At 38.1% G+C, this 230,686-nt stretch carries 219 protein-coding genes, 2 tRNA genes and 3 pseudogenes (2 of these 224 running past the window's edge); 105 read left to right on the top strand and 119 right to left on the bottom strand.

Features of this window, described 5'->3' with window-relative positions:
* The 4 genes from OVA16_RS19645 to OVA16_RS19630 all read left to right on the top strand — a co-directional run.
* Nucleotides 1-188, top strand: the final stretch of a protein-coding gene (locus OVA16_RS19645; RefSeq protein WP_267762718.1) for an OmpH family outer membrane protein. The gene continues 343 nt to the left of window position 1, outside the view; the window shows 188 of its 531 coding nt (coding positions 344-531); its start codon lies off the left edge, out of view; its stop codon occupies nucleotides 186-188.
* A 136-nt stretch (nucleotides 189-324) separates the two neighbouring features.
* A complete protein-coding gene (locus OVA16_RS19640) occupies nucleotides 325-909 on the top strand; it encodes an OmpH family outer membrane protein (RefSeq protein ID WP_138730058.1) in 585 nt (194 codons plus the stop codon).
* 122 nt (nucleotides 910-1,031) lie between these two features.
* Nucleotides 1,032-1,859, top strand: coding sequence for a glutamate racemase (murI, locus tag OVA16_RS19635; RefSeq protein ID WP_267762715.1), 828 nt, complete (start codon nucleotides 1,032-1,034; stop codon nucleotides 1,857-1,859).
* Between the two features lie 187 nt (nucleotides 1,860-2,046).
* Nucleotides 2,047-3,948, top strand: coding sequence for a class II glutamine amidotransferase (locus OVA16_RS19630; RefSeq protein ID WP_267762713.1), 1,902 nt, complete (start codon nucleotides 2,047-2,049; stop codon nucleotides 3,946-3,948).
* A gap of 448 nt (nucleotides 3,949-4,396) precedes the next feature.
* Here OVA16_RS19630 and pssA read toward each other — a convergent pair whose 3' ends face one another.
* Nucleotides 4,397-5,068, bottom strand: coding sequence for a CDP-diacylglycerol--serine O-phosphatidyltransferase (gene pssA, locus OVA16_RS19625; RefSeq protein ID WP_267762712.1), 672 nt, complete (start codon nucleotides 5,066-5,068; stop codon nucleotides 4,397-4,399).
* 86 nt (nucleotides 5,069-5,154) lie between these two features.
* On the bottom strand, nucleotides 5,155-6,879 hold the full coding sequence (gene rho / locus OVA16_RS19620) for a transcription termination factor Rho (RefSeq protein ID WP_267762711.1): 1,725 nt from the start codon (nucleotides 6,877-6,879) through the stop codon (nucleotides 5,155-5,157).
* Nucleotides 6,880-7,303: 424 nt separating this feature from the next.
* Between rho and pyrF the strand changes: the two genes are divergently transcribed.
* The 4 genes from pyrF to OVA16_RS19600 all read left to right on the top strand — a co-directional run bounded on the left by pyrF (nucleotide 7,304) and on the right by OVA16_RS19600 (nucleotide 10,787).
* On the top strand, nucleotides 7,304-8,134 hold the full coding sequence (gene pyrF / locus OVA16_RS19615; RefSeq protein ID WP_267762710.1) for an orotidine-5'-phosphate decarboxylase: 831 nt from the start codon (nucleotides 7,304-7,306) through the stop codon (nucleotides 8,132-8,134).
* Nucleotides 8,131-9,030, top strand: a complete 900-nt coding sequence (locus OVA16_RS19610) for a DMT family transporter (protein ID WP_267762709.1) — start codon at nucleotides 8,131-8,133, stop codon at nucleotides 9,028-9,030. The genes pyrF and OVA16_RS19610 overlap by 4 nt, the downstream gene beginning before the upstream one ends.
* A gap of 106 nt (nucleotides 9,031-9,136) precedes the next feature.
* Nucleotides 9,137-10,420, top strand: coding sequence for a DUF2851 family protein (locus OVA16_RS19605; RefSeq protein ID WP_267762707.1), 1,284 nt, complete (start codon nucleotides 9,137-9,139; stop codon nucleotides 10,418-10,420).
* Between the two features lie 148 nt (nucleotides 10,421-10,568).
* Entirely contained in the window at nucleotides 10,569-10,787 is a 219-nt protein-coding gene (locus tag OVA16_RS19600) for a PspC domain-containing protein (protein WP_267762705.1), read from the top strand.
* Nucleotides 10,788-10,887: 100 nt separating this feature from the next.
* On the opposite strand, the gene OVA16_RS19595 is transcribed toward OVA16_RS19600, so the two are convergent.
* Nucleotides 10,888-11,544, bottom strand: a complete 657-nt coding sequence (locus tag OVA16_RS19595; protein WP_267762703.1) for an ankyrin repeat domain-containing protein — start codon at nucleotides 11,542-11,544, stop codon at nucleotides 10,888-10,890.
* A 447-nt stretch (nucleotides 11,545-11,991) separates the two neighbouring features.
* On the opposite strand from OVA16_RS19595, the pseudogene OVA16_RS19590 reads away from it, so the two are divergent.
* The 4 genes and pseudogenes from OVA16_RS19590 to OVA16_RS19575 all read left to right on the top strand — a co-directional run bounded on the left by OVA16_RS19590 (nucleotide 11,992) and on the right by OVA16_RS19575 (nucleotide 16,285).
* Nucleotides 11,992-14,606 (top strand): annotated as a pseudogene (locus tag OVA16_RS19590) (DNA translocase FtsK 4TM domain-containing protein).
* 18 nt (nucleotides 14,607-14,624) lie between these two features.
* Nucleotides 14,625-15,275: a LolA family protein gene (locus OVA16_RS19585; protein WP_267762701.1), complete on the top strand. Its 651-nt coding sequence runs from the start codon at nucleotides 14,625-14,627 to the stop codon at nucleotides 15,273-15,275.
* 93 nt (nucleotides 15,276-15,368) lie between these two features.
* Nucleotides 15,369-16,130, top strand: a complete 762-nt coding sequence (locus tag OVA16_RS19580; RefSeq protein WP_267762699.1) for an MBL fold metallo-hydrolase — start codon at nucleotides 15,369-15,371, stop codon at nucleotides 16,128-16,130.
* Nucleotides 16,131-16,201: 71 nt separating this feature from the next.
* Nucleotides 16,202-16,285, top strand: a tRNA-Leu gene (locus OVA16_RS19575).
* Between the two features lie 331 nt (nucleotides 16,286-16,616).
* Here OVA16_RS19575 and OVA16_RS19570 read toward each other — a convergent pair.
* The 3 genes from OVA16_RS19570 to OVA16_RS19560 form a co-directional block, all read right to left on the bottom strand.
* Nucleotides 16,617-18,128, bottom strand: coding sequence for a serine hydrolase (locus tag OVA16_RS19570; RefSeq protein WP_267762697.1), 1,512 nt, complete (start codon nucleotides 18,126-18,128; stop codon nucleotides 16,617-16,619).
* Between the two features lie 68 nt (nucleotides 18,129-18,196).
* A complete protein-coding gene (locus tag OVA16_RS19565; protein ID WP_267762695.1) occupies nucleotides 18,197-19,687 on the bottom strand; it encodes a serine hydrolase in 1,491 nt (496 codons plus the stop codon).
* Nucleotides 19,688-19,785: 98 nt separating this feature from the next.
* Nucleotides 19,786-20,922: a helix-turn-helix domain-containing protein gene (locus tag OVA16_RS19560; RefSeq protein ID WP_267762694.1), complete on the bottom strand. Its 1,137-nt coding sequence runs from the start codon at nucleotides 20,920-20,922 to the stop codon at nucleotides 19,786-19,788.
* Nucleotides 20,923-21,808: 886 nt separating this feature from the next.
* On the opposite strand from OVA16_RS19560, the gene OVA16_RS19555 reads away from it, so the two are divergent.
* The 23 genes from OVA16_RS19555 (at nucleotide 21,809) to OVA16_RS19445 (ending at nucleotide 57,076) form a co-directional block, all read left to right on the top strand.
* Nucleotides 21,809-22,378 carry an RNA polymerase sigma-70 factor gene (locus OVA16_RS19555; protein ID WP_267762692.1) on the top strand — a complete coding sequence of 190 codons (570 nt, stop codon included), beginning with the start codon at nucleotides 21,809-21,811 and terminating at the stop codon, nucleotides 22,376-22,378.
* Nucleotides 22,379-22,451: 73 nt separating this feature from the next.
* Nucleotides 22,452-23,429, top strand: a complete 978-nt coding sequence (locus OVA16_RS19550; RefSeq protein WP_267762690.1) for a FecR family protein — start codon at nucleotides 22,452-22,454, stop codon at nucleotides 23,427-23,429.
* A 255-nt stretch (nucleotides 23,430-23,684) separates the two neighbouring features.
* Nucleotides 23,685-24,728 (top strand): SusC/RagA family TonB-linked outer membrane protein, encoded by a 1,044-nt coding sequence (locus OVA16_RS19545; RefSeq protein WP_267762689.1) that lies wholly within the window; start codon nucleotides 23,685-23,687, stop codon nucleotides 24,726-24,728.
* Nucleotides 24,676-25,890, top strand: a complete 1,215-nt coding sequence (locus tag OVA16_RS19540) for a hypothetical protein (RefSeq protein WP_267762688.1) — start codon at nucleotides 24,676-24,678, stop codon at nucleotides 25,888-25,890. Before OVA16_RS19545 ends, OVA16_RS19540 begins: the two co-directional genes overlap by 53 nt.
* Nucleotides 25,881-26,060, top strand: coding sequence for a TonB-dependent receptor (locus OVA16_RS19535; RefSeq protein ID WP_267762687.1), 180 nt, complete (start codon nucleotides 25,881-25,883; stop codon nucleotides 26,058-26,060). The genes OVA16_RS19540 and OVA16_RS19535 overlap by 10 nt, the downstream gene beginning before the upstream one ends.
* A complete protein-coding gene (locus tag OVA16_RS19530) occupies nucleotides 26,029-26,961 on the top strand; it encodes a hypothetical protein (RefSeq protein WP_267762686.1) in 933 nt (310 codons plus the stop codon). The genes OVA16_RS19535 and OVA16_RS19530 overlap by 32 nt, the downstream gene beginning before the upstream one ends.
* A gap of 17 nt (nucleotides 26,962-26,978) precedes the next feature.
* A complete protein-coding gene (locus OVA16_RS19525; protein ID WP_267762685.1) occupies nucleotides 26,979-28,616 on the top strand; it encodes a RagB/SusD family nutrient uptake outer membrane protein in 1,638 nt (545 codons plus the stop codon).
* 29 nt (nucleotides 28,617-28,645) lie between these two features.
* A complete protein-coding gene (locus OVA16_RS19520; protein WP_267765434.1) occupies nucleotides 28,646-29,605 on the top strand; it encodes a glycoside hydrolase family 18 in 960 nt (319 codons plus the stop codon).
* Nucleotides 29,606-29,654: 49 nt separating this feature from the next.
* The gene (locus tag OVA16_RS19515) at nucleotides 29,655-30,872 is read left to right on the top strand and encodes a BT_3987 domain-containing protein (protein WP_267762684.1); all 1,218 of its coding nucleotides are present in this window, start codon (nucleotides 29,655-29,657) and stop codon (nucleotides 30,870-30,872) included.
* A gap of 13 nt (nucleotides 30,873-30,885) precedes the next feature.
* On the top strand, nucleotides 30,886-31,920 hold the full coding sequence (locus tag OVA16_RS19510) for a BT_3987 domain-containing protein (RefSeq protein ID WP_267762682.1): 1,035 nt from the start codon (nucleotides 30,886-30,888) through the stop codon (nucleotides 31,918-31,920).
* Nucleotides 31,921-32,235: 315 nt separating this feature from the next.
* Nucleotides 32,236-34,056 (top strand): glycoside hydrolase family 35 protein, encoded by a 1,821-nt coding sequence (locus OVA16_RS19505; protein ID WP_267762681.1) that lies wholly within the window; start codon nucleotides 32,236-32,238, stop codon nucleotides 34,054-34,056.
* Nucleotides 34,057-34,150: 94 nt separating this feature from the next.
* Complete coding sequence (locus tag OVA16_RS19500) at nucleotides 34,151-36,043, top strand: alpha-L-fucosidase (RefSeq protein ID WP_267762680.1); 1,893 nt, start codon at nucleotides 34,151-34,153, stop codon at nucleotides 36,041-36,043.
* Nucleotides 36,044-36,088: 45 nt separating this feature from the next.
* Nucleotides 36,089-37,177 carry a sialidase family protein gene (locus OVA16_RS19495; RefSeq protein ID WP_267762679.1) on the top strand — a complete coding sequence of 363 codons (1,089 nt, stop codon included), beginning with the start codon at nucleotides 36,089-36,091 and terminating at the stop codon, nucleotides 37,175-37,177.
* Nucleotides 37,178-37,204: 27 nt separating this feature from the next.
* Complete coding sequence (locus tag OVA16_RS19490) at nucleotides 37,205-39,490, top strand: family 20 glycosylhydrolase (protein ID WP_267762678.1); 2,286 nt, start codon at nucleotides 37,205-37,207, stop codon at nucleotides 39,488-39,490.
* A 50-nt stretch (nucleotides 39,491-39,540) separates the two neighbouring features.
* Nucleotides 39,541-41,874, top strand: a complete 2,334-nt coding sequence (locus tag OVA16_RS19485; RefSeq protein WP_267762677.1) for a glycoside hydrolase family 3 N-terminal domain-containing protein — start codon at nucleotides 39,541-39,543, stop codon at nucleotides 41,872-41,874.
* A 3-nt stretch (nucleotides 41,875-41,877) separates the two neighbouring features.
* Entirely contained in the window at nucleotides 41,878-43,179 is a 1,302-nt protein-coding gene (locus OVA16_RS19480; RefSeq protein WP_267762676.1) for an MFS transporter, read from the top strand.
* An 18-nt stretch (nucleotides 43,180-43,197) separates the two neighbouring features.
* Nucleotides 43,198-44,169, top strand: coding sequence for a glycoside hydrolase family 130 protein (locus OVA16_RS19475; protein ID WP_267762675.1), 972 nt, complete (start codon nucleotides 43,198-43,200; stop codon nucleotides 44,167-44,169).
* Nucleotides 44,170-44,174: 5 nt separating this feature from the next.
* Nucleotides 44,175-46,454: a GH92 family glycosyl hydrolase gene (locus tag OVA16_RS19470; protein WP_267762674.1), complete on the top strand. Its 2,280-nt coding sequence runs from the start codon at nucleotides 44,175-44,177 to the stop codon at nucleotides 46,452-46,454.
* A 23-nt stretch (nucleotides 46,455-46,477) separates the two neighbouring features.
* Complete coding sequence (locus OVA16_RS19465; protein ID WP_267762673.1) at nucleotides 46,478-47,896, top strand: glycoside hydrolase family 125 protein; 1,419 nt, start codon at nucleotides 46,478-46,480, stop codon at nucleotides 47,894-47,896.
* Nucleotides 47,897-49,091: 1,195 nt separating this feature from the next.
* A complete protein-coding gene (locus OVA16_RS19460) occupies nucleotides 49,092-49,655 on the top strand; it encodes a ligand-binding sensor domain-containing protein (protein WP_267762671.1) in 564 nt (187 codons plus the stop codon).
* A 23-nt stretch (nucleotides 49,656-49,678) separates the two neighbouring features.
* Nucleotides 49,679-53,008, top strand: a complete 3,330-nt coding sequence (locus tag OVA16_RS19455; protein ID WP_267762670.1) for a hybrid sensor histidine kinase/response regulator transcription factor — start codon at nucleotides 49,679-49,681, stop codon at nucleotides 53,006-53,008.
* 170 nt (nucleotides 53,009-53,178) lie between these two features.
* Nucleotides 53,179-55,275, top strand: a complete 2,097-nt coding sequence (locus OVA16_RS19450) for a polysaccharide lyase 8 family protein (protein ID WP_267762668.1) — start codon at nucleotides 53,179-53,181, stop codon at nucleotides 55,273-55,275.
* A 352-nt stretch (nucleotides 55,276-55,627) separates the two neighbouring features.
* Nucleotides 55,628-57,076, top strand: coding sequence for a T9SS type A sorting domain-containing protein (locus OVA16_RS19445; RefSeq protein WP_267762667.1), 1,449 nt, complete (start codon nucleotides 55,628-55,630; stop codon nucleotides 57,074-57,076).
* Between the two features lie 58 nt (nucleotides 57,077-57,134).
* Here the strand turns inward: OVA16_RS19445 and OVA16_RS19440 are convergent, their stop codons facing one another.
* The gene (locus tag OVA16_RS19440; RefSeq protein ID WP_267762665.1) at nucleotides 57,135-57,941 is read right to left on the bottom strand and encodes a right-handed parallel beta-helix repeat-containing protein; all 807 of its coding nucleotides are present in this window, start codon (nucleotides 57,939-57,941) and stop codon (nucleotides 57,135-57,137) included.
* Nucleotides 57,889-58,341 (bottom strand): hypothetical protein, encoded by a 453-nt coding sequence (locus OVA16_RS19435; RefSeq protein WP_267762664.1) that lies wholly within the window; start codon nucleotides 58,339-58,341, stop codon nucleotides 57,889-57,891. Before OVA16_RS19435 ends, OVA16_RS19440 begins: the two co-directional genes overlap by 53 nt.
* 626 nt (nucleotides 58,342-58,967) lie before the next feature.
* On the opposite strand from OVA16_RS19435, the gene OVA16_RS19430 reads away from it, so the two are divergent.
* The 6 genes from OVA16_RS19430 (at nucleotide 58,968) to OVA16_RS19405 (ending at nucleotide 70,097) form a co-directional block, all read left to right on the top strand.
* Nucleotides 58,968-62,102 (top strand): SusC/RagA family TonB-linked outer membrane protein, encoded by a 3,135-nt coding sequence (locus OVA16_RS19430; RefSeq protein WP_267762662.1) that lies wholly within the window; start codon nucleotides 58,968-58,970, stop codon nucleotides 62,100-62,102.
* A 10-nt stretch (nucleotides 62,103-62,112) separates the two neighbouring features.
* Nucleotides 62,113-63,744, top strand: coding sequence for a RagB/SusD family nutrient uptake outer membrane protein (locus OVA16_RS19425; RefSeq protein WP_267762660.1), 1,632 nt, complete (start codon nucleotides 62,113-62,115; stop codon nucleotides 63,742-63,744).
* 12 nt (nucleotides 63,745-63,756) lie between these two features.
* The gene (locus OVA16_RS19420) at nucleotides 63,757-64,686 is read left to right on the top strand and encodes a DUF5017 domain-containing protein (protein WP_267762658.1); all 930 of its coding nucleotides are present in this window, start codon (nucleotides 63,757-63,759) and stop codon (nucleotides 64,684-64,686) included.
* A 101-nt stretch (nucleotides 64,687-64,787) separates the two neighbouring features.
* Entirely contained in the window at nucleotides 64,788-66,053 is a 1,266-nt protein-coding gene (locus OVA16_RS19415) for a glycoside hydrolase family 88 protein (protein ID WP_267762656.1), read from the top strand.
* A 15-nt stretch (nucleotides 66,054-66,068) separates the two neighbouring features.
* The gene (locus OVA16_RS19410) at nucleotides 66,069-68,444 is read left to right on the top strand and encodes a glycoside hydrolase family 3 N-terminal domain-containing protein (RefSeq protein ID WP_267762655.1); all 2,376 of its coding nucleotides are present in this window, start codon (nucleotides 66,069-66,071) and stop codon (nucleotides 68,442-68,444) included.
* Nucleotides 68,445-68,450: 6 nt separating this feature from the next.
* Complete coding sequence (locus OVA16_RS19405) at nucleotides 68,451-70,097, top strand: beta-N-acetylhexosaminidase (RefSeq protein WP_267762654.1); 1,647 nt, start codon at nucleotides 68,451-68,453, stop codon at nucleotides 70,095-70,097.
* 43 nt (nucleotides 70,098-70,140) lie between these two features.
* Here the strand turns inward: OVA16_RS19405 and OVA16_RS19400 are convergent, their stop codons facing one another.
* Both OVA16_RS19400 and OVA16_RS19395 read right to left on the bottom strand, forming a co-directional pair.
* The gene (locus tag OVA16_RS19400) at nucleotides 70,141-70,353 is read right to left on the bottom strand and encodes a Dabb family protein (protein WP_267762653.1); all 213 of its coding nucleotides are present in this window, start codon (nucleotides 70,351-70,353) and stop codon (nucleotides 70,141-70,143) included.
* A 702-nt stretch (nucleotides 70,354-71,055) separates the two neighbouring features.
* Nucleotides 71,056-71,472, bottom strand: a complete 417-nt coding sequence (locus tag OVA16_RS19395; RefSeq protein WP_267762651.1) for a winged helix-turn-helix transcriptional regulator — start codon at nucleotides 71,470-71,472, stop codon at nucleotides 71,056-71,058.
* Nucleotides 71,473-71,570: 98 nt separating this feature from the next.
* Between OVA16_RS19395 and OVA16_RS19390 the strand changes: the two genes are divergently transcribed.
* From OVA16_RS19390 to OVA16_RS19380, 3 genes are read left to right on the top strand one after another with little or no spacing between them, the layout of a single operon-like run.
* Nucleotides 71,571-72,305: an SDR family oxidoreductase gene (locus OVA16_RS19390; protein WP_267762650.1), complete on the top strand. Its 735-nt coding sequence runs from the start codon at nucleotides 71,571-71,573 to the stop codon at nucleotides 72,303-72,305.
* A gap of 57 nt (nucleotides 72,306-72,362) precedes the next feature.
* Entirely contained in the window at nucleotides 72,363-73,130 is a 768-nt protein-coding gene (locus tag OVA16_RS19385) for an SDR family oxidoreductase (RefSeq protein WP_267762648.1), read from the top strand.
* A gap of 11 nt (nucleotides 73,131-73,141) precedes the next feature.
* Complete coding sequence (locus OVA16_RS19380) at nucleotides 73,142-73,708, top strand: NADP-dependent oxidoreductase (RefSeq protein ID WP_267762646.1); 567 nt, start codon at nucleotides 73,142-73,144, stop codon at nucleotides 73,706-73,708.
* On the opposite strand, the gene OVA16_RS19375 is transcribed toward OVA16_RS19380, so the two are convergent.
* The 5 genes from OVA16_RS19375 to OVA16_RS19355 form a co-directional block, all read right to left on the bottom strand.
* Entirely contained in the window at nucleotides 73,674-73,997 is a 324-nt protein-coding gene (locus OVA16_RS19375; protein ID WP_267762644.1) for a DUF262 domain-containing protein, read from the bottom strand. The two genes, OVA16_RS19380 and OVA16_RS19375, sit on opposite strands and share 35 nt — an antisense overlap.
* A gap of 405 nt (nucleotides 73,998-74,402) precedes the next feature.
* Nucleotides 74,403-75,480 (bottom strand): IS3 family transposase gene (locus OVA16_RS19370; protein ID WP_267762642.1). Its coding sequence is split into 2 segments (ribosomal slippage): nucleotides 74,403-75,228 and nucleotides 75,227-75,480, totalling 1,080 coding nucleotides; the frame shifts between segments, so codons are not numbered across the junction.
* A 124-nt stretch (nucleotides 75,481-75,604) separates the two neighbouring features.
* Nucleotides 75,605-77,959: a UvrD-helicase domain-containing protein gene (locus OVA16_RS19365; protein ID WP_267762641.1), complete on the bottom strand. Its 2,355-nt coding sequence runs from the start codon at nucleotides 77,957-77,959 to the stop codon at nucleotides 75,605-75,607.
* A 186-nt stretch (nucleotides 77,960-78,145) separates the two neighbouring features.
* Nucleotides 78,146-79,084: a hypothetical protein gene (locus tag OVA16_RS19360; RefSeq protein ID WP_267762639.1), complete on the bottom strand. Its 939-nt coding sequence runs from the start codon at nucleotides 79,082-79,084 to the stop codon at nucleotides 78,146-78,148.
* A 151-nt stretch (nucleotides 79,085-79,235) separates the two neighbouring features.
* Nucleotides 79,236-80,288, bottom strand: coding sequence for a tyrosine-type recombinase/integrase (locus tag OVA16_RS19355; RefSeq protein ID WP_267762637.1), 1,053 nt, complete (start codon nucleotides 80,286-80,288; stop codon nucleotides 79,236-79,238).
* 430 nt (nucleotides 80,289-80,718) lie between these two features.
* On the opposite strand from OVA16_RS19355, the gene OVA16_RS19350 reads away from it, so the two are divergent.
* Nucleotides 80,719-81,747, top strand: a complete 1,029-nt coding sequence (locus tag OVA16_RS19350; protein ID WP_267762636.1) for a quinone-dependent dihydroorotate dehydrogenase — start codon at nucleotides 80,719-80,721, stop codon at nucleotides 81,745-81,747.
* Here OVA16_RS19350 and OVA16_RS19345 read toward each other — a convergent pair.
* Complete coding sequence (locus OVA16_RS19345) at nucleotides 81,744-82,181, bottom strand: SRPBCC family protein (RefSeq protein WP_267762634.1); 438 nt, start codon at nucleotides 82,179-82,181, stop codon at nucleotides 81,744-81,746. The genes OVA16_RS19350 and OVA16_RS19345 overlap by 4 nt on opposite strands.
* Before the next feature lie 171 nt (nucleotides 82,182-82,352).
* Here OVA16_RS19345 and OVA16_RS19340 point away from each other — a divergent pair, with 171 nt between their 5' ends.
* The gene (locus OVA16_RS19340) at nucleotides 82,353-82,673 is read left to right on the top strand and encodes a hypothetical protein (protein WP_267762632.1); all 321 of its coding nucleotides are present in this window, start codon (nucleotides 82,353-82,355) and stop codon (nucleotides 82,671-82,673) included.
* Nucleotides 82,674-82,749: 76 nt separating this feature from the next.
* Here OVA16_RS19340 and OVA16_RS19335 read toward each other — a convergent pair whose 3' ends face one another.
* From OVA16_RS19335 to OVA16_RS19325, 3 genes are all read right to left on the bottom strand, one after another.
* Nucleotides 82,750-82,920, bottom strand: a complete 171-nt coding sequence (locus OVA16_RS19335; protein WP_097130939.1) for a spore protein — start codon at nucleotides 82,918-82,920, stop codon at nucleotides 82,750-82,752.
* Between the two features lie 38 nt (nucleotides 82,921-82,958).
* A tRNA-Cys gene (locus tag OVA16_RS19330) sits at nucleotides 82,959-83,029 on the bottom strand.
* 250 nt (nucleotides 83,030-83,279) lie between these two features.
* Nucleotides 83,280-84,020: a TrmH family RNA methyltransferase gene (locus OVA16_RS19325; protein WP_267762630.1), complete on the bottom strand. Its 741-nt coding sequence runs from the start codon at nucleotides 84,018-84,020 to the stop codon at nucleotides 83,280-83,282.
* Here OVA16_RS19325 and OVA16_RS19320 point away from each other — a divergent pair.
* The gene (locus tag OVA16_RS19320; protein ID WP_267762629.1) at nucleotides 84,011-86,404 is read left to right on the top strand and encodes a BamA/TamA family outer membrane protein; all 2,394 of its coding nucleotides are present in this window, start codon (nucleotides 84,011-84,013) and stop codon (nucleotides 86,402-86,404) included. The genes OVA16_RS19325 and OVA16_RS19320 overlap by 10 nt on opposite strands.
* Nucleotides 86,405-86,520: 116 nt before the next feature.
* Here OVA16_RS19320 and OVA16_RS19315 read toward each other — a convergent pair whose 3' ends face one another.
* From OVA16_RS19315 to OVA16_RS19265, 11 genes are all read right to left on the bottom strand, one after another.
* Nucleotides 86,521-87,048, bottom strand: a complete 528-nt coding sequence (locus tag OVA16_RS19315; RefSeq protein ID WP_267762628.1) for a hypothetical protein — start codon at nucleotides 87,046-87,048, stop codon at nucleotides 86,521-86,523.
* Between the two features lie 3 nt (nucleotides 87,049-87,051).
* Nucleotides 87,052-89,367, bottom strand: coding sequence for a patatin-like phospholipase family protein (locus OVA16_RS19310; RefSeq protein WP_267762626.1), 2,316 nt, complete (start codon nucleotides 89,365-89,367; stop codon nucleotides 87,052-87,054).
* A 49-nt stretch (nucleotides 89,368-89,416) separates the two neighbouring features.
* Entirely contained in the window at nucleotides 89,417-89,905 is a 489-nt protein-coding gene (locus OVA16_RS19305) for a TspO/MBR family protein (protein ID WP_267762624.1), read from the bottom strand.
* A gap of 74 nt (nucleotides 89,906-89,979) precedes the next feature.
* Complete coding sequence (locus OVA16_RS19300) at nucleotides 89,980-90,135, bottom strand: DUF5522 domain-containing protein (RefSeq protein ID WP_267762623.1); 156 nt, start codon at nucleotides 90,133-90,135, stop codon at nucleotides 89,980-89,982.
* 32 nt (nucleotides 90,136-90,167) lie between these two features.
* Complete coding sequence (locus OVA16_RS19295; protein WP_267762621.1) at nucleotides 90,168-91,118, bottom strand: exonuclease; 951 nt, start codon at nucleotides 91,116-91,118, stop codon at nucleotides 90,168-90,170.
* A gap of 93 nt (nucleotides 91,119-91,211) precedes the next feature.
* A complete protein-coding gene (gene coaE / locus OVA16_RS19290; protein ID WP_267762620.1) occupies nucleotides 91,212-91,808 on the bottom strand; it encodes a dephospho-CoA kinase in 597 nt (198 codons plus the stop codon).
* Nucleotides 91,808-92,755: a YbbR-like domain-containing protein gene (locus tag OVA16_RS19285; protein WP_267762619.1), complete on the bottom strand. Its 948-nt coding sequence runs from the start codon at nucleotides 92,753-92,755 to the stop codon at nucleotides 91,808-91,810. The genes coaE and OVA16_RS19285 overlap by 1 nt, the downstream gene beginning before the upstream one ends.
* Nucleotides 92,756-92,903: 148 nt before the next feature.
* The gene (gene yajC / locus OVA16_RS19280) at nucleotides 92,904-93,212 is read right to left on the bottom strand and encodes a preprotein translocase subunit YajC (RefSeq protein WP_267762617.1); all 309 of its coding nucleotides are present in this window, start codon (nucleotides 93,210-93,212) and stop codon (nucleotides 92,904-92,906) included.
* A gap of 118 nt (nucleotides 93,213-93,330) precedes the next feature.
* Complete coding sequence (locus tag OVA16_RS19275) at nucleotides 93,331-93,774, bottom strand: DUF1573 domain-containing protein (protein WP_267762616.1); 444 nt, start codon at nucleotides 93,772-93,774, stop codon at nucleotides 93,331-93,333.
* 106 nt (nucleotides 93,775-93,880) lie between these two features.
* Nucleotides 93,881-94,801 carry a transcription antitermination factor NusB gene (nusB, locus tag OVA16_RS19270; RefSeq protein WP_267762615.1) on the bottom strand — a complete coding sequence of 307 codons (921 nt, stop codon included), beginning with the start codon at nucleotides 94,799-94,801 and terminating at the stop codon, nucleotides 93,881-93,883.
* An 85-nt stretch (nucleotides 94,802-94,886) separates the two neighbouring features.
* A complete protein-coding gene (locus OVA16_RS19265; RefSeq protein ID WP_267762614.1) occupies nucleotides 94,887-95,975 on the bottom strand; it encodes a Glu/Leu/Phe/Val family dehydrogenase in 1,089 nt (362 codons plus the stop codon).
* 311 nt (nucleotides 95,976-96,286) lie between these two features.
* Here OVA16_RS19265 and OVA16_RS19260 point away from each other — a divergent pair, with 311 nt between their 5' ends.
* The 3 genes from OVA16_RS19260 (at nucleotide 96,287) to OVA16_RS19250 (ending at nucleotide 99,547) form a co-directional block, all read left to right on the top strand.
* Complete coding sequence (locus OVA16_RS19260) at nucleotides 96,287-98,068, top strand: ABC transporter ATP-binding protein (protein ID WP_267762613.1); 1,782 nt, start codon at nucleotides 96,287-96,289, stop codon at nucleotides 98,066-98,068.
* Between the two features lie 101 nt (nucleotides 98,069-98,169).
* Entirely contained in the window at nucleotides 98,170-98,493 is a 324-nt protein-coding gene (locus OVA16_RS19255; protein ID WP_267762611.1) for a DUF3276 family protein, read from the top strand.
* Nucleotides 98,494-98,632: 139 nt separating this feature from the next.
* Entirely contained in the window at nucleotides 98,633-99,547 is a 915-nt protein-coding gene (locus OVA16_RS19250) for a serine hydrolase (protein ID WP_267762610.1), read from the top strand.
* Here OVA16_RS19250 and OVA16_RS19245 read toward each other — a convergent pair whose 3' ends face one another.
* The gene (locus OVA16_RS19245) at nucleotides 99,548-100,018 is read right to left on the bottom strand and encodes a DUF5362 family protein (RefSeq protein ID WP_267762609.1); all 471 of its coding nucleotides are present in this window, start codon (nucleotides 100,016-100,018) and stop codon (nucleotides 99,548-99,550) included.
* 386 nt (nucleotides 100,019-100,404) lie between these two features.
* On the opposite strand from OVA16_RS19245, the gene ychF reads away from it, so the two are divergent.
* A complete protein-coding gene (ychF, locus tag OVA16_RS19240) occupies nucleotides 100,405-101,499 on the top strand; it encodes a redox-regulated ATPase YchF (protein ID WP_267762608.1) in 1,095 nt (364 codons plus the stop codon).
* A gap of 297 nt (nucleotides 101,500-101,796) precedes the next feature.
* On the opposite strand, the gene murA is transcribed toward ychF, so the two are convergent.
* The 3 genes from murA to OVA16_RS19225 all read right to left on the bottom strand — a co-directional run bounded on the left by murA (nucleotide 101,797) and on the right by OVA16_RS19225 (nucleotide 106,731).
* Nucleotides 101,797-103,122: a UDP-N-acetylglucosamine 1-carboxyvinyltransferase gene (gene murA, locus OVA16_RS19235; RefSeq protein WP_267762607.1), complete on the bottom strand. Its 1,326-nt coding sequence runs from the start codon at nucleotides 103,120-103,122 to the stop codon at nucleotides 101,797-101,799.
* Between the two features lie 29 nt (nucleotides 103,123-103,151).
* Nucleotides 103,152-103,814 carry a DUF4290 domain-containing protein gene (locus tag OVA16_RS19230; protein ID WP_267762606.1) on the bottom strand — a complete coding sequence of 221 codons (663 nt, stop codon included), beginning with the start codon at nucleotides 103,812-103,814 and terminating at the stop codon, nucleotides 103,152-103,154.
* A gap of 622 nt (nucleotides 103,815-104,436) precedes the next feature.
* Nucleotides 104,437-106,731, bottom strand: a complete 2,295-nt coding sequence (locus tag OVA16_RS19225) for an ATP-dependent helicase (RefSeq protein WP_267762605.1) — start codon at nucleotides 106,729-106,731, stop codon at nucleotides 104,437-104,439.
* 215 nt (nucleotides 106,732-106,946) lie between these two features.
* Between OVA16_RS19225 and OVA16_RS19220 the strand changes: the two genes are divergently transcribed.
* Nucleotides 106,947-107,270, top strand: a complete 324-nt coding sequence (locus OVA16_RS19220; RefSeq protein ID WP_267762604.1) for a DUF493 domain-containing protein — start codon at nucleotides 106,947-106,949, stop codon at nucleotides 107,268-107,270.
* A gap of 216 nt (nucleotides 107,271-107,486) precedes the next feature.
* Here OVA16_RS19220 and OVA16_RS19215 read toward each other — a convergent pair whose 3' ends face one another.
* From OVA16_RS19215 to OVA16_RS19170, 10 genes are all read right to left on the bottom strand, one after another.
* Nucleotides 107,487-107,900 carry an SRPBCC family protein gene (locus OVA16_RS19215; protein ID WP_267762603.1) on the bottom strand — a complete coding sequence of 138 codons (414 nt, stop codon included), beginning with the start codon at nucleotides 107,898-107,900 and terminating at the stop codon, nucleotides 107,487-107,489.
* A 165-nt stretch (nucleotides 107,901-108,065) separates the two neighbouring features.
* Nucleotides 108,066-108,353, bottom strand: a complete 288-nt coding sequence (locus OVA16_RS19210) for a PH domain-containing protein (protein WP_267762602.1) — start codon at nucleotides 108,351-108,353, stop codon at nucleotides 108,066-108,068.
* Nucleotides 108,354-108,382: 29 nt separating this feature from the next.
* Entirely contained in the window at nucleotides 108,383-109,582 is a 1,200-nt protein-coding gene (locus OVA16_RS19205; protein ID WP_267762601.1) for a PH domain-containing protein, read from the bottom strand.
* A complete protein-coding gene (locus OVA16_RS19200) occupies nucleotides 109,582-110,112 on the bottom strand; it encodes a PH domain-containing protein (RefSeq protein ID WP_267762600.1) in 531 nt (176 codons plus the stop codon). The genes OVA16_RS19205 and OVA16_RS19200 overlap by 1 nt, the downstream gene beginning before the upstream one ends.
* Nucleotides 110,113-110,259: 147 nt before the next feature.
* Nucleotides 110,260-112,119, bottom strand: coding sequence for a Fe-S protein assembly chaperone HscA (hscA, locus tag OVA16_RS19195; protein WP_267762598.1), 1,860 nt, complete (start codon nucleotides 112,117-112,119; stop codon nucleotides 110,260-110,262).
* A 282-nt stretch (nucleotides 112,120-112,401) separates the two neighbouring features.
* Nucleotides 112,402-113,034, bottom strand: coding sequence for a hypothetical protein (locus OVA16_RS19190; RefSeq protein WP_267762597.1), 633 nt, complete (start codon nucleotides 113,032-113,034; stop codon nucleotides 112,402-112,404).
* A 10-nt stretch (nucleotides 113,035-113,044) separates the two neighbouring features.
* A complete protein-coding gene (locus OVA16_RS19185) occupies nucleotides 113,045-113,293 on the bottom strand; it encodes a hypothetical protein (protein WP_267762596.1) in 249 nt (82 codons plus the stop codon).
* 14 nt (nucleotides 113,294-113,307) lie between these two features.
* A complete protein-coding gene (locus tag OVA16_RS19180; protein ID WP_267762595.1) occupies nucleotides 113,308-113,655 on the bottom strand; it encodes a hypothetical protein in 348 nt (115 codons plus the stop codon).
* A 46-nt stretch (nucleotides 113,656-113,701) separates the two neighbouring features.
* Entirely contained in the window at nucleotides 113,702-114,496 is a 795-nt protein-coding gene (locus OVA16_RS19175; protein WP_267762591.1) for a Fic family protein, read from the bottom strand.
* A gap of 89 nt (nucleotides 114,497-114,585) precedes the next feature.
* The gene (locus OVA16_RS19170) at nucleotides 114,586-115,806 is read right to left on the bottom strand and encodes a glycosyltransferase (RefSeq protein ID WP_267762589.1); all 1,221 of its coding nucleotides are present in this window, start codon (nucleotides 115,804-115,806) and stop codon (nucleotides 114,586-114,588) included.
* 125 nt (nucleotides 115,807-115,931) lie between these two features.
* Here OVA16_RS19170 and OVA16_RS19165 point away from each other — a divergent pair, with 125 nt between their 5' ends.
* Nucleotides 115,932-116,513: a tRNA-(ms[2]io[6]A)-hydroxylase gene (locus tag OVA16_RS19165; RefSeq protein ID WP_267762587.1), complete on the top strand. Its 582-nt coding sequence runs from the start codon at nucleotides 115,932-115,934 to the stop codon at nucleotides 116,511-116,513.
* 69 nt (nucleotides 116,514-116,582) lie between these two features.
* Here the strand turns inward: OVA16_RS19165 and OVA16_RS19160 are convergent, their stop codons facing one another.
* From OVA16_RS19160 to OVA16_RS19145, 4 genes are read right to left on the bottom strand one after another with little or no spacing between them, the layout of a single operon-like run.
* Nucleotides 116,583-117,632 (bottom strand): DUF3810 domain-containing protein, encoded by a 1,050-nt coding sequence (locus OVA16_RS19160; protein WP_267762585.1) that lies wholly within the window; start codon nucleotides 117,630-117,632, stop codon nucleotides 116,583-116,585.
* A complete protein-coding gene (locus OVA16_RS19155) occupies nucleotides 117,633-117,905 on the bottom strand; it encodes a Txe/YoeB family addiction module toxin (RefSeq protein WP_267762584.1) in 273 nt (90 codons plus the stop codon).
* On the bottom strand, nucleotides 117,896-118,093 hold the full coding sequence (locus tag OVA16_RS19150) for a DUF2683 family protein (RefSeq protein WP_267762582.1): 198 nt from the start codon (nucleotides 118,091-118,093) through the stop codon (nucleotides 117,896-117,898). Before OVA16_RS19150 ends, OVA16_RS19155 begins: the two co-directional genes overlap by 10 nt.
* 35 nt (nucleotides 118,094-118,128) lie before the next feature.
* A complete protein-coding gene (locus OVA16_RS19145; RefSeq protein ID WP_267762580.1) occupies nucleotides 118,129-119,463 on the bottom strand; it encodes a dihydroorotase in 1,335 nt (444 codons plus the stop codon).
* Nucleotides 119,464-119,763: 300 nt separating this feature from the next.
* Between OVA16_RS19145 and OVA16_RS19140 the strand changes: the two genes are divergently transcribed.
* The 5 genes from OVA16_RS19140 to OVA16_RS19120 are packed head-to-tail and all read left to right on the top strand — an operon-like array spanning nucleotide 119,764 to nucleotide 124,018.
* The gene (locus OVA16_RS19140; RefSeq protein WP_267762578.1) at nucleotides 119,764-121,077 is read left to right on the top strand and encodes a DEAD/DEAH box helicase; all 1,314 of its coding nucleotides are present in this window, start codon (nucleotides 119,764-119,766) and stop codon (nucleotides 121,075-121,077) included.
* Nucleotide 121,078: 1 nt separating this feature from the next.
* On the top strand, nucleotides 121,079-121,360 hold the full coding sequence (locus OVA16_RS19135) for a hypothetical protein (protein ID WP_267762577.1): 282 nt from the start codon (nucleotides 121,079-121,081) through the stop codon (nucleotides 121,358-121,360).
* A gap of 30 nt (nucleotides 121,361-121,390) precedes the next feature.
* Nucleotides 121,391-121,726, top strand: a complete 336-nt coding sequence (gldC, locus tag OVA16_RS19130) for a gliding motility protein GldC (protein WP_138730936.1) — start codon at nucleotides 121,391-121,393, stop codon at nucleotides 121,724-121,726.
* A 17-nt stretch (nucleotides 121,727-121,743) separates the two neighbouring features.
* Nucleotides 121,744-123,585 (top strand): response regulator, encoded by a 1,842-nt coding sequence (locus tag OVA16_RS19125; RefSeq protein WP_267762575.1) that lies wholly within the window; start codon nucleotides 121,744-121,746, stop codon nucleotides 123,583-123,585.
* Nucleotides 123,586-123,613: 28 nt separating this feature from the next.
* Nucleotides 123,614-124,018, top strand: a complete 405-nt coding sequence (locus tag OVA16_RS19120) for a hypothetical protein (RefSeq protein WP_267762574.1) — start codon at nucleotides 123,614-123,616, stop codon at nucleotides 124,016-124,018.
* Here the strand turns inward: OVA16_RS19120 and OVA16_RS19115 are convergent.
* From OVA16_RS19115 to OVA16_RS19060, 12 genes are all read right to left on the bottom strand, one after another.
* On the bottom strand, nucleotides 124,015-124,581 hold the full coding sequence (locus OVA16_RS19115; protein ID WP_267762573.1) for a Maf family nucleotide pyrophosphatase: 567 nt from the start codon (nucleotides 124,579-124,581) through the stop codon (nucleotides 124,015-124,017). The genes OVA16_RS19120 and OVA16_RS19115 overlap by 4 nt on opposite strands.
* Nucleotides 124,582-124,932: 351 nt before the next feature.
* Nucleotides 124,933-125,340: a hypothetical protein gene (locus tag OVA16_RS19110; protein ID WP_267762571.1), complete on the bottom strand. Its 408-nt coding sequence runs from the start codon at nucleotides 125,338-125,340 to the stop codon at nucleotides 124,933-124,935.
* 201 nt (nucleotides 125,341-125,541) lie between these two features.
* Nucleotides 125,542-126,066 carry a KdsC family phosphatase gene (locus OVA16_RS19105; RefSeq protein ID WP_267762569.1) on the bottom strand — a complete coding sequence of 175 codons (525 nt, stop codon included), beginning with the start codon at nucleotides 126,064-126,066 and terminating at the stop codon, nucleotides 125,542-125,544.
* Nucleotides 126,067-126,153: 87 nt separating this feature from the next.
* Nucleotides 126,154-126,396, bottom strand: coding sequence for a Fe-S cluster assembly protein IscX (gene iscX / locus OVA16_RS19100; RefSeq protein ID WP_138731269.1), 243 nt, complete (start codon nucleotides 126,394-126,396; stop codon nucleotides 126,154-126,156).
* A 100-nt stretch (nucleotides 126,397-126,496) separates the two neighbouring features.
* Complete coding sequence (locus OVA16_RS19095; protein WP_267762568.1) at nucleotides 126,497-126,829, bottom strand: 2Fe-2S iron-sulfur cluster-binding protein; 333 nt, start codon at nucleotides 126,827-126,829, stop codon at nucleotides 126,497-126,499.
* A gap of 45 nt (nucleotides 126,830-126,874) precedes the next feature.
* Entirely contained in the window at nucleotides 126,875-127,633 is a 759-nt protein-coding gene (locus tag OVA16_RS19090) for a Rossmann-like and DUF2520 domain-containing protein (protein ID WP_267762566.1), read from the bottom strand.
* Nucleotides 127,633-130,101: a cytochrome c biogenesis protein CcsA gene (gene ccsA / locus OVA16_RS19085; protein ID WP_267762565.1), complete on the bottom strand. Its 2,469-nt coding sequence runs from the start codon at nucleotides 130,099-130,101 to the stop codon at nucleotides 127,633-127,635. Before ccsA (OVA16_RS19085) ends, OVA16_RS19090 begins: the two co-directional genes overlap by 1 nt.
* Nucleotides 130,101-130,547 (bottom strand): cytochrome c maturation protein CcmE, encoded by a 447-nt coding sequence (locus tag OVA16_RS19080; protein ID WP_267762564.1) that lies wholly within the window; start codon nucleotides 130,545-130,547, stop codon nucleotides 130,101-130,103. The genes ccsA (OVA16_RS19085) and OVA16_RS19080 overlap by 1 nt, the downstream gene beginning before the upstream one ends.
* A 251-nt stretch (nucleotides 130,548-130,798) precedes the next feature.
* A complete protein-coding gene (locus OVA16_RS19075) occupies nucleotides 130,799-132,220 on the bottom strand; it encodes a Glu/Leu/Phe/Val family dehydrogenase (protein ID WP_267762563.1) in 1,422 nt (473 codons plus the stop codon).
* 137 nt (nucleotides 132,221-132,357) lie between these two features.
* Nucleotides 132,358-132,576: a CcmD family protein gene (locus OVA16_RS19070; RefSeq protein ID WP_267762562.1), complete on the bottom strand. Its 219-nt coding sequence runs from the start codon at nucleotides 132,574-132,576 to the stop codon at nucleotides 132,358-132,360.
* An 84-nt stretch (nucleotides 132,577-132,660) separates the two neighbouring features.
* Nucleotides 132,661-133,317, bottom strand: coding sequence for a cytochrome c biogenesis protein CcsA (gene ccsA / locus OVA16_RS19065; RefSeq protein ID WP_324288455.1), 657 nt, complete (start codon nucleotides 133,315-133,317; stop codon nucleotides 132,661-132,663).
* 118 nt (nucleotides 133,318-133,435) lie between these two features.
* A complete protein-coding gene (locus OVA16_RS19060) occupies nucleotides 133,436-134,098 on the bottom strand; it encodes a heme exporter protein CcmB (protein ID WP_267762560.1) in 663 nt (220 codons plus the stop codon).
* Between the two features lie 207 nt (nucleotides 134,099-134,305).
* On the opposite strand from OVA16_RS19060, the gene OVA16_RS19055 reads away from it, so the two are divergent.
* Nucleotides 134,306-135,541 (top strand): LTA synthase family protein, encoded by a 1,236-nt coding sequence (locus tag OVA16_RS19055; protein WP_267762558.1) that lies wholly within the window; start codon nucleotides 134,306-134,308, stop codon nucleotides 135,539-135,541.
* Between the two features lie 11 nt (nucleotides 135,542-135,552).
* Nucleotides 135,553-136,263 carry an LTA synthase family protein gene (locus OVA16_RS19050; protein ID WP_267762557.1) on the top strand — a complete coding sequence of 237 codons (711 nt, stop codon included), beginning with the start codon at nucleotides 135,553-135,555 and terminating at the stop codon, nucleotides 136,261-136,263.
* Between the two features lie 41 nt (nucleotides 136,264-136,304).
* On the opposite strand, the gene OVA16_RS19045 is transcribed toward OVA16_RS19050, so the two are convergent.
* Genes OVA16_RS19045 through OVA16_RS19035 form a run of 3 tightly spaced genes read right to left on the bottom strand, consistent with a single transcriptional unit; the run spans nucleotide 136,305 to nucleotide 138,400 of the window.
* Nucleotides 136,305-137,033 (bottom strand): ZIP family metal transporter, encoded by a 729-nt coding sequence (locus OVA16_RS19045; protein WP_267762556.1) that lies wholly within the window; start codon nucleotides 137,031-137,033, stop codon nucleotides 136,305-136,307.
* Between the two features lie 48 nt (nucleotides 137,034-137,081).
* Complete coding sequence (locus OVA16_RS19040) at nucleotides 137,082-137,672, bottom strand: phosphatase PAP2 family protein (protein ID WP_267762554.1); 591 nt, start codon at nucleotides 137,670-137,672, stop codon at nucleotides 137,082-137,084.
* Complete coding sequence (locus tag OVA16_RS19035) at nucleotides 137,669-138,400, bottom strand: class I SAM-dependent methyltransferase (RefSeq protein ID WP_267762552.1); 732 nt, start codon at nucleotides 138,398-138,400, stop codon at nucleotides 137,669-137,671. Before OVA16_RS19035 ends, OVA16_RS19040 begins: the two co-directional genes overlap by 4 nt.
* A gap of 230 nt (nucleotides 138,401-138,630) precedes the next feature.
* Between OVA16_RS19035 and glmM the strand changes: the two genes are divergently transcribed.
* From glmM to OVA16_RS19015, 4 genes are all read left to right on the top strand, one after another.
* The gene (glmM, locus tag OVA16_RS19030) at nucleotides 138,631-140,019 is read left to right on the top strand and encodes a phosphoglucosamine mutase (protein ID WP_267762550.1); all 1,389 of its coding nucleotides are present in this window, start codon (nucleotides 138,631-138,633) and stop codon (nucleotides 140,017-140,019) included.
* Between the two features lie 100 nt (nucleotides 140,020-140,119).
* Nucleotides 140,120-141,268: a cysteine desulfurase family protein gene (locus OVA16_RS19025; protein ID WP_267762548.1), complete on the top strand. Its 1,149-nt coding sequence runs from the start codon at nucleotides 140,120-140,122 to the stop codon at nucleotides 141,266-141,268.
* Between the two features lie 551 nt (nucleotides 141,269-141,819).
* Entirely contained in the window at nucleotides 141,820-142,116 is a 297-nt protein-coding gene (locus OVA16_RS19020; RefSeq protein ID WP_267762547.1) for a DUF485 domain-containing protein, read from the top strand.
* The gene (locus OVA16_RS19015; RefSeq protein WP_267762545.1) at nucleotides 142,113-144,032 is read left to right on the top strand and encodes a cation acetate symporter; all 1,920 of its coding nucleotides are present in this window, start codon (nucleotides 142,113-142,115) and stop codon (nucleotides 144,030-144,032) included. The genes OVA16_RS19020 and OVA16_RS19015 overlap by 4 nt, the downstream gene beginning before the upstream one ends.
* A 128-nt stretch (nucleotides 144,033-144,160) precedes the next feature.
* On the opposite strand, the gene OVA16_RS19010 is transcribed toward OVA16_RS19015, so the two are convergent.
* Together OVA16_RS19010 and OVA16_RS19005 are read right to left on the bottom strand one after the other, a co-directional pair.
* The gene (locus OVA16_RS19010; RefSeq protein WP_267762543.1) at nucleotides 144,161-144,685 is read right to left on the bottom strand and encodes a DNA-3-methyladenine glycosylase I; all 525 of its coding nucleotides are present in this window, start codon (nucleotides 144,683-144,685) and stop codon (nucleotides 144,161-144,163) included.
* 96 nt (nucleotides 144,686-144,781) lie between these two features.
* On the bottom strand, nucleotides 144,782-145,435 hold the full coding sequence (locus tag OVA16_RS19005; protein WP_267762542.1) for an oxidoreductase: 654 nt from the start codon (nucleotides 145,433-145,435) through the stop codon (nucleotides 144,782-144,784).
* A 14-nt stretch (nucleotides 145,436-145,449) separates the two neighbouring features.
* On the opposite strand from OVA16_RS19005, the gene OVA16_RS19000 reads away from it, so the two are divergent.
* From OVA16_RS19000 to OVA16_RS18990, 3 genes and pseudogenes are all read left to right on the top strand, one after another.
* Nucleotides 145,450-145,722, top strand: coding sequence for a hypothetical protein (locus OVA16_RS19000; RefSeq protein ID WP_267762541.1), 273 nt, complete (start codon nucleotides 145,450-145,452; stop codon nucleotides 145,720-145,722).
* A gap of 193 nt (nucleotides 145,723-145,915) precedes the next feature.
* Nucleotides 145,916-147,239 (top strand): annotated as a pseudogene (locus OVA16_RS18995) (cytochrome ubiquinol oxidase subunit I).
* Nucleotides 147,239-148,243: a cytochrome d ubiquinol oxidase subunit II gene (locus OVA16_RS18990; protein WP_267762539.1), complete on the top strand. Its 1,005-nt coding sequence runs from the start codon at nucleotides 147,239-147,241 to the stop codon at nucleotides 148,241-148,243. The pseudogene OVA16_RS18995 and the gene OVA16_RS18990 overlap by 1 nt, the downstream one beginning before the upstream one ends.
* A 352-nt stretch (nucleotides 148,244-148,595) precedes the next feature.
* On the opposite strand, the gene OVA16_RS18985 is transcribed toward OVA16_RS18990, so the two are convergent.
* From OVA16_RS18985 to tgt, 5 genes are all read right to left on the bottom strand, one after another.
* Nucleotides 148,596-149,051, bottom strand: coding sequence for a YciI family protein (locus OVA16_RS18985; protein WP_267762538.1), 456 nt, complete (start codon nucleotides 149,049-149,051; stop codon nucleotides 148,596-148,598).
* Nucleotides 149,052-149,360: 309 nt separating this feature from the next.
* Nucleotides 149,361-149,645, bottom strand: a complete 285-nt coding sequence (locus OVA16_RS18980) for a LapA family protein (protein WP_267762536.1) — start codon at nucleotides 149,643-149,645, stop codon at nucleotides 149,361-149,363.
* A 27-nt stretch (nucleotides 149,646-149,672) separates the two neighbouring features.
* Entirely contained in the window at nucleotides 149,673-152,447 is a 2,775-nt protein-coding gene (locus OVA16_RS18975; RefSeq protein ID WP_267762535.1) for a hypothetical protein, read from the bottom strand.
* A 1,706-nt stretch (nucleotides 152,448-154,153) separates the two neighbouring features.
* The gene (locus OVA16_RS18970; RefSeq protein WP_267762533.1) at nucleotides 154,154-155,257 is read right to left on the bottom strand and encodes an LptF/LptG family permease; all 1,104 of its coding nucleotides are present in this window, start codon (nucleotides 155,255-155,257) and stop codon (nucleotides 154,154-154,156) included.
* Nucleotides 155,258-156,388 carry a tRNA guanosine(34) transglycosylase Tgt gene (gene tgt, locus OVA16_RS18965; protein ID WP_267762532.1) on the bottom strand — a complete coding sequence of 377 codons (1,131 nt, stop codon included), beginning with the start codon at nucleotides 156,386-156,388 and terminating at the stop codon, nucleotides 155,258-155,260.
* Nucleotides 156,389-157,053: 665 nt separating this feature from the next.
* Between tgt and OVA16_RS18960 the strand changes: the two genes are divergently transcribed.
* Together OVA16_RS18960 and rsmG are read left to right on the top strand one after the other, a co-directional pair.
* Nucleotides 157,054-158,175 carry a glycosyltransferase gene (locus tag OVA16_RS18960; RefSeq protein ID WP_267762531.1) on the top strand — a complete coding sequence of 374 codons (1,122 nt, stop codon included), beginning with the start codon at nucleotides 157,054-157,056 and terminating at the stop codon, nucleotides 158,173-158,175.
* 114 nt (nucleotides 158,176-158,289) lie between these two features.
* A complete protein-coding gene (rsmG, locus tag OVA16_RS18955) occupies nucleotides 158,290-158,919 on the top strand; it encodes a 16S rRNA (guanine(527)-N(7))-methyltransferase RsmG (RefSeq protein ID WP_267762529.1) in 630 nt (209 codons plus the stop codon).
* A gap of 6 nt (nucleotides 158,920-158,925) precedes the next feature.
* Here the strand turns inward: rsmG and OVA16_RS18950 are convergent, their stop codons facing one another.
* The 3 genes from OVA16_RS18950 to OVA16_RS18940 are packed head-to-tail and all read right to left on the bottom strand — an operon-like array spanning nucleotide 158,926 to nucleotide 161,109.
* Complete coding sequence (locus OVA16_RS18950; RefSeq protein ID WP_267762527.1) at nucleotides 158,926-159,693, bottom strand: gliding motility-associated C-terminal domain-containing protein; 768 nt, start codon at nucleotides 159,691-159,693, stop codon at nucleotides 158,926-158,928.
* Nucleotides 159,653-160,741, bottom strand: a complete 1,089-nt coding sequence (locus OVA16_RS18945; protein WP_267762525.1) for a M56 family metallopeptidase — start codon at nucleotides 160,739-160,741, stop codon at nucleotides 159,653-159,655. Before OVA16_RS18945 ends, OVA16_RS18950 begins: the two co-directional genes overlap by 41 nt.
* On the bottom strand, nucleotides 160,741-161,109 hold the full coding sequence (locus OVA16_RS18940; protein ID WP_267762524.1) for a BlaI/MecI/CopY family transcriptional regulator: 369 nt from the start codon (nucleotides 161,107-161,109) through the stop codon (nucleotides 160,741-160,743). The genes OVA16_RS18945 and OVA16_RS18940 overlap by 1 nt, the downstream gene beginning before the upstream one ends.
* A gap of 113 nt (nucleotides 161,110-161,222) precedes the next feature.
* Here OVA16_RS18940 and dprA point away from each other — a divergent pair, with 113 nt between their 5' ends.
* Together dprA and OVA16_RS18930 are read left to right on the top strand one after the other, a co-directional pair.
* On the top strand, nucleotides 161,223-162,311 hold the full coding sequence (dprA, locus tag OVA16_RS18935; protein ID WP_267762522.1) for a DNA-processing protein DprA: 1,089 nt from the start codon (nucleotides 161,223-161,225) through the stop codon (nucleotides 162,309-162,311).
* A 235-nt stretch (nucleotides 162,312-162,546) separates the two neighbouring features.
* Entirely contained in the window at nucleotides 162,547-163,908 is a 1,362-nt protein-coding gene (locus tag OVA16_RS18930) for a pyridoxal-phosphate dependent enzyme (RefSeq protein ID WP_267762520.1), read from the top strand.
* A gap of 297 nt (nucleotides 163,909-164,205) precedes the next feature.
* Here OVA16_RS18930 and OVA16_RS18925 read toward each other — a convergent pair whose 3' ends face one another.
* Nucleotides 164,206-164,913, bottom strand: a complete 708-nt coding sequence (locus OVA16_RS18925) for a hypothetical protein (protein WP_267762519.1) — start codon at nucleotides 164,911-164,913, stop codon at nucleotides 164,206-164,208.
* 154 nt (nucleotides 164,914-165,067) lie between these two features.
* On the opposite strand from OVA16_RS18925, the gene OVA16_RS18920 reads away from it, so the two are divergent.
* The 8 genes from OVA16_RS18920 to OVA16_RS18885 all read left to right on the top strand — a co-directional run bounded on the left by OVA16_RS18920 (nucleotide 165,068) and on the right by OVA16_RS18885 (nucleotide 173,103).
* A complete protein-coding gene (locus tag OVA16_RS18920; RefSeq protein ID WP_267762518.1) occupies nucleotides 165,068-166,696 on the top strand; it encodes an acyl-CoA carboxylase subunit beta in 1,629 nt (542 codons plus the stop codon).
* A gap of 1 nt (nucleotide 166,697) precedes the next feature.
* Nucleotides 166,698-167,312 carry a toxin-antitoxin system YwqK family antitoxin gene (locus tag OVA16_RS18915; protein ID WP_267762517.1) on the top strand — a complete coding sequence of 205 codons (615 nt, stop codon included), beginning with the start codon at nucleotides 166,698-166,700 and terminating at the stop codon, nucleotides 167,310-167,312.
* Between the two features lie 53 nt (nucleotides 167,313-167,365).
* Nucleotides 167,366-168,523, top strand: coding sequence for a dipeptidase (locus tag OVA16_RS18910; protein ID WP_267762515.1), 1,158 nt, complete (start codon nucleotides 167,366-167,368; stop codon nucleotides 168,521-168,523).
* A 154-nt stretch (nucleotides 168,524-168,677) separates the two neighbouring features.
* Nucleotides 168,678-169,082: a hypothetical protein gene (locus tag OVA16_RS18905; RefSeq protein WP_267762513.1), complete on the top strand. Its 405-nt coding sequence runs from the start codon at nucleotides 168,678-168,680 to the stop codon at nucleotides 169,080-169,082.
* Nucleotides 169,083-169,290: 208 nt separating this feature from the next.
* Nucleotides 169,291-170,247 carry a thioredoxin-disulfide reductase gene (gene trxB / locus OVA16_RS18900; protein WP_267762512.1) on the top strand — a complete coding sequence of 319 codons (957 nt, stop codon included), beginning with the start codon at nucleotides 169,291-169,293 and terminating at the stop codon, nucleotides 170,245-170,247.
* A gap of 171 nt (nucleotides 170,248-170,418) precedes the next feature.
* Nucleotides 170,419-171,570, top strand: a complete 1,152-nt coding sequence (locus OVA16_RS18895) for a beta-N-acetylhexosaminidase (protein WP_267762511.1) — start codon at nucleotides 170,419-170,421, stop codon at nucleotides 171,568-171,570.
* A gap of 2 nt (nucleotides 171,571-171,572) precedes the next feature.
* Complete coding sequence (locus OVA16_RS18890) at nucleotides 171,573-172,334, top strand: family 20 glycosylhydrolase (RefSeq protein ID WP_267762509.1); 762 nt, start codon at nucleotides 171,573-171,575, stop codon at nucleotides 172,332-172,334.
* A 160-nt stretch (nucleotides 172,335-172,494) separates the two neighbouring features.
* Nucleotides 172,495-173,103, top strand: coding sequence for a hypothetical protein (locus OVA16_RS18885; protein WP_267762508.1), 609 nt, complete (start codon nucleotides 172,495-172,497; stop codon nucleotides 173,101-173,103).
* 39 nt (nucleotides 173,104-173,142) lie between these two features.
* On the opposite strand, the gene OVA16_RS18880 is transcribed toward OVA16_RS18885, so the two are convergent.
* Genes OVA16_RS18880 through OVA16_RS18870 form a run of 3 tightly spaced genes read right to left on the bottom strand, consistent with a single transcriptional unit; the run spans nucleotide 173,143 to nucleotide 174,797 of the window.
* Nucleotides 173,143-173,682 (bottom strand): DUF922 domain-containing protein, encoded by a 540-nt coding sequence (locus OVA16_RS18880; RefSeq protein WP_267762507.1) that lies wholly within the window; start codon nucleotides 173,680-173,682, stop codon nucleotides 173,143-173,145.
* Nucleotides 173,683-173,713: 31 nt separating this feature from the next.
* Nucleotides 173,714-174,313 carry a hypothetical protein gene (locus OVA16_RS18875; RefSeq protein ID WP_267762505.1) on the bottom strand — a complete coding sequence of 200 codons (600 nt, stop codon included), beginning with the start codon at nucleotides 174,311-174,313 and terminating at the stop codon, nucleotides 173,714-173,716.
* The gene (locus OVA16_RS18870) at nucleotides 174,300-174,797 is read right to left on the bottom strand and encodes an RNA polymerase sigma factor (protein WP_138730135.1); all 498 of its coding nucleotides are present in this window, start codon (nucleotides 174,795-174,797) and stop codon (nucleotides 174,300-174,302) included. The genes OVA16_RS18875 and OVA16_RS18870 overlap by 14 nt, the downstream gene beginning before the upstream one ends.
* Before the next feature lie 302 nt (nucleotides 174,798-175,099).
* Here OVA16_RS18870 and OVA16_RS18865 point away from each other — a divergent pair, with 302 nt between their 5' ends.
* The 5 genes from OVA16_RS18865 (at nucleotide 175,100) to OVA16_RS18845 (ending at nucleotide 179,618) form a co-directional block, all read left to right on the top strand.
* Entirely contained in the window at nucleotides 175,100-176,521 is a 1,422-nt protein-coding gene (locus tag OVA16_RS18865; RefSeq protein ID WP_267762504.1) for a dicarboxylate/amino acid:cation symporter, read from the top strand.
* 7 nt (nucleotides 176,522-176,528) lie between these two features.
* Entirely contained in the window at nucleotides 176,529-177,035 is a 507-nt protein-coding gene (locus tag OVA16_RS18860; protein WP_267762502.1) for a hypothetical protein, read from the top strand.
* The gene (locus tag OVA16_RS18855) at nucleotides 177,036-177,539 is read left to right on the top strand and encodes a hypothetical protein (protein ID WP_267762500.1); all 504 of its coding nucleotides are present in this window, start codon (nucleotides 177,036-177,038) and stop codon (nucleotides 177,537-177,539) included.
* A gap of 363 nt (nucleotides 177,540-177,902) precedes the next feature.
* Entirely contained in the window at nucleotides 177,903-178,784 is an 882-nt protein-coding gene (locus tag OVA16_RS18850) for a heparin lyase I family protein (protein ID WP_267762499.1), read from the top strand.
* Between the two features lie 18 nt (nucleotides 178,785-178,802).
* The gene (locus OVA16_RS18845) at nucleotides 178,803-179,618 is read left to right on the top strand and encodes a hypothetical protein (RefSeq protein ID WP_267762497.1); all 816 of its coding nucleotides are present in this window, start codon (nucleotides 178,803-178,805) and stop codon (nucleotides 179,616-179,618) included.
* Between the two features lie 361 nt (nucleotides 179,619-179,979).
* Here OVA16_RS18845 and OVA16_RS18840 read toward each other — a convergent pair whose 3' ends face one another.
* The 24 genes from OVA16_RS18840 to OVA16_RS18725 form a co-directional block, all read right to left on the bottom strand.
* The gene (locus OVA16_RS18840) at nucleotides 179,980-180,735 is read right to left on the bottom strand and encodes a hypothetical protein (RefSeq protein WP_267762496.1); all 756 of its coding nucleotides are present in this window, start codon (nucleotides 180,733-180,735) and stop codon (nucleotides 179,980-179,982) included.
* Nucleotides 180,736-180,865: 130 nt separating this feature from the next.
* On the bottom strand, nucleotides 180,866-181,120 hold the full coding sequence (locus OVA16_RS18835) for a hypothetical protein (protein WP_267762494.1): 255 nt from the start codon (nucleotides 181,118-181,120) through the stop codon (nucleotides 180,866-180,868).
* A gap of 4 nt (nucleotides 181,121-181,124) precedes the next feature.
* A complete protein-coding gene (locus tag OVA16_RS18830; RefSeq protein WP_267762492.1) occupies nucleotides 181,125-182,885 on the bottom strand; it encodes a hypothetical protein in 1,761 nt (586 codons plus the stop codon).
* The gene (locus tag OVA16_RS18825; protein WP_267762490.1) at nucleotides 182,885-184,045 is read right to left on the bottom strand and encodes a hypothetical protein; all 1,161 of its coding nucleotides are present in this window, start codon (nucleotides 184,043-184,045) and stop codon (nucleotides 182,885-182,887) included. The genes OVA16_RS18830 and OVA16_RS18825 overlap by 1 nt, the downstream gene beginning before the upstream one ends.
* Nucleotide 184,046: 1 nt before the next feature.
* Complete coding sequence (locus tag OVA16_RS18820) at nucleotides 184,047-185,117, bottom strand: hypothetical protein (protein WP_267762488.1); 1,071 nt, start codon at nucleotides 185,115-185,117, stop codon at nucleotides 184,047-184,049.
* Nucleotides 185,118-185,120: 3 nt separating this feature from the next.
* Entirely contained in the window at nucleotides 185,121-185,909 is a 789-nt protein-coding gene (locus tag OVA16_RS18815) for a hypothetical protein (RefSeq protein ID WP_267762487.1), read from the bottom strand.
* Nucleotides 185,906-186,370, bottom strand: a complete 465-nt coding sequence (locus OVA16_RS18810) for a hypothetical protein (RefSeq protein ID WP_267762486.1) — start codon at nucleotides 186,368-186,370, stop codon at nucleotides 185,906-185,908. The genes OVA16_RS18815 and OVA16_RS18810 overlap by 4 nt, the downstream gene beginning before the upstream one ends.
* On the bottom strand, nucleotides 186,363-187,190 hold the full coding sequence (locus OVA16_RS18805; protein ID WP_267762485.1) for a hypothetical protein: 828 nt from the start codon (nucleotides 187,188-187,190) through the stop codon (nucleotides 186,363-186,365). Before OVA16_RS18805 ends, OVA16_RS18810 begins: the two co-directional genes overlap by 8 nt.
* A gap of 1 nt (nucleotide 187,191) precedes the next feature.
* A complete protein-coding gene (locus OVA16_RS18800; protein WP_267762483.1) occupies nucleotides 187,192-187,686 on the bottom strand; it encodes a hypothetical protein in 495 nt (164 codons plus the stop codon).
* A complete protein-coding gene (locus OVA16_RS18795; protein ID WP_267762481.1) occupies nucleotides 187,679-187,963 on the bottom strand; it encodes a hypothetical protein in 285 nt (94 codons plus the stop codon). The genes OVA16_RS18800 and OVA16_RS18795 overlap by 8 nt, the downstream gene beginning before the upstream one ends.
* Entirely contained in the window at nucleotides 187,963-188,184 is a 222-nt protein-coding gene (locus tag OVA16_RS18790; protein WP_267762480.1) for a hypothetical protein, read from the bottom strand. Before OVA16_RS18790 ends, OVA16_RS18795 begins: the two co-directional genes overlap by 1 nt.
* Nucleotides 188,185-188,196: 12 nt before the next feature.
* Complete coding sequence (locus OVA16_RS18785) at nucleotides 188,197-188,673, bottom strand: hypothetical protein (RefSeq protein WP_267762478.1); 477 nt, start codon at nucleotides 188,671-188,673, stop codon at nucleotides 188,197-188,199.
* Nucleotides 188,673-189,650, bottom strand: coding sequence for a hypothetical protein (locus OVA16_RS18780; protein ID WP_267762477.1), 978 nt, complete (start codon nucleotides 189,648-189,650; stop codon nucleotides 188,673-188,675). Before OVA16_RS18780 ends, OVA16_RS18785 begins: the two co-directional genes overlap by 1 nt.
* Nucleotides 189,650-190,309, bottom strand: a complete 660-nt coding sequence (locus tag OVA16_RS18775) for a DUF6046 domain-containing protein (protein ID WP_267762475.1) — start codon at nucleotides 190,307-190,309, stop codon at nucleotides 189,650-189,652. The genes OVA16_RS18780 and OVA16_RS18775 overlap by 1 nt, the downstream gene beginning before the upstream one ends.
* Nucleotides 190,306-192,111, bottom strand: coding sequence for a tape measure protein (locus OVA16_RS18770; RefSeq protein ID WP_267762474.1), 1,806 nt, complete (start codon nucleotides 192,109-192,111; stop codon nucleotides 190,306-190,308). The genes OVA16_RS18775 and OVA16_RS18770 overlap by 4 nt, the downstream gene beginning before the upstream one ends.
* Before the next feature lie 166 nt (nucleotides 192,112-192,277).
* Nucleotides 192,278-192,577: a hypothetical protein gene (locus OVA16_RS18765; RefSeq protein ID WP_267762473.1), complete on the bottom strand. Its 300-nt coding sequence runs from the start codon at nucleotides 192,575-192,577 to the stop codon at nucleotides 192,278-192,280.
* A gap of 1 nt (nucleotide 192,578) precedes the next feature.
* Nucleotides 192,579-193,007, bottom strand: a complete 429-nt coding sequence (locus OVA16_RS18760) for a hypothetical protein (protein WP_267762472.1) — start codon at nucleotides 193,005-193,007, stop codon at nucleotides 192,579-192,581.
* An 11-nt stretch (nucleotides 193,008-193,018) separates the two neighbouring features.
* Nucleotides 193,019-194,164 carry a DUF2586 family protein gene (locus OVA16_RS18755; protein ID WP_267762471.1) on the bottom strand — a complete coding sequence of 382 codons (1,146 nt, stop codon included), beginning with the start codon at nucleotides 194,162-194,164 and terminating at the stop codon, nucleotides 193,019-193,021.
* 67 nt (nucleotides 194,165-194,231) lie between these two features.
* Complete coding sequence (locus tag OVA16_RS18750) at nucleotides 194,232-194,537, bottom strand: hypothetical protein (RefSeq protein ID WP_267762470.1); 306 nt, start codon at nucleotides 194,535-194,537, stop codon at nucleotides 194,232-194,234.
* Nucleotides 194,512-195,015: a hypothetical protein gene (locus OVA16_RS18745; protein WP_267762469.1), complete on the bottom strand. Its 504-nt coding sequence runs from the start codon at nucleotides 195,013-195,015 to the stop codon at nucleotides 194,512-194,514. Before OVA16_RS18745 ends, OVA16_RS18750 begins: the two co-directional genes overlap by 26 nt.
* Nucleotides 195,012-195,458 (bottom strand): lysozyme, encoded by a 447-nt coding sequence (locus OVA16_RS18740; protein ID WP_267762468.1) that lies wholly within the window; start codon nucleotides 195,456-195,458, stop codon nucleotides 195,012-195,014. The genes OVA16_RS18745 and OVA16_RS18740 overlap by 4 nt, the downstream gene beginning before the upstream one ends.
* Nucleotides 195,448-195,729, bottom strand: coding sequence for a hypothetical protein (locus OVA16_RS18735; protein WP_267762467.1), 282 nt, complete (start codon nucleotides 195,727-195,729; stop codon nucleotides 195,448-195,450). The genes OVA16_RS18740 and OVA16_RS18735 overlap by 11 nt, the downstream gene beginning before the upstream one ends.
* A 59-nt stretch (nucleotides 195,730-195,788) precedes the next feature.
* Nucleotides 195,789-196,877, bottom strand: coding sequence for a phage capsid protein (locus tag OVA16_RS18730; protein ID WP_267762466.1), 1,089 nt, complete (start codon nucleotides 196,875-196,877; stop codon nucleotides 195,789-195,791).
* Between the two features lie 59 nt (nucleotides 196,878-196,936).
* A complete protein-coding gene (locus OVA16_RS18725) occupies nucleotides 196,937-198,040 on the bottom strand; it encodes a hypothetical protein (RefSeq protein ID WP_267762465.1) in 1,104 nt (367 codons plus the stop codon).
* 165 nt (nucleotides 198,041-198,205) lie between these two features.
* Between OVA16_RS18725 and OVA16_RS18720 the strand changes: the two genes are divergently transcribed.
* The 8 genes from OVA16_RS18720 (at nucleotide 198,206) to OVA16_RS18685 (ending at nucleotide 204,405) form a co-directional block, all read left to right on the top strand.
* A complete protein-coding gene (locus OVA16_RS18720; RefSeq protein ID WP_267762464.1) occupies nucleotides 198,206-198,679 on the top strand; it encodes a DDE transposase family protein in 474 nt (157 codons plus the stop codon).
* A gap of 1 nt (nucleotide 198,680) precedes the next feature.
* On the top strand, nucleotides 198,681-199,058 hold the full coding sequence (locus OVA16_RS18715; RefSeq protein ID WP_267762463.1) for a hypothetical protein: 378 nt from the start codon (nucleotides 198,681-198,683) through the stop codon (nucleotides 199,056-199,058).
* Between the two features lie 53 nt (nucleotides 199,059-199,111).
* The gene (locus OVA16_RS18710) at nucleotides 199,112-200,197 is read left to right on the top strand and encodes a hypothetical protein (protein ID WP_267762462.1); all 1,086 of its coding nucleotides are present in this window, start codon (nucleotides 199,112-199,114) and stop codon (nucleotides 200,195-200,197) included.
* Nucleotides 200,198-200,200: 3 nt separating this feature from the next.
* On the top strand, nucleotides 200,201-200,680 hold the full coding sequence (locus OVA16_RS18705) for a hypothetical protein (protein ID WP_267762461.1): 480 nt from the start codon (nucleotides 200,201-200,203) through the stop codon (nucleotides 200,678-200,680).
* Nucleotides 200,681-200,682: 2 nt separating this feature from the next.
* Nucleotides 200,683-202,014, top strand: a complete 1,332-nt coding sequence (locus OVA16_RS18700) for a phage portal protein family protein (RefSeq protein ID WP_267762460.1) — start codon at nucleotides 200,683-200,685, stop codon at nucleotides 202,012-202,014.
* A gap of 221 nt (nucleotides 202,015-202,235) precedes the next feature.
* Nucleotides 202,236-203,285 carry a PBECR2 nuclease fold domain-containing protein gene (locus OVA16_RS18695; protein WP_267762459.1) on the top strand — a complete coding sequence of 350 codons (1,050 nt, stop codon included), beginning with the start codon at nucleotides 202,236-202,238 and terminating at the stop codon, nucleotides 203,283-203,285.
* 74 nt (nucleotides 203,286-203,359) lie between these two features.
* Entirely contained in the window at nucleotides 203,360-203,905 is a 546-nt protein-coding gene (locus OVA16_RS18690; protein ID WP_267762458.1) for a hypothetical protein, read from the top strand.
* Nucleotides 203,902-204,405 (top strand): hypothetical protein, encoded by a 504-nt coding sequence (locus tag OVA16_RS18685; protein WP_267762457.1) that lies wholly within the window; start codon nucleotides 203,902-203,904, stop codon nucleotides 204,403-204,405. The genes OVA16_RS18690 and OVA16_RS18685 overlap by 4 nt, the downstream gene beginning before the upstream one ends.
* Nucleotides 204,406-204,442: 37 nt before the next feature.
* Here the strand turns inward: OVA16_RS18685 and OVA16_RS18680 are convergent, their stop codons facing one another.
* Genes OVA16_RS18680 through OVA16_RS18660 form a run of 5 tightly spaced genes read right to left on the bottom strand, consistent with a single transcriptional unit; the run spans nucleotide 204,443 to nucleotide 206,498 of the window.
* Nucleotides 204,443-204,781, bottom strand: a complete 339-nt coding sequence (locus tag OVA16_RS18680) for a hypothetical protein (RefSeq protein WP_267762456.1) — start codon at nucleotides 204,779-204,781, stop codon at nucleotides 204,443-204,445.
* Between the two features lie 57 nt (nucleotides 204,782-204,838).
* Nucleotides 204,839-205,180: a hypothetical protein gene (locus OVA16_RS18675; protein ID WP_267762455.1), complete on the bottom strand. Its 342-nt coding sequence runs from the start codon at nucleotides 205,178-205,180 to the stop codon at nucleotides 204,839-204,841.
* Nucleotides 205,177-205,707, bottom strand: a complete 531-nt coding sequence (locus OVA16_RS18670; protein ID WP_267762454.1) for a hypothetical protein — start codon at nucleotides 205,705-205,707, stop codon at nucleotides 205,177-205,179. The genes OVA16_RS18675 and OVA16_RS18670 overlap by 4 nt, the downstream gene beginning before the upstream one ends.
* A 9-nt stretch (nucleotides 205,708-205,716) precedes the next feature.
* Nucleotides 205,717-206,130 carry a hypothetical protein gene (locus tag OVA16_RS18665; RefSeq protein ID WP_267762453.1) on the bottom strand — a complete coding sequence of 138 codons (414 nt, stop codon included), beginning with the start codon at nucleotides 206,128-206,130 and terminating at the stop codon, nucleotides 205,717-205,719.
* Nucleotides 206,118-206,498: a hypothetical protein gene (locus OVA16_RS18660; RefSeq protein ID WP_267762452.1), complete on the bottom strand. Its 381-nt coding sequence runs from the start codon at nucleotides 206,496-206,498 to the stop codon at nucleotides 206,118-206,120. Before OVA16_RS18660 ends, OVA16_RS18665 begins: the two co-directional genes overlap by 13 nt.
* 31 nt (nucleotides 206,499-206,529) lie before the next feature.
* On the opposite strand from OVA16_RS18660, the gene OVA16_RS18655 reads away from it, so the two are divergent.
* Nucleotides 206,530-206,817 carry a hypothetical protein gene (locus tag OVA16_RS18655; protein WP_267762451.1) on the top strand — a complete coding sequence of 96 codons (288 nt, stop codon included), beginning with the start codon at nucleotides 206,530-206,532 and terminating at the stop codon, nucleotides 206,815-206,817.
* Here the strand turns inward: OVA16_RS18655 and OVA16_RS18650 are convergent.
* The 13 genes from OVA16_RS18650 to OVA16_RS18590 form a co-directional block, all read right to left on the bottom strand.
* Entirely contained in the window at nucleotides 206,806-207,420 is a 615-nt protein-coding gene (locus OVA16_RS18650) for a hypothetical protein (protein WP_267762450.1), read from the bottom strand. The two genes, OVA16_RS18655 and OVA16_RS18650, sit on opposite strands and share 12 nt — an antisense overlap.
* Nucleotides 207,421-207,466: 46 nt before the next feature.
* Nucleotides 207,467-207,652 (bottom strand): hypothetical protein, encoded by a 186-nt coding sequence (locus tag OVA16_RS18645; RefSeq protein WP_267762449.1) that lies wholly within the window; start codon nucleotides 207,650-207,652, stop codon nucleotides 207,467-207,469.
* A 115-nt stretch (nucleotides 207,653-207,767) separates the two neighbouring features.
* Nucleotides 207,768-208,196, bottom strand: coding sequence for a hypothetical protein (locus OVA16_RS18640; protein WP_267762447.1), 429 nt, complete (start codon nucleotides 208,194-208,196; stop codon nucleotides 207,768-207,770).
* 108 nt (nucleotides 208,197-208,304) lie between these two features.
* Nucleotides 208,305-209,054: a hypothetical protein gene (locus OVA16_RS18635; protein WP_267762446.1), complete on the bottom strand. Its 750-nt coding sequence runs from the start codon at nucleotides 209,052-209,054 to the stop codon at nucleotides 208,305-208,307.
* A 13-nt stretch (nucleotides 209,055-209,067) separates the two neighbouring features.
* On the bottom strand, nucleotides 209,068-209,646 hold the full coding sequence (locus OVA16_RS18630; RefSeq protein ID WP_267762444.1) for a 3'-5' exonuclease: 579 nt from the start codon (nucleotides 209,644-209,646) through the stop codon (nucleotides 209,068-209,070).
* Between the two features lie 17 nt (nucleotides 209,647-209,663).
* On the bottom strand, nucleotides 209,664-210,011 hold the full coding sequence (locus OVA16_RS18625) for a DUF4406 domain-containing protein (protein WP_267762443.1): 348 nt from the start codon (nucleotides 210,009-210,011) through the stop codon (nucleotides 209,664-209,666).
* Nucleotides 210,012-210,062: 51 nt separating this feature from the next.
* A complete protein-coding gene (locus OVA16_RS18620; protein ID WP_267762442.1) occupies nucleotides 210,063-210,704 on the bottom strand; it encodes a DUF3164 family protein in 642 nt (213 codons plus the stop codon).
* A 2-nt stretch (nucleotides 210,705-210,706) separates the two neighbouring features.
* Nucleotides 210,707-211,033: a hypothetical protein gene (locus OVA16_RS18615; RefSeq protein ID WP_267762440.1), complete on the bottom strand. Its 327-nt coding sequence runs from the start codon at nucleotides 211,031-211,033 to the stop codon at nucleotides 210,707-210,709.
* Nucleotides 210,984-211,304: a hypothetical protein gene (locus tag OVA16_RS18610; RefSeq protein ID WP_267762439.1), complete on the bottom strand. Its 321-nt coding sequence runs from the start codon at nucleotides 211,302-211,304 to the stop codon at nucleotides 210,984-210,986. The genes OVA16_RS18615 and OVA16_RS18610 overlap by 50 nt, the downstream gene beginning before the upstream one ends.
* Complete coding sequence (locus OVA16_RS18605) at nucleotides 211,282-211,668, bottom strand: hypothetical protein (protein WP_267762437.1); 387 nt, start codon at nucleotides 211,666-211,668, stop codon at nucleotides 211,282-211,284. The genes OVA16_RS18610 and OVA16_RS18605 overlap by 23 nt, the downstream gene beginning before the upstream one ends.
* Nucleotides 211,669-211,674: 6 nt before the next feature.
* Complete coding sequence (locus OVA16_RS18600) at nucleotides 211,675-212,517, bottom strand: AAA family ATPase (protein ID WP_267762435.1); 843 nt, start codon at nucleotides 212,515-212,517, stop codon at nucleotides 211,675-211,677.
* Between the two features lie 52 nt (nucleotides 212,518-212,569).
* Complete coding sequence (locus OVA16_RS18595) at nucleotides 212,570-214,588, bottom strand: hypothetical protein (RefSeq protein WP_267762434.1); 2,019 nt, start codon at nucleotides 214,586-214,588, stop codon at nucleotides 212,570-212,572.
* Nucleotides 214,585-214,818 carry a hypothetical protein gene (locus tag OVA16_RS18590; protein WP_157960880.1) on the bottom strand — a complete coding sequence of 78 codons (234 nt, stop codon included), beginning with the start codon at nucleotides 214,816-214,818 and terminating at the stop codon, nucleotides 214,585-214,587. The genes OVA16_RS18595 and OVA16_RS18590 overlap by 4 nt, the downstream gene beginning before the upstream one ends.
* A 97-nt stretch (nucleotides 214,819-214,915) precedes the next feature.
* Here OVA16_RS18590 and OVA16_RS18585 point away from each other — a divergent pair, with 97 nt between their 5' ends.
* From OVA16_RS18585 to OVA16_RS18525, 12 genes and pseudogenes are all read left to right on the top strand, one after another.
* Entirely contained in the window at nucleotides 214,916-215,809 is an 894-nt protein-coding gene (locus OVA16_RS18585; RefSeq protein ID WP_267762432.1) for a S24 family peptidase, read from the top strand.
* A 257-nt stretch (nucleotides 215,810-216,066) separates the two neighbouring features.
* The gene (locus tag OVA16_RS18580) at nucleotides 216,067-218,631 is read left to right on the top strand and encodes a beta strand repeat-containing protein (protein WP_267762430.1); all 2,565 of its coding nucleotides are present in this window, start codon (nucleotides 216,067-216,069) and stop codon (nucleotides 218,629-218,631) included.
* A gap of 78 nt (nucleotides 218,632-218,709) precedes the next feature.
* Entirely contained in the window at nucleotides 218,710-220,656 is a 1,947-nt protein-coding gene (locus OVA16_RS18575) for a sialate O-acetylesterase (protein WP_267762428.1), read from the top strand.
* A gap of 92 nt (nucleotides 220,657-220,748) precedes the next feature.
* Nucleotides 220,749-221,492, top strand: a complete 744-nt coding sequence (locus tag OVA16_RS18570; protein WP_267762426.1) for a FadR/GntR family transcriptional regulator — start codon at nucleotides 220,749-220,751, stop codon at nucleotides 221,490-221,492.
* A 54-nt stretch (nucleotides 221,493-221,546) separates the two neighbouring features.
* On the top strand, nucleotides 221,547-223,679 hold the full coding sequence (locus tag OVA16_RS18565) for a heparinase II/III domain-containing protein (protein WP_267762425.1): 2,133 nt from the start codon (nucleotides 221,547-221,549) through the stop codon (nucleotides 223,677-223,679).
* A 185-nt stretch (nucleotides 223,680-223,864) separates the two neighbouring features.
* A complete protein-coding gene (locus OVA16_RS18560) occupies nucleotides 223,865-224,200 on the top strand; it encodes a cupin domain-containing protein (protein ID WP_199131898.1) in 336 nt (111 codons plus the stop codon).
* A gap of 103 nt (nucleotides 224,201-224,303) precedes the next feature.
* Nucleotides 224,304-225,172, top strand: a pseudogene (locus OVA16_RS20195) (alpha/beta hydrolase fold domain-containing protein).
* A gap of 77 nt (nucleotides 225,173-225,249) precedes the next feature.
* Nucleotides 225,250-226,266 (top strand): chondroitinase-B domain-containing protein, encoded by a 1,017-nt coding sequence (locus OVA16_RS18545; RefSeq protein WP_267762423.1) that lies wholly within the window; start codon nucleotides 225,250-225,252, stop codon nucleotides 226,264-226,266.
* A gap of 212 nt (nucleotides 226,267-226,478) precedes the next feature.
* Complete coding sequence (locus OVA16_RS18540; protein WP_267762422.1) at nucleotides 226,479-227,279, top strand: MFS transporter; 801 nt, start codon at nucleotides 226,479-226,481, stop codon at nucleotides 227,277-227,279.
* Nucleotides 227,272-227,757, top strand: coding sequence for a hypothetical protein (locus tag OVA16_RS18535; protein ID WP_267762420.1), 486 nt, complete (start codon nucleotides 227,272-227,274; stop codon nucleotides 227,755-227,757). The genes OVA16_RS18540 and OVA16_RS18535 overlap by 8 nt, the downstream gene beginning before the upstream one ends.
* A 19-nt stretch (nucleotides 227,758-227,776) precedes the next feature.
* Entirely contained in the window at nucleotides 227,777-228,529 is a 753-nt protein-coding gene (locus OVA16_RS18530; protein WP_267762419.1) for an SDR family NAD(P)-dependent oxidoreductase, read from the top strand.
* A gap of 388 nt (nucleotides 228,530-228,917) precedes the next feature.
* Nucleotides 228,918-230,686, top strand: partial view of a SusC/RagA family TonB-linked outer membrane protein gene (locus OVA16_RS18525; protein ID WP_267762418.1) — the 5' portion only. The gene runs 1,438 nt beyond the window's last position; only the first 1,769 of its 3,207 coding nucleotides appear in the window; the start codon lies at nucleotides 228,918-228,920; its stop codon lies beyond the right edge, outside the window.

Raw genomic sequence — 230,686 nt, 5'->3', positions numbered from 1 at the left:
AATTATTGAAGCCTATTCAAGAAAAAGTTTCTTCTACCATTGCAGAAGTTGCAAAAAACAAATACATTGACTTCGTATTTGATAAAAGCAGCGAAAGCACCATGATGATTTATGCTAGCGCCAACTATGACATCAGTAACGATGTAATTATTAGATTAGGCTTTAAGCCAGGTACTTTGGTAAAATAACAAAACATTACACATTACAAAAAATGAAACTATCCAAGTTTAGCGGGGGTGGTTTTATTTACTTAAAACGAGCTTAAAAGCTTATTGAAGCCTTAAAAACAAAAACGATTATCAACAAAAACAAATTATATTATAAATGAAAAAGTTAATTAAAGGATTATTTGTAGCTGCAGGATTACTTTTAACTACGCAAGTTGTAAGTGCACAACAAAAATTTGGTCACTTAAATTCAGATGAGATTTTCTCTACTTGGTCGGAAGCTAAAACTGTTTCTAGTACGATAGAGAACTTGGCAAAAACAAAACAAGCAGAAATTGATAAAATGATCACTGAGTATCAAAACAAATTAAAAGCTGCTCAAGACAAAGAAAGAACATTAAGCGAAGCAAATAAAGATGTTGTTGTTAAAGAATTGCAAGTTGCTCAAACAGAGTTAACAGATTTACAAAAAAGAATTGAAGATGCTCGTAACAAAGCAAGAACAGATGTTGAAGCTAAGCAAGCTGAGGTTTTTCCTCCGTTGCAACAAAAAGTAGCTACAGCTATCAATGCAATTTCAAAAGAAAAAGGTTTGTCTTACGTTTTTGATATTTCTGCATCTCAAGGTTTTAACAATTTAGTTTATTTTGATGGTGGCGAAGATATTACTGCTGCTGTAAAAACTAAATTAGGTATTGCAGCAACTGCTAAACCAGCTACAACTCCGGCTAAAAAACCATAATCTTATTTAAAAATTAAAAAGCGGAATTAGGTAAGCTTAATTCCGCTTTTTTATGCTCAAGAATGTTTAAAATGGGCTAAATAATCTTTACATTAACATTCAAAACCTTTCAATAAAATGATATGCAAGGCAATAACGCTATAGGTATATTCGATTCTGGCTTTGGGGGCTTAACCGTTTTTAAAGCCATTGCCGAAAAATTGCCCAATTATAACTACATCTATTTAGGAGACAATGCTCGGTCGCCATACGGAGACCACTCTTTCGATACCGTTTATAGATACACCCTAGAGTGTGTAGAGTGGCTTTTTGAGCAGGGATGCCCATTGGTTATTTTAGCCTGTAATACGGCTTCTGCAAAGGCTTTGCGTAATATACAGCAATTAGATTTACCCAAAAAATATCCCAACCGTAGGGTTTTGGGCGTAATTAGACCCACCGCAGAGGTTGTTGGAGAAATGAGCAAAACCAAAGCTATTGGTGTGTTAGGCACAAGAGGAACAATACGCTCAGAATCTTATCTAATAGAAATCAATAAGTTTTTCCCCGATGTGGAAGTTTATCAACAAAGTTGCCCAATGTGGGTGCCTTTAGTAGAAAATAATGAACATGAGTATCCCGGAGCAGATTATTTTGTTAAAAAGTATATTGATGAACTTATGCAGCAATCGCCAAATATTGATACGATTTTACTAGCTTGTACCCATTATCCTTTAATTTTACCTAAAATTAAACAGTTTTTGCCTCAAGAAATTACTTTGGTTGCCCAAGGAGATATTGTAGCAAGTAGCTTAGCAGATTATCTGGATAGACATCAAGATATAGAAAAAGCGTTAGCAAAAGAGGCAAAGCAAACATTTTATACGTCTGGAGATACCGATATATTTAATGCTCAGGCATCTGTATTTCTTGGTAAAAAGTTAAATTCAAAGCCCATGGGCAGTAACTGATTGGCATGGTATGGTCTGTTTTTATAATTTAGGTTTGTCTTTAAAATGTTAAAATTACATTCCTATAATTGCTAAAAAGCTAATTAGCAGGGTATTCTTTAGGTTATAATAATTTTACGATAAAACTTACATTTTCTGTTAGGTTGTGGTTAATTAAAGCGGTAAATTTGCGGCTCAATCACAATCAATGAGCGAACAGATCAAACACGAATGCGGGATAGCCTTTATCCGATTGTTAAAACCTCTCTCATACTACCAAGAAAAATACGGTACTGCACTTTACGGCCTTAACAAATTGTATTTGTTAATGGAAAAGCAGCACAATCGCGGTCAGGATGGAGCTGGTATTGCCACCATTAAATTGGACATGAAACCTGGTAGCCGATACATTAGTCGCTACCGCTCAATGGCTCAAAATGCTGTTGCAGATATTTTCGGTTACGTGCAAAGCAAATTTGTTGGTATACAAGAAGAAACTCCAGAACTAATGAAAGACACGGAGTTCTTAAAACAAAATGTGAGTTTTATTGGAGAGGTGTTGTTAGGGCACCTTCGCTACGGTACACATGGTAAAAACAGTATCGAAAATTGCCACCCATTTTTACGCCAAAACAACTGGATGACCAGAAACTTGGTAATTGCCGGTAACTTTAACATGACTAACGTAGATGAGTTGTTAGAGCAATTATACGAGCTGGGGCAGCACCCTAAAGAAAAAGCGGATACCGTAACTGTACTGGAAAAAATTGGTCATTTTTTAGATGATGAAAATCAAACTTTGTTTGATGAATATAAAAAAGAGGGGTTAACTAACGTAGAAATTACCCACAAAATATCTGAAGGCTTAAACGTTGCAAATATCCTAAGAAGATCTGCAAAAAGCTGGGATGGTGGTTACACTATGTCTGGCATAGTTGGGAACGGCGATGCTTTTGTGATGAGAGACCCAGCAGGTATTCGTCCGGCATTTTACTATATGGATGATGAGGTGGTGGTTGCCGCTTCTGAGCGACCAGCAATTCAAACGGCCTTTAAAGTGCAAATCAAGAATGTAAAGGAAATTAAGCCAGGACATGCATTGATTATCAAAAAAGATGGTACAGTTACCGAAGAAATGTTTCGTGAGCCATTAGAGAAAAAAGCATGTTCGTTTGAGCGTATTTATTTCTCAAGAGGAAGTGATGCAGACATTTATAAAGAACGTAAAAAATTAGGCGAGCTACTGTGTCCGCAGGTGCTTAAAACGGTAAACTACGATCTTAAAAATACTGTTTTCTCGTTTATCCCGAACACGGCAGAGGTTTCTTTCTACGGAATGGTAGATGGCCTACATAAATACATTACCGATTATCAAAAGGAAACTTTACTTAAACGTAAGGAGGTTTTAGATGATACCGCTTTAGATGAGCTGTTGTCTATGCGTCCAAGAGTAGAGAAATTGGCTATCAAAGATGTAAAGTTACGTACCTTTATTACTGCCGATGCAGATAGGGGCGAAATGGTGGCTCATGTGTACGATACTACTTACGGGGTAATTAAAAACCATACAGATACTTTGGTAGCTGTTGATGATTCTATTGTGAGAGGTACTACCTTGAAGCAAAGTATCATCAAGATTATTGATAGGTTGCATCCTAAAAAAATCATTATTGTTTCTTCTGCTCCGCAAATTAGATATCCAGATTGCTACGGTATCGATATGTCTAAAATGGGACAGTTTGTAGCTTTTGATGCCGCTATTCAGTTGTTAAAAGAAAGAGGTCAAGAGCATATCATTGAAGAGGTTTACCAGAAATGTAAAGCTTCTTTGGAGTTGCCGAAAGAGGAAATCGTTAACCATGTGAAAGATATCTACAAGCCTTTCACTCCTCAAGAAATTTCAGATCAGATTGCGAAGATCATTACCCCGGCAGATACGGTGGCAGAAGTTGAGGTAATTTATCAAACTTTAGAAAGTCTTCATGAGGCTTGTCCAAATCACTTGGGCGATTGGTATTTTTCAGGAGATTATCCAACACCGGGTGGTAACAAAGTGGTAAATAAAGCCTTTGTAAACTGGAAAGAGGGTAACAACCAAAGAGCATACTAACGGGGCAGGGTTTAAAAACCTACTTCGCTTTGCATATAAAGGAGAACTTAACAACGGTTCTCCTTTTTTCTTTTACGAGAACGATTTGTTGGTTATTTGTTTGGTAACCTGAGTTCGATTTTTAACCTATTAAAGTGAGTTCGATTAATATTTATATCCCTACAACACCCCGGTCTTCGACCACTCCTCTGAAAGAGGGGAATGTAGGTCGCAATTCCCCTCCTTTGGAGGGGTGCCTGAAAGGTGGGGTGGTTACAAATCGTTATAGCGTGTTTAAATACCACCCAATCACACTTTAACAATCGAACTCAGATTATTAATCAGAATTAAAACTGATGCTGAACTAAATTAAATTTAGCATGAAGAACTGCCGATTTTCCGTTACCCTAAACCACGTAGCAAATTTATTTAAGGGTTGGTTAGCGAAGATTAAGCCCCATAATTCACGTTATTTATTTCTAAAATAAACGAAAGATAAAGCAATATAAAGCAATAAGATTATCGGGATAGCTACAAATTGCTGCCAAGCGAATAACACAACAGATAAAATCATGAATACAAACTTGATTTTATTTTCGCTCCATCTTAAATTGCTGAATTTGAGTGAGAAGATTTTGATTTCGCTTACCAGTAAATAACTGCATACTATAGAAATTACGGCTAAAACCATCCAATTTCCAATTACTTGTGGGTGGTAATCGGCTACATAAGGTAACGATACAATAAAAAGTGTATTCATCGGGGTATTTAACCCAATAAAATCTACGGTTTGGCGGGTATCGTTATTAAATTTAGCTAGCCTTAACGCCGAAAATAAGGTAATGATAAAGGCAAAATACGCAAAATAGGGATGAGGTAAATCGCTAGCTTTAAATAGATGGAACATGATTGCTCCAGGTAAAAAACCAAAGCTCACTACATCAGCCAATGAATCTAAATCTTTACCAATGCTATTTTTTATTTTCAATGCTCTGGCAGCCATCCCATCAAAAAAATCAAATATTCCAGATAAGATTACAAAGTAGGCTGCAGATTTTAAATCGCCATTAAAACAAAATACAATACCTATACAACCAGAAAATAAATTGGCGCAGGTTAAAGCATTAGGGAGGTTTAGCATTTGAGTGTTACGTTATAGGTATTACGTTATACGTTTTTTATTGCAAGCCAAACTTACAACTTATAACGTATAACGTAAAACTTTTACTATCCGTTCATTCCCAAGAGGAATTCTTCGTTGCTCTTAGTGCCTTTAATTTGGGCTTGTACCAATTCCATAGCTTCTTGAGAGTTCATATCTGCCAAGTGGTTACGTAACACCCAGATACGCTGTAGGTTCTCTCTATCCAATAATAGATCATCTCTACGTGTACTCGAAGCCGTAATATCAATTGCTGGGAAGATACGTTTGTTAGCCAATTTACGGTCTAATTGTAGTTCCATGTTACCTGTACCTTTAAATTCTTCGAAGATAACCTCGTCCATTTTAGAGCCTGTTTCTGTTAACGCAGTAGCTAAAATAGTTAAAGAGCCACCTTTTTCTATGTTACGAGCAGCACCGAAGAAACGCTTAGGTTTGTGTAAAGCATTAGCATCAACACCACCAGATAAGATTTTACCCGAAGCTGGAGCGGTAGTGTTATAAGCTCTTGCTAAACGAGTAATCGAATCTAATAAGATCACTACGTCGTGGCCACATTCTACCAAACGTTTAGATTTTTCTAAAACGATGTTAGCGATTTTTACGTGACGCTCGGCAGGCTCATCAAAAGTGGATGAAACTACTTCTGCTCTTACGCTACGAGCCATATCTGTAACCTCTTCCGGACGTTCATCAATTAACAATATAATTAAATAAACTTCTGGATGATTTTTAGCAATTGCATTGGCAACTTCTTTTAATAAATTGGTTTTACCTGTTTTAGGTTGCGCAACAATTAAACCACGCTGACCTTTGCCAATTGGGGTAAAAAGGTCCATGATACGGGTAGAATAATTGGTGCTATCAGTAAATAAGTTTAATTTTTCTGTAGGAAAAAGCGGCGTCAAATAATCAAAAGGAACGCGGTCACGCACATCAGCCGGAATACGGCCATTAATGCTAATTACCTTTACCAAAGGAAAATATTTTTCGCCTTCTTTTGGCGGACGGATGCTTCCATTAACGGTATCTCCAGTTTTTAAACCAAACAATTTGATTTGTGATTGAGATACATAAATATCATCCGGAGAAGATAAATAATTGTAATCTGCCGAGCGCAAAAAGCCATAACCATCAGGCATAATCTCTAACACACCTTCGTTGGTAATGGTATTATCAAAATCTAAGTTAGAATAACTTGTTTCGTTTTGCTTGTGGTTACCATTGTTATTTTGGTTTTGGTTTTGGTTTTTTTGCTGGCGATTGTCGTCTTTTTGAGGCTTTTCTTCTCTTTGAGGTTTTTCGCTTCTGGCAATTTTCTCCTCCTTAACAGGTTTATCCTCAACTACAATAACTTCTGTGTCGTTACTGTTGTTTTTGCCTTTTGGAGTACGGTCTTTTTTATTTTTCTGATTTTGGATTTTATCTGCAATGCTTTCTTGTTTAGAAAGGTCTTGGCCGGTAACCAAGGCAATAGCTTCAAAATCTGGCGAAGGAATTTCTATCTTGTCAGATTCATCAAAAAGTGTAGGCCTTTGTGTTTTTTCTTCTGCAACTGGTGCAGTATCTTTAACAATGCGTGTTCTTTTTCTGGCAGGTTTTTCATTAGAAGGAGCCTCAGTTACCACGTTTGGAGTAACGGCCACTTCTGCAGTTTCAGTTTGTTTTTGAAGAATTTGTTCGATCAAATCGTTTTTGCGTAAATCGCCAACATTATCAACACCATTCGCTTTTGCTAACTCACGCAATTCGGCAGTTAGCTTTTCAGTTAGTTCTGTTTTACTAAACATTTATATTTTGTCGAGAATTTTATTTTAAGAGTTTAACCAAATAATACAACCAAAAAAGGGCTTAAAAGATTTAAAAGAATTTTCTTGCTTAAGATATTTTCGGGAGGTATTCAGATAAACGTTCTGAGAATTATGGCACAATTGTAGGCAATTGAATTTTAATCTGCAAGAGATTTTGAAAAAAAGTTTAAACATCTCTCCTAATAACCGTTAATAGAGCTGTTTTTTACGCTTTTAGGTAGGTTAAAAATAAGCGTCACATTTTTATCGGTAACTTTATTCCGGCTCCAAAGTAATCCTTTTGTGGCTTTATACTGTAGCCAATAATTATATTTTAATAATCAGCAATTAAAAAATCTTTGTGGTTCTTTGGTTCTTTGTGGTTTTAATCCTCATCTTTGCACATCTTTAAATCTCATCGTAAATGAACAAGCAGCAGCTTTTTGAACAAATTCAGCGTAAAAAATCATTCTTATGTGTAGGTCTAGATCCGGTTATGGATAAGTTGCCCAAACATCTATTAAAGTACAATGATCCAATTCTAGAATTTAACAAACAGCTAATTGATGCTACCCATGATTTATGCGTAGCCTATAAACCTAATACGGCATTTTACGAAACCCGTGGCGTTAAAGGTTGGAACACGCTGGTAAAAACTTGGGAACATTTCCCAAAAGATGTTTTTACCATTGCCGATGCCAAGCGTGGCGATATTGGTAACACATCGGCCATGTATGCAGAAGCTTTTTTTAAAGAAGAAAGTTCTGGTATGAGTTTCGATTCGGTTACCGTAGCACCTTATATGGGTAAAGATTCGGTTACACCGTTTTTAACTTATCAAGATAAATGGGTAATCCTTTTAGCCTTAACTTCAAATGCCGGAAGCCAAGATTTTCAAGCTAAGCAAAGCGACAATCAAAAGCTATACGAACAGGTAATTAGCACTTCGCAGCAATGGAGTGATAGCAGCCAAATGATGTATGTAGTAGGTGCAACTAAGCCAGAGGAGTTTCAAAATATCCGCCGTTTGGCGCCAGATCACTTTTTATTGGTGCCTGGTGTTGGCGCACAGGGTGGTAGCTTAAGCGCTGTTTGCGAATATGGCTTAAATAGCGAGTGCGGTTTGTTAGTCAACTCGGCCCGTAGTATCATTTACGCAAGTAGTGGCGAAGATTTTGCCGAAAAAGCAAGAGAAGAAGCATTGGCTTTACAGCAAGAAATGGAGCAGATTTTAAAGGCTGCCAATTTGATATGAGCCAAAAGAAAGATGTGAAATTAATTGTAGCGTTGTTTGCCATCGCTATAGTTTGGGGTACAACTTATTTGGGTATTCGTATTGCGGTACATACTATACCCGCTTGGTTTGTAGCAGGTTTTCGCCAGGTAGTTGCCTCTTCTATATTGTTAGCTATTTTACTTTACAAAGGAGAATTTAAGTGGATTGGCTGGAAAAGTTTTGGACGACAAATTCTGGTGGCCAGCTTAATGATTATCGTAGCCAATGGCATGACCACCGTAGCCGAAGAAAGTATTCCCAGTGGATTAACCTCACTGCTAACAGCGCTATCGCCAATTGTGGTGTTTTTGGGAAGCTTAATATTTGGTCTACAAAAGCCAAGTTTAAAAGGGTTTATTGGCGTTATTATTGGCTTTAGTGGCGTAGCCTTTATTTTTAGAGATGGTATTGGCGATATATTAGACCCCAACTACAAAACTGGTATTATTTATTTGGCTATTGCTATTTTAGGATGGGCAGCAGGAACCATCTATACCAAAAAATACACACATAAAAGCAGCAATATTTTTCTAGATCTGTTTTATCAATTTGCTTATGCTGCAGTAGCTCAGCTCATTATTGCTTTGTTCGTTTCTCCTACTACAGAATTTACGCAGTGGAGTTGGCAAAGTATAGCCGCCGTAGTTTATTTAGGGGTTTTTGGATCGGTAGTTGGTTTCTTTTGCTATAACTATGCGCTTAAAAAAGTAAGTGCTACCGAGGTATCTATTTTATCTTACTTTAATACCATTATTGCCATATTTTTAGGCTGGCTAATTCTTAACGAAACAGTTACTTACGATTTATTAATTGCTACAGTGCTGATTATATTGGGTGTTTTTATTACGAATTATAAAAAGAAGGAAGTAAAATAAGATTGAGATAGGCTTGCGAAATATTTAAAAATTCGCAAGTATTAAGGATGCAACTCCTTTTGGTTTTAAAAAGCGGATTAATGCATTTTTATTGCTAATTTCAAGTATGCGTTTTCCAGAAGAATTTCTACATTTTGTATGGCAATTTAGGCTTTACGATACGCAGCAGCTACACACTGTTGATGGAAAGCCATTGAAGGTTTTAAATTGTGGTTTTCCAAACAAACATGCAGGACCAGATTTTACCAGTGCGAAAATTATTATTGGCGAAACTACTTGGGTAGGGCAGGTAGAAGTTCATTTGAAAGCTTCGGATTGGAAAGCGCACCAACACCAAAACGATGATGCTTATGATAACGTTGTTTTACATGTAGTTTGGGAGCACGATACAGAGATTGCCATGAAAGATGGCACCATCTTGCCTACGTTAGTTTTACAGGAGAAAGTGCCAGCGCATCTGTTCAATAATTATCAAAACCTTATTAATGCAGTAAATGCTTTTCCTTGCGAAAACCAATTGAAAGAAATAGATGGCTTTGTGGTAAATGGTTTTCTCTCGAGGGTTTTGGTAGAGCGTTTAGCCCAAAAATCTGAAGAAGTTTTTGAACGGCTAGAGCAGCTTAACGGTAATTGGGACGAAACTTTTTATCATTTTATGGCCAAAAACTTTGGTTTTAAAGTAAATGCCTTACCTATGCAATTGCTTGCGCAAAGTTTGCCACAAACGTTATTTGCCAAGCACAAAGACCAATCCTTACAAATCGAAGCTTTGATTTTTGGCCAAGCAGGTTTTTTAAACCAAAGTTTCGAAGATGATTATCCCAATCAATTGAAAACAGAATATGCATTTTTAAAACAGAAATACAAATTAGTGCCCATTGATATTTCTTTGTGGAAATTTTTGAGGATGCGTCCACAGAATTTTCCTACGTTAAGATTGGCACAGTTCGCGGCTTTAATTTTGAAATCAAGCCATTTGTTTTCAAAAGTGTTAGAAGTGAAAAACGTTAAAGAATTACATTTACTATTTGAGCAGTTGCCAGTGAACGATTTTTGGTTAAGACATTATCATTTCAATAAAGAAGCAGAAAAAGTAAGTGTGCAGTTGGGCAAATCTTCTATCGATAACTTATTGATTAATACCGTAAGTTTATTTTTGTTTGCTTATGGTAAGTACACAGGGCAGGCCAACTACCAAACTAGGGCATTTTATTTGTTAGAAAGTATTGCTGCAGAAAATAATAGTATCATTTCTCAATATGTGAAAGCTGGTATTATGTTAGAGAATGCATACCAAACGCAAGCTTTACTGCAATTGCGTAAAAGCTATTGTAATGAAAAGAAATGTTTAAATTGCGGTATCGGATTGAAGATTTTGAAAAAAACTTGAAGCTAAGCGGATTGAGTAGCACTTGGATTTTTAATCATAAATACTTGAAGATATCAAAATATTGAACCTTTCGTTAAATATTAACTGAAAATTAATATTTATGTTCTTAACTATTAAATTTGTAAATTAGGTCTAAAATCAACGTAGCATGTTTCAACGTATAGTTACTTTTTTTGAACAACGTAGTTTTGGAGTATCTGCTTATTTGGCCAACAAATTAGATATGAGCACTAATAAAGTTCGTTTGTTCTTTATCTACTCCTCGTTTTTGGCCGTAGGTTTTCCAATACTGTTTTACATCTTAGCCGCCGTGGTGTTAGATATTAGAACTTATATGAAGCGTGTGAGATCTAAAGTTTGGGAATAGACCGAATTACGATTTTAGATTTACGAGTTACGATTTGCCGTATTTAACTTTTAAAGTCTAATTCCAGTTTTTTACTTTATACTTTTGCCTTTTCACTTTTTCAATCATCGTCTCTCAATATCTCTGCAATTTCTGCAAAACCTTTCTCAGCAGCTAAATCGGCAGGTAGTTTTCCTCCTTCCATCCTTAAAGTTACCTCAGCGCCATGTTCTAGCAATAAGATAATCATTTCTATGTTGCCCAACTGTGCTGCGCTATGTAAAGGCGCAACGCCAGATTTCTGACAAACATTTGGATAGGCACCGGCGTCTAAAAGTATTTTCGCAATATTGTAGTTGTTGTTGGCTACCGCAGAGTGTATCGGGAAAACATTGAAGCCATTTTTGCTAGGCAGGTTTACATCAGCGCCTTTCAAAACTAGAAAGCGAGCAATTTCTTCGTGACCAAAATAGCAAGCCAAACCTAATGGTGTAAAACCATCGGCAGAATATTCGTTTACGGCTCTAGGTTCTTTGAAAACTAACAAGGTAACATCATCGAATTTGCCAATGGCGCAAGCGTCGAAAATGCTCAATTCGGACATAAATTCTGCAATTGCATTGGCAATATCCATCTTTTTATAATAGCAGGCCAACAGCATTGGCGAAATTTGATGTGAAGTGACCTGTGTAGCTAATTGCGGTTTTTGCGACAACAAAGCCACTATTTCATCTAACTGATTATTCTCTATGAGCGTTTCTAGCTGCGTGATATCCATTTTCTTAATTAGGTTTCGCTAATAGGTTAAATTAACGAAATTAAATTAACATTTAGAAAACACCTTTTAAATGAGTTTAGCCACAGATACACAAATCTCTTTTAATTGATACGCCATAAATTTAATACTAAATGCCAATCTGAGCGCCTCAATATACTAAAACAATAAGTTAAGGAACCCGATGCAATAAACTGATAGCTTCTATTAGTAGAATACTAAAACCAAAATCTGTGCATCTGTGGTTCTCAACATAAAAAAATCCCGCACAGCTGTTACTCCGCAGGATTTAAACTAAAATAAAAAACCTAGGCAATAAATTAATTGCTTTGTAGTTTCAGACTGTAACAGGTGTAAAAGGTTTAAACTAAATAGTGATAGCTAAATGCTTCGCTTATTAGAAGAATATAAACAGTTTCTTATATTTGTTCATTAATTTTAAATGATACGATGTCGGTAAGGGGAAATTCATTCAAATCTAATTCTTTTAAACAAAATGCCGAGCCAAATAAAGGCGGACAGAAAACCAGCCCGAAGGAGCCCCGAGTAAAATCCGAGTATCTTCCTACATTTAACCTGCAAGATGGCAGACTGGTAAAAATTATCGGCCTGTTTTTTGTTATTCTGTCGATTTATTTTTTGGTAGCTTTTACTTCTTATGTTTTTACTTGGGAAGAAGACCAGAGCTATGTAATAGATGCCAATGGCGGATGGAGTAACTTATTTAAAAGTATAGAAGAACTAAAGCAAAGTGGGGTAGAAGATCCAATTGTACAAAACTGGTTGGGTAAAATAGGTGCACTGTTGTCACATCAATTTATTTACGAATGGTTTGGTGTGGCCTCATTTCTTTTTGTTTTTGTGTTTTTTGTAATTGGCTACCGCATGCTTTTTAAGGTAAAGATTTTTGCCGTAGAAAAAGTGCTAGCATATAGCTTTTTTTCTTGCTGTTTGTATCGTTAGCTTTTGGTTTTGGCCACTCATTTTTTTCTAAAACGCCCCACTTTTTAGAGGGCGAGTTTGGTTACTGGACCAATAAATTATTAGAGGTGCAAATTGGTAGAACTGGCGTAGGAGGGTTATTGATTTTCTTAGGGCTATCGGTACTGATTGTAGCCTATAATATCGATTTTAAGTTTCCAGAGAAGCAGCCGGCTCCAAATCCTAGAAGAATTATAGAACCAGATATTCCCGAAAATATAGCGCTGGAAGAGGAAGAGAAATCTGAACCTGTTGAGTTTAGTTTGAATGATAGGTATGCCAACCGCCAAAAGCAAGAACAAAATATTGTGCTAACGCCAAGTAGGTTTGATAGGACCGAGCCAGAGGAAGAAAAAGATAATTCAATACCGTTAGGGGCCAATGTTTTGTTAACGCCAACGCCAGCAGTAGTGGCGCCGCCAGTTGTGGCTTCGGTTGGCGAAATGGTGTCTTCTACGCCAATGGAAATTACTCCGACTATAAAAGTTGATGATGCAGTTGAAGAACCTAAGTTTGTGATAGAAAAAACGGAGGAAGAAGTAAAATCTGATGAGCTAGTTGAGCAATTTGGCAACTACGACCCTACGTTAGATTTGTCTGGTTATAAGTATCCGCATTTAGATTTGATGGAGAATTACGGGACCAATAAGATTTCCGTAAATTCTGACGAGCTAGAAGCTAATAAGAACAAAATTGTAGAGACGTTAAATCACTACAATATCGAGATCGATAAAATTAAGGCGACTATTGGCCCAACGGTAACCTTGTACGAAATTATTCCGGCGCCAGGGGTTCGTATTTCTAAAATCAAAAATTTAGAAGACGATATTGCTTTAAGTTTGGCCGCTTTGGGTATTCGTATCATTGCGCCAATGCCGGGCAAGGGAACTATTGGTATAGAAGTGCCTAACTCGCACCCAGAAATGGTAGCAATGCGTAGCGTTTTAGCTACCGAAAAATGGGCGCAAAACACCATGGATTTGCCCATCGCTTTAGGCAAAACAATTAGCAATGAAGTTTACATCGCCGATTTGGCAAAAATGCCTCACTTATTGGTTGCCGGAGCAACGGGGCAAGGTAAATCGGTAGGGATCAATTCTATTTTGGTATCGCTGCTTTACAAAAAACATCCTTCGCAACTGAAGTTTGTATTGGTAGATCCTAAAAAAGTGGAGCTTACCTTATTTAATAAAATTGAAAGACATTTCTTGGCCAAATTGCCAGGCGGCGAAGATGCCATTATTACCGATACCAAAAAGGTAGTGCATACGCTAAACTCGCTTTGTATAGAAATGGATCAGCGTTATGATTTGCTGAAAGATGCGATGGTAAGGAACTTGAAAGAATACAACGAAAAGTTCATTAAGCGTAAGTTAAACCCAAATAATGGACACCGTTTCTTGCCTTACATTGTTTTAGTAGTAGATGAGTTCGCCGATTTAATTATGACCGCCGGTAAAGAGGTAGAAACGCCAATTGCTCGTTTAGCGCAATTAGCTCGTGCCATAGGTATTCACTTGGTATTGGCCACGCAACGTCCGTCGGTAAATGTAATTACAGGTACTATTAAAGCCAACTTCCCTGCCAGATTGGCGTTTAGGGTGCTTTCTAAAATAGACTCGCGTACCATTTTAGATAGTGGCGGTGCCGATCAGCTAATTGGTAGAGGAGATATGCTTTTGGCCACTGGTAGTGACTTAATTAGGCTACAGTGTGCGTTCGTAGATACACCAGAGGTGGATAGGATTTCTGATTTCATCGGTAACCAACGTGGTTATCCAGATGCTTATTTACTGCCAGAATATATCGACGAAAATGGCGAAGGAAGTACAAAGGAATTCGATCCAGATGATAAAGATGCGCTTTTTGAAGATGCAGCAAGGCTAATTGTAATGCACCAACAAGGTTCAACTTCGCTGATACAACGTAAAATGAAATTGGGTTATAACCGTGCGGGTAGAATTATAGACCAATTAGAAGGCGCAGGTATTGTTGGCCCTTTTGAAGGTAGTAAAGCACGTGAAGTTTTAATTCCTGATGAATATGCTTTGGAACAGTTCTTGAGTAACCTTAATAATAAATAGAATTTAAGATTAGATAAAATGAAGAAATTAATATTGGCGTTTTTAGCACTAGGTGTTTTTGGTTCGGTAGCTTCGGCACAAACAGACCCTAAGGCCAAAGCTATTTTAGCAGAAGTAAGTAAGAAATACCGCTCTTACGATATAGTAAAAACAGATTTCACTTTTACCTTAGATAATAAGCAAGCAAAAGTTAAAGAAACGCAACAAGGAACATTATACGTAAAAGCCAATGCGAATAAATACAAGGTGGCTATGACTAACCAAGAGTTAATTAGCGATGGTAAGGTACAGTGGACTTATTTAAAAAATGATAAAGAAGTACAGGTTTCTAACGTAGATCCAAGTGGCGAAGCCTTAAACCCAGCCAAAATTTTTACTATTTACGAAAAAGGTTTTAAATATATCTATACTGGAGAACAAAAAGTGGGTGCTAAAACTTATCAAATGATAGATTTATCGCCAACTGATGCTAAAAAGAATGTATTTAAAGTACGTTTAAGCGTAGACAAAGCAGCTAAGCAAATTGCAAATATTGTGGTGTTCGAGAAAAACGGAAATACTTATACTTACAATGTAAAAACATTTTCACCTAATGTAAAGGTTCCTGAAGCAACTTTTGCTTTTGATAGTAAGAAATATCCAGGTGTTGAAGTAGTAGATTTGCGATAAACAAAATATAAAAAAATATAAGTGAAAAAGGGTTTAGGCTATTAGCTTAAACCCTTTTTTGTTAGCTTTGGAAATCAGCATAAATCAATTGTTTTGAAAATAACTTTTTTAGGTACGGGTACATCACAGGGCATTCCAGTAATTGGATGTGGTTGCGAGGTATGCAAATCTGCCGATAAAAAAGACAAACGGTTAAGGGTTTCTGTTTGGATAGAAACTAACGATCGGAGCATTGTGATTGATAGTGGGCCAGATTTTCGGTATCAGATGCTAAGGGCAGGAGTTAATGATTTAGATGCTATTTTATATACCCACGAACATAAAGATCACGTGGCGGGCTTAGATGATATTAGACCGTACAATTACATCCTCAAAAAACGTATAGCTATTTATGCTACAGAGCGGGTGCAAGAGGCCTTAAAGAGGGAATTTCAGTATATTTTTGCAGATGTGAAATATCATGGCTTGCCACAAATTAATTTGCACACTATTGCAGAAGAGAAATTTAAAGTAGGCGATACCGAGATTATTCCTCTTGAGGTAATGCATTATAAGCTGCCTATTTTGGGTTACCGAATTGGAGATTTTACCTACATTACAGATGCCAAGACCATCAGCGAGGCTTCTTTAGAGAAAATTAAAGGTACAAAAGTTCTGGTATTAAACGCTTTGCAGAAAGAACCCCATATTTCTCATTTAACTTTTGATGAAGCCATAGCTATGGCAGAGAAAGTGGGGGCAGAAATGACTTATTTTACTCATATTAGCCATAATTTAGGCTTGCAACAAACCGTAAGCAAGGAGCTGCCTGCTAACATTCAATTAGCTTATGATGGTTTAATTATTGAGCTGTAGAACCAAAATCTAAGAACTATTTAGCAAATAGGGATTTTTTTCATTTCAAATGATATATTTGCAGCATAAATACCCGGGTGGCGAAATTGGTAGACGCACCATCTTGAGGGGGTGGCGCTGGCAACGGCGTGGCAGTTCGAATCTGCTTCCGGGTACAGGCAAAGAGCCTTTAGCATTTAGCTAGAGGCTTTTTTGTTTTTATACACACAGTTTTGCACCCACAAATGCTCGATAACTTTCAAAAACTTTTATAGAGTTGTAATAAATATTATCATTATGTTTTAACGATGTTATAGAAATATTCGTTAATAACCAATACTACCGATTAGCAATTAAGTCCATAGCTTTGCAAAAGCTGAACAATGGGTTTGGTGGCCAGTTTGGAATGGAAGGCGTTGGTTAATTTTGACAAAATCTATAGGCGGAAAACGTATCTATAAATAAAACAGTTAGTAATAATAGGAAAAGTCGGTTTTTCATTTTGATTTAATTTTTCGTGGACAAAAATTGATTGATTTTAACAAGCATTTCCTTGGCATTATCATTATTTGGATTCAGTTCCAGTGTTTTCTGATAGTCTTTTTTAGAAGCATTGTAATCTTTCTTATTCAAATAAGCTTCGCCTCGGCTGTCATAAGCGTTGGCTGATTTTGGAAACTCTTCGATATTTAAATTAAAAATCTTAATTGCAGAATTTATATTTCCATCTCGCAAAAACTCATACCCGAGTTCATTCAGCTCACTTTCATTTGCGAAATTATAATCATTAGCATTATTCTTTTTAAGCTTTTTGTAAAGCGTAATTCCTTTGTCAATGTTCTTTTCACATTCTTTTCTAATAGTTAGAGAAATCGATTCCTTTTGAGATTCGACAAGATAATTTTTCCATTGATTGAGACTTGCAACATTGTTGACAATCTCTTCTATCAGTTTCATATTTCTGCCATTGGTCATTACTGTAATGCCGTTTCCATCTTCCAGACTTCCTACATAATAGCATACAAAACCCTCATTACCACCGCTGTGACCAAAATATTTTGTGCCTTTGAAATCATTTAGAAATACACCGTAATTATTTTCTAATCTTTTGGATGACATTTTTTTAGACAATATTTTATTTGATTTCCTTAATAATGACAATTGGGTTTCGATAACATATTTTGCCAAATCTGACGGATTAGTCCATAAACCTGCCGCTGCTTTTTCGGGATAGATATGATATTTTCCTTTTACCTCTTTACCATTGGCATTATATCCCGTTGCGAGCAGATTGATTTTATTTTCTGATGGAGGCTGATTAAAAGAGCTTTCGTTCATTTCCAGAGGTAAAAGAACATTTTTCAACATATAATCTTGGTATTTTTCTCCAGTTGTATTTTCAAGTATTAATTGCGAAATCGTGGTTCCTCCGCCTGAATATTGAAACTTAAGACCTGGTTCAAAAACCGAACGAACTGCAATTGAATTGGCTGGTTTTAATCCGTCAAGAATTTGTATTGTGTTTGGTAATTCTTTTCCTTTTTCATAACCGCCAAAACCTCCAACTGACAAACCAGCTTTGTGGCTTAAAAGATTTCCAATCGTGATTTTTTTTCCTTTTGAAACCTCATCGTATGGAAATTTCCAAGTGGTTAAATAATCATTGATATCATTATCCAAAGCTAATTTGCCTTCCTGAACTAATTTCAAAATCCCAAGGCTGTTGAAAGATTTGCTTATCGACGCTGCTTGGAAAAGTGTTTGAGTTGTTGCTGGCCTATTTTCCGAAACATCTGCAAAACCATAAGCTTTTATCCATTCTACTTTGTAGTCATTGATGACTGCAATACTCACTGCATTGACATTGTAGAAAGCCATTCTTTCTTTTAATGATGACTTCTTTTTTGATTTGTCCCAATAATTCAGGTCATTTTCTAATAGTTTTATTTTATCATTTACGCTTTGGGCGAAAGTGTTGAGTGATAAAAACAAGATGAAGATTAGCTGGAGCTTTTTCATTTTTTATAATTGATTTTATAATTAATAAGACAATTTAAAGATGGATATTATTACATTGTGGAATTGGTTTATTTTTCAATTTCCTTTTCAATTTTTAAGAGCATTTCCTTGGCGTTATCATTATTAGGATTAAGCTCTACCGTTTTCTGATAATCTTTTTTAGAAGCATTGTAATCTTTTTTTATGAAATAAACTTCGCCTCGTGTGTCGTAAATATTGGATGAATTGGGAAATTCTGAAACTGCATAATTAATAATCTTCAAAGCATTATCCGTTTTTCCTTCGCTTAAAAATTTGTATGTCAATCTGTTAAGTTCACTTTCAAAACCATTGAAATTATAAGAATCAAATTTATTTTTCCTAAGCTCTTGCAAATAAACGATTCCTTCTTCTACAGAAGTTGCTTTCATTTTTTTATACACTTCGAAGATGATTAATGGTTTCGGCAAATCAATTTTACCGTTATATAAAATCCCGAAAATATCATCAATAATAGCTTCCAATTGTCCGCCTCTTTTCCCAGCTCTGGTATTATCTAGCAAAATCACATAGATTTTATCTTCTGGAATTCTGGCAATATTGCAGGAAAACCCATTGATTCCGCCACTATGCCCCATTGTCGTAATATCTTTCCCAGAACCTAAAAAATTCTGTTGTTTCTGAATATTCAAACCGTAAGCGTAATTACCTGTGTGAGGCGTAAAATAGATTTTTTTGTTCTCGTCATTTAGTAAAATATTGGTGTACAAAGCATCATCCCATTTCCGCATATCATTCGCCGTACTGTACATTGCGCCGGCAGAAAACACAGAAGTTTTCATATTGATGTAGTCTGTTTTTTGGTAGCCTTCGTAATCAAAATCATAACCTTGTGCGTAATTTGAAATGATTTCTTTCGGGTTTTCAATGCCTGTGTTTTTCATTCCAACCACATCAAATATTTTTTCCTTGAGAACATTTTCATAGGGCTTTCCTGTAATTTCTTCGATAATCAAACCCAATAAATAATAGCCCGTGTTACAATAGTTCTGTTTAGTTCCGGGTTCAAACGCCAGATTATCTTTGAAGTATTTGACTGCAAATTCTTTCCCAGATATATTTTCGAAAACCATTTTAGTTTTAAAATCTGGAAAATCTGTATAATTGGGCAAGCCAGAAGTGTGCGTCAATAACTGATGGATCGTGATTTTATTTCCAATTGTTTTGCTGAACCAAGGCAGATAATCACTTATTTTATCATCAAGTTTGATTTTTCCTTCCTGTTTCAACTGCATAATCAGCATTGCAGTAAAATGTTTGGTTACAGAACCAATTCTGAATTTGGTATCTGATGTTGCGTTGATATTCCAGCTTTTGTCTGCTTTTCCATAATTTTTTTGAAGTACAATTTCGCCGTTTTGCACAATTAGCGCACTTCCGTTAAAAAGGTCAAATTGATGATATTTTTCGATTATCAAATCGATTTTTTTAGCTTTTTCCTGTTTAGATTTCAAAGCATTCTGCTGACAAAAACCTCCAATTGATACAAGCAGAAAATACGCAAACAAAATATGTTTCATATAAGATTGATTTTTAAAATTCTCTACAAAGATGCTTTAGAAGCCGCAGATACGCGACCGACTAAAAAAAGTCGAACGCATTTGTCCTCTAAAAAATATTAATTTGAATTTTTTCTAAAATCAGTCGGCGTTTTTCCCGTGTATTTTTTGAAAGAAGTATTGAAAGAAGATTTAGAATTAAAACCAACTTGGTATAAGATTTCCAAAACAGTCAGTTCTTTTTGCGAAGGGTCTTTCAGAATTTGCATTGCTTTTTCAATTCGATATTCATTCACGAAATCGAAAAAGTGTTTATCCATATACAAATTAATCAAAGTAGATAAATCTTTGACCGGCATTTTTATTTGCTCTGATAAATCCTGAATGGTTAGCGATGAATCCAAATAGGGTTCTTTTTCCGCCATAAAATCTTTTAAGAATTGGATTTCCTTATTTTTTTCTTCAACGATTAAAGGACTGGTTTTCTGTTTCTCAACAACCTCTGTAATAGGTTTCAGAAAGGAATTTACTCCTCTGAAAAATTCGGGATTATTTAATGCCGTAAATAGATACCAGCAAGTACAAAATAAAAATGCGAGCCCATCAATCGTTACAATCCAAGCTCTGAACTCTCCCAAACCATAGGTAAAAGTGACCAGCCATCTGAGAAGTACTAAAAAATGCAGGAGATAATATAGAATTGTTATCCTGTAAAGTGCATTAATTAAAGAAATATTCGGATTCGTATAATTCTCGAGATAAACAGTCCTAGACTTTCTAATAACCAGAAAAGAAGCAATAAAATAAGCTTGAAATAGAAATTCGAAAAGAAATTGAAAAAATTGATTTAGAGGCATCTGGTTCATTGCCTCGATAAAATGCAATTTCATTGCGTTAGACTCAAAATATATCCCTGAAGCTAAATACAAGTTGTAAGCAACAAACGGAATAGCGTGAAGTAAATGTTTCGTTTTTAACCGAAAATCAGAAAAACAAACGGACATTACGTAGAGATAAAATACAGCAGGAACCAAATAGACGATGCTCCAACGAAAAGCCTCGAGGTTGATGAGGTTTTCAGGAATATGATGGATCAAATATTTACTAGCATCTATTGCATTGGCAATCAGAAAAAAAGAGAAAAGCCGATTGCCTAATTTGTACTTCGTTTTTACGGTTAGCAGAAACAAAGCAAGAAAAAGTATTATAAAAATCCCGGTAAAAGCCGTTATATCTAAAAAAGTATGTTTATTCATTTTTAAACGAAAGCTAAAATTACTTTTTTTAGGTGAAGTTATTGATATATTCGGTTTGAATTAAAGCCCCAACTGAGCAACAATAAATTAATTATTTGTAAAGACTAAATAGTCCTTGAATTTTAGCCACAGCGCATATCATTATACTTTTGAAAGCCAAAACTACAATTTATCATATCTGCCAACTTTTTTGTTCTAAAATAATCTGCTCAAGGTGTTCTTGGTAAAAAACTGAAAAATTTTCACTTACGTTTTATATGAATCCTTTTCTCTCTAAATCCTCAATTATGGGCTCAATAAGCAATAAAAAGCGATTCAAATGTTCAAAGTATTCTTGCTGATCGGTACTAACAAGATTCATGATCAGTTTTTTAAAGGTTGCTCATTAAAAAGCAATCCTTTTTTGTTGATTTTTCAGCAGGTTGTAATGGAAGGCTTTTTACATAAATTTTGTTCTAAATGAACCTTGACCCCATACAAGATTATCTTTAAACAAACCTCTAATCAAAGTATGCTTTTGAGTTACCTTACTCTTGTCGTAAATGATAGACAGGTTTTTAAGCCACAGAAGCATTTTTTTAACATATATCTTTGTCTGAATTTATTTTCGGTTTCTCGTCGGAGTTCAAAGTAGTTGAGATGATCCTCTTTTCCTGATGCAATTTTTTAAAGCGTAGCAGAAGTGCCATTTTTAAGTATAAAAGGTGGTCGCTTTTAACAACCTGCCAATATGCCTCGTAATAAAGTTACTTGTGGTATAGTGAAACAGGTTTTTATTTGTTCTAAAAAATATTAGTTTTGCCTCTGGCCTTTCTAATCAAATACATATAATTGTCTTCAGTGACTATAGATTCTTGTTATTTACAAATAGGATCCTTTCTGTATAATGGAAAATAGTGATATTATTCTTGGTCTTAAAGCTGGCGATAATGATGCATATAAAATCTTATATGACGAACATTATAGTGCCCTTTGCCTTTATGCTTATAAAGTTACAGGAAATTCCTACACTGCTCGTTCTGTAGTTAATGAGGTAATTTTTTCAATTTGGAAAAATCGTTCAGAGCTACAAATTCAAAATTTAAGAGGCTACTTGTTAACGGCAGTACGAAACCGCTGTTTCAATACTTTAATGGAAGAGAAAAGAAGGGGGAATATCCATTCAGAGCTTCCTGAGCATAATTATTTTCAGAAGGAAGAAATGCCATATAATAAAGAATCTACTCCTATGGATTATTTATTAGCTAAAGAATTAGATTCTAAAATTCTACGCAGTATCAATAAGATGCCTCAACAAACTCGAGAGATATTCTTGTTAAGTAGATACGCTGATTTGAAGTATCACGAAATAGCAAGCAAATTAGCTATTTCAGTAGATGTAGTAAAATATCACATCAAGCAAGCACTTTTTAGGTTGCGAGAAGACCTTCAAGATTATTTCTTCAAAAAAAAATAACATTAAGTTTACCCTAAGTTCTTTTTTGATTGTCTTTTAATTGTGGATGCTTAGAAAGGCATAACAAAATTAAATGGAAGATAGATCAAAAGAATACTGGTTGGAGCTAATTTATGAAGCTCTTACTGGAAACATAGATAGAGATGATGTTACGAAGTTGGAGGAATGGCGCTTGCAATCGGTTGAAAATACAGCTTTTTATGAGGAGGTAGTTGTATTTTTTGAGATGATGGAATTTGGTGAGCAGTTAAGCGATAATGAAATAGAAGCGGCGTATAAAGAATTTCTTGATAAAAAGGAAGTAAAAGTTGTGCCTTTGTATAAGCGCTTACTTCCTCATATTTCTGTTGCTGCTGCACTTTTAGTTGCATTTTTTATTGGCCTATATGTATCTGAACCTAAAAATGACACAGTTGTTGAAACGGTTTTTGCTGTAGATAAAGGTTCAAAATCAAAAACTATTTTGCCTGATGGTACGGAAGTGTGGCTTAACTCTGCGACTAAGCTTAAAGTTAGTCGAAATTTCGGTAGAGAAGATAGGAGAGTGAGATTGGAAGGGGAAGCTTTTTTTGAGGTGGCCCATGATAGGAAGAAACCTTTCATTGTCGAAACATCCTCTCTAGATTTAAAGGTGCATGGTACTTCTTTTAACCTGTCTTGTTATCCTAAAGAAGAGACTCGGGTAGCTTTATTCAAAGGTTCTGTAGAGTTGCTATCTGCTAATGGCAAGTCTGTTATGATGAAGCCTGATGATGTAGTTGCTTATAGATCCGAAACAGGTAAATTTCAATTATTGAACGAAACTTTAGAGAAAGAATATGCGTGGAGAGATTCGAAGTTTATTTTCAGAAATGAAAAATTTGAACAAATAGCTTCTCAACTTGAGCGAGTATTTAACGTAGATATATCAGTGATGAATAAGGAAGTTATGAGTAAAAAATTCACAGGAGATTTTGTTCAAAACGAACCTCTTCCAGAAATTCTCGGGATTATGTCTAAAGTAGGAGGGTTCTCTTTTAAGATAAAAGGGCGCCAAATAGTGATTTATTAAGTATACAACTCGTTTCGTTTGCGAAACAATATTCTAACCATAAATTATAAACCATTAAAAAACTTATTATGAACGCAGAAAAGACCTAAAAAGAAAAATAAAAAAAAGAATCGGAGGATATTCGCAGTATCCCCGATTCTAAAATAGAATAAACGTAATTCGTCTAAACTTCAATTATTTTGCATAATGTACAAAAAAATACACTGTGATAGATATTTATTGCTAAAAAATTGTCATCGCGGTATTATAAAGACAATGAAAGTAACCGTACTTTTGATGTTTGCCCAAGTTTTTGCGGCAGTAGCATCGGTATATTCACAAGACGCTCGTGTGTCGCTGAATATCAATAATCAACCCCTTTCAACAGTAATATCAACAATCAAAGAACAAACCTCCTATTCTTTTTTCTTTGATGCCGAAGAAGTTGATGTGACTCGAAAAATTAGTATCTCTGGGCGAGATATCAAAGTTAAAGATGCACTAGAAAAGGTGTTGAAACCTGTAGGTCTTGAAACAAGAATGAGCGGTAATCATATCCTGATTATCAAAAAAGAAGCTCCTGCTCAGCAAAAGGAGATAAGGGGAGTTGTTAAGGATAGTTCTGGCCAGCCTGTAGTTGGTGCTTCTGTATCTGTAAAAGGTACTAGTGGAGGCGCTCTAACTGATGCCAATGGAAATTTTCGCTTATTGGTTCCCTCTGCAAATTCAGTTTTAGTGATTTCATTTATAGGTATGCAGACTTTAGAGAGGCCTGTAGGAAATGAAACTGTTTTGAACATTACGCTTCAGAGTTCCGAAATTAAAATGCAGGAAGTGGTTGTGACGGCTTTGGGGATCAAGAAAGAGGCAAGGTCACTTTCTTACCATGTACAACAACTTAGCGCAAATGAGGTGAATAGGGTTTCTGATGCTAACTTCGTTAACAACCTAAATGGTAAAGTTGCAGGTGTTACTATCAATAGTTCTTCATCTGGTGTTGGTGGTTCATCTCGTGTAATCATGAGGGGGGTAAAATCTATTTCTGGTAATAACAATGCGTTATATGTGATTGATGGTGTACCCATGCCTAACTTATCATCTGATCAGCCTGAAGGCGTGTTTGCTGGAGCAGGACAGACTGGCGATGGTATTTCCAATCTCAATCCAGAAGATATCGAAAGTATCTCTGTGTTAAGTGGCCCTTCTGCTGCTGCATTATATGGTAGTTCTGCAGCTAACGGTGTGGTTTTGGTAACCACTAAAAAAGGTGTTCAGGGAAAATTGTCACTTAATCTCTCAAATAGTACTTACCTTTTCTAGTCCATTGATTTTACCCGAATTTCAAAATACCTATGGGCAAACGGAACAGGGAAGTTATTACAGTTGGGGCGATAAACTTGCTACACCTTCGAGCTATAATCCGTCAGATTTTTTCCAAACTGGATCGAACGTTACCAATTCAGTTAGTTTGTCTACTGGAACTGCTCAAAATCAGACCTATTTTTCTGCAGGTACAGTAAATGCCCAAGGAATTATTCATAATAACGACTATACGAGATTAAATTTCTCTGTTCGCAATACTTCAAAATTTCTTGATGATAAGTTGACCATGGATCTTGGTTTTATGACCAGTAATGTGAAAGAACAGAACATGATTTCACAAGGTCAATATTTTAATCCATTAGTTGCCATATATCTTTTCCCAGCAGGTGATGATTTTGCGAAAGTAAAAAGTTTTGAGCGTTACAATGCTACAAGGAACTTTCAGACGCAATTTTGGCCTTATGGCGACCAAGGTTTATCTATGCAGAACCCATACTGGGTAACTGAACGTAATTTGTTTTCGAATGATAAAGGCCGTTATATGGCTAATGGATCTCTTAAATACGAATTTGCTAATTGGATCAACTTGACCGCTCGTGCCAAGATAGATAGGAGCAACGATCGTTTCGGAAAGAAGTACTATGCTTCAACCAATACCTTGTTTGCATCTGACAATGGCTACTATTCATTGATGGGAACTAATACCCGTCAATTTTACGGAGAGGCATTGTTAAACATTAATAAAAATTTTAATGATAACATGTTTGGCTTAACTGCCAATATAGGTGCTAATATAGAGGATGTTAGGTATTTAGAGGATATGTTTGGCGGAAGGCTAGGTAGTGTAGCTAACTTATTTACTTATGCTAACGTAAATAGAACTACATCGGAGTATGGTCAGTCAGGATATCGTAGACAAAAAAACGCTGTATTTGCGAGTTCGCAATTAGGTTATAAAAGTATGGCCTACTTAGATGTAACCGCTCGTAACGATTGGGCTTCTACACTAGCAGGCTCAGATGTTAAATCATTTTTCTACCCAACGATAGGTCTTTCGGGTATCATGACAGATATTTTTTCAATTAAGAGCAATGTCTTGTCTTACTTGAAGTTAGAGTCTCTTATTCTGAAGTTGGAAACGAACCTAATGTGTTTTTAACTATACCAACATACCGGATGAACTCCAATTTGCCAAATACTAGAGCGAGAATGCCTAATACAGATTTGGTACCAGAGCGAACAAAATCATGGGAAGCTGGGGCTAATTTAATGTTGTTTAAGAGTAAGCTGAAATTAGATGCTACTGTTTACAGCTCAAGTAACTTATAATCAGTTCTTTGAGCCAGATTTATCCGCTTCATCAGGCTTTACCAGTGTAATTGTAAACGCTGGACAAGTTGACAATAAAGGTATTGAGGTTTCTGCACGTTACAGCGACAAGTTTGGTAAATTAAACTGGACTACAGGTGTAACTTACTCACTTAACAGGAATAAAATCATTGCATTATTACCAGGTTGGGTAAATCCATTAACTCAAGAGGTAATTAGCTTATCTGAGGTAAATAAGGGTGGAACGGCAAGTTATAGGATGATATTGAAAGAAGGCGGTACAATGGGCGACATTTATGTAAATACCTTAAGAACGGACGAACATGGTGCTATTTATGTACATCCATCAGACCAAGTGGTGGTAGCCGATGCAAATAATTTTGTGCGTGCCGGAAATACCAATCCTAAGTACAATCTAGCTTGGAACAATAGTTTCGATTGGAATGGTCTATCTTTAGGATTTTTGTTTACTGGCCGTGTAGGTGGAATTGTGGTTTCAAATACCCAAGCCGTACTAGATGCTTTTGGTGCTTCGAAGGCCTCTGCTGATGCTAGAGACCAAGGAGGTGCATTAGTAAATGGATACAGAATTCCTGCGAAGGAGTATTACCAAACTGTAGGCGGTGGTTCTTCAGGTATCGGTTCTATGTATACCTATAGTGCTACGAATGTGCGTTTGGCAGAGCTTTCTTTAGGATATAATATTCCAGTAGAAAAATGGACTAAAACGATAAAAGGTTTGAATGTATCTATGGTAGGTAGAAACTTATTCTTCCTTTATAATAAAGCGCCTTTTGATCCAGAATTAACGGCAAATACATCAACTTACTATCAAGGGATAGATTATTTCATGCAGCCAAGCCTTCGTAACCTAGGTTTTTCTGTAAAGGTTCAGTTTTAATTATTTTAATAAAAGAAATGATGACAATAGATAAAATATTCTCATTCAAGAGAAAGCTATTCCTTTCATGTGTTTCACTGGCATTATTCAATTCGTCATGTAGCAAGTTTGAAGAATATAATACCAACCAGCATGAGGCTACGGAATTGATTATGAGTTATGACGATCTTAAAACAGGTGCTTTTTTTGCACAAATGCAAAGAAACGTGGTTTTGTTTAAAGAAGGTTCAACAGAGGGGAGTAATCAAAGTAGCGACTATCAGGTTGCTCAGGGGCTTACCAGCGATTTGTATTCAGGATATATTGCGCCAACAGGAACTTGGTACGGAGGCGTACACAATGGCTCTTATAATTTTATAACCGGCTGGATAGAAAAAACGTTTACTTCAGGATTTGTAGGTGTAATGCCTGCATGGCAGGAAATTGTTAAAATAGCAAAGGAACAACAACGCCCACAAGTGGCTGCTTTGGCAACAGTAGTTAAGGTAGAAGCGATGCACCGTGTTGCTGATGCCTACGGACCGATTCCATATATCAACTTCGGAAGCGGTACGCTAAGAAACAATTACGATGGATTGGAAGAGGTATATACCAAGTTTTTTGCAGAGCTAGATGAATCGATTGATGTATTAACTAATTACGTACAAGGTAATCCTGGAGCTACAATTTTGCCAAAATACGATTTGATTTATGGTGGAGATGCAACCAAATGGGTTAAATTTGCCAATTCACTCCGCTTGCGCTTGGCTATGCGTATAGCTTATGCTAACCCTAGTTTGGCAAAAACAGAAGCTGAAAAATCTATCAGTAACCCTATTGGGGTAATTGGTTCAACAAATGAGAGAACATCTTTAAAGCATTCGGCTAACTTAGTTTACTATCATCCATTATTCGAAATTTCGACTACGTTTAATGCCGGTGAAGCCCGTATGAGTGCCTCTATGGATGCTTACATGAATGGTTATAACGACCCTCGTTTAGCAGCTTACTTTACGAAAGCCACTGCCGATGGTGGTTATCATGGTGTACGTTTAGGTATTACTTCTTCTGTTTGGACAAGATATGTAGATCCAACTAGGATTTCTGGTTTGAACATGAATCAGAGTTCTACTGAAATCGTTTGGATGACCGCAGCAGAAACTTATTTTCTTAGATCAGAGGGAGCACTTCGAGGATGGTCAATGGGCGGTACAGCTCAAGAACTATACGAAAAAGGAATTAGTACTTCATTTGAAGAAAATAATGTTGCTGGAGCAGCAGCCTATATTGCTAACTCAACTAATACTCCAAAAGCTTTTACAGATAATGCAGAAGGATCTAGTTTTAATACAGCTGCACCAAGTACAGTTACAGTAGCATGGAATGCCGCAGCTTCTACTGAGCTTAACTTAGAACGTATCATTACGCAGAAATGGATAGCAATGTATCCTGATGGACCTGAAGGTTGGGCGGAGTTTAGACGTACAGGATATCCTAAATTGCTTCCGGTTGTTGTCAATAACAGTAACGGAACCATCAATACCGCTACACAGGTTCGCCGTATTCCTTTCCCTCAATCAGAGTACAATAACAATCGTGCTGGAGTGCAGGTGGGTGTATCCAAACTTGGCGGCGCAGATAATGGCGGTACTAAATTATGGTGGGACAAAAAATGATCCAATATTCAACAATAAATTTGAGTAAGATGAAAAAAACTAAAATTCAAATATTTGGCATGTTGCTGTCGGCTTTATTTGCTTCGTTATTATTTACGGGTTGCGATAAAGAGGTAGAGGCTTTGCAAATTCAGAAGTTAAAAACTTACGATGAGCAGTATTATAAAAACTTACGTGAGTTTAAGAAAAGTAAACATGAAATCAGTTATGCTTATTATGAGGCATGGTCTCCGGTAGAAGGTGTTTCTGGCACCAAGTATCCGGCATCGTGGGGAGAGCGTATACTGGGCTTACCTGATAGTCTTGATATTGTAAATCTTTGGATGGGCATACCCACAAAAGACACTCATCCGTTGGCGTATGAAGATATGAAGATATCTCAAGAAAAACTGGGAACACGTTTTGTAATGCATGCAGATGCTTCACACTATAGACATAAGTTTACCGTAGATGGTGTAAATTACGATATGGGGGGCGACGGTAACAATATCAGTGATGCTACCATGGCTGCTTATGCAAAGTGGATTGTAAAGCAAGTATTGGAACCCGGCCTTGATGGGGTGGATGTAGACTGGGAAGGTTGGAATGGCCCAAATCTAGTAAGACTTATAAATGAACTGAGCAAAGAGTTTGGGCCTAAAGGAAAAGACCCAAGTAAATTATTGATTGTTGACTTTTTTAATAGTAATCCGCCAACATCAATTATACCTTTTTGCGACTATTTTGTTAGTCAATCGTATTCTAACCAAACTGGAGGGATATATCACCCAGCGGGCTTTCCTTATGAAACAATGATTTATTGTGAAACATTTGGTGTTTTTTATGCCACAGGAGGTAAGCTACTTGATTATGCAAGATGGCAACCGGCAATTGGTCGTAAGGGAGGAGTTGGTGTTTTCTTCTTAGGAAGAAATTATTATTCGTCTTCAGGTATACCTTATAATGAATTCAGGAAAGCTATTCAGATCATGAATCCAGCGGTACACTAATGCCTAGGTTTACATTTCAAGAATAGATAAACAATTATATTGAATAGATATGAAAAAGAAATTTAATTTAAAATTGAGCCTATATATTTTGTTGTGCTCGTTTTTATTTGTAACAGGTTGCAAGGAGTCTAATTATAATAAAAATGTGATACTTGTAACTGGTACAGATAGTAATCCTGTAGCAAGGTTTGTGGTAGAGAACACACCATCATCTTATACCGTAACCGCTTCTGCTACAGATAAAGTTACACAAGATGTGACAGTAAATTTTGCAGTTGATAATTCATTGATAGAAGAATATAACCGCAAACACGGAACTAGCTATTATGCAATTCCAGCGTCGGCAATACAAGTAGACGGGTCGCAAGGCGTAATAAAAGCAGGCAGTGCAGCTTCAACTGGTATCACTGTTAGAGTTGTATCTACAGCAGATTTTGTAGACGGACGTACTTACGTTATTCCTGTTACTATCAAAAGCATAGAAGGTGCTAAAATTGATGTTTTAGAACCATCTAAGACTATCTTTTTAAGAGTGTCGAGGGTAATCAATTTTAACTCGTTAAACATGAACAACACTAACTTGTATAGTAATTTCATATTTGAAGATAATAAGGCTGTTAATTTGGTTAATTATACTTATGAAATTAAATGCTATATCAATGCTTGGCATACTACCCCTGAGCAGATTAGTCGTTTGTGTAGTTTTACAGCTAAAGACGAGTCAGCATCAAACATGCTTAGGTTCGGAGAAAATGGTCAGGACATCAACTCTTTACAATGGGTTAGTCCAGGTGGAAGTGTAGTTTCTGCTAAACGTTTCAATACTGGTCAATGGTATACTATTTCTTTAACCTTTGATGGTAAGAAATATGTGATGTATGTTGACGGTGTGAAAGATGTTGAATTGATAGGTAATAAAGCCTCTACATTTCAACGATTTGAATTAGGTATGTCTTGGGAAAACTATCCGGCAAGACAGTACTTTAATGGTCGTGTTGCAGAAGCCCGGGTTTGGAACAGAGCTCTTACAGCCAATGAATTACAATTAGGGATTTGCGGTGTAGATCCTAAGTCTACAGGATTGGTGGCTTACTGGAAATTCAATGAAGGTACTGGAAGTATATTTAGAGATGCTACAGGAAATGGCTATGATATGGACTGGTCTAAAACTGTTAGGGACAATACAGGAAATGGTACGCTAAACCCATTCAACAAGAGTGCTTTTGTTACTTGGCAATCTGATGGCGTAAATAAATGCAGTCAATAACTTTAAAATTAGTATGATGAACAAAAATATTTCATTAAACATCAGGTTTATAATAGTTTCATTTTTTGCTGTTATGGTATCTGTATTTCAATCATGTAGCAAAAAGGAAACTTACGACGTTACAGGAGATACTGAAACCAGGATCTTTATCAATTCTGAAGGGCGCAGTTCGCTCGCAAATCTCAAAAATAGTTTTACTTACACTATTCAACATACTGTAGAAAGTTCTACCAGTAATGCTGATATTCAGGCTAAGTTCGCTGTACAATCTACCAAACCTGTTAGCAGTACGGTTACTGTGAATGCAGAAGTAGATAATTCTTTGGTAGCGGCTTACAATACCGCTAATAATGTTTCTTTTGCGACTTTACCAAGCGGCGCTGTTACGCTTAATAAAACTTCGGTTACCATAGAACAAGGCAGTAGCATTTCGTCAGATCAGATATTGGTTTCAGTAGATCAGAGTAAATTTGCGGAATTGACCGCTCCAGCTTATCTGCTTCCAATCAAATTATCGTCTATATCAAACAACGCTGCAAAAATTAGCACAAATTATCAGACAGCGTATATTGTTATTAATACCAAAGAGGTAATAGTTAAGCCTAGTGTGCCCGCAAGCGGAATGTTAGGAGCTCTTGTTACCAATTATTCAACATGGGGAATTACAGCTAATGGCACACCTACTACAGGAACCACTTTAGCCCAAATGTTTGATGGTAATGTTTCAACTCGTTGGGGATTTGCAACACATCCTTTAACAATTACTGCAGACATGATGGAAACCAAGACTATTGGTGGTTTTAGGTTATTTGCCTACAGAGCCCTAACAAATGGTATTTCTTTCAGTAATGTGGTTGTTTCTGTAAGTGATGATGGTGTAAACTATAAAGAGTTAGGTACGGCAACAAATGCAACAATGACAAATGCTGCAGGTTATCAATATATTGGTCTTTACAAAACTGTTCAGGCCAGATATTTTCGCTTGGCAGTAACTTGGTCATCTACAAGTCAGCGAGGAATTTCTGAACTAGGTGTTTATGTTCAGTAACTAATTGAATTGATGTAGTACAAATCTTACAAAATTCTTTCAAAGAGGCTGTCTCAAAAGCCACAAAACCTACGATTAGTAGACCCTGAATTAAATTCAGCGTGGCCATTTATAATTTTGAGACAGCTTCTTTTTTTGCAACTTATTTGGACAGGAGAATTTCTTTATTGGTTGCTTATGCTCATCATCTTAAGGCTTAATCTTCATCATTTAATAGCGCAACTGAATTAGTCGTTTTTAATATATCAATAGATAGTACCCAAGTAACTTGAAAGGGTTTGGATACTATCGAAGCATAAATAACCAAAAAAACCAATGAACAAGAAGCTAATTCTTAAACTCATTCTGTTATCTATATTCCTGATAGGTTTTTCTATCAGAAGTTTTGCTCAGAAAAAACATGCTTTCGAAATAAAAGATGGACATTTTTTCTATGATGGAAAGCCTGTTCAGCTCATTTCAGGAGAAATGCATTATCCCCGTATTCCGCATCAATACTGGCGCCACAGGTTCAAGATGCTTAAAGCAATGGGGTTAAATACCATTGCCACTTATGTATTCTGGAATGCTCATGAAACAGAAAGCGGTGAATGGGATTTTTCTGAAGATAAAAACCTGCGTCGTTATATTGAAATTGCTGGGGAAGAGGGTTTACATGTCATTCTTCGTCCAGGACCTTATGCTTGTGCCGAATGGGAATTTGGCGGCTATCCGTGGTGGTTGCAAAAGGTAGAAAAGCTAGAATTACGTAGCGATAATGCGGCATTCTTGACTCATACAAAGAATTATCTCAAACGTTTATACCAAGAAATTGGTGATTTGCAAATTACAAAAGGCGGACCAATTGTAATGATACAAGTAGAAAATGAGTTTGGTTCTTATGCTGCTCAACGAAAAGACATTCCATTAGATCAACATCGAAAATATAACCAGAAAATAAAAGATCAATTGGCTGAAGTTGGTTTTGATGTACCTTTTTTTACTTCAGACGGTACTTGGTTATTCGACGGGGGAGCTATTGATGGAGTTTTACCAACAGCAAATGGCGAAGGAAATATCGCTAACTTAAAAAAAGCAGTTGATCAGTATCACAATGGTAAAGGGCCATATATGGTTGCTGAGTTTTATCCTGGCTGGTTGGCTCACTGGGCAGAACCTCATCCAGCTATAGATGCTTCCATTATAGCCCGTAAAACAGAAGAATATCTGCAGAATGATGTCTCTTTTAATTTATATATGGCTCACGGAGGCACAAATTTTGGTTTTACAAGTGGTGCCAATTACGATAAAAAGCATGGCATCCAGCCTGATCTTACCAGTTACGATTACGATGCGCCTATCAGTGAAGCTGGTTGGGTAACACCTAAGTTTGATTCGTTGCGTAACGTGATTAAAAAATATGCTAAATACAGTATTCCATCTGTTCCTGCACCTAATAAGGTAATTGAAATACAAGCTATTAAGTTATCAAAAGCTGCTGATGTTTTAAGTATGCTAGAGAAACAAAAAGCTGTTCAAAACAATACGCCACTAACCTTTGAGAAACTAAATCAGGGACATGGGTACGTATTGTATTCCCGAAAATTCAACCAACCCATTTCTGGGCAGTTAAATATTTCAGGATTACGTGATTATGCAGTTGTATATGTTAACGGAGAAAAGGTAGGTGAGCTGAATAGATATTACAATCAATATTCCATTGCTGTAGACATTCCTTTTAATTCTACACTCGATATTTTGGTGGAAAATATGGGAAGAATTAATTACGGAGCCGAAATTGTTCACAATAATAAAGGAATTATAGCACCTATTACTATCAATAATATAGAGATTGAGGGTAACTGGGAAATGTATAAATTACCAATGGACAATGCTCCTGTTTTTGATAATCTTTCAAAATCTGATGTTTATAATGTAGGCGAACCAAAAGCTAAAGCATTACAAGGAAGACCAGCTTTTTATGAAGGAACTTTTAATCTTTCTGAAGCAGGAGATACTTTTCTTAACATGGAAGATTGGGGCAAAGGGATAGTTTTTGTTAATGGGAAAAACTTAGGCCGTTATTGGCAGGTGGGACCTCAGCAAACCTTGTTTGTACCAGGCGTATGGCTCAAAAAGGAGAAAACAAGATTGTAGTTTTCGAACAAATCAATGATAAATTGAAAACAGCTATTGAAACAACCAAAGTTCCAGTTTTAAACAAGTTGAAATAAACTATAGCATTAATATCATGAATAATAAGAATATATGCCTACTTGCAATGGCAATACTTCTATCTGTGTTTTTTTCATGTAAGAACATAATTTCAGTAGCTCCTCCCAAACCGTATGCGGCTATTCCATCTAAAACTCAATTAGATTGGCAGAAGATGGAATATTATATGTTTGTCCATTTTGGCCCAAATACTTTTACTGATATGGAGTGGGGAAATGGGAAAGAAGATCCAAAACTTTTTAACCCTTCTTCGTTGGATTGTCGTCAGTGGGCAGCTACAGCAAAGGCCGCAGGAATGAAGGGAATTATCATTACAGCTAAGCACCATGATGGTTTTTGTCTGTGGCCTAGTAAATACAGTACACATACGGTTAAAGAAAGTCCTTGGAAAAATGGTAAAGGCGATGTGTTGAAAGAACTTTCAGCAGCTTGCAAGGAGTACGGTCTTAAATTTGGCGTATATCTTTCACCTTGGGATCGTAACCATCCAGCTTATGGCACACCAGAATACAACCAGATTTTTGCAAATACGTTATCAGAAGTATTATCTAATTATGGCGATGTGTTTGAAGTTTGGTTTGATGGAGCCAACGGAGAAGGGCCTAATGGCAAACGCCAGGAATATGACTGGGATTTGTTTAGAAGTACGGTATATAAACATCAGCCCAATGCTGTGATATTTAGTGACGTTGGCCCTGGTTGCCGTTGGATAGGGAATGAAGCAGGTTTTGCGGGCGAAACAAATTGGTCGCGACTTAATGTAAAGGGCTTTGCGCCTGGTCGTTCTCCGGCTTTAGATACTTTAAATTCAGGAAATAAATATGGAGCGGCGTGGGTACCAGGAGAAACAGATGTCTCTGTTCGTCCGGGATGGTTTTATAGTAAAGCTACAGACGATAAAGTAAAAACTTTAGACGAACTGCTAGGGATTTATTTTGCTTCGGTTGGTCGTAACTCAAACCTATTACTTAACGTACCTGCAGATAGAAGAGGATTAATTCATGCCAACGATTCACTTCGTTTAATGGAAATGAAGCAGGCAATCGATAAATCTTTCGGTGATGACTTGGCAGCTGGTAAAAAAGCATCTTCTGCTGCGGTAAGAGGAAACAGTAAGACTTATGCTGCAGCAAATTTGCTAGATGGTAACTACGATTCTTATTGGGCTACAGATGATAACATATTAACTGCTGCCGTGGAAATAGATTTGGGTAGCAGTATGGATGTGAATGCAGTAGTATTACAAGAATATATTCCCTTGGGGCAACGTGTTGCTCGTTTTAATATAGAGGTATGGAATACTGCCAAAAATGTATGGGAACAAGTAGCAGAAGAAACTACTATTGGTTACAAACGAATCATCAGGTTTAATACTCGTCGTACCAATAAATTAAAATTAAACATAGTCGAATCTTTAGCTTGCCCGGTGCTAAACAACGTTGGAATATATCGTTTGCCAGAAGCATATTTGCCTAAGAACGCGAACCAACAAGTGATTGTAAGGGAAAAAGGAGATTTGCCAGTTGATAAATGGAAAATCTTGTCTCCATCTATTGATAATATTGCTGAAGTTATAGATGGAAAGGCTACTTCGATAGCTGTAGATTTTAGTATACCTATTGTTATTGATTTAGGCGAAGAAAGCAAATTTAAAGGCTTTTTCTATGTACCAAAAGCTAAGGTATCAGCAGCAAATATAGCCCGTTACAATTTTATGATAAGTAGTGATGGAAAGAGTTGGAAAGCGTTAAAAAGTAATGCCATGTTTGATAACATCAGGAATAATCCAATCAGGCAAAATCAGTTTTTTGAAAATCATGTAAAAGGGCGTTATATTAAGCTAGAGCCATTGGAGCTTACAAATTCTTCAGAAAAATATCTGATTGCTGAGATTGGACTTTTAAAGTAGTTAATTTTTAGAAAAAGCATTGTTAAAAGAATAACTGTAGAAATAATGAAGAATAACTGCATTCATTTTATGTTTTTGCTAAGCTTTTTTATCACAACCGAGGTTATATACGCTCAGGATTATAACTGGCGAAAAGGGATATTAGTGGATGAATTTATTTATGATACTGCGCCTTTTCCCGCTGTACATGCTGCAACTATAGCAGAAACAAAATCAGGACTAATTACAGCCTTTTTTGGGGGGGAACACGAAGGGCACAAGAATGTAAATATTTATGTAAGTAAGCAAGTGAAAAATAAATGGACACCACCCGTGAAAGTAGCGGATGGAGTGCTGAATGATACACTAAGAAAAGCTTGTTATAATCCTGTCTTGTTTTATTATCCAGACGGAGAACTGCTGTTATTTTATAAAGTTGGTAAAAATGTGCAGGATTGGACCGGACATTTGATTCGTTCTTTCGATGACGGATTGACTTGGTCTGCTCCAGAAAATTTGCCCAAAGGATTTTTAGGACCTATCAAAAACAAACCAGTACTGATAGGCAATAAATTGCTTTGTCCTTCTAGTACAGAGAACAATGGTTGGCAGGTACATATAGAAATAACTGAAGACCGAGGAAAAACTTGGCGGAAAACAGCGGCCATTAACAGTAAACCATGGAATATTATCCAGCCAAGTATTTTAAAACTCAAAGATAATCGTTTACAACTTGTTTGCCGTTCGCAAAATGAACATTTGATATCTTCTTTTTCTTCTGATCATGGCGAAACCTGGAGTGATCCTATAGCATTATATCTTCCAAATAACAATTCGGGTACAGATGCGGTAACGCTTCGTAATGGAAAACATTTGTTAGTTTACAATCATGTTGGGGTTAAAGAGAGTGCTTATATCGAAAAAGCCCGTACACCACTTAATGTAGCCATTTCTGACGATGGTATTACTTGGAAGGCAGCCGCAATATTAGAAGACTCCGTTATTGGAGAATATTCGTATCCATCGGTTATACAAGGAAACGATGATATTGTTCACATAGTTTACACATGGCGTAGAAAAAAAATCAAATACGTAAAAATTAATCCTTCTAAATTATTAGAAAAAAATATTGCTAATTCTAAGTGGCCCGAATAATCATAAATCATTGCTAAACCCATTTTTATGTCGTTTAAGAATATTAAACTTACTATTGTTTTTTTGCTTTTTATAACTGTGAAAGGCTTCTCGCAAAACAATTATGATCTTATACCTTATCCTCAGCAGCTTGCTGTGCTCAAAGGAAATTTTGTGTTCTCCTCAAAAAATAAAATTCAAATTTTGAGCGAACAAAAATTAGATAAAGAGGTAGCCTATCTTCGTTCTGTTTTATCTCAATATCAAATAGAAACAGCTGCAAAATCAGCGACATCACGTATAGAATTGAAATTGTCTGCCGATGTTAAAGGAGAAGAAACATATCGACTTCAAATTAAATTTGGTTTAATTTCTATCACTGCTTCCAAGCCGTCGGGTATTTTTTACGGTATACAAACTTTACACCAATTAATGGCACTTAACCATATTGGAGCTGATCAAAAACAAATCCCAGCTCTTAATATAGTAGATCAACCTGCATATAGCTGGAGAGGATCGATGCTGGACGTATCAAGACACTTCTTTAATATGGACTATCTTAAAAGGCATATCGATAGACTTGCTTTTTATAAAATCAATAAATTTCATTTCCACCTTACGGATGATCAAGGCTGGCGTATAGAAATCAAAAAATATCCAGCGTTAACAGAAAAGGGTGCTTATCGCACTTTCAATAATCAAGACAGTGTATGTATGGAGTTGGCAAAGGAAAATCCTGATTTTGAGATAGACCCTCGTTTTATCAAAATAAAGGATGGAAAAGAAATTTATGGTGGATATTATACACAACAAGAACTTAAAGAGTTGGTAGCTTATGCCGCCGAACGCCATGTAGAAATTATTCCCGAAATTGATATGCCAGGGCACATGATGGCTGCGATATCGGTTTTTCCTGAACTTGTTGATGGTAAAATGGGCTGGGGCGAGCTGTTTTCTACACCACTTTGTCCGTGTAAAGAAGAGGTATATACTTTCGTAGAGAATGTGCTTAATGAAGTCATTTCTATTTTTCCTTCTAAATACATTCATATTGGAGCAGACGAGGTAGATAAAACAAGCTGGGAAAAATCTGAACTGTGTAAAGCAATGATGAAACGAGAAGGGATGAAGGATATACACGAACTACAAAGTTATTTTGTTCATCGTGTGCAAAAAATGGTAGAAGCTAAAGGCAAAAAAGCCATTGCTTGGGATGATGCCTTGGAAGGAAAAATCAACTCAGATATTACGGTAATGTATTGGAGAGGATGGGTTGCAGGCGCACCGCTAAAGGCAGTACAAAATAATCATCCTGTGATTATGTCGCCTACTAATCCGCTCTATTTTGATTTTTTTCCGGATAAAAGTTCGCTTAGAAATGTTTACAACATGAAGGTTGTTTTTGAGGATGTTCCTGCTGATAAAGTTCACTTAATTAAAGGTGCACAGGCAAACTTATGGGCAGAAAAAATTCCTTCAGAAAATAGAGCAGATTTTTTGTTGTTTCCACGATTAACAGCGCTTTCAGAAAGATTATGGACAAATAAAGGGACTTTTGAGAATTACAGCAACCGGTTATTAGCTCATTATCCAGTAATGGATAAGATGAAAATAGCTTATCGGTTGCCAGATTTATGCGGCTTTGCTTTAGAAAGCGTATTTGTAAAAGATGCTATTTTAGAAGTTAAAAATTCGCTGAAAGGTAAAACGATACACTATACAAAAGATGGTAGTACGCCTACCACCAAATCTCCTGTTTTAACTGGAAACTCTTTGGCTATCAATCAGCCAACCAGTTTGAAATTTGCGCTTTTCAGTAGTGGAGGAGCTCAATCTAAGGGAGATATTTACACGGTTAATTATAAGCCATCAACTTTTGCAACTGCCATAAAATCTCCTGAAAAATTAGAGAGTGGTCTGTCTTGTGATTTTTATAATCAACCTATAGATAAGGTTGCAAAAATAGCAGGTAAGCCAGATCAACAATTTTTGGTAAACAATATAAACGTGCCGAAAGAAGCGAAGGCTCCACAGTTTGGCTTAAAGTACGATGGTTATATTGAAGTACCTGAAACCGGAATTTATACTTTCAATCTTACTTGCGATGATGCAGGGATGTTGTACATCGCCGACAGGCTTGTGATAGATAATGAAGGGCCTCATTCTCCAATTGAAAAAAGTGGACAAGTAGCACTTGAAAAAGGCTTACATCCTTTCCGTTTAGATTTTGTAGAAGGAGGCGGTGGTTATACCTTATTGCTGCAGTATGCAATGGATGGTTGTAACGCAAAGGATATTCCGAATAATTGGTTTTATCGTCAAATAAGTAAGTAAATAAATGAAACCATTATGAGCAAACACTTACAAGTAGAAAATTATATCTGATGAAAAAATATCTGCTATCACTTACATTAACTGTAAGTGTGCTTTCTTCATACGGTCAAAGCGACCTAAAATATAAGAATCCGAAATTAAGTTCAGAAGTTCGTACGCAAGATCTACTCAGTCGCATGACTTTGGCAGAGAAGATTGGTCAATTGCGTAGCCCTTTGGGGTGGGAAATGTATGATAAAAACGGGAAGACAATTACACATTCTAAAAAATACGAAAAGCAATTAGACTCAGCACATACGGGCATGTTTTGGGCAGTTTTTAGAGCTGATCCTTGGACTAAAAAAACTTTATCCAACGGTTTAAATCCCGAACTCGCCGCCAAAGCAGCAAATGAACTTCAGCGTTACGCACTAAAAAATACCCGCTTGGGTATTCCTGTGTTTTTTGCGGAAGAAGCTCCTCACGGACACATGGCCATTGGTACTACAGTTTTTCCGACAGGTATAGGTCAGGCCTCTACTTGGAACCCAGATCTGTTAGAAAAAATGGGTAAAGTAATTTCAAAGGAAATTCGTTTGCAGGGCGGGCACATTAGCTATGGACCTGTGGTAGATATAGCTAGAGAGCCACGTTGGTCGAGGGTTGAAGAAACTTTTGGTGAAGATCAGGTACTCAGTGCCAAATTAGCTGCGGCGATAACCAAAGGCAATGGAGCAGGACAGTTAAATCAAGAGTTCAGTACCATTACCACATTAAAGCATTTTATTGCTTATGGCATACCAGAAGGCGGACACAACGGAAATTCGGCCATTGTTGGAAACAGAGAATTGCATGAAGTTTTTCTACCTCCGTTTAAGGAAGCAATAGATGCTGGTGCTTTATCTATAATGACTGCCTATAACTCTATAGATGGTGTGCCTTGTACTTCTAACAAAGAACTGCTTACCAATTTATTGCGTAATGAATGGGGTTTTAAAGGCTTTACCATTTCAGATTTGGTTAGCATAGATGGTTTGATGGGAAACCATTATGTAGCGGGAAGTTTAGAAGAAGCTGCTGCGTTATCGCTTAATGCTGGAGTAGATGTTGACTTGGGGGGCAATGCTTTTGCAAAATTGGAAAACGCTTTAAAGAATGGGTTGGTTAATGTTTCGGCTATTGATACTGCTGTGTACAGAGTGTTAAAATTGAAATTTGATATGGGCTTGTTTGATCATCCCTACGTAGATCCTAAGAAAGCAAAAGCAGGTGTACGCACAAAAGAACACATTGCATTAGCGCATAAGGTAGCTCAAGAGTCTGTAGTGTTGCTAAAAAACAAAGATAAGGTATTGCCGTTGGCTAAAAACTTGAAGGTTGCGGTTATTGGTCCTAATGCAGATAACCGTTATAATATGCTTGGCGATTATACAGCGCCGCAGGAAGAAGGAAATATTAAGACCGTGCTAAATGGTATTCAGACGAAGTTAAAACCAGAACAAATTATTTATGTAAAAGGCTGTGCTATTCGCGACACAACAGATGTAGAAATAGCTAAAGCTGTAGAAGCAGCTACAAAATCAGATGTTGTGGTTGTAGTTGTTGGCGGCTCTAGTGCCAGAGATTTTAAAACCGATTATTTAGAAACCGGCGCAGCGGTAGTATCTTCTAAAACCATAGGGGATATGGAAAGTGGCGAAGGTTTCGATAGAGCTACCCTGAGTTTGTTAGGTAAACAATCCGAATTGTTAAAAGCATTAAAAGAAACTGGAAAGCCATTAATTGTGGTTTACATTCAAGGAAGGCCGTTAGATATGAATTGGGCTAGCGAAAATGCTGATGCATTACTTACCGCTTGGTATCCAGGACAAGAGGGCGGGAATGCTATTGCCGATGTACTGTTTGGTGATTATAATCCAGCTGGCAGATTAGCTATTTCTATTCCTCGGTACGAAGGACAATTGCCAGTACATTACAACAAGAAAAACCCTCGTGGACACGACTATGTAGAAATGTCTGCAGACCCATTGTATTCATTTGGTTACGGATTAAGTTACACCCAGTTTGACTATACTAATATCGAAGTTCAACAAAATGGGAAAGATAGTTTCGAGGTATCGTTCTCTTTAAAAAACACAGGTGCCAAAAGCGGTGATGAAGTGGTACAGCTCTATTTGAGAGATGAAATAGCTTCTGTTGTACAGCCAGTTAAACAGCTTAAAGCTTTTAAACGAATACATCTTTTACCAAATCAGGAGCAAAAGTTATCTTTTTTACTTACAGCTAAAGATTTATCAATAATTGATAAAGATTTCAAAAGTGTTGTAGAGCCAGGAACATTTACGGTAATGATAGGTAGTGCATCTAATCGTATTAAGTTAACTAGTAAAATTGAAGTAAAATAACTTATGGAGAACAAACCTATTTTAGAAAGAAAATCCCCTATTAATTGGGTGCCAACAGTCTATTTTGCAATGGGGCTTCCATTTGTTATCCTTAATATGGTCTCGGTATTAATGTTTAAAGGAATGGATATTTCTGATGCACAAATTGCTTTTTGGACATCTTTAATTATGTTGCCTTGGACATTAAAACCATTATGGAGCCCATTTTTAGGAATGTTCAAGACCAAGAAATTTTTTGTCGTATTAACACAGATCGTTACCGGTTTAATCTTCGGTTTAATCGCTTTATCCTTGCAGTTGCCTCACTTTTTTGCTTTATCTATAACCTTGCTGTTTATTGTAGCTTTTAGCGGAGCTACACATGATATTGCTACAGATGGTGTTTACATTACTGAATTAAGTAAGGAAGATCAGGCACAATGGATTGGTTGGCAGGGTGCTTTTTATAATCTAGCAAAAGTGGTTGCCTCTGGAGGTTTAGTTTGGCTTGCTGGTTATTTAATTGGACATTTTGGGACAGTCAATGCTTGGATGATAATTATGATGTTATGTGGAGTAATGATGCTGTTGTTAGGTATTTATCATATCAAAGTTCTTCCTAAAGGAGGAGTTGCCAGCGGAGAAGCCCGATCTCTTAAAGAAGGTAGTTTGTTACTTTGGGACGTGATTAAAAGTTTCTTTGAAAAAAAGTATATCCTATGGTACATCGCCTTCATCATTCTATATCGTTTTGCAGAAGGCTTTGTAATGAAAATTGTTCCACTCTTTTTAAAAGCGCCCATAGCCCAGCAAGGTTTGGGATTGTCTGAACAACAAATAGGATTGTTCTATGGTACATTTGGAGCAATTGCCTTTATACTCGGTTCTATTTTGGGAGGGTATTATATTGCTCGTGTGGGCTTAAAAAAATCGTTATTCTTACTGTGTTGTACATTCAATATTCCTTTTGCGGTTTACTGGTTATTGGCCATTTTTCAGCCTTCAGAAGGTTGGATTATAGCTTCTGGAATTGCCTTTGAATATTTTGGATACGGATTTGGGTTTGTTGGCCTTTCACTATTTATGATGCAACAAATAGCGCCAGGTAAGTACCAGATGGCTCATTATGCTTTTGCTTCCGGAATTATGAATCTTGGAGTGATGCTTCCGGGCATGCTAAGTGGCTATATGAGCGATACATTGGGTTATAAGAACTTCTTTGCTTTTATCTTATTGGCAACAATACCAGCATTTCTCATTACCTACTTGGTTCCATTTACCTATACTAACGAAAAAAACGACAATTTTTCTTCTAAAAATAGATAATATAAAAAAATAAAATAAATGATACAACAAATGCCTTGGGAAGATCGTCCCGCTAATTCTAAAGACGTAATGTGGCGTTACTCAGCCAACCCAATTATTCCACGTAATTTATTGCCAACATCAAATAGTATTTTTAATAGTGCAGTTGTACCTTTTGGGAACGCCTTTGCTGGTGTATTTCGTTGTGATGATACTAACAGACGCATGCGTTTACATGTAGGATTTAGCGATGATGGTATTAATTGGAACATTAAAGAAGAACCACTAAAGTTTATTTGCGATGATAAAGAAATAGGCGAGTGGGTATATGGTTACGATCCGAGAGTTTGTTTTATAGAAGATAGATATTATGTGACTTGGTGTAATGGTTACCACGGGCCAACTATTGGAGTGGCATGGACAACCGATTTCGAACATTTCTATCAATTAGAAAATGCTTTTATTCCATTTAATCGTAATGGAGTAATGTTTCCTCGTAAAATTAATGGCCGTTACGCCATGTTAAGCCGCCCTAGCGATAACGGACATACACCATTTGGAGATATTTTTTATAGCGAATCTCCCGATATGAATTTCTGGGGCAAACACCGTCATGTGATGGCTCCAGCTCCATTTGAACAAAGTGCATGGCAGTGTACCAAAATAGGGGCAGGACCTATACCTATAGAAACGAGCGAAGGTTGGTTAATGATTTATCACGGTGTGCTACAATCGTGTAATGGCTTTGTCTACAGTTTTGGCTCTGCATTATTGGATATCGATGAACCCTGGAAAGTTAAATACCGTTCTGGACCTTATCTTATTTCGCCTCAAGCTTATTACGAGTGTGTAGGGGATGTTCCTAATGTATGTTTCCCCTGTGCTTCGCTACACGATGAGGCAACTGGGCAAATAGCTGTATATTATGGTTGTGCAGATACCGTTACCGGTTTAGCCTTTGGTTACATCCCCGAAATTATTGAATTTACAAAGCGTACCTCAATCGTATAAACGATATGAAATTGAAAAATCATTTCAAAGCAACTAAGTTGTATTGGCTGGGCGGCATGTGTGTGATGGGATTGCTAGTAGTTTTTGCTTCTTGTAATAAACAAAAAGCTAATAGTTTCTCTCAATATGTAGATCCATTTATTGGTACGGATGGTCATGGTCATGTTTTTATGGGGGCTAATGTGCCGTTTGGCTTGGTGCAATTAGGGCCAACACAAATAACCCACGGTTGGGATTGGTGTTCAGGCTACCATTATTCAGATTCAACCATTGTAGGTTTTGGTCACATGCACCTAAGCGGAACAGGTATTGGCGATTTGGGAGATATTTCATTGATGCCTGTAATGGGCGACGTAAAACTAACCAAGGGTTCTTTGCCTGACCAAAAAAGTGGTTTGTACTCTTTCTTCTCTCATGAAAAGGAAACTGCTAGACCTGGATATTACGCAGTTCATTTAGATCGCTTCGGTATTGATGTCGAGTTAACCGCTACCAAACGTGTAGGTTTCCATTCCTATACCTTTCCAAAATCTTCTGAAAACCCTGCTGTTGTGATAGATCTCGAAAGAGGTATCGGTTGGGATAAACCGACAGAAGCGTTCATTAAAATGGAAAACGACACTACCATATCAGGTTATAGATATTCTAAGGGTTGGGCCAAAGATCAACGTGTATATTTTATCGCTGTATTTTCTCAACCCATAAAAAAGTTTACCATATTAGATACCATTCGCATGAGTGATACCCAGAAAGAGGAAATGCGTAGCATATTTGGTAAAGTTAATTTTGATAAAAACTTATCTGATCCACTATTGGTAAAGGTGGCTTTATCTCCCGTAAGTGTAGAAAATGCTGCAATGAACCTTCGGGCTGAACTGCCGCACAGCAATTTTGAGAAAGTTGTTGCTGATGCTGATGCTGCTTGGAATGAACAATTAGGTAAGATTGAGGTAGAAATGTCTAATGATGCAGACAGGAGGTTGTTTTATACATCTTTGTATCACACCATGATAGCACCATCGGTATTTGGTGATGTAAATGGCGACTATAGAGGGGCTGACTACAAAGTTCATCGTGATAGTTCTTTTACCAATTATACCACATTTTCTTTGTGGGATACGTATAGAGCGGCACACCCACTAATGACCATTATCCATCCCGAGATGGTAGAAGATATTGGTAAAACGATGTTGAATATTTATCAGCAACAAGGAAAGTTACCGGTTTGGCATCTCATGGGTAATGAAACAGACTGTATGGTAGGTAATCCAGGCATTCCAGTATTGGCCGATTTGATTTTAAAAGGCTATAAAGTGGATGAGCAACTTGCTTTTACAGCAATGAAAAAATCAGCCACTTTAGATGACAGAGGCATGAACTGGTTAAAACAGTACGGCTACGTTCCTTACGATAAAGAAAAGACTTTTGAAACTGTTGCGAAAGGTTTAGAATACGCACTGGCAGATTGGGCTGCAGCAAAAATAGCAGAGCGTTTGGGTAAAACAGAAGATGCGAAATATTTTAATCAACGTTCAAAATCGTACCAAAAATATTTCGATAAAAAGACACAGTTTATGAGAGGCTTGTCTTCTACAGGTGTTTTTCGTGAACCGTTTAACCCATTTCACTCCGTACACATGGAAGACGATTATACCGAAGGCAATGCTTGGCAATACACTTGGTTGGTACCACATGATGTGCCTGGGTTGATTAACTTGTTCGGTGGAGAAAAAGCATTTGTTGCTAAGCTAGATTCACTGTTTGTGGTAAAGGGAGACATGGGCGAGAAAGCATCTAATGACATTACTGGTCTTATCGGCCAATATGCTCATGGTAACGAGCCTAGTCATCATATCACTTACCTTTATCCGTATGTTGGGCAGCCTTATAAAACGGCAGAAAAAGTAAGATATATTCTTTCAGAGCTTTACCATGATAAACGTGATGGACTTTCGGGAAATGAAGACGTGGGGCAGATGTCTGCATGGTATATTCTTTCTTCACTCGGTTTTTATCAGGTAGCTCCAGCTGGGGGTATTTATGTTTTTGGGAGCCCTTTGGTAAATAAAGCAACCATAAAAGTAAAGAATGGAAAAACTTTTACCGTTATAGCTAAAAACAATAATAAAGAGAATATCTACATTCAATCTGCTAAGTTAAATGGAAAGACTTATAGCAAGTCGTTCATCAAATTTGAGAATATGATTGCAGGTGGAACTTTAGAGTTCGAAATGGGGAATAAACCTTCAAAAACATTTGGAGTGGCTAAAAAAGACAGACCGTAACAGATCATAGAATATAGATAAAAATGAAACGAAGAAACTTTATTAAGAACGCAGGAATTGCCACTGCGGCATTTTATATCGGAAATACTAAGGCGTATGCGCTTTCATCTGATTTTAAAGAAGTAAGAACACCCTTAAATAAACGTCACTTTAATAGCACTGCTATTGAACAGGCCATTGCGGAGTTCAGTAAAAATGTAAAAAATAAGGAGTTGGCATGGCTGTTTGGGAACTGTCTTCCAAATACATTAGATACTACGGTAAATTTTAGCGTCAAAAATGGAAAACCCGACACTTATGTAATTACTGGCGATATTGATGCAATGTGGCTAAGAGATAGTACCGCTCAAGTTTGGCCTTATCTCCGTTTCGTTAAAAAAGACGACAAACTGCGCTCACTTATAGCTGGTGTAATTAACAGACAAACCACTTATATCCTTAAAGATCCTTATGCCAATGCTTTTTACGACGATCCGAACAAGTGGGGAGAATGGAAAGACGATAAAACGGATATGAAACCAGGTACGCATGAGCGGAAATGGGAGATAGACTCTTTATGTTATCCTATTCGTTTGGCCTATCATTATTGGAAAGAAACTGGCGATACCAGTTGTTTTGACAAAGAGTGGGAGCATTCGATCAAAGCCGTATTAAAAACATTTAAGGAACAGCAACGTAAAGACAGTTTAGGACCTTATCATTTCCAACGTACTACATTTTGGGCCACTGATGGTGTGCCGCTAGAAGGCTATGGATATCCAGTAAAACCTGTTGGACTTATTTGTTCTACTTTTAGACCGAGCGACGACGCCACAATTTTTCCCTTCCTTATCCCTTCTAACTTTTTTGCCGTAGCGAGCCTTAAACAAGCTGCCGAAATGCTTAAAACCATTAGCAAAAACAATAAACTTGCAGAAGAGCTTATTGCATTGGCATTAGAAGTGGAAGAAGCCCTTAAAAAGCATACTATAGTTAATCATAAGAAATATGGAGACATCTATGCTTACGAAGTAAATGGGTTTGGAAGTTATAGCTTAATGGATGATGCGAATATTCCGAATTTGTTAGCCCTGCCTTACTTGGGAGCTGTTGAACTGAATGATCCGATTTATCAAAATACCAGAAGGTTTGTTTTATCTGAAGATAACCCATTCTACTTTAAGGGTAGCGAAGGCGAAGGATTAGGTAGCCCACATACTGGATTGGATAGAATTTGGCCAATAGGATTGGTGGCCCAAGGTTTAACAAGCCAAAGTGACGATGAGATACGAATGTGTATTAAAACCTTGCAACAAACACACGCAGGGACAGGTTTTATGCATGAGTCGTTCCATAAAGATGAGCCTTCAAAATTTACCAGATCGTGGTTTGCTTGGGCAAATACTATTTTTGCCGAGTTTTTATGGAAAGTATACCAGAAAAACCCTAAACTTCTTTCTTGATGAAAGGTAAATATAGATGTGATAATATTTTTGATGCTTTAATGTGTGTAGATTTAAGCTAAATTGTGCTGAGATAGCTTGATATACAGCTATATCCAATGTTGTTTTGATGAAAAAAATAATAAAGAGAAAATATTTACCAAGTCTTACCATGTTTTAATGAAAAAAAGCTTGGTAACGTGAGTTCGGGATAATAGAAATAGGCTATTTGCCAGCGATAGCCTCTCAAATCTCCGTTCCGCTAATTTTCGGTCTCCTATTTTATTCCTAGTTTATATAGTTTCAATGGTGTTCAAGAACGCTAACGCGGTTTTCGGGTCGCACCGATAAGCCAAAGCAATTGCTTCGAAAGAAACCTGCGGAGCAAGCATGAAGACAAATAAAACAAATACTAAAGCGGAATAAATAGGCAACCGAGAGTTTATCAGCAAAGCTGATGAGCTCCGTAAACTCTGGTTTTGTTAATTTTGCGGTCAAACCTGAGCATAGCGAAAGCTTGAATACCGAAGAAAACAAAATAATAAGCATGAAAAATTAAGAGCCCAGCGGCGGCGAGCTAAGAAAACAGGTCAAATACTAATTAGACAAAGTTAGAGGGTAACGCTTAACCCGAACTCACGTTTGGTAGATAGGATTAAAAAATAAATTCGTAAAAATGAAAATTCTCTATATCGTTTATTTTGGAATAAGGTGTTGTTGTTCTCTGAGCAGATTTGTAAACTAAGGCCCGACTACAATCATAGTACTTAACGTAAATTATGGGTTTTTGTAGTTGTTTATCAATGGTTTATGTTTTTGGTTGTATTGGGGATGGTCGTCATTTCTGTAAATGACAAATCAAGACCCAAACTCACGTTACTTATTGAACAGTTTGGAACGTAAGGGGATGGATAGTATTCCCAAAATACACAATCCGCACCAGCGTTTGTCACTTTTTATCTCCTTATCCACCAATAAGAAACAGGTGGCCTTATCAGTTAAAAATTATAAATTGAAGAATAACTGCTTTTGAGTTTATAGGTTTTCGCTATTGCTATCAACCTACGTTTTCTTATTATTGTATTCAAATGTAAATTTTAAGACTGTGGGTTAAATGCAGATAAGAAAAAGTTGCTTTCTGTTTTTTTTATTGTTAATAGGTGCTAGTCAAGCTTTTTCACAGCTGTCATTTGATCATCTCACTGTATCCAATGGTTTGTCGCAGAGCACGGTGCTTTCTATTGCCAAAGATAGCCGGGGCTACTTATGGTTTGGTACTAGAGACGGCCTTAACCGATATAATGGTAAAAGCATTAAAGTTTACAGGCACGACGATCAGAAAAATACCTCCATCAGTGCCGACGATTATATCTACACCATTGTAAAATCAAAGGACAACAGCCTTTGGATAGGTACCCAACGTGGACTAAACTACTATCAGCCAAAAACAGATGCTTTCGAAAAAATATACCATAATCCCAAAGATCCGTCTAGCCTTAGCAGCAATGCTGTATTAAGCGTTTGCGAAACTAAAAACGGACAAGTGTGGTTTGGTACCAACCAAGGCTTAAGCATGTTGGCCAATGCCAAATCCCGTAAATTCAAAAATTTTAAACTTAAAGACGGATTGGCGGGTAATGAAATCTATTGCATTTTTGAAGATAGTAAGCAGCATATTTGGGTAGGCACAACTACGGGGCTCACTCAAATAAAATCGTTAGGCAAGGAGAAATTTCAGTTCGTTAATTTTTTTACAAATCCAATGATCCCAATAGCTTAAGTGGAAATTCGATCAAAACAATAGTGGAAGATAAGGAGGGAAAGATTTGGATTGGCACCGAGCGCAACGGTATCAGTGTTTACGATCCTGAGCAGCGTACCTTTTCGCATATCCAGCAAAATTCATTAAGCAATAACTTCATTAGAAAAATCATCATCAGTAAAGAGGGTAAGTTTTGGATTGCCACCATGAACGGACTAAATATTTATGATCCGAACAGTGGGAGGTTTACCGTTTATAAGCACGATTCCGAAAACAGAAAAAGCTTGATTGATAATTCTATCAAAGACCTTTATGAAGATGAACATGGTTCGGTATGGATTGGAACCAATTTTGGCGGCATTAGCGTAGCCCATAAAAATGCCGTACCTTTTGAGGTGTATAAGTATAGCAAGTACCGCAACAGTATCAGTAATGATATCATTAGTGTAATTGGCGGGGTAGATGGCCAACATATTTTGGCAGGTACAGAAGGCTCGGGTATTGATTACATGAATACCCAAACCGGTACTTTTAAAAACTTTAGCAACCAACCCAATAACGCTGCAAGCATCAACTCTAACAATGTAAAAGCCATTTTTAAAGATCAAAAAGGCTTGTTGTGGATTGGCCTTTATGAAGGAGGTTTAGAGCAATTTGATTTGGCCAGTGGCACCTTTAAACATTTTAAGCCTAACCCAAAAGACAGTAACAGCATTAGCCACGGTTATGTGAGCAGCATTGCACAAGATCAGCAGGGAAGATTATGGATCGGGACCTCATCAAAAGGAATTAACCTCTACCATTACGATAAGCAAAATTTTACAAAGGTAAATACCAAGTCTAGTGGGTTAAAAATTAGCAGCGATTACATACGCGTAATGCTGGGCGATACCAAGGGCAACCTTTGGGTAGGGGCGGCCGATGGACTAAGCATTTTAAGAAAAGGTAAAAATCGGTTCGAGCGTTTTTATAAAGATAAAGATGGCCTACAATCAGACTATATCAATTGCATTTTAGAGGATAACCAACAACAAATATGGATTGGCTCGCATCGGGGTGGTTTGGCCAAATACCTGTCCAAGCAAAATAAATTTGTTACCTACAGCACTAAAAACGGACTGCCAAGTAATAATATCGCCGCCATGGCGCAAGATAATGAAGGCAATTTATGGATCAGTACCGATAGGGGATTGTCTAAGTTTAATGTGAAGCAGGGCAATTTTAAGAATTACTATGTAAGCGACGGACTACCAAGTAACGAGTTTAGCTATAATGCGGCTTATAAAGCACCCAATGGCACTTTGTATTTTGGCAGCTACAATGGTTTGGTAGCTTTTAAACCGCAAAATATATCAATTAACCAAGCCGCACCTAAAATTATATTTACCGCTCTGCGTTTGTTCAACAAAAATGTGGAGGTTGGCGGCGAAGATGGCTTGCTGGAAGAAGACATTTCATTTGCGCCAAAAATTACTTTTAGTGCTAACCAAAATATTTTTACCGTAGATTTTGTGGCCCTCAATTATATTAAACCAGAGCGCAACAAATATGCCTACAAACTAGAAGGATTTGAAGATAACTGGAACGAAGTTGGCATTCCATCTGCAACCTATACCAACCTGCCCGCTGGAACTTACCATTTATTGGTAAAGGGCAGCAATAACGATGGATATTGGAATAAAACCCCCGCAAGGCTAGAAATAAAAATATTGCCGCCACTATGGCAAACTTGGTGGGCATACGTGCTGTACGCCGTTGTACTTGCATTGATTTGGTATTACATCAATAGGTTTTTAAGGCGACAAGAACGTTTAGAAACCGAACTGTATTATGAGCACCTCAATTATGAGCAACAGCAGCAATTACATCAGCATAAGCTAGAATTTTTTACCAGGATATCTCATGAAATCCGCACGCCACTAACCTTGATCTCGGCGCCAGTAGAGAAATTAATTCATTTAACGCAAGACAATACTTTGCTAAACGCCCCTTTAAAAGGGATCAAGAGCAATACTGATAGGCTGTTAAGATTGATTAAGGAACTGCTAGATTTTAGGAAAATAGAAACCGGAAATTTACAATTAAAGGTTGCCGAGGTAGATTTGGTAACTTTTGGCAGTGCCATTTGCCAAGCCTTTAAAAGTCAAACTGCTGATAAGGAAATTGATTTTAGATTTGACCATCCATTACAGCCTGTTAAAGCATTTATAGATGCTTCGCAGATGGAAAAAGTATTGTTTAATTTGCTGGCCAATGCATTAAAGTACACTCCTAATCGTGGCAGTATTACGCTCAGCGTAGAAGAACTGGCCAACCACATTCAAATTAAGGTTCATGATACGGGTACAGGCATTTCTTCGGAGCATTTAGCTCATATCTTTTCAGATTTTTATCAGATAAAAGGCGAAAATGCCCAAACTGGATGGGGCATAGGTTTGGCCTTAGTTAAGGATATTGTTGACATGCACCAGGCCCAAATCAGCGTTCAAAGTAAAGTGGCAACAGCAGATGAAGAAGGGTATACCGAGTTTTGCATTTCGATGTTAAAGGGGAGTGCGCATTTCTCGGCCCAAGAGTTGGCAGCAGCAAGTATGACCGAGCACAATGAAGTTACAGCGATAGAATTGCCATTGGCAGAAAGTAATGTCGTAACTACTTCGGTTGATGACCTACCTCCACATGCAAAGCACATTTTGGTAGTAGAAGATAACGATGAGCTACGAGAGTTCATTGTCCAGTCGTTACAACACAGCTACAAAATAACGGGCTGTACCAACGGTTTGGCAGGTTTGGAATATGCCGTAGAAAACCTGCCAGATTTAATTATCAGCGATGTGACCATGCCTATAATGAACGGTAATGAGCTTTGCAAGCAGATCAAGACCGAAGAGCGCACCAACCATATTCCGGTAATTATGCTTACGGCTATGGCTGCCCACAACCACCAAATAGAAGGTTTGGAAGCTGGCGCCGATGTTTACATTACCAAGCCGTTTAGTGTACAGGTTTTAGAGTTAAATATTAAAAATATATTGCTATCAAAAGAGGTGCTTAAGGCTAAGCTTCATAAGCAACTGCTGTTAACGCCGGCCAAAGTAGAGGCGCAATGTCCCGAAGAAAAGTTTTTAGCCAAACTGATGCAGATTATAGAAAACAAAATGGAAGATCCAGATTTTAATGTAACTGCTTTGGTAGATGAAATTGGAATGAGCCAAACGGTACTCTACAAAAAAATAAAGGCATTAACCGATCTTTCCATTACCGATTTCATCAAGTCTATTCGTTTAAAACGAGCAGCTCAATTGTTAACCGCTGGTCAGTTGAGTATTGCAGAGGTAGCTTATTCGGTTGGTTTTAATGATAGAAAGTAACTTTAGCAAAGAGTTTAAGAAACAATTTAGTGTAGTACCATCTGATTACAAAAGCTAAAAATGAAGCAAATTAAAATGTTACCCTTCTAAAACCAATTTGGCCTCCTGTTTTTTACTTACTTAATGGATATTTGGACTAATAAGAACTTTTCGTCTAGCCAAAATAAATCATGAGAAAATCGATTTACTATATTGCTTTTTGCTTTTTTCTGTTTCCTACGCTAAGTTATGCACAGGCAACCTATCCTTTTGGTACCATTCTCAAAAAAGTATATGCCGATCAGGGTAAGAATGCAAACAATGTAAATAAACCTGCGCAAACCGACTTTGAAAGTATAAGAACTGACGGTTCTTGGGCTGATGTTAACTATGAGGATAAATCTACTACAGCTTGGCTACCTGTTAAACACCTAGAGAAAGTAAGCGATTTGGTTTATGCTTACAGTACCGCAGGTAGTGCTTTTTATCAAAATGAGAAAGTATATCAAGCTATTGTAAATGCTTTAAAACTGTGGTATGCTAAAGATCCAAAAAGCAGCAATTGGTGGCATAACGAAATTTCTGTACCACAAAAATTAGGGCTTTTGTTGGTAATAATGACTTCGGCAGCGCAACAATTACCAGATGATTTGCAAAGCCAGCTGATAGAGCGCATGAAACGTGGAGATATGGTAAGCAAAACCGGCGCAAATAAAACCGATATCGCCATGCACTATTTTTATAGGGCTTTGTTAACGGAAGACACGAAGCTCTTGGCAGAATCGCTGACCGAGTTTTTTAAACCTGTGAGCTTGGTAGAGGGGGAAGAGGGCCTACAGCACGATTTTTCGTATTTACAGCACGGTCCACAGTTGTACATTGGTGGTTATGGCAATGTTTTTTTGGGTGGAGTTATTAAAATTGCCAATTATGTGGCAGGTACCCCTTATGCGTTAAGTAAAGAGAAATTGGCACTGTTATCCACGTTTTATCAAAACACATATTTAAAAACATTTAGAAATAGGTATACAGATTTTAATGTAGAAGGACGCGGGGTTTCTAGGCCCAATAATTTACGTAAACCTTCAGAAAAATACCGTTTAAACGCTATGAAAACCATAGACGCCGCCAATGCTTCGCTATGGGAAAACGAGCGGTTAAGGGTAGATAGTGCTGCCGGCGCCGTGATTACGCCTTACCATCAACATTTCTGGAAAGGAGATTATACCGTACATGTGCGTCCTGAGTATAATTTTAATGTGCGTATTAGCAGCAAACGCACTAAACGAGCAGAGGCTGGAAACAATGAGAATTTGTATGGTAAATACTTATCTGATGGGGCCACCAACTTGCAGCTCAATGGCCCAGAGTACTATAACATTATGCCCGTTTGGGAATGGGATAAAATTCCGGGGGTTACAGCGGCAGACCATGCAGAAGATGTGAAAATGACGGTAAATTGGGGCGAAACAGGCACCAACGAATTTGCGGGAGGTGTTTCAGATGGCATATATGGCGCAACAGCCTATCAGCTAGATTACGATGGCGTTAAAGCAAAAAAAGCTTGGTTTTTCTTCGATAAAGAAATTGTAGCGCTTGGTGCCGATATCAAATCAAAAAATGAAGCACCTATTGCTACTACCCTTAACCAAACCTGGTTGTTGGGGGCGGTTAACACATCGGCTGGTGCCGTAAAAAAAGGAGAATTGAAAAACTTAGACCTGCCCCCTGCAAGTTGGGTACAACATAATGGAGTTTTTTATTACTTCCCAGAGCAAAGCAAGGTAACTATGAGCACGCAGTTACAGCAGGGCAACTGGAATAAAATTAATCAAACGCATAGCAAAGAGAATGTTGCTGGCGATGTATTTAAACTTTGGATAGCGCATGGTGTACAACCCGACACGGCAAGTTACCAGTACATTGTGTTACCTGCGGCTAAAAACATCAAAAGCTTTGATCCTAAAACCATAGCTATTGTGAGTAATAGCACTCAAAACCAGGTAGTTTATCACGAGCAGTTAAAAATATTACAAGCGGTATTTTATAGTGCTTCAACGGTGGTTGCTAATGGTTACGAGATAAAAGCCGCAAAGCCTTGCATCATCATGTGGAGAGAGGGTAAAGGAAATGAAAAGAAGTTGTATGTGGCAGATCCGCTGCAAACAGAAAGCGCAATTCAGCTACAAATCAAAAATATCAAAACAGGAAAGTTGGTTGAGCTGGCCGTTGCCATGCCTGATGGTGCGTATAAAGGCTCGTCAAAAGAAGTAGCTTTTTCGCTATAGGCGAAAGCAGTGGTTTTAGTAGCAAACCCGAAAAGCTGCGGGGTACAACCAATTTGTACCCCTAACAAAACTATTCAATATCCCCATTACAATGGTATTGCGTCTTACTTTCGTTAAGTAATTGAGCGTATTCGTTTGCTAACCAAATAGCCTTTTCAAAAGGGAAAGAGTTTAATCTATTGAGCTACTTTTTATATGGTATTTGCTAAGCAGTCTGATGCTCGATTACCTAATTAACCTAAACTAATTTCTAACTAAATAATTATGAAATAGCCATGATTGCCGAAACACCATCACAAATGAATATAATCTGGCTATTCCATATGACAACTGAAAATAAAATTAAAAACATATGAAAAAACAATTACTTTTAATCTTTGGTATGCTATTTAGCATCAATTTTTTGTACGCACAATGGGCCAATAATGGAGAATGGAATTACGGTTTAACCACCACGCCAAGTACTTTCAGTACGGTAGGTACAAATTCATCATCAAATGCTACCACGGCTGGTTTTTTGCCGCTAACCCCAAGTGGTAATGCCGGAGTTTACTTGAACGCGAGCGCAGCATCTGGAAGCTTTAGCCTAACCAACGACAACAAGTTAATCGCTCAACTTCCTACGGCCAGTTTCGCTCGTTTTTCGGTAAATAGTGTTACTAGTGCCACAGATGTGGTGATTAATTCATTTAAGATTAAGTTTAGTGGCGCAATCAATACTGCAGATGCTGGCAATTATGTTTATGCTATTGGCAAACATTCTGGCAATTTATTTAACCCAGCTAGTAATAACAATGTGTTTAGGAGCAGTGCCGAGTTGTTTACTGCATTAAGATGGACACCTATTGCTACGGCAAACTCTACAGCCATTAGGTTCGAGTACAGGCTAGGAAGCGATGCCTCTAGCACTACTACTTACACTACAATAGATCAAACAACTTTTGTTAAGGGAGGAGAATACGATGTAGATGTGTATTGTAATAATTCATCGGCTGCTAAAACTTATACCGTTAGCGCTACACCTTATTCGCTTCCGGCTAATTCCTATCACATTTGGGTTAATGGCAGCAAAATAGGCGCAGATTTTCCTCGTTCGGTAGAGGTTACTGGTAGTGGGGGCTTGGCAGGCGGAACTTCTATCGCTTTCGCAAATGGAGATGCAATCAACTCATTCTTGTTTACGGGTAACGGAGCTGCGGGTGCTGCTGGAAATATTACCTTGTCTAATTTAAAATTAACTTACCTACTTACCACTACGCCAGTAAATTTAATTTCTTTTACAGGGAAAGTTTTGAGTAATGGTATGGAGCTAAACTGGATTACTGCTTCTGAGCAAAATAACGATTACTTTGAATTGTTAAGGGCTAGCGATGGGAAAAACTATACCTCGTTGGGTAAAATTACTGGTAAGGGAAATTCAAATGAAGTGAGTAGATATGCTTTTACAGATCGTAACCCAAATGTTGGCTACAATTACTACCAGCTAAAACAAGTAGACAAAGATGGTACGGTTCATCAAATAGAAGAAACTGTAGCCTTAAAATATAGCTTAAACCAGCAAGATGATTTTAAGGTGTTTTCTAAGGATAATATTTTGAGTGTAGCCATTAACGCCGCTAATGCTAGTGTAGCCGATTTTTACGTGTATGATACCAATGGTAGAAAATTAACACAAACCAAGCTGAAATTAAATACCGGTAACCATACCTACGTGGTAGATGCAAGTAATTTGCCCAAGGGTGTATTGGTTGCTAGAATAAGCGCTAAAGATGGGGCTAGTAGCGTGAAATTTTTGAGATAAACCTTAGTCTTTTAGCTAAAAAGGATGCCAAAGCGTGGTTTTTGGCATCCTTTTTTGTTTAATAATTTCCAGATTGATTGATACCTGACTTTAAATTTATCAACCCATAATCGTTATTGAAAACGCCACCACCAACGGCGTTAAAGTTAGCGACATTCAAATTACTTCCATTGAAGCTAATGGTGCCATTAGGGAGGATGTTTCCTTCTATTCTAATCGAGTATTCTGATACCGATGTGCTATTTCGCCAGTAGCCAATGCCATGGTAAATGTCATTTATAGCAGATGCAATATTAATTTGGTTGTTCAGCACTTTTACGTAATCTAAATACGGAAATGCTGGTGTATTATCGTAAGTGTACAGTAGAATGCCAGAAGTGTTCAACGTATTGTTAGAGATGATGATATTTTGTCCATTGCGGGCTTTAATAGCACCGCCGTCTGCGTTAGTAGGCCAGCCGCTAATGGTGTTGTTGTGAATGGTAACACCATTAAAACTGTGGGCATAAATGCCATGGTCGGTTTGTAAAAGATCTGAGTTTAGCGCCGTATTTCTGTTAATGGTATTGCCTTCAATTAATGAGTTGCTTTGGCTGTTATCGTTAATTGCCGTAACGAAATATCCCGTGCTACCGCCATTCCCGAAGGTGCAATTGGTAATTTTGCTGTTGGTGGTTCCGCTACCAATCCAAATGCCACGGCCACTGTTGTTTACCCTTCGGGAGAAAACACAGTTGTTAATTAGCGGCAGGTCCGAATTGTTGAATTGTACATAAGCATCCGAATAATAATTTTCATCGGTACCAGTTTTTCTAACCCCATAATCGAAAATACAGTATTTTGAAGGTAGTTTTAGAAGAGCCATTAATCACAAAACGGATGTTCCAAAACGTAATGCCAGAGAAGGTGCTGTTGCTTAAATCTGTGGTATAGCTAAGCGCTAAAAGTTGTGCCGTGCTTCCAGTGGCATCAAAAATTGGATTGGTGCTGGTTTTCTTTGCCATGGTTACACCAGCCTTCATATTAATTCTGCCAGTAATGTTATAAGTGCCAGCTTCTACCCAAACGGTATCTCCTGCATTGGCAGCGGCAATTACTTGGTTCATTTGGGCCAAAGTCATTCCGGTAGTAATGGTTAGGTTGGTAACAGTATTAGTTTGGCTCAATAGTTTAGCACTTTCGGTAGCCACGTTTTCTGTCAATACGCTTTTGGTACAAGCGGTTATGCCAAAGCCCAAGAAGGCCATTGCCATAAGTAATTTCATGTTATTCATTTTTTTTTTAGTTTATAGGTTGGTTTTAGTTAGCATTAAATTTACAACACTACGGGAAGCGTAAGGGGATATAAATTAGCTTAAAAGGGGATGCTATTTAGCTGATGAACTAATGACCAATGAGCCAATAACCAAATAACCAACATCAAATCATCAAATATCAGCGGTGAAATCTGCGGGCATCTGCGGGAGAAACAGTTAGCGGTTGCAAGTTATCAATGAACCAATAACCAATAACCAATATCAAATCATCAAATATCAGCGGTAAAATCAGCGAATATCTGCGGGGGAACAGTTAGCGGTTGCCAGTTATCAATGAACGAATGAACCAACATCAAATCATCAAATATCAGCGGTAAAATCAGCGAATATCTGCTGGAGAAACAGTTAACAGTTGCCAGTTATCAATGAACCAAAATCTGCGGGATATAGACAAATGAACTAATGACCGATGAACCAATTAACCATATTCATCAATATAAATTAATTATTACCCTTATTTTAACTGATTGTTACCCCCTACAAACCCTAGTCTTATTCATAAATTTGAAAAGATGATTTAGCACAATTAAAACCACGCTAATTGATCTAACCAAATAATATAAACTATAAACAATATGAGGAAAGTCTTTATTTTTCTTTTGGTACTATTCACAAGCATGCAGCTTTTTGGGCAGGCCACCAGACAGGTAACGGGTACGGTAAAAGATTTCGACACCGGCGAACCACTTGTGGGTGCTAGTGTTACCGTTAAAGGAAAAACCCTAGGAGCGGTTACTGATTTGAACGGAAAGTTCTCCATTAAACTAGCCGATAATGATGAAACGTTGGTGTTCAAATTCATTAGTTACGTAGCACAAGAAATTACGGTAAAAGGAAAATCTACTGTAGAGGTAAAGTTAAAAACAGATAATGTATCGCTAAACCAAGTGGTAGTGGTTGGTTATGGCGAGGTGCAGCGTAAAGATTTAACGGGTGCAGTAGGTTCGGTAAAAATAGAAGATTTACAGAAAGCTCCCGTAGGTTCTGCCATAGAGGCATTGGCAGGTAGGGTAGCAGGCGTGCAGGTATCGTCAGAAAGTGGCAAGCCTGGAGCAGGCGTTAATATCATTGTACGTGGTGCTAACTCTTTAACTCAAGATAACTCTCCGTTATATGTAATAGATGGTTTCCCGATGGAAGAGGCAAACGCCAGTATTTTAAATCCTGCGGAAATAGAATCTATCGAAGTTTTAAAAGACGCTTCTTCTACAGCTATTTACGGTGCCAGAGGTGCCAATGGCGTAATTATGATTACCACCAAACGTGGTAAAGAGGGAGCGCCAACCATCAGTTACAACGCTTATGCAGGCGTGCAAAAAATCATCAACAAAATAGAATTGATGGACTCGTACGAGTATGTGAAATTACAAGCCGAAAGAGATCCGATAGGTATTTTAACCAATTATTTAAGAGATGGCAGAACGCTAGATTATTATCGTAACGTAGAAGAAATAGATTGGCAGGACAGGCTCTTTCAATCTGCACCAATGCAAAGCCACAATATTTCTGTAATGGGCGGTACTAAAAACACCAAATATTCAGCTTCTGGCAATATTTTCGATCAAGAAGGGATTTTGATAAACTCTGGTTTTAACCGCAAGCAATTCAAATTTACGTTAGACCAAACCTTTACAGATAAATTTAAAGTGGGCTCTTCGGTAATGTACACGGGTGCTAAAACCTATGGTGCTAATCCAGCAACACCCGACCAAAATTACTCGGCAATGAATTATCTGATGTACAGCGTTTGGGGTTATAGACCAATTTCTTTCAGCGGTTTAGAATTAGAAGATTTACTGACCGATCCAGATTTGAGCGCAGACGATGGTAGAAACGATTTCCGTGTCAACCCAATTCTTTCTGCAAAAAACGAACTTCGACAAACCTTCGAAAACCGTTTGGTAGCTAATGGCTTTGCAGAATATGCCTTTACCAAAAGCTTAAAATTTAAAGTTACGGGTGGTATTAACAATGTCGCTTACCGACAAGAGACTTTTAACAACTCACAAACCAGGTACGGTTATTTTGGCAGTACCGAGAAAGTAAACGGTGGTTTGCTGTACACCAATAGCAATACTTGGCAAAACGAAAATTTATTAACCTACAACAAAAGAATTGGTCAACACAATTTAAACGCCGTTGGCGGATTGATTTTTCAGGAAAACAATTACAAAAGATACGGCTTGAGAGCAACCCAATTACCCAACGAAGTTTTAGGCTTAGCAGGTTTAAGTCAAGGTATTTCGCAACCAGTAACGTCAATTAACAGCGAATGGTCGTTGATGTCTTACTTGGGTCGTATCAACTACAATTACAAGTATAAATATTACATCACAGCATCATTTAGAGCAGATGGTTCTTCTAAATTTAGAGATGGTAACAGATGGGGATATTTCCCTTCTACAGCCTTGTCTTGGAGAATTATTAATGAAGATTTTATTAAAAAATACAAGTTCATTTCTGATGCAAAATTAAGAGTAGGCTATGGCGTAACGGGCAATAACCGCGTAACCGATTATGCCACTTATGCGCAAATGAATTTCGATAATACCAATGGTAATTTTAACGGATATTATTCTTTCAACAACAGTTTAGCACAAGGCGTGTTCTTAAGTTCGTTGGCTAATCCAGATTTAAAATGGGAAACCACCGGCCAAAGTAACATTGGTTTAGATTTAGGTTTTTTTAAGCAACGCCTTACCATCACGGCAGATTACTACAAGAAAATAACCTCTAACTTGCTGTTAAACGCACAACTTCCTTATTCTACAGGTTATTCGGCCGCATTTAAAAACATTGGGAAAACTTCTAACGAAGGTTTTGAGCTAAGTTTTACAACAGAGAATGTCAAAACAAACAACTTTAATTGGACAAGCTCTTTTAATATCGCCTTTAATAAAAATAAAGTGTTGGAGCTTACAGAAAACCAAGAAAGTTTAATTAGTACGGTAGGTTGGGATCAAAACTACCGCGAACTGCCAGGTTATATCGCCAAAGTGGGGCAGCCTTTAGGCCAAATGTATGGCTTTATTTGGGAAGGCGTTTATCCTTATTCAGATTTTGATCAATTGCCAAGCGGTGCTTATCAGCTCAAATCAAATGTGGCTACCAATGGTAATACGCGGTCATTAATTCAGCCTGGAGATATCAAATACAAAGACTTAAATGGCGATGGCGTGGTAGATGACCTAGACCGTACCGTAATTGGAAGGGCTTATCCAATACATCAAGGTGGGTTTAGCAATAATTTCAGGTACAAAAACTTCGATTTGAATGTGTTTCTACAGTGGTCGTACGGTAACGATGTAATGAACGCCAACCGATTATTGTTCGAAGCAGGAAACAAGCCTTACCTGAACCAATACGCTACTTTTTCTGATAGATGGACACCTGAAAATACCAACACCACCATGTTTAGGGTAAATGGGCAAGGGCCTAATGCATACTCAAGCCGCATTGTAGAAGATGGTTCTTACCTGAGGCTTAAAACGGTTGATTTAGGCTACAGATTGCCTTCGGAATTGGTAAAACGCATCAAGTTAAAATCGGCAAGGTTTTATGTATCGGCACAAAACTTATTTACACTTACCAACTATTCTGGCTACGATCCAGAAGTGGCGGTATATTACACGCCTCTCACACCAGGATTTGATTATTCATCTTATCCTCGTCCTAAAACATTTGTGTTTGGTTTAAATGTAACCTTATAAGCAGGCAATCATGAAAAATTATAAAAATATTCATCAGTCAAGATCTCAAATGAATAAAATTGATCAAAAAGGTTGGAAAGAAAAATTACTGTTCACGCTTGCGATAGTGATGTTTTTCGCAATTAGCGGGTGTAAGAAATTTTTAGATAAAGAACCAACTTTTATTGTAAAAGAAAACTACTACAATAACGAAACAGATGTAAATGCAGGTCTGGCCGGAGTTTACGATGTATTGGCGAAAGAAGAAATATATGGAGGTAATTACCAATTGTTGCTATCGGTAGCAGATGATGGCTTTTACTCTAGAAGTGCTTACACCTTTGGTCCGGCCGTTTATAACTTTGATGCCTCAGATCCTGCGGTAGCCAATTTTTGGAGGTTTTTATACGAAGGTATAGAGCGTGCAAATGTGTTTTTGAGCCGCATTGATGGGGTAAACATGGGGCAAGCGGCTAAAGATGCGGCTAAGGGCGAAGTGAAATTTTTAAGAGCCTATTATTATTTTTTATTGGTGGATCATTGGGGTAACGTGCCACTTAAACTTACGCCTACAGTTTCGGTAAATGATGTAAACATACAGGCAACTCCTCAAAAAGAGATCTATGATTTCATTACCAAAGAAATGGAAGAGGCCGAAGCATTGGTAAAAACCGCTACAGCCATTGGCTTCGGCGGCAGAGTGTCTAAATCTACGGTGCGTGGTATTTTAGCCAGAGTTTATCTAAAAATGGCAGGTGCGCCACTTAGAGATCAAACTAAATATGCCGAAGCTCTAAAATGGGCAAGAAAAATAGTTTATCCCGATGCAGGTCCAAAAGAGCACCGTTTATTGCCAAGCTATCAGCAAATTTTCACCAATTACGCTGGCGATAAATATGATGTTGGCGAAACCATTTGGGAGGTAGAATTATACGGTAACAGAGGTGGCGATTTCGAATCTGGTCGTGTAGGCAACACCTTTGGGTTACAATGTAACGATGAGGTGCATGGCTACAGCTACGGTTTGGTTAATGCTACCAAGAAACTATTCGATAGCTACGAAAATCAGGATGTGAGAAAAAATTGGGCCATAGCTCCTTATCAGTACACTTATTCTACTGTAAACACGCTAATTACAGTAACCGACTCTGTGAATTGGACATCGGCGCAGATCTACAACAGAAACGTAGGTAAGTTTCGCAGAGCTTACGAAAAATTGAAGCCCAAAAATAAGAACTACACCCCACAAAACTTTCCGTTGTTACGCTACGCGGATGTATTGTTGATGTTTGCCGAAGCCGAAAACGAAGTAAATGGTGCAAGCTCTTTGGCAAAGCAGGCCCTAAAAGAAGTAAGAGATAGAGCCAACGCATCAGATTTAACCGCAACCATTTTTTCTTATGAGGATATGAAAACAGCCATCCGCAAAGAACGTTTCTTGGAGCTGTCTTTTGAAAGTTTACGCAAATTTGATTTGGTAAGATGGGATATGTTCGTATCAGAAATGAACCAATTGGGCACATCCATACAGGCAGATGCACCCGCCGCTTGGACCTTTGCGGCAATGGCAGCCAAGAATGTGAGCAGTAGAAACAATTTATTGCCTATTCCGGTGCTAGAACTCTCGTTAAATAAAGCAATGTCTCAAAATACAGGTTGGTAAATGATGAATAACATGATGAAGAAACTATATCTACTCCCGATGTTGCTGGTTAGCTTATTCGGTTGTAATAAAAAAGAAGTTATTGTACTTGATTTTGATGTAAAGCCAGAGAAATCGAGTTATAAAGTTGGAGAACCAGTTAATTTTTTAATTACTGGTAACCCAGATCAAATATTGTTTTACTCTGGTGCCGAAGGACAAAAATACGTGTACAAGGATAGGACACAAGCCCAAAGCGATAACATTACCTTAGAGTTTGCTACCAACAGACGCTACGGTTCTGATGCGCAACAGCCACAGTCGTTAAGGATAATGGCCTCGCAAACTTTCGCAGGTACCTACACTACAGCAGGTGTAAATCCAGCAGACTGGACAGATATTACCTCGGCCTTTACCTTGTCGGGTATCCAATCTACAGATTTGGCTTATGTATCTTCTGGCGTAGTAAATTTAACTACATTAGCTAGTTTGGGCTTTACTTTAGATAAGGCAAAGCCGATTTATTTCGCCTTCAAATACACAGGTACAACTGGTACAACGCAACCACGTTGGTGGGTAAATAAATTCGATATCAAAACCACTACCACAGATGGTCAGGTACTTCCCGTTGCGAACATTACAACTGCCGGTTTTACTTCGGTAAAGGTATTAGCCACATCGCCCGTTAGTTGGACTTTTGGGACAGACAACATCTTGAAATACCAAGGCGGTGCTGGTACGGTAGGTAGCAATCAGGTGTGGGCCATTTCTGGTGGATTATCTTTAACTAAAGTACAACCAGATAAAGGAATAGCACTAAAAAATATGAGTACCCGAATGGATAGTTACCAAAATACCTATACAGCGGCAGGTACCTATACGGTAACCTTTGTGGCTTCGAATGTAAACGTTTATGGCGAAAGCAAAACCATTAAAGAAGTACAAGTAACCATTGTGCCCTAATTAATTAGTGGATTAACAATTAATCCTCATCAAATTTATTACCCAGGTTAAGATTTGGAAGTTCGAGTAACTACCAAAAGGAGACCCTTTTATCTCAAAAAATGATTAAACAAATAAGTTCGGGCTTTAAAAATACAAAGTTCGCTGCCTTAGCTGCCTTATTTTTAACCACTGCCACCGCAAATGCGCAAATGATTAAAAAAGATTTTGAAGTGGCAGACAAACAGTATAAAATGATGCTAGAAACACAGCATGATTTAACTAGTTTCCCTAGAAGTACAGACGAAAATGGCGAAGTTAAAGGCGTAGGCGTATTCGATTGGACGGGAGGCTTTTTTCCAGGGGTAATGTGGTATATTTACGAATACACTAAAAATCCAACTTGGAAAGCTACTGCAACCAAATGGACAGAGGCCTTAGAAAAAGGGAAAGATCTTGACCAGCATCACGATATTGGTTTTGTAATGTACTGTTCTTATGGCAATGCCGTAAGGTTAGAGAAAGACCCAGCAAAAATTAAAGCTTACCAAGATATCCTCATCCATTCGGCAAAAACGGCCTTAACACGTTTTGATCCAAAGGTTGGATTAATCAAATCTTGGAACACCAAAGCCTCTTGGGATGGGAAAACGGTATGGCAATATCCTGTGATTATTGATAACATGATGAATTTGGAAATGCTTTGCTATGTTTCTAAAATTACGGGAGATCCTATATATAAAAATGTAGCCATTAGTCATGCAGAAAATACCATGAAAAACCATTTCAGGAAAGATTTTAGCACTTACCATGTGGTAGATTACGATCCTGAAACAGGCAAAGTGCTGCACCAACAAACTAATCAAGGCTATTCGGATAATTCTACTTGGGCTAGGGGACAAGGCTGGGCTATATATGGTTTTACCATGATGTATAGAGAAACTGGCGACAAACGTTTTTTACAAACAGCTAAAAAGGCAGCCGATTTTTACCTTAACCATGCCAATTTACCTAAAGATAAAATTCCCTATTGGGATTTTAACGTAGGCCAAAAAGGTTATCAGCCCGATTGGGAAACAGCAGGTAGAATAAACCTGAAGGAAATCCCTCGTGATGCTTCGGCAGGTGCTTTAGTGGCTTCTGGTTTGTTAGAGTTAAGTGCTTATGTAACAGGCAAGCAAAAACAGTTTTACTTCAAAAACGCAGAAATTATGTTACAATCGCTTTCTAGCGATAAGTATTTGGCCAAACCTGGTACCAACGCAGGTTTTATCTTGAAAAACTCCGTAGGCAGCTTTCCACATAATTTTGAGGTAAGTACGCCTCTGGTTTATGCCGATTATTATTTTTTAGAAGCCTTGTTAAGATATCAGAAAGCAGTAAATTAGTCCAATAAATTTTTTATGAAGAAAATAGCCTTATCCCTCGCTGCCGTATTTATCGGTGCATCTTGTTTAGCACAAAACAGCAAAATTTATAAAAAAGATTGGATCGATCTGAATAAAAACGGCAAGAAAGATGTTTATGAAGATCCATCACGCCCCACAAAAGAACGTGTTGCCGATCTCATTTCGCAAATGAACCTGAATGAGAAGACCGCTCAAATGGCAACTTTATATGGATACAAGCGAATTTTGAAAGATTCGCTACCTACATCCTCATGGAAAAATGAAATTTGGAAAGATGGCATCGCTAATATAGACGAACATTTGAATGGTTTTATCAATTGGAACTTGGTTGAAACTAAATTAGATCTGGTAACCGATGTGAAACGTCACGTTTGGGCAATGAACGAAACGCAACGTTTTTTCATAGAGCAAACCCGTTTAGGCATTCCAGTAGATTTTTCTAACGAAGGCATTAGAGGCATTGAAGCCTATCAGGCTACAGGTTTTCCTACGCAATTAAACATGGGCATGACTTGGAACCGCTCTTTGGTACGTGCCATGGGACAAATTACAGGAAAGGAAGCCAGGGCATTAGGTTACACCAACGTGTATGCACCCATTTTAGATGTGGCAAGAGACCAACGTTGGGGTAGGTTAGAAGAAGTATATGGCGAAGATCCCTACTTAACTGCTCGCTTGGGCGTAGAAATGGCCAAAGGTATTCAAGAAATGGGGGCAGCTTCTACACCCAAACACTTTGCGGTTTACAGTGCCAACAAAGGTGCCAGAGAAGGTTTAGCCCGTACCGATCCGCAGGTTTCGCCACGTGAGGTAGAAGATGTGCTGCTTTATCCATTTAAGAAGGTAATCAAAGAGGCAAACATCATGGGCATCATGAGTTCTTATAACGATTATAATGGTATTCCGGTTACGGGAAGTAGTTATTGGCTAACCGATCGTTTGCGTACCGAAATGGGCTTTACTGGATACGTGGTAAGCGATAGCGATGCTTTGGAATATCTTTACAATAAGCATCAAGTTGCAGCAAACTTAAAAGAGGCGGTTTACCAAGCTTTTACTGCTGGGCTTAACGTGCGTACAACTTTTAGAAGACCAGATAGTATCATCATTTTCTTGAGAGAATTAGTGAACGAAAAAAGAATTCCAATCGAAACCATTAATAGTCGCGTAGCGGATGTATTGAGTGTAAAGTTTAGGTTAGGTTTGTTCGATAGCCCTTATGTAAAAGATGCCGATGCAAGTAAGAAGTTAGTCAACAGCGCAGCGAACCAGCAGGTAGCTTTACAAGCATCGTTAGAAAGTATCGTTTTACTAAAAAACACTAAAAATGCATTGCCTTTAGCTAAAACCGGATTAAAAGTTGCCGTTATTGGACCAAATGCTGCCGACGCCGATTATGCACATGCGCATTATGGTCCGCTAATGTCGTCAAGCGTGAATATATTGGAAGGTATTAAACAAAAAATTGGTGCTCAGAACGTGACTTATGCCAAAGGCAGCGAACTGATAGACAAAAACTGGCCAAACAGCGAAATTTTACCTGAGGAGCCAAATGCAGAAGAGCTAGCTTTAATTAATGAAGCAGTAGCAACAGCTAAAAACTCTGATGTGGTAGTATTGGCTATTGGAGGCAATACCAAAACTGCAGGAGAAAATAAAAGTCGTACTTCTTTAGATTTACCAGGACATCAGTTGGCCTTGGTAAAAGCTATCCACCAAACTGGTAAGCCTTATGTGGTGGTGTTAATTGGTTCTCAGCCTATGTCTATCAATTATGTTGATTTGCATGCACCAGCAATTATTTACGCAGGTTACCCGGGTGTAAAAGGTGGTTTGGCAGTGGCCGATGTGTTGTTTGGAGATTATAATCCAGGTGGCAAATTGACGTTGACATTTCCTAAATCTGTTGGGCAGTTGCCGTTAAATTTTCCAACTAAACCCAATGCACAAACGGACGAAGGCGAAACGGCTAGGGTAAAAGGCTTGTTGTATCCCTTTGGTCACGGCTTAAGTTACACTACATTTAGTTACGAAAACCTTTCAGTTAACAACAAACTTAACCAAAACGGAAAAGTAGAAGTAACGCTAGATATCAAAAACGCAGGAACTAAAGATGGAGACGAAGTGGTGCAGTTGTACATTCGCGATGTATTGAGCTCGGTAACTACTTACGAAAAACTTTTGAAAGGCTTTGAGCGTGTTAAGCTAAAAGCAGGAGAAACCAAAAAAGTGAGCTTTACCTTGGTGCCAGATGATTTGATGCTTTGGAACCGAGAGATGAAGCAAGTGGTAGAGCCTGGAGATTTTAAAGTGATGGTGGGCTCTTCATCTGAAGATATTAGGCAAACAGCTGTTTTTACGGTACAATAGTTTGGGATGAAAAAGATCATTATATCAGTTATATTTCTACTAGTTGGTTTTGGAGCTAGTGCACAAGAAATTGCACTAATTCCAAAGCCAGTGAAGGCCATCAAGCAATCATCAGAGGTTTTTTCGCTTAATCAGCAAACACAAATCACAGCCAATAAAGAAGCTCAAAAAATTGCAGCTTACTTACAAACCGAGCTGTTAAAACACAAAGGTATAGCTCTGCGCAATGCGGATAAGGCCAGTACGAATTACATTGATTTGCAAATAAAACCCAATGCGAAACAAGCTTTGGAAGCTTATCAGTTATCCATAACAGCCAATAAAATAGAAATTAAAGCGGCGCATGCGCAAGGTTTATTTGCTGGTGTGAGCTCATTGCTTCAGCTCGTAAGGCAGCAAAAAGTAGAAAATAATCAAATTTTTATTCCTTCTTGGCATATAGAAGATCAACCAAGATATGCTTGGCGAGGTTTGATGTTAGACGAATCGAGGCACTTTTTTGGAAAAGAAAAAGTAAAGCAAATGCTAGATTGGATGGCTTTTTACAAGCTCAACAAGTTTCATTGGCATTTAACAGACCAACCCGGATGGCGTATCGAAATTAAAAAATATCCGAAGTTAACTGTAATAGGAGGGTTGGGTACTTTTACCGATCTGCTGGCAAAGCCACAGTATTACACGCAAGAAGAAATTAAGGAGATGGTTAGTTATGCTGCAGAGCGATTTATCGATGTCATTCCAGAGATAGATATGCCTGGCCACGCAACGGCAGCAAACAAAGCCTATCCCGAATTTAGTGGCGGCGGTTCGCCCAAATATCCCGAGTTTACTTTTAATCCGGGTAAGGAAGGTACTTACCAATATCTCACTAACATTTTAAAAGAAGTAGATGCGCTTTTTCCTTCGCAAATGATCCATATTGGGGCAGATGAAGTGCATTTTGGTAACCAACATTGGAATAACGATGCTGCGGTACAAGATTTAATGAAGCAAAAGAATTTTAAAGATTTGCCTGCGGTAGAAGCCTACTTCGTTAAAAGAATGGCAGATAGTATCAAAAGTTTAAACAACGAAGTGTTAGCTTGGGATGAAATTGTAAGCGGTAATTTGCCTGCTGAGAAAACCACCGTTTTTTGGTGGCGACACGATAAACCAGAAATCCTCAAACAAGCCTTCGCAAAAGGATTTAACGTGGTTTTATGCCCACGTTTACCCTTGTATTTCGATTTTGTGCAAGACTCGGCACACGTGGTTGGTCGTAAATGGGCTGGTAGTTTTGTAGCTGTTCAAAATGTTTACAATTTTCCATCCAAAGAAATTACAGATTTGCCCAATGCTTCGTCGTTAATTAGGGGTATACAGGCAAATATTTGGACAGAAGTAATTGTGGACGAGCAGCAGTTAGATTTCAAACTTTTCCCTCGTATTGCCGCATTAGCAGAAGCAGCTTGGACAAAAGTAGAAACTAAGGATCTTACTGAATTCAATAGCAGATTAAAGAAACATTTTGAACTTTATACTGCTGATGGTTTGTACTTCTTTAATCCTTTTAACCCCAAAGCATCGCCAGAGTTGCTCACGCCAGCACAAAGAAAAGGCTTGTTGCCAGATAATGAGGAACAAACGGCACGAGAGAAAGAAAAAATCAAATAATAATGTTTAAGCATAAAAACCGATCTATCGATCGGTTTTTTCTTTAATTCGCATCGTAAATGATCACTTTTTCGAAGAAAACTCTAAATTCTTCTAAAAAGGCTTTATGAATTGGGTGTACTTGATAAACATCATGTGCTGCTAAATCTTCAAAAAATAAGATCAAGCTAAAAGTATAAGTAGTGTCTACTACCGCACGTTCAATTGGCGCAGGTGTACCTACGTGGAAATTTTTTACAACTTCAATGTTTTCCAAACTTTTTAATCCCCCCTAAAAAAGCTTCTTTTTGGGCTGCTGTGGTATCGGCTTTTAGCCAGAATAATACGTGATGTGCAATCATTATGTTTTTTACGGGCGAAGATATATAAATTGATTTATTGTTGTGAGTTTTTGTTCCAAATCACTTCTCCTGTGGTTTCAAAACTAAATCGTTCGCTTCTGCGAAGAAGGAAGTTTTAATTTTTACATAAAGGAGCAAATCGAGCCAATGCGAACTCATTACCGTAGCATTATTAACTAACGTAAATTCGGGTTAAGTATTTTTACAATTCTTGAGAAATTCGCATTGAACGTATTTTTTTAACTCGCCGCCGCTGGTCTCTTACTTTTTTTCAGAATTTATTTATGTTTTTAATTGCCTTCAAGCTTGCTTCGCAGGTTGACCGCAAAATTAACAAAACCGGAGTTTACGGAGCTCATCAGCTTTGCTGATCAACTCTCGGTTGCTTATTTATTCCGTTTTAGTATTTGTTTTATTTGTCTTCATGCTTGCTCCGCAGGTTTCTTTCAAAGAAAGTGCTTTGGCTTATTGGTGCGGCCCGAAAACCGCGTTAGCGTTCTTGAACACCGTTGAAAATATATAAACTAGGAATAAAATAAGAGACCGAAAATTAGCTGAACGAAGATTTGAAGCGCTATCGCTAGCAAATAACATAATTTTCTTATCCCGAACTCACGTTAACTACTACTTTTCTCTAAGTCTTCAGCCATCCTTTTTATAAACCCTTCTTTATCCTTTTTTACCTCGGTTAAACTTGCCTTTCTGTCGGCAGGCAAATCATAATATTTTTCGGCCCATAAGTTTATTTCAACCATTAAAGGCAATAAATCAATTCCTTTTTGTGTGAGTTGGTATAAAACTTTCGCTTTACTGTCCGGATGGTCCGACTTTGTAATAATTCCGTTTTCTTCCAGCGTTTGTAGTCGGGAGGCTAAAATATTGGTGGCAATCTTTTCCCCTGATTTTAAAAAATCGCCATAAGTACATTGTTTTGCAAACATTAAGTCCCTCACAATCAACAGCGACCATTTATCTCCCCAAACCTCAAGAGAACTACTAATTGGACAATCAGATCTTTTTTTATTATCAGCCATAAATTATTTTTTTTAATCTACTTGCAAAATGAAAGTTGTTTTATATCTTTGTACTTGCAAATTGCAAGCGAAATTACGAATTTTTTAAAATAAATAAAATGAAAACAACAGGAAATACCATTTTTATAAGCGGCGGAAGTGCCGGAATAGGTTTAGCAATCGCTAAAAAACTGAATGCCGAAGGCAATAAAATCATCATCAACGGACGTAGTGAAGAACGCTTGCAGGCGGCTTTGTCACACTTAGACGGTGCTGTTGCGATAAAAGGAGACTGGGCAGAGGCATCGGAAAGAGAGCGTATTGCCGAAGAACTGAAAACTAATCATCCCGATGTGAACATCATCGTGAACAACGCAGGAATTGCATTTGCTTACCTGCTTAGTCAGGATGCTGATGCTTTGGAAAAGGCTCAGATAGAGATGAACCTCAATTATTTCTCAGTCATTCATTTCAACCAGCTTATGATGCCTCATCTTCTTCAAAAAGAGGAAGCGGCAGTTGTTAATGTATCTTCTTTGGCCGTATATGGAAGCGAAAAATTTCTACCTACTTATTGTCCAACAAAAGCGGCACTTCATAATTACACCCTAGCTTTAAGAGCTACTTATGAAGAAAATAAAAATATCCAAGTGTATGAAGTATATCCGCCCCGTACCGATACGGAGTTTTCTTCTTATCTTGATGGCGACAAGGGAGTTCCTGCGGCAGAGGTAGCAGAAGAATTGTTTATCGGTTTACAAAACAATCGGTTCGATGTGCCAGTTGGCGAAACGAAAATTTATGCCGCAGCCATTAATGAGGCAATGTCTAAAATTATCAATCAGTCAAAGTAATTTAAAAACGGATGCTGTTCATTGCAGCAGTATCCATTTTTTTAATAAATCATTGTTATGAATATTAAAGGCAAAACGATTTTGATTACCGGTGGAGGTTCTGGTATTGGCTTGGAAGCGGCCCGACAGTTTTTGCAGGCAGGTGCTAAGGTAATCATTACCGGAAGAAATCAGCGTAAGCTGGATGATGCATTAAGGCTTTATCCAACACTTGTTGCTATACAAAGTGATGCTTCTAAGGAAGATGACGCCAACAGCTTGCTCAAAAAAACAGAAGAACGGGGCGGCATAGATATTTTGTACCATAATGCAGGCGTAGGTGTACCGCCGTCCAATTTGGGTATTCCGAAAAATGAGCATTTGGAAGGTGCTATTTACGAAATGGAAGTCAACTATTTTGGTGTAATACGGCTGAACAATCTTTTTATGGAGATGCTGAAATCCAGAAAAGAAGCGGCGATTATCCATACTACGTCCATTCTCAGTATCGTACCGTCTGCCATTGAAGCTACCTATTCGTCTTCTAAAACGGCTTTGGCTTTTTATGTACATTCGTTACGCAAACACCTGCGGGTTATCAACAGCAAGTTGAAGATTTTTGAATTGCTTCCACCTTTGGTTGATACGGATATGGTGGCCGATAGGGATGATAAAAAAATCAGTCCTTCGCAATTGATAAGTGGTTTGATTAAAGGATTGGAAAACGATATTTATACCATTAGAATTGGCGACAGTAAGATTGTTTACTTTTTGAACCGCTTGCTTCCAAAAGTGGCTTACAATATCATCAATTCAAAAAAGCACGACAAAAAATTAGTTAATTAATTACAATCGATATGAAAGCATATAGTATTTCGAAATATAGTAAAGGCGACAAAATGCAACTGGTTGATATGCCAGAACCGAACATCGGGGATAACGAAGTTTTGGTAGCCATACACGCCACAGCCCTCAATCAGTTAGATAATAAACTGAAAGAAGGCGAGTTTAAATTGTTGTTGCCCTATAAGTTCCCCTTGGTTTTGGGGCACGATTTTGCGGGAGTAATAACAAAAGTTGGCTCGAAAGTCAATGGTTTCAAAGTAGGCGATGAAGTATTTGCCCGTCCTGCCGATTTTCATATTGGCACATTTGCCGAGTACATCGCCGTTAATGAAAATGATCTGGCGTTGAAGCCTAAAAACATTTCAATGGAAGAAGCCGCTTCTATTCCTTTGGTGGCTTTAACGGTTTGGCAGGCATTTTTTGAGAAAGCACAACTTAAAAAAGGACAAAAGGTTTTTATACAGGCAGGTTCTGGCGGTGTAGGTACCATAGCCATTCAGCTGGCAAAACATTTGGGTGCCACTGTTGCCACAACTGCAAGTGCTAATAATTTTGAATTGCTTGATAATTTTTGTTGATGACGTATTGCCCAAGAATTCCTGCTGTCAACGCTGTTACACGCTGTTGTCCGTCAATTAAAACCTTTTTGCCTTCGCTTAAACTTCCGTCTTTCAATTTTACGTTCGGATTTCTCCAAGCGATTACGTAGCCAATTGGATAACCTTGATACAAACTGTCCATTAAGTCACGAACTTTTGAACTGTCCCAAACAAATGGTCTTTGAATTTCTGGAATTGCGATTTCGCCCGAATTTACCCAAGCTAAAATTGTCTCTATTAAATGTTGGTTTACTGAATATTTTTGCATTTGTCTTTTTGTCGTTCGTTTCTATTTAGCATGGTCGTTCATAGGGTGACACATAACGTTTTGGCGCTTGGCGCAGTGGCGGATTTCGGAGCACAAAACTGTCAATACACCACAAATGTTGATGCGTGGTAGAATGTTCAATTAACCACTTCACCCGCCATTGAGCCAAACGCCTGTTATCAGCTGCCCTTCTGTCCGCTGTTAGTTGTTTATCCATTCTGTTGTTGTATAGTCGCAACCATATAAGTAATTCGTGCAACCGAAGAATTTATATGTATTACCATTTCTTGCTTTACCTGATTTTCTTAACACAACATCTGCCGTTTTACAGGTCGGACATTTCTTGTTTGGTGATTGTCCGCTTTTGTGTGCTTCCCTAAATTTCGTACCAATCAAAAATAGAATTTATTGGCATAATTTGTATTCTATTGGTGTTTTATTTTTGAGTGCTCTATGTGGCCTACTATAGTTATAGTCATTCATCCATTCTTCACTTATTGTTCTTACTTCCTGAATTGATTTAAATACGTAGGCATTTAATATATCCCTTCTGAAAGTTCCGTTTAACCTTTCGATATAAGCATTTTGCGTGGGCTCACCAGGCTGAATGAACACAAGTTGGATCTTATTTTCCTTGCTCCAAATATCCAGTTTTGCACTAATAAATTCTGGCCCGTTGTCAACCCTTATCATTTTGGGATAACCCCTTTGCTGGGCGATTTCTTCCAAACTCCTTATTACCCGTAATGTTGGCAGCGATGTGTCTGTTTCTATCGTTAAAACTTCCCTGTTAAAATCATCAATCACGTTCAATAACCTTATTTTTCTGCCATCCCATAAGCTGTCACTCATAAAATCTATGCTCCAGACCTCGTTGATTTTGCCGGGCTGGAACAAAGCCTGTTTTACCCTTGCTGGCAATCTTTTTTTAGCCCTTCTTCTTATGTTCAGTTTTAGTGCGGTGTAAATCCTGTAGAGTTTTTTATGGTTGATCATTTCCCCTGACTTTCTTATCCGATGGTAGCATTGCCAAAAACCTATGCTTACGTGCTTTTCTGTCAAACCATTTAATAGTTCAATGTACTTGTCATCCTGCTTTATGCGGGCCAAGTAACTGAAGCTGCTTCTTGAGATTTTAATGCTATCACAAGCCTTGCGCTTACTGATCTGATGTTCGACAAGCAGAAAAGTAACAGCTTCTTTTTTATCGCAAGGCGCTAAAGCTTTTTTCAATCAGATCCTTTAGCGCATCGTTCAAAAGTGCCAGATCGGTATACATCCGTTTCAGCTTGGAGTTTTCTGCCTCAAGTTCCTTTAGGCGTTTGAGATCGTTAATTTCCATCCCGCCATATTTGCTTCGCCATCGATAGAAGGTCTTCTCTGATATGCCGTTTGCTCTGGCAATATCTGTTACCTTAACGCCTTTTTCATGCTGTCTCAATATTGAAACAATCTGTGCCTCTGTAAATTGTGTTGTTTTCATAATTGTTAATTAAAAATAGTGTCTTTTTTCTATTTTTAATCGGACCAATTTCGGGGAAGCATACAATAGAATAAACGTCTTTCTTCTCCATTTTCAAATTGGTCTGCTTCGCTAAGCAATAAATTCAAAACTTGGTCGTCAGACATTTCAGAAGGAAAACCAAATTTGCCCGAGTTACAATTAAATGCACTATAATTATATCACCTTCCAGTCCTTTCGCTTTGTGAACTGTCATAAATTGGGCTTTAAGTCTCTTTATTTCTCCTTCTTCGGTCTTGATGCCGTATGAAATAACTTCATTTGTCTTGTCAATTTGAAATACAGATTTTTCGTTTTTTATTCTATCAATATCAAAACCATATCTACCAAGAATAATAATTTCTTTGTCTTCTATTCCTTCATCAAATTCCAATAATTCATTGAATATTTTTTGAACCGCTAAAGTATCATCCTGATTGTCTGTAACTGAATAATGAATTTTATACTCTGTTTTTTTTCTGCTTGAAATTCCTTTTAGTTCTTTTATAGCTTGATTTGGATTTTTCTGTATGAATTCACTTGAAAGACTAATAAGCGGGTTATGAAAGCGATAGGTTGTTTCAATTTTCGATTTTACAGTAAAGCCAAAATAATTTTCAAACTCTTTGAAAAGTGCAATATCACTTCCACTGAAGCGGTAAATCGACTGCCAATCATCACCCACACAAAATAGCTTACAAGATGGATTGCTTGTTTTGATTGCCTTAACTAACTGATACCTTCCAATTGAAATGTCCTGAAACTCATCAATGATAACATAGCTGAATTTCCGTTTGTGCTTACCGCTTGCAATATGTTTAGAGGCTTTATTAATCATATCGCTAAAGTCAATTTCGTTTCTTTCCTTTAGATGATTTTCGTAGCGTTCAAAAATTGGTTTTATGATTTCAATAAATAAAGCATTTCTGTCTTTAAAGAATTTGTCTTGGGTTTGTTGATTTCTTTTTATAACATCATTGATTGAATAATTATTTGATTTCATTAATGTTATAAACGTCCCAAACAAAGTGATAAAACTATTTATTTCATCTTTAGCTGCTTCTGAAATGATTTTCCAAATTTCATCTGGCGATTTAGGGTTAAGTACTACTCCAGCAGATTTTAAATTTTTCGTTAGGTTTTCAAATAAAATTCCTTCACTCATTTCATAGCTATAACTCTCAATTAAAGTAGTTCCGTTATTTCTGTGAGTGTCTCGTTTCCATTCCATATCAGCTCGATACTTTTCACTTGGAGAACGAGTGCCGTCACCCGTGAACCAACTCGGAACATTACCGCTTCGTGAAATCCCAAAATGTTCTATATAAATTTTCTGTCCGTTTTGAATTACTGTGAAATCTGGTTTGTATTGTCGAAATGCTTCGGTCGCTGTGTCGTGTTCGTATGGGAATTCGTATTCATAGTTCACACCATTGAATAAAAGAAAGTTTGCTATTTTACATTCTTCAATACTTTTAACGACTTCCATTTTATAAGTCATTCTTCCGTTTACAGGAACTTCCTTTAGTTTATAGCTTTTAAAATTTTGGTCTTTAATGTATTGAATGTAGTCACCTTGATTTTCAAATTCAAATTGCGATTTTGCTGGTTTTAAGAAGTTCGTAAAATATTCAGTAACAATTTGAAGGTAGCTTGTATTCTTTATTAAGTCAGTAAAATATCTTGTGAGTAGCGGTTTAAATTGTGCTTCTTCAAAAATACTTGGTTGTCTTCCTTCTGTTTCAACTATAATGTCTTTTCCAAATTTGTGGAAGGTTTTTGCTTCCACTCCTTCAATGTCAATTCTTCCGGCAAGTGTTGTGGCAGATTTATTTGTGAAGGAAATAAGTAAAATCTCTTCTGGTCGAACTTTATATCGTTCAAGAACATAGTTCACTTTTCCAACAATTGTTGTCGTTTTACCAGAACCTGCACCTGCAATAACAATATTATTGTCTTCATCTGTTACAACTGCGGTGCGCTGCTGAATGTCAAGTTTCCTTCCTTCAATATTGTCAAAGAATGAGTTGTATGTTCTAAGCTCTTCCTTTATAAAAAGTTTATTAAAATCATTTCTTAAAGTAGCTGCATTATTGAAATATTCTGTAAAAGTTTTGATTGACTTAACTTCTTCGCTTGAAAGATTAATGAAATCAAAAGGTTTCCCTTTGATTTCATTAAACAGATTAGTTTGCTTGCTTTTCCAAGTAGTCAATTGATAGTTTGTAAAGTATCCAGTTTTAAGGTCGATAAATTTTGAAAATTGGTTGTTGGCTGTCTTAATGTTGTCCAGTTTGGATTTAAAAAAGTCGAACAACTTCTGTCTTTCTAGTTCCCGTTGTTTAGCTTGTTCTGCTTCAAGTTCTTTTTTCTTGCGCTCATTTTCCTGATGTCTGCGATAAAACCAAACACCTGATATAATCAGTAAAACAAGTAATAGAAAACTTCCAATCTCTTTCATTCAATGTTGTTTATTTTGTGGTGTGCTGTCGTCTTAGGCTTGCTGATAACGTTTCGGGGCTTTGCGTTCGGGCGGGAAATCGAAGCACAAAAGCCGATATTATTACTAATGTTTAATTGAAAAACTGCCGTTGAATTTAGCACTTCAGCCCGCCTGATGCAAAACCCGTGTTGTGTGCAGTTCTTTCTATTTAAGCAACTCTGTAATCGGTGTGTTTCTTATTGTTTTATTTGTCAATGATAAACTTGTTAAATTGTCAATTAGGATTTCGTCTGACTGGAAATCAGTAATGATACTCTCTTTAATTTTTGCATAATCATATTTGTCAATTATTTCGCCATTTTCGATATTGAAAGTGTACAAAGTCCCACCTGCGTTTTCATTTTGGTCACTGGCAGGTGTAAAGCCCTGAATACAACCTAAATTACTTTCTGTCGTTAATATATTATAACACCAAATTCTATTGTCTTTTTTAATCTTGGAAAAATTTAATGTCCAAACTGGGTTTGTGAAATTGTTATGTTCAAAACAGTGCAATGAGTTCTTTTTGTCACTTATTAATATATGAGTTTGCAAATTATTGAATTTTAGCCAAGCGGTTCCTCCCGTATTTTCCAATTTTATTTCATTGATTTTTTGTTCATTAAAGTCAAAAGTAAGAATGGATTTTTTCTCTGTTGGTATGTAAACAACATTACTTTCAAGATGTAAGTCAGCGTTGTATAAACTTTTATCAATTTTATCTTTTCTGAAAATAATCTCTCCATTATTTAGGTCAATTGAGCACAAACCTCCATAATGTTCAAGTAAAAAATATTTTGAATTTTTGTCTATCAAACCTCTATACGCTAGAAATTTTTCAATAGAAAATAACTGCTTTTTACTATGAATGTCAAAAGCTGTAAGTTTAGTTTTATTTGCATTCCGTATTGTCAGCCATTCCTTTGATTTTAAGAGAACAATGTTTCCATTTGGTGCAAAGTCTATAAGACGGAAGTTGTCAAAGCCTATACTTTCGATAATGTTCAGATTACAGTCTGTTAAAAACAAGCCTTTCTTATCATCTTCGACAATTGTTTTATTTATAAGTCTTCGATTTACAACTCGTCTATTTTCAATTCTCATAATTTAGAATGTTTGGGTCTATTGCAGTGTCGGTCGAATTGCACACAACTTATTTATACCCCTCATAAAATGGCGCTAAGTCAACCAAAATGTGTTCGCTTTGCGCCATAAAACCGAGGTATTACGTTAAAATCAAATATATGTTTTTTTATTACAAATCATCAAAGGGGCTTTTAATATTCTTTAGGCTCTTAGTGCTTACATGTGTATAAATTTCAGTGGTTCTGCTGCTGCTATGCCCTAATAGCTCTTGTATAAAACGTAAATCTGTTCCACTCTCTAATAAATGAGTAGCGTAACTATGCCTTAACCAGTGCAAACTAACTGGTTTGTTAATTTTCGCTTTTTTTAGAGCTTGTTTTAAAACATTCTCTAAACTTTTCTCACTATATTTTTGGCCTGCAAGCTGACCTTCAAACAGCCATTTTTTGGGTTGGTAAGCTTTATAGTATGCCCTTAGCAAATTCACTATTTTTTCAGAAATAGGGGCAACCCTGTCTTTTTTACCTTTGGCTTGCTTAATTAACAACAAACCTCGGTTGCTATCTATATGTATTGGCAAAAGGTTTAGAAGTTCGCTTCGGCGTAAACCACAAGCGTATATCAGGCTAAGCATGGTTTGGTGCTTCATATTATTGTGAGCCGTTAAAATGGCTTTAACTTCTTCTTTGCTTAAAACATTAGGCAATGTTTTAGCTCTTTTTGGTCGGTGTATTTTGCTAATGTCTAGTTGCTTTTGTTGTACAATACTAAAAAATAGTTTAATGGCATTTACCATCTGGTTTTGGTATGAGGCCGAAAGTTCATTTTTTAAGATGTATTGGTTGTTAAAATAGATCAAATCTGTGTTGGTAATTTCTTCCGTTTTTTTTTCGCCAAAGAAAGATAGAAAGATACGAAGTGCTTCTGTGTAGGTTTTTACGGTGCTGTTACTATATCTCCTGCTCTTTAGCCAATCTATAAATTGCGCCAACTCGGGCTTAATAGGTATTGTTTCTTTTTTTTGATGAATGTTAACTGCCTCAGTTATAATTTTAAATTGTTTAAGATAAGCCGCTGTGGCTGGTAAATGCCAAACTTTTAGTGTGGCGCTCCATTTAGCACCTTGTAATTGTTTAAAACGAGCAGTAAGCTCGGGCTTGTTCTCAAAATAAACCGCAATGCGACTTTGCCCTTTATGGGTAATTGTTTTAGCTTTAAACATAGGCAATTGGTTGATGTAGCACTAATTTAAAAATAAAAGTCTGTTCTTTTATTATCCAAATGCTCTTTTGAAGTATAAGCCGGGCTATTTCATCAAGAACAGTTTTTGCCTTGTTTTAGCAAAAACCATAAACTTATTTGCAAAACAAATTTGAACGAACTTGAGCCTAGCTGCAGCGAGGCAATGTTGTTAGGCATTTAGCTGGGTAACTAAGTAGCCAATTTGTAGAAAACGTGGTAAAATAAACCTTGGCGAAGCGGTTTCCCGATTTAAGCCGCTGTTGTTATTTTTTTAGGGTATGCTTTGGTGTTGCATAAGTTTCATCGGCATTAGCAAAGCAAAGGACTGTATTTGCCATTATTGCTGCTGTTGCTTTTCTAAAAATAAATTAAGAAAATATTAGCATTTCCTTTTTTATTATCTTCGCATCATGTATCGTTTGGTAAAGCCCATATTTTTCAAGTTCGACCCAGAAAATGTCCATCATTTTGTGGTTAAACGTCTTAAATGGTTCAATGATGTTTTCCCCTTTGGGAAATCTGTTTTGAGAGGCAGTTATGATGTTAGCTTTAAAGGTTTAGAGCGTGAGGTTTTTGGACTGAAGTTTAAAAATCCGGTGGGTTTAGCCGCTGGGTTCGATAAAAATGGAGAGTATGTAGAAGCGCTAAGCAATTTAGGCTTCGGTTTTATTGAAGTAGGTACGGTTACGCCATTACCACAACCTGGTAACGATAAACCTAGAATGTTTCGTTTGCCAGAAGATGCCGCATTGATAAACCGAATGGGTTTTAACAACAAAGGTGTAGATACTATGGCCGAGCGTTTGCGATTGCTAAAAGACAGACATCCTGAGATTATAGTAGGCGGAAATATTGGCAAGAACAAGAATACACCCAACGAAGATGCGGTTTACGATTACATTAAATGTTTTGATAGGCTGTTTGATGTGGTAGATTACTTTGTGGTTAACGTGAGTTCGCCAAATACGCCGGGTTTACGAGCTTTACAAGAAAAGGAACCTTTAATGGAGCTTTTAAATACGCTGCAAAAGCGTAATTGTAAAAACGATATATCGAGGCCAATTCTACTTAAAATTGCGCCAGATTTAACAGATGAACAGTTAGATGATATTATTGAAATTGTAAAACAAACGGGCATTGCCGGTGTAATTGCTACCAACACTACCATTGGCAGAAATGACTTGGGCTCGCCAGAGAAATTGAAAGGGGAAATGGGTGGTTTAAGTGGTAAGCCCTTAACCCAACGTTCTACCGAAGTGATCCGCTACTTGTCTGAAAAGTCGGGTAGGGCATTTCCTATAATTGGCGTAGGTGGTATTCACTCCGCCAAAGATGCGAAAGAGAAATTAGATGCCGGAGCTGCTTTAGTGCAATTGTATACTGGTTTTATTTACGAAGGCCCTGGTTTAATTAAGCGTATTTGTCAAGCTTTGGTTTAGCTTTCATCGTTCTCTAAATATTCTTTTAGGCTGGTATGTAAAATGTAGTTCCAGCCTTCGCTAAAGTTTTCTTTGCTAAAATCTGGGCTACCTTCGGCTAGCGAAGGTATGTCTGTATGTGTCAATCTTACAATGGTTTTTTCTCCTCGGTCTATTAGTTGCCAACAAACTAAGGAGTTTCCTGGGTAATTGTCATAACGCCAAGTATACGCTAGTTTTTCATTTTCTATAACTTCTGTTACTTCGCATAAATGTAAATACTGCGTATCTTCATTTGGCCCTCCCATAAAATCGAACTTAAAACCAACTTTAGGTTCAAATTTTTCAATATCAAAGTACCATTGTTTCATATCGCTGATATCGGTTAAAGCGCTCCATACTTTACTGGCTGGAACGTTAAAGGTTCTTTCAACTAAGATGCTGTCTTTTTTCATTTCGTATAAGAATTAGTGTGCGCTCTATAACTAATAACCTAACAATTATTTTTTTGTTTTGATTGTATTATTTGTAAGTATTTGATTTTCAAAATGAAACAAATAATCAATTTTATTATTTGGAATTATTCTAAATAGTTGGATATTTGTATTGTCAGTTGCTAAAAAGATATGTGCAAGAAAACCATCATCGCTAATTCGGGGGATATACAGATTACACAATGTAATAACTGTAAAATGATTAATGTTTGGAAACCGGGCTTATTGCTTAGTTTTTCTTTTAGTCAATTTTACGAGTTTACCAAAGTGGCTAGGCAATTAAACTTTGATCAGTTTTTTGAGTACAGCCCAGATGGAAATAGGGTGGTGGTTTTATCTACGCCTTTTCCGGATATCTGTTTAAAATTTACAAGGGCAGAGCTGCATGATTTTGTACATGCTATTGACGAGGCGATGTATATGCACAAGGTTTACCAACTGGTGCATCATTAAATTTTCGGTTTATTTGGTTGTAAACGAAAAAAGCTCCGATGGTTAAATCGGAGCTTTCTATTTTTTGTACTAAAGATTATTTAGCTAAAGCAGCTAAAACAGCATTGTTTTTTGCTAATTGATCTTTTGTAGATTGCTGAGAACGGCTACCTAATTCTAAGTTAGTCGCCAATTTCAAATTTTTTACTTCTAAACGAGAAACAGTTTTATTGTATCTGTCTTTTCTTTTTAATCTGGTAACTGCCATGATAATAAGCTTTTTTTCTTTTTAAATATTTTTACTTGAGGTCGAGAGCGGATTCGAACCGCTGTACAAGGTTTTGCAGACCTCTGCCTAGCCACTCGGCCACTCGACCTTTTCTTTTCAAGGCTGCAAAAATAACAATTTAATGTAAGCTTGCAAACTATATTGCCTAAAATGTTTAATTTATTTTTAGTTGGTTCATTAGTTCATTAGCTCAATGGTTCATTCGGGGATTTGGTTATTTGTTGATTTGGTTAACTGTTTAAATTGATGATTTGGTTAACTGCAAATTGTGAACTGTTGATTTGGTTAACTGTGAACTGCAAACTGTGAACTGCAAACTAACCCCTAACCCCTAATCCCTAACCCCTACAAACTTCACTACAAAAAATAGCTGCAGATACGGCTACATTAAGCGATTCTGCTTCTCCAAAACGAGGTATGGTAACCGGGAAATTGATTTTCTCTATTAGTTCTTTGCTAATACCGTGGCCTTCGTTGCCTAGTAAAATTAAGCCTTCATTACCCCATTGCGTTTGGTAAATGTTTGCTCCATTTAGCAATGCGCCATAAATTGGAAGCTTTGCCTTTGCTAAAAAGCCATTTAACGAGGTGTACTGAACGTTTACCCTACATAACGAGCCCATGGTTGATTGAACTGTTTTAGGATTGTAGGCTTCTACCGTGTTTTCAGAACAGATGACGTTTTTAATGCCAAACCAATCCGCAGTTCTAATGATGGTACCAAAATTACCCGGATCTTGTACATCATCAAGCACTAAAGAAAACTGGTTCTTTAATAAATTAATATCAATATCTTTTTTAATTGGAATGTGTACTAAAGCAAGGATGCTTTGTGGCGTTTGCAGCGTGCTAATCTTTTGTAACTCAGCTTCTGTTACTTCAAATAAGTTTATATTTGCACTAACTTTAGGTAAAGTTGCCGATATTTTTGGAGTGTAGTAAATGCTATGTAGTTGATAATCAGATTTTAAAAATTCTACAATAGATTTTATACCTTCAATAATAAAAATTCCGTTTTCTTTACGGTACTTTTTTTGATGAAGCGATTTAATAAAACTGATCTGAGATTTTGAAAGCATATAAAAACTACAATAAGCAAAACATTCAACTTCTTGCAATATTACTATTTATTCTTGTTTTTGTAGCAGGGTGCGCCTCAACAAAATATATTGAAGATTACCAAGCCATTGTAAAAAAGGTAAAAATAGATAGCATTGGAAAAGAGTACGAAGAGGCTGCTTATACTTACGTGCAAAAAGATATTAAACCTATCGAAGGTTTGGGTATTAATGTAGGTATTTATAATGTTTTTAATACTAAAGATGGTAAATACCGTAAAACTAATATCAAGCCACTAGGCAGTCCGCCGCCTATATTAGATAGCACATTGGTAGAAATATCTCGAAGCCAGATAGAGAAATTTCTAAAAAGTAAGGGTTTTTTTAATGCTACGGTTAAATCAGAAATTTTTGTAAAAAAGAAAAAAGCAAAGCTGATATTTACCGCCAAAACCGGCGAACCTTTTATGGTAAATGAGCTTACCAATGATATTGCAGATGAAACGGTTAAATCATTGTATTTAAGCGCTAAAGGTAGTTTTTCGCGGTTGCGTGTTGGTATGCAGTACGATGAGGACTCTCTATCTTACGAACGTGAAGAAATATACAAGCTGTTACGCCAAAACGGATACTATGATTTTGTTAGGCCTTATGTAAAATTCAGTCCAGATTCTAACCAAAACAATAACAAGGTAAAAGTAAAACTGATTATCGATAATCCAATTGATAGTACGGCCGACAGGCATAAGGTATACACCATAGGCGAAATGAATATCATTGTGGCACCAAGCACCGAAGGATTTACCGACTCGATTACTTTGAACAAGCGAATTTTTAATCGCATACGGTTTACAGATTTATCCGGAAAATTTAGACGAAATCCGATTACTCGTTATAATTTCATTAGGCCTGGCGAAAAGTATAATATAGATAACGAGCAGCTAACCTACGATAGGCTTTACGAGCTAAATATTTTCAAGAACGTAAAAATCGACTACTTGAAAAATAAAGATACAGCTAGTGTTATTGATCCGGTAATTTTGCTTACGCCTCAAAAAAGAATGAGCAATAGGATTGAGGGAGAAATACCCTTTAACAATGCTACAGTGGGTTTTACATTGAGTAATACTTACACCAATAACAACTTTTTAAAGGGCGGAGAAAAATTTCAATTTCAGGTTAAGGGCGGTTTACAATCTAGGTTTATAGATGGCAAGTCTATTTTTTCTGATATTTATCAGCGAGATTTTTCTGTGGGAGCAAGTTTAACCGTACCAAGGCTAATGGTTCCCTTTATAAATATTCCGGTAATGGGTAAAAATGGTATACCCTACACCACGTTCTCTACCAGTTACCTTTATGCTTTGCAAAAAGATATTACCATTAGAAGGGTATTTATCAATTCTGTAACCTATGATTGGGTAGAAACCAAGTCTAAATTGCATTCATTCACTCCTTTAAATTTCGAGTACCGTTTTGGTAGCGTGCTTCTCGACCTCAATAATCAAGATGTCATAAATAACCTTTATAGTATTTTGTTGTTGGGCCGTAAGGATGTTACATTGGGTATGAAATATGCATATTCGCTAAATGCAGACAAGTTGTTGCAAAATAAAAGTTTCATTTATTTTAGGGGCAGTATTGATATTGCCGGGAACTTGTTGCAAGGAGTTTCTACATTGTTGGGGAACAAGAGCAATCCAGAAAATAATGAATTTGGTAAGGTGTTGGGGCTACCCTACAATCAATATGTACGCCCAGAAATAGATGTAAGGTGGTATAAAAATTTAGGAGAAGAATCGCAATTGATAACCAGATTGAATGCTGGTATTGGTTATGCTTATGGCAACTCAACCGATATACCTTTCGAGAAGCTGTTTTTTGCTGGAGGATCAAGCGGGGTAAGAGCTTGGCAAGCTAGAACTTTGGGGCCCGGAAATTATAACAGGGCCGAAGCATTTACAACAACAGAAGCTAGGGCTGCAACCTTTGGTATAGATCAATTGGGGCAAATGAAGATAGAGGCTAATTTAGAATATCGATTTTCGTTGGCACGAAAGTTCTTTGGTGGCAAATTGAATGGAGCAACTTTTTTAGATGCAGGTAATATCTGGAATATTTCTCCAAATGAAGCCCAAAAGGGATCGCATTTTAAATTGGATAGGCTTGGACAGCAAATTGCCTTAGGTACAGGTTTAGGTTTCAGGTACGATGTGCAGTTTTTTGTTTTTAGGTTCGATGTAGGCTTGAAACTGAAAGATCCGCAGTTTGTAGGTGGAGAACAGTGGGTTATCAGCAAATTTATTAATGGAGGGAAAGCCTTTAAAGCAGATTACTATACTACGCACAGTCCTGATAGGTACCGCTTTGTACAATATAATTTTGGTATCGGGATGCCTTTTTAAGGAGTCAGGTATCAGGAGTCAGGTGTTAGGGATTAGTTTTCCGTTTTCAATTCACAGTTAACCAATTAACCAAATAACCAAATCAACAAATAACCAAATTCCCGAATGAACCAACCTCAAATCAAATTTTTCAAATAATCAAATATCGTTTCAAAGTAGGTAGAAATATTTAAGCCGTTACTATAGCTAAAGAAAAAGAAAATTAAGAAGATAATTACAGCTAAGTAAATAAATTTCTTAAAAGCAAAGGCTAAAAGTATAATTACCAAAGGGATGATGATGAAAAAAATCCTGCTGATGGTTATTGGGTTTAAATCTCCATCTTTCTTGTAAACATAAAGCAATTTGCTGTGCGTGCCGCTTTCGTTGGCATGTTTAACATAAACGAAAGTAGATTTATCAATTGGAAGTGGTAGAATGGCTACTCCACCATTAAACACAAGTTGCTGTGTAAAACCACTCACGCTAAATGTGTAGGTGCCGTTAATGGTTTCTATTGGGTTTTCTAAACTATCGGCTGCAATAATTGCTATTTTGCTATTTTTTAATAGACTTTCTTTAACTATAAAATTGTTGATGCTTGTGGTTTGAGCAAAACTTATCCCCGATGAAAATAACAAGCAAATGAAAACGATTAACCTCATGTTTTATTCTAAAGATCTCTTATTGTAAATTAAATACCCAATGTGCAAAAGTGCCCCATGTTTTCTCTTTGCCTCATCGTATAAATTGTAACTCAAACTAATTGGCCCCAAAGGCGATTGATAAACTAAACCAGCTGTGCCAGCGTAGCGCCAAGTGCTTAAAGTTTTTTCAAAGCCTACACCTTGTAAACCAATTTTTTTAAATTCTTGATAAGGTAAAAATACATAACCTTCTACACGAAAATCAAGTTTTCTTTGAATATTGAAGATATTTTTTATTCCGCCGGCAGCATAGTTATAAGCCCTAAAGTTTTCTAAGAAATTAGAGCGGCTATCTTGCAACGGATAAAATGCAGGAGCGGCTATCAGTGTTGAATAATAATTACTGTAGAGCGGTTGGTTAGAAGCCACTACTTCTGCCAAGTAACCTAGCGTATATTTTTTAGCTTTTAAGAAATAGTTCTCGTAACTAAATTTGGCTTGCACCCATTGCCTCAAATTTTTACTATACGCTGGTGCCATTTGCGGACCTAAGCTGTTAACCTGTATGTTGCCTGGCGAGTAATTTTCACTTCCAGTAGTATAGTTTATGCTTAATAAAATATTTTGCCCAGCAGTGGCATACTGTTTTCGGTTAAGCGAGTTTTTTTCGAAGCTTAAATTTGCTCTAAAGCCATTAAACACAGTACGATCTAACAAATCGCCAACTACAAAGGTTTGCGTTGGACTGTAATTATCACTATTATTGATGAATGCGGTATTTAAAATAATTCTAGCGTTTCTATTCAATGGCATGCCAAATTTAATATCTATTTTACGGTCAGCCTGGTCTATATAAGTGAGCGATGGGTTTTCTACAAAAATTTTACTGGTATTGTAATAATTCCAATGATTATAAGTGATTTCTGCACCTAAAAATAGCGGTGTTTTGCTGGGGAAATCAATCCTGCCGCTTAGCTGCGCCGACTCGTAAAAACGACCGGAGTAAAAATTAGCAGCAAAGGTATAAGCCCTACGGTTAAGGTAATTGTACTGTACACCTAAAAAAACATTACTAATGGGGCGTGTAGAAATATTACCTCCAAAATCTATTTTTACAGCTTTTTTAGGCTGCGCAACAATCTGGAAGTTGTAGCTATCGGTAGCGGCATCGTAAGAGATTTTAGGATAAATTGCTTCAAAAACTTCATCGGCTACCAGCTTGTAATATCCCCTTTTAATGTCGCTTAAATCAAAAGTTTCGGCATCGCTTTTAAAAAGACGTTCTATATACTTACGCTGTTGCGAGTTAACGCCCGTTACCGAAATGGCATTGAAAATAAGCTCTGCTTTCTTACTGTTAAATTCATTTCGTTTTCTTTCCAGTTCGCTTGTTGCAACTCTTCTATTAATCTTGCTTTTAATGTGATCAATTTCAGCTATGGTGGCATCATAACCCTTTTTAATGAGTTCTTCTACGGGTAAAAAATTGGTAGAACTAAAATCAGCTAAATTTGGTGCGATGTAAATGCCATTTTCGCCTACTAAAGTAGAATCTGATTTAGCAAGAAACATATAAACCAAAAACCTATTTAACAACCTGTCGTCATCTTTAGGATACTCATTAAAGGTTTTAGACGAAACATTAGCACCAATAATGAGATCTGGTTTAAACTCTTTTTGCATCACATCGGCAGGGAAGTTGTTATAAATTCCGCCATCAAAAACAAATTTATCGTCTAGCTTTATAGGTCTGTAAATAAGTGGAACGGTCATACTGGCTCTAACAGCTTCGGTTAAACTGCCTTTGCTTACCATAATGCTTTTTTGCGATAAAATATCTGATGCCATACACCGAAAAGGAATCAATAGGTTATCAAAATTATCTTTGGCAGCAGCCGATGCTTGCGAAAAAAGCTCGAGCAGGGCGAAGTTTAAGGGGATATCGTTAACCAAATTTGGCCTAAAACTAAGTCTCAAGCTAGTGTCTATAGCCATTTTAGCGGTTACAATAGATGGGTTTGGTGCCGATTTTTGGAAATAAAAGCTGTAATCACTCTGGTAGCGGCCACTTACCCAATTTTGAAAATCGCTACTTAGCGCAATTTTTTCAATTTGTTGGGGTGTATAACCTGCAGCATACATGGCGCCAACAATAGCGCCCATAGAGGTGCCAGTAATGTAATCTATTGGGATGTTGTTTTCTTCTAGTGCTTTTAACGTGCCAATATGTGCCAAGCCCTTTGCCCCGCCACCACTAAAAACTAACCCAACTTTTTGCGCACTAAGTTGCAGTGTAAATACTAGTAATGATGTGATAAATAGACTTTTAAGGAGCATGTTGCTTAAAAGTACCTATTTTTTTCTGTTTTTAATAGCTAATTATAGCTTAATTAAGTACAAATATGGAGTAAGTAAGGTATGTGGCAAAGCTTACCCAAAGAAAATAAGGTAAAAATAACCAACCTGCCAATTTATCAAAGCGATAAAATATAAAAGCATTAACGATGATCAGTAAGAGTAGTAGCAAAATCTCTATAACTGCAAATCCAACTTGGTGTAAGCCAAAAAAAATGTACGACCACATTAAATTGAACAACAGTTGTACGATATAAATAATCACAGCCCAATGAAACCATTCGGTTGTTTTACGTTTTTTCCATACCCTAAACGAGGCGATACCCATTAATAAATAAAGCGTTGTCCAAACAGGAGCAAATATCCAATTAGGTGGATTAAACGAAGGTTTATTAATGGTAGTGTACCATGTTTTTACCGAATCCATAGTAAACATACTGCCAAAAAAACCAATAGCTAATGGTATGGCAATGCAAATTAAAAATGCAAGTGCGTTAGAAACAGGACTTTTATTTGTCATGATTGATGATTATGCTAAGATAAACAAGAATTTAACTGAAGTGTTTATTTGTAAAGTAAAAATTACCTGTGCAATTATGCTTTTTTATATTTTTGCTCTCGGTTTTTTCCAAAATTCCATGGGCAGTGCTTGCATTTATTTTTACAGCAATGGCCACGTTTTAAGTGGTAAGCTTTAGTAAATACCATTAAACCTTCTTCATTGAAATAGAAATCTTCGCCTTCTTTCATGCGGCTTAAATATTAAATGATAAAATGAGTAATTAATTTAATATTTTAACTGTAAGTTGATCTTTAAAATGTGCTTTTAGCTGTTTTCCATCGCCATGTAAAGTCCAAACTTCTTTAGGTTTTACTTCATTTATGGTTTCAATAATGCCTTGCCAGTCTACATGATCAGAAATATATAAATGTATGCCGTTGCCTTGTTGCAGGTATTTCCAGCCTGTGGCAAAAACCCTTACTACATTGATAGCTCTAATGTAGCTGTTAAAAACCATTGGTGGTACCAGGTAGATATTACCTTCTAACTGCTGCTTCATCATCTTTCTATCGTAAACCTGATAATTACCTAAAGCGATGCCCTGTTGCTCATAAATATTAACGAAGGGCATAATGTTGTGATGCACCAAAATCTTTTTGTTTGGGCAATGCTTGTTAATTAACGAAATTAACCTCTGACTTTTTCCTAAGGCGTAAGCACCCAACATGATATTGCTACTTACGGAGTTTAGTTTTTTGATTTCTTCTTCGGCATTGGGGTGTGTTACTTCTGGGTCTGCAAAAGTGGTTTCGGTAATGAGCACATCTGCCTGTACAAATTCAATAGGTTCGCAGGTAACATCTGGCTCTACTTTATAATCGCCAGTGTATAAATAGCGCACATTTTGATATTCCATTAACACCATTGCCGAGCCTAAAATATGCCCCGCAGGGTAGAAACTAATTTTTACGCCATTAATCTCAAATTTTTCATGATACGCCTTAACTTCGAAATTAGCAGCTGCAAACTTTTTATAACGGTGCTGCATAAAAAGCTGTGTAGCTTTAGTACAATACACATTCTCGTTTCCACTTACGGCGTGGTCGCCATGGGCATGAGAAATTACGGCTTCTAAAACAGGCTCTTGGGGGTCTAAATAGAAGTTGCCGTAAGAGCAATATAATCCAGTTTTAGTAAGTGTAATAAAATCTTGAAGTATAGGGTTGTTCATTTCTTGTGATGGAAGAGGGTTGATAGCTGATTATTGCTATTAAAGCTGAAGTTGTTTATAAGAATATGATTTACTCAGTCATTCAAAATTTGATCATTTAGTCATTTCTATAAACTGTTGGTGCAAATCTAAAACTTGCAGTATAATCGAATTGTTTTCGTTGTTCTCTATCATGTAATCAGCAAGTTTCAATTTTTGCTTGTCGGTAAATTGCTTGCTCATTCTTGCCAATACCTGCTCTTCGCTTACCTTATCCCTTTGGGTAACCCTAGCAATTTTTAAAGCATGGGGCGAAGTAACCAAAATATTCTTGTCGCACATTTCGTAAGAGCCGCTTTCGAACAAGAGGGCTGCTTCTTTTAACGAGTAGGGCAGGTGCTTTGGCAGTTTTGCATCCCATTCGTCAAAAGCTCTAAACACGGCTGGGTGTACTAAGGCATTGAGTTTGTTTAACGCTGATTGGTCGTTAAATACAATATTGGCGATATGCTTATTGTTTAAAGCGCCATCTTCAAAATAGCTTGGTTTGCCAAATGTATCTTTAATGCCTTGTATCAATATGCTATCGGTAGTCATGATTTGCTTAGCCACCGTATCTGCATAAAAAACAGGTACGCCTAAGGTTTCGAAAACCTTGCAAATTGTAGTTTTTCCACTACCAATGCCACCAGTGATACCAATTTTCAACATTATTTTTCGATGATAAAATCTACACTGCTAGGCGTAATGCTTACCAGTTTAGAAAATTCGGGAAGTTTAGTGATTTTAACAGAAAGTTTGTTGTGTTTTAGCATTTTCCATTCGTTTAAGTCTATGGCGGCTTTTAACTGGTCTTCATCCGCTTTTGCGTAATTAGAAAGTGCAACTAAGATCACTACACTAACCTTTTTGGGATATAATTTTACATCGTAATATTCTTTATTGTTAAGGATACTAAGAGGTACTTCGATGGTTTTTTCGGTAAACTCATCTACTGGGATATTTACACCTATGTTAGCTGGGTAAATGCTCACATTGCTAATGGGGTTTTTAAGGATGTTTACCCTAACATCTACATTTTTATTAATATCGTTAAGTTTCAGGCTGTCGGTGTGCCAAACATGTATTTTCTCCAATTCTTCGTGTGGGCCAGAAATATTTACATAGGAAGGCGTAAGCGTAACTTCTTTAGAAATACCAAATTGTGGCGCAAAGGTAAGTTTAGAAATCAATTTTAACGGCACACGTTTATTTGTTCGTCTAGAAAAATCGAAATAAAGCGTATCTGGTTTGATAGAAATTACTTTTTGCGATGTTTCTAGCTGCTGGTTAACTTGGTCTAGCTGTTCTGAGAAAACCACATAACTTCTGCTGTTTAATTTTTGTAAGCTTACAGTAATAGAAGGAGGTTTAATGCGTAAACGAGCAAATAGCAGTTGCCATCCTGTACCTTCTACCTTTAAGTCTACCGTGTCGGGCTGTAATGCCTTAAATGCTTTTCCCTGTGGTTCGTCTTTATATAACAGTTCGGTTTGTACCGTGTAAGGGTATTTTTTGTTGAGGGCCAAAAATAACCAGGCACCTACAGCGCAGAATATGCACAGCAGTACTGCTCCGAAACGTTTTTGTTCTAACCTGGTTAGTTTAATAAAAGGCATGAGGTAAAATTACAATAAAAAAGCCACTCCGAATATATCGAAATGGCTCTATTTTGTTGATAGCCAAAGATGCGCAGATATCTTATGGTAAATTATTTAATTTATAGAATTGAAGTATATCTAAATCTGTGTATCTGTGGCTTATTTTTTAAGCTTTTGGCGCAGTAGCTTTTGTAGCGTCTAAAGAAATTGCAGATTTGTCGAAACGGATTTTGCCACCGCCTTCTGTTTCAATTAAGAACGTAGTTTCTGCAGTACCTACAATTTTACCGTGTATACCTGCGGTAGTTACTACTTTATCGCCCACTTTAAGCTCTTCCACTAATTTTTTATGGTCTTTAGCTTTTTTCATTTGTGGTCTAATCATAAAGAAATACATTACCACAGCCATTAAACCAAACATAATTAACGTTTGTGTTCCTGAGCCTCCTGCTTGTAAAATTACTGTTGATATCATTTTTGAATTGTGTTATTGTTATATTTATTGTTGAAATATTCATTAGTCATTAGTTCATTCGGAATTGACTGTGTTTCCTCTTACCGATCCCTAACACCTAGTTCCTGATCCCTAATTACTATTTCTCCTTAACGTCGCCCACCAAATGCAATTGCTCAAAAGCAGGGTTGGCATTAGAAGTAACCGTTACTACTTTATCTTGCAGGCCCATTTTACCGGCACTATCAAATATTACTTTAATTACGCCTTCTTCTCCTGGTTTAACCGGTGCCGAAGGGTATTCTGGTACGGTACAACCACAAGTAGCTGTAGCGTTAGTGATAATTAAAGGAGTTTTACCTACATTTTTGAATTTGAATTCGTAGCTTACTTTTTCGCCTTGCTTAATTTCTCCAAATTCGTAAATCGCTTTTTCTACCTGTACTTTTGGTGCGTCAGCTTCTGCAATTACAGGTGTTTCGCTAGCAATACTATCTGTCGTTGTGGTTTTGCCTTCGCTAGTTTTGTTTTGGCAAGCACTAAAGGCAACCGCACAAAGTGCTACTAAAAAAAGTTTCTTCATTTTATTATTGTTGAAAATTTGTAACGTCGAAAGTTGAAATGTTGTAAACTGAAAACTTGTAAATCATTTATTTACTCATTCAATCATTTAGTCATTCAACATTTCTTTATTCCTCTATCAATCCTCTACCTAATTTTTTAATACTGTTATTTTTCTTCAGATCGTTTAAAATCTTGTCTAAGATACCGTTTATAAAAGTATTACTTTTCGGCGTACTGTAATCTTTTGATAATTCCAGGTATTCGTTAATCGTAACTTTTACTGGAATAGAAGGGAAGTTCATCAGTTCGCAGATGGCCATTTTCATTAAAATGGTATCCATCAGTGCAATACGTTCCGATTCCCAGTTTTTAGTTCTTTCGGCAATCAGTGCTTGATATTTATCGTCGTTTTTAAGCGTATAAACAAAAAGATCTTGCACAAAAGTGCTGTCTTCTTTCCAGTCGGCACTAATTGGAGTTAGTTTATTTTCTAGCGGATTTTCCGATTCGAAGTTTTTCAACGTTTTGGCAATCATACCTTGCATAACTTCGCGGTCTACCGGCCAATTGATAAATTTATCTTCGAAAGCCTGTACCACGTTCACGTTTTTGAGTAACATTTTGCGGAAAATAAATTTAATGATCTCTTTTGAGCTTTCTAAAGTTTCCTCAAAATCTTCGTTTAAATAAGCTTCGTATTCTTTGGTTTCTTTTAATTTGTTGAAAATTGCTTTAACCAGTTCTGGATCGGCAAACCAATTGATTTGATATTTGTTAACCGAGGCAACATACTCTGGGTTGTGCTTAAGTACGCTAACAAATTTATTGTTCAGTAATTTCTGATTTGGATTTAGATCTTCGGCGCTGGGCAAATGCTTATTTGCTCTTTCTATGGCGTCGTTAGCGGTATACTCTGTAACATCTACAATAAGTGCCAACATTGAAACGTACATCTGGTATACTTCATCAATGCTTTTCATCAAAATTTTCTGACTACTTACGGTGTCTTTTTTTTCTGTGGTGTGCCAAGCAAATATATTTTGCATGGCTTTAATTCTTAAGTGCCTTCTGTTTAACATGAATGTAAGAACGATTCCGGTTTAATACCGTGTTGTTGTGTGTATAAATTAATTAATATGACGATTTTATTTTCTTAATATCTTCGATACGCTTTTCGGCGATACGCGATGCGGCTAAATTAGTTGGTATATTTTCTGATTTCGATAATTTGATGACTTCTCGGGTAGCTTCATAAATGTTTTCGGTAAGTTGGATGGTGCGTTTTTTGCCAAATCCGGTTAGTTCCGAGTAACAGCTGATAATGCCTCCAGCGTTAATTAAATAATCTGGCGCATATAAAATGCCTTTGTCTTGCAACATTTGTCCGTGAATTTTCTCATCTGCCAATTGGTTGTTTGCCGAACCAGCAATAATGGCAAACTTCATGGTTTTTAACGTTTTATCGTTAATGGTTGCACCCAGTGCGCAAGGGGCATAAATGTCGGCACCCATATTAAAGATTTTGTCAGCATCAATTGCTTTCGCTTTATATTTGCGGGCAATCATTCGCATGCTGTCTTCGTTAATATCGGTTACGTACACTTCTACATTGTCGGTTCTTAGCAACTCTACCAAATGTTCGCCAACGTTACCTGTACCTTGTACAACCACAGAACGGCCAGCCAATTCATCAGTGCCAAAAACTTCTTTAACACACGCTTTAATACCTAAATAAACTCCTTTTGCTGTGTACGGAGCTGGGTTTCCGGCGCCACCTAACGACTCAGGTACGCCTGTAACATGTTGGGTTTCCATACGGATGTATTCCATGTCACGTACCGTAGTGCCCACATCTTCTCCTGCAATAAACTCTCCGTTTAAGTTTTTAACAAACCTGCCGAAACTGCGCATTAAAGCTTCTGTTTTTTGTCGTCTCGAATCGCCAATAATTACTGCTGCGCCACCGCCTACGTTTAAGCCAGCAATGGCTGATTTGTAAGTCAACCCTTTAGATAAACGCAAAACATCTTCTAAAGCTTCGGCTTCCGAGTTGTAATTCCACATCCTAACACCGCCTAAAGCTGGGCCTAAAGTGGTGTCGTGAATAGCAATGATGGCTTTTAATCCAGTGGCGGGATCGTTGCAAAATACCACTTTTTTGTGGCCAGATTGGCTTAATTGCTCTAAAATGGAGTGGTTAGAAGAATTGATTTCTGGCATACAAAATAACGTTGAAACGTACCCTGCAAAAGTAAGACAAAAAAACCATTAAATCTAGGCGTATTTTAAATAATTAGTGGTCAGGTATCAGTGGTCAGGTATCAGTGGTCAGGTATTAGGTATTAGGTATCAGGGGTTAGTTTGCAGTTCACAGTTTACAGTTTTCAATTCACAGTTAACCAAATCAACAGTTCACAGTTCACAGTTTTCATTTTACAGTTAACCAAATCAACACTTTGCAGTTAACCAAATCAACAAATAACCAAATCCCCGAATGAACTAATGAGCCAAAAGCGTAACTTTGTTCAGCAATGAAACACTTATTCTTCCTCAATAAATATTTTATAAAGTACAAATGGCGAGTTATACCAGGTGTTTTGTTTGTGGTAATCTCTAATATTTTCGGCGTGGTGCCTGCTCAGGTAATTGGCCATGCCTTTAATTTAATTACAGAAAATATCGCTATTTACAGATTATTTAATGGTTTTGATAGACAAGCAATTGTTTACGATATTTTTGGATACAGTTTATTGTTTTTTGGGGCGCTCATTTTGTTTCTTTATTTATTAAGAGGCTTGTTTCTGTTTTTTATGCGCCAAACCATTATTCTCATGTCTAGGCATATAGAGTACGATATGAAAAACGAAATCTATGCACATTACCAGAAATTGAGCTTAGGTTTTTATCGTAGAAATAACACCGGGGATTTGATGAATAGGGCAACTGAGGATGTGAATAGAGTGCGGATGTATGTTGGCCCAGCAATTATGTATGCCATTAACACTACTGTACTTTTCTGTCTGGTTATCTATTTTATGTTCTCTGTTAATAGTACCTTAGCCATTTATGCTTTGTTGCCATTGCCAGTTTTAGTTGTTGCTATTTACTATGTTAACACCATTATCAATCAAAAAAGCGAAAAAATACAAGAGCAATTGTCTAGGTTATCTTCTTTTGTGCAAGAACGTTTTTCGGGTGTTCGGGTAATGAAATCTTACGTAAGAGAAGCTCAAGCTCAAGAGGTTTTTGCAGAAGAAAGCAATGCCTACAAAACAAACTCGATGGGTTTGGTAAAAGTGCAAGCATTTTTTTATCCAACTATGTTATTGTTGGTAGGGATTAGCACCATTTTAACCATTTATATTGGTGGAAAGCAAGTAATTAATGGGGCCATTACGCCAGGTAATATTGCAGAGTTTATTGTTTATGTTAACCAACTTACTTTTCCGGTAACCATGTTGGGGTGGGTCACTACCTTAATTCAGCGTGCAGCAGCTTCGCAAAAGCGGATCAACGAATTTTTACAGTTACAGCCAGACATCAATTCTGGCAAAGAAGAGATTACTTTAGATGGAAATATAACATTCAAAAATGTAAGTTTTACTTATGCTGATACCGGCATACAAGCAATAAAGGATATTAGTTTTGAAGTTAAGAAAGGACAGTTTTTAGCCATTATTGGTAAAACTGGTTCAGGAAAATCTACCTTGGCTAATTTGATGATGAGGATGTACGATATTACCTCGGGAGAAATTTTGATAGATGGTAAGCCTATCAATAAATTAAACCTGCAAGAATATCGCTCGCAAATTGGTTTTGTGCCGCAAGAGGTGTTCTTATTTTCTGATACCATCAAGAATAACATCGCCTTTGGTTTAAATACTGTAACCGATGGGCAAGTAGAACAAGCTGCTAAAGATGCGGCGGTTTATCATAATATTGTAGGTTTCGATCAGCAATTTGAGACCATGCTTGGCGAACGTGGCATTACTTTATCGGGTGGGCAAAAACAACGGGTATCTATAGCTAGAGCTTTAATTAAAGAGCCGCAGATGTTAGTTTTTGATGATTGTCTTTCTGCTGTAGATACCAAAACAGAAGAAGAAATTCTGAGTAATTTAGGTAGGTTGATGAAAGGCAGGACGAGTGTTTTAATTGCACACCGTATTTCTACCATAAAAAATGCAGATAAAATTTTGGTTTTAGACGAGGGCAAGATCATAGAAGAAGGTACACACGAAGAGCTACTGAAGCGGGGTGCAGCCTATGCCGAGCTTTATCAAAATCAGCTTTTGGAGGAAGAAAATTTATAATATATCAAAAAAAGCTACAGTTACTGCCATTTGTGTTTTGAAATTTGATAATTATTACATTATATTTACCCCAACCAAAACCACACTACACACATAACAAAATGGGAGATTTCGATAACAAAGAGAGAGAAGAGGTTTTTTCGAAAAAAGTAAGAGCAGGTAAACGTACTTATTTTTTTGATGTAAAAGCAACGCGTTCAGGTGATTATTACCTTACGTTAACCGAGAGCAAGAAAAGATTAGAAGATGGCGTTTTTGTAAAACATAAAATTTTCTTGTACAAAGAAGATTTTGAGAAATTTACTGAAGGCTTAACCGAAACTGTTGAGTATATCAAATCTCGTCAAGATGTGGTAGAAAAACGTTACGAATATTCTGAAAACACAGAATATGCAGCAAAAACTGATGATGACTTTACTTTTTAGTAAATAAAAAATAACCATATAATCCTTCCCAGTTTGGGAGGGATTTTTTGTTTAATTTAAAACCGAACTTAGCCACAGATGCACAGATAATATTTGATGAGAAAAATATGATCTGTGCATCTGTGGCAAAACAAAAACTATGACGAAGTTCTCCGCATTTTTTATCGCTTGTCTTTTATCACTAACTGCCTTTGCTCAAACCGAAAGAGTAGACTCAAAACTCAATAAAATGATTAACGGGTTGGCAAAAGATTTTAATGGTGATGTAGGTATTTACGTAAAATCTTTAAAAACGGGTAAAATAGCTGCTTTTAATGCGGACACCATTTTCCCGACGGCGAGTATGGTTAAAGTGCCCATTACCTGTGGCATTTTTGATAAAATAGAAAAGGGAGAATTGGATTATAAAGCGCAGTTAACTTACAAAGATAGTTTGCTTTATGCCGGCGAAGATATTTTGGGTTCTTTTAAAAATGGCGAGAAAATTTGGTTAACAAAAGTATTAATGCTAATGATTACCACTAGCGATAATACCGCAAGTTTGTGGTGCCAAAGTTTAGCTGGAACTGGAGTGGCAATTAACAACTTAATGGCTCAATATGGTTTGCAGTATACTCGTGTAAATTCGAGAACACCAGATAGGCAAGCTAACCAACGTAAATATGGCTGGGGGCAAACCACGCCTAGAGAAATGGCAACCTTGCTAACGCTGATAAGAGATGGTAAAATGATTAGTCCGGCTGCTTCTGAGCGCATTTACCGCAATTTGATACGTATTTACTATGATAAGGAAGCATTGTCAGAAATTCCTCCATATGTGCAGGTGGCTTCTAAATCTGGTGCTGTTAACGCTTCTCGCTCTGAAGTGGTTTTGGTAAATGCGCCACACGGCGACTATGTTTTTTGTATCACTACAAAAAATCAAAAAGATACCAGATGGGTGTACGATAACGAAGGAGAAGTTTTAGTTCGTAAACTAAGTAAAATGCTGTGGAATTATTTCGAGCCTAAAAGCAAATGGGAGCCTGCAAAAGGAATGGATAAATATCACTAGCTATTTAATTCCACCTAAAACCGCCGAAAATAAAGTCATTAAATAAAGCACAATAAATACAATGGTTAGTACGCCAAAGTATTTAAATATTGATTTTAATCTGTTTACCGCTTCGTTTAAATTTTCTTGTTCGCCATACAATACGCCTTGTTTTGCTTTTGCTGCATAGCGAAACATTAGCAGGCTAGGATAGAAGATGAGTGCTCCATAAATAATAAATACAATAGAAATTGTGGTGCCATCCATAGCGCCTAGTTGCCCCAGCATTTTACCCATTTCTGGATTAGCATTAATTGTGGGGCCAACGGTTAACGCTGCTAAAAACAAAAATGCAGAAATTACAAAGCCCACAATTCCCAGGAAATTTGCCCATTTAGCCATATCGTAGATGTAGCTGCGCATATCTTCCGTTACTATTAACTGCGGATATTTTTGTTCTTCTAAATTTTCAAATTGCTTTTGGTCTTCCATGTTTCGATAATGTGAATGCTAAGCTAGGGATTTTTTTATAAAGTTGGGAAGTCCGAAGTCCGAAGTCCGAAGTCCGAAGTCCGAAGTCCGAAGTCCGAAGTCCGAAGTCCGAAGTCCGAAGTCCGAAGTCCTTAAAAATTGGGCATACAAGGTAGCTATAACTTTGCAACATTATAAAATTTCAACAATATAAAACAATTAAGCCATAAGACAATTTCCCCTAACCCCTAACCCCTAACCCCTAACCCCTAACCCCTAACCCCTAACCCCTAACCCCTAAACTTTCCAAATTTCCACCTTTCAACAATCAAACTATTACTTATCTTTGCGCCTTGGTTTTAGGTTGTAGTAAATCTAAAATCGTAAAATCTAAAATCGTAAATATAATGGCATTACAATGTGGTATAGTAGGTTTACCAAACGTAGGGAAATCGACTTTATTTAACTGTTTATCTAACGCAAAGGCGCAATCTGCTAACTTTCCATTCTGTACAATAGAACCAAATGTGGGCGTAATTACCGTACCAGATGAGCGTTTAAACAAATTGACAGAACTGGTTAAGCCGCAACGTGTGGTACCAAATACAATAGAAATAGTGGATATTGCGGGTTTGGTAAAAGGCGCCTCTAAAGGCGAAGGCTTAGGTAACCAGTTTTTGGGTAATATCAGAGCTACAAATGCAATCATCCATGTTTTACGTTGCTTTGATGATGGAAATATCATTCACGTAGATGGTTCAGTTGACCCAATTCGCGATAAAGAAATTATTGATACTGAGTTACAGTTGAAAGATTTGGATACCGTAAGCAAGCGTATCCAAAAGATAGAAAAACAAGCTAAAAATGATAAAGATGCGAAGAAAGAATTCGATATCTTATCAGTAGTGAAAGATCATTTAGAAACTGGTAATTCTGTTCGTTCAGCCAACTTAACTGTAGAGGATTTCGAGTTTATTGGCGGTTTAGGTTTATTAACCCAAAAGCCAGTAATGTACGTTTGTAACGTTGATGAAGCTTCGGTAGTAACTGGAAATGCTTACGTAGAGAAAGTTAAAGCTGCAGTAGCTAACGAAAATGCTGAGGTATTAATTATTTCTGCTAAAATTGAATCGGAAATTGCCGAATTGGAAGACTACGAAGAGCGTCAGATCTTTTTACAAGATTTAGGTTTGGATGAGTCGGGCGTGGCAAAATTAATTAGAGCTGCTTACCGCTTATTAGATTTGTACACTTATTTTACTGCCGGTGTGCAAGAAGTTAGAGCTTGGACTATTACCAAAGGTTTCACTGCACCGCAAGCTGCGGGCGTAATCCACACCGATTTCGAGAAAGGTTTTATCCGTGCTGAGGTAATTAAATACAACGATTTTGTAACCCTAGGCTCTGAAAATGCTTGTAAAGAAGCTGGTAAGTTAGGTGTAGAAGGTAAAGCTTATGTGGTAGAAGATGGCGATATCATGCACTTTAGATTTAATGTTTAATCCCTAAATTTCCTAAAGGGGACATTATAATACTTAAAAACCTCATAGATTTTAAAATCTATGAGGTTTTTTTATGTTATTCGTCATTGTGAGAAAACGAAGCAATCTTAAAGCCTCAAATAATTGTAGATTTTTAATAATTACTGTAGAGCATTATAGAGCGTTAGAGAGCGAGGGACTAAAGCCGAAAAGCAGGACTAACATTGTGAAATGTACTGGTCCTGCTTTTCTAATATGTACTTCTATCGCTTTAAGATTCCCGTTTTCACGGGAATGACGGCAATGGGATTGTAAATCCTAATGGCTTGGCCCTGCGCCATCAATACGCCTAATTTGAGCACCTAAAGCACGTAAACGAGTATCGATATCTTGGTAGCCACGCTCAATTTGCTCGATGTTGTAAATGGTAGATTTACCTTCGGCAGAAAGTGCTGCAATTAACAACGAAACTCCGGCTCTAATATCTGGCGAAGTCATGCTGATGCCACGTAATTTGTACTTTTTGTCGATACCGTTAACGGTAGCACGGTGCGGATCGCAAAGGATGATTTGTGCACCCATATCAATCAGTTTATCAACGAAGAACAAACGGCTTTCGAACATTTTTTGGTGTATTAACACCGAACCTCTAGCTTGCGAAGCCACCACCAACACAATACTCAACAAATCTGGGGTAAAACCAGGCCAAGGCGAATCGGCAATGGTTAAAATAGAACCGTCGATAAAAGTATCGATTACATAATGCTTTTGAGAAGGAATGTAAATGTCATCGCCGCGGCGCTCTAGTTTAATGCCTAGTTTTTTGAAAACTTCTGGAATTACACCCAACTCATCGTACTGTACGTTTTTAATGGTAATTTCCGACTCTGTCATTGCTGCCAGACCTATGAAAGAACCAATCTCAATCATATCTGGCAACATACGGTGCTCTGTACCACCCAATTTTTTAACGCCTTCAATAGTTAATAAGTTAGAACCAATACCGCTGATTTTTGCGCCCATACGGTTCAGCATTTTACACAATTGTTGTAGGTAAGGCTCGCAAGCAGCGTTATAGATAGTGGTAATTCCTTTAGCCAAAACCGCCGCCATTACAATATTTGCTGTTCCGGTAACCGAAGCTTCGTCTAGCAAAATGTAGGTTCCTTTTAGGTTGGTTGCATCTACGTTAAAGAACTCGGCTTTTTGGTCGTAAACAAATTTAGCACCCAATTTCTCGAAGCCTAAAAAGTGGGTATCTAACCTACGACGACCAATTTTATCGCCCCCTGGTTTAGGGATTGCCGCTTTACCGAAACGTGCCAAAAGCGGTCCAACAATCATGATAGAACCTCTTAAACCGCCACCTTTAGCTTTAAAAACATCCGATTGGAAGAAATCTAGGTTGATGTTTTTTGCTTCGAACGTGTAAGTGTCTTTGTTTAAACGTTCAACAGTTACACCTAAATCGCCTAATAATTCAATTAATTTATTTACATCTTTAATATCGGGGATATTGCTGATGGTAATTTTTTCTTCCGTTAATAAAACGGCCGATAATATCTGTAAAGCTTCGTTTTTGGCGCCTTGAGGGATAATTTCGCCCTTTAGCTTTTTGCCGCCTATAATTTCAAATGCATTCATTCTATTTTGGTTTTTGCCTTTAAAAAAGGTTAATGTCTTTGTTTGTTGTTGTTATTGCGCTGACGGTTGTTGTTATTTTGGCGGTTTTTGTTGTTGTTCTGGCGACCGCGGTTGTTGTTGTTCTGCCTGTTGTTTTGGTTTCTAAACTCTACTTTTTGCAGGTTTACGTTTTCTTCCAATGCCAAAGCACCGCCAGAAAGCTCGCTCAAATTTTTAAGGATCACTTCATCAGCAACATTGTCTTTGTTCCACTGCACGTAAGCCATTTTCATAAAGTTAGCAATGCCTTGCACCATACCAGCTTTACGCTCCGGGTTTTCTTCGGCTATGGCCGTTTCAATTAATTTTTCTACTGTTCTGCCGTAATGTTTATATCTAATTCGCTGTTGCGGATAACCAATGTGCGCTGGTTTAATCTCCTTTGTTTCTGGCGTAGGTTTAGGGTATGGGCTGTCTACATCAATCTGATAGTTGGAGATGATGTGCAAATGATCCCAAAGTTTGTGCTTAAAATCGGCCACATCACGCAGGTGTGGATTTAAAAAGCCCATTAAATCTATAACGGCTTGGGCATATTTATTGCGTTCTTCTTTAGTTGGTAAAGTAATAATGTACTTTACCATGTTTTGGACATTACGTCCGTATTCGGCCAGAATTAACTCGCTTCTGGTGGTGTTATAATCGAAATTCATTTTTTTAAAATTAAAATTTTGATGTTATTTCAAAGTTGCTGTAGTATGTTTTTTTGAAAACCAATGTCAGTTTTTCATTGCAAATTAGCCCTGCTGTACGCTATTATTTTTTGTGTTAACGTTAACTGCTTTCAATTGTCATGCTGAGTTTATCGAAGCATATGCGATTAACTCAAAAATCCTTCGACAGGCTCAGGATGACACCACACAAAAAAGATAACCGCTTCCATCAGGTTTATTTAACAACGGTCAGCTTAAAGACAAATCGCAAAATCCCTGCAAAATTGAAATAACCAAAAGGTAAAAACTGTATCAAATCATTATGAAATAACTAAAAACTGAAGTTGTAGACTAAGGGAAAACCCTAAACTTCCAAAGATGTTTTCAATTATGAAATTCATCGGAATGGTTTGTTGTCTACAAATATAGAAAAGTTTTAGGTAATAAGTCATAGGTTGTACGTTTTTGCAATGCCCATACGTCGCTCGTCATTTCGAGCGTAGCCGAGAAATCTTTAATGTTGCTTTTTCATACTAAGTCCAAAGATTTCTCCACTCGCTTCGCTGCGGTCGAAATGACGAAGCAATTTGCCGAGCAAAACGTATAACCTAAAACTTATAAATTACTTCACAATCCTCAACTTCGCAAACTTTAATAACAACTGCTTGTTACCCAAACCTTGAAAAAATACCGTAGCCTTCACATCAGGTAACTTTCCTTCTAGTTGTACAATTTTACCGAAACCAAATTTTTCGTGTTCTACGTCCATCCCCATTTGAAACTCATTTGCTGCGCTTGGTGTAAAGCCAGCTGTTGGTACGTGAGCTTTAGGCAGAATAGAGGTAGTAGGTTTTGGCTTTGGTTTGAAAGCAGTTTGCTGAGAGCTAGGTTTCTGTTGCATTTCTCTTTGTTGACTCCACGATTTACGTTCGGTGTCAAATCCGCCACTGCTGAAACTAGGTTTAGCAGCCTTAATTGCATCTAATTCTAAATATTTAGGGCTAATTTCATTAATAAACCTGCTTGGTTCGCAAGAGGTTAGCGTACCCCAACGGTAACGAGAAGTGGCGTAAGTTAAGGTCAGTTTTTTTTCTGCCCTGGTAATGGCTACATAAAACAAACGGCGTTCTTCTTCCAGATCACTTCTCGATGTTAACGACATTTGCGATGGAAACAAGTTTTCTTCCAAACCAACTACAAATACATTTTTAAACTCTAAGCCTTTAGCCGAGTGGATGGTCATTAACGAAACCGTATCTACATCTTTGTCCTTATCTTTATCATCGTTAGTTAACAAAGCCACATCTTGCATAAAAATAGCCAAGCTGCGGTCTTCAATATCTTCGCGTTCGGCAAATTCTTTGATACCGGCCAGTAATTCTTGAATGTTTTCGTAACGAGCTCTGCCCTCTACGCTATCATCACTGTGCAATTCCTTTAAAATGCCCGAATGTTGCGCAATGTATAAGGCAGTTTCATAAGCATCTAATTTGGTGGACTCAGCGGCAAATGCCCTAATCATCATCGAAAAATCATTCAGTTGGTTAGGGATGCGGCCGCCCAAATACTGGTGTGGGTTGCAAATGACTTGCCACATCGTAATGCCGTGTTCATTTGCTGCTACCGATACTTTATCTAAGGTAGTATCGCCCAAACCACGACGAGGATAGTTGATGACGCGTTTTAATGCTTCTTCATCTGCTGGGTTAAAGGTTAAGCGGAAGTAAGCAATTAAATCCTTGATTTCCTTACGTTGGTAGAAAGACAAACCTCCGTAAATTTTGTAAGGAACGTTTAGCTTGCGCAAAGCCTCCTCCATAGCCCTACTTTGTGCGTTAGTACGGTAAAGAATGGCAAAATCGGTATAGTTTAGTCCGTTTCCAGTACGTTCTTGTACAATGGCTTCTGCTACTAACTTACCCTCTTCGTTATCTGTAAAAGCTCTTGATATTTTGATTTTATCGCCTTGCTCGTTAGCCGAGAATACATTTTTCTCCAACTGATTTTTATTGTTGGCGATGATACTATTGGCGACCTCCACGATGTTTTGCGTAGAACGATAGTTTTGTTCCAATTTGTAAACTTTCAAATCTGGATAATCGCGTTCTACGTTTAAGATATTTTGAATATTGGCTCCACGAAAAGCGTAGATACTTTGCGCATCGTCGCCCACTACACATAAGTTTTCGTGTGCTGCCGCCAATTTTTTTACAATGGTGTATTGCGAATGGTTGGTATCCTGATACTCATCTACCATGATGTATTTAAACTTGTGTTGGTATTTGTTCAATACATCTGGGTGTTTCCTAAGCAACACGTTGGTTTTAAACAATAAATCGTCGAAATCCATAGCGCCTGCTTTGTAGCAACGTTTGGCGTATGTTTCGTAAATTTGCCCCAACATTGGCCGTTTGTTACCTATATCTTCTGCTTGGATGGTAGGGTTGTTTACATATTCGGCAACAGAAATGAGGTTGTTTTTTGCTTGCGAAATGCGATTGTAGACAATGTTGGCTGCGTAAAGCTTATCATCTAATTGCATTTCTTTAAGGATCGTACGGATTAAGCTTTTACAATCGTCAGTATCGTAAATAGTGAAATTGCTTGGATAGCCGATTTTTTCTGCCTCCACACGTAAGATTTTAGCAAATACCGAGTGGAAAGTTCCCATCCAAATGCTTTTAGCTTCGTTGCCTACCACTTTTTCGATACGTTCACGCATCTCTTTACTGGCTTTGTTAGTAAAGGTCAGTACCAAAATATTGAACGGATCTATACCTTTTTGTATCAAGTGTGCCACACGATAGGTAATTACCCTCGTTTTCCCCGAACCTGCACCAGCTACAATCATTACTGGTCCGTCGGTATTCTCTACTGCTGCTCGTTGTTGTGGGTTTAATCCTGCTAAATAATCCAAATCTTTATCCTCTTTTTTAAAGGTTCAAAAATACGAAATTGCTAGGGAATTAGTTGGTTAATTGTGTAAACTGTTTAAACAGTTGATTGTTGAAAATGGTTAAAGATAATTTATAAATGTCAGCCGCGTGGGCGACTTTATGGCAGTATAGTAGATATTCCCCTCCTTTGAAGGGGTTAGGGGAGGCTTGGAATAGAATTTGATAATTGCAGCTTATGGAAGAAAATAATTTAAACCACAATTTGGAATTTAACGATATCCCAGAGGGAAATAATGCTGATATGTACGCTAATTTTAAAGAGAAGTTAGAAAGTGTACAGACTTTTCCAGGTTTATATGCCTTCAAATTTATTTTAACAGGTGGTGTAGATAAAATTAAGGAATTAAGAGAAGTATTGCCTGAAGAAGAGTTTATCGAAACACCATCTAAAACTGGGAAATACATTTCTATAACGGTAAAAAAATGGATGCAGGATGCTGATGCTGTAGTGGATATCTATAAAAAAGTAGGAGAGATTAAAGGAGTGATGATGCTTTAGTTAGTTGGGGCGAAAAGCTAGTTGGGGCGAAACATTTTTCGCCCTTATGTATAGATAAAAGGCTTGGTTGGGGCGAAAGATTTTTCGCCCGTACGGCGAGATTAAAGAAGTGATGATGCTTTAGTCGCGTAAATCTTATTATCTTTCTATTTATTTAGCATTAGAAAAAGATTTCTCCTTTAAGCTGCGCTCCAGTCGAAATGAGGGAGAATGAGCTTAATTTCCACTTTCCACCAGCTTTTTAAAGTTATCTAAAATCGCTTGCCAACCTCCACGTTGCATTTCTATTGGGTTTTGATTTTCAGCTTCAAATGTTTCGGTAATTTCTACAGTATCGCCATTGGCTTCAAAAATTATCTCTACCTTTCTGCCGTCGGCAATGGTGTAAGCAATGTACTTGTTTTCTTGAATATCATCATAAATGCCTTCAAAATCGAAACTGAAACTGCCATCTTTGGCTGCCATGGTGTAAGAGAACTTGCCGCCTACAATTAAGTCATTGGTTGCTGCGGGTGTATGCCAATCTGGAGAAGCATTGTTCCATTGCATAATGTATTTGGCTTCGGTAAAATACTGCCAAACCTTTTCAATTGGGGCGTTGATGGTTGTTTTGATGGTGATGTTTTCCATATTGTTCTGTGTTGGGGCGAAAAATGTTTCGCCCGTACTATTATTATTTAATTGTTGTGTGCGAAAAATGCTTCGCCTGTACTAATTATCATTCGATTATTGCGGCGAAAAATATTCGCCCCTACTATTTATTATTCGATTATTGGGGCGAAAGATTTTTCGTCTTTAATCCCTCCAATCTTTTTGGCTACTTTCTACCTGATAAAGCCACCAATTTACTAAAATTTTAATTTCGGTGTAATTACCATAGCTAAATGAAATATTTCCCGCCGCAGTATGCAAAGTTACATGACCAATATCTAAAGATTTATGCCAAGGATATTGAGAAGTACTTATAGACTGAATTTTATGAGGCTCTATAATTTCCTGCGAAATATCCCAAATGCCGCTTTGTTTTATAATAAAATCTTCGGAAACCGTAATTCTATGTTTAGTGTACGAGATGTAGATCATTAGCGAGGCAACCAGAACATAGCCAATGGTTAAAGGGTAAAAAGGCCTAATCTCGGGTATGTACTGAAAAAAAGAAAGTAAGCCGCTAGGGGAATGACTACCCAGAATAACACTGGTAAATTCATGAAACGGAAATTAGGTTTGTAGCGTGTACCTTCAGCCGGAAGTTTGCCCAAAATCATTCTTAAAACCTCATCTTTTTCTGAAGCGCTACAACCGGGCACTTCCATGTTATTGCTTCTAACTTCTTTTTCAGATTGTTGTTGCCCTGCATGAGCTTGCTTTAAAGCCATATTAAACAGGCCAATTTTTTTCTGGAAATAGTTTTGGCTGTATTCGGTAAGCTGTACTTTACTTGGATGAAGCAACGTATTTTTCTTTGCTAAAAGTCCAGAAGAAATGAGTAGCGACTTTTGATGTTTGCTGATTTGAAAATCAAAGTATTTTACAAAAGTTCTAATTACATTGGTTACCAGTAAGATTAAAACAATTGCGGCCAATAATACCCCAATTGAAATGATGGTAATTCCACTTTTTAAAACAGCCTCAATTTGTCCATTATCATTATCAAAAGCTTTTAATAATTCTTTAATATTATGAAAAACAGCATAACCAAAAGTAATGAGCAATGCAATACTGCGGCCATAGTTGCTGGTAAGACCAATTTTTAATAAGGTGGCAGCACTTATTTTTATAAATGGGGTTTCCTTTTGTAAATGCTGGGATGCAGCTAGCTCATCGTTATTTTGTTCAGAAATTGCTTCTTTTTCGCCGTTTAGCAAATGTTCTTTCAACGCAAATGCAATTTGTCCGCTAATAGCGCTAATATTTACTTCTTTGCTGTCAGAGCCAGCCGTATCTACTTGTAAGCTGTAAACGCCAATCAGTTTTTGTAAAAAGCCTTGGTTAATGTTTACCTGTTGTATTTTTTCAACCGGAATAGTTAAATTTTTTCTGCCAAAAACACCTTTGTCAATCACAAATTCTTGCTTTAAGGTATCGAGATAAAAAGTGAATTTGCGGTAGTAGAAATAGCCGTAAATTAAAGAAACAACCAGCACTGCAACCAAACCTAACGCCGTGTACAACAAGGCAATTTTGTTGGATTTAAAGATAAGTAAGACCAAGGGAATAAACATGGCACGTACAAAACGCTGTACAATATAAGCGCCATTAATCAATATTCCAGCTGCCGATTGGCGTTGTGGTTCGCTAAAATCTAAAGACATTATTCTGCTGTGGTTTTACGAATTTCGACTAGGCTCTGTGCCAATGCTTCCTTTATAGCTTTCGCTTGCTCAATGGGCACTCCAGCAATGCGGATTTCTCCGCTAGAGCCACCAGCAGTATAAATGTGTAAAGTGCCCAACTGAAACATTCTCGATAGCAAACCTTCATTTAATGCCACATGTTGGATACGGTTTAAAGGTATAACGGTAGTGGTTTCGGCAATAATTCCACTTTTGTACAACACATCTTTTTCTCGTAAAGCAAAACCTCGGCGTTTAAAACTTGCTCTAAATACTAAAAAGAGTGAGGTTGCAAGAACAAGATACAGGCTTGTCCATATCATCCAGTTATGCTGAGCATCTTCATTAAAAAAGATAATTAGCGCTAGGCCAATGCCAATTAGAAGCAAAAATAGTGTTAAGTTAATAACCATTATGTTCCAGTATTTTTGATCTGGATTAGTGAATTTGGTTGCTTCGTATTTTGGAAGAGCATTGAGGTCTATCGTTTCGTTGGTAAAATGCTGCATGTTTGTTCTGTGGTTTTAAAGTTGATTAAATAGCTTTTAAAGGAATGCCGTTCAGAGTAATGCATCACACCAGCCTCAAAAAAAAAAGCCTTCTTCATGAAGTAAATCTATGAAGAAGGCTTTCAATATCCTAAAAAGCTTTAGAGATTATTCGTCTATTTTTTTGCCTTTCATGGCCTGACCAATAGCGGTGTCCATTACTCTCTCGGCAAATGGGCGGGTAAACTCGTTTAATTCATCGGTTTTTTTAAGGATGGCGTCTTTATCTCCGCTTCCCAAAGCTGTTTTTAAATTACTGATGTAAGTTTCAGTTTCGGCAATTTCGGCAGCTTCCAGTAAATCTTTGTGCTTTGCTATAAATCGCTCTGCAGTATAAACCAATTGTTCGCCTTCGCTGCGTGCTTCAATCAACATACGTTGTTCTACATCACTTTTGGCGTTGGTGATGCTATCAATTAGCATTTTTTCTACCGCATCGTCGCTTAAGCCGTAGCTAGGTTTTACCTCAATTTCCTGCTTTACGCCAGAGCGTAACTCAATTGCTTGTACGGTTAAAATTCCATCAGCGTTCAGTAAAAAATTGATGTCTACTTTCGGTAAACCTGCAGGCATTGCTGGTATACCTTTTAAATCGAACTCTGCCAGTTTACGGTTTTCTTTCACTAAATCACGTTCGCCTTGGTAAACCGAAATCTTCATGTTCACTTGTCCATCTACCGAAGTGGTGTATTGGCGACCAGCTTTGGTGGGTACTTTGCTATTACGAGCGATAATCACATCCATTAAACCACCCATAGTTTCGATACCAAGCGATAAAGGTGTTACATCTAGCAATAAAATATTCGACCGATTACCAGCTAAAATATCTGCCTGTACAGCAGCACCTAAAGCCACCACCTCATCAGGGTTGATGTTATCTTGAGGGGTTTTTCCGAAAAACTCACTTACTGCTTTTTTAACATGCGGGGTACGGGTAGAGCCACCAACTAAAACCACTTCATCAATATCAGCTATGCTCAATTCTGCATCTCTTAAGGCCGATTTACAAGCTTCGATAGTTTCTTGCACTTTAGCTGCAATTAAACTTTCAAAGGTTTCTTTATCTAGCGTACACCAAATTTCGCCTAATTTTTCGTTGTACAGATTTTGGGTGGTTAATGCTTTTTTAGCGGCTTCGGCTTGTAAACGTAGGCTTTGCGTTAACACATTGTCTTTTGCTAGTTCTTTCGCATCAAGCTGATTTTTTTCTATCCAATAATTGAATATAGCACGGTCAAAATCATCGCCACCTAAGAAAGTGTTGCCGTTGGTACTTAACACTTCGAAAATGCCATTTTGGATTTGCAGGATGGAAACATCGAAGGTTCCTCCACCTAAATCGTAAACGGCAATGGTTTTTTGCTGCGTTGGGTCTAAGCCCAAACCGTAGGCCAAACTTGCTGCGGTAGGTTCGTTTACAATACGTAAAACATCTAAACCCGCTAACTTTCCAGCGTCGCGAGTGGCTTGTCGCTGACTATCATTAAAATAGGCAGGAACCGTAATTACTGCTCTGTTTACAGGCGTTTTTAAAGCATGCTCGGCACGAGCTTTTAATTCTTTTAAAATCTCAGCAGATAGTTCAATTGGTGTGTAAAACTTATCGCCAGCTTTAATTTTCACTAAGGCATCACTATCATCATCAATTATTTTATAGCTGAAAATATCGCTGTGCTCAGCAACGTCTTTGTACGAACGGCCTAATAATCGTTTTACAGAAAAAATGGTATTAGATGGGTCGGTAGTTAGGTAAGCTTTGGCCTCGTTACCCACTTCTGCATCGCCTTGTTCATTAAAATGCACTACAGATGGCACTAAAACGCCTTTTCCAGCATCGTTAATTACCTGCGGCTGTTGCTCAGGATTGATAAAAGCAACCAAACTATTGGTAGTGCCTAAATCAATGCCTACTATAATTTCTTCTTTTTGTAATGAACCTGTTGCCAGATTGATGGATATTTTTGCCATGAGGCAAAGTTACAAGAATGTTGTAAGGTTTTTGGGTTGTAATGTTTGAATGTTGTAAAAAAGGTGTGTTAGTGCAGCACGTATTCTATCGTGATAACATCTTCGAAACTGCTTACTTTTTTATGTTTTGTATAGGCTGGAAACTCTTTACTAGTTGCTATGACTATAGTTGAATTATCTTTCCACCATGCTTTAACAGTAGGTTGGATTCCAGTTGTGCCATAAACTGGCCCGTTAACGTTTGGAAAATCAACGGATACGTACGTGCCAGAATTATGTTTATTAGCCCACTGCGTTGTGCGTAAACGACGTTTTCCATCTGGAGAAATTTCTATATATTCTTCTAAGTGTTTTAGGTTTCGTACCAGTTGTATCGAAAATAGTTACTTCTACTGTTTCTTCATCAATTCTTCTGACAACTTTGTTTATCATCCTTGATTTCGTTTTAGAAATTGATTGACCCTCAACATATCTTGCTAGGAGTACATTAAGCCTTTCTATATCATTCTCCTTATTTGGACGCTGTTGGTACAATTTGAAAGCTATAGAAACATCATTAAGATTTTGTTGGTTGAGAATTTGGTTTTGCATAAAAATGATATCAATACGTTTTCGTAAATCTTCGAAAATATCAATATCATAACCGGTTTTTTCCTTGATATAAGTAGAAAAATTTAAGTCAATAGAGTTTTGTAGGCTTTTAGTTAGGCTTTTAAACCTATTTTTAAGTCTGTCTAGTCTACGTTCTTTGAAATCTTTTTCCGTTTTTATTTTCTGTTCTTGATAATACTCGGTTATTGGGTTAATATCACCATAAATAATGCTTTGGCCAGAACGTTTTTCTAGATAGGCTAGGGTTGCTAAAATAATAGCATTGTATTTCTCTAGATTTTTTTGCTTCTGTTCGTTAATCATAAAGCGATTGCTAATTTAAATTTCTAGCTTTCAACTCTTCTTTTACTCCTTTAACTTTTTTACTGCCAGTAAATAGTAAATAAGCGAAAAATAAGGGGAAAACAGTGAAAAATCCCAGGCCATTTTTTACACCGCTATACAATGCAATACCCACAAAAGCGCCAATTAAAAATGCGTTAAAAGTATTGCTCTTTTTCAGTTTTTTGTGTTCTTCAAGTAATTGTTCGTCGGTTAAAGCTTTTAAATCTTGTGGTTCCATGGTGCTAATATCGGTTAAATATTTGTTTCGCTTTCCACAATTTTGTAATCGCCAAAAGTGCCGTCCCAGTTTTCTTTATAGGTTGAAAACTCTAGGTGTTCAATTAGCCCTGCGGTTACATCAATTACGTAACTTAAACCGTCTTTTAGACTAGGTATTTCTATTTTTTCGCCATTGCTAAATAGGGCGTTAACCATCTCCGGCTCTTCGCTAAAATCTACATAAGAGAAATACACATACAAGCTAAAGCCAGATATTTGTCGTTTGGTAACTCTTAAATGTGGTAGATGCGATTTTAAGGAAGGGTATTTTTCGGCTAAGCCATCTAGCAGTATTGTTTCTAGGTCGTTTAGTTCTTGCATTTTTCGGTTTTGTTAGTTTCCTTAAAATTATTCTTCAAATATTGTTTCATCCATTTTTAGTATCCAGACTTTGTGGTAACATCTTTAAAAAAGGCAAAGCTTTGTTGTAATCTAAATCTTCATATTCTATACCTAATTGTCGTAGGTTGTGATAATACGTTTGATGTTGCTCGTAATAATTTCTTTCACTACATACGAACCAAGCCTTCTGTCCCAGTTTCTGTGCAATAAACCATTTTTCAAGCAAACGAGAAATTCTGCCATTTCCATCTTCAAAAGAATGTATTTTGGCTAAAACCAGATGCAGCATTGATGCGAAAAACAACACTTCCTCAAAACTTAATTCTGTTTGCAATAATGTTTCGATATCTGTAAATAGTTTCTGCATCTCGTCATTCACTTGGCTAGGTAAAGCCGCTACATATTCTATTTTTCCAGTTGTGGTAACTACAAACATATTTCCAGTTCTAAAACTGCCTTGTTGCTGGGGTTTTAAGATATGTTTAGTAAGTTGAGCATGGGCAGCTAAAAGGGTACTCTTATTGATTTTATTTTGTTTTGCAAATACATAAGCCTCATACAAATCATCTATTTTTTGTGTGTAATCTGGCTTAAAATGCGCCCCGAATCGCTTGTGTTTAATATATGAGTCAAGTTCAATAGGTTCGCCTTCTATTTTTGAAGAAAAAACGGCAGAAACCGAGGTGTAAAAGCTAAAAGTCTCTATGCTGAGTTCGCTGTCTTTTAATTGCTCAAACTTTTGTTTTAAAGTAATATCAAAGCCATTTTTGTAAGCGGCAAACAGGTTAGTAGGAATAATAAGCAAGTCTAGATTTTCCATAGCGATTGAGCTTGTTCAAATGTACAGCTTTATAGTTATTTAGCATCAATATCGCATAGTTGGCAGTTTTAAAAATTACAAACTGAAAACTATTTTCTATTCTTTTCCTCAATCCACAAGGACATATACTTGGTGCTTTGTAGCGTATGGTGCTTTAAAATTTCGCTAAAGAAGTTTTGCTGGCGATGATCTTTCAGACTTTTTTCAATATTGGTAATGCGTTCTAAAAATGGTGCTTCAAACTGATTTTTGGCATAAACCTGATTGATAATTTCGATACCATTATGCTGTGCTTGTTTCCACTTCTCTTCATCGCTGTAAAGTGTAGTGGTTTGGTCAACATAAGTTTCCAAATCATCACTGATAATTCCTGCCCACTCCAGTCCATTGGCCATCCCTTCGGCTCCAACTTTAGTGCTAGCAATTGGAGTTCCTGTTTGCATGGCATCAATAAACTTACCTTTAGCGCCAGCACCAAATAGGAGTGGAGCCAACAAAACCCGATGTTGAGCAACGGTTGTTCTGGCATTTTTGGCCCTGCCATAAACTAAAAATCTCTCTTTTGCATTGTGAAGCTGTGTTACTTTCTCTGTGGCGTAAGCGCCGTAAATATGCAAAGAGGCTTCGGGTAGTTTTTTCCTTAACAAAGGCCAAACCTTAGTTTTGAGGTGCTTTAAGGTTTGCCAATTGGGTTCGTGTAGGTAATTTCCAATAAAAACAAAGTCCTTTCTTTCTTCAAAAGCTTTAAAGTTTTGGCTTGATGTGATTGGTTCTTCTAAAAAAGGCAAATAATAAATTATGCTTTCATCGATGTTGAATTTTTGTAAAACCTCCATTTCAACCTGGGAAATTATTAACGATAAATCGCAGCGTAAAATAGAGGCCATTTCTCGTTTGGTAACATCGTTATTTAAATTTAAATCAGCACTTTGTTTAAGTGCTTGCTGCCTTGCATAACGCAGAAAATGCAAATCTTCGGTATCTAAAATCAATAGCGCATTTGGGCATTCTTGTTGCACTCGCCAACCGTATTGCTCCTCAATCATAAACCTATCAAAAACTACTGTAGAAGGATTTAAAATCTTTAACCATTCGTTAAAAGAACTGTCGTTAAGTTTAATTTCGTGTTCGGTAACTCCCAAACTTTCCAAATTAAAACTGAACTCGCTTTTACCTGCCGCCGAGGCAAAATGAACTTCATCGCCATTGGCTAAAAATAGTTTTACCAACTGTACAATTCTTGTTCCAGCTGCAGATGAGGTAGGCTCTGGCCAAACTAATCCAATAAATAAAACTTTTCTTTTTGCCATATTTTACAAAGTTGCAGTTTATTAGCCACAGATGCACAGATTTTGTTCCGTTAATGTTGTTAAACAATAAAACAATATTTTAAAACATCTGTGCATCTGTGGCTATTTTCTTAATTTTGTACCTTATGCTAGGACTGAAATTACTTACCGACCCGCGTTGGGCAAACATTGCCGAAGGAAATCTCGAAGAAATATTGACCGACCACGCTTGGTGCGAGCAAAAAGCGGCGAGTAATGCCATTACTTTAATTACGCAGAACTCCGAACATCAGGATTTAGTAGATGAACTTACGGCAATTGCTTTGGAAGAATTGGAACACTTTCAGATGGTCATCAATATCATTAAAGAACGTGGTTATACTTTAGGTAGAGAACGTAAGGATGATTATGTAGGGCAGTTGGTTAAGTTTAGCAAAAAAGATGGCAGCAGAAACCAGGCTTTTATAGACAGGCTGTTGTTTGCCGCTATGATTGAAGCCCGCAGTTGCGAACGTTTCCGGGTGTTATCGCAAAATATTAAGGACGAAGAACTAGCAAAATTCTATCATGATTTAATGGTTTCTGAAGCGACACATTATACCACTTTCTTAAATTTTGCCCGTAAATATACCATTGATGTAGATGTAGATAAGCGCTGGAAAGAATGGCTAGAATTTGAAGGGAATTTGATTAAAAGTTACGGTAAAAAACAAGCAATACACGGATGATGGGTTGCGTGTTGCCAGTTTTGGTTTATCGGTTTTAATTATCTAGCCTCGTAACACGTAACTTTTAACTCATAACTCCCTTTTGTGATAATTCACTAACCAAAGCACAATATCTTGGTAGCTTTTAATGCCTTTTCGTTGGTTGTTCAGTTTTAAGATTTTATCGAAGGTTTTACCCATATAAACCGACATAGCCCCGTTATATTTTGCCCAAAATTCTCGTTCTTTTTTAAAATTATCTAATATGCTTTCAGGGATTTTTTCAATGATGATATTGTAATCTTCTGGGTATTTCATTCTAATTTCAAACAAAACATACCTCAACATATTGTAATAGGCCGAATATTGAAATTGCTTATTTTTACTCTGAATGGCAGTGAGATAACCCACCAAGTTGGCTTCATCTTCCTTTGCTACACCTATTTGGTGCGCAATTTCGTGACAGGTAACAAAAGGTAGTACAAAATTAGGTAAACGCTGGTTAATGTTCGCCTCGCCAGAAAGCGGGTTGTAATAGCCTTCAATGCCTGTTTTGCTCACTAGCCAAGCACTTGTTACGGGTTTAACCGACATATACTTGTAGCGGAAAAAGGGTTGCTTTTCTGCTAATTGATTGTAGGCCGTAGCAGCAATATCTTCTAACTCATTTGTTGTGTAATTGAAATGAATACTATCTGCAGATTGACTTAACGAGCTTAGCTTTTGCAGAAAAAAGGAGCTCAATCTTAAAAGCTGCTCTTTTTGATAAGGTTGATTGCTGATTTGCAGTTGCTCGTTAATTCTAGGACGAGCGTAGTTTAAGCCCCATAGTAGTTTAAATGAAATGTAGATGATCAACACAAAGTTGATGCTTTTTAACCCGAATGAAGTGTAATCTTTTTTTGTCTTTTTTTGCCTACTGATGAAAAAGATGATGTTTTTGAGTATATAGATAACAAAAAGCGCATAAAGAAAATCGCCTATGGCAAATGGGAAAATAGATGAAATATAGCGTTGTAAAAATGAAGTAATTAAGTAAAAACCTCGACTGTAATAGTTTTCTACAGCTTGCGGGAAATAGCCGAAAATGAAAATTAAGGCAGCAAGGCTTATGTAGGTAAATGTAAGTTTCTTCTGCACTTATTTGTAATGCCCTTTTAATGATTGGATTTCTAAAATTACTACAGTCTCATTGTCATGAATTTCATAGATAATTCGATGCTCTTCATTTATACGTCGAGACCAAGAACCTGATAATTCATATTTAAGTGGGTCGGGTTTTCCAATTCCTGAAAATGGATTTTCTTGTATGGCTGTAATTAATTGTTCGATCTTCTTTTGAATTACTTTATTTCCAGATTTTTTCCAGAACATCAAGTCGTTAATAGCTTTAGGGGAGTAGATTACTTCCACAGGTCTTCGATTGCAATTTTAACACCTTTTCCATTTTTAATATCTTCTTTCGCTTGTAGTATTTCTTTCACGAAATTAGGATTGTAAAGGCTTTTTTCAGTAGTGAAGTCAATTTTTAATGCTTTAACGAAAGCTTTGATAGCTGCTAATTGCTCTTTGTTTTTAGGATGTATGATTAAAGTTTCCATTTTCGCTATCTTAAAATCAATACAAATATAATTAATTATCGGTCAAACGTTAAACGCTTACCCGTTTCATTTGTCATAAACTTGCCTTTTTGATAAGCCAAATTACCCGATACAAAAGTATGCGTAATACTAGCTCTAAAAGTTTCTCCATCAAAAGGCGACCAACCACATTTGTACAGTGTATTTAACGAGGTTACCTTCCAATCATCTTTCAAGTCTACCAAAACCAAATCTGCCCAGTAACCTTCTCTCACAAAACCACGTTCGCTTAAATTAAAACAAGTTGCTACGTTGTGCGATGCCTTTTCTACGATTTTTTCTAACGAGATTTTGCCTTGTAAGTGCATTTCTAGCAAAGCTGGTAAAGCATGCTGTACCAAAGGCCCGCCAGAAGGAGCTTGTGCATACGGCTGATTTTTCTCATCAATGGTGTGTGGGGCGTGGTCGGTAGCAATCACATCAATATGATCGTCTAGCAAACCTTGTAAAATGCCAGCTTGGTCTGCTGCGGTTTTTACTGCTGGGTTCCATTTAATAAAGTTCCCTTTTGTGGCGTAATCAGCATCGTTAAACCAAAGGTGATGTACGCAAGCTTCGGCGGTAATTCTTTTATCGGCTAATGCTAGTGCGTTATCAAATAAGGCCACTTCTTTTGCAGTAGAAATATGGAGGATATGCAGACGAGTATTGTAACGTTTGGCCAGTTCTACTGCCAATGATGACGATTTGTAGCAAGCCTCGGCACTTCTAATTAAAGGGTGCATATCTATCGTTAAATCATCGCCATATTTTTCTTTGTAAGCCGTTAAGTTATGACGGATGGTGGCTTCATCTTCGCAATGCGTAGCTACCAACATGGGCGCTTTACTGAAAATATTTTCCAATGTTTTCTCATTATCTACCAGCATATTCCCGGTAGAAGAACCCATGAAAACTTTAATGCCGCACACATTTTTGGCATCGGTTTTTAGCACTTCTTCTATATTATCATTGCTGGCACCCATATAAAACGAGTAGTTAGCCAACGATGTTTGTTGAGCAATGGCGTATTTATCGGCCAGTAAATCTTGTGTTAAGGTATTGGGAACGGTGTTGGGCATTTCCATAAAAGAAGTAATTCCACCTGCTACCGCGGCCATACTTTCCGAAAAAATATCAGCTTTGTGGGTTAAGCCAGGTTCGCGGAAATGCACTTGGTCGTCTATCATTCCGGGTAAAAGATGTAAGCCTTCTGCATTAATTTCTAAATCGGCTGGCGCATCAATTGTTGGTGCAATTTTTTCAATTCTTCCGTTTTTAATCAGTAAGTCTGAGGTGAAAATTTGCCCTTCGTTAACAATATTAGCTGCTTTAATCAAGATTGTGCTCATGTTGGTAAAGATAAAGATAGATTTGAGATTTGAGATATGAGATTTGAGATTTGCCGCGTTTTTGCACTGAATTTTGTAGAATAAACCTGATAGGAGCGGGCACGTAGCGGCAAACCTATGTGTTTGCCCGAAGTAAAGCGGATAGCAGGTCTTTCGCGGCCGATGAAATACTGAAACTGCTTTGCTCAAAATGAATTATTGTTTATTTTTTGTTACTGACGAAAGCTAGCTTCATTCAAAATTCAGTCATTAAAACCTGCAACTCGTATTTCATAAATCTAAAATCGTAAATTCGCAGCTATGCCAAAAAAATTCGATGAGTTTAAGCTCAACAGACAAATACTTAACGCAGTAGAAGAAGCGGGTTTTACCGAAGCTACGCCAATTCAAGAGAAGGCCATTGCGCCAGTTTTGTCGGGACAAGATTTGTTCGGTATTGCGCAAACGGGTACAGGTAAAACTGCCGCTTACGTATTGCCAATGCTCATGAAGTTAAAATTTGCGCAGGGCGAAAATCCTAGAGCTTTAATTTTAGTGCCTACAAGAGAATTGGCCCTGCAAATTGAAGAGCAGGTAAAGCTGTTTTCTAAATACACCGATTTAAGAACCGTGGTAATTTTCGGTGGTTTGGGTCCTAAAACGCAAAAGGAGCAAATTGCTAAAGGTGTAGATATTTTGGTAGCTACCCCAGGTCGTTTTTTAGATTTGTATTTGGCAGGCGATATCAATACACGTAGCCTACAGTTTTTGGTGCTAGACGAGGCCGATAAAATGATGGATATGGGCTTTATAGGTTCTATACACCGTATTTTGGAAGTGGTGCCTCGTAAACGCCAAAACCTACTTTTCTCGGCCACTATGAGCGATTTGGTGCATAAAATTGCCGGCGATTTCTTGAAAAACCCGCTAACCGTTGAGGTGGCTACACAGGCCACACCAGCCAAAACGGTAACCCAGCTGATGTACGCCGTGCCAAATTTCAAGACCAAAATCAATTTGTTGCAGCATTTGTTGAAAAACGATGAGGAATTTAAAAAACTGATCATTTTCTGTAAAACGAAGACAGTAGCAGATAACATCAATAGTTTTATTGCTAGAAGATTGGGAGAAGATGCGGTAAGGGTAATTCACGCTAATAAGGGGCAAAATACTCGTATCAATTCTATTAATAGTTTTAAAGAAGGAAATATTAGAGTATTGGTGGCTACAGATGTAGCTTCGAGAGGTATTGATGTAAGCGAAGTAAGCCATGTAATTAATTTTGATGTGCCTATAATTATTGAAGATTATGTACATAGAATTGGCAGAACCGGAAGGGCTTTTAACGAAGGAACAGCCATTACTTTTTATAACGAAGCAGAGCGATATTACATCGATAAAATAGAAAGGTTAATTAGACAACAAATTCCCGAAATGCAATTGCCAAGCGAAGTTTTTGTTGAAGAAACGCCCTATGAGGAAAAACAATTTATAGCAAGGGAAATTGATACCCAAAAGAGGAAAGAAAATCCCGACTTTAAAGGTGCTTTCCACGAAAAGAAAAAACAGTACCCTTCTACAAACAAAAAAGTTACAAAGGGAAACTACAAATCCAAACCTAAATCGCGAAGATAAATTGAAAGTAAAACTAACCCCCTTAAACATTGTATCTGCCCTTAGTATTATGGCTGTAGTTGGCCTAGTTGTCAATAAAAATTGGTTATTGGCTCCTGCTAACCAAGGGTTTAAAGGGCTGTTTATTGCCTTAGGTTTGTTAGTTTTTTTTGTATCGTTCCTTTGTGATCAAATTTTCAGAAAGTTTATTCCCACTTTGGCAAGACTTTGGCTTATGCAACTTATGGTTGTAATACTGGCTGTTGTTTTTGTCTTAGTGTTAAAAATAAGCGTGTTTGGTTAATACGTTTTAAACATTAAAAAAAAGATAAAAATGAAAAAAGCAGAAATAAAAATTACAGTAGAGTTGGATGAAAAAAATGTTCCAGAAAATATTCTTTGGGAATCAACAGACTCGGAGAATAAAGATCAGGTTGCTGCAAAATCAATGATGTTAGCACTTTGGGACCATAACTATAAAAATGCGATGAGAATAGATTTATGGACTAAAGATATGCCAGTAGACGAGATGAAACGTTTTTTTTATGAAACATTACAAACCATGGGCGATAGCTTTTTAAGAGCTACAGGAGAGAAGAACATAGTTGAAGATTTACGAGATTATTGCGCACATTTTGCAGATAAAATGGGTATCAATACCAAAGGATAGCCAAGTATGATATTTTTATGGGCCAGCCTGCATCTAAACGAATTTTTATAAACTTTGTGGTAAAGTTACTGCTAATTTTTGCGGTAATTGGTGGGGGCGTGGCCTTGTTGTATTATAATAAAGATAATACGGTTTATTTTAGGCAAACGCAACGGCAGGTGGCAGGCTTAATAGAATTAAATGGCGCATTGCAGAAAGCTAGTCATGCGTACCTTAATTTTGCAGATGGAGATACTACTCAGCTAGATAGCCTAAAAAAATATCAAAAGCTAATAACCCAAAGCAAAAAAGTGCTTGCCTCATTTGCCAATGCCAACGAAATTTACAACCACGAAGCGCTACAGATAACAAAGAACTTAGCCGAAGAAGAAAATTTCTACACCATACAGCTTGAACTGTCTGCTCAGGCACATGGTAATCTTACCCCTAAACCTGCATTTAGCCATAAAATAGGTTCTACTGCACCACTAATTATCCAATTGGTTAAACTGTTAAGAGATGATCTTAAAAGCCGAATTTCGCAGAACGATAGTTTTTATGAAAAGCTAGGATACTTGGTTATTGCCGTTGGAGGGCTGATCTTGATTATGGTAGTGGTGCTCTATAACCGGTCTCAAAGAGGATTGAGAAGACAGTTGTTGCATGATAAAGAAATTTACGAAGCTAAATTGAGCGCTCAAGCTGCAAATAATGCCAAAACAGAATATTTGGGAATGATTAGCCATGAAATTAGAACACCCATGAATGGTGTTTTGGGAATGTCTAATCTTTTATTGCAAGGTACTTTAAGTGCCGAGCAAAGAGAATATGCAAAAACCATTTCGAATAGTGCAGAGTCGCTACTTCGTATTGTAAATGATATTCTTGATTTTTCGAAAATTGAAGTTGGTAAAATACATTTAGATGCCACTTCGGTAAATATTAGAGCGCTCATTGCCGAAACTTTTGCCCAAAACCTGCCACCGTCTACACCACAGTTATCTATCAGTTTCAAGGTGGATAAAAATGTGCCAAATGCCATCTATTGCGATCCTAAACGGTTAAAGCAAGTACTGCTTAATTTTTTAAGCAATGCAGTAAAGTTTACCGAAAAAGGCCATATTATTTTAGAGTGTGCAGTAATAGATAAAGATGAGTTTGGCAAAATACGCCTTGGTTTTGTAACCAAAGATACCGGAATTGGCATTGCCGAAGACAGAATTAAACAGCTGTTTAAACCATTTGTACAAATAGACCAATCTACCATGCGCAAATATGGTGGCACAGGTTTAGGCCTTAACATTGCATATAACCTAATTACCATGATGGGAGGTAAGGTAAAAGTGAAAAGTGAAGTTGGTAAAGGTTCGGCATTTACTTTTTTTATTACTACCAACGAGGCCGTAGAGAAAAAGGCACCCAAATTACCTAAAGAAGAAAATAAATCAGTATTAGATGATAAACTTTCTAGCCACTATCCTTTTAAAATATTAGTGGTTGACGATAATGAGATTAATCTCATGCTCATCATTAAAACTTTGGGTAAACTGGGTTACGAGTGTAAAAAAGCTTCGAATGGGCAAATTGCTGTAGATATGGTTAAACAAGAACATTTTGACCTTATTTTTATGGATATGCAAATGCCAATTATGGACGGAACGGTAGCCACCACCGAAATTAGAAAGCACTATCGAGTGTATGAATTTCCAGTTGTGGTAGCCTTAACTGCAAATACCTTAGGCGATGGAAAAGATAAGTGCCTAGAAGCTGGTATGCAAGATTTTATTGCAAAGCCTTTTAAACCAGCAGAGATAGAAGAGGTCATTAGAAAGTGGGCTCCAAAAATTATCGAATACAAAAGCAAACATCAATCTAATTGATTAAGTTAGCGGCTTAAAAGAAGTAAAGATGCTAATTGTAAATAAGCCAATGGCCTTTATTGGGCTAATCTTAGTTTTTGTTGCCGGCTTTTGCCCAATACTACAAGTTAAAATTATTTTCGAATGGGTTAACTGGGGCTTGTACAAAACAGACGTTCGCCTTTTCCTAATTACTTACTCGCTTATTGCCATAATGGCGCTGTGTTATTTTATTAGACAGTTAAAAGCCTTTAGATTACTAACCAGGGTAATGTTTATTTGGGTTTTGCTAATGGCTACGGCAGTTTATTTTAAATCTACTCACTACTTTGGGATGAAAATAGCCGACAATTTATTGGGTAAGGCCATTCACTTCCAATGGGGATGGATCATTCTGCTTATTGGTGCCGTTTTGTTACTGTTCAGTGTTAAAAAAGAAAGATTAAACGCTTAAATTTTAAGCAGGTATTGGTAAAGTTTCTCGGTAGGTAAGCCCATTACATTGGTGTAAGAACCACTTAATCGCTCAACAACGGTTAAGCCAAACCAATCTTGTACGCCATAGCTGCCCGCTTTATCAAAAGGTTTAAAGTTATCAATGTAATAGTCGATTTCCTCCTCGTTTAACCGCCTACAAAATACTTCTGTTTGGTCGTAAAATGAAGTTATTTTGCCTTTGTAATTGATGCTGACGCCAGTATAAACCTCGTGTTTGTTGCCCGATAATTTCCTGAGCATTTGTTGTGCCTCAGTGTAATCTTTCGGTTTACCTAATATTTCGCCTTTAATGGCAACAATGGTATCAGCGGTAATAATAATTTGATCTGGATTGGCAATAAAGGCTTTTGCTTTTTTTTCGGCAATGTACACGGCAATTTCTGGAGCACTTAATGTTTCTGGGTAACTTTCATCTACATCTTTTAATTCTACAGTAAATTTTAAGCCCATTAAATTTAAGAGCTCTTGTCGTCTTGGAGATTTTGAAGCAAGTATAATTGGTGCGGTAAGCTTTAGCATATCAAATTTTTTCCAAAAATAACAAAAGCGACAAATAGCCGCTTCTATTATAGTCTTTTATTTGCTAATTAACGTGAGTTCGGGTTGAGTGTATTTACAATTCTTGAGAAATCCGCATTGAACGTATTTTTTTAGCTCGCCGCCGCTGGGCTCTTACTTTTTGACCGCAAAAAGTAACAAAAACTCTCGGTTGCTTATTTTTCTTTCAAAGAAAGTGCTTTGGCTTATTAGTGCGGCCCGAAAAATAAGAGACCGAAAATTAGCTGAACGAAGATTTGAAGCGCTATCGCTAGCAAATAGCATAATTTTCTTATCCCGAACTCACGTTAATTAGTTTCCGCCTTAGCGCTCTTAGCGCTCCTGACGCTCTTTCATTCTTTTTTCCATCTCAGCTTTTTGCTCATCAAGCATTGCTTTGTAGGTTTTTTTCTGATCTTCGGTTAATACACCGTTTACCTTGGTTTCTAATTCAGCTCTCATTTTCTGCATTTTTTCCATCATCGCTTTTCTATCGCCACCATCTTGAGCCTCTTCACGCATTTTCTTTTGGGCCTCAACTTGGTCGGTAAAAATTGCAGTTAGTTTTGTTTTTTGATCGTCAGATAGCTTCAGTTTCTCATCTAGCTGCTTCACTCTGGCTTCTGGGTTCATGCCCATACGTCCACCAGGGCCGCCACCTGGTCTTCCGCCACCTTGTTGTGCTTGTGCAAAAGCTACCATACCAAATAATAGCCCGCAAATCATCATTAATTTTTTCATTTTTTCTGTTCTAAGTTTTATGTTGTAATGTTTCTTGTTGGAGTAGAAAAACAAAACAAAGTTTAATCGATAGAAGAGAATAAATTGTTAAAAGATGTTAAGTTTTTTGATGTGATGATAACTAATGTAATAATTAGCTAATGTGATGATTGGATGATAAAGGTTTGTTGCCAACCAACCGCTAGATAAACAAACAACTAATTATTTGCTCGCTTCTGCGGCAGTGGGCGCATTTGTATACCAGTTGTGTTGCACTTTAAGTACTTTTTCTATCACATCCCTAACTGCGGTTTCGCCTCCTTTTTTCGGCGATACGTAATGACTGATCGCTTTAATTTCTTCCGAGGCATCGGCAGGGCAGGCGGCTATACCCACTAATTTCATAACTTCCAGATCAGGAATATCGTCTCCCATATACAATACCTGCGACGGAGAAATGTGGTGCTGAAGTATGTAGCTATGGTAAATTGAAGCCTTGTTTTCTACTGCTAAAAATACATCAGCTATGCCTAAATTTTCGAAGCGTTTATTTAGTGCTGAACCCCTACCCGCAGAAATAATACAAATTCGATAGCCATTTTTAGCCGCCAGCTGCATGGCATATCCATCTTTGGCATTAAATGATCTTAGAAGCTCTCCGCTATCCGAAGCAAACAATTTGCCATCGGTTAACACGCCATCAATATCAAACATGAAAGTGGTAATATTCTTAAGGTTTTGTAGCATACAATGTTTATTGCTTCACTTGTTCATTAGTTCAATTGTCAAATCGCTAATTAAACTAGCCACTGATACCTAATTCCTGGCAACTGTTTACTGATTATCTCTCCACTCGTAAACCCAAGCAGATTGAATTTGCTCTAAGTGACCTTCTGTACATTGCTCTCTCGTACCTGCAAAGTTTGGTAATGCTAATACCCATTCAATCAAATCGGTAAACCTAATTCTATAGATTTTTTGCTCATTAAAATCATCGCCAAATTTCTCGTAAAGCTCTAAGGCAATATCTTCAATGTCGTTCCAGTGAATTGGCAAGGCGAATTTATCGTTGTTCATTTATGGTAATTGCTAAATTGTTCTATTGTTAAATTGTTGACTAACTGTGTAGCTGTTTAATCGGTTAACTGATAACTGAAAACTGCCGACTGAAAACTGTCTAGTGTCCTAAAAATCCAGATTGATCTGGAATAGTAACTTCTATATCGCCGTTTAGAACTACGCACTGGCAAGCCAATCGAGAGGTGATTTTCGGTCTAACCGCTCTGTCTACAAAATCTTCTTCTTTTTCGGAGATTTCTTGGATGTTATCCATGCCTTTGGTTACATAAATATGGCAAATACTACAGCCACAAACACCACCGCAGTTGTGCTGTAATTTAATGCCATTATCTAACACCACGTCTAACACATCTTCGCCAGCAGCAATAGGTAATTCTACAGGCTCTTTCCCTTCTTCTTCGAAATTTATCTTTAGTTTAAAAATACTCATAATTTGATGCAAAAATAAGCAGCCAAAACTAAAAAACAGTATGATTTACCCTTTTTTAATCTGCTCGCTTAATAATTTATATATCGTTAACCATTCGGGATGCTTTTGTAGCATTTCCTCATGCTTATTTAATGTTTGCACATCATTTCTAATGGCGGGGCCAGTTTGTACGTTTACCGGTAAAGCGGTTTGTATTTTATTAGCAGTTTCGATAATTAACGGTTTAATAATGTTAAAATCTAACTGGTTTTGGGCTAATAACTGCTGTGCAATTCCATAAAGATAGTTGGGGAAATTACAGGCAAAAACGGCAGCCAAATGTAAAATTTTTCTTTGTTCGCTATCCACATCATAACAATGTCTGCTTAACAAGGCTGCCAACTTTTTTAGCTTTGCCAAGGCTGATGGGGTACTTGCTTCTAAACAGAGCGGAACAAGGCTAAAATCAATCTCTTTTTGCTTAGAAAAAGTTTGTAATGGATAGAAAACGCCATGGCTTTCTATACCGTTTAGTGCCGTTAGGCTTACCGAACCAGAAGTATGTGCTACTACGCCGCTGTAGCCATTTAACTTTTGTACAACGCTGCCAATGGCATCATCTTTAACCGAAATGAGTAAAATATCGCTTTCATCGGCTGCAATTTCTGTTAGTTCTTTTACTGCTTTTGCATTAACTAGTTGGGCTAGCTCTTCCGCATTTTCAAAACGGTTAGACCAAATACTTAAAACCTTCACATTAGCAGTTTTCAAAGCTTTGGCCAGGTGAGTAGCTACATTTCCCGAACCGATAATGGAAACTGTCATTACTCTGTTTTAAGCTCTTTTTTCCTTCTAAAGATAGAAATTAAGAAACCAATTACCATTACAATTGTTCCAATCCAATACAAATTGATGAAAGGAAATTCTATAGACTTAAATACTAACCAGTCTTTAGCTTGCTGCGGCTTCTCAAAAATCTGTAATTCGAACTTATCTTGATCTGGGATGATTTTTGTAAACCTTATTCTTAACCCAAGTTCATCAATTTTACGAGCAAAATCGAACGTATTGTTCCCTTTAATTAAAAACAAAGGCTCTGCATTGTAAATTTTGCCACTTACGTTAATTTCTAACGGCAAGCTTACTGCAATATCTTCTTTCTCAATCTTTAAGTCTTTAACTACGGGTTGTTTATTTAGCGATTTTACCGTAAGTACACCACTACTGGTGTGTACCGTATCGCCAACTTTTAAGGCAACAATGCGAGGAGCCTTATAATTCTCTTCTTCGGTATGCCCTTCGTGGTCGGCGTGTTCTTCTTTTTTCTGTGCCGCACTGGTAATGTGCGTATAGATATCCTTAAATAGGTAGTGTTTCGTATCTGGAGAGGCAATTAAGCCCATTCTTCCATTTTCTTGGATACTTGGGTCAACCGTAAAATCTTCTTTTACCTTTCCAGTTTCTTCATCAATTACCCTAAAATTAAGCTTATAATAAGTATTGGGCTGTATGGTGGTATCGCTCACATAAGTAACGGTGTATTTGCCCATTTTTTTAGGCTCGTTCTTATATAACATGATATTTTCGCCTGGTTTGGCTGCTTTTTCAAAATCCTTAACGGGAATGAAGTTGGTTTCGTTAATAGAAATTGGATTGCTTGTTGCTGCAGCCACCAAAGCACCAACTAATAAGATGGCAAAGCCGATGTGTGCAATAGCCGAACCTGCCAACTTGCTACCGCGTTTAGTGAAAATTCCAGTGAGCAGCCTTGCATTGGCCAATACAGAGAATATACAACTAAACGTAAGAATAATATACATTAGATTGGTGTATATGCCACTTACCCATGCAAACGCAGCGGTAATTACCAAGGCAAAAACAACAGAAGAGATTAAGCTACTATAGAATTTACGTGGATCGGTACGCTTGTATTTCAAGAATTGTGAGAAACCAGAAATTAACGCAATGAGCACTGCAAAAGGCGCTTGCCATTGGTTGTAAAATCTAATTGCATCTTTGATAGGTGCATAATTTGTTCCAAAAACCGCATTAAATACCGGAACAGAGGTAGCAAAAATAATGTGGATACAAGAAACGGTTACCACCAAAGCACCAATAAACATCCAAAACTCACGAGAATAGGTCTCTTCATCTTTATGCGTAATTGGTAGCTCTTTCCATCTCGATACCACTGCTAACACGGCAATGCCCAAGAATGTTGCGATGTAGAAAATCAACTGGCCAGACATTCCCAAATCGGTAAACGAGTGTACAGAAGTTTCGCCCAAAATGCCGCTTCTGGTTAAGAACGATGCGTAGAGCACTAAAATAAAACTTACCAAAATCAGCGCCATTGCTGTAAAATAAGCATGGCCAGTATTTTTATAGGCTATAATTACGTGTAAACCACCAATTAAGGTTAACCAAGGGATAATAGAAGCGTTTTCTACAGGATCCCAAGCCCAGAAACCACCAAAGTTAAGTGCTTCGTAAGCCCAAAAAGACCCCATAATGATACCCGTTCCTAAAATCATCACGGCGAATGATACCCATGGCAATACTGGTTTAACCCAATCTTTATAACGTTGTTGCCATAAAGCGGTAATGCCGTAAGCAAAAGGAACAATCATACTGGCAAATCCTAGAAATAAGGTTGGCGGGTGTATGACCATCCAATAATTTTGCAATAGCGGATTTAAACCTTTGCCATCTGTAATGAAACTTAGGTAATTTTTATAATTTTCGGGATCGGCAAATATGGGTGCCATTTCTTTTAAATTCACTGCATCTCTTAATAAGATAAAAGGAGATGAACCTATATGAATTCCAAAAAATTGAACTCCTAAAAGCATCGAGGTTAAACAGGTTTGTGAAAGCGCAACTATGGTCATTACACCATTTTCCCAAGATTTAGCTTTAGCGATTAATACAAGGCCCAAAACTGCCTGCCAAAATGCCCATAGCCAGAAACTACCTTCTTGCCCTTGCCAAAATGCAGAAACAATATAGTAAACGGGAAGTTCTTTAGACGAGTGCGAATAAACGTAGTTGTACTCGTTATAGTGGTTTAATATCAGATAGAATAAGGTTGTGCCAATACCGATGATACTGATGACGTTAAGGCCAAATCCAATTCTTCCTAATTTAGTCCAAGAACGGTCTGCTAAGTTTTTATTTTTAGTAGCAAAAAAATAGGCGATAGTAGAAAGTAACGATGCGCCAAACGAAAGTACGATGAAAAATTGGCCTATTTTGCCAGGAAGGAGGTTCTCTCCAATAAACTGAATATCCATTAAGATTTAGATTCTTTTGCGTATTTACTAGGCTGATTATCGCTCTCTTTAACAGTTCCGTCTTGATTAACTTCAACCATGTTGTCGTTATATTTAGATGGACACTTCATTAATATTTTAGAGGCATAGAAGGTGTTGTTTTCCATTTTGCCAATTAAAACCAATTTTTCCGAACGTTCAAAATCTTGTGGTTTAGAACCATTAAGTACCACCTTGTTTACTACGCCTTTTTCATCTTTCATAAAGAAAGCAAAATGGTTCGGGTCTTTTGCAGCATCGTAATACATGCCTTTACTTTTTTCCCAATGGCCCATCACGTGTTCTTCTTTTTGCGATTCAGCAGCTTCGTTGAAGTTAGAATAAGAATCGGTATCAGCGTTTAAGCTAACTAAAAAACCAATGCATAATGCAATTGTGATTAATCCGATAATGGCACTTTTTCTCATTAGTGTTTAATTTATTTTCAATTGTAATGAGGGCTATCATGATTTGTTTACCGATTTTTTGAATAGGTAAATCATGATGACCTCATGCGTACAGATTTTGGTGTGATTTAAAATATAGCACACAAAGATAGAAAAACATAAGAAGCTCAGCGATTTCGAAGGCTTCCAAATACATAACGTGACAATTAGTTGATAAACAAAAAAGCCCCGTAACATATAAATTACGGGGCTTTGTCTTATTTAGAAACAGTCTATGGCCAAACGCCTAAGTTCATGTAAGAAACGGCAATTTTATCAATCGAATTTACGAATGCTGCGGTTCTTAAAGTTTTAACTTCAGGTTTGTTCAACCATGTCTCTCTAATCTCACGGTAAGAGTGGATCATGGTGTCTTCCAAACCAGAGTTTACCAATTCTAACTCTGATGCGCCTTTAACAATCATCAATCGATTTTCTGCTGGGATAGTTTTTCCTGTTAAGCTTTCTAAAGTGTTGATCAGGTTGGCATTTGAATTTTCTGCATAACGATTTTCCATACGGCCAAAAGCTACGTGAGAAAGATTTTTTAACCACTCGAAGTAAGAAACAGTAACACCGCCTGCATTGCAATACATATCTGGAATGATCATGCCGCCCATTTCTGTGAAAATTTCTTCTGCTTCTGGCGTACAAGGTCCGTTAGCACCTTCGGCAATAATTTTTGCTTTAATGTTGCGGATGTTTTCGGCAGTAATTTGGTTTTCTAAAGCGGCAGGCACCAAGATATCGCAATCTTGTTCTAGACCTTCTTTAGAGTTCTTAAAATTTGTTGCGCCAGGGAAACCTAATAAAGAACCTGTATTTTTACGATGTGCAAAAACCTCATCAACGTTTAAGCCATTAGCGTTATAAATTGCGCCTTCAAATTCGCAAATACCTACAATGGTACCACCAAACTCGGTTATAAATTTAGCCGAGTGATAGCCTACGTTACCAAGACCCTGTACAATAACTCTTTTACCATCTAAGCCAGCAGTTAAGCCAAGTTTTTTCATATCATCAGCGTGGCTTACACACTCACGTACGGCATAAGCAACACCACGACCGGTAGCTTCTTTACGACCACGGATACCGTGTAAGGCAATTGGTTTACCTGTTACACAGCCCAACGCATCTAAAGAGCCTGGGTTCATGGTCATATAGGTATCGGCAATCCAGCTCATTTCACGTTCGCCAGATCCATAATCTGGAGCAGGAACATCAATGCCGGGACCAATAAAATTCTTTTTAATTAACTCTGTAGTATAACGACGGGTAATGGTTTCTAACTCGGCAACCGTGTAATTTTTAGGGTTGATACAGATCCCACCTTTAGCACCACCAAATGGTACATTTACGATAGCGCACTTATAAGTCATTAGCGCTGCAAGTGCCATCACTTCGTCTTCGTTTACCATATCGCTGTAACGAATGCCGCCTTTGGTAGGGCTCATGTGGTGCGAGTGCTCTACACGCCAAGCGTCTATTACTTCAAAGCCGTTTCCCCTGCGTATAGGGAACTGAAAACGGTATACACTGTTACATGCTTTAATTTGTGCCAACAAACCCTCAGGGTGTGAGGTGAATTTAGCGGCAGCGTCAAAGTTTTTACACACATCGGTGAAAAAACTTGTTTCATTTGCTGTACTAGCCATTTTTATAATTTTTGGTTTTATGCTTTTACGGCTGCAAAATTGCAGTAAAATAAACCACTCTGCCAAAAATAATTTTCTTAGTGTACGCTAAACACTATGCGTTTTTGGCTCGAAAGCCGTTCCTATTGCGTTTAAAATTAGTTTTTGTTAGCAGATTTTTTTTCTAACAATTTTAAACGTTTATCTAATGCAAAAAGATAAAATAGCAAGCCTGCCAAAATAATAACGATGCAAATCACTACAATGTAAATTTTTCCATCGGTACGTAGTTGGTCTGCCATCTCAATATCGTTGTTTTGAGCTAGCAAATTAAGTGAAGAGAAAAGTATGATTATTAAGGTTAATATTTTTTTCATCTGTCTGTTTATTGTTTTTATATGATGATGTTATTGTAAATTATACCAGCTAAAGTGCTTTTAAAATGAAACTATTGTATAGAATTAAAGCTCTTTATTCTCTAAAATTTTTGTTCTGAAACGAAGTGTGTAAACCCAATAGCCTATTAAAATCCAACCTAAGCAAGCCGGGTAAAATACCATTCGCATTCTGCTATCCAAGTCGTAGCTGTTAAAGCCGGGGTTGCCACCATTGCCAGGGTGGAGCGAGTCTTGCAAACGAGGCAGTACAAAAAGTAATACCACCATCATCGGGAAAGCGAAAATATTATAGATGGCTGCAATTTTGGCTCTTTTCTGTTCTTCGTCTATCGCATTGCGTAAAACAAAGTAGGCAAAGTAAAGTAATAGGGAAATTGCTGCAAAGTTTTGTTTAGGATCGAAACTCCAAAACTGCCCCCAAGTAAATTTGGCCCAAACTGCCCCAGTTACAATGCCAAGTATGCCAAAAATTACTCCTGCATTTGCACTTTCTACAGCTCTAATATCATCGGCTTCGCTTTGCGTGCTTAAAGACCTAACGCTGTACCATACAGAAATACTGAAAAGAACCACCATGGCAAACCACATAGGTACGTGGAAATACAGGTTCCTAATGGTTTCGTTTAAAATGGCCATTCTAGGCACATCTAACAATAATCCGGCAATTGCCGTGTACACTACTAAAACAGCGGCCAATATTTTCCACCAGGTTTTATGCATAAGTTTTTTGAATTTTGAATGATTAAGTTTTGAATGATTAAATAGCCTGTATAGTTTTTGAGTTAGATGGTTAGCAAATATTTCATCATTTACTCATTCAAAATTCAATCATTATTTTTTAATCTCGCCAAAGGTAAGGAAATAACAATAAAGCTACTGTCATTACTATTACATTTATCACAGCCAGTAGGCCAATTTCATCTAAGCTTACCGATCTATCCAAACCATCCATGGCATTTTTAGCAAACTTGATGAGTACGATAAGCACTGGAATGATAATAGGAAAGCTTAAAATGGCCATCAGCATACCTCCATTTCCGGTTTTAGAGGCAATGGCAGATACCATGGTAAAAATAGTAGAGAAACTTAAACTGCCCAGTACAGCCGCTAGCAAATACATTAGTATGTCGATGTCTTCATTTGGTTCAAAAACCAAGCTGTAAAATGCCAATGCAATTACGGTTAGTACAATCATCAACAGGCTATTGTATATGGTTTTGGCAATAATTAGCGCCGCCGGACTTACCAAGGTGTATATATATAACTGTCTGCCTTTGCTTTCTTGCAAAAAACTTTTGGCAATGGCATTAATTGATGCAAAAAGCATAATGATCCAAAAAAGTGCATTCCAAGTGATCTTATCAATAATTTGGAACGACATGTAGCATACAAATACGGTAGAAACTACGTAAAGTAAAACGCCATTGAGGGCATATTTAGAACGCCATTCTAAAATGATTTCTTTTTTAATTAAATGTTTTACTTGTTGGGCCAGTTGCATTTGCGCAAAGATACAATGATTTACGGTTTTAGATTTTAGAATTTAGATTTTGACAAGAATGTTGGAAATGTATTTACGTAAAGCTATAGATGTTACTATATGGTTTTTAATGTATTTTGTTGGTGTACAGTATCTTATTGATTTACTGAAATGGTTGTCTATATGCGTAAATTATTGTAACGTTGCTGTCTAATCAAACTAATCTAAATGAAAACTTATCTCAAAGGTAGGCTAGCGTTGCTATACGCTTTTTTATTAACTTATTTAGCACTTTCTTCGTTAGTACGTTTAATTCTTTTTGTTTGGGCAAAGCCAAACATTCCGTTTTCGATAATTGCAACTGCTAAAACTTTTGCTACTGGTTTGTTTTATGATTTTGGTACTGCTTTATTTTTTGGAGCTATTTATGCTGTTTATGTATGGCTTTTGCCCACCAAGTTAATTGGTACTTTGTTAGACCGAATTGTAACCATAACTATTTTTAGCCTAACCTTATTTGTTACCCTTTTTGCCTTTATGGCCGAGTTTACCTTTTGGGAAGAATTTAGCACTAGATTTAATTTTATAGCTGTAGATTATTTAATCTATACTTATGAAGTGGTAGAAAACATCAACGAGAGCTATCCCATTCCTTTAATTGTTATAGTGTTAGTGGTTGCGGTAATATCTGTGTTGTTTTTTTATAAGAAATTGGGTGTTTTAAGTAATGTTTTTGTAAGTAAACAGCATTTCTTAGCAAGAACAATTGGTGTTTTACCACTATTTGCTATATCGTTTATATATGTCTTTTTTGTGAAAAGTAAAGATGCAGAATGGAGTAATAACATTTATGAGAATGAGCTGAGTAAAAATGGGGTATATTCTTTTTTCGCTGCATTTAGATCTAACGAATTAGACTATAACACTTTTTATGCTACTTTGCCAGAAAAGCAAGCCTATCAAGTAATTAAAAAAGAATTGCTTCAGGCTAATGAAAATTATACTGTTAATGAGGTAGATAACATTAAAAGACACGTTGTTGGTACTGCCGCTAACCATCCAAACATTGTAATGGTGGTAATAGAAAGCTTTAGTGCCGATTTTTTGGCGAAGTTTGGGAACCAGCAAAATATTACACCTACGTATGATTCGTTAGCAAATGAAAGTATCTTTTTTAACAATATTTATGCAACAGGTACACGTACTGTACGAGGTATGGAAGCATTAACTTTATGTGTGCCGCCTACACCAGGTAACAGTATAGTGCGTAGACCTAATAACGAAAACATATTCTCTGTAGCAACAATACTAAAGAAAAAGAACTACGATTTGAAGTTTATTTATGGTGGCGATGGCTATTTTGATAACATGAACTCTTTTTTTGGTGGTCAAGGTTTTGATATTGTAGATAGGGATAGGGGAAATCCATTGTCTGATAATGTAAAACACATAGGTATACCATAAAAGATGAAGAAGTGGCTTTTGAGAATGCTTGGGGTATTTGCGATGAAGACCTTTATAAGCAGTCGTTAAAATATGCCGATGATTTGTATCGCAAAAAAAAGCCTTTCTTTCAATTTGTGATGACTACCTCAAATCACAAGCCCTTTACCTTTCCAGAGGGAAGGGTTGATTTTCCACAAGGAAGTAGAGAAGCTGCGGTAAAATACACGGATTATGCCTTGGGAGGATTTTTAAAGCAGGCAAAAAATAAACCGTGGTTTAATAACACCGTTTTTGTGGTGGTGGCAGACCATTGTGCCAGCAGTGCCGGCAAGTGGGAAATTAACATCGAAAAACATCGGATACCAGCCTTGATATTTAATTTAGGTGGAAAAAAAGAACAGCTTAACCAGCTTTGCTCGCAAATAGATTTAATGCCTACGCTTTTTGGTTACCTTGGTTGGAGCTATGATACGGAGCTTTATGGTAAAGATGTAAACAAGATGCAAGCGAGTGATGAACGAGCGCTAATTGGTAATTATCGTACCTTGGGATTGCTTAAAAATAAAGTATTTACCCAAATAGACGATAGAAAGAATATCAAGTTTTTTAAATGGAATGCTGACCAAAAAGGGATGTATACCTTGGATAATTATCAAAATGATAGTTTGAAAAATTTAACAATAGCATATTATCAAACGGCATCAGAACGGTTTAAAAATGGCAAAATGAAACAACATTAACTATTCGCTAGGTCTTCCCTTTGGGAAGGTTGAATGGGCTTTTAATGATTGTGGCCTGCTCCTGCATAAAAACCTATCAAAGCAACGCCTATACCCAGCAATACGGCTATCATTTTACGTTTGTTAATTTTATGGTCGGCGCTCGATTCGAAAAGTATGGTAGTAGAAATATGTAAAAATATACCAATTACAATGCCCATAATTTTGTTGAAGTAGGCTTCTACGCCTCCAATTGTACCATTGCTTAAACCTAAACTTACCCAATAGCCCAATGGTGCCATTATGGCAAATAAGATTAGATAACTTATGATGCCCGCTTTTTTAATGTGACTTTGCACCAAAATACTAGCTAAAGCAAAAGCAGCTGGAATATGGTGCAGTGCAATGCCGAAAATAAGCTCGTTATGTTGGTCTTTTGCTAAAGGCATTCCTTCTAAAAAGGCATGTAGGCATAAGCTAATCATAATGCCGTACGGAAATGAGTGACTATGCGAATGTTTATGGATGTGCCCGTGCTCTATGCCCTCAGAAAACTGTTCTAAGAAAATTTGCAATAAAAAACCAATGAGGATATAAATACCAATTTCATGGCTGTCTGACCCATGATAGGCATCAGGAATTAAATGTAAAACCGTAATGGCAAAAAGATAGGCGCCACTAAAAGATAGTATGAGTTTTAGTAACTTCGATTTATCATTTTTAACCAAAAAGATAGTTAAGCCACCTAAAAAAGCCGCAAAAAATAAAATCAAAAATTTCCAAAGTTCCATTAGTTGATATAATAGTTAGAAAATCAGGCTTAAAAAAGTCAGCGTTTTCTAGTTAGTTGCTACAATTGTTCTTTTTAAGAATTTTTGCTCTGTGTACCTGTAAATAGCAGTAGTTAGCAGGCCTAATAAAATACCTAATATCATGCCGCAAAAAACATCAATAGGGTAGTGTACACCTACGTAAACTTGTGCAAAACTAATGGCTGCAGCCCATAAAATCCCGATAGGTAAAATGGCTTTCCATTTGCGATAAAAAACGCCAATTAGGAACACCGCAATAGCAAAATGGTTGGTGGCATGAGAAGAAGGGAAACTTTTGCCGCCACCGCAGGATACGCGATGAATAATTTGATCTGCCAAACGTATTTCATTGCAGGGTCTTATTCTGCCAACATTTGGCTTGATAATTTTTGCTGAAATTCCATCTCCCAATGCAAAAGTTAAAAGTACACCGCCAATAATAAATAGCCCGGCTTTTTTGTATTGCCTGATACAGAATATAACGATGAACAAGTACAAAGGCGACCAAAAAAAGCGGTTGCGTAGTAAAGGCATAAGCCAGTCGAAAAAATCGTTGCTTAAACTGCGATGTATCTTTAAAAATAGTTCGGTATCGAACTGTAAGAGCTCTTGCATCATGCTTTTTTACAAACTAAAATTAATCGGTCCGATTTCAGTTCATCAAATGCTTCTAAATGGTAATTGCCGAATTTTTCTACGATTTGCAGGCCGCTTTTTTCGAGCATCGTTTCAAAATCACTCAATAAAAAAGCTTGCACACGCTCTTCAAAGGCATAATCTTTTAATCGGTGTTCAAAGTTAATGTGCTTGATAATTTTTCCTTCGGCCACAAATTTAGAGAGATGAAACTCTATACCATCAATGGTTTTAATTTCTTGGTGGGTTAAGTTTTTGATAATTTTTTGCGTGTTGAAATAATCGATCACAAAAGTACCATCATCTTTCAAACTTTTTCTAAAAGCTTTTAAGGCATTTACATGGTCTTTTTCTGTTTCGAAATAGCCAAAGCTGGTAAAAAGATTTAAAGCAACATCAAAATAATTGATGTAAGAGAGTTTACGCATATCATGCACATAGAAATGTAAGTTCTTTTGCTCAAACTGCTGTGCGTATTTAATATTTTGTTCAGAAAGGTCGATGCCTGTAACATCGTAACCTTTTTTATTTAGATAAATGGCGTGCCTACCTCTGCCACAGGCTATATCAATAATTTTGCTATCGGCCTTTGGTTTCAAATGAGCTAATAAATTATCAATCAATAATTCAGCTTCTTCATCATTTCGGTTGCCATAAAGTATATGATAGTATGGCGAATTAAACCAATATTGAAACCATTTACGTTGCATTTTTACTCTTTTTTAGGTCGACAAATATAGTGTTTATGCAATTATGTTGCATATAAAAGTTTGCTGCTTTGGGTGTTTGTACAGCTAAATTTAGTGTTATTAATTTTAAATTAATAATGTATCTACTACCTAACTCATAGATTTACTTGAAGTTTAAATGTCAAAAACATGATGATGAACATCAACTTTAAGCATTTATTTTTCTTAATTTTGGGCAAAAAATAAACGACTTGACTTTAATTAAATCCATCTCTGGTATAAGGGGCACTATTGGCGGCAAGGCTGGCGATGGTTTAACCCCAATTGACGTAGTAAAATTTACAGCTGCTTTTGGTTCGTGGGTAATCAGCAAAGCTGAAAATAAAAGAATAGTAATTGGCCGCGATGCCCGTATTTCGGGCGAAATGGTAAATAATTTGGTGGTGGGTACTTTGCAAGGGCTGGGTATTGAAGTGATTGACCTTGGTTTATCAACTACGCCTACCGTAGAAATTGCGGTTCCGTTAGAAAAAGCAGCTGGTGGAATTATTTTAACTGCAAGCCACAACCCAAAACAATGGAATGCACTAAAACTGTTAAATGCCAAAGGCGAATTTATTAGTGATACCGATGGTAAAGAGGTTTTAGAAATTGCAGAAAATTCGGATTTCAGCTTTGCTGAAGTAGACGAGCTTGGCCAAGTAAGAAAAGACGATACTTATATACAAAAACATATTGATGCGATATTAGCTTTGCCTTTGGTAGATGTGGATGCCATCAAGAAAGCCAATTTTAAGGTAGCTATTGATTGTGTGAACTCTACAGGAGGTATTTTTCTTCCACCTTTGTTGAAAGCTTTAGGTGTTGATACCGTTTACGAATTGTATTGCGAACCGAATGGGCAATTTCCTCATAATCCGGAGCCACTGCCAGAAAATTTGACAGAAATTGCTAAAGTAGTACAACAAAACAATGCCGATTTGGGTATTGTAGTAGATCCAGATGTGGATAGGTTAGCATTAGTAAACGAAGATGGCTCTATGTTTGGCGAAGAATATACGTTGGTAGCTGTAGCAGACTATGTACTGAAAAACACACCTGGTAATACGGTTTCTAATCTTTCGTCTACAAGGGCATTAAGAGATGTAACAGAAAAAGCGGGTCAGCAATACAATGCAGCTGCGGTAGGAGAGGTAAACGTAGTTAACCAAATGAAAGCAACCAACGCTATTATTGGTGGCGAAGGAAACGGCGGTGTGATCTATCCAGAATCGCACTATGGCAGAGACGCTTTGGTTGGTATTGCATTGTTCCTGTCGCACTTGGCAAAATTTGGCAAACCTATTTCTGTATTAAGAGCAAGTTACCCATCGTATCATATCTCTAAAAACAAGATTACCTTAACACCAGAAATGGATATCGATGCCTTGTTAAAAGAGGTAGAAGGAAAATATGAAAAGCAACCCCATAGCACTATAGATGGGCTTAAAATTGAGTTCGATAAATCGTGGGTACACTTACGCAGATCTAACACCGAGCCAATTATTCGTATCTACAGCGAGGCAGAAAATGAAACTACAGCCGAGAATTTGGCGCAAAAAATCATCTCTGATATTAAAGAAATATTGCAGATAAGCTAATTAGGGACTAGGGATTAGGCGTTAGGACTTAGTTTTGAAGCTAAATTTACTAATACCTAACTCCTAGCAACTAAAAATGAACTAACACACACTTATAAAAATGAAACGAGTTTATTTAGATAACGCTGCTACCACGCCGCTAGACCCGGTTGTAGTTGCAGAGATGACCAACGTAATGACAAATTACTTCGGAAATCCTTCTGCGATACATGCTTTGGGTAGAGAGGTAAGAACTTTGGTAGAGAAGGCACGTAAAACGGTAGCCTCATTATTGAATGCTTCGCCGTCAGAAATTTTCTTTACTTCGGGAGGTACAGAGGCAGATAATACGGCCATTCGTTGTGGCATTGCCGCCTATGGTATTAAACACGCTATTACCTCTAAAATAGAACACCATGCTGTAGAGCATACTTTAAGTATGTTGCTTAAAGATGGCGTTATCGATAAACTGAGTTTTGTAAATATTGATGAAAAAGGTAATGTTGATTATGCGCACTTAGAAGAACTGTTGCAAAACAACGACCGCACTTTTGTTTCGTTAATGCATGCCAACAACGAGCTAGGTACCTTAACTGATATGGAAAAAGTGGGCGATTTGTGCGAAAAGTACAATGCCATTTACCATGCAGATACCGTACAAACTATGGGGCATTACGTTCATGATGTGCGTAAACTGAAAGCTCATTTTATTGTTTGTGCTGCACATAAATTACACGGCCCAAAAGGGGTAGGTTTTTTATATGTAAATAACAGCATCAAAATACCACCAATGATTTATGGTGGTGCGCAAGAACGCAACATGCGTGGTGGCACCGAAAATGTATATGGTATTGTGGGCTTGTCAAAAGCTTTAGAAATTGCTTACACAGAAATGGAAGCACACCAAAAGCATGTACAGGATTTGAAAGATTACATGAAAGCGCAGCTAATTGCCGAAGTGCCGGGTATTGCTTTTAACGGCGAAACTGATGCTGATAAAAGTTTGTATACGGTTTTAAACGTTTCTTTCCCAGAAATGGATATGGCAGATATGTTGTTGTTTAATTTGGATATTAACGGTATCTGTGCTTCGGGCGGTAGTGCGTGTTCGTCTGGGTCTAATATTGGTTCTCACGTTTTAAACGGCATTAAAGCAGATCCAAATCGCCCTGCGGTACGTTTTTCTTTTAGCAAATACACCACAAAAGAAGAAATAGATTACACCTTAGAGAAAGTGAAAATGGTGGTTAAGCAAAACGCTTTGGCTTAATCTTTATCAACTTGTTGGGAAGAGAGAAATCGTAATGGTTTCTCTCTTTTGTTTTTAGAAGAGCAGGTTCTCTGTTCTTTTCTTCCTCCAGTCCCGCTTTCCGCTACAATCTTTTTGTGTTCGCTCTGTCTTCCATAGTTGTCATGCTGAGTTTATCGAAGCATCTACAAAATAGCGGCTATCCTTCAACAAGCTCAGGATGACATAACAAAAAGTATTTTGCTACAATCGGGTCTAATTTACCTCAACCTGTGCTTCTAAAATAGCCAGTCTGAGCAATTGCAAAAAAAAGCGTTCCACCACATTATCTTCGAAATTAGACGCCTATCTTTGTGCTCTTCGTGTCTCAGTGTTAACAATTTTAAATTATTTACGCTTGTAAATTTGCTTATAACCCAACTAACCAGCAAACTGGTAAACCAATTTACTGATTATCGCCAAAACATTAACTAAACTTGCTTTTTTTTTATTAGTATTGTAATTAGAACCATTGTTGATTATCAACATAAAAACAAATTAACCATTATAAACCTTTCGAACCCCTTAAAGTTATGCATGTAAACAGCACAACCGAGGAAAAAGAAATCGTAACCCAACAAAAATCTAAACTGGGCGTACGGTTATTTTTCATTTACCTAATCTGCTATGCAGGTTTTGTTGCACTCGGTGTATTTAACTACGAACTACTATCTACTACCGTGTTTTCTGGACTAAACCTAGCCATAGTTTACGGCATTGGTTTAATTGTATTTGCCGTTATTATGGGTATCATCTATAATTATTACTGCACGAAATATGAGGATGATGCCGATAAACAAGAGGAATTAGTGAAGGGAGATCAAAGATGATTTATGATATTTCGATTACTGCGCTGATTTTCTTTTGCATTTTCGTGGGCTTAGTGCTCGGCCTATCCTTTTATTTTGGCCGCAAGAAGAGCGATTCTTCGTCGTATTATGCTGCGGGCGGGCAAATCCATTGGGCGGTTAACGGTATTGCTTTTGCTGGCGATTACTTATCTGCAGCCTCGTTTCTTGGTATTTGCGGTATGATTGCCGTTGCAGGTTTCGATGGGTTTCTATACGCTATCGGTTTTTTAGCAGGGTGGATTGTAGCGCTGTTTTTAATTGCAGAGCCTTTCAAGCGCTTGGGCAAATATACCTTTACCGATGCTTTAAACTCAAAATTCAACTCAAGGGCAATTACTTTAGCTGCATCGGTTAGTACATTAATTATCTCAGTGTTTTACCTTATACCACAAATGGTTGGGGCGGGAGACCTGGTTATGCCACTATTAGGCTTACCACATTGGGCTGGCGTAATTTTAGTAGGTGCAATTGTAATTGCCATTGTGGCCAGTGCAGGCATGGCATCAACTACCTATGTGCAATTTTTAAAAGGTGGATTGCTTATTGTACTTTCCTTAATTTTAACTGCATATATTCTTAAAAATGGTCTAACATTATCTCCCGGAAACAAGGAAAATCCTTACCATACATTTACAGAGCTAAAGCCGCAAGTAAACGGAGATAAAGTTACGGTTGTTCCTAATTGGGAGTTGGTAAGTCAGCAAAATGTTGGTGGCAAAAACTTTGTGAAATTAAGTCAGAATGGTATAGAAAGATGGTTTGTTTTAAGTACGCCTAATGGCGAGCCAGTGCTTAAAGAAACCTTGACCATTGTGCAAAAAGCCAATGGCGAGAAATTATACAATGGAGAAACTAAAGACAAGAGGAAATTTTATCAGGTTGGTCATTTAAGTAAAATCATTGTTAATGGCAAAGAAGTAGATAAAACAGGTGCATTAGGCCCTTTTCAGTATTTATCCACCATTAAAGAAAGTCAAGTAGTGCGCTTTTTGCAGACTAAACTTACAGATGGAACCGACCAGGTTGCGATTTATTACCCCGAAGTTACGGCCGGTGCTAAATTTATGTTGCCAGGTTTGAAATATAAAATAGGTACAGATGCTAGCCTGTGGAGTAAATTGGATTTTGTATCGTTAATGTTGGCGCTGTTTTTAGGAACAGCTGCTTTACCACACATCCTTATCCGTTACTATACTGTAAAAACACCTCGTGATGCACGTAAATCAACCATTTTAGCTATTGCAGCCATTGGCGGTTTTTATATTTTAACTTTGTTTATTGGCCTTGGTGCCGGTGTTAATGGCGTAATGGATGTAGAATCTAGCAACATGGCTGCTCCTTTATTAGCTAAGGCCTTTGGCGCAGTGCTGTTTTCTATTATCTCTGCTGTAGCTTTTGCTACAGTTTTGGGTACGGTAGCTGGATTAATTGTAGCTTCATCGGGTGCTATAGCGCATGATTTTATTGATATTTATTTAAAGAAAAACCTAACCGACGACAATAAAGTTAAAGTAGGTAAGATAGCAGCAGTGGTAGTTGGTGTTTTCGCTATTTTATTAGGGATGGCATTCAAAGGTATCAACGTTTCGTTTTTAGTAGGTTGGGCTTTTGCTATTGCAGCTTCTGCTAATTTACCGGCAATTTTGTTCTTGTTGTTTTGGAAACGAACATCGTCAACCGGTATTTCTGCATCAATTGTGGTAGGTATTGTGGCTTCTTTAGCTATTATTTTAACCTCGCCAACCATGTGGGATAAATATGGTTTAGGAGCAGAAAATGCAATGCATCAAATGGAAAACCCTGCATTAATTTCGTTTCCGCTAGCGGTATTAACGGTGTACGTGTTTTCAATTTTATATCCTAAAAAGGAAGTTAGAATAGTAGAAGCTGCTTAAAATTTTTTTTACTTGCGTGTCAGTCTGAGCTTGTCGAAGACTGTTTTTCATAAAGTGTTTCGACAAACTCAACATGACGAGATGTATAAAACAACAAAGCCATTGTTATTTACACTGGCTTTGTTGTTTTATGATCCCATCCACTTCGGATTACTTTTCAAAACCTCGGCATGAATTGCACAAGAAGCATCGTGAGCGCCTGGCAAATAACCAATACTCATTAAAAACTCGCCAACTATTTCTCCGCCAGTAAATTTGAAAGTTTTTTTAAAGAGCTTAACCCACTCTGCTTTGGTTTTAGGATGATGATGCTCCAACCATTTTTCGAAACTGCCAAATTCTTGCTGTATGCCTAAAATAGTCTTCGCATTTTCTATGGCGGCATTTACTTTTAGTTTGTTTCGGATGATACCGGGGTCTTGTAATAAACGTTGCCTATCCGCTTCGTTAAAATTAGCTACTTTCTTGATATCAAAATCCGCGTAAGCTTTTCTAAAACCTTCTTCTTTTTTTAAAATAGTTTCCCAGCTTAAACCCGCTTGGTTGATTTCTAAAATTAACCTGCCAAACAACTCATTATCATCATGTATAGGGAAGCCGTAATGGTTGTCATGATAGTTAGCATGCAAAGCCTTACGTTCTTCGGGTTGCATATTTGGTATTGCACTACAATAGCTCATATAGAAGTATTTGTTTACTTGCAAAAATAAGCATCGTACTGACAACCCTATGGCAGTACGAAAAATTATTTAACTAAGCTCTATCATCTCCTTCCAGTGGTAAAATTTAACTTTTTCCGTTGGTATTTGCGCAGCTTTTATCATTGCTTTTGCAATATTTTCGGCGGTAATTCCTTTGTATTTATTCAGTTTGCCCACCAATAAAAGGTTAGCTACCGAGAATATTTTGATGAATATCTTTTCTAAAGGCCTGCTTTCTGCTCTGTTGCCCATAATTATTGAAGGACGGAAGATATGCGTATGCTCAAAGCCAACCGCAATAACATCTCTTTCTGCTTCGCCTTTAGTTTTCGTATAGAAGATGTTCGATTTGGCATTAGCCCCCACTGCCGATAGCAACATTACTGCACTTGCGCCATTTGCTTTGGTCAGCTGCGCAGCTAGCACCGGGTAATCATGGTCTATTTGATAATACTCTTTTTGATCTGGAGTTTTCTTTTTAGTGGTTCCCAACGAAATAAAAACATCATCTGCAGCCAAATATGCTGCGTTTTGTGCTAAGCTATGATAATCGGCAATTACCATTTTTAATTTTGGATGCTGAATGTTCAATGGTTTACGTACAACTATAGTTACTTCGCTGTAGGTATCGCTTTGCAATAAATTACTTAATAAATAGCTGCCGATAAAACCGCTTGCCCCAAAAATAATTGCTTTTTTCATCTTTTTTTAAATTGATGTATGATGTTACAAACAAATTTGAAAACGAGTTTGTTAGAAAAATGTACCAAAACTTTAATAGCATGGAAAATTATAAAGATAAAAAAGAAAAAGAGACCAAGGTTGACTTGATTGATATCGATGATACAAAGCCAGCTAGAAGCGAAGAGAATATTGAAAAAGCTCCTACTTCTGCAGTAGAAACTAAATTTAATAAAAATCATACCCGCAGGCACGAGCCAATGGGTGGCAGTCATGAACCTGGCACCACTCCGGGCACTGGATTTTAAATTAAGGAATAAATGTATGGACCTAAGCCACGGCAATTAAGCTGTGGCTTTTTTAGTTCATATAAAATGACTAAAAGAAAAATAGTTTAATTTATAAACGTTCTATATTTCAAATATTTCTTTTAGGGTTGTTTACAGGCTTAGCACTTAAAGTGTTAACACTTATATTTGTTCAGTCCTAATCCCCTAAATCATGGATGATTTTTTAGCTGCCCGTTCGCAAATGGCCCTTTCGTTGGGGTTTCACATTATTTACGCTTGTATTGGTATGGTAATGCCGTTTTTTATGGCTGTTTCGCACTACAAGTGGTTAACAACCAATAGCGAGGTTTATAAGCACATTACAAAAGCTTGGAGCAAGGGGGTTGCCATTTTCTTTGCTACGGGTGCTGTTTCTGGTACCATGCTCTCGTTCGAATTAGGTTTGCTTTGGCCTAAGTTTATGGAACATGCTGGGCCAATTTTTGGAATGCCTTTTTCGTTAGAAGGAACTGCTTTTTTCATTGAAGCCATTGCCTTGGGCTTTTTCCTTTACGGTTGGGATAAACTGAATAAATGGTTTCACTGGTTTACGGGAGTGGTGGTTGGCGTGAGTGGCTTGGCTTCGGGAATTTTGGTGGTAGCGGCCAACGCTTGGATGAATAGCCCGGCAGGGTTTAATTACGTAAATGGCCAATACACCAATATTGACCCTATAAAAGCAATGTTTAACGATGCTTGGTTTACACAGGCCTTGCACATGTGTTTGGCTGCTTTTACGGCTACCGGATTTGCTGTAGCTGGCGTTCATGCTTTAATGCTGTTGAAAAAGCAGCACAACGATTTTCACTATAAATCATTTAAAATTGCTGCTACTTTTGCAACCATTTGTGCATTATTGCAGCCCATAAGTGGAGATATTTCTGCAAAAGATGTTGCCCAACGCCAACCTGCCAAGCTTGCGGCAATGGAAGCGCTATACAAAACCGAACAACCTGCTCCCTTGTTGATTGGTGGTATTGTAGATGAAAAAAATAAAACCGTAAAAAATTATATTGAAATTCCTGGAGCATTGAGTTTTTTGGCGCATGGCGATTTTAATGCAGAGGTAAAAGGTTTAGATCAAATTCCTGAAGACGAACATCCACTAGGTAGCCATTACACATTACGCTTTCCAAATTATGGTGGGTTTGGGAACGGTAATGATGATGATATCTTTGATTTATTTCTTCATTTTGTGGCGGAGAAAAACGATTTTGAACACTAAATGGCTGCTTAAACTTTTCGTGTTTGCTATTCCGTTGGGCTATATCGCTCTAGAAGCTGGTTGGGTAGTAACCGAAGTGGGTAGACAGCCTTGGATCATTAACGGCATTATGCGAACCATTGATGCGGTAACCCCTATGCCGGGCATTGCTTGGTCCTTCTATTTGTTTTCTGCCATTTATTTCTCGTTAAGCTTAATCGTTATCTTTTTGCTGTATCGCCAAATTAAAATGGTTCCGGTGCTTTATCAATCCTCAAATATTGATCAATAATGGAACAGGTAGTCATTGCTTTTTTATGTTTAGCCATTTTGCTCTATTTTTTATTAGGCGGGGCCGATTTTGGAGCTGGAATTATCGAACTGTTTACTTCTACAAAAAACAGAAGTCGTACCCGTAAAACCATGTACCATGCCATTGGCCCAGTTTGGGAAGCCAACCACATGTGGTTAATTATTGCAATCGTGATCTTGTTTGTGGCTTTTCCTCGAATTTATACTACCATGTCGGTTCATTTGCATATCCCTTTAGCCATTATGCTTATTGGTATTATTGCTCGTGGTACGGCCTTTGTGTTTAGGCATTATGATGCCGTTAAAGATGATATGCAGTGGCTATATAATCGTATTTTTAGGTATTCGAGTTTTTTAACCGCATTGTTTCTGGGTATTTTAGCCGGAAGTGTCTTGTCTGGAAAGATAGATCCTGTTGCAACCAACTTTACTGATGCCTATATTTTCGGCTGGTTAAATTGGTTTTCTATCTCTGTTGGTTTGTTTACTACCGCTTTGTGCGGTTTTTTAGCGGCAATTTATTTAATAGGAGAATGTAAAACTAAAGAAGACAAAAATCGGTTCATCAAAAAAGCTGAATACATGAATGTGGCAGCAGTTGTTTTCGGAGCGATGGTTTTTTTTAGCGCCGCTATGGAAGATGTTCCTTTGATGAATTGGGTAATTTACAACAGAGTTGGATTAAGTGCCGTGATTTTAGCAAGTCTTTCTTTAGTGTTGCTATGGTATCTCTTGTTGAAAGGAAAGACGAAAATTTTGAGATTGTTGGCCGGTTTTCAGGTAACGATGATTTTAGTTGCCATTAGCTATGCGCATTTTCCTAATTTTATCCGTTTAAAAGGTGGAAATGTGGTTTCTCTGTATGAAACCGTAGCTCCAGAAAAAACGGTGCAGAGTTTGGGATGGGCTTTAGTTTTGGGTAGTTTTTTGATTTTGCCTTTTCTTGGATATTTGTTTTATAAGTTTCAGCAGAAGGAGGAATAGTTGTTTTAAAACCACCTAAGGCGCCTGAGCAAACCTAAGTGTTTATCGAAGATTACGGATTAACCACAAAGACACGAAGAACACCAAGTTTTTTACACAAGAAAACCTTCCAAGAAAATCTAAAAACCTGAGTTCGATTATTATTTGTTTATTTTTATAGCATTTTTTAAACTTATTGAGTTCGCCGACCCTGAAATAAATTCAGGGTGACGGAAAATTGGCGGTTCGTCATGCTGAATTTAGTTCAGCATCAGTTTTAAAGTTTTATTATCAATGGGTTAAAAATCGAACTCAGGTTAAAAAGAACTAAGGTGTCTCAGGTGGTTAAATGAGTTTTATAACCATTTTACGCTTAAAAGTTGGTTTTTTGTACTTTATCATGATAGGGAAGATATTCTGGCAAGGCTGCCGAACCATACCAGTTAAAAATATCAGCATCTAGTAGTTTAGCGCTTACAGCTGGGTCGGTAGCTAGCCAAGTTTTAGCTTCTTCTAAAGATTTGGTGTTAAGGATAAAAATGCCTCGATACTGTTTGTCGTTTTTAGCTAAAGGACCAGCCACTACCAATTTATTTTCTTTAGCTAATCTGTCGATGTTGGTCATGTGTCCTTTAAAAAGGCTATCGGTTTGTGCTTTGGTGGCTGTGGTATTGCTCCCGGTTTTAAGGATAACTAATACGTACATTTTCATGCCATAATTGTCGGCGCCCAGTTTTTTGGCTAGGGCTTCATCATACTTCGGCTTTTCTTGTGCTTGCGATAAAAAAGCAAATAACGCAAAAAATAAAGTAATGAGTATTTTTTTCATTTTCTGATGAGTAGTTTGTGTAGGTTAAGGTAGAAAATGTTTTTGAATAAAATGGTTTGTTTGGTTAATGAACATCCGTTCCGTCAAAATAGATTTCCGTTATAGCTGTATCATCAAACTTCTGTCCTTTGTAAACATCGGTTATTTCAAATTTGACCATCTTGGTTTTAATAGTAGTGCTTTGTGACTAATCGCATACGGCAGCGCTCCAAGTATAACGAGCGTCTAAAGCCCACGAGCTCCGATGGGGTTTCTTGGAAACAGGACTTCGGTAACCAATTGATTACTTCCATTACTTTTCAAAAATTTTTAACTGATATAATCTCTATCTTCGTCGCTTAGCGTACTTTTTGGTTGTTCAGCAGGGTAGTTGCCTTCAATTTCGTCGTTATAGCTGCTGTAGGTTTTGCGTGGTCGGCCTACTAAAAACCCCAATACAAAGCCTATTAAAATGCAGATTCCAATTACCGCTAACTTAGATACGGGTACATCGTCAACAAAAATGAAGTTAAAATCTACGGCGTCTTTGTTGTCCATTAAAAAGATGGTTAATAAGACAGTTACGATAACGATAAATATGGTTTTTGCTTTCATCTTGTACGTTTTTAGGTTTTTCTGTAGTTAAAAGTAATAATTAAACAACAATTCGAAGATAGGGTTTTGATTATAGTTTTTGTTAACGAAAATTAAACGAGCACCAACATCGGCTATAGGTTGGTAGCGAAGTAGGTTCATATCACTGCGCAGCTCTAGCCCAAAAGTTTTAGGCTGCGTTAGGTTATTCTCGTGACCAATATTTTCGTAATGGCTAAAAAAGGTGGCTCTTAGATTTCTTACGTAAGCAAATGATCCAATTTCGAGATCGGGAAACAAAAACGGGAAGCGGTAATTGAATAGGAGTGTATTTTTAAGCAAACTTGTGGCTGCAATTTGGTTGTAGCCATAAACCACAGGAATGTCGTTTACGGCTCTAAAAGTTCCGTTGTTTTGTTGGTAATTAAAACTAGCCAGTAAGGTGTGGTTTTTAGCCAAGCCAGGGAAATACAGGTAGCTCTCTATAGCAAAAATTTTTCCGTTTAAATTTTGCTCAAAAGGTAGGTGTTGGTATTTCAATTCTATTGCTTGCGCCCATTTCGGTGCAATATCTCGCTCTGCACTTCTAATTTGATGGGTAAAACCAAAACGATAGGTTAACGGAAATTCTATGGTACTTACCAGTCTGGAGGCATCAACAGCGTTAAAATGCCTGTTCACATAGTAAGTTCCAGCTTCGCCAATAAAACTGAAATTGTGGTTAAAAGAATTGAAGCTTAGCGGTAATGAAGTAGTTAAGCTGATGTAATCTTCTCGCCACTGGGCTTGTCGTACGGCATTTTGGAAGCGGTAGTAGGCTAGTCGTGGCCGGTTTCGGTAACCTAAATTAATGACCGGATATAGTGCTTTGTACCTAAAACCTGCATTGTACTCTACCCTGCGCAGCGAACTCTCGTAAGTTACACCAGCATAAAAACTAGTGGTGTTCAATAAATCGTCTGATTTGAGTTGTAAGCCCACTCTTTCTACAGCATCATCGGCCGTTGGGCTAATGCTGTGAAAGTTGAACATGTGTTTTAACGGGCTGTAAGGTTTAGAGCTAAACGTGCTATCCGGAACGTTGGCAAATACGTAATCTTCTTTTTGGGTTTCTTGCCCATGGTAAACAAAACTGTTTTCTTGTATTTCGGTTGGGGCTACAGTCGTTTTAGCTACTTCATGCCCCATTAATTTGTAATCGTTAAACAAGAGTGTTTTACCGCTATCGTCAAAACTTGCATTAAAGGCGCCGTATTTAGAAGCCGTTAAAGCGCTTATTTTTTTTGAGGCGGGGTCTATTTCGTAAATATTGTCTACGCCGCTATAATGGGCATTAAAAGCTATTCTGTCGTTAGAAAATATCGGTCTGCTAAGCTGCTGTCTGGTGTTACTAATTAAAACTTCTGTTTTTTGCTTGTTTTTTAACCAAAGGGATTTGCCTTCTTCACTAACACTGATCCAGGCAATTTCGCTGCCATCTAAGTTTAGAGCTGGCGTTTGTAATTGATAGTTTTTTGGATTGGGCAGGCTATCGATAATTTTGCCTGTTTCTAGATCTAGTAGTACCAGATTGTGCTGGTTGCTCATATCTATTTTTACTGCAATCAGTTTTTTCCCATCTCCAGACAGGCTTGGTGCAAATAACCTCGTTTTGTGAGTTAGTTGTTTCTTTCTGCCAGTTTCAAAATCGTAGGTGCAGATAACATTGTAGCTGCGCTGTTTATACCTTGGGTCTTCTCGTCTTTCTTCCCAAACAATTTTTTGGTTTGCATAGCTAAACCAAGGTTGTTCTTGGTAGCCAATTTTAAATAACGTTTTCTCTTTTTGGTCTGCAGAGATCATTACAAAACCTGGGGTTTCGCTCTTGCTTTGCTTAATCACAAGAATGTCTTTATTGGGTAATTGAGTAGGCAAATAAAAGTGCGTTGCATAGCTCGATTTTTTGTTCAAACTTGCATAGTCAATCGACTTGTTTTTTTTGGCTTGTTCTGCCCAATCTTGCTTTAAATTTTCTAAGGTTTGCAGGTAATAATTTTTGGTGTTTTTGCCTGTAAATTTTTTCAAGCTTTGAGAAAATGGATACAACCTAAAAGGTCTTTTGTTAAGGTCCGAAAGTAGTTGATTTCCGATGTCGGTTCCGTACGCTTTTTGTAGTTGCGAATTCATCAAATAGCCGAGTTGGTAATAGCCCGGAGTGATGTCTTTTTCGGAGCCAAAATATGACTTCGAATAAGCGAATTTTTTGCCTTCTAAAAGTGAAGCTCTGAAAGGCATAATCCAGTTGGGTTGTCGCCCTCTTCCGGAGTAGGTCAGGGCGGTCTCGGTACTTACCGCATCTCCCTCTAAAAACCATAAAGGTGTACTTACCCCAATGTACCCAAAATAGATCTCTTCTGGGAATGGGAAACCGTTCTTTCCGGTAAGCTTATCGAACTGAGCTACGTGTCGTAGTTCGTGTACTGTTAGGTTGTTTAGCCAGTCTTGGCTGTCGAACTGCTGCGGAGAGATAGTGTATAGTTGTGATTTTTTTGGGGCTAGCTGCACAAAGCCATTTGAGCTGGTTCCTTGGTTTTGTAAAAGTATAGGGATGATAGTTTTGTTCTCTCTTAGGCTTTTGCCAACGGTAGGGTAGGCGTGGGCAAAGGTGTTGGCCATTCTCTGTGCATCTTTTTCTAGTTCGCTCGGATAAATGATTTTAAAGCCGCTATGCTCAATTTGACGCCATTTTACACTAAGAGGGCTTTGACTTTCATCGAAAAATTGAGGAAAAACATTCGAAAAAGTAAAACTTAAAATAACTGTTGCTAATAATCTGACTTTCAATTTTATGATTTGTTATTTGTTGGCTAATTTGTCTGTTTGCTAATAAATTTAGTTTTTGTGTGTTTGTGTTTGTTTGATTGTTGTGAATTTTTAATTTATTTAAAATATGTAATTGATTGATTTTTAAATGTTTTTGTTTTTTATGTTGGATATTTGATTTTGCTTTTTTATGTTGCTTTTTACTGTGATTTCTCTCCTTTTTAAAGTTCGATAACAACTCTAATATAGGATAAAATTTTGATAAAATGTGTACACTATTTGCGTTGGTTTTTAAGTTTGAAAATTCACGCTATTTTTTAAAATGTATACAGAACGGATCAGAATTTTTAGAGAATTTAATGAAGGTTTTTATATTTCTTACTGCGGTATACCGAAAAAATACTAGCCATTTTAGTTTCGTTAAGCTGGTGGTTTGGTTTCATTATTTTTGATGTTTATTAAATTTCACTTCGCTTTTTGTTTTACACTTAGTGTATATATTTTTTAATTATTTTATGAATTTTGATTGGGTTTTGTTTAGATAGTTTTTTATTTTAACTGATTTGTTTGTGTGTTTTTTGGTGTCGTATTTGTTTTGTTTGCTGGTGATTTTTGCTCTCCCTTGGTGCCTGTTTATTCGAAATAATTTGGGTTTTTTTTGAAGGTTTCTTGTGTAGGTTACTTTATTTTTGGTAGTCCAAAACAGTGTTTCATGTCGTGGTTTTTCTGGTAGTTTTGTTTGTGTTTCTACTGCCGTTTTAGTTTGTTTTTGCAGGCCTATTTTAATCGCATTTTAGTTGCGTTTTTATTTCATAAAGTGCGACTTTTACTAGTCGTTTTTCTCGCTGTTTTTCGCTTCCCAAATCAAGAAGTTTTTAGGGCGTTTAATTGGTTTTTGGAACTTGCAAAATGACTGGTTTTTGCTGTTTAAAATTGTCTGTTGAAATGAGTTTTTTGGCCTAAAATTCTGATGCTTTTTTAAAGCTTTTTAATTTTTAATATGGATTTAGCCTAGTGTAATAATGTGAAGTTTTTGCGATTATTTTCAGGGGTTATTACGCTCTTTTTTTGCTTAATGTTAGCTTATGTTTTTAGGGGTTTGTATGGTTTTTGGGTCTAGTGAAGAAACAAAATTTGACGAAAAATTGGTCTTTTCAAGTCTTTATGTGAAGTGTTGGCTCAAATAGCTTCGATTTAAGGCTTGAACAGTTGTTCGAACAGTCTATTAGGTTGTTTTGGTTGGTAAGACTGTTAGATGTCTTGTAAATAGATTTTGGGAGGGGTAGTTTCTTAAATTGCAAACAAATTAGCAGCTTTAGCTAAAGGATAACAGATGTTGGAGCCCGTTAAATCATAGCGATAGCTGGCTATAATTTGCATGCTAAGCAGCGTAAATTTGGTGGAACTGTAAGATGCAAAATGGTGTAAAATAGCATAAATTATAAAGCCTTTTCCGTCTTGGCAAGGTTCAGTCCGTACCTATTTATCGGCGAACCAATCTCACAACTATTGCATTACAACAACACTACTGCTTTAAGATTTTTTATTGATATTCAACTTTTGCTCAGGAAAGTAGCGAGCAGAGAAGACTACTATCAACGCCTGCCCGAAAGCTGTAAAATACCTTGATTACTCCAAAATTAACGCTAAAATCGGTAGTGTTAACTAAAAGTTACGCAGCAGTGAGCTTACAAAAAGAAATAATCCTTAATTAGGCGCTAAATAATCTATTTCGGCGCTCTCCGTAACAGATATAGTCCTAGCAAACCAAATATAGCTACTGGTAGTAAATTAGCTAATAAAGGTGGTACGCCTCCTTTGGTAGAAAACATTTTGGCGAACTGGTTTAGTACAATGAACAAAAAGCTCAGCACTATGCCAATTCCTAAAGGCAGGCCTACCCCGCCACGTACTTTTCTGGACGAGAGCGCAACGCCAATTAAGGTAAGTACAAACGCTGATAAAGGTTGTACGTAACGCTTGTATTGCTCAAAAAGCAAGTCGTTCATTACACCAGATCCTCTAATTTTTTCTTTTTTAATTTTATCAGAAAGTTCCTTGCTGGTCATACTTTCTACTACATTGTCGTATACCGAGAAATCATCAGGTTTCATATCCAAAACGGTATCTTTTGTTTTAGAACTGGCATAAACCATGGTTTCTTTTAAATCTTTAATGTTTCTGGTGGTGTAATTGGTCAGCTTCCAAACACGTTTTAAAGAGTCGTAACTAATTTGTTCGGCAACCAATTTTTTCTCTAAAACATCGCCCTTAAAACGGTCTAAAGCAAAGCGGTAGCCGATATTACTGCGGTTGTCAAAATTATCGATATAGATGTAGGTATGCTCATCTATCTTCATGTGTATGTTCGACTTGGTGTAAGGGTCGTTCTTTTTAATTACCTGATTTTCGAAGCTGTTTTTAATCTTATTAGTATAAGGTAATAGGTATAAATTAGATGCTAAGTTGATGGAGAAAATGATAAATGCAGAAATAAAATAAGGCCTTAAAAACCTGTTGAAACTTACACCTCCACTTAAAATTGGCACAATTTCGGTTTGGTCGGCCATTTTTGCAGTAAAGAAAATTACCGCAATAAAGTTCATTAAGGGCGAGAGCATGTTTACATAAAATGGGATAGAACCAGCATAATACTCAGTTACAATTTCCCAGGCGGTCATATCGTTTCCAAGAAAATCATCCAGCTTTTCAGATAAGTCAAAAATTACAATAACCACTACAAATACAGCCAAGGTGTACACAAATGTGCCCAAGTACTTGCCAATAATGTAGGCGTCTATAATTTTCGAACGTCGCTTTAAGAAACCCATTTACAGTTTTGTTCCTAAGATAGTAACCATTTTGTTTTTCCACTCATAAAACTCGCCAGCAATAATTTTTTCGCGAGCCTCGTTTACCAGCCAAAGGTAAAAATGAAGATTGTGTAAAGTTGCAATTTGTGCACCCAAAATCTCTTTGCTGTGCATTAAATGACGTAAATAAGCTTTAGAATATACTTGGTCGGCTAGTAAATCGCTATCCGCGTCAATTGGCGAAAAATCGTTTGCCCATTTCTTGTTGGTAATGTTAATCATCCCATTTCTGGTAAAAAGCATTCCATTACGGGCATTTCTGGTGGGCATTACACAATCAAACATATCTACTCCTAACGCAATATTCTCCAGAATATTGACTGGAGTACCCACGCCCATCAAATATCGTGGTTTTTCGTAAGGTAAAATGTCGCAAACCACTTCAGTCATGGCGTACATTTCTTCGGCGGGTTCGCCTACAGATAAGCCACCAATGGCATTTCCTTCGCGGTCCATTGAGGCAATAAACTCTGCAGATTTTACCCTCAAATCTTTATAAATCGAGCCTTGTACAATAGGGAAAAGTGTTTGGTCGTAACCGTATTTTGGTTCGGTGGTGTCAAACCTATGGCAGCAACGTTTTAGCCAACGGTGCGTCATGTTAATGGAGTTGGCAGCGTATTTATAATCACAAGGGTAGGGCGTACATTCATCAAAAGCCATAATAATGTCGGCACCAATGGTACGCTGAATATCCATTGCATATTCTGGTGTAAACAAATGCTTAGAACCGTCAATGTGCGAACGAAAAGTAACACCCTCTTCTTTAATTTTACGCACTTTGCTTAACGAATACACTTGGTAACCACCACTATCGGTTAAAATAGGCCTATCCCAACCAATAAATTTATGTAAACCGCCAGCGGGCTCTAAAATATCCAGTCCCGGACGAAGGTATAAATGGTAAGTATTGCCCAAAATAATTTGAGCTTTAATATCTTCTTTTAATTCTTTTTGGTGCACTGCTTTTACTGTTCCGGCAGTGCCTACAGGCATAAAAATAGGGGTTTGTATATCGCCGTGAGCCGTGCTAATTACGCCTGCTCTTGCTTTAGAATTAGGATCTTTTGCCTGTAAATTAAATTTCATTCGCTGTTATCTCATCAAAAAAGAAGTGCAAAAATACGATTTATTGTGGTAGGGTAGAAATGTTGTAAGCTCGAAAAGTTTTTTGAAAAGCAAATCATGTGCTATTACTTAACGGTTGTCCCGCTTTTCGCTTTACTTCGGGCAAACACATAGGTTTGCCGCTACGTGTTCGCTACTATCGGGTTTAATTTGCAAATGTTGTGCTGGTGGCAAGCTTTGACAAACCTCAAGCAAATGGGTAAAGGTTTGTCAAAGCTAGCAACCGTAAAAATTACCATAGCTTTATTTGTAGCTTGGGTAGGCTTTACGGTACTTTGCGAAAACTTCTAAAAACTTTGCGGTTAATTTTAACGCAAAGAAAGATATGCCACGCAAAGAATGTAAAGGTTTTTTTCTCTCGTTGGGGTCCTCGCCAATGATTATAATAGCTATAAATACACTAAATATACAAAGGTTTAGGCTCGTGGTTTTTTAGTTTTTAGCACAACAATTGCATTTTAAACCCAATTGCAGCGGCAGCTCCCGATTTTTTCATCGGGACTATAGCGGAAAGTGGGAGTACCGTAGCCGAAAAACTACTACAACTGCTTTTCAAAATCAAAAACTAAAAAACTAAGCCACCAACACGCCAAATTAATTACCTTTGCAGGCTTTAAAATACCATCGTGGAATTTAATATACTCGAAATCTGCTTATTATCGGCGCTCGCAATTTGCTTTTTAATACACCTTTATTATGTATTGGGTGTTCATTTGAAATTGGCGCAATATCGCATTCAGGAATTGCCATCGTCTAATGGTAAGCCTATCAGTATAATTATTTGCGCCCGTAACGAACGCGAAAATCTAGAAAAGTACCTGCCTAGCATTTTTGAACAAGACTACCCTAATTTTGAAGTGGTGGTGGTAAATGATCGCTCTTGGGATGGTACGGCCGATTTTTTAGAGGAGTTAGAAAAGATACATGCCAACCTAAAAGTTGTTCATGTAAGAGAAGGCGAAAAGTTTATAGCGGGTAAAAAATTTGCTGTTACCATGGGCATTAAAGCGGCTAGCCACGATTGGCTGGTTTTTACCGATGCAGATTGTGAACCTGCCACTAAAAATTGGCTAACGGCAATGCAATTGCCTGCCGATAATAAAGTAGAAATTTTGCTAGGTTATTCGCCTTACTTTAAAAAAAGAAGTTTGTTAAACGCTTTGATCCGTTTCGAAACGTTTTTTACGGCGGTTAATTATTTATCGTTTGCTTTAAAAGGAATGCCTTATATGGGCGTAGGTAGAAATATGGCTTACAAGAAATCGTTGTTTTTTAAAAGCAAAGGCTTTGCGGCACACATGCACATTCCTTCTGGCGATGATGATTTATTTGTGAATGCCAATGCAACGCCGAGCAACACCATGATCCAAATTCATAAAGATGCACACGTGTGGAGCGAACCTAAAACCTCGTTTTTAGCTTATTTAAGGCAGAAGAAAAGACACGTTGGTGCTGGGAGTTTTTACAAGACCAAACACAAGTTCATTCTATCTGCGCAAATTACGGTACAATTCTTCTTTTATGCACTTACCATAACTTTGGCCTGTTTTCCTAGTACGCACTTCATTGCGGTTGGCGCTTTTCTTTTGAGTTTAGTTGTGAGGTGTTTTGTTTATCCAAAATTGTTGAAACGCTTAAATTACGGTAGCTTAAGTTGGTGGTTCCCTATTTTAGATATCATTTTGATGTTTTTTTTAGTGCTAAATGCATTGCTATCTGTATTTGTAAAAAAGGTACATTGGAAATAGGGCGGTTTTAGATTTACGACTTACGATTAATTAATGTATGGGGTAGTTAAATTCCTAATAAATGCCAACTGAAAACTAATTCCACTTTCCACTTTTTACTTTTAACTTTGCCCCATGGTAAAACCCGATATCATCTTCAAGTATTTTAAGGATTTAACGCCTACTCAGGTAAAGCAGTTTGAGCAACTTTTTGATTTATATAGTTTGTGGAACTCGCAAATTAATGTGATTTCTAGAAAAGATATTGAGGAGCTGTACGAACGTCACATTTTACATTCGTTAGGTATTGCCAAATTTTGTACGTTTAAACCTGGTGAGAAAGTGTTGGATGTAGGTTGTGGAGGTGGTTTTCCGGGCATTCCGTTGGCTATTTTGTTTCCAGAAACTGATTTTCATTTGGTAGATTCTATCGGTAAAAAAATAAAAGTAGTTACCGAAGTTGCAGCGGCATTGGGTTTAAAAAACGTAAAAGCGTCGCACAGTAGGGCAGAGCAAATTACCGATAAATATAATTTTGTAGTATCGAGAGCGGTAACTCGTTTGGGCGAGTTTTATCCGTGGGTACGAGGTAAATTTGCTAAAGAAAACATCAATGCCGTTAGAAATGGTATTCTTTACCTTAAAGGTGGCGATTTAACCGAGGAGATTAAGGAAAGTAAACTGAAAGCAGAGTTGTATCCACTTTCAGCTTATTTTGAGGAAGATTTCTTTGAAACTAAGTATGTGGTTTATGTGCCGCAGTAACCTAGTTTAACAATTATCATTTTTGTTTTCTTCTACTTTTGGTTTGTATAAAGTCCAAGCTTTGAAGAAAACGTTGTTTCGGTTTTGTGGTGTAGTTTTAGTTGTTGTAGCCTTTTGATGATCTTTCGTTTGGTAGTTGCTAACCCTTTTTAAAGAACTTGTTTTATCTAAATTATCTTTAGGCATCGCTTTTGAGCTATTTCCTTTTATCAATATCCAGCCTTTTCTAGAAGTATTTTTGTTTTGCTTATATGAAACAATATAAAAATAGGTTCCAGCGGCTAGCTCCTTATTGGCTGCTTCGTTAATGTTTCCCTCACTGCCATCCCAGTTATTTTGATAATCTTCACTATGATATACTTCCTTTCCCCATCTATCGTAAACTGCTAAAACCTTGGTTTGCATGCCACCAGCCGATATTACTAATTTATCGCCTTTGCTTCGGTCTATCGAAGTTTGTTCTTTATTGCTGTTATTTGTTTTTTCTTTATTAGCGTCGCTTATATTTTCGTTATGTTTTATTACGGGAGGTGGAAATTTTTTAAGCTTTTTGCCTGAAGGTGGAGCTTCTATGGGTGGAGGTGGAGGACTAATCTGGCCATTCTTAACTTTTGGTGGACTTGCTGGCGCCGCCGATAGCATTATCGGCGGTGGAGGAGTGCTTACTAAGTTCTTCCCAGTAATTACCACAGCACCATTTTTTCCAATTTTACTGCCATACTTTTTTGTTGCTTCAATGCTTGTTGAGATAGGTAATTTCGTCAGCTTCGGCAACGCCGTAATATTTATTTTTATCGGCTACTAGTTTTCCATTAACAATAATTGCCCGCTTTTCTAACGAAATGAAGTTGTTTTTTTCGTCGTACCTATGTTCGGGATAATATACGGGTTTTTCTTGCTTGTTTTTGGGGGTGGTTTGCTGCACTTGTTTTTGTGTGCCAATTTCTAAGAAACCATAGCTTTTGCTAAAACTTAGTGTTGATACACAGAGTAAACCTACGCCAAGCGGAACTGCCAGCAAATATTTGAGCCTTGCCCAATTTGCCGTTTTTTCTTTGTTTAACATGTTAATTCTACTTTTTAATATGGATTGATTGAACAATTGATTGACAAGTGAAGATGAATAAGCGGCCATTGAGTTCTCAATTAAAAACATCGCATATTCATGTTTAGAGATATTTGCAGCAGTAGTTTTCTCGTCGGCAATGTATTCGTGCAAAAGTGTGATATCTTTTTTCATCAAATACACTATCGGATTAAACCAACAGCAGATTTTTAAGAGTTCTAGCAAGAGAATATCCCAACTATGTTTTTGTTTGATATGGATCATTTCGTGCCTTAGCACTGCACTGTTCTTCGCCATTTCTGGATGAATAAATAAGATGTTAAAGAACGAAAACGCGGTATGTTGGGTAGTTAATTCTACTAAAGTATAACTACTTAGTTTTCTTTTGTTGCTGCTTATATAAATCTTAATGATTTTCGAAATCGAGATGATGAATTTCAAGCTTAAAAATAATGCCAAAGCTAAATACCCATAAAAAATGTAATCTTGAGCAGTTAAGGCAGGAGATTTCGCAACCGTGGCAATTTCTATAGTTGCTAGCGGAATTTCGTAAGGTATTTCTTCAATTTCTAGCACTACCGTTGGTTTCAAAAAAGCCAACTGTATTAATGGAATAGCAAAAGCAGCCACAACACTCAATAATAAAAAATATCGATTACTGTTGTAAAAAGTGCTATGCTGCAACAACAGCTTGTACATGCCGTAGAAAACAACCAAATAGAGGTTAGCTTCTAAAAGATAATGGAGCCAGTTCATCACTTTTTATTTTTAAGTTGTTCGGCAATCGCAATAATTTCATCTAGTTGAGCCATATCCATCTTCTTCTCGTTCACAAGAAACGATACCAAGCTTTCGTAACTGTTTTCGAAATAGTTGTTCATTACCTTGTCGAAAGCAAAATGCTTGTACTGCTCTTCGCTAATGGTAGGGAAGTAAATATGCGTATTGCCAACAGCCTTGTGATCTACAAAGCCCTTGCCTTCTAAAACCCTGATTACTGTAGAAACCGTGTTATAGGCTGGCTTTGGAGGGTCCATTTTATCAATTACCTCTTTTACAATGGCTTCTTTTAGTTCCCAAAGTATCAGCATAATTTGTTCTTCGGCTTTTGTTAATTCTCTCATAATGAAGTATCTTGTTGTTTTATAAAGTTAAAACTATAAAAGTAGTTTTCAAACTATTTTTATAGTTTAATATTTAATTATCTGTATTTCAAGTTTTTATTTTTCATCTATCCATGAAACATCAAATAGCGCTTACGTTAATTAACGGAGTAGGTGCACTTATCTCCAAAAAACTGCTACAGCATTTTGGTAGTGCCGAAGCCGTATTTTCTGCTACCCATAAACAATTGTTAAACATTGACGGAATAGGCAAGAAAACTGCCGAAGCCATTGTAAATACTAACGCATTAGAGTTGGCAGCGCAAGAGTTGGCTTTTATAGAAAAGCATCAAATACAGGTGTTGTTTTATAATGATGAAAGCTATCCTAAGCGATTGAAGAGCTGCTATGATGCACCTCTGCTGCTTTACTATAAGGGAAATGTAGATTTGAACAAGACCAGAATTGTGAGTATTGTTGGTACTCGTAATGCAACAGCTTATGGTAAAATGCTTTGTAAACAACTCATAGAAATACTCAAACCTTACGATGTGCTAATCAGTAGCGGACTTGCCCATGGCGTTGATGCCGCGGCACATAAGGAGAGCGTCTTAGCAAATGTGCCTACGGTTGGTGTTTTGGGCCATGGTCTAGATCGAATATATCCAGCCGCTCATCGAGAATTAGCGGCGAAGATGCTTAAAAATGGTGGGTTGCTTACCGAATTTCTGCCAGGCACTAATCCAGATCGCGAAAATTTCCCCAAACGAAACAGAATTATAGCTGGCATGGCCGATGTGACAATAGTGGTTGAAGCGTCGATCAAAGGAGGTGCGCTCATTACCGCCGAAATTGCCAATTCATACAATAGAGATGTCTACGCTTTTCCGGGAAGAGTAAATGACGAGTTTTCTGAGGGATGTAATTTCCTTATCAAAACCAATAGGGCAGGTTTAATTAATCATCCGCAAGATTTGATCTATTATTTAGGTTGGGATGAAGAAACTTCAACAAAAAAAGCTCCGGTGCAGGTGCAGTTACCTTTAGATTTAAATAAAGACGAAAGAACGGTTTGCGAAGCACTGTTAGGATCTGCTTTGGCTGTAGATGACCTTTTTGTAACCACCAATATTCCGCAAAGTAAATTGGCCATTATTCTTTTAACACTCGAAATGAGAGGAACTATTATCGTTTTGCCAGGTAAATTATACAAGTTGGCTTAGTTTTGCCATAATACTCATTCCAAATACGGGATGCACAGATTTATTTGCTTTATAAAAATTAAAAAAAATCTGTGCATCTGTGGCTTATAAACACATCACGCCAAATTTATAACATATTTAGTATATCATTTTTGTAGATTATAGAATTAAATTTTGTTTTGATATTTTTTTTGAAATTTAATTTTAAATAAATATTAATCTCGAAATACTTATTGCTGTTCGTTACTTTTGTAACATGTGGTATAACAATATATTAGAAACCATTGGTAACACGCCTTTGGTAAAACTGAATAACATCGTAAAAGATATTCCGGCTACCGTTTTGGCGAAAATAGAAACTACCAACCCAGGTAATTCTATTAAAGACCGTATGGCTTTAAAAATGATTGAAGATGCAGAACAAAGTGGCAAACTTAAACCAGGCGGTACCATTATCGAAGGTACATCGGGCAATACGGGTATGGGCTTGGCCATGGCAGCCATTATTAAAGGATACAAATGTATTTTTACCACTACAGACAAACAATCTAAGGAAAAAGTAGATGCTTTGCGTGCTTTTGGAGCCGAAGTAATTGTTTGCCCAACCAACGTAGAGCCAGAAGATCCGCGTTCTTATTATTCGGTATCTTCTCGTTTAGAACGTGAAGTGCCAAATTCTTGGAAACCTAATCAATATGATAATTTAGCCAACTCACAAGCGCATTATGAGCAAACTGGACCTGAAATTTGGGAACAAACCGAAGGCAAGATTACGCATTTAGTAGTTGGGGTAGGTACGGGAGGTACCATTTCTGGTACCGGTAAATATTTGAAAGAGAAAAACCCTAACATCAAAATTTGGGGCATAGATACCTACGGTTCGGTATTTAAAAAATATAAAGAAACCGGTATTTTCGATAAAAACGAGATTTATCCTTACATCACAGAAGGCATTGGAGAAGATTTTTTACCAGCAAATGTAAATTTCGACGTCATCGACTTATTCGAAAAAGTAACAGATAAGGAAGCGGCATTAATGACCAGAGAAGTTTGTCGCCAAGAAGGAATTTTCGTTGGCAATTCCGCAGGATCAGCAGTTGCGGGTTTATTGCAGTTGAAAGATCAATTAAAACCCGAAGATGTAGTAGTTATTATCTTCCATGACCACGGTAGCCGTTACATGGGTAAAATGTATAATGAAGACTGGCTGCGTGAACGTGGTTTCTTAAAAGACGAAAAGCTAACAGCTCGTACTATTCTTGCTAAAAAAGATACGGGAGAAATTGTAACTATAGATTGTGAGAAAACAGTTTCTGAAGCCTTTAATACCATGAGCACGTTAAACATTTCTCAAATTCCGGTAACGCAAAAAGGAATGCTAGTGGGTAAATTAGAAGAAAGTGACATCCTAGCTGCCTTGTTAGAAAACCCAAGCGTAAAATCTGCTAAAGTAGAAGATATTATGGGAGCAACTTTCCCATTTGTAGATTTGAATACTTCTATAGATCGCTTATCATCCCTAATTAATAAAGATAACAGTGCGGTTTTAGTAGAGTTAGAAGATGGCAAGTTTGATATCATTACGCAGTACGATATCATCAATGCGATAAAAGGATAGATTTTAAGTTAAAAGTCTAAAGTAAAAAGATTGGTTTATTGCCAATCTTTTTACTTTAGCAATAATAATAGTCTGCTTAACAGAAAAAGATAATATGCTTGGTGTAAGACTTATGAAGTTTCTGAAACTTCGTAAGTCTGTAAACGACTGAGGCTTGCGTCATCTCTATTGTAATGGATAGATCTTTGAAATAGTTGTTAATAATTGTTTTCAAAGATTTAACTTCGTTGATTTTCAAGTCTCGACTTCATGTTGTTCCGCTCGAAACGACCTTGACAAAGCATTCTGTCAATCACGCTACAAATAATTATCCTTCGTCACTTCCCAAGTCCAAGGTTTTTTAAAATCCATTAAAGTTCTTGGGCTGCCAAAAACTAAAATGTCTTCGTCTACCGAGTTTAAGATGTTGCGGTTAAAAATGCTTCCCACAATCGTTTTAATGGTTCTATCTACAAAATCATACTGTTTATCTACCATTTCGCCGCTGTCTTTATGGTAGTAAACATTGTTGGCCGCTACCAAATTCCATTGTTTTTTATCGTAGGCAAACTGGTAATTGAGTTTCCAACGCCAATCGTTGCCTCCTTCAAATGAAAGGGTAAACTTATTGCTGTCGATACTAAGGTTTTTTAATGGGTCGCCCATTTTACCGCCTTCTTCAGATCTTAACACAAAATCATTGTTTTGAGCAGCTAGTTGATAAACTCCATTTTTTTTGAAATAAACTGCCAAAATTCGAGGCTTTTGCGTTTCCGTAATCAACTCAACTTCGTAATTTCCATAGGCTCGGTCTTCATCTACAGCGGTAAGGTGTTCTAAAATCAGTACCAAATCTTGCTGCTTGTCTTGGTTAAGGTCGCCTTGTGCAGAATCTAATAGTTTCCATTGCTTCGGGATTAGGCGAGATACCTCTTTCGCTTGGTTTGCAAGCTTAGGGAATATGAATTTTTGTGCCCAGCTTTGGTTCGAAAAAGTAAGTAACAGAAAAAATATCAGCCATCTCATTCCATACCAACGCTTAAAATACTATTTTAGCATAATTGCGTTGTAACTTGTCATTCCAACGTCGTGAGGGATCGTTAGTCTATTGTTTTAACTTATAGATTTCTCACTATGTTCGAAATGGCGGCAAGGCAAAACCAAAATATAATCAACCTATATGGATTTGACATTTAATAAAAACGAAGATTACAACAAGCAACAAGTTTATGAGCTAAAGACCAAGCTGAAGAAAGTTTACTTGGGTGGAGGCGAAAAAAGTGCTGCTAAACAAAAAGAAAAAGGTAAGCTGTTGGTAAGAGAGCGAATTGCTTATTTGTTGGACGAAGATAAGCCAGTAATTGAATTGGGCGCTTTTGCTGCTGATGGAATGTATGAAGCAGAAGGCGGTTGCCCTAGTGCTGGCGTGGTAGTAAAAATTGGCTACGTTTCTGGGCGGCAATGTGTAATAGTTGCCAATGATGCTACGGTTAAAGCTGGGGCTTGGTTCCCGATGACGGCAAAGAAAAATCTGCGTGCCCAAGAAATCGCCATGGAAAATCGTTTGCCCATCATTTATTTGGTAGATAGTGCAGGTGTTTACTTGCCAATGCAGGATGAAATTTTCCCTGATAAAGAACATTTTGGACGTATTTTTAGAAACAACGCCATCATGTCTTCTGAAGGAATTGTACAAATTTCGGCAATAATGGGTTCTTGCGTTGCGGGCGGTGCTTATTTGCCCATCATGAGCGACGAAGCCATGATTGTAGATGGAACGGGTTCTGTGTTTTTAGCAGGATCTTACTTGGTAAAATCGGCCATAGGCGAAGATATCGATAACGAAACTTTGGGTGGTGCTACCACGCACTGTGAAATCTCTGGCGTTACCGATTACAAACATCCTAACGACCAAGCTTGCTTAGATAGCATTCGAAACATCATGAGTATGCTAGGTGCGCCACAGCAAGCAGGTTTTGATAGGGTAAAATCGGCTTTGCCCAAATTAAATGAGCAAGATATTTACGGAATTTTGCCTGATAACCGCGAAAAGCCTTACGATATGAAGGAGATTATTTTGCGTTTGGTAGATAATTCTGATTTTGAAGAATACAAAGAATTGTACGGGCAAAGCATTATTTGTGGTTTGGGGCGTATAGATGGTTGGGCAGTGGGTATCGTGGCCAACCAGCGCAAAGTAGTAAAATCTAAAAAAGGCGAGATGCAGTTTGGCGGAGTAATTTATTCTGACAGTGCCGATAAAGCCAGTCGTTTCATCATGAACTGCAACCAAAAGAAAATCCCTTTGGTGTTTTTACAAGATGTAACTGGATTTATGGTGGGTAGTAGATCTGAGCATGGCGGTATCATTAAAGACGGTGCTAAAATGGTAAATGCGGTTTCCAATTCTGTGGTGCCTAAATTTACCATTGTGGTGGGCAATTCTTATGGTGCGGGTAATTATGCCATGTGTGGTAAGGCGTACGATCCGAGGTTAATTTACGCTTGGCCTAGCGCTAAAGTGGCAGTAATGGGAGGTGCGCAAGCAGCAAAAGTATTGTTACAAATTCAAGAGAGTGCGCTAAAAGGTAAAGGCGAAACGTTAGAAGAAGAAACAAAAAATAAATTGCTGAACGATATTACTGATAGATACAACTCGCAAACTACGCCTTACTATGCGGCATCACGTTTATGGGTTGATGGTGTAATAGATCCTTTGGAAACTAGAAAAGTAATCTCGATGGGAATTGAAGCGGCAAACCAAGCACCAATTACCAAACCTTTTAATGTTGGAATAATTCAAACCTAATATGATGCTGAAATATAAGTTATTGATCTTTTTATCGTTTTTAGCCACCATAAATGTATTTGCGCAAGCAAAGCCAATTTATTTCAATGGTAATCGAATTACTACTGATAAAGATAGGGCAACATCTTATGGTGTATATGGCAAATTAAGTACCCAAGATTTGTGGGTGTTAAAACGCTACGATTTAGATGATAACCTAATGTTTACGGGCGCCTATAAAGACGAGCAACTGACCAAGCCACATGGTAAGTTTATTTTTTACTGCAGTATTTTCGATTACAATTACCAGAACTTCGCCAATTTTAAAAATGAAAGCACCGATAGGTATATTACCCAACAGGGCGAGTTTGTAGATGGTTTAGAGCAAGGTAAATGGACTGATCATTTTCCAGACGGCAAGATTATGGGCTACCGCAATTATAAAGATGGAAAGCTAGAAGGAGAAATTGCTTTTTTTAACTACAAAGGTAGAAGAATGCTGCTTGGCCACTATAAAGATGGTTTACGGACTGGCATTTGGTACGACTTAAAAAGAAAATTAAAAGAGGTATTTGAGGATGATAAACTGATAAGTTCTACTAAGCTTAAAAAATCCGAAATACGAGAAGTAGAGTAATTTAACTAGAAAATGAATTTAATTTAGCTGCTTCGTAACTAACAAAAATAATCATGCGCCTATCGCTAACTTCCCTATTTATTTTAATTTTTGGCCTACAATTGATGGCTCAAAATGCGAAGCAAATCCATCATAAAGCTATTATGGTAGATACGCATGGCGATATTTTATTTAACCAAGTACAATCTGGAATTGATATCGGGCAATTGCAAAAAACTGGAAATTTTGATTTGGTAAGGGCAAAGCAAGGCGGATTGGATGTACAGGTTTTTTCGATATGGTGTGATGAAAAAGGTGGTTTTGATATGGCCAACCGACAAATCGACTCGCTATATGCGCTCATTAAGAGATACCCCGATAGAATTACGCTGGTAAACAGCGCCCAACAGCTAGAAAATGCCGTAAAGCAACAAAAATTGGCTGCGCTAATTGGGGTAGAAGGTGGCCACATGATAGAAAACGATCTCTCTAAATTAGAAGCTTTGGCTAAACGTGGGATGATTTACCTAACCTTAACTTGGAATAATAGCACACCTTGGGCCAGTTCGGCAGCGCAAGAAAGCAAGGGAGAAATAGCCATGCCCGGTTTAAGTGATTTCGGAAAATCTGTAGTGCGCAAATTAAACGAACTTGGTGTTTTGCTAGATTTATCGCACGTTGGTGAACAAACTTTTTTTGATGCCATCAAATTATCCACTAAACCCGTTTTGGTATCGCACAGTTGTGCTTATGGTATTAACCCGGTGCATCGTAACTTAAAAGACGAGCAAATTAAAGCTGTTGGCAAAAATGGTGGAGTAATTTCTATCAACTTTTATAGTGGCTTTTTAGATCCTACCTACTCAGCAAAACAGCAAAATTTCTTGATTAAGCACAAACCCGAGCTAAAGGAACTAAGTGATAAATATGGACGATCGAAAGCTATTGATACGCTAATTGCCAAATATCAAAGTGAAGCCGATGAGAACAGACCTAGAATTGACAGAGTGATAGATCATATTGATTATGTGGTTAAATTGATTGGCGTAGATCATGTGGGCATAGGTGCCGATTTTGACGGAGCAGAGTCGTTTCCACAAGGGATGGAAAGTGTTGCCGATTTCCCCAAAGTAACGGAAGCGCTCTTAAAAAGAGGTTACAGCGAGGCTGATGTTTATAAAATATTGGGCGGTAACTTTGTGAGGCTACTGCGAGAGAATAAAGGGGGGTAGTCCGAAAGTCGGGAAAGTGTTTAGTCCGGAAGTTGGAAAGTCGGGAAGTTAGAAAGTGTGATGATGTAGTTGGTTAACTGTTTAAATTGTTAAGCTGTAACTGATCCCTAACTTCTAATCCCTAATCCCTTTATAAAATTTTTAAATTGCTTGAATGTTGAAATATCTAATTGCTCTTCTTTTAAGTGGCCTATTGTTGGGTTGTCGTAGTAAAGATCAACTCTGTGTTGGAATCTATAATAATGATTTAGAAATGATGATTTATGAGCAAGCTGATAAAATGCCTTTCTATAAAAATGGAACAGTTGGTGCTTTTACGCGTTTAACACAAATAATTCCAGCAGATACTATGTTAACAGCTGTTAATTTAGAATTTATAGTTTTGCCAGATGGAAAAATTTCAAATTTCCAGGTATACGGAATGAATAATACTAAATTAAACATAGAAGAGAAATCTTTAGAAACTATTAAAATGGATACTTGGATACCAGGAGAATGTAACCATCAAAAAGTTGCAGTGAAAATGAGGTTTCCTTTAAAATTAGATTTTCAAGAATAACAATAAAGCAATTTTACAATAAAACAATTGTCTACTGGCTTTCGGTCAATTAAATTCCTAAATTAATCCCTAACTCCTAATCCCTAGTTCCTAATCCCTAGTTCCTAATCCCTAACCACTCCAATAATTATCTCCACAATTTCATCTTTCTCCACAAGTGTTGCGCTTTATTAGTTAAAGTTTAAATTTGCATCACAAAATACACGCAATGTCACAACAAGAAGAATTAGAGCACATAGAGTGCCTTATCATAGGCTCGGGTCCAGCAGGTTATACAGCGGCAATTTATGCAGCAAGGGCCGATTTAAAACCAGTAATGTACACCGGTATGGAAATGGGCGGTCAGCTAACCCAAACTACCGATGTAGATAATTTCCCAGGTTACCCTGACGGAATTATGGGGCCTGAGATGATGGAAGACTTTAAAAACCAAGCAGAACGTTTTGGTACGCAAATTCGCTTTGGTTATGTAAGTTCGGTAGATTTTTCTTCGCTACCTCATAAAGTAACGGTTGACGAAAGCAAAACTATTTTGGCCGATACGGTAATTATAGCTACTGGCGCTAAAGCTAAATGGTTAGGTTTACCAAGTGAGCAACAATATAACGGTTTCGGTGTTTCGGCTTGTGCCGTTTGTGATGGTTTTTTCTTTAAAGGCCAAACGGTAGCTATTGTAGGTGCTGGCGACACCGCTGCCGAAGAAGCCACCTACTTAGCAAAACTTTGTAAAAAAGTGTATATGTTAGTGCGTAGAGACGAGTTCCGTGCTTCAAAAGCAATGGTACATCGTGTATTAAATACCGAAAATATTGAAGTGCTTTACGATACCCAAACTACCGAGATTATTGGCAATGGCAAAAATGTAACTGGCGTTAAAGTTTTCAACCATAAAACAGAAGAAGCTAAAACTTTAGATATAGAAGGTTTCTTCGTAGCTATTGGCCATAAACCTAACACAGACATTTTTAAAGGTTGGTTAGATATGGACGATACAGGTTATTTGCAAACTGTTCCGGGTACATCTAAAACCAATGTAGAAGGCGTTTTTGCCTGTGGTGATGTGCAAGATAGCATTTACAGACAAGCGGTTACTGCCGCAGGTTCTGGCTGTATGGCCGCTCTTGATGCAGAAAGATATTTAGCAGCAAAGGCTGATACAAAGTAAAATTTTGTTAAATGATATTTTAAAACCTTTCTAATTTAGTTTAGAAAGGTTTTTTTATGTTTTGATTTTTTTCTTTTCGCTAAACTTTAAAAGTTTTATCTTGTAGACCAATAAAGAAGTTAAGTGCTTATCTTTCTTTAAAAACCAAATCTTAAATTAAACCAAAAATTAATGAAAAAGTTGTTTCTTACGGCTGTAGCAGCATTTTATTTTTCAAGTCTGAGCGCTCAAACAGATGCGAACATGGGTATTATACCTGCACCTGTATCTGTTGTTAAAGCATCAGGTTATTTTATATTGAATGATAATGTTGTTATATGTGCGCTACCTTCAGATAGAGAAGTTGCACAAGCACTTAAAACGTTCTTGTCGTCAAAAGGAATTACGGCAAAAATAGTTTCTGCAAAAATGCCGTTAACGGCAAAACAAAAAGCGATTATTTTAAATAACGATTTTGAAAATAAATTGCCTAACGAAGGTTATCAAATAGCTGTAAACGGAAACAGGGTTATGCTAAAGGGCAAAAATGCAGGGTTGTTTTATGCTATGCAATCGTTTCTACAAATGTTCCCTAACGAGCGGGTAAAAGGTGTTTACAGTATTCAAAACGTAGAAATTAACGATTATCCCCGTTTCACTTACCGTGGTTTGCACTTAGATGTTGGTCGTCATTTCTTTCCACTTTCTTTCATCAAAAAATATATTGATGTAATGGCAACTTATAAGTTAAATAACTTTCATTGGCATTTAACCGAAGATCAGGGCTGGAGAATTGAAATTAAAAAATATCCTAGACTAACCGAGGTTGGCGCAAGTAGAAACGGGACTATTATTGGTGTATATCCAGGTTCTGGAGGTACTGATAATGAAGTTTACAAAGGTTATTACACCCAAGAAGAGGCCAAAGAAATTGTAGCCTACGCCGCTTCAAAATACATCAATGTTATTCCAGAAATTGAATTGCCGGGTCACGGTTCGGCAGCCATAGCGGCATATCCAGAATTAAGCGCTTTTCCAGAAAGGGACACTTACATTGGTGCCGATTGGCCCTGGTCTGGCCCTAGAACTGGTAAACAGGTGCAGCAAACGTGGGGTGTGTTTGATGATATTTTTGTGCCTTCAGAAAATACTTTTAAGTTTTTGGAGAATGTATTGGATGAAGTAATCGCCATTTTTCCATCAAAATATATCCACATTGGAGGCGATGAAGCACCAAAAAAATACTGGAAGGAATCTGAATTTTGCCAGCAGCTGATTAAAGAAAAAGGCTTGAAAGATGAGCATGGTTTGCAAAGTTATTTCATCCAAAGGATAGAAAAGTAAGCTTGAATGGTAAAGGTCGTTCTATCATTGGTTGGGATGAGATTTTAGAAGGTGGTTTGGCACCAAACGCTACCGTAATGAGCTGGAGAGGCGAGAAGGGTGGTATAGAAGCGGCACAGCAAAACCACGATGTGTTGATGACGCCAAGTACCAATGGTTTGTATTTCGATCACAAACAGTCTACCGCCGAAGACGAGCCTTTAACCATAGGCAGAAATGGAAAAGGCTTTGCACATTACACCAAAGTTTATAATTACGATCCAGTTCCGGCGGTACTTACTGCAGAGCAGAAAAAATACATCAAAGGCGTGCAAGCCAATTTATGGACCGAATACATTGAAACGCCTGCAAAAGCTGAGTATATGATTTTTCCTAGAGTTTTTGCCTTAGCTGAAATTGCTTGGACACCATTGGAAAAGAAAGACTTGAAGAATTTTAGCGAAGAACGTTTAGCATTGCACTTAGCTAGATTAGATGAAACAGGAACTAACTTTTGGGTACCTACAGCTGTTGGCCAACCAAATAAAGAAGTAACTGGAGAAAATCACGTTATCAATTTGCAATCTCCAATCATTGGTGCTAAAATTTTCTACACGTTAGATGGTTTCCGACCGTCGGAAAATGCCGCAGAATATACATCGCCAATAAAAATAAATGTACCACAAGGCAAGAAAAAAGTTTTGAAAACGATTGTAATTACCCCAAGCGGAAAACGTAGCGTAGTTGCCGAAACTGTTTTTAATAACAGCGCAGAAATTAAATAAGAACCGCAAAGACACAAAGCACACGGAGTAATAAAATTAAAAAACTTTGTGTTCTTTGTGTCTTTGTGGTTGATTGGGCTCGCAATTGACAAATTATTGCTTTACACTATTTTGTAAAAACACTTAAAACACATAAATTGGCATTTCATATTTACAACTCATGGTTTTTAAGGACATATTAAAATCAGTATTTGCCCTAATGGCGGTTGCTATCATTATAAGCGCTTGCTCTGATAGCGACAAACCTTTAGCAGTTGAACAAAAAATAGTAGAAACTAAAGCGCCAAACCCATTTCCATTTTATAAAAGTATAGAGATTAAACCCGGCTATTATTTTGAAGTAGTGAGTTGGGGAAAAGGCGTAGATAGCGTAGGTGGTTTTCTGATTTTAATGTCTGATTCTACTAAGCAAAACTATAAATCTATTGCTGTAGAACGAGAAGGCATCATTACCGATGCTTGGAATATGGATCTGGACAACGACGGCAATCCAGAAATCTACATACAAACCTTAGTGCGTAAAAATGTAGCCGATGTAAATGTTTACGAATATGCTAATGAGTTTAATAAAATAAGTTTTCCGGGAATTAGCACCATGAAAGGCTACAAAGGCGATGATAAATTCTTCGTTAAGAATGGAGATTTGTTTAGGTCGGTGCCTACGGTACAAGTGGATAGTGGTAAAACTACCACTTTGGTTAAAACTTTAAAATATAGATTGTCTGGTAATAGTTTTTCTTCTTCTGAGGTTAAGCCGGGAGAAGAGTAAAAATTTTCATTGCCGTTGGTTTCAACCAATGGCAATAAATTAAAGCTGGCTTAACTCACTCTCAAAAAAAGCATCCCATTTTTTTTGCGCTTCCAAATCTGAGCCATGTTTGGTTTCTGCATCATATCGCTCTTGCATGTCGTTATAAAACCTACTGATGTCTTTGGCGGTTCTGTCTATCAATCGTTTGTAGTTGGCAACGGTATAGCTTTGGTTTTTTAAAATGTATTCGCCCTTTTTTAACAAAATAAAATTAATGTAAACGTGACCTTGTTCGTGGTTTAACAACCTGCTGCTCGCTTCTTTATTTCTAATTCGCTCTCTTTTTACCCAAGATTTATTGGCATCAACACCGCCCAAAAAATTAAAGTCTAGTTGCAGGTTGTTGCCTCTAATGGTAGATCTATAGCCATATTGCCAAATGGTACTGGTTACCGCCGCGAAATGCGAATTTGGGTCTGGGTTGCCTTTAAAATGCGTATCCCAATTGATAGTTTCTGGATAAATACGTTCGTGTGTTGTAAATGCGCAAACAATTACAGCTACTGATATTAAAATAATGTTCTTTAGTGGTTTCATTTAACCATAAAAGAACGAAAGTTGTGCCAAATTATTCTGTGTCTTTAAATTGGTTGCTAATGCGCTCAAATTTCTCAATTAACAAAGCAATTCTCTCTTTATCTCTTTTAATTACTGCTTTTCTTACCAAGGTTGAACAAAATATTATCCATCCAAAACTTAAAAATAAAATTAGCACCTGCAGCCAAAAATCAAAATTTTGCAGCAGTTCAAAAAAGTAAAGCCCCATGCCCAAAGAGAGTGCTATTACATAAAACCAATATAACCTATTGTAAAGTTGGTGCCTTTGCAATTGATAAACTTTTAGTTTTTGCAAGAAAATATTAGGATTTTGGGTAAAATCATTTTGTGCAATTACACGGTGGTTGGCGTATAAAATAATGGTATAAACAGTAACAGCCAATATAATAATGCTAATGCCCAAATGGGTGGCTATAGAAGCAAAATCATAAAGAAACCAAACGGCGGCCACGGCAAAAATAGAAAGCGCCATGCCAATAATATTCAATAACGATTTGGTGCGCATGTTACTTACGTCCTTTTTCGCCTGCTTTAGCATATCATCGGCAGATATTTTTACATCAACTGTATGCTTGGCCCATAATGCCTCTATGTGATCAAATTCTTGCATGTTGATTGTATATTTCAGTAAGTTTCTGTTTAATGCGATGTATTCTAACTCTTAAATTGCCTTCGCTAATTCCAGAGATTTCAGCAATCTCATTATAAGGTAATTCATCTAACACCATGGTAATAATTAAACGATCATTTTCTTCCAATTTAGAGATCGATTTGTATAGGAGGGCTATCTGTTCGTTCTTTTCAGAATATTCCTCAATCCTGTTTTCTATAATATTGTCGGTAAGCTCGTCTTTGGCCTGTCTCTTTTCAGAACGCAGGTAAGTTAAACAAGTGTTTACGGCAATTCTATAAATCCAAGTAGAGATTAAAGATTTGTTTCGAAACTTATCCAAATTTTGCCAAACCTTTAAAAATGTTTCCTGTAAAAGATCGTTCGCCGAGTCTGCATCGCCTGTGTAACCATAACACAAGTGAAATATCTTCTTTGAGTTTTTATCGAAAATTTCCTTAAAAAGCTGATCTTTTCGGTCCATTTAGCGTTTTTGTATGTCTATTAGAATAGGATAACATTAAATTGTTACACCTTAAACGGCTACTAAATTAATAAATGTTTGTGTGCTAAGCGCAAATATTTAATTTTGTCAGCTTTGATGGCTTAACAAAAGATTTAAATGGCTTCGCATTCTTTTGATTAACAAAGTGAAGTATTAAATTGAAAGCATAACCCATATAACCAAATAAACTAAATGTGACTTTGTAAATAACAAACACATTAAACAAGCAGTAATAAAATCATTTTAAATTGAGCTTTATTACTATTGAAAACATAAACTAAATGAAAAAAAATAAGACAGGTCTTGTCACCTTAATTTGCATAACTATTGCATTGATCATTACTTTATTAAAAGAATTTAACATTGTAGCCGTTGCAGAAGAAGTAATGATAGCAGCACGATGGGGCTTAGCGGTGGTTTTAGTGGTCTACGCATTAGCAAAAAGAAATTTAACCACTTGGATATTGGTAGCCATGCTTTTAGGGGTGTTTGTTGGGGTCGATTTCCCGAATGTGGCAGCTGCACTACATCCGCTAAGTAAAGGTTTCATTAAATTGGTTAAAACTATTGTGGGCCCAATTCTTTTTGGAACATTGGTTTATGGTATTGCCGGCCACTCAGATTTAAAGCAAGTGGGCCGTATGGCTTGGAAATCGATGTTGTATTTCTTTTGCGCCACTTCTTGTGCCATTTTTATTGGTCTAGCCGTAATTAATATTACCCATGCTGGTGTAGGGGTTGATATTAAGAAAATGCCACAACAGCAATTGCCAACCACTAAAATAGTAGATACAGAATTAGAGTCTTTACCAGATAATGTGCATGGCATCTACAAATTTGCTCATTTCTTTTACGAGCTTTTCCCAGAAAATGTAGTTAAATCAATGTACGAGAACAAAGTGCTACAGATTGTAGTGTTTTCTGTACTATTTGGTATCGGTTTGGCCATGGTAGAAGAGAAAAAGCGAAAACCTATGGTAGAGTTTGCAGAGAGTTTATCGGAGGTAATGTTCAAATTTACTAACCTCATCATGTACTTTGCACCAATAGGTGTAGGGGCTGCAATGGCTTATACAGTTGGGCATTTAGGGGTAGATATTCTAAAGAACTTATTCATGCTTTTGGGGTCGCTTTATATTGCGCTAATTGTATTTGTGCTGTTGGTATTTGTACCCATTATGCTTTTCTTAAAAATACCCATCAAAAAGTTTATACAAGCGGTAAAAGAGCCAGTTTCTATCGCATTTGCCACCACAAGCTCTGATGCGGCTTTGCCAAAGGCGATTAGCAATATGGAGAAATTTGGCGTGCCACGTAAAATTGTATCGTTTGTAATACCAACGGGTTACAGTTTTAATTTAGATGGTACATCATTATACTTATCTTTGGCTTCTATTTTTGTGGCGCAAGCTGCCGGAATGGACCTAAGTATAGGGCAACAATTGGCCATTGCATTTACCTTAATGATTACTTCTAAAGGTGTTGCTGCCGTGCCAAGAGCCTCGTTAATTGTGCTCATTGCTACAGCAGAACAATTTGGTTTGCCGGTATTTATTATCGCAGCCATTTTAGGTATTGATGAATTGATGGACATGGCTCGAACTTCGGTAAATGTAATTGGTAATTGCCTAGCTACTGTGGTAATTGCCAAATGGGAGGGAGAGTTTGATGACAATGCATCAAATAATTTTACAGCAGATTAAATAAATAATGACTTCAAAAGGTAAAAAGATATTTCTAGCGTTAACCGTAATTGTTCCGTTTTTAATCTACAGCATAGTATATTATGCGCCAATTATTAGAAATGCTCCTTTTCAGGAAAAAGATTTTGTTTCCTTAGAATACAAATGGGGCACCGGAGAGCAATTAGAAAACAGTTACAATTCTGCCACTGGCAAATTTGAATATGTGAATAAAAACGATTCGTTGATCAAAACAAATATTAAGTTAACTACAAGAGATATCAAATATTTGGATAGCATAGCCGATGTGCAGGGCTTTTGGAACTTGCCAGATGTAGTGGCCAATAGTGAGGCAGATTTAAAAGACCCTAAAAAATTACGCTACTTCATTAAGTTCAACTATAAAAAGAAAGCTAAAGAAGTAATTTACTTTCCAAACTTTACAGGTGCCGAAAGAATGAAGGGTGCCGTAAGCAAGGTGCAGAAAGAAATAGAACTTACATTGATTGATAAGGAAGCTACGCTAAACAAATAAATGAAGCCTAAAGCAACAAAGATACTTAACATTGCTGCGGTACTTTTTGTAGTAATTGCAGGAGGTTATTTTGTAATGAAAATGAGAAGTGGCGGCAAAAGAGCAGCATCTTTTACAAGTTTAACTTATAAGTGGGGCGTTGGCGATACCCTGCAAAATAGCTATGATTCTAAAACCGGAGCGTATCAATTTTTAGATCGTAACGACCAGCTCATTAAAGAGAATTTTAAGTTGCGTACCAACAACGTAATTTTTCTGCATAGTAAAATTAACGAACAAGATTTACTCCATATTCCAGATACGATAGCTAATTCAGTAGCCAACCTGAAAGACCCAAATGTATTACGTTACGAGTTTAAATTCGTTTACGATGATACCACTAAAAATATCATTTACCTTACCAATTACGATAAAGACCCTGTAATAGCTAACAAAGCTCAAGCTTTACAAAAAATAGTTCAGCAAGTTATTACCGAAGCCGAAGAGCGTTTCGTAAGTAAATAAATCTTTTTAGAAAAGTATTCTCCTACGGCTATTTGCGGATAGCCCTGTTTTTCGCTGCAATCTTTTTGTTTGCTTTATCAATTCACTTCTTATTGTGCTTGGCTTATCGAAGCAGCTGTTTAATTTCTTTTAAGGTAAAACAAAAAGGATTTACGCTGCAACCAGGTTTATAAATCAAATTTGCTACAACTATTAAAATAGCGAGCGGCAGTTCTGTGCCAAATTAAGCTTGTCTTCCTCATCTTCAATGCCTCTGGAACCGTTATAAACCTTAGTGTTAAAATCTTCTAAAAAATTTGCTTCGTAATTTTATTTGTATAAATTTGGTCAACCAAATATTGGTCAACCAAATTTATTCTTTGTATGAAAAAGCACAACCTGCTTTACGTTTTATGCATCTGCATGCTTGGCTGTGCCTGTAGCAAGCAAAAATCTTCGCCGTTAGAAAAGGAAGTAACAGCGGGCAATGGTAATCCAGTAAATAATACAACAGAAGGCACAACCTTAAGCGCTAACGGCACTACAGAAACCTACCAACTCATTAACAGTGTTTTTGGCGGTACAGGCGATGTAATTGAAGCTCCAGATTGTAGCCATTTAGGCTTTGGGAAGCATATTAACCAAGTTTTTGATAACGATTTGAAACGACAGGTTTTTGCCTTTACCATTCATCTTACACCAGACAACGATAAATGTGAAAATTCGGATAGACAGCGTAACGAAATTAAAACTTATGATAGGTCGCCAGAAAATTTAAAGGCTAGTAAAGATGAAAAGGTGCTTTATAAATGGAAGTTTAAACTCGACGCCAGCTTTAAGCCATCTAGTGATTTTACGCATATTCATCAGTTAAAGCCTATTGATGGCGATAACCAACTACCAATTATTACGCTTACTGGAAGGTACAAAGCTGCTGGCGATGTTTTAGAGGTAATACATACTGGCGATACAGACGCCACTTCTAGAAAATATCTCGCAACTATTCCATTGGCCGATTTTAAAGGCCATTGGGTGGAGGTGGTGGAACGTGCTACTTTTTCTTTCGATGGTAAATACGAAATACAGATCAACAGAATTAGTGATGGAAAGCTTTTGCTAAAGCAAGCCTTTACCAATATAGAAATGTGGCGTAAAAACTCGACCAGCTGCCGTCCAAAGTGGGGAATTTACAGAAGAACGCTACAGCCACAAATGCTAAGAGACGAAACCGTTTGGTTCAACGATTTTAATATTACCGAATACTAACTTTTAATACGATATACGATGAAGAATTTATTTGCTGCTACTATTTTAACGTGCTCAATCTGTACACTTTCTTTTGCGCAAGCACCAGTCATAAATTATGACTTTGGCGATAAGGAGGCTTCTTTTAATCCAAATCCAGGAGCTTCTTCAACTTCTTTTTTGCCAAAAATTGCTAACAACAAAGCAGCTCGGGTAAGAATTCGCACCGCATCAGACGGTACTGGCGCATTTAACTTGGTTAAAAGTAGCGCCAATTTTATTAAAGGTGCTGGTTTAGAGATTGTAGCGGGTACTACCACTAGCAAGTTTTCTATATATAACCTCGCTTTTGAAAATGTAGCCAAAACAAGTTTCAATATCAAAATAGATGCGGTAAATGCTGGTCAATGGGTATTTGCTAATGGCGTTTCAGAAAATTCTGATGATTTATTCCAAGGAAATAGTGGTGTCAAAGAAAGCTCAACAGAAATCTTCGCTGGTTTGCGGTGGAATTTATCTGCCGCCAATCAAATAAATTTCTATAGCCGAGCTGGTGGCAAATGGACTTCAGTTAAAGGAGTTTCATTTGTTAAAAACACCGATTATTTAATAGAAGTGTACAGTAACAACAGTGCTGAAACTAAAAAATATACCAAAGAAGCCGAACAGACTTTAAATGCGGGTACTTATCATATTTGGGTAAACGGTAAGCGTGTGGCGGGCGAATTTGTATCGGGTGGTTTAGTGGCCGGCAATAGTTTAAACGCTTTGATGATTTATGGGGTTACGCCCAAGGCTAATGATACCATGGCTAAAGCTTGGCTAGATAATTTAGAAATTAACGGAACTCTATAATAAATGTAATTAAATGGGAGAGCTTAATTGGTTCTCCCCAATCTATAACCAAATATTTAATCCGTATGAAAAGAATTTTACTATTGATTGTTTTAAGCTGCTTTACTTAAAATCGGAAAATCGAAACGGTACAAAAATAAAAAACCAAACGGCACAATTTCATAATTTTATCAAGGAATAAAAAAAGCCTTTCAAATAACTCGAAAGGCTTTTAGTATAAGGCTGGGCCCGAACCAGCATACCGCCATTACCACGCCCATATCATGCCTTCGGGCTCGACTTTGCAACTTTATTGCTTTCAGGGGCTTTCCTTGTAGCATGTTTTTATCCCCACAAATACATACAAATATACTTTTAATTTCTATTTAGTCAATGAAACAGGACTTGGCGCCACTTTTTCAAGTAGCCGCATAATATTACACTTTATCTTTTCTTTATCTCGCTTCCAATCTGTTTCGCGCATCCCTTTGTCATACTCAGGATATGGTAATTGCGACGACCTAAATTTAAAGCGTTTACACAAAGGATAAATGTAGCGGTATGTCTTTACTTCAAACGCCTTATAATCTCCCACTAGATAAGCGATATTAGCCCGTAAGTAGCCCGTAGCACTCGTGGTGTTAGTTAGTATTTGTTCATGGGTCACTTCTCCGCTTCTACTGTTTATCAAAAACTTTGTGTAATGATAGCCATAATACTGAAAGTTTGCGGCTTTGTAAATGGTACCACAACCAAGACGGCCATCTGCGAAACTTTGGATTGCAACCAAGTTGGGATCATGTTTTCTAATTATCTTAATCGACGCTCCAATTAAAATAGTTTCGGCGTTCTTACCTAAACTATCATCAATCCACATACGGTTTAACTCACACATCCAAGCTTCGGGATTGGGGTGCTCAAACATCTTGGCATTAAGATTTTTCACATAACCGTAAACAGCTACGCCCAAACACTTATTTGGTTCATCAGCTCTAAAGACGCCTACGTTATACACACCAAAGCCGCCATCGTTCCATTTGTGGCTATAATGATTTTTAACAATCATTTCTTTAGCCAATTTCTTTTCTACGGGCTTAATAATTAATTCGCCCAACTTCGTACTCTTTTTAATCTCCATAATCCTATATTTGTAATCTCACCAAAACAAAATGCACAATTTACACCCTAAGGCTTACGCCTCGGTTATGTACGTTGTGCATTTTTCTTTTTTGTTTTGGTGAGGACTTAACAGGAAGAGCCGAGGCGTTTTATTCAGCTTTCAAAATGCCGAGATTTACTAAAAGAGCATTAGCTCGTTGCTCTCTAGTTTCGCCAGTGAGCATAAATTGCTCAATTATTACCTCGTGGTCGTGATGGTCTAAGTAGCGCTCATTATCATCAAAGAACTCAATCCTAACCGTACTCTTTTCAGCAAAAAAATCTCTGCCAACCCAAAACAAGGTAACGAAATTCGCACCTGCTCTTTTTCCAACTTGAGGGTCTTGTATCGCAATTCTTTCCATATTGTTATTCTAAATCGTTTCCTAAACTATCTTTAATTGTAAAACCGTTTTTATTGATGGATGTACCAACAACACGACTATAAGAACCATTCACTACAACATTTCCTTGCAACGTTTTAGTACCGCCGCCAGAAAGTGTAAGATTGGTATAAATTAAACCGCTCCCACTGCCTTGCACATTTTGATTGCCTTGCTGATTGTAGTTTATGTTGGAAGCGTTCAACGTCCCACCAACAATAATAAACGCATTCAACGAGAGGCCAGTGACTTTAATGTACAATGTGCCTGTAACTGTAACTGTAGTAGCGGCCGCAATAATTTTAATCCATCCATTATTACCACTGACTACATCAGAAAACTCAACATCATTGTAAGTGCCGCTCGGGATAGTCGATGTTGCATTTCTACCAAAAACTACCTTAGCAATCGTTAGTGAAAAGCCATTTAAATTAATGCCTGTAGTTATCGATTGGTTTAACGCACACCAAGACAATGTATTTACCGACAAGTTGCCTGTCAATGTTTTAATCCCTGTTATATTTGCTGGGTTATTAAAATTCAATTCATCAAGTGAGCCTGACGGCAAATTTCTGTTAACTGAAACTCCGTTATCAGTAAACTTTGTAAACCCGGCTACATTATAACCGTTCAAATCTAAGGTCGCCGTTCCATCAAAATACAAATGCTCACAAACGGTATTACCTGTTAATGATTTTACACCACTTGTAACTAATCCCAACATTCTATAACCGCCATCGTCCGGAACCCTAATACTTTGCGATCCATTTGCCCCATACATGAAACGATTATCAGCTTGATTAGTATAAAGCAAACCTGCTGGCATTAGGTCAGCTACATTTCCCAAAAACTGAAACCAAAAGCGACAGTCAAAGATAGAGGATGAATTTACCCCTATAATTTTTGTAGTAGATACATAAGCGCCTGACGAATTTTGTGTAACATGTCGCAATGTAACACCGCTATCTATCTTAATATATGGTATTCTATAAGCACCGTTAGTGTTTAAATATTGTAGCGAATTAATGGTGAAAACCACCTCGCTCTCTCCGAAGTCCGCTGTGTTAGCAGTTAATACAATATACAATCCGTTTCTAAATTCAAAAACAGTACCTGTAGGTAGGTTTACTGCCGAAAATACGCCAACCGAATATTGAGTTGCACCAAGCACTATGTATCTGTTATATGAAGTGGCGATGACAGGTGTAAAGTTTGCCGCAGTATCTGCACCTTCGATGGTTAAATTGAAAGCCCCTAAATCTAGATTACCAGCACTTCTAATTAGATAGCCTTTTATAACTAAATTATTCCCTAAACTTCTATTACCGCCGCTAAGCCTTAACCCCCAATAATCTAAGTTTGGTATTACTAAATGGTTTGAGGTCAAAAAAATTACATCAAAACTGTTTACAGTCCTTATATAGTTTCCCCATACACTAAGAGAACCATCTGTGATGTTGAGCGTATTGGCGTAATAAAAAGTTCCTGAATTAACTATGTTACCAGTCGTCAACGAAAAGTTTTGGTTAAAAGAAATGCTCTCTCCAATAATTAGACTTCTTATTGAAGCGTTCACATTTTGCACACAGTTAGCCGATATGATTGCAATCTGATTTGCGGTCGGCAAAACACCCAATCTCCAATTAGCAGGGTTATTCCATAAGTTACTAACTGTACCTAAAAACTCATTGATAGGCTCAACCATTAGCCCCCAAACCATCTTATTATTTTCGTTAACTATTGGCATTACTGTGCTATTATAAAATCCCAAATGTATTGCGTACTAGCTGTTAGAGCAGTACCAACACTAAGTGTTAAAGTTGTAGTGGTTGTCGTGTTGTAGGGTCTAACAGACAATGCCGCCGCATTCGTATTTTTTGGCGACGTTACCACAAAAGGAGCCGAGCCATACGGACGGTTAAAAGTCACAGTAGCGAGCGTGCCAGTAGTTGGTGAAGTACCGACGGTTAACGTTATCCTAAAACCTAAATCCGTGCCTGAAATTGATATACTTGGCGTTGTACCCGCTGCTGCACCTGCTGATATGGACGGCGTAGAAGTCCTACCTCTCAAATGGTCAATTCTACCTCCAATAGGTATTCTAACAGGCGTACCACTATCGTAAAGAAAAAACCAGTAATCTGTATTTTTCCAATATTGAGTTTGTTCCTGTGTACTTATTGCAGGACCGATGTACGCGTTATCGCTCTCTCTCCAATTGCTATCATTATTTAGTAAGGCGGTGACAGTAGAGTTAGTAATGACCGGCAATATTTTTTGCAAAATATCTTCAATGTTCTTATTTGCATCTAAAGACAAAATCCTATTTGCTGTCAAGCTATTCAGCTTAGGCGCCGTTCCAAAAGTAATTAAACCGCCTAGGGTAAAAGCTTGTGTTTTTACCCAAGTCCACCAATAAAATAAACCTCGTCGGCTTACAAATTTGTTATCTTCTACAACAACTGCTTGAGCTTCTAACTCGGCGTCGCTTGCTTTAGTACCCGTCAACTTTGTATCAACAACGGTCGCCAAATAATCAAAGTCAGCTTGCGCACCGTCGGCCTTATCTTCAATCCTAGTTAAGTCCGCACCTAAAGCCTCATTGTCCGACGGATTACCCTCTAACTCTGCAAATGAAGAGGCACCGCCGCCCGCACCCGTAACAACTTTGCTCCAACTAGCCAAAAGATTAACAGCGGCAATATTTTTAAGCCTATAATCGGCGTCCTCGCTTTCGACGTAGACTTTGGTTACACCCTCAATTAATTTACTTTCCAAGCCCACGAAATCCGTTAACAACGTGGTTAAGTCGGCGGTTTTAAGCGCACCACCTTTTACATTGCTTGAGCGTACAATTGGCTCGGCGGGGTTGGCGTGTTCGTATTCGTCTGGTCTTTTAATAGCCATATTAACTAAATGCTAAAGTGTTATTGATAAATGCTTGAGTGGCGTTGCTTCGGTAAATGCGATAGGTTACAGCGCCGCCAAATTCATCCGCACCCGTTAAGTCGCCAACCTTTGTAAAAGCCCCAAGTATCGGCGCCGAGCCATCCATTACCACGCCCGATAAATCGCCGTCGCTTGCTCGGTACACGAACCAAGTATATTGACCAGCGCCAGCGGTAACGTTTGAAACCGTGCGAGCTTTGCCCGAAAGTGCGCTATTACCAAGAGCGACAATTGCCGCCACATCGGCGGGAGCTGATGAAGCATAGCCCAAAAACGAACGGTAAACAAAGTTTGCTTGCTTGGTATTGTTGACAATTAACCCCTCGCTATCTTCTATTGTTAAACGGTAGTAAATTGGCGCATTGTTAACAGCGCCGCCGTTTATATTGGCATCAACAAATGGCGAAGCGGGCGGCGTTGCCGTGTTGATTAACTCTGTCCATGCTAGGCCATCACGAGAGCGCTCCAATTTTAGGTTGACCAATGTAGCACCTAATGAGTTAATGGCATAACTATAATTTACATTCAAATCAACGTCAGTCTTTTTGTTGTAAGTAATAGAGCTTGAGCTTAACGACAAATTAGCCGTTGGTGCAATAGCTTCTTGAGCGCCGATTAACATTAATTCGACGGCAGATTTTCCCGCCGCTGGTACCACTTGACCGTTTCCCCATTTGAAAAAGAATTTACCACCCGAAAGCGACACCGTAAAGTTGCTCTCAAAAACATCGGGATTTAAACCACCACCCGCACCAATTAAACTTTTAAGCTCATTAATTGCAGCAACTATTGAACTCTTTTCGCTGGTTTGTAAATCCTCCAAAGCACCCAAAGCGCTTAATATTGTAGTAACTTGGGTTGTACTTGCTTTACTTGCTAGAACAGTAGCCAAGTTGGCAACGTTGGCAATTGTAACCGTGTCTTCGCTTTTGTGAAAAAACGTGTCGATTAGGTTAGCGAATTGCGCTTGAGTTGGTTTTTTTCCCGTCTCAAGATATTGCTTTAAAATATTTCTTGCTGTTATCGGCATGGCTTAACCTCCTACATATTCTATAAAAACAACCACTCTATAAGGGTTTAACACGTTAATTGGCTCGGGGTCGGCTGAACCTGCCGAGGTAGTATTTTTGTTATTTGCTCCTGGTACTGCAACGTCTCTATCGTTGGCGTTATCACTACGACCATTTACAAAACCAACAGCCACGTTGTGAGCGTGGGCTATTAAGTTTGCCAAAGTCATTTTAACACCTTTTGCACCGCCCGTTTTACCGACTGTATTAAATTCTGCCTGTTCTGTATCTAAACCAATAGGCAGACGGCCTCGCCAGTCTACAACTTCCGCCCATCCGTCGGGAATGTCGGCGGCTGGCCTATTCCAAAGAACCATTCCACCTTTACCAGCAATTGTAAAAGGTGCTGCCACTTTTTCCAATCTATCCAAACGAGCAAGAACGCCCTCGGATTTATTTCGTTTAAAATCCGTCCATTGGTAATTTGTTACACCATCATCGCCAAAGCGGGCAACGCGCAGCTTTTTGGCGGGCTGTAGCGTTCCGTCTTCGTACGGTATGTTAATTACCGTCTCAACGATAATTACTTTAGCGTCGATTGCTCCAGCTTCAAACGGCATAATTTCGCCAGCAATAACAACCACACCCGCCGACACGTTAGAACCTGCCACCTCGCAACCGCTTAGAATTGCTAAATTACCAGCATAAGCAGCTGCTCCACCAGCAGCCGAAAGGATGCTGTTTTGCAAAAAATCAAGTTTGCCTTGATCAAATTTAAAGCCGTTAGGAAACGTAAAATCTAATTGGTTCATATCGTGTAAATTTTATAGCGTTTTGCTGCTAGTTTGTAAAAATCAACTTGCCCCTTAATATCAATCTTGGTTTGGTTGTTGTTTAATTCTGCGGGTATCCATACGATGAAATCCACCCCCGTATCGGCGTAGTCCTCTTCGTTGTAAAGTATCATTTCGCCTAATATTTTTGGTTTGTCCTCTATCTCTAAATAGATGTAAACGGGGTCTTTAGTGTAGCCGTCGGTTATGTATATGCGACGGCTAGCGCTATCAAACAAATCGTTTAACATCTTTTCCATGCTATACACTTGGCTATTGTGGTTAAGCTTGAAAATATTGTTATCTCGGTTAGCCAAGAAAACGCCGTAAGCTTCCGTTACTGGCCAGCAATAGGAACGAAGTAGTGCCAAAGCCTTAGGCTTGCGCAAAAACGCAGGCATCAACCATAATACAAGCTTGCTAAAGTCTACGTTAAACATCTTGGCGGTAATTAATAATTAAGTCCTCGTCGTTAATTCTCAAATAGCCCGCATCGGGAATATATTTCTCATCAATGGCACTAAAAGGGTAAAGCCCGTATTTAGCCTGTGCAAGCTTTACCACGGGCAATTCTACGCCGTCAACAACTTGCAGCCTATCCACTAGGCGGGTGTTTGCGTATTCGCCGTTAAATGGTAAATTTTTTAAATACTCTTTAAGCGCATCTTTTACGGGCTGATTGTTTGTGCCGTCGATGCGTTGGCCAGCAGCATTTAAAACCAAGGGGTTATAAAATACATCTAACACAAGCTTCAATTGGTCGGCTGCGTTACTTTCGCATTGAACTTTAACACCAGCGTCTTTAATCCTCTTAATGTAATTGGTAAAGCTTGCAAGCTCGGGAGCTGATAAGGCAACCAAGTCATCGGCGTTATTTTTAGCCGCTTTAATTCTCAAGCGTCCGTCAATCTCGGTTACACTCGAAACCGCAATAATTTTTTGAGCTGCTATTTGGCTAGGCGTTAAACCTGTATTATCGTAACCACCCGTTACTTCGTTTATATCTTGCCCGTATTGAAAGGCAAGCGCTTGCTCTCGGTACCATCTTGGCGAATGCGGTTTTTGCAAAAGGATATTTGCGTTAACCTCGCTTTTATGCAAATCAAAAAGATTTTCCAAAGCGACAATACAAACGGCTACCACGTAAGCAAACAGGTTATAAATTGCGGTACGGCTAGTTGAATTTAAGCCCGCTAACTCGGTTTGGTTATTCTTGTAAGTAATAATACTTTGATAAACTTGCTCTATCGTTCTTGCCATGTTATTGTACTTTAAAATCTACCTCAATTGCCCAATAGTCCACACCCTCTAAAACTGGCAATGGCGGTTGTCCCGCTGGTGCCGACGTTGTAGCGCTTGCTGGTTTCCAACTGTTATTTCTAAAGGTTTGTGCTACCTTTTTATTTAATGGATTGATACTAAAATCAATTATTTGCGACGTGGTCAACTCCGCCGTTGTCGGCAAACGGTTTAAAAGCGACAAAGCAAATACAGCCTCTAAGCTTCCTAATTCTTGCACCGCTAAATCTAAAAGCGTTTGGCCAGCCATAACACTAACTTGAGCTTTGTCGGGGTTGGCAATAGGCGCCATTACCGACGGCTTAAACTTCAAGCCCGAGCTTTGCAACATTTCGCCAACAACAAGCTCGTCCGTTATACTTTTACCATTTGCAAAAGCAACCCCAAAAACCGCCTCTAAACTTCCATCTAGCAAAGCTGCGTCGAGCATTGTAGTATGTGGTAAAACCTTAATCATAACTAGCGTCTATCAATAATTTACCGTTATCCATTCCCAAGCTTTTTACTCTCATGCCATCGGTCGAAAATTCGAGCCTAACCTCACGAAGTAAAGCCGCTGGACTATCGTCTTTTAAAAAATTAGTCAATCCAACTCCCATCGTTGGAAACTGTTTAAAGCTTCCCTTTTCAGCTAAGAGCAAGCAAGCTTGGTGCTGGTTATCGCTCAAGCCAACAACCAAATCGCCGTTGGCAATTTGCAAGTCGTAATCTTCATCAAGCAAAAAATCGTTCATTACTCAAGCCCTCCGTTAAATGTTCCCGTAACCGCACCGTTAGGAGCTGTTAAACCGCTATTGTATTTTACCGTAGCACTTTTTACATAAGCTTCAATAGCATTCGCCAACTCTTGTATAAACTTAGTTTTCGCTTCCGCTGGCGAAAGCTCGCCGTTATCTAAGGTCGCATCGTAAAGCGTCGTTAAATCTGTAATAAGCTTCGGTTTGTTTAACGCCATTTTAACACCTGTTTAATTGCTATTAAATAGCTGGTTAATGCGTGATGTAATTGCAGTAATACCCTCCACATCTTTAGGAGCGTATATTTTTAGCATTTGCGCCACAATTTCGTTTAATATGTTTTGGAGGCTTTCGTTGCCCCGTTTAACTTCAAATCCTTGATTGGTAATTGTTAGTGAAGCGTCGCCCACACTAACTTTGTATTTTTCAATTTCCGAGCAAGCAACAATTAAATACTCCCCTTCAACTATTTTAACAAGCACCACCTCGGCGCCAACTTTTGGCATTACCTCAATGCTTTTCACAGCACCAGCGACCGCCTTTAGGCGAACGTCGAACAAATCGCCGCCCTCGTTGTCAAGCTTCACATCGGCAACAAAGTCTACATCGTCAACGGAAGTAATTACCCCCTCAAACACTTGGTCGCCAACTTCCATCTTGATATATCTTGCAAGAGCTTCAAGTATTTTATCTTCAAATTCAGCCATTACAAAGACCTCCCAATTTCAATTTTGCGACGGGCGCCATTCATGCCGTAACTAACCTCCGTACTCATTACCATGTAACTACCGCCTCGGTTATACTTCTTGTCAATGATTTTTGCCACGCAGCTAGGCTCAATAAACGGTTGTAGAAAGCAAGTAATTGAACCCTCATAGCCCGTAAATTTTGCCTTTGCTAAAGCGTCGGCAGCGGTACGCTGTAACCAAGATTGGTCGGTAATATTCGGAATTGTAATTTCCCGTAATACACCGTCTTTATCGCCTACCTCATAAAGCAGCCTTTTATTTTTCTTGCCTTTGCCCGTTACCAACCGAACCAAAACCCGAGTATCATCCGCAAGCCTGTATTTTAGTTGGTCGTCCCTTAAAACATTCCATCCCAAACGGAGCGAAACGGTTTCTTTTAACACTCCTTGCTGTAAGCCAACGTATAACTCGTTAAAGTTGAAATAGGCAGTTAAAAGCATTTTCTTTTTGAAGTAATCCAACACCTCTAAACCGTTTACATTGCGCAAGGCAAAATTTGTCAGCTTAACCGTGGGTATAAATCCCGAAAGCTTCACGTCGGTATCTTTAACGAGGTGCTGCAACACTTCTAATAAAGTTGTACTTTTCCAACTTATCAAAAAACGTTTTCGGCGCAATTGCCATCCGAAACCCTCACACTCCAAGACTACTGGAATAGCTGGCGACACCCGCCTAATAAACCCGTCAAACTCCCGCACCAGCTCTCCGTTGTAGCCTAAGTGTATAACCACTCTATCACCCTCTTTAAATTGTTTCGCACTTTCTACCGAGCTTTGCGGCAAAGCGTCGTTTTGCAACACTCGCCCCAAAGCTGGTATTTTGATCGTGGCGGTGTCCATGTAGCTGTTAACACTTCGTTTAACTACTATCTCATTTACACCACCTTTTAAGGAGTAGTCCCCAAGCTGTATTTTACTATTTAACTTAAAAGCCATTAGTCTACTGCATAAAGGTCAAACACTCCATCTTGCACCAGCTCAAATGTGTAATCACGAACGCCAATAACTTTCGCTTTCTCGGGTATCTCCAAATTGCGCATCACAACACGGTCGTCCTTTTCTAAAAACAAATCTGTTAGCGCACTTTTCATCACAATTGGCTCGTTAGTTTCGTACAACTCTTTTAGCTTGTTCAATTGCTCGTCGGGAAATTGGTTGTTTGGGTCTATTAAAAAACCCTTAACCGAAAAATCATAACCCGAACACGCAATTTCTTCTATTACGGCACCGTTACGCTCTACCATTGGCGTTTCAACAATTATCTTGCGGCTACGCACTCCAATCACACAAAACGGAAACTCGTAATCTATACCACCAGCACTAAGGGTAAGCGGGCAAAACACCTCACGTCCCAGCATATCTTGCTGTCCATAAATCGGCGTCCCTTTTATGGTTGTGGTTTTCTTTATTTGGCCAGCTGGCACCACAAATTCGTTGGTGTCGCTCGCCTCGGGAATAGCGCCGATACTAATCGGTCTATAACCGTAAAGCGTATTCATAATATTGGCTATATCGTAAACAACAGGTGTACCCGCTACATTCGTAACACGTTCAACTGCTTTTAAGCCTCGGTCTTCTATTATCTGCTTTATCATTCCGTTGCTGCTGAAACTCCCGAGTTAACCACTCTTAAAAACACTTCTTTAATTTTTTGCTCCATATCGTCAATGCCATTTGAGGCACTAGCAGCATGGATATTTAACTCGTCGAAAAACTTATTGACGGTTATAGTTAGATTTTTGACGCCGCCGCCGCTAATTCCATTGTTAGACGAAGCCATCGAGCTGGGAGCGCCACTAGCAGCACCAGCCAAACCACCAGCCAAACCGCCGATACCATCAGCCGAGGCCGTTCCGCTATCTTTCTTTTTGGTAAGCTTAATTAGCTTACTGTTTTTACTGATAGAGTTTAGGTTATCGGCAAACTCCTTTAGGTTGGATTGGCGTTGTTGCTGCCTTGATTTTTCAAGCGTTTCAATTTCCGCCGTCGCTTTGGTTTTAATCTCGGCAAACAAAGCTTGCTTTGCCTCGGCAAATTTGAACGATAGCGCAAGCCTCATAGCGTTCATTAAATTGGCAATTGCACCGCCAACCCATTGAAACGTTTGTTTGATTTTTAGCCAAAATAATTCGGCTCTAAAACCAATCTCTTGAAACATATTTTTAAAGGCTATCCACGCCAGCATACAAAAGGATTTGATAACAGCCCACAAAGCTTTCATGGCAGCACCCCAGCCCTCGTATTTGGAAACTAGCGCCACAATTAAGCCGATAATAGCAGCGATTAAAAACACAGGCCACATTACGGCAATATTTAAAGCCCATTGCGTGATTGCCGCCCACTTCGTCACCACCTGCCAAATACCAATACCAACCGTTAAAGCTGCTATTGCACTTGCCAAACCATTCAACAATGCGGGGCTATCAATCAGCCATTGGCCGAAATCCATTAACGGCACCATTGCCTCTAAGGTTGAAGCGCCCACACGAGCCATCAAGCCCTCAAACGCACCTTGTAAACCCAAGAGCTTGCCCGGTGCGGTTTCGGCTAAAGTGTTGGTCATGTTGTAAAAACGACCGCCCTCACTAGTTGCCGACATGATTGCTTGCTGAACCATAGAAAAGGAAATTTTGCCCTTTTCCATATCTTCTTTGAGCTTCGCCATTGTGCGCCCCGTGGTACGCTGCAATTCCTGTAAAGGATTAAAACCAGCGTTGATAAATTGGAGGTTATCTTGCCCCATCAATTTACCTTGAGCCGCAACTTGGGAATAAACCAAACCTAAGCTTTTGAACTTTTCGGCGTTACCAATGGCGAGGTCGCCAAGCCTTTGAACGGCTGGCATAACGTTTTTGGCTTCGATACCAAAACCAAGCATCGTTTTACCTATATCCGTAACCTCATTGCCGTAGATGGTGTCTTGTGCATACTTGGTCAAATTGCCCGCCAGCGCTTGGCCTTGCTGCTTACCCGCTAAGACTTCGTAAGAGGTGTTAGTCATGGTTTTTTCCATACCCATGTTAACCACACCACCGAAGCCAGCAACGCCAGCCATAGCCAAAGCACCAGCAACCAAACCGCCCATACCAAAGGCACCACCACCGCCAGAACGCCCCAAGTTTTCCAACCTATCACGACGACGCTCTAATTGTTCCATTTCACGATTAACACGCCTAATTTGGCGGCTATCAACTGAAATTTCACGGGTACGCTTTAAATCATCTAATTTTCTATTTATGGTGCCAATAGAACCGCCAAGCCTTTGAAAGTTGTTGTTTGTTCTATTAAGGCTATTAGAAATTCGAGCAAAAGAGCTTTCGCCAGCGCTCGCAAGTTTTCCTAGCGTGGCGCTGCCTAAGTCCTTAATTTTTACTACAAATTCTACTAAATTGCTCATTAGATTGATTTTCTTTTGTCCTCTTCCTGTCTGATATGCTCAAGCTGCTTGTACATTTCCGCCCAACGCTGATCGCTGTATTTTGCTGGGTCAACACCCAAATGGTACATTAGCAGGGTATCTATGTACCCAATCCAATTTTTGTTTGGGTGTCCGTTGGCTTCGTCTACAACTTTTTTAGCTCGGCACTCTTAATCTGAATTAGATTTTGGAGTTGTTGAGCCGCACCGTAGAAATAGTCGTCGTCGGTTTTAATCTCTTCGTCGCCAGCAACGAAGCAATCGTTTAATATTTGCTCCGACATTCCTAAGGGGTCGGTTGTGGCCATGCCAATAACGCTTCGCATCTCTTCACGAGTTGGCTTGCGCACGTAGGCCACTTTGTCTTCAACTGTAAGCTCCCACAATCCTTGCGGGTACTTCTTTTTTAACTCTTCAATTTGTTGGGGCGATAGTGGTGTTTTCATGTTATTTATCACTTAATGAAAGGTATAAGAATGGTATTTCTACCTCTTTAAATTTGTCGTTTTGGCTCATGCCTTTATCGTACTTGCTAAACTTAACGCCTCGCAAAACATCGGTTTGTAAAGGTCTACCGAAGCCCTCACGATACGTTACCGTAATTACGATAACTTGGTACGGCACTTCTTGAATATCAGCGTAACCCGCTGCTTTTGCCGCTGCATTCAACTTCTGAAGCTCGCCGTTTAAAACTTTTAAATTGCCCGAATATTTGACGTTTCCGTCTTGTATTCCGATGGGCTGATTGCCAGCTGCGTAAAGCGCTTCGGTTTCGGTTTCCTTTTCGTAACCAAGACCACGGAGCTTTGCTAAAGTGCTGTCAAAAATGCGTACCGACATATCGGCGTACGCTACCTCTTGGCTATCAAATTGCATCTTTTAACCTCCTATGATTGTACACCAAACCCAAGGTCAACCTCAATTTCTTTTAGGTAACCTTTTGGCGTAATTCTTAACTTGATTTTTAAATTGCTGCCAGCCGCCAAATTTTGGGTCGGGTCTATAACAGCCGCTACCGAACTAATGCTTTCGGCCATTGATAGGTTGATATTGTTTTCAATATTTGCCTCCAAGTGCTTAATTACAATCGGCGCTAGGGTGCCATTAGCTTGCAACTGAACATCGTCTTTTAACTCTTCTACAAAAGTTTGATAAGCGATAATCGAAGCTTTGTCAATGGTACGGCCATGTGCCAAATATTTAATATCGTCGGTCGCTGCCGTCGACATTGGGTCGTCGCTAATGAAATAGCCAGCTTTTTGCGGATAAGATGTGAACGTGATAAATCCGTTGTCGATTAACGAATTTAAACCCGCAAACTCTTCTACCTTTTTATTGCCGATGTAAGCTTGAGCGATAGGTAAAGCACCGTCTTTTACACGTCCAATATTTCTATGAACGGGCGAAGCTGCAATTTTACCAAGCACCAAACCCATTGATGCATTGCCCGTATTTTCGGCACCACCAACTACAAAGCCGACGTTGTTTGCGTCTTTTGTGTTTGGTACCCAAGCAGGCACTTGCGCATTGTCATGCACACGACAATCCAACAAAACACGAACGGGATTAACCGCCGCAAATTGAGCCGCTGCCAAAGCTTTGGCATTCGCAAGCGCTCCCGTAACATCGGGATCAAAGAAAGCCGTCGGGTCGGGGTCATATTCGGCAGCTGGTGTGCGTGATACGCCAAGCACCTTAATTTTACCAACCGCAAAATCTAACAGCTTTTTAGCGCCGTTTGCGTTATCCTTATCAACCGTATTAGTTACGGTTGCGGTATTGGCCAGCATTAAAATATACAATGGTAAATTTGCGGTACCGTTTACCGAGTAGAACTCTTTTACAAAACGGTGCGCAACGGGGTTTTCGGCTAACGTGATACCTTTTGAAATAGCATCGGCCAACGAGTAAACAACCATTGACGTACCTAAATTTGTGGTACCCGTACAAACCAACCCAACAACGCCGTCATTGGTCTGCGTTGCGCCGCCAATGTTTCCGTTACTTAAACTAACCGTTACTTTAGGTATCATTTGTTTATAATTATTGTTAAACACTATTAAAAGCCGTTAAACAAGCGTTAACGGCTTTTATAATTAATTACTCTTGAGTTGGGGTTTCCGCCTCTTTTTCTTGAACAGCTTTCAACAATTTTTCGTTACCGATATTGTTAGCTGCCTTTTTACCGTACAAAGTTTCGAAAGCCGTTAAAAGCTCTTCTCTAGTCCTTGTGTCGGCGCTATCTTCCGCATGGTCTTTACGCTCGTAGGTTTCAACCTCCTTATCTTCTAAGGTTTTTGAGTGAGCGTCAGCGTGATGCTTTTCGATAAAAAATTGACCGTCGGAGGTCTTGTGAAACGCACCCACACTAGGGTGCGTTTTAAATAATTCCTTTAAATTTTCCACTTAGTTTAATGATTATGTAAACAATGATTAAAATACCAACCGCCCAAGAAGCGGCTTTTAAAAACTCGGTTAATTGCTCTATAAATGATTGCTGCTTGAAGTTAGAAGCGGTTTCTTGCTTCGCTTCCTTAACCGTGTTTTTGGTTTCGGTTTCGGTCTGCAATGTTGAGCGAGCCGTTGGCTTGGCTTCCGCTTTGAAATTAAAGCCGTCCACGCCATTTATTACACTTGGCACAAACCAAAGCTTTAGGCCAGCGCTGTTATAAAAGACGGTGTCTTTTTTTATGGCAGCTTCTTTGTTCAAGTTAAATGCTGGGACAAATCCGATCAACTCGTCGCCGAATTGCTCAACAATTAAATTGCTCTTAGTTGTTGCCGTACTATCTCGGCTTACCTCTGCTAATGTGGCTACCTGCTTTTTAGCAGCGCAACTCATTAGCAAAGCAGCTAAGGCACATTCTACAATTAAAATTCTCATGCTGCGTATAGTTTTAGTTCTCGGTTTCTGCGGGCTTTTAAAACTGCGTTTTCAACTCCCTTAACTTTATTCCAACGCCTCCAAGCCTCGGCGACATCATCAAATGAAGCTTTCGCATTGATGCGTTTTAAAACGGTACTACTCAAGAAGCCAGCAACCCCGATGTTGTAGACCAAGCTTAGTAAAGCGTTAAACTGATTTTGGTTTAATGGCACTTTAACACCATTGTTAACCGCCACTTCGTAATTTTGTACGGTTAAAGCAAATAGCTCGTAAGCAGCTGCGATACTCGGGAGCTTATCGCCCTTTTGCACCTTTTTGCCATTGGCATAGTACGTCGAACCTAATCCGATAGTCCAAACACCAGCCGAACATTGATAAGCGGTTAAAACCAAGCCCTCTTCGTTAGCTATAAACTTTGTACCTGTTAAATCAATTTTCATTTTGCTTACTTTGACGTTTCCACTTTTTCAACTCGTCTAACAGCTTTGCGTTTTCGGTTCGCAAGGCGTGTACCTCGTTGCGTAATTCTTCTACTTGCTTGCCCAAGTCCTCGGCCATTCGGCGCCAAATAGTAATCGCCTTTTCTACTACGTCCAACTCACTAGCTGCGACATCTGCCTTTTGCTTTCTTCGGGTTAGGAACCAAGTACCGAGACCCGATGCAAAACTGAATATCGCTGGCCATAGCACTACATCTAAAAATGATTGCATGGTGCATTAGTTTAAATGAAGCGGGTCGCACGAAGCGTCCCCGCTATAATTGCGGATCACTAAGACCCTGCCGCTTGAATTAATAATGCTACCGAGTTGGTGTTTTTAACACGTCCACCACTTCTTAAAGCGGTCGACATTACGTCGCCGTAGTAAGTTGGGTCGTCAGTATTGTCAAAAACTTTTACTTCGCCCATTGCGAATGCCAAGCCGTTTTTATGATAGAATAAAGCAACTTCATTATCGGCTGCCGCTCCAACAGCTCCCAAAGCTTTAATGGCGTTAGTAGTAACGGTTGCAACTGCTACGCTTGAGCGCTCGATGATTTTAAAGCCGTACAATTCGCCAACAATACCCTTTGTTTCGTCAACAGCTCTCGAAAAATCTCTTGATTGGGTTTCGCTTAAGCTATCAACCAATTGTTGATACATATCAGAACTCAACAATGCGTAACGCTCTGATTTTGGCACATTCAATTTGTTGAACTTCTTTTGCATCTTAGAGAAGTCCTTTGTTGTTACGGCTTTTCTATTTCCAGTTGCAGACGGTGCCGAAGCTTCAATATCAGCACCCGTAGTATAAGCAATCATGTTGCTCGCAACGGTACCACAAACCTTAATCAACAAATCGTCGGCGCTGGTTTCGTTTACGGCTGCAACGTGTTCGCCATACTCATCGTCCATTTTATCATAACTCAACTCAATTTTATCAAGGTTATGAATGTGCGTAGGGTCGGTTGAATACTCGTCTAACGTATAAGTAATATCAGTATCCGTACGTCTTACTGCCGTTGCTGGAAATGTAGACCTATTTTTTACGGTTGTCGGTTTTGCTCCAGGAGTGGGAATGTGAACGACCCTGCCAGCCAACACGCTTTTTACATCACTAAACCAAGTTTTCAAGAAAGCATTATCTTTCCAAAAGCGCTTAATGATATAATCAACCCAAGCCTCTTTTTGAATACCCGCAACATGCACTCCTTGAACGCCACCGCCCGAAAACGCAGCCAAAGCAACAAAAGCCACTAAGCCGATACCGTTCGCCACCGCTGGGCTAATCTCTGCCTTATCAGCCAACACCGATGTGGCGGGCGATAATAAAAAGGCCATAGTAAACAGCCCAATAATTACACTTTTTAAATTTTTCATACTTATTTTAACCTAAATTCTTACTCTGTTAATTTGCTCTTAAATCCGTAGCGCTAAGGCTATTTTTTAGCGTTTGGAAATTTTTCCGCATACTTTCTTTCGGCGTCGGGAGCGCTCAATGTTTTAAGCTCGGTAAACCAGCCTTTTTCGAAAAGCTCGTCGTAAGAAAGCTTTACCAGCTCGGCCAAACGGTCTTTTTGGTTTTGCTCCAAACTAGCCGCAAGCTTAGTCTCAATGGTTTCGCTTGGCTTGCGCTCGTCTAAAATTGCCTTTACAGCTTCCAAGCCTTTTTCTACACCCTCGCCATGAGCTAAGGCAATAGCACTAAACGATTTTTTTTCTTTTTCGGTAATTACACGAGCCTCAACTTTTGCACTTAGATAGGTGTTTACCGCCTCTTCTTTGGCCGCTTTTTCAGCCACCGCAAGCTTAACCTCGGCGTCTTTTGCCTTGTCTTCCGCTTCTTTCTTTTCACGGGTCAAGGTCTCAATCTGCGTTTTTTGGGTGGCCGCTAATTGCACTACTTCATCAATTTTCGCCTCGTATGCTTCGGGCGTGTCGGTTTCTTTTAAACCGAGGATTTGGGACGCCCTAGCGGCGCTTAATTCGATTTTTTTCATTTCGTTATCAATTAAAGGTTGTGTTAACAGTGGGATTTGAGCGTTGAGCGTTTCCGCAGACAATTGTATTAGCTCGTGGTCTTCGTTGTATAGCGCTATTGCCAAAGCGTTAGTGTCGGCGCCCATATCAACCATGCTAATTTCTTCAAGTACCGATTTGATTAAGGTTGGTCGGGTTTGACCAAGAATTAACAAGCCCTCTTCTTCGCTCCATTCAACGGGTATTAAACCCGCCGACGCCATGCGCAAGGTGCCGTTTTCAAACTTGTTATAAATTGCTTTTGCAAAGTCGTCGGTATCATCAAAAACAGGTTGCCCCGTTATACATAAACCTACGCCCTCAATATCTTCAATTTTAAGCTCAATAACGTTACCTATCGGAAGCCAAGATTTTCCATTTTCAACAAAGGCTCTTTTGTGCATCCATAGCATTAAAGGATTGGTATTGTAGTACGTTAAATCTACACCCTTAACCAATGCTCTAAAACCGAAGCGATTTACTTTCTCACTTAATACAATTACTCTTTTGCTTGCTCTTAACATCCCATTTCTTTTGTCGAATGAGCAGCAAACGTACAGGCTAAAAACAAGCAAAAAAAATCAGGTTTTTATATCTAAAATCCTGCTTTATAGTATCTATAATGCTATTGCATAGATATAAAAACTCAATTTTTTACCCCTATATATAGTGTGCATTTTTGGTCTGTTATGGCAAAAGAACAGGTTAAAGAAAGGGCTTCAAAAGCCGAAATCGAACGCAAAAAAGAACATGCAAAAATCTTGTATGTAAAAGACGGCATCAGCACTCAAAAGGAGCTTGCCGAGCGTGTGGGCGTTAGCGAAAAAACAATAGGAAAATGGATTGTTGACGGCGAGTGGGAAAAACTAAAAAAGAACGTCGTACTAACCCGTCAAGAGCAACTCTTACACCTAATGGACGAGCTGGCAGAATTAAACGCATCCATAAGATTAAAGCCCGAGGGTGTACGCTTTGCCGATAGTAAGCTTGGCGACGTTCGTCGTAAGCTGATTAAAGATATTAAGGATATGGAAACAAAGGCTTCCATACCCGAGATTATCCACGCCTTAACCTTGCTCTTAGACTTTGTACGCAAAGGAAATTTGGAGCAAGCAAAAGATCTTGCCAAAATAGTTGACGCCTTTATTAAATCCCTTTTATAGCATGGCAACGAAAGCAGAAATTAACAGCGCCGTAAAGTATTGGGACGACTATAAAAGAGGCTTAGAACGCAGTACTGTAATAGACCTCAACGAGAGCGAAATTGAACGGTTATCCCGTATTAGTAGGCTTGAAAGTAACGACGAAGAGTGGTTTGCTTACTACTTTCCAAACTACTACTCGTCAAAGCCTATGCTTTTTCATACCCGAAGCTCAAAACGGGTAATGAACAACCCCGAGTGGTACGAGGTTAGGGCTTGGAGCCGTGAGCTCGCCAAATCAGCCCGCACCATGATGGAAATTATTAAGCTGGCACTTACCAAAAAAAGCGCTCGGTTTTATTCATTTCCAACAGCGAAACAGCCGCCATACGTTTGTTGAAGCCTTACAAAATCAACTTTGAAAGTAACCAGCGTATAATAAACGACTACGGTGTGCAACAAACACTCGGTTCGTGGACGGAGGGCGAATTTACCATTAAAGCAGGATGTAGCTTTTTAGCGGTCGGCGCTGGCCAAACTCCCCGTGGCGCACGTAATGAAGAGGTGCGTCCCGATGTAGTGTTAATGGACGACTACGATACCGACGAAGAGTGCCGAAACCCCGACACCATCAAAAAGAAATGGGATTGGTTCGAGCAAGCGGTGTACGCTACCCGTTCCATTTCAAACCCTATGTTGATTATTTTTTGCGGCAACATCATTGCCGAACATTGCTGCATTAAAAAAGCGATAGAGAAAGCAGACGCTTACGACATCATCAACATTCGAGATAAAAACGGGGTAAGCTCTTGGCCTAACAAAAACACCGAGGAAATGATTGACCGTGTGCTTTCAAAAATTAGCCACGCATCAGCTCAAAAAGAGTATTTCAACAATCCTTTAACAGAGGGCAAAGTATTTAAAGAGCTAAACTATAAGCGTATGCAGCCGCTTAGGGAATATAAAAAGCTCTTGGCCTATACCGACCCAAGTTATAAGAAAAGTGGCGACACCAAAGCAACCGTATTGCTTGGAAAGTATAAAGACGAGTACCACGTACTTAGAATGTTTTGCGGCAAAGTTTCGGTTAGCGAAATGTTGGAGTGGAACTATGAAATACACCGCTGGGTTGGCGGCAGGGTACCCGTTGAGTATTGGATTGAATGGCCTTGGATTGACGAAATGTTTAAGCTTGAATTAGCAGCGGCAAACAAACGCCACGGGATCACAATTAACCCAAGACCAGACGACCGTAAAAAGCCTTTCAAATACGACCGTATAGAGCAAACGCTTGAGCCGTTAAACCGAAATGAAAAAGGCATCCCGCCGAGGCTTTGGTTTAACGAACAAGAGAAAGACAACCCGTATATGAAAACAGCCGAAGAGCAATTTTTACTAATCAGCCCTAACAGCCGAGCGCACGACGATGCGCCCGACGCAGTCGAGGGCGGGGTATGGCGAATTAACCACATGCTAATTAACAATATGGCATCAGTACAGGCCATAAGCACACAAAGAAACGGAAGCAAAAGATTTTAAGCTATGGCATTTATTACAAAAAAAGAATTTGAAACACACGTGTTTCCCGAGATTATCAATGCAATATCTCGTAACGACCAAAGCAAACTAAAAATGGCGATTGAAGCCGCCATTACACAAGTAAGTGGTTATCTATCACGCTATAAAATTAATGAGATATTGGCGACACCGCCGCCCGTTTATACCGATGTAACAGACGACGACGAGGAAGAAATCGACGAAGAGCTTTCAATCATTTTAGACCCTTACGCTAGTTTGAGGACTTGGGTTAAAGACGTTACAAAATGGCACTTCATCAATTTAGTTAACCCTAATATTGATTTAGCCCTTAGTCGTTCCCGCTACGAGGACGCTATTAGCGAACTCCAAAAAATACAGGCTGGCAGAGTAGCGCCGAACGGCTGGCCACTAGCCGAGCAACCGCAAGGGGCAACGGGTCAATTTCATATTGTTTCAAGCACTAAACGTCAAAACCATTTTTAACAATGAAAAAGCAAGCGAACATCAAAAGAGAGAACGAGCAAAAGCTCATTGTTAACACCATTGAGGTGCGACCATTCAACAGAGAGAGCGCCGACTTGGGAAAATGGCGTAACGCCACAAAATCGGCAGAGGCAAGACACCCCCGCCGTAGCTTATTGTACGACCTTTACCACGATATTTGCACAACGGACGCTCACATTATTAGCGTTTGGGGCAAACGTGTTGATGCTATTACTTTGGCCGATTGGACGTTTACCGACAAAGAGGGCAATACAGTTGACGAAGTAAACGAGTTAATCGACTGTATAGGTTTTGAAAAGCTATTAAAGCATATCATTGATAGTAAAGCTTGGGGTTACTCAATGGTAGAATGCACTTTTTTTGAAAATGCCAACGGCCAAAAGGAAGTAAAAAGCTATTTGGTACCACGTAAACACATGCGCCCCGAAATAGGACACGTTGCAAACAATGAATACGATGAAACGGGTACAGATATAAGGGAGGGTATTTACGCCAAGACCATTTTGGAAGCTGGCGACGCTACCGACTTGGGTCTTTACCTTTCGGCGGCAATGTACGCCATCTTAAAACGTGGCAACGTTTCAGATTGGGCGGAATTTATCGAAATATTCGGGCGTGGTATTGTAGACGCTACTTGGGACGGTTTCGATGAAGACCAGCGCAACAAACTATCGGAGGCCATTAAGCAAATGGGCGGCGGCGGTGTAATCATCAGACCCGAGGGAACCAACCTTGATATTAAAAATAATACAGGTAGTGCCAACGGTCAATTGCAAGGAAGTTTCCACGATACCATGAATAAGGAAATATCTAAAGCCTTATTAGGTAGTACCGAAACCACCGAAGCAAGCAAAAGCTCGGGCTATGCACAAAGCGAAACCCACAAAGAGCAAGACGCCGACAAAAAGGAAACCGACGTTAATTTTGTACGCCGAACCTTAAACTCTTGTTTTATCCCAATTTTACAAGCGGCTGGCTTTAATACAAAAGGCGGCACATTTGTACTAAAAAGCAAAAACCATCTTACCAAAAAGGAGCGTTTCGAGATAGCTAAAACAATGGTTAAGGAATTGGATATTCCCGTAAGCGACGACTTTTTCTATGAAAATTTTGAAATAGAAAAGCCCGAAGATTACGAAAAGCTAAAAAACGAGCTTGCAGAGGCTAAAAAGGCAACTTTAGAGCAAATGCAAGAAAATAAAAACGCAGATACCCCCCCAGCTTCGGACAAGAAAAACAAACAAAAGCTCCATTTCTTCACAGATGATGAAGACCTAAAGCTATGGGATAGGATTAAAAGTTTTTTCGTATAAGCCCCGAGCTATCGGGGCATGATTTACTAAACCTTTACGACGGTTGTTGCACTCATGCCATTACCTTAGCGGCTAACGATAGTAATTACGATAGGATATTAGAAGACCTTTTAAAACGCATTTACGACGGCAAAATTGGCGCTAACGAGATAGATTATAATTACTACAACTACATTAGTGCGGTGCTATCTACGGCGCTCACTAAGGTATTAGGGGCGGAAATGTATCCGACAACCGATTATCGCAATACGTTAAAGGCTTACTTTCAACAAAACATTGCTCAATTTTCGGGTGCTAAGAGTTTGGCAACCTTAAAAACTTACAATAAGCTTTTATTGGACGAAAACGGCGAAGTGCGAAGCTGGGAGCAATTCAAATCTAAGGTTGCAGATATTGACCCAATTTTAAACGTACATCATTTAAACGTTGAGCGTAACGACGCAATTGCCGCCGTACAAATGGCCGACAAATGGCAAGGGCTTAAACGCTTCGCCATGTTGGAATATAGCACAGTTGGCGACGATAGGGTTAGACCAAGCCACGCCGCTTTAGACAAGCTGATTATCAAAACAGACGACCCGCTTTTAGATAAGATTTACCCGCCTAAAGACCACGGTTGCCGTTGCAATATGGTACCAGCCCCAAGCGGCGCAACGCCTACCGATAGAAGCTTGGTAAAAACTTACGCCGACGAGATGGAAACAAAGCCATATTTCAAGGGCAACGTTGGCAAAAAGATGGTTGTTTACGATGATGAACACCCGTATTATAGCTACCTAAGTAAAAAGTCGGAGTTACAAGCAGAGCGAAACTATGGCATGCGAAGTGTAAAACAAATTTACGATTTAAGCCACTTGCCCGACGCCGAGCATTTCGACAATATAGACGATGCGCACCAATGGTGGACAAATGCGGCGGGCGGCGATAAAAAGGGCGGCTTTGAGGTAATTGCGCAAAATGGCGTTAGTATAAAATTTGACTACAACTTTAAAGTGCATGTGTTTGAAGACAACAAAGACAACCGTTGGAGCTACATACACAATTTAGCTAAAGTGGTTCAACAGCCCGATGAGATTTGGAGCGTACGAAATAGCAACAATGTAATTGAACACCGATATATTAAATATTTCGATGATTATCCAATGATTGTAGGCGCTAACGACTTGAGAGCTTTCTCTCTATTTCAAACTAAGTCGGGTAATAGGATTAACGTTGAGGGCTTGAGAAAGAGTAGGCAAGGTGTACTCCTATATAAAAACGAAAACCGCTAACCTTCTTTAAACAATAACTTACAAATAAGCTATTTTAAAGCTGTTAGCGGCTTTCTTTATACAAAGATAGTAAAATGTTTAATAGAAACATACAAAGACAATTAAGCAGCTATTTAACAGATAGAGCGCAAGGTATGATTATCAATAAAACCTTGCGTTTTGTTGATGGCAACTTTCGGGCGCAAGGCTGGCAAGACAGCAGCTTTAAAAAGTGGCGAGGCATCGAACGCAAAGGTACTATCTTGGTAAAAACGGGCGCCTTGCGTAGAAGTTGGAATTACCAATATGCTACGGGCGGCGGCGTTAGATTTTATAACAACGTGCCACACGCCAAAGCTCACAACGAGGGGTTTACAGGTACGGTACAAGTAAAGGCGCACACTCGCAATAAATACGCCAAATCTCAAGTGTTTAGCTTAACCGATTTTAACCGAAACGGCACCCGAAAAGTGCGCACCGTAACCAATAAAGTGGGCAGCAACCAAGTAAAGGCACACACCCGCCGTGTGCATATCGTACAACGGCAATTTGCGCCTTATGCTGGCCACGAAAGTCAAACTTTAAACAATAGCATCATTAGAGAGCTAAACCGAGAAATCAACATAATTTTAAGACAATGAACAGCATTTTAGCAAACATCTTTTTAACGGTTCAAAATCGGCTAAAAACAGAAGTGCCAGCACTTAAATGGATAGACGGCGACTACGGGCAATTAGAGTTTTACGAGCAAAGACCAAACGTTGATTGGCCATGCGTTTTGATTGATATTGACGACGGAACATTTAGCAACAACGGCGAATTTTCCCAGCTGGGCGAATGTGTGTTGATTATACGCTTGGGCTTGCCCTCTTATTCGCAAACGAACGCTTTAACGCCTAAACCTGTTATTGAACTTGCTTTGGAATATTACAACCTTGAGCATGCCGTTAACAAAGCTTTACACGGTTTTCAATCGCAATACTTTAGTACACTATCAAGGGTTAAAGCCGATAAGGAAAAGCGAAACGATAATTTAAGGGTTAGGACAATGCGATATACTTTTACTTATGCCGACAATACCGCAATGCCTGTTTATACAGCTCCCGAAACGGCGGTTGATGCTGAAATTTTAACAGAATGAAAAAGGGGTGTTAAACACCCCTTAAACAAACCTAAAACTAACTAAACACAAAGTACGGGAATTTAGCGGCCAACTCCTTAGCGTTGGGCTTTTTGCTAATTATATCTTTTAAAAGGTCGGTGTTTTGCTCAAGCCTTTGCATTACCACACCAGCCGTTAAATCAAATTCATTTTCTAGCGCAAGCAAACAATCGTCGTATCGGGTGCGCTTAATTTCTGCGTGGTAATAATATCTATAACATAGTTTTTCATCCCTGCTATACATCAATACGTTTCTGCGGCCTTTATTGTTAGGATTGGCTTTGACAGAGGACGGAAATAAAGATGTATATAAGCTATATTGGCCACGCATTGATACAAATATCTTTAATAGCATCAACACGTTAAAATTTAGTTTTAGACAACAAAAAAGCCCGCTATTTGCGGGCTTCGTTCATTTTCCAAGGTTTCGACCAATAGTGGCCTTAATTGTGTTTTCTTCGTGGGTTATTTCTACTTTTTGAGAAAAAGAACCTATCAGCTGACCTGTTTTATTTTCATCGTCCCAATCTAAATATAATACCCATTCGTCTGACCCCGTGCTTATCTTGCTTACTCTTGCCGTACAAAACGCATAAAATTGAGCCTTGTGTTCAAACTTATAACCTAGACGTTCAAGGTTGTCACTAACATATTTTTCTAAAGCAGCATTCCATTTCGCATATGTTTCACTTATAATGTTGTTAACCACGGTATCACGGAAAGAATACAAGTCGTCTAAATCTTTCGTAATCATATTTTCACTACCTCAATAAAAGGCTCTTTTTGTGAATAATTAAACCTTACAATCTCGTCAAAAACTTGCTTTTGAGCAATCGTGCCTTGCTTTAATTTACTGCTATCTGCATAGTCGGCATTAGTAGGCCAGTAGTACAAAAACAGTTGAGCAAGATCGGTAAACGAGCCGTATATTTTAGCATTAGCCACACGGCTATTTTGCAAGTTTAACACTAGTTTAACGTCGGTAGGCTTAACGCTGCCAACGTAATTTTTAGCGAACAAATAAACCTCTTGGTTTGCGGGAGCTTCTAAAGTTTGAGAAGTAAACCCACGGTCTTGCATCCATAAACTAAGCCCGTTGGCATAGTAGGGTGTAAAGCCAACTAAGCGGTACAAATTGCGGTGCTTGCTCTTTTTTGCAAGTTCCATTTGTGCTTTATATTCGGCTTGGTTGCCATATACTTTTTGGTCGGTTGCGCTCCATTCTTGAGCGTAGGCACTAAAGGTAAGTGCGGTTAGAAAAATGAATAATACTTGTTTCATAATCTAAAGTTAAATACTTTTTATAATACTTTCGTGATACTTACTAAACTGCGTTACCAAAGCGGGCAACTCGTCGGCTTTATAGCGGTCTAATGGCTTGTGCAAATAGCTGTATTTGATCATCCAATTATTAACTCGCTCCATATCAATTTTGTTTGATTTATTGTGCCTTTGCTCGTCTAACTCCCAACGCAATTCGTGTGCCATTGACAAGATTTTACGCACCATGATTTGTTTAGCGTTAAAACTTTCCTTTTCCCCTATTAAAGCGGTTAAAAGTTGCTTTGCTTCGTCTTTAGTTAATTCGCTTACATGGCTGGTGCGACTGTTAGAGTAAGAAAGCGCCATTTCGGCGCTCTCTATTTTCTTGCGGCTGCAAGTGGCTTTAATAGCCTGTATTTGGGGTTTGGTTATTGGCTGCATGGGCTTATCATTTGAGCATTTACAATCTCTGTTAGAGCGGCTATATCTGACACGTCCAAATTATCAACGCCGTTGGCGCCTAAAAGCTTTCCGTCAACCCTAACAACGTATTCCATTATTACAAAAAACATTGTAGTGTTGTCGCCTTTACATCGTTCCGTTGCCTTTCGCATTACGCCGCCGTCAATTCTTAAAACTTCAGCTACAACGCCGTTAGATAGCGTAATTTTAGAGAACACAGATACTACTTTTGGTTTAATACCAAATTGCTCCCTAAACCTAAGAGGTATTGCGGAACCTTTCAATTGTTCCCATTTGTTTAACCAAGCTTCAATTTGTTCTGCTTGGGATTTAGTTAGTTTCTTCATAACTTTTAAAATCTTTGATTGTTATTTTAGTATGAGTTCCGAAATTGTTTTTAATGCCGCTTTTGGTAATGTTGACAAGCAAGTGCGCATGTTCTATTTGTCGGGTGTGGTGCATCCTACCTACATCGTTTCAATCAATGGAAAAGAAGTAGGCAGGGTGCGTTATGTTAAACTAACTTTAGGAGGTAGACCCGAAGTTTGGAGGTGCGAGTTTGAAGATAAATTTACCACCCTTTTTACCCCCGACGATTGCCAAGAACTTATTGCGATTGCTAGTGAGCATTACGAAAATCATATTAACAAAACATCAAGCTTCTAAATAAAGGCCGTTAGTTACTTGTCTCTTATAGCTGCCTCCTTCTATATCTTCCATTAAGAGCCTATCTTGATACTCTTTGTCGCTCATATCCGAATAGGTAACAGGCTTAAGCTCGCCGTCTTTATATAGTTTGCTCGCAATCACGTAACGAGAAAAGAAAGGTTCTTTTAATTCTTGTAGCCGTTTTTTACGTGTTGATGCCTTACGTTTCCGCTTTATTTCGCCAGCGCAAACAATTTTCCATTGCTGCGCCATGTGTTTTTTGAAATATTGGTAAGCGGTCTCAATTGTAACCCAATCTATATATGTAAGGCTTAGCTCAACCTCTCGAACTTTCCAAACATCTTTAACAGCATTATCCCAAGCTTTACCATCTGTAAACACAAGCACAATTCGACCTAATAGCCAAACATCAAGCTCCGTTTTGTACTTAAATCGGTACTCGTTAAGGTTTAGATTTTCAAGGTCTATACCTTGCAAATTGTATTTTTCAATCAGCTTATCAAGCTGGTTTTTAGCTGCCGCTTGTTCGCCCGCCGTTGAGCCTCTTTTTACTAACTCGTAAATCTTAGCTAGCTTACTTTTTAAATTTGTATTTTCCATTTTATCGGGTATTTAGCCGATATTTTAAAATATCGGCTTTTTAGCGTTAGACTGTTCTTAAATAAACTACTGTTGTTTGAGCTTTCATGTAGTCCAAAACCTTTTTGTGGTCTTGCTTAACTTTAACTAAACCGCCCGTTGGCGTTTCGGCTACTTGATAAACTTTTTTGTTTTTATCAGAGGCTTTGTGAAATCTGTCACCAGCTCTCAATTCTTTTAATTGCTTTTGCATTATTTAGTTCTCCTCTTAAAAATACCCGCTATACATTCTACGCAAGCGTAAACAAACACAGATACAGCAAAAGCTGTAAACGGGTAATCACTTATTGCTTTTAAAAATTCTCTCATTATCTTTCTTTGCTCCAATCAGTATCGTAATAACCATTTCTTAAATATTTCTCGGGGTCTGCAATGCCTCGGTTGTTATTTTTGCAGTAAGTTTGATAAGGCTTCACTCTCATTATAGCGAGCGCCTTTGCGGTATCGTCAAGTTTCTTGTATAGCGGTTCGGTACGCAAACGGTTTATCTTCTTTCCGTAGGTTTCCCAAAACACATCAAAGCTCAAGTCCATTGGTACTTCTTTTAGAGTGCCTTTGATTTTTTTGCTCCATGGTTCTATCACACCTAACTTTAGAGGTAGATTTTTTATCAACCATAAGTGTTGATCATCGCTAAATTCTGCCGAGTTATCGAAGCCAACTAACCAGCCCTCGGCGTTATAAACGAACACCACCGTACCCGTAAATAGTACCGATGTAAGCATATATTTTTTCATGTTTTGCAATAATTTGTGTTTAACAATAGGGGCTATGTGCAATTTATCCAGCAATAAAGCCGCTTTTTAATAGCAACAAGCCCGTTTTTAGTGTTTTTTGGTTTGTTTTTATGCACTTACCCCCTCGTCTTGGAGTAATTCTTTTGCTACTTTCTTAGCGTTTACCCCTGCTTTTTTAGCGGCTTTTTTGGGTTCATCGGCTAATTTTGGAGCGAAAAACAGCGGATTTAAAAGCCTTGCTCGCTCTTCGTAGATTACATAAGGCTCAAAAGAACTAAAGCGGTTTTTGTCGTGATAGGCGATATAATCTCTAACAACAGTACCTATGTGGCCATCGTATTTGATGTCTTGCCCTATTGTACTTTTTGGCTCACGCCCTTTAATGTGGCTTATGAAAATGAAACCTTTTTTCTTGCCGTACTTGCGTTTTAGAAATTCATAATCTTCCCATTTGAAACGGGTATAATCAACGCTGTCAATAAAGATAAAATCGGGACTATTACGCTTGCTTAACGTTTTATCTAAATCTTCTAAAAACGTTACCCCTTTCTTTAAATCTTCCGTAGGGTCGGCAACTAAAAAGTTGCCGCTAACCTCGTGCATATTATTTCTATTAATGGCGTTTTGCAAATCCACGCCATGGCCTTGCTCATAACTTAGCCAAAGCACCTTACCAAATCCAGCCAAGTATTTAGCCATTTGAATGCAATACTCTGTTTTACCGTTTCCGCTACGTCCGTAAACTATTGATATGAAGTTTTTGGGTATTAAACCAAGATGTTCTTTAAACGCTCCGTCGGGTTGCTTTAACAGTTTAAAAGCCATTTGCTGAAACTGTTTTACACCTAGTGTCTTCATAAATAAAATTTGTTTAGTTTGATGTTAGTTCTTGGTTATAATTCTTGTCTAATAGCTCAATGTTTTTTAACACTCTTCGATGTATGGCGACAACGAGCTTTATTTGATAAATGCAATCGTCTATAGGGTCGTGCTTTATTCCCGTAAATGGCACTTCTTGTTTAAGCTTAGGCACGTAACGCATGAGTGTGCGCATATCTCGCTCGTTCCAATAGTGCCACGGCCTCGCCTCGTTAATAGCGGCGTAAGCATCCCTAACAAGCGCCATATCAAAGTATTTGCCATTGCTCCATATTTCTACATCGTCGCCCATACTTTTAACAAAAGCGGCAAACTCGTAAAGCACGTCTTTTAATGGGCTAGGGCTTTCAAATACCGAGGCTTTGGCTTTTTCGTCTTGCTTTACCCACCACACCAAGCAATCGGGGTCGAAGTGTAAGCCTACGTCGGTGCAACTGCGAACGTCTACGTTCATTTTAAAGTTGTCGCCAACGTGTCCGCTTTCAATATCAAATTGAACCGCTGCAATACTTAAAATTACCGAGCGCCCCGTTGTGCCTAGCGTCTCTATATCTACCATTAAATGTTTCATAAAAGTTTGTTTGAGGTTTAAAGTTGTACTATTTCAAGCGCTAACAATTTGGCTTGTATGTGTTCGGCAACGGCTCCGTTGCTATCTTTCCAATCGTGTATTTGATAGAAAGTTTGGCAAAGTGGCAGCACCGCTAAACAAAGCTTCATAGCTTCCGTCCAATCTTCATCGGGCGCTATATGCTCGGTTGGGTTAAAAACTTGGTAGCCGTCTTGTATGGCAACCAATGAGGCTTCGTGAAATTTAACCGCTACGTCTTGCGGTTCTAAGCCTGTTACTTTGCCGCTGATGTAGGCAATAGGTTTTTCGCTTTCGGCAAACGAAGCGGCGATTTTTAGCAGCTTCGCTAATACTTGATTTTTCATTTAAAAATTATGTTTTGGTGAGACAATAACCAGCCGACTAGCTGGCTTAACTTATACGTCGTAATTTGAAAAATTAAGGTTTACAAACTGCCACTTCCCAGCTTTATTTTTTCGCTTAAACTCGTAGGTGTACGCTTTAAAATCTTGGGTATAGCTTTCTTTGATTAATCGCAAACCCTCAATCCAACGTGGGTCGTCAAATTCACTTTCGTAGGTTAGCAAATCCATTACTTTAGCGTATTCTAAATCGTTCTTTTTGTTCCTTACCAAAAAGCCCAATAGAATGTTGTAAAGCTTTGCATCACGTTTTTTAATGGTATCAGCTAAAAATGCCTGTATCAATTCAACCGCCTTTGATGCTCTTTCGTCCCAAACGGGCGTTGTATCTCGACGACGTGCAATTTGCAGCTCGCCATTGCTATGCGTAACAGAAAAGCCGCCTTTGCTATTTGTTCTAATTTTACCGTAGCTATCAAGCTCAATCTTTTGAGCCTCCATTACTACGTGCATTTTACTTTTAAGTCTGCCAATAATGCGAGATGCTTCCAAAGCCTCATCAAACATTTGCTCAACTATGCTATCTTTCTTTTTCTCGTAGCGCTTTTTATTAGCGGCTTCTTGGGCTTGTTTTGCTTTTTTACGCTCTTTGTAAGCTTGCTCTAATTGTTCGTCGGTTAATTCTCTTAAATCCATAATTATAATTTGATAAAGTTTATACTTGATAATCTTTCAATCTCGCCGATTTGCTGATTGATAAGGGTGTTTAAATAGGTGTCGGTACTCGTTGGATAATCTTTGAACCAAATACAAAATCCCCGAGCTTCAAATGTTGCAAGCGTAATGGTGTACTTTGCTTGCGGGCGTTGCTCAAGCTTTTGGCGTAATTTCAAATAGATACGCTTTAGCATTTCAAGCAACAAAAGCTCTGTTAAATCGGTAGTGTGGTAGTCTTTTAAAATCGCTTCGAGGGTACTAAACAGATGCTCCGTTTGCTGTCTGCTTAATCTCATTAAATAGTTCATCGGTTTGTTGTTTAGCGGTGTTAAATAGTTTTTTAAAGGTTGGCTCAACTTCTATTCGGTCGTTGCATATATCCAACCTGTAATAAATGTTTGTGCGGGAGCGCTTAAAGAGTTCTTGAATGTCTTTTGGCGAATAATTACGCTCAAACAATATTTTGGTTGCTATGTATGCCGCCTTTAGCGGTTCGGCCTTTTGTGTATCGCTTACCACCTCGTGATAATTAGCGCCTAAGGCTTCGCAGATACGCTCAAGTACGCATTCTATTCTCATTGTATTTTAGCATTGCTGTGAGTTTAGAATTAAAGCTTTCTTCGGTTTCCTTTGCCTCTAAATACGCCGTGTGATGGCGTAGGTAGTCGTTAAAGTTGTCGCTAATATTAGGGGCGTGGTTGGTGTAAAATGCGACGTTAAATTGATGCCATTTGATTTTAAACCAATTCCAATACATTGCTGTATTTAACAGCTTTTTAACGGTTTCTTGGCATTGAGCATTACACTCGGCGAAAGCAATACCAGCTTGTTTAAACAAAGCATCATAAACGCATTCTTGCAGCCTGTAATTAGCGCAAAGCAGGGCTTTATAAATTGCCATTTCTGCTTGCAACTCTTCAATTTGTGTTAGTTTGGCTTTCATATTTGGTTAGTTATGTTTGTGGATTTGGATTAGCTTTTTAACTCGGCGTAAATCGTTGTCGGCGTCGTTTAAAATCTCGTAAACTGCCTCTTCGCTTTCTATGCCATTAGCTTTGATGATAGCAACCATATCGCTATTGGTTGGCGCTTCGAGGTTAACCACCTTAGAACCGAAGCGGCTCCAAAATTCTTGGTACCCTCTTTTGTTAAGGCGTAGACCACGAGTTAAGCGGCGCTCTAAGTGGTCAGTTGCTTGTACCACAATCCCGCACTTATTCTCAATTCGGTTAAAAATTGAGATAACAGAACATAGGATTTGGTCGTTTACTTTGTCGAACTCGTCAAAGATTAATTCGGGGTTTTTGCAGCTGTTAACCTTGCGGATAATATCTTGCACCAACTCGGGAGCTGTGGCACCGCTACCGTTGATACCCATTGCTTTTAAAATCTCAAGCAAAAAGGTTTTGCGGTTCCAAAACTCGTCGCACTTAACTAGAAATATATCGGCGTTTTGGCTTTTGAAATATTCGGCGGTTGCTGTTTTCCCAGCCGCTGGCGGGGCGGTAACAATAAAGCAGCTGGCGTATGTTGCAGCGTGTGTGTAGATAGCGTTTAACTCGGTTAAATTGTCGGTTTCAACAATGTTCCAGCCTGCCGTTGGTTCGCTGATTTGCTTTTTTACCGAAATAAAAATTTCGTCGCTTATCTTTTCCCATTTACCGTTAATGATGTTGCTAACTGTTGCAACACTTACGTTTTTTAAGCTCAACGCCGCTTTATTTTGGCTGTCAAACTTTGATACATACTTGCGTAGTTGCTCTCTGATTTGTTCTTTTGTCTCGTTATTCATTGTGTTTAACATTTTAGAGGGTGTTAGAATGTCGGTTCTAATGCCCTTTGTTTTACCATTTGCTACCGTAGGCAGCTTTTTTGTTAGTTTTAGTTGTTTCTGTTAGTTGTGATTGGTCGAAGTTTTCTATTGCGCCCGTAATTGCTTTTTCTGCGGTGTGGCGTATTTGCTTAATCAATACGCTTCCTTGCAATAAGCTTTCGGCATCAATAGCAGCTCGCTCTAGTAGGGTTCTTCTTTTCTCGGCTTCTTTGGCTGGTACCGCTGCAATGATTTTCTTTTCTTCAATGCGTTGGTGCCATAGTTGGCGGGTTTCTTTGGTGTGGTCTGCAATACAACTCGGCGAACGCTCGTATTCGTGGGCAACAAAACGCAATCCCTTGCCATCGGTAACAAGCACTTGGCTCATATCGTAAGGGTCGTAAATCACGTTTACGGCTTTGTTAACATGCTCGGGGAAATAGAAAGCGGGAATGTCGTAAACAAAGCGTCTATCCATCAGCTCCAAGCCAGCAGGTAAAAGCCTATTTTTGCCTCCGTTGCGTGGCTTATGTAATACACCAAAGATTTGCAAATGCTTTTCGGCGCTTATAGCCCTAGCCTTTGATTTTTCGTTGATGCTATTTAACCACTCTTCTTGACGGCTAACCCCCGTTTTTTGGTTAGGGAGTTTGCGCAACATTTCGATAAACAAAGCGATTTGCTCGGGCGCTTTTTCCTTTGGTGGAAAATTAGAACGGTTACGCTCGATAGCTTCGGGGCTTAATCTTTCCTTTGCGGTAATGTTTTGACCTGCATAGTTGATGAAGCTTTTTAAAGTCTGATGCCAGTTTACACCAAATGCTCTTTCGATGTACTTACCTTGCGCTACTTTAGCAGTTGCGGGCGTGTAAGTCGCCATACTTTGGTAAAATTGCTCAAGCTCGCCGCCTTTGCTTAAACCCCAACGGTCGGTTTGGATTTGGTGCGGTAGATAATAGCCATTTAACAGTTGTTTAACATGATTTTCGGCATTTCTGTACGCCTCTTTAACAAGCTCAATTGTTACCGTTTCGCCAATGGCATAACCTAAAATATAATCGTTAAAGGCATCCATTACCACGTACATAACAGGGCGGTAATAGTAATTTTTTTGAGCGTAGCCCGTTTTTTTGTTAACCTTTTCTTCTACAAAGTACAAGTCTAAGACGTTATCGTCGGAGTTGATAAGTAGAAGCGGCGCACTTGGTCTACTCCTTAAAATTTGCTTGTTAAAACGATTGTAATTTTTGGCTTTACCCTCTCTTTTTTCAGTAATTAAATGCTTGTATTTAGCAGCCCAATAACTCACAGCCCTATCCGTTATTTGCTCGTGATTATTAGCGGTCGCCCACTCGTTATAAGCATTTGCAACTCTCGTGTAGTCGTGTTGGTGGTCATGTGCCAGCAATTCCAAAAGAAGAGCCTCGGCGGTTTCGCTGTTTACCTTGCGGCTATTGGTATTACCAAAGCGAAAAACCTCAATTAATGCCTCGTAGCCGTTACTTTTGTAACGCTTAATAGCGTCTTTAAGTCGGCGCTCGCTGGCTGGCAATCTAACACCGTCAGCTTTTAAAATCATCATTATGCGTTCCCAAAAAACAGCTACCGAAATATTAAGCTGATCTTTTAGCGCCTTTTTATTCTCGGTTAAGTTGATGATGTTGTTTAGCCAAGATGCTGCAATAGCGTACTCTTTAACGTAGTTAGTAACGGGCTTACCTTTAACGTCAAAATCTTGGTCGGGTAACTTTAGGCCATTTGGAAGAGAATAATCCCTGTAAAATTGCTCGGCTTTCAAGTCTTCAATTAAAAGGTCTTTAATTGGTTGGGTTGTGATGTATTGGTATGGGTCGCCAAACACCTTTTTAACTTCATCTTGATACCTTTTTGGTAAGGTATCGTACTCAATAAGAACACCAACACCATAACCGCCACGGCCATGTACTTTAATACTGCCTCTAGCTTTTAAACTGTCGTAGGTTCCTTTAGGTACAATTTGAGTAAATTCGTTGTACTCTAAGCAAAGGGTATTATTTTGGTTAAATCTCATAATCTAACCATTTTTTTTACCGCTTCGATTAGCGCATTTTCGCCCTCATAAAGTAGATGGTCGGCAGTTTTAACCGCCTCGCTTGCTACTGTTTTCTTTAAACCTCGGTCGCCAGTACGAACCTTTTTAACCAAGCTTTCAGAAACACCCACTACCTCGGCCAATTGTGCCGAGCTTAGCCTTGACCTTTTCAAGACAAATGGATTTTCGTTTTTTTGATTATCTTGCATAATGTGTACGTTTGAGGACACAAACATACAAACGAAAAAGAATTATACAAACGAAAACGTATAAAATTTACAAACACACAAGAATATTTTTACAAAAATGTATCAACGCATATTACAATGGCTTAATTATAAAGGTTTTAAAAACTTAAATCATTTAGCCAAATACTTAGGATATACCTCTGCGGAAAAGCTTTATCGTTTACAACGTAGCCCCGATGCTAAGCCATCCTTTGAAATTATTGAAGATTTGTCTCGTGCGTTTGAAACTTTAAATCTTAATTGGCTAATAAGTGGCGTTGGTCAAATGGAAAATACAAACCAAAAAGAATATTTAGCCCCCGAGGCTAGTCACTCAATTGTTAACGAAACAAAAGAAAATTTACATACAGCCCAAGGGCTAAAACCACAAATTGCAAGCGCAAACGCAAGCCCGACCGCAAGCCCGACCCTAAACTTTGGCGTTCCTAACGTTGTAACTGTCGATAGCAGCAATAGAGAGAATATTGTTTTAGTTAATCAAAAGGCTCGGGCTGGTTATCTCAATGGTTTTGGCGACGTTGAGTACGTTAAAACGCTTCCAACGTTCTATTTACCCCAATTAAAGGCAGGTACCTACCGAGCTTTTGAAGTTGACGGCGAAAGTATGGAGCCTACACTTGAGAATAAAGAAATAGTAATAGGGAGCTGGGTAGAGAGTTTAGACGATATTAGAGAGGATAGAGTACACATTTTAGTAACTAAAAGCCACGGAATTGTTATTAAAAGGCTGTTAAACGCAGTTAGTAAGTACGGTTACATCGTGGCTAAATCAGATGCTTTTAATTCGAGAAACCAATATAAAAACCTTTTAATCGACCCCGAAGACATTCAAGAGATATGGTATGCACGTATGCACCTTAACGCAAACTTTAGGTCGCCAAGTGAGGTTTACCACCGTTTAAACAGTTTTGAGGCCGATTTGGAAGAGATTAAAAGAAGATTGGGCGTTTAATTCAGAAAGCGCCCGCACAAAAATGGAAGTAATCAAACAAAGCAATGGAAGTAAAACCGAAGTAATATGTACAAGTGGTTTTTCGCACTCGTTTGTAAAAGCGGCTTCTTTGCACAAATTTCGCACTTTTTTATAAATCAAATTGGGTCACTTCGTTTTACCCCCGTTATACTGCAGTAGGTTTTGCGCAAACAACTTATTATTGGGTTGGCGGTACTGCCGAGGGTAATATCGGCACTGCTGCAAATTGGAATACAATGCAAAATGGTTCGGGAGCACAACGAACTATTATAGCCAATACAGACATTTTAGTGGTAGATGGTACCAATATTGGTGGTGCAACTGTGGCCACAGGCACAGCCTTAATTCACCTTAATTCGGCAACTACTGCCCAGCTTAAACTAATTAATGGTGCTTCGGTAAATTTGGTAAGGGTTGCCAGTTCAAACGGAACACTTACTATAGCCAACAATACTGTGGGCGAGGCAGGTTTAATTATCGATGCCACTTCGACACTGCAGTTAAATAACAATGCTTATGTGGGCAATATCTATATCGATTTTCCAACATCTACGGGTAGTATAGCGGGTACAGTTAGGCTTATCCAGGGTGGTTCTACGGTAGCTAGTTCTAGTCCAAGATTAACTAGCCGTACCCTAGGTGCAGTTGTATTTTTAGCAGGTTCAACTTTATCATACGATAATACTTTAAGTTATCCTTTTGGCACCATTGGTGTAAATGCAAGCAATTCGGCAAATGGTTCTTTTATCTTCGAAAGCGGTTCCACCTTGATACATAAAGGGCCTTTTAATCCCTTTGGTAACAGTTCTACAGCAACTTTAATTAACTTAAAATCAGGTAGTAATTTTGTTTTGGAAGCGGCAAACGTGGCTAATATGTTTAATAACAAATCTTTAGGTAATGTAATTGTTAGAAACAATACTAACGTTACATTAACAGAAAATTTTAGCAATATCGAAAACTTGACGGTAGAAGCTGGTTCGGCGTTTTACATTAGAACTACTTCTGTTTCTCCAATATCAGGCAATATCTTAAACAATGGTATTTTTGGTGCGGCAGCAGGGGTAACTACTTCACAATTGCTTTTAAGCGGAACTACTCCTCAAACTATTTCTGGTAGCGGTACTTTTGCAGATTTAGGTGCAATTTCAATTGGTACAGATGCTAGCGTAACCTTAAGCAGATCGCTTAATTTGGTAGGTTCATCTACTTCTTCTGTTGCTGGTACACTTAATTTGGGTACTCAAGTTTTAACAGGCTCTGGTGGGTTTGTAGCTAGAGGAAAATATGCTAACGTAATTACAGGTGCTACAGTTAATTCCGGAAGTGCAGTAATTACTTTACCCGTAGCTAGTTATGGAAGTGCGGGTGTGGCATTGGGCGTTTTGGTGCAAGGAGCGGGTATTCCAGCTAATTCTTATATTGTGGGCACAAATTCTGGAGCATCGCAATTTACTATTTCTAATGTGGCAACGGCTAACGGAACAGAAGTAACATTAAGTTCAAATACACATTTGATTACTTCAAATGGTGCAGGAATTGATGGTAGTATCACGTTAGCAGGTAGTAAATCTTACGGCAGCGGAACAAATTATACTTTTAATGCTGCAACAATTACACCTTTTACCACTAATAGTAGTAATGCTCTTGGCGATGTAACTTTTAATGCTGCCGCCACAACAAACAAGGGCATTACCATTGATGGTAAACTAACTTTAAACAATGCTAAGTTAACCATTCGTGAGGGAGATGAGGTAACAATGGCAACAACAGGTTCTTTTGGGGGTACATTTAATTCTTCTGCCTATATGGCAACCACAGCTAACGCAACAACTGGTGCGGTAGGTACGTTAAAAGTAAGCGGTTTAACAGCTACTACATTAATCCCGGTAGGTACAACAGGTAATTACAGCCCTGTTACTTTAACTCCAACCACAGCCTCAGATTTCGAAATCAACGTGTTTGCAGGTGCAACCGCTAATGCTACGCCAAACGGAACTGCGTTAACAGCGGCTCAAAAACTAAGAATGGTAGATGCCGTTTGGAGCATTAACCGTACTGCTGGTACTGGTAATGTAGATGTAACCTTAGGATGGGAAAATGCGTTAGAAGGTGCTGATTTTTCAGCGTTTACAAATGCTCAAATTGGAGTTGCAGCTTACAACGGTAGTAGTTTTGGTATGTTCACCGGTACTGGAAATGCCGCAGCAAATACAGCTACGCTAACTACCAGTGTATTTTCGCCATTTGTAGTAGGCGAAGCTAACACAACTTTGCCTTTAACCTTAATCAGTTTTACTGCCAAAGAAAGCTTAAACAGCGTAAAGTTGGCTTGGCAAACTACCGATGAAGTGAATTTAAAAAACTATGTGCTGCAACACCGTAAAGGGAACAGTTTCGAAGATATTTATACCGTTGCTGCCAACAATAGAGCAGGCATATTTAATTACAGCTATACGCATTTAAACCCAACGGCAGGTACAAACTATTATCGTTTGGTAGGAGTAGATTTTGATGGTTCAAAGCAAACCTCCAATCCAATTCCGGTAATTGTTACGTTGGGTAATGAGGTAACGGTATATCCAAATCCGGTAACACAAAAAAATATTAGTGTTTCTGGTGCAATAAAGGGAGATGTGATCAGGATTTTAAATATACAAGGGCAAGTGATGGCTACCAAAGCTGCTAGTGGAAATCAGGTAGAAGAAATAGAGGTTCAAAATTTCCAAGCCGGAACTTATATATTATCGATTGAAAACGCTGGAAAAGTTACCGCAACTAAGAAGTTGATTAAAATTTAATACGTGTTTCAAGTTAAGGGTTACGAGTTATATGTTTGGGCTCGCAACTTGTAACCCATAACCCACAACTAAAAGAAAATGAATAAACACTTAAAAGTATTACTAGCGTTAGGTTTGCTTTTAGCCATCTCGGCTGATGTAATGGCTAAAGTAAGATTGCCTCAAATCTTTGGAAGTAATATGGTTTTGCAACGCGACAAGCCCATCGCTTTGTGGGGTTGGGCTGATGTTGGAGAAAAAGTAACTGCTAAATTTAAAGGTAGTAACTACACCACTAAAGCAAATGCGCAGGGTAAATGGCAAATTGAAATGAAAGCGGCACCAGCCGGAGGTCCTTACATGCTTACCATTAACGAGCTTAGCCTAGAGAGCATACTTTTGGGCGATGTTTTTTTGTGTAGCGGTCAAAGTAATATGGCTTTTATGCTAATGAAAGCCGATGGGGGAGAAAAAGACATTGCAAATGCTGACAATCAGAACATTCGAATTTTTAACGTTAACAGAGATATCGAATTTCAACCGTTGGAAGATTTAACAAAGAAAACGCCTTGGCAAGTTGCAGCTCCGGCTTCGGTAGGTAAATTTTCTGCGGTGGCCTACTATATGGGGCGTAAACTACAAAAAGAACTAAATGTACCCATAGGTTTAGTAAGCAGCGCCTATGGCGGTACCGTCATCGAAGGTTTCATTAGTACGCCATCGTTAGATACTATTCAAAGGCTAAAGCCCGTACTTAACCAAATTGGCGATAAAAACCAGAAGCAATATATCGCTGCAAAAGTTGTAGAGCTAGAAAAAATACATGGTAAGCTAAATCAGTACACTAAAACCGAAGTGCTTTGGGATACTATTAAACCGGTTATTCCTGCTTACTCAAAACAATGGGCAATAATGAAATTGCCAACATTGTGGGAACAAGCTGGTTTGCCTAACGTAGATGGTGTAATTTGGTTCTATAAGGAATTGAGTTTAAGTAGTGCCGATATTCAAAAAGATGCTTTCTTGAGTTTGGGAAGAATTGCAGATCAAAGTGTGGTTTTCTTTAACGACGTAAAACTAGGCTCATCGCCAGATAGTAGAGATTTAATTAGAGAGTTTACCATTTCCAAAGACTTGCTAAAAGTAGGAACAAATAAAATCGTGGTTCGTGTTGCTAACAAAGGTAGAAATGGCGGTATTTGGGGCCCACAAAGTAAAATGTTCTTCAAAGCTGGCAATAATAAAATCGCTATCGATGGCAATTGGGCTTACAAAATTCAGGAGATTAACATCGCTGTGCATCCAAATGATGTTTCTTCGTCCATCTATAACGCCATGATTAACCCTTTGAAAAGTTTGCAGTACAAAGCGGTAATTTGGTATCAGGGAGAAAGCAACGCCAACTGGGCAGATGAATACGAAGGTTTAATGAAAAGCTTGATTAAAGATTGGAGAAAGAACTTTAACCAGCCACAATTGCCCTTTGTAATTGTGCAGTTGCCTAACTATAAAAAAGTACAAAATTTGCCAGAAGTAAATTCAACTTGGGCTTTATTAAGAGAAGGGCAAGAAAAGGCTTCGCATTTGCCAAATGCTGGTTTAGTAAATATTATCGACTTAGGTTTAGCAAATGATATTCATCCAACAGATAAATTTCCGGTAGGCGAACGTGTGGCGGCTAAAGTGCAACAGTTAGTTTACGGACAAAATGTAGCAGCCGATGGGCCTATTTTTAAAGCAATGAAAATAGAAAACGGCAAAGCCATCATCTCATTTAATAATGCCGAAGGTTTAGCTGTTAACAAAAATGCACAGCGTTCCAACTTTATTATTGCTGCAAAAGATAAAAAGTTTGTTTGGGCACAAGCTAAAATAGTAGGAAATACAGTAGAAGTTTGGAGCGAAGATGTGAAAGAGCCTGTAGCTGTGCGCTATGCTTGGGCCGATAATCCGGGCGATAATTATTTAACTAACAGCAATGGGCTGCCTATGCGCCCTTTTAGAACAGATAATTGGAAGATTGATTTGGAAATAATTCCAAGATAAAATGATTTAATTTGAAATAAATTTTAAATAACCAAATGAATGTTTATTTTTGGTAAACCAATTAATTGGTCAACCAAATAGAGAATTACAGAATGAAGTCATTGATAGAGAACATAACAGCCATACAAGTAGAATCACCTATTGATAAAATTATAGGTCAGCTAAAGCAACTGATTGTTTCTGGGCAGCTAAAACCTGGCGATAGATTGCCCGCAGAACGCGTACTTTCTGAGCGTTTTGGCGTGGGCAGAAGCTACATCCGCGAAGCAATCTTGAAATTAGAGTTTTACGGATTGTTGAGAACCAACCCACAAAGCGGTACTTATGTAGCCGGTTTAAGCATTAACGTAATAGATAATATCATTTCAGATATCATCAAATTTAATAAAGATGATTTTAATGCCTTAATTGAAGCTCGTTACCATTTAGAATTAAACGCGGTTAAATTGGCTGCAGAGCGTAGAACTGAAGAAGATTTAGAGAGCATTAAGGCTGCAATGATAGAGTATGAAAATAAAGCCAGTTCTGGTGGAGATGCGGTAGAAGAGGATATGGTTTTTCACATTAAAGTGGCTAAAGCAACTAAAAACTCGGTAATAGAATCTATGATTTTAATCTTAGTTCCAGACTTGATTAAGAACATTGTACAGAATAAAATATGTGGAGATAACAGAGCTAAAACAGCAATAGAAGAACACAGAATGATTTATGCCGCTATAGAATTGCAAGATATGGCCAAAGCCGAAGAGGCAATGGCAAGCCACCTTGACGAGATATGGCAAATTAGTAAAGCAGGTTTTGCTGCACAAAGCATCATCAATAAAGTAGAAGTATAATTCAATATAAATAGGGCAAGCCTAGCTTAATCAAATCAATATAAATTAAAGCGTATGAACTACTTAAAAAAAGTGGTATTAGTAATCTTTTGTGCCTTTTTTAGCCTAGCGGTAATGGCTCAAACACATCCAAGCTTAATGCTTACCAAAGCAAATGTAGTGGCTGTGCGTAAAGGAGTAGCTACTTATCCGCTTTTGCGCCAATCTTACCAAACGGTTAAAAATGTAGCAGATAAAGCTTTGGCAGCGCCGATAATAGTGCCTGTGCCTAAAGATGGCGGCGGCGGTTACACCCACGAAGCACACAAAAAAAACTACAGTAATATGTTAAGCGCTGCAACTGCTTATCAAATATCTGGAGAAAAAAAATACGCAGACTATGTAAAAAATGTATTGTTAAATTATGCTTCGCAGTACCAAAAATGGCCATTACACCCAAAAAGTAAAAACAAAGCAGATGCAGGACGTATTTTTTGGCAGTGCTTAAATGATTTTGTATGGCAAATTTACACCATCCAAGCTTATGATTTGGTGTATGATGCTTTGCCAGCTTCGGATAGGAAAACTATTGAAACGCAGCTTTTTGCACCTATCTTAAAGTTTTTTACGGAAGATAAGCGAGAGGTTTTTGATAAAATCCACAATCATGGCACGTGGAATTTGGCTGCGGTAGGTATTAGTGGTTATGTATTGAATAAAAAAGAGTATGTAGAAACTGCCATTAAAGGTTCTAAAAAAGATGGAAAAACAGGCTATTTAGCACAAATAGATCAACTGTTTTCGCCTGATGGTTATTACATGGAAGGTCCTTACTATCAGCGTTATGCTTTGTTACCTTTTGTGCTGTTTGCAAAAGCGATTAACAATTATGAACCATCACGTAAAATTTTCGAATATCGCGACAAGTTACTTGCTAAGGCTATCCAAACTTCGTTACAAACTTCATATACCGATAAAACTTTCTTTCCAATTAACGATGCCATTAAGGACAAAACTTATGAATCAATTGAATTGGTATACGGGGTAGATTTAGCCTACGCTGATATTAAACCAGAGGTTGATTTGCTGGATATCGCAAGGCAGCAAGGTCGTGTAATTGTTTCTGATGCGGGCTTAAAGGTTGCTAAAGACTTAGCGGCGGGTAAAGCGGTGCCTTTCAAATACCAAACTTTGTTTATTAAAGATGGTGCAAAAGGAGAGGATGGCGGTTTAGGGATTTTACGTAACGGGCCAAATACAGACCAACAAGCGGTATTGTTAAAAGCAGGTTCGCAAGGTATGGGGCATGGACATTTCGACCGTTTAAACCTTTTGTTTTATGACAATACCACAGAAATTTTTCCAGATTATGGTTCGGCAAGATTTCATAACATTGATACTAAAAACGGAGGTGGATACTTGCCCGAAAATAATACTTGGGCCAAACAAACCGTGGCTCATAATGCTTTGGTGGTAGATCAAACTTCTCATTTTAATGGGGAGCTAGCACCAGCAGATGCTACCAGTCCGAGTTTGCTTTATTTCTCTAATCAGCCAAATTTAAAAGTGGTAAGTGCTAAAGAAGCTGAAGCTTATGCAGATGTAACGATGGTTAGAACTGTGGCAACGGTAAAGGTAGATGGTTTAGAGAAACCTTTGATTATCGATGTGGTACAGGGTTTGTCGGCCAACCAACATCAATACGATTTGCCATTTTGGTATCAAGGCCAATTGGTAAACACGTCGTTTCCTGTAAGTGCAACTACCGATGGTTTGAAGGCATTAGGTACAGAAAATGGTTACCAACACATTTGGTTAAATGCCAGCAATAAGCTGCAAAATAATACAGGCTTGGTGGGTTTAATAACTAAGAATCGTTTTTATACTACACATTTCGCGTCTAGTAATCCCTTAGAGATAAAGCTTGTCACTATTGGAGCAAACGACCCAGAAATGAACTTGGTACATAGTAAAGCTTTTATGTTACGTAGTAGTGGCAGCAACCAAACTTTTGTCAGCATTGTAGAAACTCACGGCGAAAAAGACCCGGTTGATGAGACGGTAACAGGAGCGCAAGCCTCGGTAAGCGATGTAAGAATTTTAAATTCCGATGAGAAGCAAACGGCAATTAGCTTCATGTTGAACGGTAAAACGCACAACTACCAAATTAACTATACAGATAAACAGAACTACGTATACTTTAGATAAAGGAATGAAGAACAAGAAGCAAAGACAGTCCGAAATGCTTTTCTCTCCCTTTTGTGGAGAGATACCAAAGGCAGAGAGGGGATAAATAAATAAAATTATATTTCTTTTAAATAGGGGACAGGTATTAGTGATAAGGTATCAGGTAACCGATTTAAACATTTAACAGATTACAAAAAAGACAAAAAATGCAAAGCGAATTATTTCAAATAGAAACAGAAACCACTTGGGAAGATTTAGGTAATGGCGTACAACGTAAAATCTACGGTTACGATGATAAAATTATGTTGGTAAAAGCAAAATTCGAAGCTGGTGCTATTGGCCCATTGCACGAGCACTACCACGTACAAGTTACTTATGTAGAAAGTGGCGTTTTCGAAATGACCATTGGCGATGAGAAAAAGATCATTAGAAAAGGAGATGGTTACTATGTGCCACCTCATGCAGTACACGGTTGCGTATGTGTAGAGCCAGGTATTTTAATTGATGTTTTCGCTCCTCACAGAGAAGATTTTATAAAGTAAAAAGCCTCCCCTAACCCCTCCAAAGGAGAGGGACAGAACTTGCTTAATACATCCAATTTAACCCTTTGGAGGGAAAGGAATTGACTAGTTAAACAGAATTACGATGAAAAAATTAATAATCAGCTGCTTCTTAATTGCGGCAATGAGCGTTGCTAAGGCACAAGAAACTACAGAATTTAAAAAAGTTACTTACCCGGCAGGCTATACCGAACAACTCAACGTGGTTTATACCAAAGCTGGCGATTGGGAGGGCAAGATGGATTTGTACTTGGCACCAAAAGAAAAAGGTCCATCGCCAATTGTGATTAATATTCATGGTGGTGGTTTCAATAAAGGTGTTAAAGAATCGCAAACCGGCTTCAATACTTTTTTAAAAACGGATATGCCGTTGCCAATATAGCTTACCGTTTGGTACAAGTGGCGCCTGCACCCGCTGCGGTAGAAGATACGCGTTGCGCTTTAATTTACCTCATCAAAAATGCGAAAGCGCTGAATATCGACCCTAATAAAATTGTGATTATGGGTGGTTCTGCTGGTGGTCATTTAGCTTTAATGGGCGGTTTATTAGGTAACGATACCAAATTTGATGGTAATTGTCCGGGTGTTAAAGATGTGAAAGTGGCAGCTATTATTGATAAGTACGGTATTACACATATTGGCGGTTGGAAAAGCCGTTCGGCTACTTGGTGGTTGGGCGATAGGGCTAACGATCAGAAATTTATCGAGTCGGTTTCTCCTTTATTTCAAGTAAAGAAAGACAGTCCGCCAGTATTTATTGTACATGGCAATGCCGATCCAGTAGTGCCTTACCAACAATCTGTTGATTTGAAAAACAAGCTAGATGAATTTGGCGTAAAAAACAAGTTCATGACAGTAGAAGGTGGCGAACACGGTAAGTTTCCAGCAGAAAAAAATTCGGAAGTAAATAAAGCAATCATCGATTTCTTAAAAGAATTAGGTATTCATAAGTAAAACAATCTTCTGGCGTTCGCCTTTACGTCATTGCGAGCCTGCGAAGCAATCTTAAAGCGGAAAATAAGAAATTGGATATGCAAAAAATCTTCAACATATATTTGGTTATGGTCGCTATTGCTATCTCAGCTTTAACTGAGGTGGGATATGCAATACGACCTTTTTTATCTGCTAAACCAATTACAGTAGCAAATAGCAGCCAATTAAAAAGAGCTTTGGCAACGGCTAAGCCCGGAGATTCTATCATTTTAAAAGATGGTGTTTACGAAGGTAAATTCGTAATTGAAGCGAGTGCAAGCGGAACAAAAAATGAACCTATTGTACTTACAGGAGGCAGAAATGCCATTTTAGACGCTGGCAGCATAGAAACAGGTTATGTGCTATCCTTAAAAGCCAATTACTGGAAATTAAAAGGTTTTACCGTTAAAAACGGTTTGAAAGGTATTGTTGCTGATGGTGCAAATTACAACGTGATTGATGGTGTTTTTGTTACCCAATTAGGAGAAGAGGGCATTCATTTCAGAACTTTTAGTAAACACAACACCGTTAAAAACTCTGAAGTAACGCATACAGGTAAAAAAAGACCGGGTTATGGCGAAGCCATTTACATCGGCTCTGCTTACAGCAACTGGGCAAAATACACTAACGGAGCACCAGATAAATGCGACTCGAACCAAGTGTTGAACAACAAATTGGGACCTTTTGTGACTGCCGAGTGCATCGATGTAAAAGAAGGTACAACAGGTGGAATAATCAAAGGAAATACTTTCGAAGCGCAAGGAATTACTGGCGAAAATAGTGCAGATAGTTGGATGGACATTAAAGGAAACTATTATCTGATAGCAAACAACATCGGGTACAATACACAACCCTCGGTTTTACTAGACGGCTACCAAGTGAACTGTGCTTACGAAGGCTGGGGTGCTTACAACATTTTTAAAAATAACATCAGTAATGTAAACGCTGAAGGCTACGGGATAAACATTAAACTTAAAAGTAGCAAGGGAGAAGCGGTAGGAAATGAGGTTTATATCGACAATAAAGTGTTGAACGCCGCAAAAGGTATTACAAATATCGAACTAACTAAAAAATAGAAACGTTGTTAGTCATTTCGACTGGAGCGCAGCGGAATGGAGAACTTTAAGAAGGCGAAGCTAAATCTTTGGATTGGTTATTATCAAATCTCTCAAAAGATTTCTCGGCTACGCTCGAAATGACGGAACAATTAATGGCGATAGCAAAAAAAATGTGCTGATAAACCAGTGCTTAGTGGCTATTAATAACGGATAACTTATAAAAAATATATATGAAAGTAAAAGGTTTAAGGTGGTGGATTATTGCGCTTATTGGACTGGCAACGGTAATTAATTACATAGATAGAAGCGCCATTAACATTCTTTGGCCTTACATCTACAAAGAATTTGGCATTGCCGATGCAGACAACAAAACTGCCTTGGCGTTAATTACCACCTTTTTCATGATTGCGTATGCGTTGGGACAGACTTTTACAGGTAAATTAATGGATGCCATTGGTACTCGTTTGGGTATGACTATCTCCATTATTGGATGGAGTATCTCTATCGCTTTGCATGCTTTTGCAAAATCATTATTGTCGTTCAATATTTTTAGGTTCATGCTAGGTTTTAGCGAAGCTGGAAACTGGCCAGGGGCAACCAAAAGCAATGCAGAGTGGTTCCCTGCAAAAGAAAGAGGAATTGCACAAGGTATTTTTGGTGCTGGTGCATCTTTAGGTTCGGTAGTGTCTGCTCCAATAATTGCAGCGTTGTATCTAATTTTCGGCTGGAAAATGACTTTTGTGCTCATTGCCGTTTTGGGCTTGATATGGGTTATTCCCTGGTTATACATCAACAAAACTACGCCAGATAAACATCCATGGCTTACCGAAGAAGAAAGAAATCATATTTTAGGCAAGAAAGAAGATGTAGCTACTGAGGTAAAAGAAGAAGCGCCTGCATTAACTTGGAAAGAACTTTTAAAAATAAGAAACACTTGGGGTATTATTACCAAGCAGGTTTTTTATCGATCCAGTTTGGTGGTTGTTTGTAACTTGGCTGCCAACATTCTTGAAAGAGCAGTTCATGTTTGATATCAAACAAATTGGAGCTTTCACTTGGGTGCCATATCTGTTTGCTGCCATTGGAAGTCTAGTAGGTGGTTACCATGCATCAGTTCAAATTAGAAAAGGCATTGCTGCGGCAAAAGCTCGTAAAAATGCCATTGCTGTAGGGAGTGTAATCATGCTGGTTGCATTGGTAGCCATTGTTTATCAGTTAGATAGTTTAAAAGAAACCCCCATGTTGGCCATGGTACTAATTGGCTGTACTTTGTTTGGCTTTCAATATTTAATCGGTAATATTCAGACCTTACCAAGTGATTACTTTAACGGTAAAAATGTAGGTACTGTAGCCGGAATGGGCGGTACAGCTGCAGTTGCAGGTACCTTATTAACCACTTGGGCAGTGCCAGTAATTACACAAACAAGTTATGTGTCTTTCTTTGTACTGGCGGCAGTTTTAGTGCCCGTATCATGGTTGTGCATCAAATATATTTCATCAAAAAAATAAAAACATTAAATAATAAATTATGCGTTTAAAAAACAAAGTTGCGATAGTTTCTGGAGGTGCTAGAGACATAGGTAGAGCCGTTTCATTACAATTGGCTAAAGAAGGAGCTAAAGTGGTAGTAAACTATTTCGATAGTAAAGAGCAAGCAGATGAAACCTTAAAATTAATTGAAGAAGCGGGTGGTCAAGGTGTTGCCATACAGGCTGATATGACTAAAGCCGCAGAAGTTGAAGCTTTAGTAGCCGAAACTAGAAAAGCTTTTGGCGATGAAATTAACGTATTGGTAAATGTAGTTGGCGGTTTAGTAGCTCGTAAAACAACTGCCGAAATGGATGAAGATTTTTGGGATTTCGTAATGAACGTGAACTTGAAATCGGTGTTTTTAGCTGTGAAATCTGTTTCTCCTTTCATGCCAGCAGGTTCTTCAATTGTTAACTTCTCATCATTAGCTGCAAGAGATGGCGGTGGCCCGGGTGCAAGTGCTTATGCAACTTCTAAAGGTGCGGTAATGACTTATACTAGAGCCTTGGCTAAAGAATTTGGCCCTAAAGGTATCCGTGTAAATGCTTTGGCACCAGGTATGATTGCGACAACTTTCCACGATACTTTTACCAAATCTGAAGTTAGAACTAACGTAGCTAATGCCACAGCTTTGAAAAGAGAAGGCGATGCAAAAGAAGTTGCCGATGTGGTAGCTTATTTAGCTTCTGATGAGTCCAGTTTCTTAACCGGAAATAACATCGACATTAACGGTGGTTTAGCATTCTCTTAAATAAAGAGATTACTGCCAATAAAAGAGGCTGTTTTAAAAGTAAAGCAATGCCGTAATTTCGACAACTAAAGGAGTATAAAGTCTCTTTCAGAAGCACTTCTGAAGCAGATCATTCTCTAGTGTTCGAGATGACAAGTGACTTTTAAGACAGCCTCTTACAATATTAGCGATTGTTTCATCTCTGGCAGTGATGAACAGGTCGCCTAAACAACCAAAAACCAAACAGCCAAATTCTTTTTTAAGCTCTCCACAAAATTTTAAATAGTTCTACTATTTTTTTTGATTACAAATATTAATGATATATTTGGTATACCAATTTTTGGTTTACCAATTTAAAGCTCCGATTTTTAAATCGGAACAACCTAACCAACATATAAACTGATTTGCTATGACATTAAAAAATTGTGCTAGCAGCGTTGTTTTTTTACTGCTTTGCCTATTTTCAGTGGGCTTAAGTGCACAAACGGTAAAAATTAAAGGCGTTGTTAAATCTGAAGATGGACAGGGTATTCCTGGTGTTTCTGTAGTAGTTAAAGACACCAATAAGGGGGTTTCTACCAACGAAAAAGGAGAGTATGAAATTTCTGTTCAGAAGGGAAAAATACTAGAGTTTAAATCGTTAGGTTATAAAACCCATTTACAAGGGGTAGCCAATGCCACCACCATTAACGTAACCTTGGTAGATGATGTGAGTGCGATGAACGAAGTGATTGTGGTGGGCTATGGAACACAGAAAAAATCAACCGTAAGTTCGGCAGTAAGTAAACTAGAAAACAAGAACTTAGACGAAATTCCAACTTCGAGGTTAGATAATGCTTTAATTGGTAAAATAGCGGGCTTAACCGTTCAAAACAATACTTCAGAAGCTGGAGCAGATCCAACCTTGCGGGTTAGGGGAGCAAGCTCTATCAACGCCAATGCAGATCCTTTGGTAGTAGTAGATGGGCACCCAATTGCAGATGGTCTGGCTTTTATCAATCCTTACGATGTTGAGTCTATCGAGGTATTAAAAGATGCGGCTTCGTCTGCCATTTATGGTTCTAGAGGTGCAAATGGTGTAATTTTGGTAACCACTAAAAAAGGTGTAGCAGATAAGCCAAAGTTTTCTGTAAAATCATTTTATGGTATTAAAGAAGCTTACGAGGTTTATCCAATCTTAACCACTTCGCAGTATACCGAATTGCTTTTTGCAGAGGCAAAATTGAGAGAGAACGATCCTAGTGTACCTGCAGCCTCTAAAAATTTGATAAATGCTAACGAAAGGGCAGCATATATCATCGAAAACCAAATTAGTGGTTCGCCAACAGATTGGCAACAAGAATCGTTAAGAAATGCGGGTATTTATAACCTACAGCTTAATGTAGCTGGTGGTAAAAAAGACATGAGGTATTACGTTTCGGGCAACTTGCAGCAAGACCAAGGCGTAATGAAAGATAGCGAGAACAACAAGGGCAATGTGAGGGTAAAATTAGATATTAATCTTTCGCCAAAGCTAATGTTGAACGTAAACATTAACCCAACATACACTAAAATTCAACGTCCGTCAGAAAATTTTACCAACTATTATAGGTTCCCATCGTTTTTGCCAGTTTTCCATTCGGCATTTACGTCGGCATTTGTAAACCAAAATGCGCAATGGTCAAACATCAGATCTGGCGATTGGGCACAAGCACGACACTTTACCAACCTTAACTATGCCGGCACCATGCCAGATGGTACGTTTTGGCAAAGTACAGGTGCGGTATCTCCTTTTTCATCTACCAACAACACGCCTTTATCTCACGCAGAGCGAGAAGATAGATTTCAAGAGAGCTATCGTTTTCAATCGGGAACAGATTTAACCTATAATCCGAACAAAAATCTTTCATTTAAGAGTTCGGTAGGAGCTTATTATTTATCTAGAGAAGATAGAAACTTTATAAGAAGCGAGGCTAGAAAAGATGGCGATGTAAACCAAGCCACCATTACTACCGGAACTACCGTAGATATTCTATGGGAAAATACCATGAATTATAAAAAGAACTTTGGTAACCATAATTTCACGGGTTTATTAGGTTTTACGTTGCAAAGTAATTCTGTAAAAGGTTCGCAGCAAATTGGTTATAATTTTCCTTCAGATGATTTTAGCACTTTAAACCAAGCTGCTTATTTTGACCA

It is taken from the genome of Pedobacter sp. SL55 (assembly GCF_026625705.1).
Classification (GTDB): Bacteria; Bacteroidota; Bacteroidia; order Sphingobacteriales; family Sphingobacteriaceae; genus Pedobacter.
This window is presented reverse-complemented; position numbering and strand designations above follow the sequence as displayed.

Bases quoted from the DNA above. Each gene is read 5' to 3' on its own strand.
- OVA16_RS19640 (WP_138730058.1), top strand. From the start codon at position 325: ATGAAAAAGTTAATTAAAGGATTATTTGTAGCTGCAGGATTACTTTTA.
- murI (WP_267762715.1), top strand. From the start codon at position 1,032: ATGCAAGGCAATAACGCTATAGGTATATTCGATTCTGGCTTTGGGGGC.
- OVA16_RS19630 (WP_267762713.1), top strand. From the start codon at position 2,047: ATGAGCGAACAGATCAAACACGAATGCGGGATAGCCTTTATCCGATTG.
- pssA (WP_267762712.1), bottom strand. From the start codon at position 5,068: ATGCTAAACCTCCCTAATGCTTTAACCTGCGCCAATTTATTTTCTGGT.
- rho (WP_267762711.1), bottom strand. From the start codon at position 6,879: ATGTTTAGTAAAACAGAACTAACTGAAAAGCTAACTGCCGAATTGCGT.
- pyrF (WP_267762710.1), top strand. From the start codon at position 7,304: ATGAACAAGCAGCAGCTTTTTGAACAAATTCAGCGTAAAAAATCATTC.
- OVA16_RS19610 (WP_267762709.1), top strand. From the start codon at position 8,131: ATGAGCCAAAAGAAAGATGTGAAATTAATTGTAGCGTTGTTTGCCATC.
- OVA16_RS19605 (WP_267762707.1), top strand. From the start codon at position 9,137: ATGCGTTTTCCAGAAGAATTTCTACATTTTGTATGGCAATTTAGGCTT.
- OVA16_RS19600 (WP_267762705.1), top strand. From the start codon at position 10,569: ATGTTTCAACGTATAGTTACTTTTTTTGAACAACGTAGTTTTGGAGTA.
- OVA16_RS19595 (WP_267762703.1), bottom strand. From the start codon at position 11,544: ATGGATATCACGCAGCTAGAAACGCTCATAGAGAATAATCAGTTAGAT.
- OVA16_RS19585 (WP_267762701.1), top strand. From the start codon at position 14,625: ATGAAGAAATTAATATTGGCGTTTTTAGCACTAGGTGTTTTTGGTTCG.
- OVA16_RS19570 (WP_267762697.1), bottom strand. From the start codon at position 18,128: ATGAAAAAGCTCCAGCTAATCTTCATCTTGTTTTTATCACTCAACACT.
- OVA16_RS19565 (WP_267762695.1), bottom strand. From the start codon at position 19,687: ATGAAACATATTTTGTTTGCGTATTTTCTGCTTGTATCAATTGGAGGT.
- OVA16_RS19560 (WP_267762694.1), bottom strand. From the start codon at position 20,922: ATGAATAAACATACTTTTTTAGATATAACGGCTTTTACCGGGATTTTT.
- OVA16_RS19555 (WP_267762692.1), top strand. From the start codon at position 21,809: ATGGAAAATAGTGATATTATTCTTGGTCTTAAAGCTGGCGATAATGAT.
- OVA16_RS19550 (WP_267762690.1), top strand. From the start codon at position 22,452: ATGGAAGATAGATCAAAAGAATACTGGTTGGAGCTAATTTATGAAGCT.
- OVA16_RS19545 (WP_267762689.1), top strand. From the start codon at position 23,685: ATGAAAGTAACCGTACTTTTGATGTTTGCCCAAGTTTTTGCGGCAGTA.
- OVA16_RS19530 (WP_267762686.1), top strand. From the start codon at position 26,029: ATGCTACTGTTTACAGCTCAAGTAACTTATAATCAGTTCTTTGAGCCA.
- OVA16_RS19525 (WP_267762685.1), top strand. From the start codon at position 26,979: ATGATGACAATAGATAAAATATTCTCATTCAAGAGAAAGCTATTCCTT.
- OVA16_RS19520 (WP_267765434.1), top strand. From the start codon at position 28,646: ATGAAAAAAACTAAAATTCAAATATTTGGCATGTTGCTGTCGGCTTTA.
- OVA16_RS19515 (WP_267762684.1), top strand. From the start codon at position 29,655: ATGAAAAAGAAATTTAATTTAAAATTGAGCCTATATATTTTGTTGTGC.
- OVA16_RS19510 (WP_267762682.1), top strand. From the start codon at position 30,886: ATGATGAACAAAAATATTTCATTAAACATCAGGTTTATAATAGTTTCA.
- OVA16_RS19505 (WP_267762681.1), top strand. From the start codon at position 32,236: ATGAACAAGAAGCTAATTCTTAAACTCATTCTGTTATCTATATTCCTG.
- OVA16_RS19500 (WP_267762680.1), top strand. From the start codon at position 34,151: ATGAATAATAAGAATATATGCCTACTTGCAATGGCAATACTTCTATCT.
- OVA16_RS19495 (WP_267762679.1), top strand. From the start codon at position 36,089: ATGAAGAATAACTGCATTCATTTTATGTTTTTGCTAAGCTTTTTTATC.
- OVA16_RS19490 (WP_267762678.1), top strand. From the start codon at position 37,205: ATGTCGTTTAAGAATATTAAACTTACTATTGTTTTTTTGCTTTTTATA.
- OVA16_RS19485 (WP_267762677.1), top strand. From the start codon at position 39,541: ATGAAAAAATATCTGCTATCACTTACATTAACTGTAAGTGTGCTTTCT.
- OVA16_RS19480 (WP_267762676.1), top strand. From the start codon at position 41,878: ATGGAGAACAAACCTATTTTAGAAAGAAAATCCCCTATTAATTGGGTG.
- OVA16_RS19475 (WP_267762675.1), top strand. From the start codon at position 43,198: ATGATACAACAAATGCCTTGGGAAGATCGTCCCGCTAATTCTAAAGAC.
- OVA16_RS19470 (WP_267762674.1), top strand. From the start codon at position 44,175: ATGAAATTGAAAAATCATTTCAAAGCAACTAAGTTGTATTGGCTGGGC.
- OVA16_RS19465 (WP_267762673.1), top strand. From the start codon at position 46,478: ATGAAACGAAGAAACTTTATTAAGAACGCAGGAATTGCCACTGCGGCA.
- OVA16_RS19450 (WP_267762668.1), top strand. From the start codon at position 53,179: ATGAGAAAATCGATTTACTATATTGCTTTTTGCTTTTTTCTGTTTCCT.
- OVA16_RS19445 (WP_267762667.1), top strand. From the start codon at position 55,628: ATGAAAAAACAATTACTTTTAATCTTTGGTATGCTATTTAGCATCAAT.
- OVA16_RS19440 (WP_267762665.1), bottom strand. From the start codon at position 57,941: ATGGCTCTTCTAAAACTACCTTCAAAATACTGTATTTTCGATTATGGG.
- OVA16_RS19435 (WP_267762664.1), bottom strand. From the start codon at position 58,341: ATGAAATTACTTATGGCAATGGCCTTCTTGGGCTTTGGCATAACCGCT.
- OVA16_RS19430 (WP_267762662.1), top strand. From the start codon at position 58,968: ATGAGGAAAGTCTTTATTTTTCTTTTGGTACTATTCACAAGCATGCAG.
- OVA16_RS19425 (WP_267762660.1), top strand. From the start codon at position 62,113: ATGAAAAATTATAAAAATATTCATCAGTCAAGATCTCAAATGAATAAA.
- OVA16_RS19420 (WP_267762658.1), top strand. From the start codon at position 63,757: ATGATGAAGAAACTATATCTACTCCCGATGTTGCTGGTTAGCTTATTC.
- OVA16_RS19415 (WP_267762656.1), top strand. From the start codon at position 64,788: ATGATTAAACAAATAAGTTCGGGCTTTAAAAATACAAAGTTCGCTGCC.
- OVA16_RS19410 (WP_267762655.1), top strand. From the start codon at position 66,069: ATGAAGAAAATAGCCTTATCCCTCGCTGCCGTATTTATCGGTGCATCT.
- OVA16_RS19405 (WP_267762654.1), top strand. From the start codon at position 68,451: ATGAAAAAGATCATTATATCAGTTATATTTCTACTAGTTGGTTTTGGA.
- OVA16_RS19395 (WP_267762651.1), bottom strand. From the start codon at position 71,472: ATGGCTGATAATAAAAAAAGATCTGATTGTCCAATTAGTAGTTCTCTT.
- OVA16_RS19390 (WP_267762650.1), top strand. From the start codon at position 71,571: ATGAAAACAACAGGAAATACCATTTTTATAAGCGGCGGAAGTGCCGGA.
- OVA16_RS19385 (WP_267762648.1), top strand. From the start codon at position 72,363: ATGAATATTAAAGGCAAAACGATTTTGATTACCGGTGGAGGTTCTGGT.
- OVA16_RS19380 (WP_267762646.1), top strand. From the start codon at position 73,142: ATGAAAGCATATAGTATTTCGAAATATAGTAAAGGCGACAAAATGCAA.
- OVA16_RS19375 (WP_267762644.1), bottom strand. From the start codon at position 73,997: ATGCAAAAATATTCAGTAAACCAACATTTAATAGAGACAATTTTAGCT.
- OVA16_RS19365 (WP_267762641.1), bottom strand. From the start codon at position 77,959: ATGAAAGAGATTGGAAGTTTTCTATTACTTGTTTTACTGATTATATCA.
- OVA16_RS19360 (WP_267762639.1), bottom strand. From the start codon at position 79,084: ATGAGAATTGAAAATAGACGAGTTGTAAATCGAAGACTTATAAATAAA.
- OVA16_RS19355 (WP_267762637.1), bottom strand. From the start codon at position 80,288: ATGTTTAAAGCTAAAACAATTACCCATAAAGGGCAAAGTCGCATTGCG.
- OVA16_RS19350 (WP_267762636.1), top strand. From the start codon at position 80,719: ATGTATCGTTTGGTAAAGCCCATATTTTTCAAGTTCGACCCAGAAAAT.
- OVA16_RS19345 (WP_267762634.1), bottom strand. From the start codon at position 82,181: ATGAAAAAAGACAGCATCTTAGTTGAAAGAACCTTTAACGTTCCAGCC.
- OVA16_RS19340 (WP_267762632.1), top strand. From the start codon at position 82,353: ATGTGCAAGAAAACCATCATCGCTAATTCGGGGGATATACAGATTACA.
- OVA16_RS19335 (WP_097130939.1), bottom strand. From the start codon at position 82,920: ATGGCAGTTACCAGATTAAAAAGAAAAGACAGATACAATAAAACTGTT.
- OVA16_RS19325 (WP_267762630.1), bottom strand. From the start codon at position 84,020: ATGCTTTCAAAATCTCAGATCAGTTTTATTAAATCGCTTCATCAAAAA.
- OVA16_RS19315 (WP_267762628.1), bottom strand. From the start codon at position 87,048: ATGAGGTTAATCGTTTTCATTTGCTTGTTATTTTCATCGGGGATAAGT.
- OVA16_RS19310 (WP_267762626.1), bottom strand. From the start codon at position 89,367: ATGCTCCTTAAAAGTCTATTTATCACATCATTACTAGTATTTACACTG.
- OVA16_RS19305 (WP_267762624.1), bottom strand. From the start codon at position 89,905: ATGACAAATAAAAGTCCTGTTTCTAACGCACTTGCATTTTTAATTTGC.
- OVA16_RS19300 (WP_267762623.1), bottom strand. From the start codon at position 90,135: ATGAAAGAAGGCGAAGATTTCTATTTCAATGAAGAAGGTTTAATGGTA.
- OVA16_RS19295 (WP_267762621.1), bottom strand. From the start codon at position 91,118: ATGAACAACCCTATACTTCAAGATTTTATTACACTTACTAAAACTGGA.
- coaE (WP_267762620.1), bottom strand. From the start codon at position 91,808: ATGTTGAAAATTGGTATCACTGGTGGCATTGGTAGTGGAAAAACTACA.
- OVA16_RS19285 (WP_267762619.1), bottom strand. From the start codon at position 92,755: ATGCCTTTTATTAAACTAACCAGGTTAGAACAAAAACGTTTCGGAGCA.
- yajC (WP_267762617.1), bottom strand. From the start codon at position 93,212: ATGATATCAACAGTAATTTTACAAGCAGGAGGCTCAGGAACACAAACG.
- OVA16_RS19275 (WP_267762616.1), bottom strand. From the start codon at position 93,774: ATGAAGAAACTTTTTTTAGTAGCACTTTGTGCGGTTGCCTTTAGTGCT.
- nusB (WP_267762615.1), bottom strand. From the start codon at position 94,801: ATGCAAAATATATTTGCTTGGCACACCACAGAAAAAAAAGACACCGTA.
- OVA16_RS19265 (WP_267762614.1), bottom strand. From the start codon at position 95,975: ATGCCAGAAATCAATTCTTCTAACCACTCCATTTTAGAGCAATTAAGC.
- OVA16_RS19260 (WP_267762613.1), top strand. From the start codon at position 96,287: ATGAAACACTTATTCTTCCTCAATAAATATTTTATAAAGTACAAATGG.
- OVA16_RS19255 (WP_267762611.1), top strand. From the start codon at position 98,170: ATGGGAGATTTCGATAACAAAGAGAGAGAAGAGGTTTTTTCGAAAAAA.
- OVA16_RS19250 (WP_267762610.1), top strand. From the start codon at position 98,633: ATGACGAAGTTCTCCGCATTTTTTATCGCTTGTCTTTTATCACTAACT.
- OVA16_RS19245 (WP_267762609.1), bottom strand. From the start codon at position 100,018: ATGGAAGACCAAAAGCAATTTGAAAATTTAGAAGAACAAAAATATCCG.
- ychF (WP_267762608.1), top strand. From the start codon at position 100,405: ATGGCATTACAATGTGGTATAGTAGGTTTACCAAACGTAGGGAAATCG.
- murA (WP_267762607.1), bottom strand. From the start codon at position 103,122: ATGAATGCATTTGAAATTATAGGCGGCAAAAAGCTAAAGGGCGAAATT.
- OVA16_RS19230 (WP_267762606.1), bottom strand. From the start codon at position 103,814: ATGAATTTCGATTATAACACCACCAGAAGCGAGTTAATTCTGGCCGAA.
- OVA16_RS19220 (WP_267762604.1), top strand. From the start codon at position 106,947: ATGGAAGAAAATAATTTAAACCACAATTTGGAATTTAACGATATCCCA.
- OVA16_RS19215 (WP_267762603.1), bottom strand. From the start codon at position 107,900: ATGGAAAACATCACCATCAAAACAACCATCAACGCCCCAATTGAAAAG.
- OVA16_RS19210 (WP_267762602.1), bottom strand. From the start codon at position 108,353: ATGATCTACATCTCGTACACTAAACATAGAATTACGGTTTCCGAAGAT.
- OVA16_RS19205 (WP_267762601.1), bottom strand. From the start codon at position 109,582: ATGTCTTTAGATTTTAGCGAACCACAACGCCAATCGGCAGCTGGAATA.
- OVA16_RS19200 (WP_267762600.1), bottom strand. From the start codon at position 110,112: ATGCAGCATTTTACCAACGAAACGATAGACCTCAATGCTCTTCCAAAA.
- hscA (WP_267762598.1), bottom strand. From the start codon at position 112,119: ATGGCAAAAATATCCATCAATCTGGCAACAGGTTCATTACAAAAAGAA.
- OVA16_RS19190 (WP_267762597.1), bottom strand. From the start codon at position 113,034: ATGATTAACGAACAGAAGCAAAAAAATCTAGAGAAATACAATGCTATT.
- OVA16_RS19185 (WP_267762596.1), bottom strand. From the start codon at position 113,293: ATGGAACCACAAGATTTAAAAGCTTTAACCGACGAACAATTACTTGAA.
- OVA16_RS19180 (WP_267762595.1), bottom strand. From the start codon at position 113,655: ATGCAAGAACTAAACGACCTAGAAACAATACTGCTAGATGGCTTAGCC.
- OVA16_RS19175 (WP_267762591.1), bottom strand. From the start codon at position 114,496: ATGGAAAATCTAGACTTGCTTATTATTCCTACTAACCTGTTTGCCGCT.
- OVA16_RS19170 (WP_267762589.1), bottom strand. From the start codon at position 115,806: ATGGCAAAAAGAAAAGTTTTATTTATTGGATTAGTTTGGCCAGAGCCT.
- OVA16_RS19165 (WP_267762587.1), top strand. From the start codon at position 115,932: ATGCTAGGACTGAAATTACTTACCGACCCGCGTTGGGCAAACATTGCC.
- OVA16_RS19150 (WP_267762582.1), bottom strand. From the start codon at position 118,093: ATGGAAACTTTAATCATACATCCTAAAAACAAAGAGCAATTAGCAGCT.
- OVA16_RS19145 (WP_267762580.1), bottom strand. From the start codon at position 119,463: ATGAGCACAATCTTGATTAAAGCAGCTAATATTGTTAACGAAGGGCAA.
- OVA16_RS19140 (WP_267762578.1), top strand. From the start codon at position 119,764: ATGCCAAAAAAATTCGATGAGTTTAAGCTCAACAGACAAATACTTAAC.
- gldC (WP_138730936.1), top strand. From the start codon at position 121,391: ATGAAAAAAGCAGAAATAAAAATTACAGTAGAGTTGGATGAAAAAAAT.
- OVA16_RS19125 (WP_267762575.1), top strand. From the start codon at position 121,744: ATGGGCCAGCCTGCATCTAAACGAATTTTTATAAACTTTGTGGTAAAG.
- OVA16_RS19120 (WP_267762574.1), top strand. From the start codon at position 123,614: ATGCTAATTGTAAATAAGCCAATGGCCTTTATTGGGCTAATCTTAGTT.
- OVA16_RS19115 (WP_267762573.1), bottom strand. From the start codon at position 124,581: ATGCTAAAGCTTACCGCACCAATTATACTTGCTTCAAAATCTCCAAGA.
- OVA16_RS19110 (WP_267762571.1), bottom strand. From the start codon at position 125,340: ATGAAAAAATTAATGATGATTTGCGGGCTATTATTTGGTATGGTAGCT.
- OVA16_RS19105 (WP_267762569.1), bottom strand. From the start codon at position 126,066: ATGCTACAAAACCTTAAGAATATTACCACTTTCATGTTTGATATTGAT.
- iscX (WP_138731269.1), bottom strand. From the start codon at position 126,396: ATGAACAACGATAAATTCGCCTTGCCAATTCACTGGAACGACATTGAA.
- OVA16_RS19095 (WP_267762568.1), bottom strand. From the start codon at position 126,829: ATGAGTATTTTTAAACTAAAGATAAATTTCGAAGAAGAAGGGAAAGAG.
- OVA16_RS19090 (WP_267762566.1), bottom strand. From the start codon at position 127,633: ATGACAGTTTCCATTATCGGTTCGGGAAATGTAGCTACTCACCTGGCC.
- ccsA (WP_267762565.1), bottom strand. From the start codon at position 130,101: ATGGATATTCAGTTTATTGGAGAGAACCTCCTTCCTGGCAAAATAGGC.
- OVA16_RS19080 (WP_267762564.1), bottom strand. From the start codon at position 130,547: ATGAGAAAAAGTGCCATTATCGGATTAATCACAATTGCATTATGCATT.
- OVA16_RS19075 (WP_267762563.1), bottom strand. From the start codon at position 132,220: ATGGCTAGTACAGCAAATGAAACAAGTTTTTTCACCGATGTGTGTAAA.
- OVA16_RS19070 (WP_267762562.1), bottom strand. From the start codon at position 132,576: ATGAAAAAAATATTAACCTTAATAATCATACTTTTCTCTTCACTTAAT.
- ccsA (WP_324288455.1), bottom strand. From the start codon at position 133,317: ATGCATAAAACCTGGTGGAAAATATTGGCCGCTGTTTTAGTAGTGTAC.
- OVA16_RS19060 (WP_267762560.1), bottom strand. From the start codon at position 134,098: ATGCAACTGGCCCAACAAGTAAAACATTTAATTAAAAAAGAAATCATT.
- OVA16_RS19055 (WP_267762558.1), top strand. From the start codon at position 134,306: ATGAAAACTTATCTCAAAGGTAGGCTAGCGTTGCTATACGCTTTTTTA.
- OVA16_RS19045 (WP_267762556.1), bottom strand. From the start codon at position 137,033: ATGGAACTTTGGAAATTTTTGATTTTATTTTTTGCGGCTTTTTTAGGT.
- OVA16_RS19040 (WP_267762554.1), bottom strand. From the start codon at position 137,672: ATGATGCAAGAGCTCTTACAGTTCGATACCGAACTATTTTTAAAGATA.
- OVA16_RS19035 (WP_267762552.1), bottom strand. From the start codon at position 138,400: ATGCAACGTAAATGGTTTCAATATTGGTTTAATTCGCCATACTATCAT.
- OVA16_RS19025 (WP_267762548.1), top strand. From the start codon at position 140,120: ATGAAACGAGTTTATTTAGATAACGCTGCTACCACGCCGCTAGACCCG.
- OVA16_RS19020 (WP_267762547.1), top strand. From the start codon at position 141,820: ATGCATGTAAACAGCACAACCGAGGAAAAAGAAATCGTAACCCAACAA.
- OVA16_RS19015 (WP_267762545.1), top strand. From the start codon at position 142,113: ATGATTTATGATATTTCGATTACTGCGCTGATTTTCTTTTGCATTTTC.
- OVA16_RS19010 (WP_267762543.1), bottom strand. From the start codon at position 144,685: ATGCAACCCGAAGAACGTAAGGCTTTGCATGCTAACTATCATGACAAC.
- OVA16_RS19005 (WP_267762542.1), bottom strand. From the start codon at position 145,435: ATGAAAAAAGCAATTATTTTTGGGGCAAGCGGTTTTATCGGCAGCTAT.
- OVA16_RS19000 (WP_267762541.1), top strand. From the start codon at position 145,450: ATGTATGATGTTACAAACAAATTTGAAAACGAGTTTGTTAGAAAAATG.
- OVA16_RS18990 (WP_267762539.1), top strand. From the start codon at position 147,239: ATGGAACAGGTAGTCATTGCTTTTTTATGTTTAGCCATTTTGCTCTAT.
- OVA16_RS18985 (WP_267762538.1), bottom strand. From the start codon at position 149,051: ATGAAAAAAATACTCATTACTTTATTTTTTGCGTTATTTGCTTTTTTA.
- OVA16_RS18980 (WP_267762536.1), bottom strand. From the start codon at position 149,645: ATGAAAGCAAAAACCATATTTATCGTTATCGTAACTGTCTTATTAACC.
- OVA16_RS18970 (WP_267762533.1), bottom strand. From the start codon at position 155,257: ATGGGTTTCTTAAAGCGACGTTCGAAAATTATAGACGCCTACATTATT.
- tgt (WP_267762532.1), bottom strand. From the start codon at position 156,388: ATGAAATTTAATTTACAGGCAAAAGATCCTAATTCTAAAGCAAGAGCA.
- rsmG (WP_267762529.1), top strand. From the start codon at position 158,290: ATGGTAAAACCCGATATCATCTTCAAGTATTTTAAGGATTTAACGCCT.
- OVA16_RS18945 (WP_267762525.1), bottom strand. From the start codon at position 160,741: ATGAACTGGCTCCATTATCTTTTAGAAGCTAACCTCTATTTGGTTGTT.
- OVA16_RS18940 (WP_267762524.1), bottom strand. From the start codon at position 161,109: ATGAGAGAATTAACAAAAGCCGAAGAACAAATTATGCTGATACTTTGG.
- dprA (WP_267762522.1), top strand. From the start codon at position 161,223: ATGAAACATCAAATAGCGCTTACGTTAATTAACGGAGTAGGTGCACTT.
- OVA16_RS18930 (WP_267762520.1), top strand. From the start codon at position 162,547: ATGTGGTATAACAATATATTAGAAACCATTGGTAACACGCCTTTGGTA.
- OVA16_RS18925 (WP_267762519.1), bottom strand. From the start codon at position 164,913: ATGAGATGGCTGATATTTTTTCTGTTACTTACTTTTTCGAACCAAAGC.
- OVA16_RS18920 (WP_267762518.1), top strand. From the start codon at position 165,068: ATGGATTTGACATTTAATAAAAACGAAGATTACAACAAGCAACAAGTT.
- OVA16_RS18915 (WP_267762517.1), top strand. From the start codon at position 166,698: ATGATGCTGAAATATAAGTTATTGATCTTTTTATCGTTTTTAGCCACC.
- OVA16_RS18910 (WP_267762515.1), top strand. From the start codon at position 167,366: ATGCGCCTATCGCTAACTTCCCTATTTATTTTAATTTTTGGCCTACAA.
- OVA16_RS18905 (WP_267762513.1), top strand. From the start codon at position 168,678: ATGTTGAAATATCTAATTGCTCTTCTTTTAAGTGGCCTATTGTTGGGT.
- trxB (WP_267762512.1), top strand. From the start codon at position 169,291: ATGTCACAACAAGAAGAATTAGAGCACATAGAGTGCCTTATCATAGGC.
- OVA16_RS18895 (WP_267762511.1), top strand. From the start codon at position 170,419: ATGAAAAAGTTGTTTCTTACGGCTGTAGCAGCATTTTATTTTTCAAGT.
- OVA16_RS18885 (WP_267762508.1), top strand. From the start codon at position 172,495: ATGGTTTTTAAGGACATATTAAAATCAGTATTTGCCCTAATGGCGGTT.
- OVA16_RS18880 (WP_267762507.1), bottom strand. From the start codon at position 173,682: ATGAAACCACTAAAGAACATTATTTTAATATCAGTAGCTGTAATTGTT.
- OVA16_RS18875 (WP_267762505.1), bottom strand. From the start codon at position 174,313: ATGCAAGAATTTGATCACATAGAGGCATTATGGGCCAAGCATACAGTT.
- OVA16_RS18870 (WP_138730135.1), bottom strand. From the start codon at position 174,797: ATGGACCGAAAAGATCAGCTTTTTAAGGAAATTTTCGATAAAAACTCA.
- OVA16_RS18865 (WP_267762504.1), top strand. From the start codon at position 175,100: ATGAAAAAAAATAAGACAGGTCTTGTCACCTTAATTTGCATAACTATT.
- OVA16_RS18860 (WP_267762502.1), top strand. From the start codon at position 176,529: ATGACTTCAAAAGGTAAAAAGATATTTCTAGCGTTAACCGTAATTGTT.
- OVA16_RS18855 (WP_267762500.1), top strand. From the start codon at position 177,036: ATGAAGCCTAAAGCAACAAAGATACTTAACATTGCTGCGGTACTTTTT.
- OVA16_RS18850 (WP_267762499.1), top strand. From the start codon at position 177,903: ATGAAAAAGCACAACCTGCTTTACGTTTTATGCATCTGCATGCTTGGC.
- OVA16_RS18845 (WP_267762497.1), top strand. From the start codon at position 178,803: ATGAAGAATTTATTTGCTGCTACTATTTTAACGTGCTCAATCTGTACA.
- OVA16_RS18840 (WP_267762496.1), bottom strand. From the start codon at position 180,735: ATGGAGATTAAAAAGAGTACGAAGTTGGGCGAATTAATTATTAAGCCC.
- OVA16_RS18835 (WP_267762494.1), bottom strand. From the start codon at position 181,120: ATGGAAAGAATTGCGATACAAGACCCTCAAGTTGGAAAAAGAGCAGGT.
- OVA16_RS18830 (WP_267762492.1), bottom strand. From the start codon at position 182,885: ATGCCAATAGTTAACGAAAATAATAAGATGGTTTGGGGGCTAATGGTT.
- OVA16_RS18825 (WP_267762490.1), bottom strand. From the start codon at position 184,045: ATGGCTATTAAAAGACCAGACGAATACGAACACGCCAACCCCGCCGAG.
- OVA16_RS18820 (WP_267762488.1), bottom strand. From the start codon at position 185,117: ATGCCGATAACAGCAAGAAATATTTTAAAGCAATATCTTGAGACGGGA.
- OVA16_RS18815 (WP_267762487.1), bottom strand. From the start codon at position 185,909: ATGAACCAATTAGATTTTACGTTTCCTAACGGCTTTAAATTTGATCAA.
- OVA16_RS18810 (WP_267762486.1), bottom strand. From the start codon at position 186,370: ATGTTTAACGTAGACTTTAGCAAGCTTGTATTATGGTTGATGCCTGCG.
- OVA16_RS18805 (WP_267762485.1), bottom strand. From the start codon at position 187,190: ATGGCAAGAACGATAGAGCAAGTTTATCAAAGTATTATTACTTACAAG.
- OVA16_RS18800 (WP_267762483.1), bottom strand. From the start codon at position 187,686: ATGATTAAGGTTTTACCACATACTACAATGCTCGACGCAGCTTTGCTA.
- OVA16_RS18795 (WP_267762481.1), bottom strand. From the start codon at position 187,963: ATGAACGATTTTTTGCTTGATGAAGATTACGACTTGCAAATTGCCAAC.
- OVA16_RS18790 (WP_267762480.1), bottom strand. From the start codon at position 188,184: ATGGCGTTAAACAAACCGAAGCTTATTACAGATTTAACGACGCTTTAC.
- OVA16_RS18785 (WP_267762478.1), bottom strand. From the start codon at position 188,673: ATGGCTGAATTTGAAGATAAAATACTTGAAGCTCTTGCAAGATATATC.
- OVA16_RS18780 (WP_267762477.1), bottom strand. From the start codon at position 189,650: ATGGCTTTTAAGTTAAATAGTAAAATACAGCTTGGGGACTACTCCTTA.
- OVA16_RS18775 (WP_267762475.1), bottom strand. From the start codon at position 190,309: ATGATAAAGCAGATAATAGAAGACCGAGGCTTAAAAGCAGTTGAACGT.
- OVA16_RS18770 (WP_267762474.1), bottom strand. From the start codon at position 192,111: ATGAGCAATTTAGTAGAATTTGTAGTAAAAATTAAGGACTTAGGCAGC.
- OVA16_RS18765 (WP_267762473.1), bottom strand. From the start codon at position 192,577: ATGAAAACACCACTATCGCCCCAACAAATTGAAGAGTTAAAAAAGAAG.
- OVA16_RS18760 (WP_267762472.1), bottom strand. From the start codon at position 193,007: ATGCAATTTGATAGCCAAGAGGTAGCGTACGCCGATATGTCGGTACGC.
- OVA16_RS18755 (WP_267762471.1), bottom strand. From the start codon at position 194,164: ATGATACCTAAAGTAACGGTTAGTTTAAGTAACGGAAACATTGGCGGC.
- OVA16_RS18745 (WP_267762469.1), bottom strand. From the start codon at position 195,015: ATGAGAATTTTAATTGTAGAATGTGCCTTAGCTGCTTTGCTAATGAGT.
- OVA16_RS18740 (WP_267762468.1), bottom strand. From the start codon at position 195,458: ATGAAAATTGATTTAACAGGTACAAAGTTTATAGCTAACGAAGAGGGC.
- OVA16_RS18735 (WP_267762467.1), bottom strand. From the start codon at position 195,729: ATGCAATCATTTTTAGATGTAGTGCTATGGCCAGCGATATTCAGTTTT.
- OVA16_RS18730 (WP_267762466.1), bottom strand. From the start codon at position 196,877: ATGAAAAATTTAAAAAGTGTAATTATTGGGCTGTTTACTATGGCCTTT.
- OVA16_RS18725 (WP_267762465.1), bottom strand. From the start codon at position 198,040: ATGTTAAGAGCAAGCAAAAGAGTAATTGTATTAAGTGAGAAAGTAAAT.
- OVA16_RS18720 (WP_267762464.1), top strand. From the start codon at position 198,206: ATGGCAAAAGAACAGGTTAAAGAAAGGGCTTCAAAAGCCGAAATCGAA.
- OVA16_RS18715 (WP_267762463.1), top strand. From the start codon at position 198,681: ATGGCAACGAAAGCAGAAATTAACAGCGCCGTAAAGTATTGGGACGAC.
- OVA16_RS18705 (WP_267762461.1), top strand. From the start codon at position 200,201: ATGGCATTTATTACAAAAAAAGAATTTGAAACACACGTGTTTCCCGAG.
- OVA16_RS18700 (WP_267762460.1), top strand. From the start codon at position 200,683: ATGAAAAAGCAAGCGAACATCAAAAGAGAGAACGAGCAAAAGCTCATT.
- OVA16_RS18695 (WP_267762459.1), top strand. From the start codon at position 202,236: ATGTATCCGACAACCGATTATCGCAATACGTTAAAGGCTTACTTTCAA.
- OVA16_RS18690 (WP_267762458.1), top strand. From the start codon at position 203,360: ATGTTTAATAGAAACATACAAAGACAATTAAGCAGCTATTTAACAGAT.
- OVA16_RS18685 (WP_267762457.1), top strand. From the start codon at position 203,902: ATGAACAGCATTTTAGCAAACATCTTTTTAACGGTTCAAAATCGGCTA.
- OVA16_RS18680 (WP_267762456.1), bottom strand. From the start codon at position 204,781: ATGCTATTAAAGATATTTGTATCAATGCGTGGCCAATATAGCTTATAT.
- OVA16_RS18675 (WP_267762455.1), bottom strand. From the start codon at position 205,180: ATGATTACGAAAGATTTAGACGACTTGTATTCTTTCCGTGATACCGTG.
- OVA16_RS18670 (WP_267762454.1), bottom strand. From the start codon at position 205,707: ATGAAACAAGTATTATTCATTTTTCTAACCGCACTTACCTTTAGTGCC.
- OVA16_RS18665 (WP_267762453.1), bottom strand. From the start codon at position 206,130: ATGCAGCCAATAACCAAACCCCAAATACAGGCTATTAAAGCCACTTGC.
- OVA16_RS18660 (WP_267762452.1), bottom strand. From the start codon at position 206,498: ATGAAGAAACTAACTAAATCCCAAGCAGAACAAATTGAAGCTTGGTTA.
- OVA16_RS18655 (WP_267762451.1), top strand. From the start codon at position 206,530: ATGAGTTCCGAAATTGTTTTTAATGCCGCTTTTGGTAATGTTGACAAG.
- OVA16_RS18650 (WP_267762450.1), bottom strand. From the start codon at position 207,420: ATGGAAAATACAAATTTAAAAAGTAAGCTAGCTAAGATTTACGAGTTA.
- OVA16_RS18645 (WP_267762449.1), bottom strand. From the start codon at position 207,652: ATGCAAAAGCAATTAAAAGAATTGAGAGCTGGTGACAGATTTCACAAA.
- OVA16_RS18640 (WP_267762447.1), bottom strand. From the start codon at position 208,196: ATGAAAAAATATATGCTTACATCGGTACTATTTACGGGTACGGTGGTG.
- OVA16_RS18635 (WP_267762446.1), bottom strand. From the start codon at position 209,054: ATGAAGACACTAGGTGTAAAACAGTTTCAGCAAATGGCTTTTAAACTG.
- OVA16_RS18630 (WP_267762444.1), bottom strand. From the start codon at position 209,646: ATGAAACATTTAATGGTAGATATAGAGACGCTAGGCACAACGGGGCGC.
- OVA16_RS18625 (WP_267762443.1), bottom strand. From the start codon at position 210,011: ATGAAAAATCAAGTATTAGCGAAGCTGCTAAAAATCGCCGCTTCGTTT.
- OVA16_RS18620 (WP_267762442.1), bottom strand. From the start codon at position 210,704: ATGGATTTAAGAGAATTAACCGACGAACAATTAGAGCAAGCTTACAAA.
- OVA16_RS18615 (WP_267762440.1), bottom strand. From the start codon at position 211,033: ATGAACTATTTAATGAGATTAAGCAGACAGCAAACGGAGCATCTGTTT.
- OVA16_RS18610 (WP_267762439.1), bottom strand. From the start codon at position 211,304: ATGAGAATAGAATGCGTACTTGAGCGTATCTGCGAAGCCTTAGGCGCT.
- OVA16_RS18605 (WP_267762437.1), bottom strand. From the start codon at position 211,668: ATGAAAGCCAAACTAACACAAATTGAAGAGTTGCAAGCAGAAATGGCA.
- OVA16_RS18600 (WP_267762435.1), bottom strand. From the start codon at position 212,517: ATGAATAACGAGACAAAAGAACAAATCAGAGAGCAACTACGCAAGTAT.
- OVA16_RS18595 (WP_267762434.1), bottom strand. From the start codon at position 214,588: ATGAGATTTAACCAAAATAATACCCTTTGCTTAGAGTACAACGAATTT.
- OVA16_RS18590 (WP_157960880.1), bottom strand. From the start codon at position 214,818: ATGCAAGATAATCAAAAAAACGAAAATCCATTTGTCTTGAAAAGGTCA.
- OVA16_RS18585 (WP_267762432.1), top strand. From the start codon at position 214,916: ATGTATCAACGCATATTACAATGGCTTAATTATAAAGGTTTTAAAAAC.
- OVA16_RS18580 (WP_267762430.1), top strand. From the start codon at position 216,067: ATGCAAAATGGTTCGGGAGCACAACGAACTATTATAGCCAATACAGAC.
- OVA16_RS18575 (WP_267762428.1), top strand. From the start codon at position 218,710: ATGAATAAACACTTAAAAGTATTACTAGCGTTAGGTTTGCTTTTAGCC.
- OVA16_RS18570 (WP_267762426.1), top strand. From the start codon at position 220,749: ATGAAGTCATTGATAGAGAACATAACAGCCATACAAGTAGAATCACCT.
- OVA16_RS18565 (WP_267762425.1), top strand. From the start codon at position 221,547: ATGAACTACTTAAAAAAAGTGGTATTAGTAATCTTTTGTGCCTTTTTT.
- OVA16_RS18560 (WP_199131898.1), top strand. From the start codon at position 223,865: ATGCAAAGCGAATTATTTCAAATAGAAACAGAAACCACTTGGGAAGAT.
- OVA16_RS18545 (WP_267762423.1), top strand. From the start codon at position 225,250: ATGCAAAAAATCTTCAACATATATTTGGTTATGGTCGCTATTGCTATC.
- OVA16_RS18540 (WP_267762422.1), top strand. From the start codon at position 226,479: ATGAAAGTAAAAGGTTTAAGGTGGTGGATTATTGCGCTTATTGGACTG.
- OVA16_RS18535 (WP_267762420.1), top strand. From the start codon at position 227,272: ATGTTTGATATCAAACAAATTGGAGCTTTCACTTGGGTGCCATATCTG.
- OVA16_RS18530 (WP_267762419.1), top strand. From the start codon at position 227,777: ATGCGTTTAAAAAACAAAGTTGCGATAGTTTCTGGAGGTGCTAGAGAC.